Source organism: Bacteroides sp. HF-4919, assembly GCF_018860125.1.
On the sequence record NZ_JAHKNF010000006.1, the window covers coordinates 1 to 230,686 of the forward strand.

At 44.0% G+C, this 230,686-nt stretch carries 168 protein-coding genes and 2 pseudogenes (1 of these 170 cut by a window edge); 86 read left to right on the plus strand and 84 right to left on the minus strand.

Going from position 1 to position 230,686, the window contains the following annotated elements; genetic code table 11:
* Window positions 1-49: 49 nt before the first annotated feature.
* The 5 genes from KO473_RS11520 to KO473_RS11540 all read left to right on the plus strand — a co-directional run bounded on the left by KO473_RS11520 (window position 50) and on the right by KO473_RS11540 (window position 10,770).
* Entirely contained in the window at window positions 50-3,349 is a 3,300-nt protein-coding gene (locus tag KO473_RS11520) for a TonB-dependent receptor (RefSeq protein ID WP_005818556.1), read from the plus strand.
* Between the two features lie 21 nt (window positions 3,350-3,370).
* Window positions 3,371-5,002 carry a RagB/SusD family nutrient uptake outer membrane protein gene (locus KO473_RS11525; protein ID WP_005818554.1) on the plus strand — a complete coding sequence of 544 codons (1,632 nt, stop codon included), beginning with the start codon at window positions 3,371-3,373 and terminating at the stop codon, window positions 5,000-5,002.
* Between the two features lie 83 nt (window positions 5,003-5,085).
* Window positions 5,086-6,564, plus strand: coding sequence for a DUF6057 family protein (locus KO473_RS11530; protein ID WP_005818552.1), 1,479 nt, complete (start codon window positions 5,086-5,088; stop codon window positions 6,562-6,564).
* 11 nt (window positions 6,565-6,575) lie between these two features.
* Complete coding sequence (locus KO473_RS11535; protein ID WP_005818550.1) at window positions 6,576-8,012, plus strand: PD40 domain-containing protein; 1,437 nt, start codon at window positions 6,576-6,578, stop codon at window positions 8,010-8,012.
* Window positions 8,013-8,118: 106 nt separating this feature from the next.
* On the plus strand, window positions 8,119-10,770 hold the full coding sequence (locus KO473_RS11540) for a glycoside hydrolase family 3 protein (protein ID WP_005818548.1): 2,652 nt from the start codon (window positions 8,119-8,121) through the stop codon (window positions 10,768-10,770).
* A 59-nt stretch (window positions 10,771-10,829) separates the two neighbouring features.
* Here the strand turns inward: KO473_RS11540 and KO473_RS11545 are convergent, their stop codons facing one another.
* Window positions 10,830-11,726 carry an AraC family transcriptional regulator gene (locus KO473_RS11545; protein WP_005775668.1) on the minus strand — a complete coding sequence of 299 codons (897 nt, stop codon included), beginning with the start codon at window positions 11,724-11,726 and terminating at the stop codon, window positions 10,830-10,832.
* Between the two features lie 137 nt (window positions 11,727-11,863).
* Between KO473_RS11545 and KO473_RS11550 the strand changes: the two genes are divergently transcribed.
* The 8 genes from KO473_RS11550 to KO473_RS11585 all read left to right on the plus strand — a co-directional run bounded on the left by KO473_RS11550 (window position 11,864) and on the right by KO473_RS11585 (window position 29,865).
* Window positions 11,864-13,243: a sugar porter family MFS transporter gene (locus KO473_RS11550; protein ID WP_005810153.1), complete on the plus strand. Its 1,380-nt coding sequence runs from the start codon at window positions 11,864-11,866 to the stop codon at window positions 13,241-13,243.
* Window positions 13,244-13,256: 13 nt separating this feature from the next.
* Window positions 13,257-16,550: a DUF5107 domain-containing protein gene (locus tag KO473_RS11555; protein WP_005818546.1), complete on the plus strand. Its 3,294-nt coding sequence runs from the start codon at window positions 13,257-13,259 to the stop codon at window positions 16,548-16,550.
* 126 nt (window positions 16,551-16,676) lie between these two features.
* A complete protein-coding gene (locus KO473_RS11560) occupies window positions 16,677-19,448 on the plus strand; it encodes a glycoside hydrolase family 2 protein (protein WP_005818544.1) in 2,772 nt (923 codons plus the stop codon).
* Between the two features lie 182 nt (window positions 19,449-19,630).
* Window positions 19,631-21,898: a glycoside hydrolase family 95-like protein gene (locus tag KO473_RS11565; protein WP_005818540.1), complete on the plus strand. Its 2,268-nt coding sequence runs from the start codon at window positions 19,631-19,633 to the stop codon at window positions 21,896-21,898.
* 1,102 nt (window positions 21,899-23,000) lie between these two features.
* Complete coding sequence (locus tag KO473_RS11570) at window positions 23,001-24,395, plus strand: Gfo/Idh/MocA family protein (RefSeq protein WP_005775661.1); 1,395 nt, start codon at window positions 23,001-23,003, stop codon at window positions 24,393-24,395.
* Window positions 24,396-24,506: 111 nt separating this feature from the next.
* Window positions 24,507-25,397, plus strand: a complete 891-nt coding sequence (locus KO473_RS11575) for a YitT family protein (RefSeq protein ID WP_005775659.1) — start codon at window positions 24,507-24,509, stop codon at window positions 25,395-25,397.
* Between the two features lie 25 nt (window positions 25,398-25,422).
* Window positions 25,423-28,758: a glycoside hydrolase family 2 TIM barrel-domain containing protein gene (locus tag KO473_RS11580; protein ID WP_005818536.1), complete on the plus strand. Its 3,336-nt coding sequence runs from the start codon at window positions 25,423-25,425 to the stop codon at window positions 28,756-28,758.
* A 21-nt stretch (window positions 28,759-28,779) separates the two neighbouring features.
* The gene (locus KO473_RS11585) at window positions 28,780-29,865 is read left to right on the plus strand and encodes a phosphotransferase enzyme family protein (RefSeq protein ID WP_122130224.1); all 1,086 of its coding nucleotides are present in this window, start codon (window positions 28,780-28,782) and stop codon (window positions 29,863-29,865) included.
* On the opposite strand, the gene KO473_RS11590 is transcribed toward KO473_RS11585, so the two are convergent.
* The 5 genes from KO473_RS11590 to glaB form a co-directional block, all read right to left on the minus strand.
* Complete coding sequence (locus KO473_RS11590) at window positions 29,846-30,499, minus strand: DUF3256 family protein (protein ID WP_005818533.1); 654 nt, start codon at window positions 30,497-30,499, stop codon at window positions 29,846-29,848. The genes KO473_RS11585 and KO473_RS11590 overlap by 20 nt on opposite strands.
* A 27-nt stretch (window positions 30,500-30,526) precedes the next feature.
* The gene (locus KO473_RS11595) at window positions 30,527-31,426 is read right to left on the minus strand and encodes a DMT family transporter (RefSeq protein WP_005818531.1); all 900 of its coding nucleotides are present in this window, start codon (window positions 31,424-31,426) and stop codon (window positions 30,527-30,529) included.
* Between the two features lie 23 nt (window positions 31,427-31,449).
* The gene (gene truA, locus KO473_RS11600; protein WP_005818529.1) at window positions 31,450-32,208 is read right to left on the minus strand and encodes a tRNA pseudouridine(38-40) synthase TruA; all 759 of its coding nucleotides are present in this window, start codon (window positions 32,206-32,208) and stop codon (window positions 31,450-31,452) included.
* An 80-nt stretch (window positions 32,209-32,288) separates the two neighbouring features.
* Window positions 32,289-33,443, minus strand: a complete 1,155-nt coding sequence (locus KO473_RS11605; protein ID WP_005818527.1) for a DUF4468 domain-containing protein — start codon at window positions 33,441-33,443, stop codon at window positions 32,289-32,291.
* 31 nt (window positions 33,444-33,474) lie between these two features.
* Window positions 33,475-35,262: an alpha-1,3-galactosidase gene (gene glaB, locus KO473_RS11610; protein ID WP_005818525.1), complete on the minus strand. Its 1,788-nt coding sequence runs from the start codon at window positions 35,260-35,262 to the stop codon at window positions 33,475-33,477.
* A 153-nt stretch (window positions 35,263-35,415) separates the two neighbouring features.
* Between glaB and KO473_RS11615 the strand changes: the two genes are divergently transcribed.
* Together KO473_RS11615 and KO473_RS11620 are read left to right on the plus strand one after the other, a co-directional pair.
* Window positions 35,416-35,913 carry a hypothetical protein gene (locus tag KO473_RS11615; RefSeq protein WP_005818523.1) on the plus strand — a complete coding sequence of 166 codons (498 nt, stop codon included), beginning with the start codon at window positions 35,416-35,418 and terminating at the stop codon, window positions 35,911-35,913.
* A gap of 23 nt (window positions 35,914-35,936) precedes the next feature.
* Entirely contained in the window at window positions 35,937-37,574 is a 1,638-nt protein-coding gene (locus tag KO473_RS11620; RefSeq protein ID WP_005818521.1) for a flotillin family protein, read from the plus strand.
* Window positions 37,575-37,649: 75 nt separating this feature from the next.
* On the opposite strand, the gene KO473_RS11625 is transcribed toward KO473_RS11620, so the two are convergent.
* On the minus strand, window positions 37,650-38,330 hold the full coding sequence (locus KO473_RS11625) for a DUF5715 family protein (RefSeq protein WP_005818519.1): 681 nt from the start codon (window positions 38,328-38,330) through the stop codon (window positions 37,650-37,652).
* Between the two features lie 165 nt (window positions 38,331-38,495).
* Between KO473_RS11625 and KO473_RS11630 the strand changes: the two genes are divergently transcribed.
* The 7 genes from KO473_RS11630 to KO473_RS11660 all read left to right on the plus strand — a co-directional run bounded on the left by KO473_RS11630 (window position 38,496) and on the right by KO473_RS11660 (window position 44,607).
* Complete coding sequence (locus tag KO473_RS11630; RefSeq protein ID WP_005810185.1) at window positions 38,496-39,509, plus strand: PhoH family protein; 1,014 nt, start codon at window positions 38,496-38,498, stop codon at window positions 39,507-39,509.
* A 19-nt stretch (window positions 39,510-39,528) separates the two neighbouring features.
* On the plus strand, window positions 39,529-40,470 hold the full coding sequence (locus KO473_RS11635) for a phosphoribosylaminoimidazolesuccinocarboxamide synthase (protein ID WP_005818517.1): 942 nt from the start codon (window positions 39,529-39,531) through the stop codon (window positions 40,468-40,470).
* A 122-nt stretch (window positions 40,471-40,592) separates the two neighbouring features.
* Complete coding sequence (gene ubiE, locus KO473_RS11640) at window positions 40,593-41,330, plus strand: bifunctional demethylmenaquinone methyltransferase/2-methoxy-6-polyprenyl-1,4-benzoquinol methylase UbiE (protein ID WP_005775644.1); 738 nt, start codon at window positions 40,593-40,595, stop codon at window positions 41,328-41,330.
* 26 nt (window positions 41,331-41,356) lie between these two features.
* Window positions 41,357-42,100, plus strand: a complete 744-nt coding sequence (locus tag KO473_RS11645) for a shikimate dehydrogenase (RefSeq protein ID WP_005818516.1) — start codon at window positions 41,357-41,359, stop codon at window positions 42,098-42,100.
* On the plus strand, window positions 42,100-43,050 hold the full coding sequence (locus KO473_RS11650) for an alpha/beta hydrolase (RefSeq protein ID WP_005818514.1): 951 nt from the start codon (window positions 42,100-42,102) through the stop codon (window positions 43,048-43,050). Before KO473_RS11645 ends, KO473_RS11650 begins: the two co-directional genes overlap by 1 nt.
* Before the next feature lies 1 nt (window position 43,051).
* A complete protein-coding gene (locus KO473_RS11655) occupies window positions 43,052-43,975 on the plus strand; it encodes a TPM domain-containing protein (RefSeq protein WP_005818512.1) in 924 nt (307 codons plus the stop codon).
* A 50-nt stretch (window positions 43,976-44,025) separates the two neighbouring features.
* The gene (locus tag KO473_RS11660) at window positions 44,026-44,607 is read left to right on the plus strand and encodes a LemA family protein (RefSeq protein ID WP_005775638.1); all 582 of its coding nucleotides are present in this window, start codon (window positions 44,026-44,028) and stop codon (window positions 44,605-44,607) included.
* Window positions 44,608-44,941: 334 nt separating this feature from the next.
* Here the strand turns inward: KO473_RS11660 and KO473_RS11665 are convergent, their stop codons facing one another.
* On the minus strand, window positions 44,942-45,256 hold the full coding sequence (locus tag KO473_RS11665) for a hypothetical protein (RefSeq protein ID WP_032537334.1): 315 nt from the start codon (window positions 45,254-45,256) through the stop codon (window positions 44,942-44,944).
* On the opposite strand from KO473_RS11665, the gene KO473_RS11670 reads away from it, so the two are divergent.
* The 11 genes from KO473_RS11670 to KO473_RS11720 all read left to right on the plus strand — a co-directional run bounded on the left by KO473_RS11670 (window position 45,255) and on the right by KO473_RS11720 (window position 56,333).
* Window positions 45,255-46,421, plus strand: coding sequence for an AIR synthase related protein (locus tag KO473_RS11670; RefSeq protein ID WP_005775636.1), 1,167 nt, complete (start codon window positions 45,255-45,257; stop codon window positions 46,419-46,421). The genes KO473_RS11665 and KO473_RS11670 overlap by 2 nt on opposite strands.
* Before the next feature lie 120 nt (window positions 46,422-46,541).
* Window positions 46,542-47,654, plus strand: a complete 1,113-nt coding sequence (gene prfA, locus KO473_RS11675) for a peptide chain release factor 1 (RefSeq protein ID WP_005775635.1) — start codon at window positions 46,542-46,544, stop codon at window positions 47,652-47,654.
* A 48-nt stretch (window positions 47,655-47,702) separates the two neighbouring features.
* A complete protein-coding gene (gene pyrF, locus KO473_RS11680; RefSeq protein ID WP_005818508.1) occupies window positions 47,703-48,527 on the plus strand; it encodes an orotidine-5'-phosphate decarboxylase in 825 nt (274 codons plus the stop codon).
* Entirely contained in the window at window positions 48,527-49,756 is a 1,230-nt protein-coding gene (locus KO473_RS11685) for an HD domain-containing protein (RefSeq protein WP_005775632.1), read from the plus strand. Before pyrF ends, KO473_RS11685 begins: the two co-directional genes overlap by 1 nt.
* A gap of 82 nt (window positions 49,757-49,838) precedes the next feature.
* Window positions 49,839-50,879 carry a UDP-3-O-(3-hydroxymyristoyl)glucosamine N-acyltransferase gene (gene lpxD, locus KO473_RS11690; protein WP_005775631.1) on the plus strand — a complete coding sequence of 347 codons (1,041 nt, stop codon included), beginning with the start codon at window positions 49,839-49,841 and terminating at the stop codon, window positions 50,877-50,879.
* Window positions 50,880-50,882: 3 nt separating this feature from the next.
* A complete protein-coding gene (locus KO473_RS11695; protein WP_122130225.1) occupies window positions 50,883-52,268 on the plus strand; it encodes a bifunctional UDP-3-O-[3-hydroxymyristoyl] N-acetylglucosamine deacetylase/3-hydroxyacyl-ACP dehydratase in 1,386 nt (461 codons plus the stop codon).
* Window positions 52,269-52,277: 9 nt separating this feature from the next.
* Window positions 52,278-53,045: an acyl-ACP--UDP-N-acetylglucosamine O-acyltransferase gene (lpxA, locus tag KO473_RS11700; protein WP_005775629.1), complete on the plus strand. Its 768-nt coding sequence runs from the start codon at window positions 52,278-52,280 to the stop codon at window positions 53,043-53,045.
* 134 nt (window positions 53,046-53,179) lie between these two features.
* Window positions 53,180-53,743, plus strand: coding sequence for a hypothetical protein (locus KO473_RS11705; protein ID WP_005775628.1), 564 nt, complete (start codon window positions 53,180-53,182; stop codon window positions 53,741-53,743).
* Window positions 53,744-53,843: 100 nt separating this feature from the next.
* Window positions 53,844-54,758: a tRNA (adenosine(37)-N6)-dimethylallyltransferase MiaA gene (miaA, locus tag KO473_RS11710; protein ID WP_032537158.1), complete on the plus strand. Its 915-nt coding sequence runs from the start codon at window positions 53,844-53,846 to the stop codon at window positions 54,756-54,758.
* Window positions 54,759-54,883: 125 nt separating this feature from the next.
* A complete protein-coding gene (locus KO473_RS11715) occupies window positions 54,884-55,195 on the plus strand; it encodes a hypothetical protein (protein WP_005775625.1) in 312 nt (103 codons plus the stop codon).
* A complete protein-coding gene (locus KO473_RS11720) occupies window positions 55,158-56,333 on the plus strand; it encodes a 6-bladed beta-propeller (protein ID WP_005818502.1) in 1,176 nt (391 codons plus the stop codon). The genes KO473_RS11715 and KO473_RS11720 overlap by 38 nt, the downstream gene beginning before the upstream one ends.
* A 91-nt stretch (window positions 56,334-56,424) precedes the next feature.
* On the opposite strand, the gene KO473_RS11725 is transcribed toward KO473_RS11720, so the two are convergent.
* From KO473_RS11725 to KO473_RS11735, 3 genes are all read right to left on the minus strand, one after another.
* Window positions 56,425-58,467: a sensor histidine kinase gene (locus KO473_RS11725; RefSeq protein WP_005818499.1), complete on the minus strand. Its 2,043-nt coding sequence runs from the start codon at window positions 58,465-58,467 to the stop codon at window positions 56,425-56,427.
* Window positions 58,468-58,691: 224 nt separating this feature from the next.
* On the minus strand, window positions 58,692-60,032 hold the full coding sequence (locus tag KO473_RS11730) for a M56 family metallopeptidase (protein ID WP_005818492.1): 1,341 nt from the start codon (window positions 60,030-60,032) through the stop codon (window positions 58,692-58,694).
* Between the two features lie 35 nt (window positions 60,033-60,067).
* On the minus strand, window positions 60,068-60,433 hold the full coding sequence (locus KO473_RS11735; protein WP_005818488.1) for a BlaI/MecI/CopY family transcriptional regulator: 366 nt from the start codon (window positions 60,431-60,433) through the stop codon (window positions 60,068-60,070).
* A gap of 427 nt (window positions 60,434-60,860) precedes the next feature.
* Here KO473_RS11735 and KO473_RS11740 point away from each other — a divergent pair, with 427 nt between their 5' ends.
* The 9 genes from KO473_RS11740 (at window position 60,861) to KO473_RS11780 (ending at window position 76,028) form a co-directional block, all read left to right on the plus strand.
* Complete coding sequence (locus tag KO473_RS11740) at window positions 60,861-61,847, plus strand: GSCFA domain-containing protein (protein ID WP_005818485.1); 987 nt, start codon at window positions 60,861-60,863, stop codon at window positions 61,845-61,847.
* Window positions 61,848-61,876: 29 nt separating this feature from the next.
* Window positions 61,877-64,372, plus strand: a complete 2,496-nt coding sequence (locus KO473_RS11745) for a bifunctional UDP-N-acetylmuramoyl-tripeptide:D-alanyl-D-alanine ligase/alanine racemase (RefSeq protein ID WP_005818482.1) — start codon at window positions 61,877-61,879, stop codon at window positions 64,370-64,372.
* 160 nt (window positions 64,373-64,532) lie between these two features.
* The gene (locus KO473_RS11750; RefSeq protein WP_005785095.1) at window positions 64,533-64,760 is read left to right on the plus strand and encodes a twin-arginine translocase TatA/TatE family subunit; all 228 of its coding nucleotides are present in this window, start codon (window positions 64,533-64,535) and stop codon (window positions 64,758-64,760) included.
* A 113-nt stretch (window positions 64,761-64,873) separates the two neighbouring features.
* Window positions 64,874-65,668 carry a twin-arginine translocase subunit TatC gene (tatC, locus tag KO473_RS11755; protein WP_005818481.1) on the plus strand — a complete coding sequence of 265 codons (795 nt, stop codon included), beginning with the start codon at window positions 64,874-64,876 and terminating at the stop codon, window positions 65,666-65,668.
* Between the two features lie 122 nt (window positions 65,669-65,790).
* Window positions 65,791-66,021 carry a 6-bladed beta-propeller gene (locus KO473_RS11760; protein WP_250716468.1) on the plus strand — a complete coding sequence of 77 codons (231 nt, stop codon included), beginning with the start codon at window positions 65,791-65,793 and terminating at the stop codon, window positions 66,019-66,021.
* A 996-nt stretch (window positions 66,022-67,017) separates the two neighbouring features.
* Window positions 67,018-70,131, plus strand: coding sequence for a TonB-dependent receptor (locus tag KO473_RS11765; RefSeq protein ID WP_118214559.1), 3,114 nt, complete (start codon window positions 67,018-67,020; stop codon window positions 70,129-70,131).
* Between the two features lie 27 nt (window positions 70,132-70,158).
* Entirely contained in the window at window positions 70,159-72,072 is a 1,914-nt protein-coding gene (locus KO473_RS11770; protein WP_118214551.1) for a RagB/SusD family nutrient uptake outer membrane protein, read from the plus strand.
* A 26-nt stretch (window positions 72,073-72,098) separates the two neighbouring features.
* Window positions 72,099-73,481, plus strand: a complete 1,383-nt coding sequence (locus KO473_RS11775) for a BT_3987 domain-containing protein (RefSeq protein WP_118214552.1) — start codon at window positions 72,099-72,101, stop codon at window positions 73,479-73,481.
* Window positions 73,482-73,568: 87 nt separating this feature from the next.
* On the plus strand, window positions 73,569-76,028 hold the full coding sequence (locus KO473_RS11780; RefSeq protein ID WP_234080721.1) for a M60 family metallopeptidase: 2,460 nt from the start codon (window positions 73,569-73,571) through the stop codon (window positions 76,026-76,028).
* A 171-nt stretch (window positions 76,029-76,199) separates the two neighbouring features.
* On the opposite strand, the gene KO473_RS11785 is transcribed toward KO473_RS11780, so the two are convergent.
* From KO473_RS11785 to KO473_RS11815, 8 genes are all read right to left on the minus strand, one after another.
* Window positions 76,200-77,666: a mobilization protein gene (locus tag KO473_RS11785; RefSeq protein ID WP_118214553.1), complete on the minus strand. Its 1,467-nt coding sequence runs from the start codon at window positions 77,664-77,666 to the stop codon at window positions 76,200-76,202.
* 317 nt (window positions 77,667-77,983) lie between these two features.
* A complete protein-coding gene (locus tag KO473_RS11790; RefSeq protein ID WP_005778147.1) occupies window positions 77,984-79,084 on the minus strand; it encodes a DUF6371 domain-containing protein in 1,101 nt (366 codons plus the stop codon).
* Complete coding sequence (locus tag KO473_RS23675; RefSeq protein WP_005778148.1) at window positions 79,081-79,206, minus strand: hypothetical protein; 126 nt, start codon at window positions 79,204-79,206, stop codon at window positions 79,081-79,083. The genes KO473_RS11790 and KO473_RS23675 overlap by 4 nt, the downstream gene beginning before the upstream one ends.
* A complete protein-coding gene (locus KO473_RS11795) occupies window positions 79,203-80,333 on the minus strand; it encodes an AAA family ATPase (protein WP_118214554.1) in 1,131 nt (376 codons plus the stop codon). Before KO473_RS11795 ends, KO473_RS23675 begins: the two co-directional genes overlap by 4 nt.
* 5 nt (window positions 80,334-80,338) lie before the next feature.
* Window positions 80,339-80,713 (minus strand): helix-turn-helix domain-containing protein, encoded by a 375-nt coding sequence (locus tag KO473_RS11800; RefSeq protein WP_118214555.1) that lies wholly within the window; start codon window positions 80,711-80,713, stop codon window positions 80,339-80,341.
* Between the two features lie 210 nt (window positions 80,714-80,923).
* Complete coding sequence (locus tag KO473_RS11805; protein ID WP_118214556.1) at window positions 80,924-81,760, minus strand: transposase; 837 nt, start codon at window positions 81,758-81,760, stop codon at window positions 80,924-80,926.
* A 240-nt stretch (window positions 81,761-82,000) separates the two neighbouring features.
* The gene (locus KO473_RS11810) at window positions 82,001-83,119 is read right to left on the minus strand and encodes a site-specific integrase (RefSeq protein ID WP_118214557.1); all 1,119 of its coding nucleotides are present in this window, start codon (window positions 83,117-83,119) and stop codon (window positions 82,001-82,003) included.
* 141 nt (window positions 83,120-83,260) lie between these two features.
* A complete protein-coding gene (locus KO473_RS11815) occupies window positions 83,261-84,196 on the minus strand; it encodes a helix-turn-helix domain-containing protein (RefSeq protein WP_118214558.1) in 936 nt (311 codons plus the stop codon).
* A 314-nt stretch (window positions 84,197-84,510) separates the two neighbouring features.
* Between KO473_RS11815 and KO473_RS11820 the strand changes: the two genes are divergently transcribed.
* The 7 genes from KO473_RS11820 to KO473_RS11850 all read left to right on the plus strand — a co-directional run bounded on the left by KO473_RS11820 (window position 84,511) and on the right by KO473_RS11850 (window position 93,294).
* Window positions 84,511-85,407 (plus strand): 6-bladed beta-propeller, encoded by an 897-nt coding sequence (locus KO473_RS11820; RefSeq protein WP_250716467.1) that lies wholly within the window; start codon window positions 84,511-84,513, stop codon window positions 85,405-85,407.
* A 214-nt stretch (window positions 85,408-85,621) separates the two neighbouring features.
* On the plus strand, window positions 85,622-86,098 hold the full coding sequence (locus KO473_RS11825) for a hypothetical protein (RefSeq protein WP_005818479.1): 477 nt from the start codon (window positions 85,622-85,624) through the stop codon (window positions 86,096-86,098).
* Window positions 86,099-86,341: 243 nt separating this feature from the next.
* A complete protein-coding gene (locus KO473_RS11830; RefSeq protein WP_005818476.1) occupies window positions 86,342-86,656 on the plus strand; it encodes a hypothetical protein in 315 nt (104 codons plus the stop codon).
* A 98-nt stretch (window positions 86,657-86,754) separates the two neighbouring features.
* Window positions 86,755-87,930 (plus strand): 6-bladed beta-propeller, encoded by a 1,176-nt coding sequence (locus tag KO473_RS11835; RefSeq protein WP_005818474.1) that lies wholly within the window; start codon window positions 86,755-86,757, stop codon window positions 87,928-87,930.
* An 11-nt stretch (window positions 87,931-87,941) separates the two neighbouring features.
* A complete protein-coding gene (locus KO473_RS11840; protein WP_005818472.1) occupies window positions 87,942-89,180 on the plus strand; it encodes a 6-bladed beta-propeller in 1,239 nt (412 codons plus the stop codon).
* A gap of 4 nt (window positions 89,181-89,184) precedes the next feature.
* A complete protein-coding gene (locus KO473_RS11845) occupies window positions 89,185-89,799 on the plus strand; it encodes a hypothetical protein (protein WP_005818470.1) in 615 nt (204 codons plus the stop codon).
* A gap of 42 nt (window positions 89,800-89,841) precedes the next feature.
* Entirely contained in the window at window positions 89,842-93,294 is a 3,453-nt protein-coding gene (locus KO473_RS11850; protein WP_216035119.1) for an AAA domain-containing protein, read from the plus strand.
* A 401-nt stretch (window positions 93,295-93,695) separates the two neighbouring features.
* Here the strand turns inward: KO473_RS11850 and KO473_RS11855 are convergent, their stop codons facing one another.
* The gene (locus KO473_RS11855; protein WP_122130227.1) at window positions 93,696-94,943 is read right to left on the minus strand and encodes a PNGase F N-terminal domain-containing protein; all 1,248 of its coding nucleotides are present in this window, start codon (window positions 94,941-94,943) and stop codon (window positions 93,696-93,698) included.
* A 14-nt stretch (window positions 94,944-94,957) separates the two neighbouring features.
* Window positions 94,958-96,307 (minus strand): alpha-L-fucosidase, encoded by a 1,350-nt coding sequence (locus KO473_RS11860; RefSeq protein WP_005818464.1) that lies wholly within the window; start codon window positions 96,305-96,307, stop codon window positions 94,958-94,960.
* A 455-nt stretch (window positions 96,308-96,762) separates the two neighbouring features.
* Here KO473_RS11860 and KO473_RS11865 point away from each other — a divergent pair, with 455 nt between their 5' ends.
* Window positions 96,763-98,208, plus strand: coding sequence for an MFS transporter (locus KO473_RS11865; RefSeq protein WP_032537435.1), 1,446 nt, complete (start codon window positions 96,763-96,765; stop codon window positions 98,206-98,208).
* Between the two features lie 71 nt (window positions 98,209-98,279).
* Here the strand turns inward: KO473_RS11865 and KO473_RS11870 are convergent, their stop codons facing one another.
* Entirely contained in the window at window positions 98,280-102,365 is a 4,086-nt protein-coding gene (locus KO473_RS11870) for a two-component regulator propeller domain-containing protein (protein WP_005818460.1), read from the minus strand.
* A 184-nt stretch (window positions 102,366-102,549) separates the two neighbouring features.
* Here KO473_RS11870 and KO473_RS11875 point away from each other — a divergent pair, with 184 nt between their 5' ends.
* The 6 genes from KO473_RS11875 (at window position 102,550) to KO473_RS11900 (ending at window position 114,346) form a co-directional block, all read left to right on the plus strand.
* A complete protein-coding gene (locus KO473_RS11875; protein WP_005810229.1) occupies window positions 102,550-105,735 on the plus strand; it encodes a TonB-dependent receptor in 3,186 nt (1,061 codons plus the stop codon).
* Between the two features lie 12 nt (window positions 105,736-105,747).
* Window positions 105,748-107,730 carry a RagB/SusD family nutrient uptake outer membrane protein gene (locus tag KO473_RS11880; RefSeq protein WP_005775605.1) on the plus strand — a complete coding sequence of 661 codons (1,983 nt, stop codon included), beginning with the start codon at window positions 105,748-105,750 and terminating at the stop codon, window positions 107,728-107,730.
* Between the two features lie 118 nt (window positions 107,731-107,848).
* Window positions 107,849-109,294: a sulfatase gene (locus KO473_RS11885; RefSeq protein ID WP_122130229.1), complete on the plus strand. Its 1,446-nt coding sequence runs from the start codon at window positions 107,849-107,851 to the stop codon at window positions 109,292-109,294.
* Window positions 109,295-109,299: 5 nt separating this feature from the next.
* The gene (locus KO473_RS11890; protein WP_005810234.1) at window positions 109,300-110,682 is read left to right on the plus strand and encodes an alpha-L-fucosidase; all 1,383 of its coding nucleotides are present in this window, start codon (window positions 109,300-109,302) and stop codon (window positions 110,680-110,682) included.
* Window positions 110,683-110,690: 8 nt separating this feature from the next.
* Window positions 110,691-112,769 (plus strand): Sip1-related alpha-galactosidase, encoded by a 2,079-nt coding sequence (locus KO473_RS11895; RefSeq protein WP_005818457.1) that lies wholly within the window; start codon window positions 110,691-110,693, stop codon window positions 112,767-112,769.
* Between the two features lie 20 nt (window positions 112,770-112,789).
* On the plus strand, window positions 112,790-114,346 hold the full coding sequence (locus KO473_RS11900; RefSeq protein ID WP_005775601.1) for a sulfatase: 1,557 nt from the start codon (window positions 112,790-112,792) through the stop codon (window positions 114,344-114,346).
* Between the two features lie 75 nt (window positions 114,347-114,421).
* Here the strand turns inward: KO473_RS11900 and KO473_RS11905 are convergent, their stop codons facing one another.
* On the minus strand, window positions 114,422-115,069 hold the full coding sequence (locus KO473_RS11905; RefSeq protein WP_005775598.1) for an HAD family hydrolase: 648 nt from the start codon (window positions 115,067-115,069) through the stop codon (window positions 114,422-114,424).
* Window positions 115,070-115,271: 202 nt separating this feature from the next.
* Here KO473_RS11905 and KO473_RS11910 point away from each other — a divergent pair, with 202 nt between their 5' ends.
* From KO473_RS11910 to KO473_RS11990, 17 genes are all read left to right on the plus strand, one after another.
* Complete coding sequence (locus KO473_RS11910) at window positions 115,272-116,405, plus strand: acyltransferase family protein (protein ID WP_005775597.1); 1,134 nt, start codon at window positions 115,272-115,274, stop codon at window positions 116,403-116,405.
* 170 nt (window positions 116,406-116,575) lie between these two features.
* Window positions 116,576-116,872 (plus strand): hypothetical protein, encoded by a 297-nt coding sequence (locus tag KO473_RS11915; RefSeq protein ID WP_032531193.1) that lies wholly within the window; start codon window positions 116,576-116,578, stop codon window positions 116,870-116,872.
* The gene (locus KO473_RS11920; RefSeq protein WP_005818455.1) at window positions 116,869-118,209 is read left to right on the plus strand and encodes an alpha/beta fold hydrolase; all 1,341 of its coding nucleotides are present in this window, start codon (window positions 116,869-116,871) and stop codon (window positions 118,207-118,209) included. Before KO473_RS11915 ends, KO473_RS11920 begins: the two co-directional genes overlap by 4 nt.
* A 650-nt stretch (window positions 118,210-118,859) precedes the next feature.
* Window positions 118,860-120,806: a 1-deoxy-D-xylulose-5-phosphate synthase gene (dxs, locus tag KO473_RS11925; protein WP_122130300.1), complete on the plus strand. Its 1,947-nt coding sequence runs from the start codon at window positions 118,860-118,862 to the stop codon at window positions 120,804-120,806.
* 40 nt (window positions 120,807-120,846) lie between these two features.
* Window positions 120,847-122,187 (plus strand): Trk system potassium transporter TrkA, encoded by a 1,341-nt coding sequence (gene trkA / locus KO473_RS11930; RefSeq protein WP_005775589.1) that lies wholly within the window; start codon window positions 120,847-120,849, stop codon window positions 122,185-122,187.
* A gap of 4 nt (window positions 122,188-122,191) precedes the next feature.
* Window positions 122,192-123,643 carry a TrkH family potassium uptake protein gene (locus tag KO473_RS11935; RefSeq protein WP_005775588.1) on the plus strand — a complete coding sequence of 484 codons (1,452 nt, stop codon included), beginning with the start codon at window positions 122,192-122,194 and terminating at the stop codon, window positions 123,641-123,643.
* Window positions 123,644-123,776: 133 nt separating this feature from the next.
* A complete protein-coding gene (locus KO473_RS11940; protein WP_216035120.1) occupies window positions 123,777-124,154 on the plus strand; it encodes a hypothetical protein in 378 nt (125 codons plus the stop codon).
* A 150-nt stretch (window positions 124,155-124,304) separates the two neighbouring features.
* Window positions 124,305-124,655, plus strand: a complete 351-nt coding sequence (locus KO473_RS11945; protein ID WP_005775585.1) for an NADH-quinone oxidoreductase subunit A — start codon at window positions 124,305-124,307, stop codon at window positions 124,653-124,655.
* A complete protein-coding gene (locus KO473_RS11950; protein ID WP_032541283.1) occupies window positions 124,646-125,236 on the plus strand; it encodes an NADH-quinone oxidoreductase subunit B in 591 nt (196 codons plus the stop codon). The genes KO473_RS11945 and KO473_RS11950 overlap by 10 nt, the downstream gene beginning before the upstream one ends.
* 38 nt (window positions 125,237-125,274) lie before the next feature.
* Window positions 125,275-126,867: an NADH-quinone oxidoreductase subunit D gene (locus KO473_RS11955; protein WP_005775583.1), complete on the plus strand. Its 1,593-nt coding sequence runs from the start codon at window positions 125,275-125,277 to the stop codon at window positions 126,865-126,867.
* A gap of 35 nt (window positions 126,868-126,902) precedes the next feature.
* A complete protein-coding gene (gene nuoH / locus KO473_RS11960; protein WP_005810245.1) occupies window positions 126,903-127,979 on the plus strand; it encodes an NADH-quinone oxidoreductase subunit NuoH in 1,077 nt (358 codons plus the stop codon).
* A 16-nt stretch (window positions 127,980-127,995) separates the two neighbouring features.
* Window positions 127,996-128,475 (plus strand): NADH-quinone oxidoreductase subunit I, encoded by a 480-nt coding sequence (locus KO473_RS11965; protein ID WP_005775581.1) that lies wholly within the window; start codon window positions 127,996-127,998, stop codon window positions 128,473-128,475.
* A gap of 6 nt (window positions 128,476-128,481) precedes the next feature.
* Window positions 128,482-128,994 carry an NADH-quinone oxidoreductase subunit J gene (locus KO473_RS11970; protein ID WP_005775580.1) on the plus strand — a complete coding sequence of 171 codons (513 nt, stop codon included), beginning with the start codon at window positions 128,482-128,484 and terminating at the stop codon, window positions 128,992-128,994.
* A 9-nt stretch (window positions 128,995-129,003) separates the two neighbouring features.
* Complete coding sequence (nuoK, locus tag KO473_RS11975; RefSeq protein WP_005775579.1) at window positions 129,004-129,312, plus strand: NADH-quinone oxidoreductase subunit NuoK; 309 nt, start codon at window positions 129,004-129,006, stop codon at window positions 129,310-129,312.
* Window positions 129,313-129,368: 56 nt separating this feature from the next.
* Window positions 129,369-131,279: an NADH-quinone oxidoreductase subunit L gene (nuoL, locus tag KO473_RS11980; RefSeq protein WP_122130230.1), complete on the plus strand. Its 1,911-nt coding sequence runs from the start codon at window positions 129,369-129,371 to the stop codon at window positions 131,277-131,279.
* Between the two features lie 12 nt (window positions 131,280-131,291).
* Window positions 131,292-132,776, plus strand: a complete 1,485-nt coding sequence (locus KO473_RS11985) for a NuoM family protein (RefSeq protein ID WP_005810250.1) — start codon at window positions 131,292-131,294, stop codon at window positions 132,774-132,776.
* A 7-nt stretch (window positions 132,777-132,783) separates the two neighbouring features.
* Window positions 132,784-134,220, plus strand: coding sequence for an NADH-quinone oxidoreductase subunit N (locus KO473_RS11990; RefSeq protein ID WP_005775576.1), 1,437 nt, complete (start codon window positions 132,784-132,786; stop codon window positions 134,218-134,220).
* 138 nt (window positions 134,221-134,358) lie between these two features.
* Here the strand turns inward: KO473_RS11990 and KO473_RS11995 are convergent, their stop codons facing one another.
* Window positions 134,359-137,118, minus strand: coding sequence for an ATP-binding protein (locus KO473_RS11995; RefSeq protein WP_122130231.1), 2,760 nt, complete (start codon window positions 137,116-137,118; stop codon window positions 134,359-134,361).
* A gap of 237 nt (window positions 137,119-137,355) precedes the next feature.
* Between KO473_RS11995 and KO473_RS12000 the strand changes: the two genes are divergently transcribed.
* The 3 genes from KO473_RS12000 to KO473_RS12010 all read left to right on the plus strand — a co-directional run bounded on the left by KO473_RS12000 (window position 137,356) and on the right by KO473_RS12010 (window position 142,726).
* Window positions 137,356-140,055 carry a TonB-dependent receptor gene (locus KO473_RS12000; RefSeq protein WP_005775574.1) on the plus strand — a complete coding sequence of 900 codons (2,700 nt, stop codon included), beginning with the start codon at window positions 137,356-137,358 and terminating at the stop codon, window positions 140,053-140,055.
* Between the two features lie 78 nt (window positions 140,056-140,133).
* Window positions 140,134-141,408, plus strand: coding sequence for a hypothetical protein (locus KO473_RS12005; RefSeq protein WP_005818445.1), 1,275 nt, complete (start codon window positions 140,134-140,136; stop codon window positions 141,406-141,408).
* 169 nt (window positions 141,409-141,577) lie between these two features.
* Window positions 141,578-142,726 (plus strand): hypothetical protein, encoded by a 1,149-nt coding sequence (locus KO473_RS12010; protein WP_122130232.1) that lies wholly within the window; start codon window positions 141,578-141,580, stop codon window positions 142,724-142,726.
* 482 nt (window positions 142,727-143,208) lie between these two features.
* Here KO473_RS12010 and KO473_RS23680 read toward each other — a convergent pair whose 3' ends face one another.
* From KO473_RS23680 to KO473_RS12110, 21 genes are all read right to left on the minus strand, one after another.
* On the minus strand, window positions 143,209-143,343 hold the full coding sequence (locus tag KO473_RS23680) for a hypothetical protein (RefSeq protein WP_005775568.1): 135 nt from the start codon (window positions 143,341-143,343) through the stop codon (window positions 143,209-143,211).
* Between the two features lie 32 nt (window positions 143,344-143,375).
* On the minus strand, window positions 143,376-144,494 hold the full coding sequence (locus tag KO473_RS12015; RefSeq protein WP_122130235.1) for a Rid family hydrolase: 1,119 nt from the start codon (window positions 144,492-144,494) through the stop codon (window positions 143,376-143,378).
* A gap of 15 nt (window positions 144,495-144,509) precedes the next feature.
* Window positions 144,510-145,970 (minus strand): PD40 domain-containing protein, encoded by a 1,461-nt coding sequence (locus KO473_RS12020; RefSeq protein ID WP_122130236.1) that lies wholly within the window; start codon window positions 145,968-145,970, stop codon window positions 144,510-144,512.
* A 6-nt stretch (window positions 145,971-145,976) separates the two neighbouring features.
* Window positions 145,977-147,740 (minus strand): DUF6057 family protein, encoded by a 1,764-nt coding sequence (locus KO473_RS12025; protein ID WP_005818438.1) that lies wholly within the window; start codon window positions 147,738-147,740, stop codon window positions 145,977-145,979.
* 69 nt (window positions 147,741-147,809) lie between these two features.
* Window positions 147,810-148,988 (minus strand): AGE family epimerase/isomerase, encoded by a 1,179-nt coding sequence (locus KO473_RS12030; RefSeq protein WP_122130301.1) that lies wholly within the window; start codon window positions 148,986-148,988, stop codon window positions 147,810-147,812.
* A gap of 11 nt (window positions 148,989-148,999) precedes the next feature.
* A complete protein-coding gene (locus tag KO473_RS12035) occupies window positions 149,000-150,379 on the minus strand; it encodes an MFS transporter (RefSeq protein ID WP_181996029.1) in 1,380 nt (459 codons plus the stop codon).
* Between the two features lie 25 nt (window positions 150,380-150,404).
* Window positions 150,405-151,577, minus strand: coding sequence for a 4-O-beta-D-mannosyl-D-glucose phosphorylase (locus KO473_RS12040; protein WP_005810271.1), 1,173 nt, complete (start codon window positions 151,575-151,577; stop codon window positions 150,405-150,407).
* A 36-nt stretch (window positions 151,578-151,613) separates the two neighbouring features.
* The gene (locus KO473_RS12045; protein WP_005818436.1) at window positions 151,614-152,738 is read right to left on the minus strand and encodes a glycoside hydrolase family 26 protein; all 1,125 of its coding nucleotides are present in this window, start codon (window positions 152,736-152,738) and stop codon (window positions 151,614-151,616) included.
* A 91-nt stretch (window positions 152,739-152,829) separates the two neighbouring features.
* Window positions 152,830-153,834 (minus strand): uroporphyrinogen decarboxylase family protein, encoded by a 1,005-nt coding sequence (locus KO473_RS12050; protein ID WP_122130239.1) that lies wholly within the window; start codon window positions 153,832-153,834, stop codon window positions 152,830-152,832.
* Between the two features lie 6 nt (window positions 153,835-153,840).
* Window positions 153,841-154,542 carry a vitamin B12 dependent-methionine synthase activation domain-containing protein gene (locus KO473_RS12055; protein ID WP_122130240.1) on the minus strand — a complete coding sequence of 234 codons (702 nt, stop codon included), beginning with the start codon at window positions 154,540-154,542 and terminating at the stop codon, window positions 153,841-153,843.
* Window positions 154,543-154,544: 2 nt separating this feature from the next.
* Window positions 154,545-155,183 carry a corrinoid protein gene (locus KO473_RS12060; protein ID WP_032541477.1) on the minus strand — a complete coding sequence of 213 codons (639 nt, stop codon included), beginning with the start codon at window positions 155,181-155,183 and terminating at the stop codon, window positions 154,545-154,547.
* A 153-nt stretch (window positions 155,184-155,336) separates the two neighbouring features.
* Window positions 155,337-156,590, minus strand: coding sequence for a uroporphyrinogen decarboxylase family protein (locus KO473_RS12065; protein WP_122130241.1), 1,254 nt, complete (start codon window positions 156,588-156,590; stop codon window positions 155,337-155,339).
* 5 nt (window positions 156,591-156,595) lie between these two features.
* On the minus strand, window positions 156,596-159,040 hold the full coding sequence (locus tag KO473_RS12070) for a glycoside hydrolase family 3 N-terminal domain-containing protein (protein WP_122130242.1): 2,445 nt from the start codon (window positions 159,038-159,040) through the stop codon (window positions 156,596-156,598).
* On the minus strand, window positions 159,037-160,338 hold the full coding sequence (locus KO473_RS12075; protein WP_181996023.1) for a beta-galactosidase: 1,302 nt from the start codon (window positions 160,336-160,338) through the stop codon (window positions 159,037-159,039). Before KO473_RS12075 ends, KO473_RS12070 begins: the two co-directional genes overlap by 4 nt.
* A gap of 121 nt (window positions 160,339-160,459) precedes the next feature.
* Window positions 160,460-161,575, minus strand: coding sequence for a glycoside hydrolase family 26 protein (locus KO473_RS12080; protein ID WP_005810286.1), 1,116 nt, complete (start codon window positions 161,573-161,575; stop codon window positions 160,460-160,462).
* Window positions 161,572-164,790, minus strand: coding sequence for a carbohydrate-binding protein (locus KO473_RS12085; protein ID WP_122130244.1), 3,219 nt, complete (start codon window positions 164,788-164,790; stop codon window positions 161,572-161,574). Before KO473_RS12085 ends, KO473_RS12080 begins: the two co-directional genes overlap by 4 nt.
* 2 nt (window positions 164,791-164,792) lie before the next feature.
* Window positions 164,793-166,574, minus strand: coding sequence for a hypothetical protein (locus tag KO473_RS12090; RefSeq protein ID WP_122130245.1), 1,782 nt, complete (start codon window positions 166,572-166,574; stop codon window positions 164,793-164,795).
* A 128-nt stretch (window positions 166,575-166,702) separates the two neighbouring features.
* Window positions 166,703-167,845, minus strand: coding sequence for a glycan-binding surface protein (locus KO473_RS12095; protein WP_216035121.1), 1,143 nt, complete (start codon window positions 167,843-167,845; stop codon window positions 166,703-166,705).
* Window positions 167,845-169,512 (minus strand): RagB/SusD family nutrient uptake outer membrane protein, encoded by a 1,668-nt coding sequence (locus KO473_RS12100; protein WP_122130246.1) that lies wholly within the window; start codon window positions 169,510-169,512, stop codon window positions 167,845-167,847. Before KO473_RS12100 ends, KO473_RS12095 begins: the two co-directional genes overlap by 1 nt.
* Window positions 169,513-169,537: 25 nt before the next feature.
* Window positions 169,538-172,675: a TonB-dependent receptor gene (locus KO473_RS12105; RefSeq protein WP_032531143.1), complete on the minus strand. Its 3,138-nt coding sequence runs from the start codon at window positions 172,673-172,675 to the stop codon at window positions 169,538-169,540.
* Window positions 172,676-173,053: 378 nt separating this feature from the next.
* Entirely contained in the window at window positions 173,054-175,222 is a 2,169-nt protein-coding gene (locus KO473_RS12110; RefSeq protein ID WP_122130247.1) for a glycoside hydrolase family 3 C-terminal domain-containing protein, read from the minus strand.
* Window positions 175,223-175,399: 177 nt separating this feature from the next.
* Here KO473_RS12110 and KO473_RS12115 point away from each other — a divergent pair, with 177 nt between their 5' ends.
* Window positions 175,400-176,401, plus strand: a complete 1,002-nt coding sequence (locus KO473_RS12115; protein WP_032537333.1) for an aldo/keto reductase — start codon at window positions 175,400-175,402, stop codon at window positions 176,399-176,401.
* Window positions 176,402-176,552: 151 nt separating this feature from the next.
* Here the strand turns inward: KO473_RS12115 and KO473_RS12120 are convergent, their stop codons facing one another.
* The 27 genes and pseudogenes from KO473_RS12120 to KO473_RS23460 form a co-directional block, all read right to left on the minus strand.
* Complete coding sequence (locus KO473_RS12120; RefSeq protein WP_005775543.1) at window positions 176,553-177,824, minus strand: ATP-binding protein; 1,272 nt, start codon at window positions 177,822-177,824, stop codon at window positions 176,553-176,555.
* A gap of 274 nt (window positions 177,825-178,098) precedes the next feature.
* Entirely contained in the window at window positions 178,099-178,191 is a 93-nt protein-coding gene (locus KO473_RS12125) for a smalltalk protein (RefSeq protein ID WP_005784981.1), read from the minus strand.
* Between the two features lie 21 nt (window positions 178,192-178,212).
* Window positions 178,213-178,692 (minus strand): HU family DNA-binding protein, encoded by a 480-nt coding sequence (locus KO473_RS12130; RefSeq protein WP_122130248.1) that lies wholly within the window; start codon window positions 178,690-178,692, stop codon window positions 178,213-178,215.
* Window positions 178,693-178,838: 146 nt separating this feature from the next.
* Window positions 178,839-178,970, minus strand: a complete 132-nt coding sequence (locus KO473_RS23685; protein ID WP_255632470.1) for a hypothetical protein — start codon at window positions 178,968-178,970, stop codon at window positions 178,839-178,841.
* 106 nt (window positions 178,971-179,076) lie between these two features.
* On the minus strand, window positions 179,077-180,210 hold the full coding sequence (locus KO473_RS12140) for a DegT/DnrJ/EryC1/StrS aminotransferase family protein (protein ID WP_101602620.1): 1,134 nt from the start codon (window positions 180,208-180,210) through the stop codon (window positions 179,077-179,079).
* 84 nt (window positions 180,211-180,294) lie between these two features.
* Complete coding sequence (locus KO473_RS12145; RefSeq protein ID WP_122130249.1) at window positions 180,295-181,308, minus strand: 3-oxoacyl-ACP synthase III family protein; 1,014 nt, start codon at window positions 181,306-181,308, stop codon at window positions 180,295-180,297.
* Between the two features lie 8 nt (window positions 181,309-181,316).
* The gene (locus tag KO473_RS12150) at window positions 181,317-182,069 is read right to left on the minus strand and encodes an SDR family NAD(P)-dependent oxidoreductase (RefSeq protein ID WP_032532707.1); all 753 of its coding nucleotides are present in this window, start codon (window positions 182,067-182,069) and stop codon (window positions 181,317-181,319) included.
* A gap of 2 nt (window positions 182,070-182,071) precedes the next feature.
* Window positions 182,072-182,302 carry an acyl carrier protein gene (locus KO473_RS12155; RefSeq protein WP_008769455.1) on the minus strand — a complete coding sequence of 77 codons (231 nt, stop codon included), beginning with the start codon at window positions 182,300-182,302 and terminating at the stop codon, window positions 182,072-182,074.
* Between the two features lie 38 nt (window positions 182,303-182,340).
* Complete coding sequence (locus KO473_RS12160; RefSeq protein WP_065344295.1) at window positions 182,341-182,982, minus strand: acetyltransferase; 642 nt, start codon at window positions 182,980-182,982, stop codon at window positions 182,341-182,343.
* Between the two features lie 5 nt (window positions 182,983-182,987).
* Entirely contained in the window at window positions 182,988-183,602 is a 615-nt protein-coding gene (locus KO473_RS12165; RefSeq protein WP_122130250.1) for a sugar transferase, read from the minus strand.
* Window positions 183,599-184,729 carry a glycosyltransferase family 4 protein gene (locus tag KO473_RS12170; RefSeq protein WP_122130251.1) on the minus strand — a complete coding sequence of 377 codons (1,131 nt, stop codon included), beginning with the start codon at window positions 184,727-184,729 and terminating at the stop codon, window positions 183,599-183,601. The genes KO473_RS12165 and KO473_RS12170 overlap by 4 nt, the downstream gene beginning before the upstream one ends.
* A gap of 158 nt (window positions 184,730-184,887) precedes the next feature.
* Complete coding sequence (locus KO473_RS12175; protein WP_122130252.1) at window positions 184,888-185,991, minus strand: glycosyltransferase; 1,104 nt, start codon at window positions 185,989-185,991, stop codon at window positions 184,888-184,890.
* Window positions 185,992-185,993: 2 nt separating this feature from the next.
* Window positions 185,994-187,082, minus strand: a complete 1,089-nt coding sequence (locus KO473_RS12180) for a glycosyltransferase (protein WP_122130253.1) — start codon at window positions 187,080-187,082, stop codon at window positions 185,994-185,996.
* A complete protein-coding gene (locus tag KO473_RS12185; protein ID WP_005795218.1) occupies window positions 187,079-187,891 on the minus strand; it encodes a phosphorylcholine transferase LicD in 813 nt (270 codons plus the stop codon). The genes KO473_RS12180 and KO473_RS12185 overlap by 4 nt, the downstream gene beginning before the upstream one ends.
* A 12-nt stretch (window positions 187,892-187,903) precedes the next feature.
* A pseudogene (locus KO473_RS12190) lies at window positions 187,904-188,599 on the minus strand (SDR family NAD(P)-dependent oxidoreductase).
* A gap of 67 nt (window positions 188,600-188,666) precedes the next feature.
* Window positions 188,667-189,437, minus strand: coding sequence for an SDR family oxidoreductase (locus KO473_RS12195; RefSeq protein ID WP_122130254.1), 771 nt, complete (start codon window positions 189,435-189,437; stop codon window positions 188,667-188,669).
* A complete protein-coding gene (locus KO473_RS12200) occupies window positions 189,434-190,777 on the minus strand; it encodes a Gfo/Idh/MocA family oxidoreductase (protein WP_122130255.1) in 1,344 nt (447 codons plus the stop codon). The genes KO473_RS12195 and KO473_RS12200 overlap by 4 nt, the downstream gene beginning before the upstream one ends.
* An 8-nt stretch (window positions 190,778-190,785) precedes the next feature.
* Window positions 190,786-191,934 carry an EpsG family protein gene (locus KO473_RS12205; RefSeq protein ID WP_022347460.1) on the minus strand — a complete coding sequence of 383 codons (1,149 nt, stop codon included), beginning with the start codon at window positions 191,932-191,934 and terminating at the stop codon, window positions 190,786-190,788.
* A gap of 771 nt (window positions 191,935-192,705) precedes the next feature.
* Entirely contained in the window at window positions 192,706-193,236 is a 531-nt protein-coding gene (locus KO473_RS12210; protein ID WP_231135650.1) for a DapH/DapD/GlmU-related protein, read from the minus strand.
* Between the two features lie 17 nt (window positions 193,237-193,253).
* On the minus strand, window positions 193,254-194,264 hold the full coding sequence (locus tag KO473_RS12215) for a hypothetical protein (RefSeq protein ID WP_065344290.1): 1,011 nt from the start codon (window positions 194,262-194,264) through the stop codon (window positions 193,254-193,256).
* Between the two features lie 211 nt (window positions 194,265-194,475).
* Window positions 194,476-195,606 (minus strand): DegT/DnrJ/EryC1/StrS aminotransferase family protein, encoded by a 1,131-nt coding sequence (locus tag KO473_RS12220; protein ID WP_005795231.1) that lies wholly within the window; start codon window positions 195,604-195,606, stop codon window positions 194,476-194,478.
* Between the two features lie 584 nt (window positions 195,607-196,190).
* Window positions 196,191-197,618 carry a lipopolysaccharide biosynthesis protein gene (locus KO473_RS12225; RefSeq protein WP_008658606.1) on the minus strand — a complete coding sequence of 476 codons (1,428 nt, stop codon included), beginning with the start codon at window positions 197,616-197,618 and terminating at the stop codon, window positions 196,191-196,193.
* A gap of 6 nt (window positions 197,619-197,624) precedes the next feature.
* On the minus strand, window positions 197,625-198,212 hold the full coding sequence (gene rfbC / locus KO473_RS12230; protein WP_122130256.1) for a dTDP-4-dehydrorhamnose 3,5-epimerase: 588 nt from the start codon (window positions 198,210-198,212) through the stop codon (window positions 197,625-197,627).
* Window positions 198,212-198,736, minus strand: a complete 525-nt coding sequence (locus KO473_RS12235; protein ID WP_122130257.1) for a GNAT family N-acetyltransferase — start codon at window positions 198,734-198,736, stop codon at window positions 198,212-198,214. The genes rfbC and KO473_RS12235 overlap by 1 nt, the downstream gene beginning before the upstream one ends.
* A gap of 467 nt (window positions 198,737-199,203) precedes the next feature.
* Window positions 199,204-200,262, minus strand: coding sequence for an NAD-dependent epimerase/dehydratase family protein (locus KO473_RS12240; RefSeq protein WP_122130259.1), 1,059 nt, complete (start codon window positions 200,260-200,262; stop codon window positions 199,204-199,206).
* Between the two features lie 4 nt (window positions 200,263-200,266).
* Window positions 200,267-201,604, minus strand: coding sequence for a nucleotide sugar dehydrogenase (locus tag KO473_RS12245; protein WP_022011151.1), 1,338 nt, complete (start codon window positions 201,602-201,604; stop codon window positions 200,267-200,269).
* A gap of 135 nt (window positions 201,605-201,739) precedes the next feature.
* A pseudogene (locus tag KO473_RS23460) lies at window positions 201,740-201,970 on the minus strand (IS66 family transposase); the annotation flags it as partial.
* Between the two features lie 58 nt (window positions 201,971-202,028).
* Between KO473_RS23460 and KO473_RS23690 the strand changes: the two are divergent.
* Complete coding sequence (locus KO473_RS23690; protein ID WP_256444597.1) at window positions 202,029-202,163, plus strand: hypothetical protein; 135 nt, start codon at window positions 202,029-202,031, stop codon at window positions 202,161-202,163.
* A 136-nt stretch (window positions 202,164-202,299) separates the two neighbouring features.
* On the opposite strand, the gene rfbA is transcribed toward KO473_RS23690, so the two are convergent.
* The 3 genes from rfbA to upgY all read right to left on the minus strand — a co-directional run bounded on the left by rfbA (window position 202,300) and on the right by upgY (window position 204,392).
* The gene (gene rfbA, locus KO473_RS12255; RefSeq protein ID WP_122130260.1) at window positions 202,300-203,190 is read right to left on the minus strand and encodes a glucose-1-phosphate thymidylyltransferase RfbA; all 891 of its coding nucleotides are present in this window, start codon (window positions 203,188-203,190) and stop codon (window positions 202,300-202,302) included.
* A gap of 157 nt (window positions 203,191-203,347) precedes the next feature.
* Window positions 203,348-203,836 carry a UpxZ family transcription anti-terminator antagonist gene (locus KO473_RS12260; RefSeq protein ID WP_032537211.1) on the minus strand — a complete coding sequence of 163 codons (489 nt, stop codon included), beginning with the start codon at window positions 203,834-203,836 and terminating at the stop codon, window positions 203,348-203,350.
* 19 nt (window positions 203,837-203,855) lie between these two features.
* Window positions 203,856-204,392 (minus strand): capsular polysaccharide transcription antiterminator UpgY, encoded by a 537-nt coding sequence (upgY, locus tag KO473_RS12265; RefSeq protein WP_005775512.1) that lies wholly within the window; start codon window positions 204,390-204,392, stop codon window positions 203,856-203,858.
* Window positions 204,393-205,439: 1,047 nt separating this feature from the next.
* On the opposite strand from upgY, the gene KO473_RS12270 reads away from it, so the two are divergent.
* Together KO473_RS12270 and KO473_RS12275 are read left to right on the plus strand one after the other, a co-directional pair.
* On the plus strand, window positions 205,440-205,787 hold the full coding sequence (locus KO473_RS12270; RefSeq protein ID WP_122130262.1) for an SH3 beta-barrel fold-containing protein: 348 nt from the start codon (window positions 205,440-205,442) through the stop codon (window positions 205,785-205,787).
* 146 nt (window positions 205,788-205,933) lie between these two features.
* The gene (locus KO473_RS12275; protein ID WP_122130263.1) at window positions 205,934-206,806 is read left to right on the plus strand and encodes a DUF4373 domain-containing protein; all 873 of its coding nucleotides are present in this window, start codon (window positions 205,934-205,936) and stop codon (window positions 206,804-206,806) included.
* 301 nt (window positions 206,807-207,107) lie between these two features.
* Here the strand turns inward: KO473_RS12275 and KO473_RS12280 are convergent, their stop codons facing one another.
* Genes KO473_RS12280 through KO473_RS12295 form a run of 4 tightly spaced genes read right to left on the minus strand, consistent with a single transcriptional unit; the run spans window position 207,108 to window position 211,127 of the window.
* A complete protein-coding gene (locus KO473_RS12280) occupies window positions 207,108-208,001 on the minus strand; it encodes an AraC family transcriptional regulator (RefSeq protein ID WP_005775503.1) in 894 nt (297 codons plus the stop codon).
* Window positions 208,002-208,042: 41 nt separating this feature from the next.
* Complete coding sequence (locus tag KO473_RS12285) at window positions 208,043-209,290, minus strand: mechanosensitive ion channel family protein (RefSeq protein ID WP_122130264.1); 1,248 nt, start codon at window positions 209,288-209,290, stop codon at window positions 208,043-208,045.
* Window positions 209,262-210,278 (minus strand): DUF4435 domain-containing protein, encoded by a 1,017-nt coding sequence (locus tag KO473_RS12290; RefSeq protein ID WP_005810390.1) that lies wholly within the window; start codon window positions 210,276-210,278, stop codon window positions 209,262-209,264. The genes KO473_RS12285 and KO473_RS12290 overlap by 29 nt, the downstream gene beginning before the upstream one ends.
* A 21-nt stretch (window positions 210,279-210,299) precedes the next feature.
* Entirely contained in the window at window positions 210,300-211,127 is an 828-nt protein-coding gene (locus KO473_RS12295; protein WP_181996025.1) for an AAA family ATPase, read from the minus strand.
* A 91-nt stretch (window positions 211,128-211,218) separates the two neighbouring features.
* Between KO473_RS12295 and KO473_RS12300 the strand changes: the two genes are divergently transcribed.
* Entirely contained in the window at window positions 211,219-212,127 is a 909-nt protein-coding gene (locus KO473_RS12300; protein ID WP_122130265.1) for a DMT family transporter, read from the plus strand.
* A gap of 109 nt (window positions 212,128-212,236) precedes the next feature.
* Here KO473_RS12300 and meaB read toward each other — a convergent pair whose 3' ends face one another.
* From meaB to KO473_RS12315, 3 genes are all read right to left on the minus strand, one after another.
* Entirely contained in the window at window positions 212,237-213,328 is a 1,092-nt protein-coding gene (gene meaB, locus KO473_RS12305) for a methylmalonyl Co-A mutase-associated GTPase MeaB (RefSeq protein WP_005775499.1), read from the minus strand.
* 8 nt (window positions 213,329-213,336) lie between these two features.
* Window positions 213,337-214,425: a DUF1573 domain-containing protein gene (locus tag KO473_RS12310; RefSeq protein WP_122130266.1), complete on the minus strand. Its 1,089-nt coding sequence runs from the start codon at window positions 214,423-214,425 to the stop codon at window positions 213,337-213,339.
* 260 nt (window positions 214,426-214,685) lie between these two features.
* Window positions 214,686-220,466 (minus strand): alpha-2-macroglobulin family protein, encoded by a 5,781-nt coding sequence (locus KO473_RS12315; protein WP_122130267.1) that lies wholly within the window; start codon window positions 220,464-220,466, stop codon window positions 214,686-214,688.
* A 224-nt stretch (window positions 220,467-220,690) separates the two neighbouring features.
* On the opposite strand from KO473_RS12315, the gene KO473_RS12320 reads away from it, so the two are divergent.
* Genes KO473_RS12320 through KO473_RS12335 form a run of 4 tightly spaced genes read left to right on the plus strand, consistent with a single transcriptional unit; the run spans window position 220,691 to window position 227,039 of the window.
* Window positions 220,691-221,431 carry a hypothetical protein gene (locus tag KO473_RS12320; protein WP_122130268.1) on the plus strand — a complete coding sequence of 247 codons (741 nt, stop codon included), beginning with the start codon at window positions 220,691-220,693 and terminating at the stop codon, window positions 221,429-221,431.
* Window positions 221,428-224,178: a TonB-dependent receptor domain-containing protein gene (locus KO473_RS12325; RefSeq protein ID WP_216035122.1), complete on the plus strand. Its 2,751-nt coding sequence runs from the start codon at window positions 221,428-221,430 to the stop codon at window positions 224,176-224,178. Before KO473_RS12320 ends, KO473_RS12325 begins: the two co-directional genes overlap by 4 nt.
* Before the next feature lie 4 nt (window positions 224,179-224,182).
* The gene (locus KO473_RS12330) at window positions 224,183-225,334 is read left to right on the plus strand and encodes a DUF4249 domain-containing protein (RefSeq protein ID WP_122130270.1); all 1,152 of its coding nucleotides are present in this window, start codon (window positions 224,183-224,185) and stop codon (window positions 225,332-225,334) included.
* A 22-nt stretch (window positions 225,335-225,356) separates the two neighbouring features.
* Complete coding sequence (locus KO473_RS12335; RefSeq protein WP_122130271.1) at window positions 225,357-227,039, plus strand: hypothetical protein; 1,683 nt, start codon at window positions 225,357-225,359, stop codon at window positions 227,037-227,039.
* Between the two features lie 629 nt (window positions 227,040-227,668).
* On the opposite strand, the gene KO473_RS12340 is transcribed toward KO473_RS12335, so the two are convergent.
* Both KO473_RS12340 and KO473_RS12345 read right to left on the minus strand, forming a co-directional pair.
* Entirely contained in the window at window positions 227,669-229,126 is a 1,458-nt protein-coding gene (locus KO473_RS12340; protein WP_122130272.1) for an aminoacyl-histidine dipeptidase, read from the minus strand.
* A gap of 203 nt (window positions 229,127-229,329) precedes the next feature.
* Window positions 229,330-230,310: a lysylphosphatidylglycerol synthase transmembrane domain-containing protein gene (locus tag KO473_RS12345; protein WP_181996026.1), complete on the minus strand. Its 981-nt coding sequence runs from the start codon at window positions 230,308-230,310 to the stop codon at window positions 229,330-229,332.
* A gap of 70 nt (window positions 230,311-230,380) precedes the next feature.
* On the opposite strand from KO473_RS12345, the gene rsmA reads away from it, so the two are divergent.
* On the plus strand, window positions 230,381-230,686 hold the start of the coding sequence (gene rsmA / locus KO473_RS12350; protein ID WP_122130274.1) for a 16S rRNA (adenine(1518)-N(6)/adenine(1519)-N(6))-dimethyltransferase RsmA. It continues 537 nt past the right edge of the window; only the first 306 of its 843 coding nucleotides appear in the window; its start codon is at window positions 230,381-230,383; the stop codon falls past the right edge of the window.

Below are 230,686 nucleotides of genomic sequence, written 5' to 3' on the forward strand. Positions count from 1 at the left end.
TGTGCTCACTTTATCAATCAAAATTACAATCTAATAATTAATCGTATTTATGAGAAAATGCAACATGCGGTGGTTTAGTCCGCAAAGAATGAAAAAGCATCTGGCTTTTGCTTTGGCAGTTAGCCTGATAGCCATGGTACCTGTGAGTGCCTTCGCTCAAGTACTAAAGATTTCAATGACGAAGACAAACGTATCCATCGAGAGTGTACTGCGTGAACTTGAAAAACAAAGCGAGTATACTTTCTTCTACAATGACAATCAGGTAAAGCTGAACAAGAAAGTATCCATCAATGTGTCGGATGCCCCGATCGAAACTGTACTGAACGAAGTATTCAAGAATTCGGGATATACTTATAAGATCGTGGATAATCAGATCGTAGTATCTACTGTGACTGCAGCAGCGAAAGAGGTACAGGCTACCCAGCAACAGAAACAAAGAAATATTTCGGGAGTTGTGAAAGATGCAATGGGAGAAGCTATCATCGGAGCATCGGTTATAGAAAAAGGAAATCCCTCTAACGGTACCATCACAGATATCAACGGAAAATTCAGCCTGAATGTAGGTGGCAACGAGATACAAATTACCTATATCGGTTATATGCCTGAAACAGTATCGTTGAAGACTGGTGTAACTTCATATAATATCATCATGAAAGAGGATACTAAAACACTTGATGAGGTCGTAGTAGTGGGATATGGTGTACAGAAGAAAGCCAATTTAACGGGTTCTGTAGCATCAATCAATGCTGATGCCTTAGAGTCTCGTTCCGTTGCCAGTGTGTCTGCCGCACTTGCCGGACAAATTCCAGGTGTAACTTCTATCCAAACTTCGGGTGCTCCGGGATCACAAACGGGTAGTATTACCATCCGCGGTAAGAATTCTATCAATGCTGCCAGCCCATTGGTTATTGTAGATGGTGTCCCGGGAACCATGGATACAATAGATCCTTCGGATATTGAAACGTTAACAGTATTGAAAGATGCTGCATCATCGGCCATCTATGGTGTACAAGCAGCCAATGGTGTTATCGTAATCACTACCAAACAAGGTAAGAAAGGTGAGAAAACGCATATAAACTACTCAGGTATTGTTTCATGGGCTTCTCCTGTTGTGAAACGTCAGTATGTCAATGCTTATGAACATGCTATACTATACAATGAAGCAGTTCACAACGAAAATCCGAACGCAGTACTTCCTTTTACGGATGAAGATATCGAGAATTATCGTAATGGAACTTACCCCAGTACAAATTGGTACGATGAAGCGTTCAAAAAGAGTGCTTTTGAGCAAATGCATAATTTATCTATCAGCGGCGGTTCTGAAAAGACCACTTATAATGCTTCCATCGGGTATACTAACCAAGGAGGTCTGACAGATGAAATTAGCTATAAACGCTATAACGCACGTATGAGTCTGAATTCAGATATTAACAAGTATATCTCTGTAGGTGTTAATGCATCCGGATATCGTGGTATCAAAGAAGATGGCTGGATGGGATACGTCACGGTAGCGCAGGGTGTGAGTCGTTCATATCCGACAGACCCAGTATATGCTGAAGACGGTTCTTTCAATTATTCAGGAAAAGATAATCCGGTAGCAATTCAAGACCAATCCGGTTTTACCCGTAGTACAGCACAGCAATTAAATGCTACTGCCTATGCACAAATTAATATTTTACCGGAACTAAGCATTAAAGGAGTATTTTCTCTTCGCCATGATTACACCAATCAAGAAGGCTTTAAAAAGCATTTCACTTATGGTAATTTCGACTCTGGACTTCGCGAAGGTTACGACGAGTATTATAATCACAACCGATACACAAGTCAGGTATTAGCCAATTATAATAAAACTTTCGGCAAACATTCAATAGCAGTTCTGGGAGGTTTTGAATCATTCGAACACATTTATAAATTTACCAAAGCTTCTCGAAAGGGTGGTGGCAACAATGAATTAACGGAATCATTGAATACACTGGATGCATCTTCACAAAAAAATGAAGACGGTGGATATGAAATGTCTCGTCTATCCTACTTCGGACGTGTCCAGTATGACTTTATGAATAAGTACTTGTTTGAAGCCAATTTACGTGCGGATGCCTCATCACGTTTTCCAAAAGATAATCGCTGGGGTGTTTTCCCAGCAATCTCTGCCGGATGGAGAATTTCGGAAGAAGCATTTATCAAAGACAATGTATCATGGATTAGCAACTTGAAACTGCGTCTTGGATGGGGAAAAACCGGTAACGAAGAATTAGATCCGGATGATATTTATCCGGCAATACCGACATATGCTTACGAAAAATATATGTTTGGTAATAGCCTGTATTCTACCGCTTACGAAAGCCGTTACGTAAACAACAATTTACAATGGGCAACCGTTACAAATTATGAGTTGGGACTAGAAGCCGGTTTTCTAAACAATATGTTTGGATTCGAATTATCTGTTTATAAGAAGAAAACAAATGATATGTTGTTGTACATGCCTATACAAGGTGTGATCGGTATGGCCGCTCCTGCACAAAATGCAGGTAGTGTAGAAAACACTGGTTTTGATTTGAATTTATTGCACAATAATCGTATCAACAAAGATTGGAGTTATGCTGTAAACCTTAATATTGCATATGTAAAAAATGAAATTATCGATATGAATGGTACGGAAGGTGCCAATTCAAAAAATGATAAATTATGGTATATCGAAGGTAATCCAATTGGTTCATATTATGGTTACGTAGCCAATGGATACTTTAACACTGACGATGAATTAGCTAATTATCCGAAACGCACCGGCAAAGAACAATTGGGGGATATCAAATACCTTGATTTGAATGGAGATGGCAAAATCACCGCTGACGGAGACCGCCAAATTATTGGAAAGAATTTCCCCAGTTGGACTACAGGCTTAAATCTGACTTTATACTATAAAGATTTTGATTTCTCTGCCATGTTCCAGGGAGCTTTTGATGTGGATGGCTACTACATGGCCGAAGCAGCTTATGCATTCTACAATGGAGCTAATGCACTGAAAAGACATTTGGATCGTTGGACTCCGGAGCATCACAACGCTTCTTACCCAAGAATCACCAAAGACAGTCAAACAAACTTCACAACTTCTTCATTCTGGCTACAAAATGCCTCATATGTACGTTTAAAAACTATTTCTCTGGGATACAATCTGCCTAACAGTTTCTTAAGCAAACTGGGTGTTCAAAAAGCAAAGCTTTATGTTGCCGGAGAGAATCTATTGACGTTCAGCGATCTGGAAGGTATCGATCCCGAAGAGGGCAACGAACGTGGTTGGTCTTATGGAAACGTAAAAAAAGTTTCAATCGGATTAAAAGTTTCATTCTAAAATAAAATAATATAGCAAAATATGAAAAATAAAATTTTATATATTATAGCGTCCGTTATGCTAACAGGATTTACCTCTTGTAGCGATTTTCTGGATCGTTATCCAACAGAAGAACTTTCAGACGGAAGTTTCTGGAAAACAAAAACAGATGCGGAAATGGCCGTTTCTGATATTTATAGATGTCTTCCCACTTGGGATGTAGATGAAGATATCAATTCAGACAATGCAGTACATGGTATCAAATGGGCTAATGGAAACGTATCCAAAGGCGTATACGACCCTGCCGACCAAGGGTGGTCCGGTGATTACGGATATATTCGTAGATGTAACCTGGTATTACAGAAATTAGAAGAAATGGAATTATCTCAGTCGGATAAAGAATCAATAGCCGGACAAGCTCATTTCTTCAGAGCTTATATTTATTTTGGATTAATTCGTCAATTCGGAGACGTTCCATACATCGACCAGCCTTTAAAGCTAACTGATGTAGAGGATATTACCCGCACACCTAAAGATGAAATATATACCAAAGTTATGGCCGACTTTGATAAAGCTATCAGCTACTTACCAGAAGAATGGCCGGCTACACAGTGGGGACGCATAACCAAAGGTGCCGCTATGGCAATGAAAGCAAGAGCAGCTTTGTATTTTGGTAATTGGGAAACAGCGGCTGCAGCCGCAAAGTCTGTTATGGATCTAAATAAATATGATCTATACGACAAAGAAAACACAGGAAAGTACCAAGAATTATTTTGGGAAAAGACAGACGGTTGTGAAGAAATTATTCTTGCAGTACAGTACAACGCACCTGATAAAACAAACTACCTAATTGGATGGGAATGTTTTCCGACAAAAGGTTGGGGTGGTTTGAATCCGACTCAAAGTCTGGTAGATGCATTCGAAGATAGTGAAGGAGCTCCGATCAGCAAATCTAAGATTTATTCAGAAAAAAATCCATTCGCTAACCGTGACCCTCGTTTAGAGGTTAACATTCTACACGATGGTGAGGAAATGTATGGCGTGACAATCAAAGTAGCGCCACTAAAATCAAGCGGAAGTACCGGTATTGCACAACACGGTGATGCCACAGCAACAGGATACTATCAACAGAAATGGCTTGACCCAAGTATTGACCCTCAATCAGCAGGTTGGGAAATGGGAAAAGATTGGGTAACGATCCGTTATGCAGAAGTTCTGTTAACCTATGCTGAGGCCAAAAATGAAGTTTCACCACTGGACGATTTAGCTTTTGAAGCTGTTAATCAGATACGTCGCCGTGTAGGTATGCCGGAATTACAAAAGACAGATGCAACCAAGCCGACTTACTGTGCTACTCAAGATGATCTTCGTCAGCGTATACGTAATGAATGGCGCGTTGAGTTTGCTCTTGAAGGAGGAAAGCGTCAATGGGATATTCGCCGTTGGGGCATCGCTAAAGATGTATTGAATGCACCATTCCTTGGCATTAAATACAAAATGGTAGACGATCCGATTAATGCTGATTCCAAAGATGGCGGAAAGGTATGCGTTCTGTACGAGGGTGACAATGTTAAACTGGCCGGTAGTAGATATGAAGACCATAATTATATCTACCCGATTCCTCAATCTGAAATTGATTTAAATCCCAAGTTAACTCAAAATCCGGGATATTAATATCTAACACAAAAATTCACGGACTCTCTACATTTAAATATTATAGGGTCCGTGAATTTTCCCATATTTAAGCAGCACTTATCATGAGAAAGTACTTCCCTTACATCCTCTTCATTTTTCTTTTCTTTATTTATTTTCTCTGTTATCAGAGTGTGTTATCACATGTGATTTATTATCAAGAACAACATCATCTTTTTCTATATTCCAAAACTTTTTTTCTACAACATATCCAGTCACAAGGATGGATGAGTTATCTGACAGTATTTATTATACAGTTTTTTCACATACCTACTATAGGCAGCATTTTACTTGCAGGAATTTTAGCCCTCATATACTTACTGACTAACGATGCCATAAAAAAAATTACAGGCCACAATGATCTGCTACTGTTATCACTAATACCTTCTATATATTTGTTCCTCTATTCAATGGCTGTCGACCATTCATTAACACCAATCATCGCTATCTTCCTGGGACTTCTGATCATGAGCCTTTTTCATCAAATCACAGTTCGTCCATGGTCTTTTATCCGAAAAATTTATTCTCCACTCCTACCCTACAACAAGTACCGTATTTTAATATACAGCTTACTAATAGCAATTTACGTAAGTTCTTCATTTTACTTTTTTGTCCAAAACTATAACATAAGTGAACACCGAATGTTAATGGCAGAAAAGAGCGTAAAAGAAAAGAATTGGGACAATACACTGACGCAAACCGAAAAATATATCAACTCGGGAAGAACTAACCAGCTGATCTCCTACTTTCACAATCTGGCTCTGTACCATACGGGGAAATTGCCTTATCAATTATTCGATTACCCACAAAAACTGGGAGTCAAGGCACTATACTTCCCATGGAACAGCGATAGCCGTGAGAGTGAGTACGGACATTTTATATATGAAGACTTAGGATACATCAACGAAGCACAGCGGTGGGAATCCGAAGCAATGGTAGTATGGGGAGAAACGGCACCCCATTTGCTTAACCTGGCGCGATACAACATAGCAAACAAAAGGCCTGAAGTGGCACAACGATTCATCAATCTCCTGAAGCAGTCTCTCTTCTATAAGAAAGATGCCGAAGAATTGGAAAAACAGCTTCATGCAGGCAGTGTACCGGGACTGCGCATGGCACTTGAAAACAAGAAAGAACATCCCGCACGATTTGCAAACGTCATCAATATAGGACCCGAATTACAGTATCTGTGTGAGCAGGATACGACAAACAGAATGGCTTTTGAATACCTGATGAGTGACCTCCTGCTGAGCAATAACGTAGTACGCTTTGTGGATAACCTAAAGTTTATCAGGCACTTTAAATATCCGCAAATGCCACCCGCATACGAAGAAGCACTCTATATATACAAATTGGGAGTAGATGGGGAAACGTTCTCCGAATCAGGATTCAACGTCAGCGAAAAGACGGAAAAGAGATTCCAAAGGTATTACAGCCTGTATAAAAACAGAGAAATGCAGAGACTGAAATCGGAGTTTGGAAACACCTATTGGTACTATCTGAACTTCATCAGTCCCTATGGAGATAAAATCATTAAGAACTAATCTGCACTGATATGAAAACTACCTATATTCTTTTTATGATGGCTCTTGTCTGGATACTACAAGCCTGCACGGAGCAATGTCAAAGGCCGGACTTATATACAGATAGTATTCCCTGTATATACCCGGATTATACAGGAGTCACATTCCCGGTTAATATTGCTCCGCCAAATTTCATTATCAAAGAAGAAGCTGATGTTTTTCAAACAGAAATTGGTGTAGAAAAAGTGACAGATATTCTATATACCAGCAAGCAACCGGAAGTGATTATCCCATCCAAAGCCTGGAAAAAACTTCTCCAAAAGGCAGCCGGAAAGGAAATATTCATTCGCATCACCCTCCTGAAAGATGGAAAATGGACACGCTTCGCAGATATTACAGATACCGTTTCTAATGAAATGATAGATCCATACCTCGTCTACCGGCTACTCTACCCGGGATATGAACTCTGGAACGAGATGGGAATCTATCAACGAAACCTGACTAATTATGAGGAAACTCCGATAGCGGAGAATAAAGCATTTGAAAAACAATGCATTAATTGCCATACGTTCAACCGGAACTCGCCCGAAACCATGATGATACATGTACGTGGAAAATCGGGAGGAACACTGATATCAAAAAATGGAAAAGTAGAAAAAGTCAATACAAAACCGGAAGGGGGCAAGAATGGAGGAACCTATGCAGCATGGCATCCTACAGGGCGATATATTGCTTTCTCTATGAATGAGATACAACAGTTCTTCCATTCATCGGGACAAAAACCCATCGAGGTGTCAGACCTGGCCGCCGACTTGATGGTATATGACACGCAAAAGAAAACGTTCCTCACGGACTCCCTGATTTGTGGGGATAAATACATGGAGACATTTCCGAACTGGACACCGGACGGGAAAACGCTGTACTTCTGCCGTGGAAACGCTTATAAAAAAAAGATGCCGCTGGACAGTATTCATTATGACCTATGCCGGATTGGATTCGACCCCGAATCAGGTAAGTTCGGGAGCTTGGAGTGTGTATATAAAGCTTCGGAACAGGGGAAGAGCGTGTCTTTTCCAAGAGTTTCTCCAGATGGCAGATACCTGATGTTCACTCTATCTGATTATGGTAACTTTTCTATCTGGCATCCGGAAAGCGAGCTTTGCCTTTTAACGATAGATACCGGAGAGATACGGCTTTTAAACGAAGTAAACAGTGATGACGTGGAAAGTTTCCATACCTGGTCGTCATCCGGAAAGTGGTTCGTATTCAGCAGCAAACGACTGGACGGACTTTGGGCACGACCATTCTTCGCCAGTTTCAATACGGAAACAGGAAAAGCGGGAAAACCGTTTTTATTGCCGCAGAAAGATCCGCGTTTCTATGATACGTTTACTAAAACGTATAATTTACCGGAGCTGATTAAAGAACCGGTGCGTAACGGAAATGAACTGATAAAAGCTATACATTAATTTAACACACTTTACCCCGAAAGAGAGGGCTTTCCATTTTGCAGTAAGCCCTCTTTTTTAGAACTTTGCGACATCACTCAATAAACATTTAATTCAAAGAAAACACATGAAAAACATTTTCCTTACCTTAAGTTTGGCTATAGGCTTGCTTTTACCTTGCAATCTGTATGCTCAAAGCCAGTATCCGTTCCAAGACACGACATTGTCTACCGAAGAAAGAGTAAATGACCTTATCGGACGTATGACCCTTGAAGAGAAAATAGATTTGCTTGCCGGATACAACGATTTCTATCTGCACCCGTGCGAACGATTGGGAATACCGGCATTCAAACTGGCTGACGGTCCGCTGGGCGTTGCCTCCTGGGGATTGTTCGGACGTGCTACCGCATTTCCATCGGCACTTTCTCTGGCTGCCTCATGGAACAAAAATCTGGCAGAAAAGACAGGAGCCATGTATGCCCAGGAATGGCGTGCGAGAGGTATTCATTTTCTTTTAGCTCCGGGGGTAAACAACTACAGGGCTTCCAAAGGAGCCCGTAATTTCGAGTATTTCGGCGAAGATCCCTATCTGACATCCGAAATGGTAGTCCCTTTTATTAAAGCGGTACAAGACGGAGGAGTAATCGCCACCATAAAACACTTCGCAGCCAACGATCAGGAGTTTGACCGCTATACAGTCAGTACGGAAGTATCCGAACGCGCGCTGCAGGAAATTTACCTTCCACCTTTTAAAGCTGCCGTACAAAAAGCAGGTGTCAAAGCCGTCATGACAGGTTACAACTTAGTGAACGGAATACATTGTACTGAAAACAAACATCTGATCGATATTTTAAAGAAGGACTGGGGTTTCAAAGGCATGTTGATGTCAGACTGGGCATGTACCTATTCCGCTGACAATGCCGCAAACTACGGTTTGGATCTTGAAATGGGCAGCAACGACTGGTTCACCCGCAAAGAACTTCTCCCACTTATTAAAGAAGGAAAGGTTACAGAGGAAGTGATCAACGATAAAGTACGCCGTATTTACGGAGCCTGCATCTCAATGGGATTTTTTGATCGGCCTCAGCAAGACACCCATATCCCGACTTTCAACCCACAAGCCAATCAAATGGCATTGAATGCCGCCTGTGAAGGTATCATCCTGTTAAAGAACGAACAAAACACATTACCCATCCGCCAACCTAAAGTAATTGCCGTGATCGGTCCTACAGCCAATCCGGCGATTGTTTCGGACAGAATATACAATGTCAACAGCATTGTGTATGGCGGAGGTGGAAGTTCTAAAGTTCACCCCTGGTATGTCGTTTCAGCATTAGAGGGTATCTGCCAGGAATTCCCGGAAGCAACAGTATATTACACCGAAGGAATATCCAACCAGTTCAAACCCCGGTTGTTCCGTAACAGTAAGTTCCGTACCAAAGATGGCAAACCTGGACTGGAAGCCAGTTATTATGCATTGTCATCTGACAGTTCTGCTATGCTCTCCGACAAAATGATCCAGCAACAGGCAGTAGCTGCCGGAAGAACAGTAAACAGCAATCAACCGGGCAACACAGCATCCGGAAACGGTAAAGATGAAAACGGACTGATCATTCGCCGTATCGACCGCACAGTAAATTACGAATGGTGGGGATACCCTTTCAACAAGAGCAAATTGGGAAGTGACTACCGGATATGTTGGGAAGGATACGTGGATGCCGAGAAGACAGACAGCCTCCGGTTCTTTGTCGATGCACAGGGAGCGTATCGCCTGTGGATAGACGGAACATTGGCATTGGACGCTTCCCGGTCTCAATCGTTCGACGTACGCAATATTGCCGTTTCAGTACGGAAAGGAGATACCAAACACGTTCAACTGGAATTCTGTAACCAACGCAGCACCCCGGCAGAGATCCGGATGGGATATGCTTATCAAAGCGACATTGACTTTTCTGAAGCAAAGCGACTGGCCGAGAAAGCCGATCTCGTGGTGTTCTGTGCCGGATTGGACGGAAGCATCGAACTGGAGGGGCGCGACCGACCGTTCGATTTGCCTTATGGACAAGACCTGCTAATCGAGGAATTGATTAAAGTAAACCCCAAACTGATAGTAGCCATTCATGCCGGAGGCGGAGTGAACATGACCCGGTGGATCAATCAGGTACCCGCTGTAGTACATGCCCTCTATCCCGGGCAGGAGGGTGGACACGCATTAGCCCACATTCTTTCGGGCAAAGTAAATCCGTCAGCCAAACTCCCGTTCACAATCGAAAAAAAATGGGAAGATTCGCCGGCATACGGCCACTATGATGAAACCCGAAAAGAAAAGAAAGTATATTATACAGAAGGAATCTTCACCGGTTACCGGGGATACGACGAAAAAGGTATCGAACCTCTTTTCCCATTTGGATTCGGACTCTCGTATACCACTTTTGATTATACGGACCTCAATATCCGTATTACAGATAAAAAACAGAAGAAAGTCACAGTTTCGTTTACCATAACCAATACCGGGCAGCAAGACGGATACGAAATTGCCCAACTTTATGTACATGATATACAGTCTAAAGAGCCCCGTCCACAGAAAGAATTAAAAGGCTTTGACAAGATATATCTGAAGGCAGGAGAAAGCAAACAGGTAGAGATCGAACTGGATGAAGACGCATTCCGGTATTTCAATGTCCGACAAAACCGTTGGGTATTTGAGAAAGGAGAGTTTGAAATCCTGGTAGGTGCCTCTTCCAGAGACATCAAACTGACAGGAAAGATCAAGATATAATCTTTATCAGTTGACGGGGAAAAGCGATAACCGGCTTTCCCCCGTCAGCCTGATCTCTTCTATCCTTTTTTCACCTTCTTATATTCTCTGGGAGACATACCCATTATCTGGCTAAACAGCCGTGAAAAGTAATAAGCATCCTCAATACCTACCCGATAGCATACCTGATTCACTTTCATATCCGTAAAATCGAGAAACTGACAGGCTTTCTGAATCTTGATCTGATTGAAATAACTCAATGGTGCATAGCCCGTACGTTTCAAAAATAAATTAGAGAAGTACGAAGGCGAATATCCTGTATAATCTGCCAACTCGGCTAAAGTCAGCTTCTTACCCAAATTCTCCTTCATATAATGAATGGCTGCACTAACGGGATCTTCCTCACCCATCAGGCGATGTTCTGAAAAAGCCTCCCGATACTCCCTGAGATAACGTAAAGAACCCAGATAATGATGAAATACAGAACTGGCATACGAAAGATTCTCCAGACTGTACCCCATTTTCAGTACCCGAAATATTTCCTCAAACAATTCTGTCCGGTAACTGATTCGCGAATGCATTCCCGGCTTTATTTCCGTGAGCCGGCAAGTTCGGTGCGTACAATAGAGTGAAGCCAGTGTTCCCCCGAAGTGAATCCAATAAATTGTCCATGGTTCTTTTTCATCGGCGCCATAGGCATGAGGGAGTCCTGCCGGAAGTATGAAGTATTGATTGGGAGCTACCGGGTGCTTCTGCCCATCCAGGCTGAACCACCCCCTACCCTCCGTACAATAGATAAATACATATTGGTCAATCGGAACATCCCGTTCCCGAAAATGATTATAAGCCTTTGGATAATAGCCTATATCGGTAATATACAGTACAGAGGTCGCAGGCTCTGTCTTCATGCGTTGTACAATGGCCGGAGGCAATACCAATGCCTGTTCGCCGAGAAAACCGTCTTTTTGTTTTGCCATACTAACAGATTCATAGATTCACGTTACAAATATACATATAAAAAAGAAAGATAGTCCATCTTTTTAGCTGGTTTCTCTATTTATTTTCACCTCCAAACCCGCTTACTTTGCATTAATCATTTAAACCATTTAATAACATGAAACAGACACAAGGCTATTTACTACTAATCTGCATCGTCTCAGCTATGGGCGGGCTGTTGTTCGGCTATGATTGGGTTGTCATCGGTGGAGCTAAAATCTTCTACGAACCTTTCTTCGGAATTGAAAATTCAGCAGTTCTACGCGGCTGGGCCATGAGCAGCGCATTGATAGGCTGCCTGGTAGGGGCTTTGCTATCGGGTGTCTGGAGTGACAAGTACGGACGTAAAAAGATGCTCATCATAGCCTCCTTCCTGTTTGCGCTTTCAGCTTTAGGTACGGGAATAGTCGATAGTTTTTCCTATTTTATCTTCTATCGCATTGTAGGAGGACTGGGTATTGGCATCGCATCCAACGTTTCCCCCGTCTATATCGCAGAAGTTTCCCCTGCCCATGTACGCGGTAAGTTCGTATCACTCAACCAGCTTACCATCGTATTAGGCATTTTACTGGCGCAACTGGCAAACTGGCAGATAGGAGAATACTATACACACGGTTCCGACGTACTGAGTGACACCAGTATAGAGTGGGCCTGGCGATGGATGTTCTGGGCAGAACTGATTCCGGCAGGAATCTTCTTTCTATTATCATTCGTCATCCCTGAAAGCCCCCGCTGGCTGGCCACTGTCCATCAGCAGGAGAAAGCACGGAAAACACTGATGCGCATCGGAGGAGAAACCTATGCCCGGCAGACCCTGGAAGAACTGACACAAGTAACCCGGGGGCAAGACGGAAAACAAGATTACGAATGGAAAGCTGTCTTTCGCCCGGAAATGCGCAAAGTGCTGATCATCGGCATTGTCCTGGCTATATTCCAACAATGGTGTGGCATCAATGTAATCTTCAATTATGCACACGAAATCTTTTCATCGGCCGGTTATGCCGTTTCCGATGTGTTGATGAACATTGTAGTGACCGGAATCACCAATGTGATATTTACCTTCGTAGCCATCTATACAGTGGATAAATGGGGACGTCGCACCCTGATGCTTATCGGTTCTGCCGGATTGGCACTGATTTACCTGACACTGGGAACTTGCTACTTTCTGGATGTAAGCGGTCTGCCCATGCTCCTGCTGGTAGTGCTTGCCATTGCCTGCTATGCCATGTCACTCGCTCCGGTAGTCTGGGTGGTTTTATCCGAAATTTTCCCCGTGAAAATACGAGGTATGGCCATGGCCCTCTCCACCTTCTTCCTTTGGGTAGCTTGCTTTGTACTGACCTATACCTTCCCCGTTTTGAATGAAAGTATAGGTGCCGAAGGTACTTTCTGGCTGTATGGTGGCATCTGTCTGGCCGGATTCCTGTTCATACGCCGGAAGCTGCCAGAAACCAAAGGGAAAACACTGGAAGAAATAGAAAAAGAATTAATCAAATAATCCATAAAATAAGATGAAAGAGAATGTAAAAGTATGGGAGGAGGACATCCTGCTCCCTACCTATGGCATCGGACGTCCCGAAAAGAACCCGATGTTTCTGGAAAAGCGTGTCTATCAAGGCAGCAGCGGAGTAGTATACCCGTATCCGGTCATCGAGAAGATTGAAGACACTTGTGAAGAGAAAAGCTATCATGCCGTATGGTTGGAAAATGAATACCTCAAAGTCATGATTCTGCCCGAATTAGGAGGACGCATCCAGATGGCTTTCGATAAAATAAAGCAACGACATTTTATTTATTACAACCACGTGATAAAACCGGCTTTGGTAGGATTGACCGGTCCCTGGATTTCAGGGGGCATTGAGTTCAACTGGCCTCAACACCACCGCCCCAGCACATTCCTGCCGGTAGATTACAGCATTGAACAATGCAAAGACGGAAGTGTCATTGTATGGGTAAGCGAACGGGAACGGATGTTCGGCCAGAAAGGAACAGCCGGATTCACACTCCGCCCCGGCCGGGCTGTACTCGAGATACAGGGAAAAGTTTCTAACCCGACTCCTCTGCCACAGACTTTCCTGTGGTGGGCCAATCCGGCAGTAGCAGTCAACGCAGACTATCAGTCTGTATTCCCCTCGGATGTTAACGCCGTATTCGACCATGGAAAGCGGGATGTATCCCGTTATCCTATCGCTACCGGAACCTACTACAAGATGGACTATTCCGCCGGAGTGGATATTTCAAGATATAAAAACATCCCTGTACCGACTTCCTACATGGCAATCCGGTCCGAATACAACTTTGTGGGCGGATACGAAAACGACACCCAGGCAGGTGTTCTGCATGTTGCCAATCATCACATATCTCCAGGAAAGAAACAATGGACGTGGGGAAACGGAGATTTCGGACAAGCATGGGACCGCAATCTGACGGATGCCGACGGACCGTACATAGAGCTGATGACAGGAGTCTATACGGACAATCAACCGGATTTCAGCTGGCTGCAACCCTATGAAGAGAAGACTTTTACACAATACTTCATGCCCTACCGGGAACTGGGAGTTGTGAAAAACGCCTCCTCGGAACTCCTGATGAATCTGGAGCCCGAAGGAACAGAGAGCAGGTTAAAGCTCTTTGCTACCTCTGCCCAACAGGGATTACACATCGTAGTCCGGAAAGCAGGAAAAATCTGTTTTGAACAAACCTGCGACCTCTCTCCGGAACAAGTGTTCGACAGACTGGTCCCCGTCAACGACCTTAGTGAAACAGAAGTCATCATCTACGGTACCAACGGACGGGAGAAGCTCAGTTGGAGGGCTGAACCGGAAACTATCAAAGAGGTTCCGGAAGCAGCCCGACCCGCCCTCGCACCGGAAGAAATTAAAACAAATGAGGAACTCTACCTGACCGGACTGCATCTGGAACAATACCGACATGCAACTTATTGTCCGACCGATTATTATTTGGAAGCACTCCGCCGTGACAATGAAGACGCCCGTTGTAACAATGCCATGGGGCTGTGGCTTATACGCAAAGGACAGTTCGCGCAAGCAGAGCCCTACCTGCGGAAAGCGATTTCCCGATTGACCGAGAAGAATCCTAATCCGTATGATGGTGAAGCTTTCTACAACCTTGGACTTGCGCTGAAATTCCAAGGAAAAAACGATGAAGCATACAATTCATTCTATAAATCGTGCTGGAACGCGGCATGGCAGGATGCAGGCTATTATTCACTGGCTCAAATCTCCGTTTCACGCGACAACTGGGAAGAAGCTCTCGAAGAAATTGAAAAATCCTTATTACGCAATTGGCACAACCTGCGCGGCCGCCATCTGAAAGCAATGATCCTCCGCCATCTTGAACGTCCGGAGGAAGCTCTTGCCTGGATAGAAGACTCCCTGAAAATCGACGCATTCAACTTTGGCTGCCTGTTCGAAAAATATCTGATGACCCGAGAAGAAACCGTACTGTCCCAACTCCGACACCTAATAAAACGCGGCGCACCCGACTACGAGGCATTAGTGCTCGACTATACCTCTGCAGGACGATTTGAAGAAGCACTGGCCGTTGCCGAGTTGGCTATCGGCCAACCCATCGGCGAACAGACTCTGCTGCACTATTACAAGAGTTGGTGCCTGATTCGTTTAGGAGAAACAGACAAGGCGCGAACAGCCATCAGGCTTGCTGAAAAAGAACCGGCCGACTACTGCTTTCCCAATGCCCTGGAAGCGATAGAAGCTCTTCAGTGTGTGGCTGACTTTATGGGAGAAGCCCCGAAAGCCCTCTATTATTTGGGAAATCTTTGGTATGACAAACGCCAGTATACCCCTGCCATCGCAGCTTGGGAACGTTCTTCGCGTGAGGACGAAACATTTCCTACCGTATGGCGTAACCTGGCTCTGGCCTACTTCAACAAATTGAATCGCCCGGAAGAAGCCGTCCTCTTGCTGGAAAAAGCATTCCGCCTGGATCCGACCGACGCCCGCGTACTGATGGAACTCGATCAGCTGTATAAACGGCTGAACCGCCCGCACACAGAAAGAATGGCTTTTCTGGAACAATATATGGATATCGTAATAACTCGTGACGATTTATATCTGGAATATGTCACCCTGCTGAACCAGACCGGACAATACAGGGAAGCCATCCGCCGGATCGATCAGCGAAAATTCCATCCGTGGGAAGGCGGTGAGGGAAAAGTTCCCGCACAATATCAGATAGCCCGCCTGGAACTGGCAAAGGAACTGATCGCGCGTAAAGAATACGATGAGGCACTCATCCGGATAGAAGAGTGCTACGCATACCCACCACATCTGGGTGAAGGCAAACTCCCTGGAGCACAGGAGAATGACTTCAATTATTACAAAGCCTGCATCCTGCAACAACTGGGCAAACAGAAAGAGGCACACGACCTGTTCCTCAAAGCCAGCATGGGAGACAGCCAGCCAGCCGCTGCCATGTATTACAACGACCAAAAACCGGACAAGATCTTCTATCAAGGACTTGCATTCCGAAAACTGGGACAAGAGAAAGAGGCACGCAGCCGCTTCAACAAATTAATCACTTATGGAGAAGAACATCTCTTCGACATATTCCGGATGGATTATTTTGCCGTATCTTTACCCGACCTTCTGATCTGGGAAGACGATATGGATAAGAAGAACCGCATCCACTGTAACTATCTGATGGCTTTGGGACATCTGGGACTGGGGAATACGGCAAAAGCCGAACACTTCTTTGAAGTAGCCGCTTCGATGGATAACAATCATCAGGGGATACAGATTCACCGGAAATTAATGAATACATAAAAGAAATGAGGCCTCACCACAGATTACACAGATTAGTACAGAACATTTAATCTTACCAATCAAAAAGAAATAAACGATTAATCTGTGAAAATCCGTGTAATCTGTGGTAAATAAAACCATACAATCATGAAAAAACCAAATCAAAACACCCGACATCGAGCCATCCTGATCCTGACCGGATGCCTGCTCGCCATGGCCGTTATGGCACAATCGACAAAAAATGATGTCCTCGACCTGTCAGGTATGTGGCGCTTTCAACTGGACCCGATGGGATTCGGCAAGACTCCCGGCTCCGAGCTCTATCTGGACAAACTCTCGGAAACCATCATGCTGCCCGGATCGACGGACCAGGGTGGCAAAGGAATCAAAAACACCGCACGTTATGTAGGCCGCCTGAGTAGAAAATTCGAGTATCAGGGGGCTGCCTGGTACCAACGGGAAGTAGTGATCCCCGAGGACTGGTCCGACCGTGAGATTTACCTGAAACTGGAGCGTTGTCATTGGGAAACAACTGTCTACGTAGACGATAAGGAAGTAGGTGTCATGGAGCACCTGAGTACTCCAAACACATTCGTACTGACTCCGGTGCTCAGTCCCGGCATCCATACGCTGACCATCTGCGTAAACAATACACTCAAATATCCAATGGATCAGTGGAACCACGGAACTACCGAATATACACAAACCAACTGGAATGGAATAGTCGGTGACATTTCACTGTATGCCAAAGAAAAAGCGCACATCCGCCGGATTAATGTATATCCCGATGTGACAGCAAAAGAAGTGGAAATAGCAGTACAGCCCGCCCCCCTGAAGCACGGGCAAACGGGAACGCTGGAGCTATGTATCCGGGAGAAAGGGGGCAAAGTGATAGTTCGCCAGAGCATGAGTGCAGACAGCCTGCAGGCACATGCCGGCATTCGGCAAACCCTTCCGATGGGTAAACAGGTGAAACTCTGGGATGAATTTACACCTTATTTATATGAGCTTGAGGCCAGCTGGAACGTAGATGGCAAGACAGACACCCAAACCCAGACTTTCGGCATGCGGAGTGTGGAACAAGGCAAGCATCACATCCGTCTGAACGGAAGAGACATTCACTTGCGCGGAGTGCTGGACTGTGCGGTTTTCCCTCTGACCGGCTATCCGTCGACAAACGTCGATGACTGGAAGCGTATCTTCAACACCATCAAGGAATATGGAATGAACCACGTACGTTTCCACTCCTGGTGTCCGCCGGAAGCCGCATTCGAGGCGGGCGACGAAACAGGCATGTACCTCCAGGCCGAACTCCCCATGTGGATCAAAGACGTGGGCAAATATCCTGCCCGACGCGATTTCTTCGAAAAAGAGATGTATGCCATTCTCGACGTTTATGGCAATCATCCCTCTTTCATCCTGATGTGTAACGGAAACGAAAATGAAGGTGATTTTGCCATATTGGAAGATCTGGTGAAAAAAGCACAGGCTTATGACAACAGACGTCTTTACAGCGCCTCAACCGCCCGCACACACACTCCCTCGGATCAATATTATGTGTCGCACGTCACTTCGAAAGGATGGATCACCGTATACGAAGGGAAACCCTCGACTGACTGGGATCGTTGCAAGGAGTCGGACATCGATGTTCCGGTGATTGCCCACGAAACGGGACAGCGCTGCATGTACCCCAACTTCGAAGAAATAAAGAAATATACAGGCGTAGTCGAAGCACGCAACTTTGAAGTGTTTCGCGAACGACTTGCCAGAAACGGCATGTTGCATCAAGCCGATGATTTCTTCAAAGCAACCGGAGCACACACAGTGCTGCAATATAAAGAGGTGAACGAATCGTTGCTGCGCACTCGCAATTCCGGTGGGTTCCAATTATTGGGACTGGCCGATTTCCCAGGACAGGGCAGCGCTTTTGTCGGTATCCTCGATGCCTTTTGGGAAAGTAAAGGCCTCGTATCCCCCGAAAAGTTCAGAGAATCGTGTGCCCCTACCGTGCTTCTGGCACGCCTGCCCCAACGTACTTTCAAGACCGGAGAGAATCTGAAAGCAAAGATGGAGATTTACCATTACGGCAAGAATGCCCTGAAAGACCGGAAACTGAACTGGACATTGACAGGAGAAGATGGAACCGTGTACCGTAAAGGAAGCCTGAAAGTAAAAGAAATACAACCCGCCACGGTAGATTCGCTTGGAATCATCGAATTATCTCTGAATGGTGTGGAGAGTGCCCGCAAGCTGACACTGAAGGCTGAATTGGGAAGTTGTCGCAATGAATGGGACGTATGGGTATACCCCGAACAGCCAAAAATTGAAGAGACTAACTTTATCTACACCCGTACCTGGAATGACAAGACCAAACAGTGGCTCGACGAAGGAAAGAGCGTACTGTTGACCCCCGAAAAGTGCCAAGGACGCAAAGCACACTTCGCCAGCCACTTCTGGAATCCGATTATGTTCAACTGGAACCCGATGATCGTAGGTACACTGATCGATAACGAGCACCCTGCTTTCCGCGATTTCCCCACGGGAAGCTATGCTGACTGGCAATGGTGGGATATCCTTAACTATTCGACAGCTCTGGAACTGGACGAACTGAAAGAAATCACTCCACTGATACAAAGCATCGACTCTTATGAAACCAACCAAAAGCTGGGAATCTCGTTTGAGGCGAATGTAGGAAAAGGAAAATTGTTCGTGCTCTGCGCCGATCCTGAAAAGAAAATCGGTGAAAGGCTTGCCATGCAGCAGTTGCTCACCTCTGTCCGGAATTACGTTTCATCCGATCGTTTCAAACCGGAAAGAAGTTTGCCTGTCTATCAGTTGGACGCACTCTTCGCTCCGGCAGCCGAAGAGAAATCCGGAAATAAAGGAAGCAAAGCGATCGAACTGTTGTTGAATAAATAATACCGTCCGACAGCCGCCGGACCCGTTTATATCCGGACGAAGGTTCGCCGCATAGCCGGAGCATAGACTAAAATTTATTAAAAGAATAGCAGCCTCCCTATGGTGACTGCTATTCTCTTTGTATTCATTATAATAGCACAAGTCTGAAAGTAAATCATCGTAAACCATTCTTTTTTAATATTATGAAAATCAAACTACTATTGCTACTTTGTTGTGGTCTGTGGGGCAGTTGCAGCTCGTACGACTACTGCCCGGTCACTCCTTCGGAGAGTGACCTTGTATTCACCGGACTTGCCCGATCGTGGGACGAAGCGATGCCTCTGGGCAACGCCACCGTCGGCGCACTGGTATGGCAACGCGACTCCTCCCTGCGCCTGTCACTGGACCGGACCGATCTATGGGACTTGCGCCCGGTAGACAGCCTGTCGGGAGATAACTTCCGCTTCTCCTGGGTAAAAGAGCACATCCGCACAAAAGACTATCTGCCCGTACAGAAAAAACTGGACTGGCCTTATGACATGAACCCTGCCCCATCCAAAATCCCCGGAGCCGCAATCGAGTTTCCATTGGAAAAGATAGGCGCTCCCACCCAAGTACGACTTTATCTGAATAATGCCCTGTGCGAAGCGAACTGGGCAGACGGAACACAGATGCAGACTTTTGTTCATGCCACCGAACCGGTCGGATGGTTTGTATTCCGTAACCTAAGAACTCCGATAGAGCCGTCTATCCTTACCCCCGTATACAATAAAACGAAACCGGACGGCAGCCTCGATCCGGTTTCGGGACAGGATCTCCACCGACTGGGCTACCAGCAAGGAGAGACAGTCCGCGAAGGCAACCGGATCACCTATCACCAGAAAGGCTACGGAGACTTCTGGTATGACGTAGTAGTGTGTTGGAAACAGGAAGGAGAAACCCTGTACGGTACTTGGAGCGTCACCTCTTCCCTATCCGGCGAAAAAGCAGCCGAAAAAGTAGAAGCAGCCCTGCAACGTGGATTAAAACAGGATTATCAGGCACATCTGGAATATTGGAACAAGTACTGGGCACAATCATCCGTTACTCTGCCCGACTCCATTTTGCAAAAACAATACCAGAACGAGATGTATAAATTCGCCTCTACCACCCGCGAACACTCCTATCCCATCTCCCTGCAAGCCGTATGGACAGCCGACAACGGAAAACTCCCTCCCTGGAAAGGGGACTATCACCACGACCTCAACACACAGCTGAGCTATTGGCCCGCCTATACGGGCAATCACCTGACGGAAGGCATGGGATACCTGAACACCTTATGGAACCAGCGGGATACATACAAGCGCTACACCCGCCAGTATTTCGGAACCGAAGGTATGAACATACCGGGCGTCTGCACCCTGACAGGAGAACCGATGGGGGGATGGATACAGTACTCCATGTCGCAGACAGTGGCTGCCTGGCTGGCACAGCACTTCTATCTGCACTGGAAATATTCGGCAGACCGCACCTTCCTCAAAGAACGTGCTTACCCCTTCCTTAAAGATGTGGCAATCTACCTGGAGCAAGTCTCCGAAGTCACCCCCGAAGGAGTACGCAAACTGGAATTCAGTTCAAGTCCCGAAGTATTCGACAACTCCCTGCAAGCATGGTTCAGCGACATGACCAACTACGACCTGGCAATGATGCACTTCCTCTTTAAAGCAGCCGCCGAACTGGCTCACGAACTGAATCTGACAGACGAGTCGTCCCACTGGGTAGCTTTAGAAGCCCAATTGCCGGACTACGATGTGGATGAAGAAGGTTGCCTCACCTTTGCCAAAGGATATCCTTACAATGAATCGCACCGCCACTTCTCCCATGCCATGGCCATTCACCCGATGGGACTGATAGACTGGAGCGACGGAGAAAAGTCACAACACATCATACGGGCCACCCTGAAGCGGCTCGACGAAGTGGGGCCGGACTACTGGACAGGCTATTCGTACAGTTGGCTTGCCAATATGAAAGCCCGGGCATTCGACGGCAAAGGTGCGGCACAGGCCCTGAGAACCTTTGCTGAATGTTTCTGCCTGAAAAACACCTTCCACGCCAACGGTGACCAGACCAAAAGCGGCAAATCCCGTTTCACTTACCGCCCCTTCACGCTCGAGGGTAACTTTGCTTTCGCATCGGGCATCCAGGAGATGCTGTTGCAAAGCCATACGGGCACGATACGCATCTTCCCCGCACTGCCCGAAGAGTGGAAAGATGTATCGTTCGAAGGACTGCGTGCGATGGGTGCATTCCTTGTCTCTGCACAGATGGAAGGCGGAGAAATCACCCGTGTACGTATCTATTCGGAGAAAGGCGGCATGTTGAAAATAGCCCGCCCCGGCACACTGAAACCGGATAAAAACTATACGTTGTCCGGTCCGGATATTCTCAACATAGATACTCAGGCAGGCGAATGGATTGAGTTGAAGCCCTGATACATTCTGACAAGAAGGCAGCAATGTATATTTATTATCATTTTGTATTTTCTACCCGGTGTAGCCTGCGCTATATCCGGGTAGTCTTCTTTCCGATGAATAATATCCCCCTCTCCGGCGATTACATTTTTTCAGGTTATCACCCTTTCGGCTGATTTCGGATCAGGGCACTATCCTTTCCGGTCCAAACATTACATTATTTCTTGCTATGCCCCCGAACAGGAACATTCTGATACTCTAACGGCGGTAGCCTGCACCGGGCTAAAAAATAAAAAGAAAGCCGAATCAGGATAACGATTGCTCTCTTCCTCCCCAATGCCACCTCGGTTTTGATGAAACGGAGCCTTGGTTTTAAACCAATGCCGCCTTTCTTTATTAGAAACGGAGCCTTAGTTTAAAAGCCTCAATGCATATATATAGAAGAATCCACGCCATCTACGCATACTTTTGCGGTTCATATTCATTTTATATGCAGTTCTGCTCTCCGGTTCAACTATTTCACACCGATTGCAAGTCAACAAAAGACAGGATATACTATCAGAATCATACTATTCAGAACATTCTGCTTTCAAAAGTAAAAAGCGGCTTTAAGGTTTATCATTTATTAAAATATTATAAAATTAAGCTATAACACAGAGGGTCACTCCCCAATGATGTGTATTTATAGCGTATATCAAAAAGTAAATTATTGCTCGAGCGACCAAACGAAAGAAAAGAATCTCATAACAAAGAAACAGAAGAATGAATAAAAGAGTTGCAACCCACAACACACTACACGCTGCATTATATACCCCGGAAAAACATTGCACTACCGGGTTCAAACAACTTGTAAAAGATGACATTACCAGGATTTTGCAGAAAGCAAAACCAGCCTGCTGCAGAGATGGTATCTTCCATTCAACAACGGAAGTGACCGTCTCTGCAGGCTGACAGGATTTATCCCGTTATAATAATAACCGGAATATCTATGAATTAAAGATGTAACAGAGAACGTTTTAATCGTATAAAAGATAAGAGTTGTGAAAAGTATTCTTATCTTTGCACGAGAAATGAAACACTATTATTAACAACAATTTTATTAACTAATCAAATCTTATCAAACATGTTTAAACATCTAAATGCCCTGTTTATCGGACTTGCATTGTTTGCTTGCACTTCGGGTGCAGTAGCACAAACCATCAAGCCTATCGAGACTCCAGTGCCTGTACGTCCCGCCGGACAAAAAGACGTAGTCGGACTGACTGCTCCTAAACTCGACGTGGTACGTGTCGGATTCATTGGCTTGGGTATGCGTGGACCGGGTGCAGTAGAACGCTTCACTCACATCCCCGGAACACAGATCGTAGCCCTTTGCGACCTTATCCCCGAACGCGTAGCCGGTGCACAGAAAATCCTGACCAAGGCAAGCCTGCCTGAAGCAGCTTCTTACTCCGGTAGCGAAGATGCCTGGAAAAAACTTTGCGAACGTAACGATATTGACCTCGTTTACATCGCGACTGACTGGAAACATCACGCACAGATGGCTATCTACGCCATGGAACACGGCAAGCACGTTGCCATCGAAGTTCCTTCGGCAATGACCATGGACGAAATCTGGGCGCTGATCAATACCTCTGAAAAAACTCGTAAACACTGTATGCAGCTTGAAAACTGTGTATATGACTTCTTCGAACTGACTACACTGAACATGGCTCAGCAAGGCGTATTCGGTGAAGTGCTTCACACAGAAGGTGCTTACATCCACAACCTCGAAGACTTCTGGCCATACTACTGGAACAACTGGCGTATGGATTACAATCAGAATCATCGTGGCGATGTATATGCCACTCACGGTATGGGCCCGGCTTGCCAGCTGCTCGACATTCACCGTGGTGACAAAATGAACTACCTCGTATCTATGGATACAAAGGCTGTCAACGGTCCGGCATACATCAAAAAAACAACCGGCAAAGAAGTAAAAGATTTCCAGAACGGTGACCAGACTTCTACACTGATCCGTACGGAAAAAGGTAAAACGATCCTGATTCAGCACAACGTAATGACTCCGCGTCCTTACAGCCGTATGTATCAGGTAGTAGGTGCCGACGGTTATGCAAGCAAATATCCTATCGAAGAATACTGCATGCGTCCGACTCAGATCGCTTCAAACGACGTACCTAACCACGAAAAGCTGAACGCACACGGCTCTGTACCCGCTGACGTTAAAAAAGCCCTGATGGATAAATACAAACACCCGATCCACAAAGAACTGGAAGAAACAGCTAAAAAAGTAGGTGGACACGGTGGTATGGACTACATCATGGATTACCGTCTGGTTTACTGTCTGCGCAACGGTCTTCCTTTGGATATGGATGTTTATGACCTTGCAGAATGGTGCTGCATGGCCGACCTGACCAAGCTTTCTATCGAAAACAGCTCTGCACCGGTAGCTATCCCTGACTTCACTCGTGGAGCATGGAACAAGGTGAAAGGTTACAGACACGCTTTCGCAAAATAATAAAACCTCTTTTTGACACGGGTTTCACGAGTCCTCCGGCAAGTAGTTCGCTACGCAATGCCGGCCGGTTCATGAAATCCGTGTCCGATTATAAGACTACACAACCCATCCATGAAGATGAAAATATCAAAGCCCTCTAAACAGGGAGTAATCAGAGAAACGAAAGACTACTTAATGATTGCCTTGGGAATGATCCTTTACGGCATCGGTTGGACTCTCTTCCTGCTTCCTAACGACATCACCACCGGTGGAGTGCCGGGCATTGCCTCTATTGTTTATTTCGCTACCGGATTTCCGGTTCAATACACTTACTTCGCCATCAATGCTGTATTGCTGATGGTATCCCTCAAAGTGCTGGGATTTCGATTCAGTCTCAAAACCATATTCGGTGTATTCACTTTAACCTTCTTCCTGTCCGTTATCCAAAAGTTGACCGCGAACGTAACCTTGCTACACGATCAGCCGTTCATGGCTTGCGTGTTGGGTGCCTCTTTCTGCGGAAGTGGCATCGGTATTGCTTTCTCGGCCAACGGAAGTACCGGAGGAACAGATATCATTGCGGCTGTTATCAACAAATACCGCGACATCACTCTGGGAAGAGTCATGCTGATCTGTGACCTGATTATCATCTCCTCCAGCTACTTTGTATTGAAAGACTGGGAAAAGGTAGTTTACGGATATGTGACTCTTTATGTTTGCAGCTTTGTGCTGGACCAGGTGGTGAACAGTGCACGACAATCCGTACAATTCTTCATTATCTCCAACAAGTACGAAGAAATAGGCAAACGCATCAACGAATATCCACACCGGGGAGTGACCGTCATCAATGCAACCGGGTTCTATACCGGCAAAGAGCAGAAGATGATGTTCGTCCTGGCCAAGAAACGGGAATCAACCATTATCTTCCGGTTGATAAAAGACTGTGATCCGACTGCTTTTGTTTCGCAAAGCGCAGTGATCGGTGTATACGGAGAAGGCTTTGATCATATAAAAGTTAAATAAATTATCATTCTAATACCCTCGAAACATGAAATTAAGACTATCTCATACCTTAAATAGCCTTATGCTGGGTGGCCTCCTGATGGCCTCCGCTTTTGCTTCGGCCGGCAACGAACCGAAGAAGCCTTACTGGCAAGACGTACAGGTAGTAGCCGTAAATAAAGAATACCCCCGTTCTTCATTTATGACCTACGAAAACCGTGCAAACGCCTTGACCGGAAAGTTCGAAAAAAGCAAATATTATCAACTTCTGAACGGAACCTGGAAGTTCTACTTTGTAGATTCATACAAGAATCTGCCGGCTAACATCACCGACCCTTCGGTGAGCACAGCCGACTGGACAGATATAAAAGTACCGGGCAACTGGGAAGTACAGGGCCATGGCGTGGCTATCTATACCAATCACGGTTATGAATTCCAGCCCCGTAACCCACAACCTCCGACTCTACCGGAGGCCAATCCGGTAGGTGTGTACCGTCGCGACATCGATATCCCCACCGATTGGGACGGACGTGATATTTATCTTCACCTGGCCGGTGCCAAATCGGGTGTATACGTGTACATCAACGGGCAGGAAGTGGGTTATAGCGAAGATTCCAAAAACTCTGCGGAGTTCCTGATCAACAAATTCGTGAAGCCCGGCAAAAATGTACTTACTCTAAAGATTTACCGTTGGAGTACCGGGTCTTATCTGGAATGCCAGGACTTCTGGCGTATCAGCGGCATCGAACGTGATGTTTTCCTCTATTCACAACCTAAAGCCGCGTTGAAAGACTTCCGCGTGACATCGACCCTGGACGATACATACAAAGACGGTATCTTCAAACTGGGTGCAGACCTGAGAAATAACGGTTCGGCTGCCAGCAACATGGCTCTGGTATACGAATTGCTCGATGCCAAAGGTAACGTAGTAGCCACCGGAGAAAAAACTGCTGATGTAGCTGCCGGAAAAACCCGCACAGTATCTTTCGACCAGACACTCCCGGGAGTCAAAACCTGGACTTCGGAAGCTCCTAATCTTTACAAACTGGTGATGACCGTGAAAGAAAACGGTAAAGTGAACGAAATCATTCCGTTTAACGTGGGTTTCCGCCGTATCGAAATCAAACCGATCGAGCAACTGGCGGGTAACGGAAAGCCTTATGTATGCCTCTTTATCAATGGCCAGCCGCTGAAACTGAAGGGAGTAAACATCCACGAACACAATCCGGCTACCGGTCACTATATGACCGAAGAGCTGATGCGCAAAGATTTCGAATTGATGAAACAACATAACCTGAATACGGTCCGCCTATGCCATTATCCGCAGGACCGCCGCTTCTATGAGTTATGCGACGAATACGGACTTTATGTATATGATGAAGCAAACATCGAAAGCCACGGTATGTACTACGACCTGAAAAAAGGCGGTACGTTAGGAAACAACCCCGAATGGCTGAAAGCACATATGGACCGCACGATCAACATGTTCGAACGTAACAAGAACTATCCGAGTCTGACTTTCTGGTCACTGGGTAATGAAGCCGGTAACGGTTACAACTTCTATCAGACCTACCTTTGGTTGAAGGATGCCGATAAAAACATCATGGACCGTCCGGTAAACTACGAACGTGCCCAGTGGGAATGGAACTCCGATATGTACGTTCCGCAATATCCGGGAGCACAGTGGCTGGAAGCTATGGGTAAACGGGGCAGCGACCGTCCGATAGCCCCTTCCGAATATTCACACGCAATGGGTAACTCGAACGGTAACCTCTGGGATCAATGGAAAGCAATCTATAAATATCCGAACTTGCAGGGTGGATACATCTGGGACTGGGTGGACCAGGGCATTGACGCAGTAGACGAGAACGGACGTCACTTCTGGACATACGGTGGTGACTATGGTGTAAATACACCGAACGACGGTAACTTCTGCTGTAATGGTATCGTAAGTCCGGACCGTACACCGCATCCGGCAATGGCTGAAGTGAAGTATGTTCATCAGAACGTAGCTTTCGAACCGGTGGATCCGGCCAATGGAAAATTCCTGGTTAAGAATCGTTTCTACTTCACAAACCTGCAGAAGTATATGATCTCGTATACCATTAAAGCAAACGGAAAAACGGTGAAAGGTGCTAAAATGTCAGTCAATGTAGAGCCACAGGGAAGTAAAGAAATTACTATTCCGGTAAGCGGACTGAAATCGAAACCGGGAACCGAATACTTCATATACTTCAACGTAACTACGACTGAACCGGAGCCGTTGATTCCGGTTGGACACGAAATTGCATACGAACAATTCCGCCTGCCGGTTGAACCGGGTGAACGTACTTTCGCTACCGGTGGTCCAACTCTGAAAGTATCGGCAGAAGGCAACGAACTGAGTGCTTCCTCTTCAAAGGTAAGCTTCGTATTTGATAAGAAAACCGGCTTGGTTTCTTCATATAAAGTAGGCGGAACCGAATACTTTAAAGATGGTTTCGGACTTCAGCCTAACTTCTGGCGTGCACCGAACGATAACGACTATGGCAACGGTAACCCCAAACGCCTGCAAGTGTGGAAACAATCGAGCAAAAACTTCAATGTAGTAGACGCCAACATAGTAATGGACGGCAAAGATGCCGTATTGACCGCCAACTATCTGCTGACTGCCGGTAACCTTTACATTGTTACATACCGCATCCATCCTTCGGGTGTAGTAAAGGCTGATTTCACTTTCACTTCTACCGATATGGAAGCTGCCAAGACCGAAGCCTCCGAGGCAACGCTGATGGCTACTTTCACTCCGGGAAGCGATGCGGCGCGCAAGGCTGCTTCTAAACTGGAAGTACCCCGTATCGGTGTACGCTTCCGTCTGCCTGCAGAAATGAACCAGGTAGAATACTTCGGACGCGGACCGGAAGAAAACTATGTGGACCGTAATGCCGGTACCCTGATCGACCTCTATAAAACAACCGCCGACAATATGTACTTCCCGTACGTACGTCCGCAGGAAAACGGCCATCATACCGACACCCGTTGGCTGACCCTGAATAAAAAAGGCGGTAAGGGACTGACGATCTATGCAGACAAGACTATCGGTTTCAACGCACTGCGCAATTCGGTAGAGGACTTTGACGGAGAAGAAACCGTATCCCGCCCCTATCAATGGCTGAACCGTGATGCCGGTGAACTGGTTCACGATGAAAGCAAAGCCAAAGATCAACTGCCGAGAAAGACGCATATCAATGATATTTCACCGAGAAACTTCGTTGAGGTATGTGTAGATATGAAGCAGCAGGGTGTGGCCGGATATAACAGCTGGGGCGCACGTCCTGAACCGGGCTACAACATTCCGGCAAACCAGGAATACAAATGGGGATTTACAATCGTACCAAGATAAACTAACTTAAAAATAGAAACCATGAAAGATTTACTGAACATCGTATCTAAATTCAAAGTACAAGGCACTGTAAGCGAAATCAAACCACTCGGCGCCGGACTGATTAACGACACTTATAAGGTAAACACTACCGAAACAGATGCTCCCGACTATGTGTTGCAACGTATCAACCACGCCATTTTCCAGAATGTGGAAATGCTTCAGGACAACATCGCTGCTGTAACCGGACACATCCGCAAAAAACTGACGGAAGCCGGAGAAACAGATATTGACCGCAAGGTACTGACTTTCCTCCCGACAGAAGAAGGCAAAACATACTGGTTCGACGGTGACAGCTACTGGCGTGTGATGGTATTCATCCCCCGTGCCAAAACTTATGAAACAGTAAACCCGGAATATTCATATTATGCCGGAGCTGCTTTCGGTAACTTCCAGGCAATGCTGGCTGACATCCCGACAACACTGGGTGAGACTATCCCCGATTTCCATAACATGGAATTCCGCCTGAAGCAACTTCGTAAAGCTGTAGCAGCCAATGCAGCCGGACGAGTAACTGAAGTACAGTATTATCTGGACGAAATAGAGAAACGTGCAGACGAAATGTGCAAGGCCGAACGCCTGTATCGTGAAGGCAAACTGCCGAAACGCGTATGCCACTGCGATACGAAAGTGAACAATATGATGTTCGACGAAGATGGCAAAGTGCTTTGTGTAATCGACCTCGATACAGTAATGCCAAGCTTTATCTTCTCTGACTACGGTGATTTCCTGCGTACAGGAGCCAATACCGGAGACGAAGACGATAAAAACCTGGATAATGTCAACTTCAACATGGAGATATTCAAAGCATTCACCAAGGGATATCTGGAAGGAGCCGGTTCATTCCTCACTCCGATCGAGATTGAGAATCTGCCTTATGCAGCAGCTCTCTTCCCTTATATGCAATGTGTACGCTTCCTGGCAGACTACATCAACGGAGACACTTATTACAAGATTAAGTATCCCGAACATAATCTGGTTCGTACAAAAGCACAATTCAAGCTATTGCAAAGCGTAGAAGAACATACTCCCGAAATGGAGGCATACATCAAAGAGTGTCTGGGATAAACTTCCCACCTTTCCAGGTGTAAACAATTGAACGGCGGAGAAACGGTTTCAGTTTTTCCGCCGTTTCTTTTTCCATATACTCCGGAGTAGTCAGAGTAAAAGTCAACGTCTCATCCTCTTTAGAAAGCTCCGCCTTCATCAAAGTCATATCGGCTTGCAGACGGGCATCGATAAAATCGTAATCAGTAGAGTCGGAAGAAGTAAAGAAATCATCTATATGAGGTTCTGAAGGCAGAAACTCATCGGCAGGAAGTTCTTTCCAATCGGTGGTATAGAAGCGGATATGACTGTCGCATGCCGGAGCACAAACTGTAGAAACAGCACAGACCACTTTTACACTATCGCTCAGCGGTAACAGTTTCATCTGCCAACTGCTCGCATCAGACATTTTAAGAGATATATAATCGGGACTTAATTCCGTCATTTCCGACTTACCCCCGAAACGGTTGGTCACCTGGGCCTTCATCTTACTTTCGATGAAATCGATACAATCTGCACGGTTCACCGATGTCAGCAACGGACACAGTGAGTCAGGTATATTCACAAACACCGTTTTGGCTTCCTGTGCTTTGACAGAAAAGGAAGAAAAAATACCCAGAATAAATATCAGGAGGGTAAGAGTAGAATTTTTCATATCTGATAATCTTGTTTCTTTACGTTCTTATTTAGTTCCCAAATATAGGAATATCATTCCGATTAACACCAGAATAAGATCAATCGCCTTGCTTTTTAAATTCTTTTCACGGAACATCATAGCACCGAAAAGGAAAGATACGATGACGCTTCCTCTCCGAACCATCGAGACAATCGAAATCATCGAATCTTCGTAACTCAATGCATAGAAGTAAACAAAGTCCGCAGCGCAGAGGAAGATGGAAATAAAGATGATGGCCCAGTCCCAGCGGAAGGGCGTAGACGATTTACGTTTGGGCCACCAGAGCAAGGCAAGGATAGGACACATGATGAACACCTGATAAACATTATACCACGACTGTACCACCATCGGAGGCAACTGCTTCATCAGATACTTGTCATACAATCCGCTTACCGCACCTGCTACGGCTGCCAACACAATAAAAAGAATCCACTTGTTATGTTTAAAGTCAATGCCTTCTTTTTTCCCCGAGCGGCTTAGCATAAAGAAAGAAACTACGGCCAGCAACACACCGATCCACTGATAGAGATTCAGACGCTCGCCAAAAACCAGCATAGCTCCCACAAGCACCATTACAGGGCGGGTTGCATTAATGGGACCTACAATCGTAATAGGCAGGTGTTTCATCCCGAAATAGCCCAGTATCCACGAAGAAAGTACGATAAAAGACTTGATAATAATAAATTTGTGTACTTCCCACCCAACCACGGGTACATCGAACATAGTACCCTCCAGCACTCCGGGGCCAAATGCCGACAGCAAGATGAAAGGCAGAAATATAAGACTGGAAAAGAGCGTATTGAGAAACAAGACAGGCAGAACCGCATTGTCCTTTAACGACTTCTTTTTAAACACATCATAAAAGCCCAGCAAGGTCGCTGAAAGAAAAGCAAGGAGTAACCACATAACAGAGTTTATTTAAAAAGAACTCATTCAAATATATCCTGAGGATATTCTACATTCACCAAGAAAAGCGCATTGCCGGGAGCAGAGGTTCCGGCTTTACAACGGTCTTGTTGCTCGATTATTCTACGGAAGCCATCTACGGACAACTTACCTCTGCCTACTTCCAATAAAGTACCGACGATAGCACGTACCATGTTGCGCAAGAAACGGTCGGCCTGAATGGTAAATACCCAGGTATATTCATCCTCCTGTGTCCATTCGGCATGCATAATCTTGCAGATGTTGGTCTTTACATCCGTATGCAATTTACTGAAACTGGTAAAATCCGTATAATGAAACAAGGTCAGAGCAGCCTCGTTCATCTTCTGAAAGTCGAGCGGATTGTGTATCCGGTAACGATACTGGCGATTAAAAGGATACTTTACGGTAGTGATATAATATTTATAAGTACGGGCTGTCGCATCAAACCGCGCATGTGCGTCCGGCCTTACCCGGCAAACTTTATAGACTGAAATATCCTGAGGTAAAAGACGATTCAACTTCTCGGCTACCTTATCCGTATCCAGCACCTCTCCTTCGTTATCGAAGTGGGCAACCATCAGCGAAGCATGTACCCCGGCATCTGTCCGTCCCGCCCCAATCACTTCCGTATCTCTCCGTAAAAAAGTGGCAAGTGCCTTCATCAGGCATTCCTGTATACTGATACCGTTAGGCTGAATCTGCCATCCATGATAATGGGTGCCATCATAGGCCAAATAAATAAAATATCTTTGCACGCTCATTCCGTTCACTTGGTTTTTGCGTGCAAAGATACTGCTTTAATTGATAAGTAGGGATTGATACTTATCAATAATTAATTGCTTTACTTGATCCACACATTGATTATCTCACCGATATACATCTTGTGCAAAGGTTTATCCTTCCATTCTCCTTTCAATTCCGGACTATCAAAAGCACCGGAAGCAATCGGCTGGGAGAGCATTTTTTTGCATTCTATAATCATCCATGCTTCCGAGAAAGCTTTACTGCCCGAAGGAGTAGTGAGAGGAGTCAGTCCGGCGCCTTTCACCTTATCAGCATCTCCTCCACTATGGCTTCCGCAATATTTCAGAGCATCCCGATAAGCTTCCGTATAAAAGCTGATGGTATATGTGTCATTCTTTTCCATCAACTGATAAGTATAACGCGCAGGATAAATGAAACAAAACGAAACCGGTTTATTATAAAGATATCCCAATCCGCCCCAACTTGCCGTCATCATGTTATATTTTTCTTCCGTACAGGCTGTAATCAGCATCCAGTCCTCAGAAAGCATCTTGATGATATTGCCCGGGATCTTATCCGCAGAGATGCGTCTGTAGCCTGCCATGGGGCCGTCCGCAGCAGCCCCCGGAATTTCCCGGCTAAACTCTCCCGTAACAACTTTCGGTTCTTTGGCTATGAGGGGAACCAGCGCCTCCGTTCCTCCCAACGCCTTCGCTGCCTTTTCCGCCAGGTCATCAAACAGATCGATTGTTTTGATACGGAGTTTTCCATACTTGGCAACCACTTTTGTTTTGGCTTTATTCAGTCCCGCCTCATCTGTTATCCAGTCTTCGGCCTCCATTTCTTTATTGTCACCATGAAAATAAGAAATGTTGTACATCTCCATCTTGCAAGATCCATCCAGACAGTTCATCACCAATCGATATTTGATGGTAGCACGATCCAAAAAGAAACTGTTGGTTGCAGATAGTTGAAGATATTCTTCACCCAGACATGCAATCTGCCCTCTTTCCTTATCAAAATAGGCAACCCTGCCCTTTTGTCCTTTTGAAGGTGCAAAACGTTTCTCGGCCCACTTCAACAATACATCATAAACTTGTTGTTTTGATAACCCGGGAGCCTGAATATGTTCTGTAAAGATGACCTTTCCATTAACAACCGGCACTGCACCAGCCAAATATTTACTATTGTCTTCCTGCGCCCAAAGAAGTATAGGGAAACAGATTAAAAGGGATAATAAAATTCTCTTCATACGTTTATAAGTATTTTACAGAGTCCCGACTTTACTCTGAAATCTTCACGTTTGTTACCCGTTCAAGCAAGAAACGGTTTTTATTCCAGTGGAAAGGCTTAAATTCTGTATTGGTTTTAATCACATTGTTGCGAAATATCAACCCGTCTACGGACTTTGCATAAAGAATCGGTGCATCAAATGTATCGAATTCATTGTCCTCAATCACAATACCTCCGTCTTTTCCACCATGAAAATACTTCTGTTGATCCTTCAAATTAGGTATTTCAGGATAAATAGAGATAATTGCATTGGTAAACTGGAACATGTTGGTAAGCGCATTGATAAAACGATTGCGGCGAATGGTAACATCACGACAAGCACCTGTCTCGAACCAGCCATTACAGTCGCCACACAATAAAATAGCCGTACCGGAGGTATGATCAAACAGATTGTCTTCTACCACTGTTTTTTTAGGAGTGCTGAACAGTGTACCGCGAGCACGGTTATTGCGAATCGTATTGCCGGCAAACAGCACTTCAGGAGTCCATGTCAGGTTTTCAATCCCAAAACTACTTTTTTCATTGATAGCCGGATCAATAGGATCTTTAAAAGTAATGCTGAACTCACGGGCTCCCGATATTTCATTTTTATCATAAGGACGAATTGCAGTAATCTGGTTTTGATTGCCAATCAGCTCCATCGTTTCAGAACGTACAAACTGAACATCATCCCCCGGACGTCCCCATTCGAACCCCCAGGACTGATCGTGCATATAGCGTCCTATCAACGTATGATCATCTACCCGCTTGATTACTTTCAGATAAGTTCCGTGTACATTAATGGCATCATCCATCATTCCTTCGTACAGGCCATTCTTCGAAATAATCTTTCCCTTACATCCGGAGAAGTGAGTGGCATCTGCCTGCGTTGTGAAATAACGAGGATCATTATCGCCTTTCAGACAAACCCCGAAACCATCGAGTGTAATATCTTCGCAAAGCTGTGCCAAAAGTCCCATGCCTTCCGCATAATGCACTTTGACATTAAGCAAAGAAGTATTAATGTCATGTGACATGAAAATACCGGGAGTAGGACGTCCCCATCCACGCATGGCTACTACCGTGCCCGGCACCAGACGCGCGTCTTTCCATTTCGGAGAACAGATACGGCGGGGAGCCACTTCGAAAGCTCCTTTGGTAGGACAACCGATATCACTGGTGTTGTATACGACATGTTTTGTTTTACCATCGAAAGCAATTCCCCAAGAGTATCGCATTGTCCAGCCTTCACCCAGTCCTTCAAATACAGAATCCTTACTTATACGATAATCCACCCACGATGCAGGTTCAAAAGTGATTCCTTTTTCCGGATCATTCTCTATCACTTGCACCTGAGCAATATGAGGCTGTTCAAAATCAATACTAAAGTTCTTCAGTACGCAATTCTCCGAACGGAGCAAAGAAACCGGAATCATCCTTCCATAAAATACAAACTCGGAACCTTGTCCGTCAATAGTCAGGTTCTTCATATCCTCCAAGGCAATGCCCACCTTTTTGGGATTGTCCTGATCGTGATTGGATATATAATATTCGCGTACATCCGAACCGTTTTCATGAAAATTGTAGCGTCCGGCAGGAAAACGAAGTACCACTTCTTCACCATTACGGCATTCAGCTTTAATCTTAGCTATGGCCTTACGCACAACAGGTGATGCGTTTTTCTTACTATTGGCTTTCAAGCCAAACTGGGAAATGTCGTAAACACGTTCTTGTGCACAAACATCCGACACGGATAAAGAGAGCAGCAGACTCAGAGTAAAGAGTAGGATTGTCTTCATAGTTTTTTCAATTTCTGTTTAATAATTAGGCTACAAATATACATTCATTTTCCGATTCTTCCATTTTTTTATTAGTTTACCTTTGCATATAAAAACCAAAGATGTATATTTGGGGACTATATCTATAAAACGATTCATTAAACACCTATTGCCATGAGTAGTAATATTTTCCTAACCATTGCTATTGTCACGACAGGCATTTTTGCAGTACAATTCATCCTATCCGTTTTTTTTGGTGATTTCGATGCAGATACGGACATCGACACTGATATCAGCAGTGTGGTTTCTTTTAAAGGACTGACCCACTTCGGTATCGGATTCGGCTGGTATATGTATTTGCAACACAACACCGAAATACAGACCTATCTGACTGGATTTGTCATCGGACTGATATTTGTTTTTGCCGTCTGGTTTTTATATAAGAAAGCCTATCAGTTGCAACAGACCAACCACTCGGAGAAAACAGATCAGTTAGTAGGAAGAGAATGTACCATTTACTTCAAACAGAACGAAAAAAAATACACAGTACAGATCAGCCGGGACGGAGCCATGAGAGAAGTCGATGTTATCACGGAATCAGGTAAACCCTACCAAACCGGAGATAAAGCAACGATCACCTCATACAAAGACGGAACTTTATATATCCAATAATTACAAACTCAAAAAAGAGAACTATGACCCAAGAAATGATGATTATGGCTGCCATACTCGTGGCGGTAATCTTAATTACATTTATCGGTATTCTTTCACGCTACCGGAAATGTAAAAGTGACGAAGTATTAGTAGTATATGGTAAGACAGGCGGAGATAAAAAGTCTGCAAAACTATATCACGGTGGTGCCGCTTTCGTATGGCCTATCGTACAGGGATACGAATTCCTGTCGATGAAACCGATGCAGATAGACTGTAAACTGACAGGAGCACTTTCCGCTCAGAATATTCGTGTGGATGTGCCGACTACCATTACAGTAGCTATCAGTACGGATCCCGAAGTCATGCAAAATGCTGCCGAACGTATGTTGGGGCTGACCATGGACGATAAACAAAATCTGATAACAGATGTGGTTTACGGACAGATGCGTCTGGTTATTGCCGACATGACAATTGAGGAGTTGAACTCCGACCGTGATAAATTCCTCTCTAAAGTAAAAGATAACATTGATACAGAACTCCGCAAATTCGGTTTGTACCTGATGAATATTAACATCAGCGATATTCGCGATGCTGCCAATTATATCGTCAATTTAGGAAAAGAAGCGGAAAGTAAAGCTCAAAACGAGGCACAAGCCAATATTGAAGAACAGGAAAAACTGGGTGCTATCAAGATTGCCAACCAGATTAAAGAACGTGAAACCAAAGTGGCGGAGACTCGTAAAGATCAAGATATCGCCATTGCGGAAACCAAAAAGCTGCAAGAGATCTCGGTAGCCAATGCCGACAAAGACCGTATCTCCCAGGTAGCTATCGCCAATGCAGAAAAAGAATCGCAAGTGGCTAAAGCAGAAGCAGAAAAGAATATCCGGATAGAGCAGGCCAATACCGAAAAGGAAAGCCGCATTGCAGAGTTGAACTCCGACATGGAGATCAAACAAGCTGAAGCACAAAAGAAAGCTGCCATCGGACGAAACGAAGCACAAAAAGAAATCGCGTTGTCTAACTCTGAACTGGCCGTAACCCAAGCCAATGCCGACAAACAAGCCGGTGAAGCTGCAGCCAAATCAGAAGCAGCCGTACAGACAGCCAAAGAAACCGCTCAGAAAGAAGTAGAAGAAGCGAAAGCACGAAAAGTAGAATCATCTCTGAAAGCAGAAAAAATAGTACCGGCAGAAGTTGCCCGCCAAGAAGCTATTCTGCAAGCAGAAGCCGTAGCCGAAAAAATCACCCGTGAAGCAGAAGCCCGTGCCAAAGCAACACTGGCACAGGCAGAGGCAGAGGCAAAAGCGATTCAACTGAAACTCGAAGCAGAAGCAGAAGGTAAAAAACGCTCGTTACTGGCAGAAGCAGAAGGTTTCGAAGCCATGGTGAAAGCTGCCGAATCAAACCCGGCTATTGCTATTCAATACAAGATGGTAGATCAGTGGAAAGAAATAGCAGGCGAACAGGTAAAAGCCTTCGAACATATGAACTTAGGCAATATCACTGTATTCGACGGAGGTAATGGAGGCACAAGCAATTTCTTGAACACATTGGTAAAAACTGTCGCGCCAAGTTTAGGAGTATTGGACAAACTGCCTATCGGAGAAACGGTTAAAAACATTATTCACCCGGAAGAGAAAGACAAGAAGGAGGAAAAAAAAGATAAAAAACAGTAAACAAAAACGAACTATAAACGATGAACAGGCTTCGCTACTTCTGCGAGTCTTTGTTCATCGTTTATAGTTTACCGTTTATCTCGTTGTTATATGAAAACACCCTTGTTTCAGTTCATACTTTATATAACATTTATCAGCCTTGCGAACATCACGCAACACTTCTGCCAACACTAACTTTAAGGTATCGGCACTTACATCCTGAAGAGGACGTCCCTCCTCATCTTCTACTTTCTTAAACCGCTTCCAGCTTACATCGAATGTTGTTCCGTAGAAATGACATGAGTTTTTTGACGCATTGCCATTCCGGCGACGTAAACGTTTTACATCATTCTCTGTCCGAAGCACAGATGTAACAATGATCTTATTCGGATTGAGTCCTTTGGCAGTCAATGAATCTAAAAAATTCGCTCCAATCGTATCGAGCAATGCACTGGCACGCGGTACTAAATAAGGAATGGAATGAGTAAGTGAATCCACTGCATAAAATTCATTATCAATAATGTGAACCAGTTTTCCATCCATATTTTCCGCTTCTTCACGCGAGGCTAACGGAGTAATTCCCCAAGTATGGGCCGCTTTTAGCTGCACATCATTCAAATCCCCGAATGAGCGTTTATAACTTACCACTCCCCTGATGTTACGCGGTTCGTTAAGTTTAAGAGACATATCTTTCTTTTTGCAACCTGCCAGAAAAGCCGGGGTCAAACATAAAAATATAGAAATAGTAAAGAGATACCTGTAGTTGGATAAATCCATAATTAGCCTTTTTTTATAAGTTCCGAGGACGCAAATATACTGGAATTGTCTTTCTCAGGAAAGAGCATCGCAAATTAATTCGGCAAGAATCGGCAAAGTATGAGAACGATTCATTAAATTTGCAGTCCATTTCACAGCGTATATGTGAACCTTTAAATTGATTCAATGATAGAAAAGCTGATAGTTCTTGAGGATATCGATCCGGTTATCTTTTATGGCGTAAACAACGCTAACATACAATTAATAAAAGCTTTGTATCCAAAGCTGCGCATTGTTGCCCGAGGCAATGTCATTAAAGTACTGGGCGACGAGGAAGAGATGTGCGCTTTCGAAGAAAATATCACCAAGCTTGAAAAATATTGCGCCGAATACAATTCACTGAAAGAAGAAGTCATTATCGACATTATAAAAGGAAATGCACCGCAAGCCGAAAAAGCAGGCAATGTGATTGTATTCAGTGTCACGGGAAAGCCCATTATCCCACGCAGTGAAAATCAATTGAAGCTGGTAGAAGGATTTGCCAAGAACGATATGGTATTTGCCATCGGACCTGCAGGTTCGGGCAAGACCTATACGGCCATAGCCTTAGCGGTTCGTGCACTGAAAAACAAAGAAATAAAGAAGATTATCCTCAGCCGCCCTGCGGTAGAAGCCGGTGAAAAGTTAGGTTTTCTGCCCGGAGATATGAAAGATAAAATAGACCCGTATCTGCAACCTCTTTATGATGCTTTGCAGGACATGATTCCAGCTGCCAAACTAAAAGAATACATGGAACTGAACATCATCCAGATTGCCCCATTAGCCTTTATGCGCGGACGTACGCTAAATGATGCAGTCGTAATCCTGGACGAGGCTCAGAATACTACCACGCAGCAAATTAAAATGTTCCTCACCCGTATGGGAATGAATACCAAGATGATCATCACCGGAGATATGACCCAGATAGACCTTCCGGCTTCACAAACATCGGGGTTGGTGCAGGCATTGCGCATTCTAAAAGGAGTCAAAGGAATCAGTTTTGTTGAACTGAATAAAAAAGACATAGTGCGCCATAAGCTGGTAGAACGGATTGTAGACGCTTACGAAAAGTTCGACAAAGAAAAGAAAATCGAACGGGAAAAGTTAAACGGCGAGCGGCTCACCATAAGCAAAGAACGGCAAAACGTTGGTAATTTGTAATTCATAATTATATAGAAGTATGAAAGCATTAACAAAAACAGATTTCAACTTTCCGGGACAGAAAAGCGTGTACCACGGAAAAGTACGTGATGTGTACAACATCAATGGCGAACAACTCGTAATGGTAGCTACCGACCGTATCTCGGCCTTTGATGTAGTATTACCCGAAGGCATCCCTTATAAAGGACAAATGCTGAATCAGATTGCAGCTAAATTTCTGGATGCCACAACAGACATCTGTCCGAACTGGAAAGTCGCAACCCCGGATCCAATGGTTACAGTAGGAGTGCTTTGTGAAGGTTTCCCGGTAGAAATGATCGTGCGCGGTTATCTTTGCGGAAGCGCATGGCGTGCCTACAAAAGCGGTGTACGCGAAATCTGTGGCGTAAAACTTCCTGAAGGTATGAAAGAAAACCAGAAGTTCCCCGAACCCATCGTGACTCCAACCACAAAAGCAGAAATGGGACTGCATGATGAAGACATCTCCAAAGAAGAGATTCTGGCCCAGAGATTGGCTACTCCGGAAGAATATGCTACACTTGAAAAATATACATTGGCCCTGTTCAAACGCGGAACTGAAATTGCAGCAGAACGCGGTTTGATTTTGGTAGACACCAAATATGAATTTGGTAAACACAACGGTACCATCTACCTGATGGACGAAATCCACACTCCGGACTCAAGCCGTTACTTCTATGCCGACGGTTACCAGGAACGTTTCGAAAAAGGTGAAGCCCAAAAGCAACTCTCCAAAGAATTTGTGCGTGAGTGGTTAATGGAAAACGGATTCCAGGGTAAAGAAGGACAGAAAGTTCCTGAAATGACTCCTGCCATCGTAGAAAGTATCAGCGAGCGTTATATTGAATTATTCGAAAACATCACTGGTGAGAAATTCGTTAAAGAAGATACCAGCAACATCGCTGAACGTATCGAGAAGAACGTAATGGCATTTCTAAAATAAGAAGCCCGAATCAGAAACGAATAAGATTCACCACAGGGTATACAGAGTACACAAACATGGTTTTGAAACCCAAAACCGTCCACTTTTGTAAACCCTGTGGTGAATAAAACTCTGAATGAAAAATGAACTACCCACAAGAACAAATCAAACCTTATAGCAATGACGGGAAAAAGAGCGAACAGGTAGAACAGATGTTCGACAACATTGCCCCTGCATACGACCAACTGAATCATACCCTTTCATTAGGGATTGACCGGAGTTGGCGACGAAAGGCAATCAATTGGCTCAAACCTTTCCGCCCGCAACAGATAATGGATGTGGCAACCGGTACCGGTGACTTTGCCATTCTGGCATGCCGCGAACTGCAACCCGACCAGCTGATCGGAACAGACATTTCTGAAGGAATGATGAATGTGGGACGTGAAAAAGTGAAAAAGGAAGGTCTTTCCGAAAAGATATCTTTTGCAAAGGAAGACTGTACCTCCCTCTCGTTTGCCGACAACCGTTTTGACGCTATCACTGTCGCTTTTGGTATCCGCAACTTTGAAGATTTGGATAAAGGGCTTTCCGAAATGTGCCGTGTCCTCAAACCGGGCGGGCATCTGGTAATCCTTGAGCTGACAACTCCGGATCGATTTCCGATGAAACAATTATTTTCCATTTACTCAAAAATAGTCATTCCAACCCTCGGCAAACTATTATCGAAAGACAACAGTGCTTACAGCTACCTGCCTCAAACAATCAAAGCATTTCCCCAAGGAGAGGTTATGAAAAACGTTATCTCGCAGGTTGGCTTCAGCCAGGTACAATTCCGACGGCTGACATTCGGCATCTGTACACTTTATACGGCTACGAAATAAATATTAATTTAACATCCTCCCCCTTTATGCAAAAGTATGGTTTAATTGGCTATCCACTAAAACACTCGTTTTCTATCGGCTTTTTTAATGAAAAGTTTAAGTCTGAAGGCATAGACGCCGAATACGTCAACTTCGAGATTCCTGAAATCAACGATTTTATGGAAGTGATCGAAGAAAACCCCAATCTGTGCGGACTGAACGTAACAATCCCTTATAAAGAGCAAGTCATCCCTTTCCTTGACGAATTGGATAAGGACACTGCAAAAATCGGTGCAGTCAATGTTATTAAAATTGTTCGTGGTCCTAAAGGAAAAGTAAAACTGACAGGATATAATTCGGACATTATAGGATTCAGCCAGTCCATTCAGCCATTGTTGCAACCTTATCATAAAAAGGCGTTAATCCTGGGTACAGGCGGTTCGTCCAAAGCAATCTATCATGGCCTGAAGAATCTGGGAATCGATAACGTATTCGTGTCCCGTACCCAAAAAGAAGGCATGCTGACCTACGAAGAACTGACTCCGGAAATCATGGCAGAACATACAGTGATTGTAAACTGTACACCGGTAGGTATGTATCCGAAAGTAGACTTTTGCCCTGCCATTCCCTACGAATTACTGACACCAAACCATTTATTGTACGATTTGTTATATAATCCAAACACCACTCTTTTCATGAAGAAGGGAGAGGAACATGGGGCCGTAACCAAAAACGGTCTCGAAATGCTACTGCTGCAAGCATTTGCCGCATGGGAAATATGGAATAAATAATGAAAAAAGGAATTAAGATAAGCGTCGTTATATTATTGCTGCTGCTTACCGGATGTACGATAGGCGGAAGTTTCTTCATGCTCAACTATTCGCTCCGCCCGGAAGCGAAGATACGTGCCAAGAATGCCGACTCTTATCCTTTCATGTACGAAAACTATCCATTTTTGCGCCCTTGGGTGGATAGCCTTAATCAGGCTCACGCACTTCGGGACACTTTTGTTTTAAATCCGGAAGGCGTCCGCCTGCATGCTTATTACATCGCAGCCCCGCAGCCGACCAAAAAGACAGCAGTCATTGTACATGGCTATACGGACAATGCAATCCGCATGTTCATGATAGGCTATCTATACAATCGCGACCTGCAATACAATGTGCTTTTGCCCGACCTGCAACATCAGGGAGAGAGCGGTGGACCGGCCATTCAAATGGGATGGAAAGACCGTCTGGACGTAATGCAATGGATGCACATCGCCAATGAGCTTTATGGTGACAGTACTCAAATGGTTGTACATGGCATTTCAATGGGAGGGGCCACCACAATGATGGTATCGGGCGAAGTACAGCCCTACTTCGTGAAATGTTTCGTTGAAGATTGTGGTTACACCAGTGTCTGGGATGAATTCTCGCACGAACTGAAAGCAAGTTTCCACCTTCCTTCATATCCATTAATGAATACCACCAGCCTGCTGTGCCAGAAAAAGTACGGATGGAACTTCGAAGAGGCTTCATCATTAAATCAGGTAAAAAAAAGCCGCCTGCCAATGTTTTTCATTCATGGAGACAAAGATACGTACGTGCCCACATGGATGGTTTATCCCCTTTATGAAGCCAAACCGGCTCCCAAGCAGCTTTGGATTGTACCCGGAGCCGCACATGCTTTATCTTATAAAGAGAATAAGGAAGAATACACCCGGAAAGTAAAAGAATTCACTGACCGTTACATTCACTGATATGAAACAGATACTCACTTATTTGCTTTTCGTGTGGATACTCCTTCCACTGAAAGCACAGGAAAAGATATATACCGTAGACAATATTCCCAAAGTACATTTGCAAAACAAGATGCAATATGTCTGCAATCCTGCTGGAATCTTGTCACAACAGGCTTCTGACGAAATGGACTCGATGCTATATGCTTTGGAACAAAAAACAGGTATCGAGACTGTAGTTGCCGTAGTACCTTCCATCGGAGATAAAGACTGTTTTGAGTTCTCCCATCAATTGCTCAACCAATGGGGAGTGGGCAAGAAAGGAAAAGATAACGGACTGGTCATCTTACTGGTCACCGATCAGCGATGCATACAGTTCTATACCGGCTACGGACTGGAAGGCGACCTGCCGGACGCAATCTGCAAACGTATACAAACCAAGGACATGATCCCTTATCTCAAAAAGGGAGACTGGAACCGGGGAATGGTAGCAGGAGTACAAGCAGTATGCCGGCGTCTGGATGGCTCGATGGTAAATGATGATAAAGATACCGGAGAAAAGGGGATATCCGCCTCCATGCTTCTCTTTGCTATTTTAGGTTTCATTGTGGTGGCCGGAGTGGTAGGTATACTGGCTGCACGGGCAAGTACCCGTTGCCCTAAATGTGGAAAACATCAACTTCAACGGAGCGGCACGAACTTAATATCGAACCGCAGCGGAGTAAAGACCGAGGATATTATTTATACTTGCCGCAATTGCGGACACACCGTAGTCCGGCGTCAACAATCATACGATGACAATTACAGGGGACGTGGCGGAAGAGGCGGAGGTCCTTTCATCGGAGGCTTCGGAGGGGGAAGTTTCGGAGGCGGCAGAGGCGGCTTCGGTGGTGGAAGCTTCGGAGGAGGTTCGGGCGGAGGCGGAGGTGCCGGCTCACGTTTCTAAGCAACCCAATCATTCTATTAGTCATTAATCAGTAATCAAAAAGAAACAATATGAAAAAGTCAGTTATTATCCTTATTGCCGTAGTGGCAGTTATCGTCATCTGGGCCATCAGTGCCTACAACGGACTGGTATCCATGGACGAGAATGTAAGCAGCCAATGGGCTAACGTAGAGACACAGTATCAACGTCGTGCCGATCTGATTCCTAACCTGGTCAACACTGTCAAGGGATATGCCTCACATGAAAAGGAAACACTTGAAGGCGTAGTGGAAGCCCGCAGCAAAGCGACTCAAATCAAAGTAGACGCTAATGACCTCACTCCGGAAAAGTTAGCCGAGTATCAGAAGGCGCAAGGAGCAGTCACTTCTGCATTGGGCAAGCTGCTTGCCATCACCGAAAACTACCCGGACCTGAAAGCCAACCAAAACTTCCTTGAATTGCAGGCACAACTGGAAGGTACGGAAAACCGCATCAACGTTGCCCGCAAAAATTTTAATGACGCTGCGCAGGCATACAATACCTCTATCCGTCGGTTCCCGAAAAGCATCTTTGCTTCCATATTCGGTTTCGAAAAACGTACTTATTTCGAAGCAGCCGAAGGCACGGAAAAGGCACCGGAAGTAAAATTCTGATAAGTCACGCAAATCCTTTTCACCAGAAAAGATTGCCGATACACAATACCCGATGAATAAAGTGGAAAATAACCCTCAACAGGGTATATTTCCCACTTTATTCATTCATATAATCTGCTCCGCAGTCACCCTCTCTCCGTCCCGCTCTCGCCTCCCCCACTCTTTTCTTAAACCTTGTTCCAAAGTACTTCAAATACAAAATGATATTATTCCGTTTAAAGTACTAAAGAACTAAAAGGAAACTCGTTTCAAACAATAATTAAAGTTCATCTCAGGTGCTACGATGTATATCTTAGCGGGCAAGATACATATCTTAGCCGCCAAGATGTCTATCTTAGCAGCTAAGATAAAGAATTTCATATGAAAAAGCTCTTTTTACTAAAGGTCCGGCAAAACTTTCACCAAAACTTTTTCGTGCTTTGGGCTTTAACTTCGCAGCGAGTGTATGTAAGTCCATTTGCCTGATCTGCACTAACAACAGATTGAAGGGCGGATTGCAAAGCACTTTTGAACTTTTCATTTCAAACTTCCAAATTAAAAACGGACTCTCTCCCTGTCGTATTACTCCATCGTTATATCCGCCAATTTGTTGGCTATAAGGAAAAAAAGCAGTACTTTTGCCGTTGTATACAAAATCCAAATAACTCATGAGTAATCAACGATACATGATGCGAGGCGTCAGCGCATCAAAAGAAGATGTGCACAATGCCATCAAGAACATCGACAAAGGAATTTTTCCACAAGCATTCTGTAAAATAATCCCTGATATTCTGGGTGGAGATCCGGAGTATTGCAATATTATGCATGCTGATGGTGCAGGAACCAAATCGAGCCTGGCCTATATGTACTGGAAAGAAACAGGGGACCTCTCCGTGTGGAAAGGGATTGCCCAGGATGCACTGATCATGAACATAGACGACTTGCTTTGTGTGGGCGCAGTCGACAATATTCTGGTATCTTCAACCATCGGACGCAATAAACTTCTTATTCCCGGAGAAGTAATTTCCGCCATCATCAACGGAACAGACGAACTACTGGCCGAACTCCGTGAAATGGGAGTAGGTGTGTATGCCACCGGTGGTGAAACAGCCGATGTGGGTGATCTCGTCCGTACCATTATCGTAGACAGTACGGTAACCTGCCGCATGAAACGGGCAGACGTTATCAACAATGCCAATATCCGTCCGGGAGACGTTATTGTAGGCCTTGCCTCACACGGACAAGCCACTTATGAAAAAGAATACAATGGCGGTATGGGCAGCAATGGACTGACTTCTGCCCGCCATGACGTTTTTGCCAAATATCTGGCAGAAAAATATCCCGAAAGCTATGATGCGGCAGTGCCCGAAGAACTGGTTTATTCGGGCGGACTGAAGCTGACAGACGCAGTAGAAGGTTCTCCGATCGATGCGGGAAAGCTCGTACTTTCTCCTACCCGCACTTACGCACCGGTAGTGAAGAAATTGCTCGATGCGCTACGTCCTGAAATTCACGGAATGGTACACTGCTCGGGTGGTGCACAAACCAAAGTGCTGCATTTCGTAGGCGATGTACGCGTAGTAAAAGACAACCTCTTCCCCGTGCCTCCATTGTTCAGAACCATTCAGGAACAAAGTGGAACCGACTGGGCAGAAATGTATAAGGTATTCAACATGGGCCATCGCCTTGAAGTATACCTTTCACCCGAACACGCGGCCGAAGTTATCAAGATCAGCGAATCTTTCGGTATCCCTGCACAAATCGTGGGACGCATCGAAGAAAGCGATAAGAAAGAACTGATTATCAAGAGTGAGTTCGGAGAATTCACATATTAGAAAACGAACAAGATCCATCACAGAGGACACAGAGTTTGCAGAGGTACTTACACGTACTTATGAAACCCTCTGTAGTTTCCGTGACGGATTAAATTCGTAGTTCATTTAACTCCAAAATTTATGGCAGACAACAATAGTATATTAGAAAAACTCGATGGTCTTGTTGCCCGTTTCGAAGAGGTGTCTACCCTTATTACCGACCCGGCAGTGATTGCCGACCAGAAACGATACGTAAAATTAACCAAAGAATACAAGGACCTGGACGATTTGATGAAAGCCCGTAAAGAGTACATGCAACTGCTGGCCAACATTGAAGAAGCTAAAGACATTCTCTCAAACGAGTCGGATACCGATATGAGAGAAATGGCCAAAGAGGAAATGGACAACAGCCAGGAACGCCTTCCGGTATTGGAAGAGGAAATCAAACTGTTACTGGTACCGGCCGATCCTCAGGACGGCAAAAATGCCATTCTTGAAATTCGCGGAGGTACAGGTGGAGACGAAGCCGCCATCTTTGCAGGCGATCTTTTCCGGATGTACGCCAAATTTTGTGAAACGAAAGGTTGGAAGATGGAAGTATCCAGCGCCAATGAAGGTGCTGCCGGCGGATATAAGGAAATCATTTGCAGTGTTACCGGCGATAATGTATATGGCACATTAAAATACGAATCGGGTGTACATCGTGTTCAGCGCGTACCGGCAACAGAGACTCAGGGACGCGTGCATACCTCGGCAGCTTCGGTAGCCGTACTTCCCGAAGCGGAAGAGTTTGATGTAGTGATTAACGAAGGTGAAATCAAATGGGATACTTTCCGTTCGGGAGGTGCCGGCGGACAAAACGTAAACAAGGTTGAATCGGGTGTCCGCTTGCGTTACATCTGGAAGAATCCCAATACGGGAGTAGCAGAGGAAATCCTGATCGAATGTACTGAAACCCGCGACCAGCCTAAAAATAAAGAACGTGCTTTGGCGCGCCTTCGTACGTTTATCTACGACAAGGAACATCAGAAGTATATCGACGACATCGCATCCAAACGTAAAACAATGGTTTCGACGGGCGACCGTTCGGCCAAAATCCGTACTTATAACTATCCCCAAGGGCGTATAACCGACCATCGCATCAATTATACCATCTATAACCTGGCCGCCTTCATGGACGGAGATATCCAGGAATGCATCGATAAGTTGACTGTGGCCGAAAATGCTGAACGTCTGAAAGAGAGTGAATTGTAACGAGAAGGCAACTTCAATCGTAAATCGTAAATTTGTAAACAAAGAAAGATGAATAAACAACAATTATTTGAAAACATCAAACGCAAAAAGTCATTTCTTTGCGTAGGGCTCGACACAGATATTAAAAAAATACCGGAACATCTTTTAAAGGAAGAAGATCCCATCTTCGCTTTCAATAAAGCAATCATTGATGCAACGGCAGATTATTGCATCGCTTATAAGCCTAATCTGGCTTTCTATGAGAGCATGGGCGTAAAAGGATGGATTGCTTTTGAAAAAACAGTAAATTACATCAAGGAAAATTATCCCGACCAGTTTATCATCGCTGACGCCAAACGCGGTGATATCGGCAATACATCGGCCATGTACGCCCGCACCTTCTTCGAAGAGCTCGACATCGACTCTGTCACTGTAGCTCCTTATATGGGAGAAGACAGCGTTACTCCATTCTTATCTTACGAAGGGAAATGGGTAATTCTGCTGACTCTGACTTCAAACAAAGGCTCACACGACTTCCAACTGACGGAAGATGCCAACGGCGAACGCCTTTTCGAGAAAGTATTAAAAAAATCACAGAAATGGGCCAATGATGAACAGATGATGTACGTTGTGGGCGCTACTCAGGGACGTGCTTTCGAAGACATCCGTAAGATTGTCCCCAATCACTTCCTTCTGGTTCCGGGTATCGGCGCTCAGGGAGGTTCTCTTGAAGAAGTATGCAAATATGGCATGAACAGTACCTGTGGACTCATTGTGAATTCCTCCCGCGGAATTATTTATGTAGATAAGACCGAAAATTTTGCCGCTGCCGCCCGTGCCGCTGCCAAAGAAGTGCAAGAGCAAATGGCAGAACAGCTGAAAGCTATCTTATAATGCCTCACGAACGGAAGATAATCAACGATCCGGTATTCGGGTTCATCAACATACCAAAGGGGTTGCTGTACGACATCGTACGGCATCCCCTTTTGCAGCGTTTAAACCGCATCAAGCAAGTAGGGCTTTCATCCGTAGTCTATCCCGGTGCACAGCACACCCGGTTCCAGCACTCTCTGGGAGCTTTCCACCTGATGAGCGAAGCTATCACGCAACTGGCCTCCAAAGGGAACTTCATATTCGACAGTGAAGCCGAAGCCGTACAGGCAGCCATCCTTCTGCACGACATCGGCCACGGGCCTTTTTCGCATGTTCTTGAAGACACCATTGTCAAAGGAGTATCCCATGAAGAAATCTCCCTGATGCTGATGGAACGGATGAACAAGGAGCTGAACGGACAACTTAGTTTAGCCATTCAGATATTCAAAGACGAATATCCCAAACGCTTCTTGCACCAATTAGTCAGCGGACAACTGGATATGGACCGTCTGGATTACTTGCGCCGTGACAGTTTCTATACCGGAGTTTCGGAAGGCAATATAGGTTCGGCACGCATCATCAAAATGCTCGACGTAGCAGACGACCATCTGGTAGTGGAGTCCAAAGGAATCTATTCCATAGAAAACTTCCTTACAGCACGGCGACTGATGTACTGGCAGGTTTACCTGCACAAAACGTCAGTGGCCTATGAACGGATGCTGATCAGTGCCCTGTTACGTGCCAAGGAACTGGCTTCGCAAGGAGTGGAACTGTTTGCCTCGCCGGCGCTGAAATTCTTCCTGTACAACCACATCGACCCGGAAGTATTTTACAATAACCCTGACTGTCTGGAAAACTTCATTCAGTTGGACGATAATGATATCTGGACGGCTCTTAAAGTATGGAGCACCCATACGGATAAGGTTTTATCAACATTAAGCCTGGGTATGATTAATCGTAACATATTCAAGGTTGAGATATGCGCTGAACCTATCAGTGAAGAGCGAAAAAAAGAATTGACTTTGCAGATCAGCCAACAATTAGGCATCACTCTTTCCGAAGCAGACTATTTTGTCTCTACCCCCAGTATCGAAAAGAACATGTACGATTCGGCAGATGACAGCATTGATATTATTTACAAAGACGGAACAATAAAAAATATTGCAGAAGCATCGGACATGCTAAACATTTCATTGCTTTCTAAAAAGGTAAAGAAATACTATATCTGCTACTTGCGTTGGGATAGATAAGTATAAAATATTCATCAAAGAGTAAGGATATATAAAAAAAAAGTCCGTTATTTGCGTACTAATTAAATTTTAAAGTAAGATTATGGAGTTCTCGGCTAAGCAAATTGCAGCATTTATCCAAGGGGAAATTATAGGTGACGAAAACGCTACTGTACATACATTCGCAAAGATAGAAGAAGGAATACCGGGCGCTATCTCTTTCCTTTCTAATCCGAAATATACACCTTATATATATGAGACCGAAGCTAGCATTGTATTGGTGAACAAAGATTTTACTCCCGAACAAGAAGTAAAAGCAACATTAATCAAAGTAGACAATGCTTACGAGAGCCTTGCCAAACTGCTCAATCTATATGAGATGAGCAAACCCAAAAGAACCGGTATCGACCCACGTGCCTATGTAGCGGAAACCGCTAAAATAGGAAAAGACGTATATATAGCTCCTTTCGCCTGCATAGGCGACCATGCGGAAGTAGGAGATAATACGGTTATTCATCCGCATGCCACTGTAGGCGGTGGTGCCAAAATAGGCAGTAATTGTATCCTATATGCCAATGCAACAGTATATCATGATTGCCGGGTAGGAAACAATTGTATCCTGCACGCAGGATGTGTGATCGGAGCAGACGGCTTCGGTTTCGCTCCTACCCCGCAAGGATACGAAAAAATTCCTCAAATCGGTATCGTCATTCTTGAAGATAATGTAGAAGTCGGAGCCAATACCTGCATAGACCGCGCAACCATGGGAGCGACCGTGATTCATAGCGGAGTGAAATTAGATAATCTGATCCAAATAGCTCACAACGACGAAATAGGTTCGCATACCGTAATGGCTGCCCAAGTGGGTATCGCAGGTTCTACCAAGGTAGGCGAATGGTGTATGTTCGGCGGACAAGTAGGTATTGCCGGACATCTCAAAATAGGCAACCAAGTAAATCTGGGAGCTCAATCGGGTGTACCGGGGAATATAAAATCCGGTAGCCAACTTATCGGAACTCCTCCTATGGAACTAAAACAATACTTCAAAGCATCCATCGCACAAAAAAGCCTTCCGGAGATGCAGATCGAATTACGCAATCTCCGCAAAGAAATAGAAGAATTAAAACAACAATTAAATAAGTAACCAATGCTGAAACAAAAAACTCTGAAAGATAGCTTTTCACTGAGAGGAAAAGGTCTTCACACTGGACTTGACCTGACTGTTACGTTTAACCCTGCCCCGGATAACCATGGCTACAAAATACAGCGCACGGATCTGGAAGGGCAACCCATTATCGATGCCGTAGCTGATAATGTAGTTGAAACGACAAGAGGAACCGTGCTGTCAAAAAATGGAGTAAAAGTAAGCACAGTTGAACATGGAATGGCAGCCCTCTATGCTTTGGGCATCGACAACTGCCTGATCCAGGTTAACGGACCGGAATTTCCGATTCTGGACGGAAGTGCACAATATTATGTACAAGAAATAGAGAGAGTAGGAACCGAGGAGCAAAATGCTGTTAAGGATTTCTATATCATTAAATCAAAAATAGAGTTTCGTGACGAGGAGACAGGTTCATCCATCATTGTATTACCCGATGAGAATTTCAGCCTGAACGTACTGGTTTCTTACGATTCGACCATCATCCCGAACCAGTTTGCAACACTGGAGGATATGAAGAAATTCAAAGAAGAGATCGCCCCCAGCCGTACCTTTGTATTTGTACGTGAAATCGAACCTCTGTTATCAGCCGGACTTATCAAAGGAGGCGATCTGGACAATGCCATCGTTATTTACGAACGCGAAATGTCGCAAGAGAACTATGATAAGTTAGCCGATATTATGGGTGTTCCTCATATGGATGCCAAACTACTGGGATATATCAACCATAAACCGTTGGTATGGCCCAACGAGTGTGCCCGCCATAAGTTACTGGACGTAATCGGAGACCTTGCTTTGATTGGTAAACCGATTAAAGGAAGAATCATCGCTACACGCCCGGGACATACCATCAATAACAAATTCGCACGTCAGATGCGTAAAGAAATCCGCCTGCATGAGATACAGGCACCGACCTATGACTGTAACCGAGCTCCGATTATGGATGTAAACCGTATCCGCGAACTACTTCCGCACCGTTATCCATTCCAATTGGTGGATAAAGTGATTGAAATTGGCGCCAACTATATTGTCGGTGTAAAGAATGTAACTTCCAATGAACCTTTCTTCCAAGGACACTTCCCTCAAGAGCCTGTAATGCCGGGTGTACTGCAAATAGAAGCAATGGCTCAAATCGGCGGATTACTCGTTCTAAATTCAGTAGATGAACCAGACCGTTATTCTACTTATTTCATGAAGATCGATGGCGTGAAGTTCCGTCAGAAAGTAGTGCCGGGCGATACCCTGATATTCCGTGTTGAGTTATTGGCTCCTATCCGCCGGGGCATTTCGACCATGAAAGGCTATGCTTTCGTCGGTGAGAAAGTAGTCTGTGAATGCGAATTCATGGCTCAAATAGTAAAAAACAAATAATTTATAAGCATGATAAGTCCCTTAGCGTATATTCATCCCGAAGCAAAAATCGGTGAAAACGTAGAGATTGCTCCGTTTGTTTACATTGATAGAAATGTAGTCATCGGAGATAACAATAAAATTATGGCTAATGCCAACATCCTGTACGGTTCACGTATCGGAAACGGAAATACAATCTTCCCGGGAGCCGTTATCGGAGCAATTCCCCAGGATTTGAAATTCAAGGGTGAAGAGAGCACAGCCGAAATAGGTGATAATAACCTGATTCGTGAAAATGTGACCATCAACCGGGGTACAGCTGCCAAAGGCAGAACCATTGTAGGCAATAACAACCTGCTGATGGAAGGTGTCCATGTAGCTCACGACGCATTGATCGGTAACGGCTGTATCATTGGTAATTCTACCAAAATGGCCGGTGAAATCGTTATTGACGATAATGCCATCATCAGTGCAAATGTATTGATGCACCAGTTTTGCCGGGTAGGCGGATACGTGATGATCCAGGGAGGTTGTCGTTTCAGCAAAGATATTCCCCCATACATCATAGCCGGTCGCGAACCCATCGCTTATAGTGGAATCAACATCATCGGACTCCGTCGTCGTGGTTTTTCAAATGAAGTTATTGAGAATATTCATAATGCATACCGCATCATTTACCAAAGCGGACTCAACACATCGGACGCCCTTGCAAAGGTTGAATCAGAAATACCCGCCAGTCCCGAAATAGAATATATCGTTGATTTTATTCGTAACTCGGACCGGGGAATCATCAGGTAAATAAATAGAAATCAATAAGAAAAAGGAGGATGCCCGGAAAGCATCCTCCTTTTTTGTGGAATAAACCCAGCCATCTTATTTGCAATCTTTCGGTTTTTTATTACTTTTACGCCATCAATAAAACAGTAACAACTATGATATACAGATTTACCATTATATCTGATGAGGTTGACGATTTCGTCAGAGAGATACAGATTGACCCGGAAGCTACTTTCTTCGATTTTCACGAAGCTATCTTGAAAGCAGCGGGTTACACGAATGACCAGATGACTTCTTTCTTTATCTGCGATGACGATTGGGAAAAAGAGAAAGAAATTACTCTGGAGGAAATGGACAATAATCCGGAAATGGACAGCTGGATAATGAAAGAAACCCGCCTCAACGAACTGATTGAAGACGAAAAACAAAAACTGCTCTATGTATTCGACTACATGACGGAACGTTGTTTCTTTATCGAATTATCCGAAATCATCACCGGAAAAGAAATAAAAGGTGCCAAATGTACCAAAAAGTCAGGTGAAGCTCCTAAGCAAACAGTAGATTTCGAAGAGATGGCTGCCGCAGGAGGCTCACTCGACTTAGATGAGAATTTCTATGGTGATCAGGACTTCGACATGGAAGATTTTGATGCAGAAGGATTTGATGTTAACGATGGTGCATCCGGTGGTGGAGGTTCATACGACGAAGATAAATTTTGAATAATATGCCCATGTGACAATACACCTGCCGACCACGTTATCATATTGCATAGCAGCCGACATATTGTCACATGGACACATTATCACATTACTAATCGTTATGACTACCAAAACTTTAATCGTACTTATAGGGCCTACAGGCGTAGGAAAAACGGAGTTAAGCCTCCGTATAGCAGAACATTTCAAGACGAGTATCATTTCGTCTGATTCCCGGCAGTTATACGCCGAACTTAAGATAGGAACAGCAGCTCCAACCCCGGAGCAATTAAAACGGGTTCCACATTATTTTGTAGGTACTTTGCAACTCACCGATTATTACAGTGCCGCCCAATATGAGACGGAGGTAATGTCTCTCCTTGAACTTTTATTCAAACAGCATGATGTCGTTCTCCTCACAGGAGGTTCTATGATGTATGTAGATGCCATCTGTAAAGGTATTGACGATATACCGACCGTGGATACGGAAACCCGCGAACTTCTGCTACATAAATACGAAACAGAAGGACTGGATAATCTCTGTGCCGAACTGAAATTGCTGGACCCGGAATATTATAAGATTGTAGATTTAAAGAACCCCAAACGAGTCATTCACGCATTGGAAATCTGCTACATGACAGGAAAGACTTATACCTCCTTCCGCACCCAACAAAAAAAAGAACGTCCTTTTCATATTCTGAAAATAGGATTGACTCGGGATCGTACCGAACTGTATGACCGTATCAACCGCCGCGTAGACCAAATGATGGAAGAAGGCTTACTGGAAGAAGCACGTTCTGTATATACCCACCGAAATCTAAACTCTTTGAATACTGTTGGTTATAAAGAGATATTCAAATATCTGGATGGAGAATGGGAACTACCTTTTGCCATTGAAAAGATAAAGCAAAACTCACGTATCTATTCACGCAAACAAATGACTTGGTTTAAGCGGGATAAAGAAATCCAATGGTTCCATCCTGAACAAGAGATAGAAATACTATCGCACCTCCACTCTCAATTAGATACTTATAAATAGCAGATATATTCTTAAAGAATAGAGAAAAGAAGCCGAATAAAAAAAGAGCAAAGCAAGTGTTATTATAAAAAAATTAATATATTTACCAACATAGATAATAATATTAATCTTTTAAAGTTAACACTATGCAAAAACGCGGTATCGCAGCTACTGCTTTGTGCGCAATCACTACAATTGAGTTTAATCTTAAAAACCAAAAGCAGGATATAATTTTAGCCAATATTGAGGCACTGGCACAAACTGAATTTGATTATAATAATGGTGCTGAAAGAAGAATAATGGACTCTTTCCAAAGTGAGCCTGTTTATCAAGTAGATGTAAACGGAAACAAAACTATAGAAACAATTTTTGTTTATACGGAAACGAGTTGTTATGGCAGCGGTATAATCGCATGCGAATATGATTTTAGTGCAGACATTAGTCAAAGACCTCTTTAATATGAAAAAAAAGATATTTTTCTCCGGCTTCCTATTGATGATAATGTTCTGTGGATGTATGACCCAGAATGAAATAACAAGCTCGATTGCAGAGTTAGAAACAGTAGAAAAATCAGTGAATGACACTCTTTTTCTACAAAACCCGCAGGTCTTCTGTCTGGAAACAAAAGACAATGCATTGATAAAACGCATTAATCGGGTAATAGAGTGGAAAAACACCTATTATATTTTAGATAAATCCATGAAGCAAGTGTTGGCTTTCAATGACAAAGGCAAACATCTATTTACCATACACCGTGTAGGAGTAGGTAAAGGAGAATATGGAAGTATACTGGATATAGCCATAGACAGGCAAAATGAAAATTTAGTATTCTTAGCCGACCCAACCTCACTGATATATTATGACTTGCAAGGGAACTTCATCAGAACTACAAAACTACCAGGACACTATCATTCAATAGCTATTGATAACGGAATAATATACTTAGAAAATGCCACACTTATTAATAATCAGTTATCCACATCATCCATCACAGTAATAGCCCCGAACGATCAAAAGACTGAATTATTAAAACCACTCCGAGAAATAGCTCCTTATTGTTTTATCGGAGGACATCAACTGGGCGGAACAGCTCCTGTTGTATTTACCAGAAAGTTCGATGATACGATCTATCAACTGGAAGACGGGAAAATAAGTCCTTACTACTCCTTCAATTTTATGAATGAAAGCTTTCCGGAAGCAGCCAAAGACAAAGAATACACCTGCCGCGAACTTAATAAGTTCACATGGGACCGATATGTATATTTAATGACTAACGTGACAGACGCCCCCCAATACTTATTATTCAGTACAAATCTATTCGGTATATATGTATTTGATAAAAATCAAAACAAGTTATTGAAATACAATAAGATATACAATACGGAATACCAAGCAGACTTGCACCAATATATACCGGTAGAAGGAGCCAATAACCGAGTATTCTTTACGGTTTCTCCCACGACCCTGTTCAGCCTCAAAGCTATAGTTGACCATCATCCGTCTTTCAAAAACAAAATGTCCGATAAACTATATAAATTGACAGAATCATTGGATAGTGACTCTAATCCGGTGATTTTTAGCTATCAGGTAAAATAAACCGCATCCCCAAACCCCACCGATTGAGGGTGTGTCGAAACTTTTATTCACCACACTCTCAATCGGTGGCAGCAAAAATTCTATCTTTCTTTTATTTCTCCAGACCGTCTAAATCAATCTCTACGATCACATCCGTTCCTTTGCCCGGAACAGAACTTAGAGTCAGAACTCCTTTCAGATTTTCCACACGCTCCTTTATGATAACCAGACCAATTCCCGACTTTCCGGTTTGTTGTTCAAAGCCTTTGCCATTGTCAGCTATTGTCAGCTTTATCCTGTTTCCCTCCCGAACAAGAATAATCTTAATATGAGTGGCCTGCGCATGTTTCAATGCATTGCCTGTAGCTTCCTGTACAATTCGGTAAATCTCCAATGCTACTTTCTGCGATAAATGATCGAATCCCTCCTCCGGTTCAAGCACCAAAGTCAGTTCGGTCTGTCCCGATTGATTACGCTGATAGACATAATCCTGAAGAATCTCAGACAGGGAAGCATATTTAAAGACAGGCGGCATCAAATCATGTGAAATTCCCCGCACTTCGGTTTGCAAAGCTTGTAATGTATCCAAAACCTCTTCCCGACTACTCGTCCCGTCAGCAATTTTCATTTTAATGGCCAGCAACTCGTTCGAAACATTATCATGGAGTTCTTTAGCCAGACGGTTTCGCTCTACCTCCAGGCCCTCAAGATAATACTGCACTTTACGCTGTTGTGCCTCATGCACCAAGGCTTGAAATTCGCGTTCTCTCTCTTCCAGTTTTGCCTTCTGCAATTCAACCGTCAATTCCGTTTCCTGTTGTTTCAGCTTGGCAATCTGCAACATCCCCTCATGAATACGCTGACGGGAACGATAACGTATCAGCAACAGAACAATCGTAATCAGCGCCAATACAATCAAGGTAACAGAAAGAATATTAATCCACTTGTTCTTTTCATTGATGGCCGTAAGTTGCTTCACCACCCTCTCTTTTTCGTCCAGACTATATTGTGCCCGTAACTTCTGAATAGTCTTACTACTATTTTTATCAAACAACCGGGTTTCATACTTCAATGAATTGCGGGCAGCCTCCAGAGCTTTATTATAAAGTTCCTGTTTTTCGTACACTTTGGCCAATAAGGTATAGAAATCAATCAAAGAATGATAATAATCCACCTCCTGTTCTTCATTCATTTTTTTCAGTTCATGCAATCCATCCTGCAGATGTTGCTCGGCCAATTCATAATCCGCCTGATAATAGGCAATCACCCCCGAAACATAGCTAAGTGACACGTTTGCATCGATCTTTTTAGGATTCATCAGTTTTTTACCCGTTTCAAAACATTGTTCCGCTTCCTTTATCTTACCGGCCTCACTATAGACAACTGCCTGATGCAAATAATTATCGGATATAACGTAGCCCACGTCATATGGATTCTCGGTTGATGTGTATACCTCAAAGGCTTCCTGATTGTATTTTGTCACAGAATCCAACAGATTCATCCGATGTTCATTTTGATATAAAGCATAAAAATACTTTGCTTTTATGGTCAATTTCAATATCTGCTGAAAAGGGAAATCCACCGGCAGATCTTTCATCGCTTCGGACAGATCATTCAACCCCTCATCATCTTGCCACATGGAATAAATAATAGAAAGATCATAATATATTTCCGTCAGAATTGCCGGCTTCACCGCATTACGATTAAAATAATCAGCAGCCTGATAATAATTTTCATGCGCTTTCTCCATCTGATTTTTATCAGAATAATAGATACCGGCAATATAATGCATCATACCGGCAATATTATTGTTTTCAAACTTCCCTTTGTTCATAAAAGCACTATCCAGATAGTTTTTAGCTTCAGCCATGTGCCCAAGTTGATTTTCGAACATAGCTACAATGGAATAAAGACGGGTAACGACCGCTTTATCCTCCACCTCTTTCGCTTCCGGAATCAATTGCTTCAGCACAGCGATCTGATGTTCCCGCGAAAGATGTTCGATATCCCCGGTCATGTAATAACGTTCCATCAAAGGAATTTTTTTATTTTTCATCAGATTCATAATCGAATCATACTGTGCGGCATCATCTTGTGCATCGGCCGCTACAACGTAGCAAAATAAAAATAAGAAAACAGATAGTAGTTTCTTCATAAGTAAATAATAATTAAAGTGTAATACTCTGACATTTTCTTCTGTCACTCTGCCAACCGAAGGTTAAGCCTTGTGTTAGTCACAAAAGTACAAATAATATAATTGGAGCAAATTAAAATCAAACATAATTTCAATAAACAAATATGCCGATAGAGTCTGCACATGTCCCTTTGCAGTCTCTATCGGCATATCCGTTTATTGGAATGATATCAATAACAATTATTTTAGTCTTCCGGATTCATGGTAGAAAAAGAAAGCTTATTTAAATCATTCGTTTTTTTTCCTTTCAACGTAATCAAAATAACACCATGTTCGGCCTTAGCTCCATAGATCTTTACAGATTCTTTGTCTTTCAGCACACTGATCGACTCAATCATATCCGGATTGATTGCCTCCATTTGTTCGCCGGTTATCTCTTTTCCATCTACCATAATCAGCGGTTGAGGCTGAAAATCGACCCGTCGGGTTGCAAACGGAGACAATCCATTTCTTTTCAATCCATCCGAGATAGTAACTTTACTTGAAATTGATACTGTATCCAACTGTGACACTTCAATGACCACCTTCTCCAGAGCATTCTTTTTCACCGTGTCCACTGCTACCTCGATCGTTTTTTCCGGTACTTTTTTCTCCACTATCTGCTTTAAATCATTAACTTTGACGGCAGAAATCTCTTCCATCTTACCGGAGATTTCCGGACGTGCAAATGCAGTCACAGCAATGGCGGCCAAAGGAAGTACATACAAATACTTCAATCGTGCCCAGGGATTTGATTTTTCTTTTAACATCATAGTGATACGTTTTTTAAGTTTACTGTGATTAAAGCTGTTGGCCATAGAGTAGAGCCTTGTGCCAACAGCTTTCTTTATCAGTAATAACTGATATTGCTTAGCATTGACACCCTCCCTTATCACCGTTTCATCAGCCTCGTATTCATGTATATTCTGCAGTTCCTGCTTCAACAGCCAGGAAGCCGGATTAAACCATTGAAAGAAAATACAAATGTCCGCAATCAGCAAATCGACAGAATGCCGGTTACAGATATGAGCCGTTTCATGGATTAGTATTTCTCTACCGTCTTCTTCTAAATCTTTCTTAGAAATAACAATGTATTTCATCCAGCTAAAAGGAGAAATTTTGCACTGATGAACCACTAAAGTTATTCCATTTCCCATCCTTTCTCTCTTGCCCGACCTCAATAATGCCAGCAAACGGATCAGGGAATAAAGATGACGGCACACAAAAAAAAGAATACCTGATAAATAGATTATCAAAATGATCTGAATACCCGATACAGATGTCCCTTCTGCCTGTGTCACCTCAGATGCCGGCATATCTGCCATCATCAATAACTGTTCGATAGTAAGCATCGTCTGATGCATTTCCGTCTGTTGGGTAGTAGTCAGCTGAATCAGAGGCAGCAGCAGTGACAGCAACAAAAGAGCCAACAGAGCAATTCGGTTAAACCGGTGAAACGTCTCCTTACTCAGCAGTAAACGATAAAACAGATAAAAACCCGCCAAACAAGCAGATGACTTCAGTATATAGACAAAAAAGACTCCCATATATTCATTATTTAAGATACGGTTCCAACTTCATTTTACTCATCATTTCCCTGCTCCACCTCCTCAATCAGTTTTTTGAGATCATCGAGTGAAATATCTTCTTCCTTCACCAGTGACGAAACGGCACTGAGATATGAATTATTGAAATATTTACTAATCACACTCTTCAACGTACGTTTACTGAAGTCGGACTCACTGACAACCGCATAATACTGGTAAGTATTGCCATAAGTATGGTGTGCCAGAAAACCTTTCTCTTCCAGTCCACGCACAATAGTAGACAATGTATTAAAATGTGGCTTCGGCTCATCATAGAATGCCAACATTTCTTTCACAAACAAAGGACCTTTCTCCCAGAAAAATCCCATAATTTCCTCTTCTTTTGCTGTTAATCCTTTCATAACTTTTCTTCTTTTGCATGCAAATAACGAAAAGATTTAGTTCAAAAACTAATTTTAGCAGTTAATTAAAACTAAAGGATTACCCGATAAATGCGTAACTGAACCAGCATTTAAATGGAATTGATAATCAAAAGATTATATTTACCTGAATTTCGCTCCCGATGTAAAGCCATTTACCCGGGCATGTAAAAGCGTTTACCTCAGCATGTAAAGCCATTTACCTCGGCATGTAAAAGCATTTACCCCGGCTGGTAAACGGAACCGGCATTCAAGGTTACGGATGTCCACACTTGGAGTTAGCGTCAAGACGACAACGCGTTCTTCGGATAAACCAGATTTTGGCAATGCATGAGAAAAACCACACATTTGCCCGGATGAACCGAAATTATCATGTACCTTTGTACCTCTGTTATAGAATTACTTGATTATGAACCTGAATACTCCGGTAGAAATTCCATCTGGATTCATCCCCATCCACCATGCACAGCGACTGCTGATAATGGGTTCCTGTTTTGCAGAAAACATCGGAACCTTACTTGCTGAAAATAAGTTCCAAGTAGATATCAATCCTTTCGGTATCCTATACAACCCATTGTCCATCTCAATGGCCTTGCGTGAAATCATTCGTAAAAGGCTGTATGAAGAATCCGACCTTTTCTCGTATCGTGAGTACTGGCACAGTCCAATGCATCACGGCTCTTTCTCCGCAGCCACTCCGGAAGAAGTTGTACGGAATATACGGGTCCGCCTGGAGCAAGCACACAAAGAAGTGAAACAACTTGACTGGCTCATGCTGACCTTCGGCACCGCATACGTATATGAACAAAAAAAGACGGGGAAGGTAGTAGCCAATTGTCACAAATTGCCTGAAAAGGATTTCGTACGCCGTCGTCTGGAGACCGATGAGATAACAGAAGACTATATCCAGTTACTGGACGAACTGATTTCACTGAATCCAAAGATCAAAATATTGTTCACAGTCAGCCCCATCCGTCACGTACGCGACGGAATGCACGCCAATCAACTCAGCAAAAGTGTATTGCTCCTTGCCATCGACCGGCTGATGCAACGTTACCCACAAGCCACTTTTTACTTCCCTTCTTACGAAATAATATTGGACGAGCTCCGGGATTACCGTTTCTACGCAGATGACATGGTACATCCGTCGTCATTGGCCGTCAATTACCTCTGGGAACGCTTCTCGGAAACATTTTTCCGTCCCGAAACGCAAGCACTGATTAAGGAGTGCGCAACCATACGGAAAGCCATTGCACATAAACCTTTCCATCCCGAGTCAGAAGAGTATAAAAGATTTTTAGGACAAATTGTGTTAAAAATAGAACGACTTAACGAAAAATACCCGTACTTAGATTTCGAAAAAGAAACAAACATGTGCCGACTGGCGCTTCGATAAATGTGCAAATATGCCAATGCTTTATTATTATGTCATATACAATTGAATCAATCGTTGAAAAAACAGGTGCACGGCGTCTGGGAAACAAGCCTGCTACCATCGACTGGCTACTGACAGACAGCCGTTCGTTATGCTTTCCGGAAGAGACCCTCTTTTTTGCCATTCCTACCAAAAGGAATAACGGCGCACGCTATATCCCTGATCTCTATGAACGGGGAGTCCGCAACTTTGTAGTAACAAGCGAGGATTTCAAGGGGCTCACCATGGATAGTGAACAGCTGAAAGTGACAATGGCTCAGGAATGCAATTTCCTTATTGTCCCCAATACTTTAAAGGCACTTCAGAAACTGTCCGAACAACATCGCGGCTCTTTCCAGATACCTGTAATCGGCATCACGGGCAGCAATGGAAAAACCATCGTCAAAGAATGGCTGCACCAACTGCTCAGTCCCGACCGGGTAATCGTACGTTCGCCACGCAGCTACAATTCACAGATCGGCGTACCGCTGTCCGTCTGGCAGATGAACGAAGAGTCCGAATTAGGTATCTTTGAAGCCGGTATTTCGGAAATGGGAGAGATGCGTCCATTACAGAATATGATCAAACCGACTATCGGTATCCTGACTAACATTGGCGGAGCACACCAGGAAAATTTCTTTTCATTGCAGGAGAAGTGCATGGAGAAACTGAGTTTGTTTAAAGACTGCGACGTCGTCATTTACAATGGTGACAACGAAATGATAAGCAATTGTGTCGGAAAGTCAATGCTGACCGCCCGTGAAATCGCATGGAGCATGAAGGACATCGAGCGTCCGCTCTACATCAGCAGGGTGGAGAAGAGAGAAGACCATACCGTCATCTCCTATCGCTATCTGGAGATGGACAATACATTCTGCATCCCCTTTATCGATGACGCTTCCATAGAGAACTCCCTGAATTGTCTGGCCGCATGCCTGTACCTGATGGTACCTGCCGACCAAATCACCGAACGTATGGCACGTCTTGAACCCGTAGCCATGCGCCTGGAAGTAAAAGACGGCAAGAACAACTGCATCCTGATTAATGACAGCTACAACTCAGATCTTGCTTCACTGGATATTGCCCTCGACTTCCTTTACCGCCGTTCGCAATCAAAAGGTTTGAAACGTACTCTAATTCTCTCAGACATTCTGGAGACCGGGCAAAGCACAACAACGCTCTATCGCAAAGTAGCACAACTGGTTCATAGCCGGGGCATCGAGAAGATTATCGGCGTAGGAGCTGAAATCTCCTCGTGTGCATCGAAGTTTGATATAGAGAAATATTTCTTTCCCGACACAAAGGCACTTTTAGCATCAGATGTCATAAAGAAACTCAAAAATGAAATCATCCTGATAAAGGGTTCCCGCAACTTCAGTTTCGACCTCGTATCGGAGGAACTGGAACTGAAAGTGCACGAAACCATCCTGGAAGTCAATCTGGGTGCAATGGTAGCCAATCTGAATCATTATCGTTCGATGCTCAAACCGGAAACCAAAATGGTATGCATGGTGAAAGCATCGGCATATGGAGCCGGTTCATACGAAATAGCCAAAACCCTTCAGGAACATCACGCCGACTATCTGGCAGTAGCAGTAGCCGACGAAGGTTCCGATCTCCGCAAAGCCGGTATCACAGCTTCCATCATTATCATGGACCCGGAACTGACAGCGTTCAAAACCATGTTCGACTATAAACTGGAACCGGAAGTATATAACTTCCACCTGCTCGACGCACTGATTAAAGCTGCAGAAAAAGAAGGCATCACCAACTTCCCGATCCACGTAAAACTGGATACGGGCATGCACCGGCTCGGATTCGAAGAAAAAGATATCCCGCAACTGATTCGCCGGCTGAAGAATCAGAATGCCGTGATACCCCGTTCGGTCTTCTCACATTTCGTGGGAAGCGATTCGCCCCAATTCGACGCATTCACCCGTCAGCAAATCGAACGATACGAACATATGTCGACTGAGCTGCAAGAAGCATTTCCACATAAGATACTGCGCCATATCTGCAATACGGCCGGTATCGAACGTTTTCCCGGAGCACAATTCGATATGGTGCGGCTGGGCATCGGATTGTATGGTATCAGCCCCATTGACAATTCAGTCATCAACAATGTAAGCACACTGAAAACAACCATTCTCCAGATACGTGATGTAGCGGAGGAAGATACGGTAGGATATAGCCGCAAAGGACATTTGGTTCGTCCTTCGCGCATCGCTGCAATCCCCATCGGATATGCTGACGGTCTGAACCGCCATCTGGGATGCGGGCACGGTTATTGCCTCGTCAATGGTAAAAAAGCTCCATATGTGGGTAATATCTGCATGGATGTATGTATGATAGATGTGACGGATATCGATTGCAGAGAAGGTGACCAAGCCGTGATTTTCGGTGACGAACTGCCCATTACCGTTCTTTCGGATACCCTTGACACCATTCCTTACGAGGTACTGACAGGTATCTCAACCCGGGTAAAGAGGGTATATTATCAGGATTAGTTCCAAAAGATTAAGTCGGGAAGTGAAAAGCAACGGACATCAACCTCCTGCTGCTTTTCACTTTTCGTTTTTATGAGCCCGGTTTTCGCTTTTATGATTCCGCCTTTCTTTTTTCATTCAAAATAGTCTATCTTTGCACACGAACTAATACAATACCGTTATGACAAACCTTTTTTTATTAGGATTCATGCCCAGTGGTTCCGAATGGATTATCATCCTGTTGGTTATACTTTTGCTTTTTGGTGGCAAAAAGATTCCCGAACTCATGCGCGGGCTCGGCAAAGGAGTGAAAAGCTTTAAAGAAGGGGTGAACGAGGCAAAAGAGGAAATAAACAAGGCAAAAGAAGAAATCGACGAACCGGAAAACAAAGAAAAGAAAGATAACTGATATCCTGTTTGGTTTCCGTTTCTTGCATCTACCCATAGAACGCAAGATACTGCTTCTCTTTTCACGGTATTAAAGACAGATTGAAAGTAAACTTCAACCGCCTTTCTCGTACAATGGCAGAAATTAAAGAACTGACTTTTTGGGATCACCTGGATGAACTGCGCCGGGTGTTGTTCCGAATCATAAGTATATGGTTTGTTTTGGCTGTAGCCTATTTCATCGCTATGCCCTATCTGTTCGACCACGTCATTCTGGCCCCCTGCCACAACGATTTCATTTTTTACCACCTCCTGCGGGATATCGGACAGGCATTCGACCTTACCGATGACTTCTTTACCCGAGAGTTTAAAGTCAAGCTGGTAAATATCAATCTGGCGGCACCTTTCTTTATCCATATGTCCACAGCTTTTTGGATGTCCGTAGTCACTGCCACACCTTACTTGTTTTTCGAGATATGGCGTTTCATCCGCCCGGCTCTTTACCCTAATGAACGGAAAGGGGTCCGCAAAGCACTGACCATTGGCACGGTCATGTTCTTTATCGGAGTCCTTTTGGGGTATTTTATGGTTTATCCGCTTACCCTTCGTTTTCTTTCTACCTATCAACTCAGCGCGGAAATAGAAAATCAGATCTCCCTGAATTCTTATATCGATAATTTTATGATGCTGGTGCTTTGCATGGGACTGGCTTTCGAACTGCCTTTGGTAACCTGGCTGCTGTCCTTGCTTGGATTAGTCAATAAATCATTCCTACGAAAGTACCGGAGACATGCCATTGTCCTGATTGTCATTGCTGCCGCTGTCATTACCCCAACAGGAGACCCTTTCACACTCAGCATCGTAGCCATTCCCCTCTATCTGCTTTATGAAATGAGCATATTGATGATTAAAGACAAAAAAGAAACATAATTATAAATATATCAAACTCTAATTGTAGTATAAAATATTTCTATGCCTTCTTAGGCTTATTGCTTCTGTTTATGAGCTGTTCTTCTTCTGAAACAAAGCTTAAAGATATTATTAAAATAAATATGCCGTTACAACAGGATGATAATATAGTCAAACTGTCCACAATAATAGATTCCATATATTATCTTCCCTTGGAAACTGATGATAGATATCTTATTGGAAACATCGATAAATTAATAGTCACCGATGTTTTTTTCTATGTTATCGACAAGGATATCAACCCTTCAATTTTCTGCTTCAACAAAAAGGGAGAATTCATTAGAAAAATAGGAAACCGAGGTGCTTCAATCTGAGTATTTACAACCGATTATTAATCAATATTTTGTAAACAATAAGTCAGAAATATGGTTGTGGTCCTTAATGATACATTCTAAAGGACACAGATTTAACGGTTTTATTAATTCTTAACCTTCTTAGGGCGTCAATATGATGCCAAATCTTCTCTTTTCAGTACAATTCGTTTCCGAAGTTCCACTTATATTTTTGATTCATTTAAAACTGCTCAATAACAATACAAAAAATAGAATAATATTCTTATTTATTAATTATTTACGTATTAATAATAGAAAAGAAAGTGTTTAATTATAAAAGCATATAATTTACATACAAAAACCAGTCTTTTTTAGATAAATATAATATCAATATATAGTATCGATAAGTAGTACACAAAGTATATCTTTTCTTGTGGTTGCAGGTATTCTTTTGACCATTACACTAATATATACTGGCAAAAACAAAAGCTTATGATTTTTTTGTTTTCGCCAGCATATATTTTGCTGTTAGTAGGTGTATGTATTTAGTTTACTTTGAACATATATACAAAATTGTAAATTAAACTTAATATAGAAGATTTCTATCCTACCATTGTTGTCTATTCATGTCAGTATATGTAAACTTGACATAGTTGGAGATACAAATATATGTTTTACAACAAGTTTCTTGCATATATCAATAGGGATTAAATCCCAAAAGACATCAACACAACTGAACGAGCAAAAATAACTAAATTGATAATACGTATATATAATAATCTATTGATTACAGAAACAAAAAAGAAATTATGTAGATCAAAAAAAATATTTTGGTGTTTATTTTTAATATATTATTTTATATTCCCGCTCCAGAGAAAACAATTACTTACTATAAGTAAATCAATGTTTTTCTAAAAAAATCGCATAAATTCTATTATTAATTAAATATATTATTTATTTTTGCACGGAAAATAAAAAATAATGTTAAACCTTAAAGTTTCGAACTTCATGAATTTAAAGAATCATTTTTTTATGAAGATGGGAGGGGTGTTGCTAACATCAGGCACATTGTTGTTTTCAGCACCGTTATCTTCAACGGCACGGGCTGCTGATGGCACCGAGACGGTGATGAAGCAGGCCATAATGCAAGGAAAAGAAGGCCCCCAAAAAAGAACTATTACCGGTGTCATCACTGATGCAATCGAGGGAACACCTGTGGTAGGAGCCACAATCAAAATCAAAGGTCAATCTGCAGGTACAATTTCGGGATTGGATGGTGACTTTTCATTGTCAGTCACCAGCAAGGATGTACTTCAAATCAGTTTTGTGGGATACAAAACAAAAGAAGTGCAGGTAGGGGATCTGGGTGTTCTCAACATTAAATTGGAAACTGACAGTGAGCTTCTAAACGAAATTGTGGTAGTAGGTGCCGGAACACAGAAGAAAGTCAGTGTGACAGGTGCAATTACATCAGTGAAAGGTCTGGCTTTAGCTTCTCCAACCTCTTCGCTGACCAACTCATTTGCCGGTAAACTGGCCGGTGTTATTTCAACTACCAATAGTGGTGCTCCGGGTGAGGCTGCCGCTTTCTACATCCGTGGTATCGGAACGTTTGGTGGACGGGCCACTCCGCTGATTATGCTGGATGACGTGGAAATTTCAGCATCAGACTTGAACAAAATTCCTGCAGAAACGATTGAAAGTTTCTCTATTTTGAAAGATGCCTCTGCCACAGCTATCTATGGTGCTCGTGGTGCCAATGGTGTGATGTTGGTCACCACAAAGACCGGTAAGGAAAATGAAACGACCAAAGTGAACGCCAGCATTGAAAACTCCTTCAACGTTATGGACCGTTTCCCGGAATTTGTGGATGGAGCTACCTGGATGGAAATGTACAACGAAGCACAACTTACCCGAGACCCGCATGCTTCTCAACGCTACAGCCAGGAAATTATCGACAACACTCGCAAGGGGATCAATCCGCTGATATACCCCAGTATAGACTGGACTGACTACATTTTCAAGAAGATGGCTATGAGCCAACGTGCAAACATCAACGTATCGGGTGGTGGTTCGAAAGCCACGTACTATATGAGTATTCAGGCAAACCATGATACCGGATTGTTGAATACGAAGAAATTCTATTCTTTCAACAATAACATTAACAATTGGTCCTACAATTTCCAAAATAATATTCGTTACAAGCTGACGCGCAGCACTACTATTGATTTGAGGATGAATGCGCAGATTTCGAACAACAACGGCCCTCAATATAACCCCGCTGATTTGTTCGCCAAAGCCCGCACTACCAACCCGGTAAGTTTCCCGGCTATTTTTCCGGCACAAGAGGGTGACAAGCATCCGCGCTTCGGTAATGCATACCGTACAGGTAATACCTTGATGGAAAATCCATATGCATTTATGAATACATCATTCAAAAATTACCAGTCAAACACACTGAATACTTCCTTGAAGATTACACAAAACTTTGATTTCATCACCAAGGGATTGAAGGCTACCGCATTGATTAACTTCAAGAACTGGTCGTACAACCAATATACCCGTACTATCGAGCCCTATTTCTATCGGGTAAAAACAGGTAGCTACGACCCGGCTACCAATACATACGAACTGGAACGTTTGGGGACATCTGGAACAGATTATATTGCCCAATCGGGTATTACCAAAGGCGGTGATAACACGTTCTTCTTGCAATTTACAATAGACTATGCCCGCCGCTTTAATAAACACAACGTAGGCGGCATGTTGCTTTACACACAACGTGAATATAAAAATGATGTGCTGCCCAGCCGCAATCAAGGCGTGTCCGGACGTGCAACCTATGATTATGACCAACGCTACTTGTTTGAATTTAACTTCGGTTACAATGGGACTGAACGTCTAGGCAAAGGTGACCGTTTTGAATTCTTCCCCGCTGTTTCTCTGGGCTGGTTAGTGTCCAACGAAAAATTCTTCGAACCGCTAAGCGACGTCGTTTCTTCTTTGAAACTAAGAGGTTCATACGGTTTGGTTGGTAGTGACGAGACAGGTCCTAGTGGTGCACCTCACTTCCTTTACATCGACCAGGTACAGGTAACAGGTAATGGCCGTCCGGGATTTACTACAGGTGAAAACTTGAATGTCAGTTACTATGGCCCCGTAGTACAGCAATGGGCTGTTCAAAATGGCGGTTGGGAACGAGTAAAGAAATTAGACGTCGGATTCGATATGGAACTGTTCAGAGAATTAAGCATCACATTCGACTTCTTCTATGACAAACGATACAACATTTTGCTTCATCGTGAAGCGTGGCCGCAATCACTTGGCTTCCACGGAGCCAAACCCTGGTCGAACAAGGGTAAAGTGGACAATTGGGGTTATGAAGTGAGTACCAACTGGCGCAAACAGCTGACCAAAGACCTGACTGTGGACTTCCGTGGAACATTTACCTATACACAGAACAAATACATAGACCTAGACGAACCTATCTATCCTTACGTATGGCAGACGGCAACCGGAAAGCCACTGAACCGCAGAACCGGTTATATTGCTGAAGGCTTGTTCCAAAGCCAGGAAGAAATAGACAACAGTCCGACACAAAATCTGGGTAGTAAACCGATGCCGGGTGATATCAAATACCGCGATGTCGATGGTAACGGATTGATTGACAGCAAGGACCAGGTGATGATTTCCAAAACAGCCGGTATGCCACGCATACAGTATGGCTTTGGCGTCAACATTGACTGGAAACGTTTCAACTTCGGTGTATTCTTCAACGGCTCGGCTATGCGCGATATTGACATCAACGGATTGCATCCGTTTGGACAGAATGACTATAATGCCATGAAATTCGTTGCAGAAAACCGCTGGACAGAAGCCAATCCAAATCCCAATGCGGAATATCCACGTTTGGGGTTGAATGATTCACAGATGAGCAATAATTCACAATCCAGCACTTATTGGATTAGAAATGGCAACTTCCTGCGTTTCAAGACACTTGAAATTGGATACCGTTTCGACCACGTACGCCTCTACTTTACCGGAAACAACCTGGCGGTGTTCAGTCCGTTTAAATTGTGGGATCCTGAACTGGGCTGGAACAGCTACCCGCTGCAACGTACCTTCTGTATCGGTGCGCAATTATCCTTTTAATTAAACCTTTAAGAATAAAAAAATATTATGAGTTCTTTTAGCAAATTAGCAAATATTACGCTACTGTCATTGGCTATGACTTGCAGCATGACTTCTTGTGATTATTTGGATATAGTACCACCTGAACAAGCCGACTTGCAAGATGCCAATAAGGACCGTGCAGGAACATTGGGCTTTTTATACTCTTGCTATGCAGGAGTGATGAATCCAATGACCTATACAGGATTGGAAATGGGTTCGGACGAATACGTTTTACCCCGTTTGTGGCAAAATGCAGGACAAAAAGTTCAATGGAATCAGAACGAAGCAGCCAACCTGGCTGATGGTTGGAGATGGGGGGCATACTACCAGCATATCGGTCAATGTCACCTGTTCATGAAAGAATTGCCCTATGCACTTGCCATATCAGAAGAGGAAAAAGTGACCATGAAAGCTGAAATCGACTTTTTGCTGGCCTATTACCACATGCAGGTATTGTTTCAATACGGTCCCTGTCCTATCACCGACCGGTACATAGAACAAAATACGCCGTCCAGCGAATTTCCGGGCAGAAGTCATTATGACTACGTGACAGAGTGGTGCTACAATAAATTCGAAGAAGCCTATGCCAACCTGCCTGCTACTCGTGAAGGAGACGACTGGGGCCGTGCCACCCGTCCGATAGTCAGAGCTTTGCAGGCGCGTTTGAGACTGTATGCTGCTTCCAGATTGTGGAACGGCGGATTCCCTTACAGAGACTGGAAAAATAAGAACTATGAAACTCCTGGCTATGGATTGGAACTTGTAAGTATGAACTATGATGAAGAGAAATGGCGCAAAGCCTTGTCAGCTTGTCAGAGCGCCCTGAAAGAAGCCGAGTCTGCCGGACATAGGCTTTTCACTCTGCAACAATCGGAGCAACTGAGGGAACAGCAAAAGGTAGGCTTTCCTTTCGTGCCCGACAAACCGCTAACAGGTTCAGATGCCGAAAAGAACGAGGATTTCCTGAAACGTGTGATGCTGATGCGTTATATGGTTACTACCAGAGTAAACGAAGGTAACACAGAAACAATCTGGGGATTGGCCAACCAAGGCGATTACTTGGTGGCGTCACTACCTCACCGCACCATCAAGAACAACCAGGGCACTTGGAAAGGCGGATACTCGGGAATTGCCCCTACATTGAATGCGTTGGCCCGTTTCTACAAAGAGGACGGAACACCTGTCAATGACTGGCAAGATGACAAATATTATCAGTCCGCTGGAATAGACGGTCGTCCGGGCATTATTAACTTCAATGTGAACCGCGAACCCAGATTTTATGCCTGGGTAGCTTTCGATGACGGCGATTTCGGCAACGAACTGGCAAATGGTATCCCGCTTAAATTGCAAATGAGGGATTCGGAGTTACACGGTTATAACCCAGATTTGTTCAACAGAGACAACTGCGAAACAGGATTCCTGAACCAAAAGTTCTTCCCAGCCAACTACCGTCACACCCCAGGTGGTGAGCAAAATGAATCCAAACCCAGGCCATTAATCCGTATGGCTGAATTGTATCTGAATCTGGCAGAATGCTATGCAGCATTAAAGGAAGAGGAAAATGCGTTTAAAAACTTGAATGTCATTCGTGAACGTGCAGGAGTAAAACCATTGGCACACAACGACCTGTCTACTCAATCACTGGAAGAATGGGTACGCAACGAACGTAACAACGAACTGTGGCTGGAAGGTCACCGTTTCTTTGACATCCGTCGCTGGATGATTGCTCCTCAAACCATGAGCTACGGAGTGCGTATGGGACTGAATGCCTTACAGAAAAAGGATCCTACTTTTGAAGAATTCAACAAACCGGTGCTCATCAGCCAGCCCTTTGCATGGCACAATCGTATGTATGTATCTCCGGTGTTTGAAAATGAAATCTACAAAGGTCCTCAATTTGTACAATTCCCAGGTTATTAATCTTATAATTATTTATACTAAAGACAATGAAAAATTCAGCATTTTTTTCATGCTTGATGTGCGGCATGCTGGCGTTGTCAAGTTGCGAGACATATGATGAGCTGGTTCCGTCAGAATATCATCACATTTTGAACCTCAAGCAATATGGCATGCAGCACCTCTCATTGTACACTACCGGTGAAGATGCAGTGTACAAGTTTACTGTGATGAAAGGCGGTTCGGAAGTCGGAAACGCGGCAACAGCCAAGATCGAAGTAATGGCAGAAGAAGAGTTCAATACATATGCCAAAGACAACAATGTGGCTGAGTCGTATCTTCCTGCTGACAAATATAAAATCCATGAAACGCAACTGAACTTCGCTTCAGATGAAACATACAAGTTTGGTGAAGTCACCTTAAAGACGGTCGACATCAAGAAATTAATGGACGAAACGCAGAAAAAATATGTACTTCCCATCCGTATGGTAAGTTCGGACTGTACAGTAAAAAACAATTTACTGCTTATCCAACTAGATGTTGAAACACCAACTATAGCCTTTAATTTAGCAGACGGCAACAAGTTTGCTATGGTTTCTTCTTTCACCTCGAGTGATCCCCAAACTCAGACGGCAGAATTCAATGTGACGTTCCCAATGCCGAATCAATGGGACTTTACCTTTGATGCGAACACAGATGAACAGGCTATGCAGGCATTCAACGAATATAACGCTAAGTTTGATAACAAATTCACTCTGCTTCCGGAAAAAGCATACAAATTTAATGGAAAAGGTATTTCATTCCCAAAGGAAGCTACTTCAATGAGCCTGTCGGTGACTATCGACGCAAGCAAGTTGTCGTGTGGTGAATATATTTTACCGCTTCATTTGTGCAATTTGTCGAACAAGCATTTTGAGACTGACACACAAAATGATATTGTTCTGCTAGGCGTGAAGTACGTTCCTAAGAAGCTGGATGTGAAAGTTGACCAACTTTCAACCAATTCCGTTCAAGACAATGACGGAACAGGTTTGTCGGGCTTGATAGACGGTGATTTGGAGGGGAATGGCTATTTCCATTCAAAATGGAGCGCTCCGGTTTTAGATGCAAATTACGGAAACTACATCGATATAAAGATTGGCAAAACGCTCCACAGCCTATCCTTCGACTACTGGACACGTAAGCAAAACGGAAATGGTGCTCCCCGTTCTATCAGGCTGTTTGTTAGCGACGACGGCAGTAGTTGGAGAAAATTAAAAGATATTAATAAAGGTTTACCCAGTAATGGAAACACGAAATACTCTTCAGCCATTTTCACTGATGAAGAAGGCTTCTCATACGTACGATTTGCAGTATTGGTAAGTGCAGCCGGGGACATGACCAACTCCTATGCTTACTTCAACCTGCATGAATTGACATTCTACGGCGAATAAGAAGTAGTATAACCAATAATAAGCAGAGTTGAGCAAATCCATTCAACTCTGCTATTTTTTATATAAATCTAATATATAACCCATATCATGAAGACCTTTTTTTTAATAAAATTGAATATCTCTCTTGTTCTGCTGGCTGGAATCACTACTTTTTATGCTTGCAAGAGTGATGACAGGGAGCTACAGGGAGAGCTGGTGCCGCAAGTCCAGAAACCGAATGATATTTCGGAGATAAATCTGGAGAAGGATGTAAAGCTGAAAGTTAGCGGCGGACGCGATACCGACCATCAGCAGGGGCAGGATATATCGAAATCTTATGATGGGCAGTTCGGTGGAACCTGTTATCATTCCACATGGAATCAATCTGCAAAATTCCCCGTTATTCTTGAATATCAATTCGATCAGAATAAGCTTACGCTGGACTATATCCTGTATCACAGTCGAAATGGTAACGGTAATTTCGGAGCATTCGAACTTTACATCAAGCCCCAAGGAAGTACGGATTTTGTTCATATACAAGATTATGATTTTAAGGGAGCAGGAGGCAGCCACAGGATATTGCTGAACGATTCGATTGTGCCTGCAGCTGTTCAATTCAAAGTTAAAAGCGGATTATATGATTTCGTCAGTTGCGACGAGATGGAATTTTTCCATGCTGCGGAAGACCCGCTTGACGAACAGCTGACAACTGTATTTACCGATCGTTCATGCAGTGAACTCCTCCCAGACGTTTCCGACGAAACTATCAATCGGCTTCCGGCATTCTTCAGTGTACTGGCAAAGTCTCTGCAGAGCAATACTTATCCCGAAGCGGAAAAGAGATTCAGGATACAGTCATATCAGGCATACAGCGTGCCCGAATATTGGGGAGATAAATTGAGAACTAACTATTATTCTTCTCTTTGCAACCCTACTGGTATCATAACTAATGCGGAGGAAGAGATGATTGTTTTAGCAGACGGCATACCGCAAGGTGAATCCATTTCACTAAGGTGTTGTTCGGATCTGGGCCCCGATGGTGAAGAACGATTCTTGAAAAACGGAATCAACAAGTTTTCTTTTTCACGTGCGGGAAATCTGTTTGTTATCTATCAGAAACCTGATCCCCGTGGCATGCCGGCGGTGAAAATACATTTTCCCCCACAGTATGTAAAGACAACGGAACATGCGCGTGTAGGCTTCAATGTATGGGATCTGAGTGTGGATAAGACCGATGATCAGTTCCGCGAATATATCCGGAAGGCCAAATCAGTCACTTTGGACGGATCTAAAAAATGTGTATTTGTATTGAAAGGCAGGAAGATTCTGTTTACAGCACTGAAAGACTTGTTGCAAAATCAGGACAACTTCAAACACTATGGAGTAGTAAAAGGAATCGAACGATGGGATAATCTGATAGATTGGGAGCAGGAACTGGCTGCTATCGACACCTATTCGAATACGGGAGAATTCAATTCACTGATGCATGTCACGACTTTCACCGATGGACTTTATGCTACCAATTATTACATTAACATGGCAGCCGGTGATGTAAGCACAAAAGACGGTTGGGGATTCAAAAACAACTTTGATCCTCGCGATATGGATCAAAATCAGGACAATGAATGGGGACCGGGGCATGAACTCGGACATATGCATCAGGGAGCCATTAACTGGCCCAGCACTACGGAATCAAGCAATAATCTCTTTTCTAATTATGTGGTATATAAGATAGGTAAGTGGGGGTCACGTGGTAGTTCCATCGGGACATTGGCTGCTTATCGGTATGCACCTCCGACCCCTTGGAGCAGATTCATGCATCCTCGCGATCCGAACACGCTGAAATTTACCCCTCAAGATATGACATCTGATGATGCCAACAAATACGGATTATATCAAGGGGAAGCCTCTGAAATGCATATGCGTCTCAACCAGCAATTGTGGACATATTTCGAACGTATCGGCAAGAAACCGAATACCATCCGTAAGATATTCGAACAAGGACGTACCCCTGAATTTTGGTTACCTTCCAATGATCCGGGAGTGGCACAGTTGATGTATGCGCGCAATGTAGCAAAAGCTGCTGACATGGATATGACCGAATTCTTCGATGCCTGGGGATTCTTTATTCCGGTCAGTAGTTTCAAGTTGTATGCTTACGGAAGCTTTTCATATACCGTGACACAGGATATGATTAATCAAACGCTGGATTATATGAAAAAATTCCCCACTAAATGTCCGCCTATTGAATACATTGAAGACCGAAGATACCAGGCAGGGGCCAAAGGCAATCAAAAAGGTATATCCGAAGATGGAGGAGATGTAGGGTATTTCGAAACATTCCAGAACAATGTAAAAATCACCAAACCTGTAAGTTATACTGTTTCCGGAAGAGAATACACTGTGACTGATGGCGAGCAGGCGGTTGCTTTCGAATTAATCAAGGACGGTAAAAGAGTATGGTTTGCTAATCGGTTTGTATTTACCGTACCTGACGCAGTAGACATTGGGGGGGCGGAACTGTACGCTGTTCAGGCGGACGGGCAACGTATTAAAGCAAACAAATAGGGAAATTTACTGAATATCCCCAATCTTATATGGAATGAAGAGTAGCTTTTACTTTTGAGTAGAAGTTACTCTTTGTTTTTGCCTTGACTGTCTATACAAACAATACGGCGTCCTCTATTATAGGTAAAAGATCTATATTCTAAAGCCACTTATAATGACTGAAAGCCAATTTTATCTTCCCATCGAAAAGCCTCTCCTCTGTTGCTGGTCATAATGGCCTCCCACCACGTTCTCGACTTCCCGTCTGGCTTTGATTTGCTCCCGATTATCCAGTTTGCCTTTCTGCATGGCTGTGATATACAAGAAGTCCCCGGCTGCATGGTGCGACTGCCTCTCATCTCCGAACAGGTCAAGGGCCTTTTTGATATCAGATACTTGCTCCGTATCGAAACGTGGCTTGTAATAATCCCTTGCCAAACGGATAATGCAGTTTACTGCCTTACGGAAAATGTCGCTTGTTTTGAGCAGCAGGAAACTCAGACAGCCAATAATATGATTCTGCCATGCAATCCGGTTTTTAAGCCTTGTGGTTTCCTGTGCATGTTCCGTCTCCTTGCGGCTCAGCTCGGACTGGTACTTACTTTTCAAGTTCATCAGTTCACGGTTATGGTCGCTCTGCATGGTCTGGATTTTACACTGTAACTGTTCAATGGTCTCCTCGTGCGTGGAAATCTCGCTACGTAAATCCTCGATTTCATTTTTCAGGGCTTTTGACTTTCCGGTCGCCCAGCCGACAGCGGCGTTCAGAAGTTCGCTCCCTTTTTCCCTGTTCAGCTTGGAGCGTTTCTCGCTGATAGCCTTGTCGAGGTCTTCACTCTGCCGCTCCTTTTGATAAGCCGTTTCGATAAGGATGTTGGTTCTGCTTTCAACCTCCTGCATCTTTTGGTTTGCGGTTTCCAGTTGATGCTCCCTATACTGCCTTGTAACATCAAGGCGGTTCATCTCCTCTTTCTGCTTCTCGATGATGAAATCGTTACGCTCCAAATGCTTCTTCCCCGTCTCGGCTTTGAATTGCCCACGTTTCATGGAGAGGATGTCAGATGCCAAAGTCTGCATCGCCATCATATCGTCATCATTGAGCTTTTGGCTCTTGCCCGTGTCATGGTTCATCCAGTCGAATACTATGTGCGCATGGTAATTCGGCTTGAACCATTTTTCACCCACTTGGAAACTCTCCTTGTCCTCTGCATCAGGCTGTCCGCTTAGCCAATGCCCCTCATCCTTGTGCAGGAAGATTTGAAGCGGTGTGATGCCCCAGCGTCTTTGGCATTCCTCGCCAAATTTTTTCACGTCTGCCAGTGTCGTGTCCGGTTTGATGAGCAGCACCCCCTCACGGACTGGTGAACATCCTGCCACTTTGATGATTTTGCCGTTCTTTCCTTTTCGCTCACGTTCTTTCTCCTGCATGGCACGACCTGTCTTTTCCTTTACCATCCGTTTGATGTTGTCGTAGTGCGTTTGCAGGTCGGAGCTGCCGAAGTCCGGGTTTATCCATTGCTCGTTGCCGGCGGAGAGTTCGGGTACGATGTAGATTCTGGACTCACCGATATTGCACATGTATTCGGCAGTCCTGCGGTTATGAGCCTCACTTGATTTGGTGTTGCAAGGCTTGATATGAATGCTTGATTTTGTTGCCATACTACTATTAAAATTTGATTTGTAGATAAAATTATTTTCCGCTGTCCGCTCGTAACCGTACAGGGTTCTTAGGGGGGTAACCCATAAGCGGAGATTGCAAAGAGAGGGTCACTCTTTGCTCGGGGTTCTCAGGGGAGAAACGCCCTGAGTGGGTTCTTAGGGCAAAGTCCTAAGTGGGTCGGGGCAAAGCCCGGCCCCTCGGGAGAGCCCACAACTACGAAAGCGGAGCGTGTAGTTATAGTGGGCTATATCAAGGGCAAGCCCTTGTCCGTGTACCACAGCCTCCGGCTTCCGCTCTCCTGCCGTCAGGGAGGGCTTCAGTCACCGTATCTGATTGGACTTGCACCAACCAGTACAAGGTCTAAATCGTCTATCAGCTTTTGCAGGAGCGGATTCTTTTCCATCATCCGTTGGAGGATTTTTTCAGCCTCTACCAAGTGGTCGGCTGTACACATCAGTTTGCCCTCCCGTATCTGGTAAATAATCCAATCGGCAATGTCGATATGGTCAGCCTTTTGCTTCGGAGTGGCATTTTTCTCGATGATGTCAGATACAATCGCCTTGCAAAAGTTCATACTTCCGGCACGTTGTTTCCATTCGGCATATCCGTCCGCATCAGGAAAAAGAAGTACGGTTCTCCCGGTTAACACACGGAGCTTTTCCTCTCTTAATTGGCTCTTGCCACCTGTCGCCAGCCATACATAGCCGGGGAATATGGATGAGCCGATTACGGCACTCTTTTCGGATTCCACCAAGACCACCACTTTGTCGGGATTGCCGCCCAGCAGATGTTCCCCGAAGAGGCACTGGGAGAGTTGCCACTTTTCCGGCAGTACCCGTTGCCTTTTCAGTATGCTGTGTATCCAGTCCACTGCCGATGTCTGTCCTCCCTTGATACGATGTCCGTCTTCGGGATTGTACTGTATCACCTTACCTGTGCGTACCTTGTTATTGCTGTCTATCTGCCAGAAAATGACAGCCCCGTCACGTGTAGCCTCCAAACGGTATTCCTCCAGCAACCGTTTCAGCACTTCTTTTGCCTTACTGCCGTAATAGGAAGTAAGGAGCGAGGTAATGAAGCGGAAGAAATTGCTGTGAACGCTTTTCGATTTCTCCACATAATGGGGTGGTATGTAACCTATGGCACCCGGCTGTGATACCTGTTTGGGCTTTTGTTCCACCCTTCGCCCGCCGGAAGAGAAATCATTTGTGGCACGACATTCGGGATGTTCCCGAAAGTATTGCTTGGGGGTGTAGTGATACCCGCAACTGCTTTCATGATTGCACCTGCCAACCGATGGATGCAGGGGTGTGTCCTGCTCATCCACATAATAGGCAAAGGAGTGTCTGTCACCACAACCCGGGCAGGTATGCCGTGTTGCCGCTCCTTTATATTTCTGTAACGAATAGCTGCTCATTGCTTTCCTCCTTTCTTTTTCCGTTGCTTGTTCCGCTGTCCCGTCCTGTCCCACTGTCCCGGCTCATAGGGCATGGGACGATGGGACACCTTGGGACGCTTCGGGGAATACCGCTTTCTCATGGCTTGCCCTCCCCATTTTCTTGTCCGGCAAACAGTTCCGCTTGCTTTACTTCCCTGATTGTCCCGTCCTGTCCCATTGTCCCACTTGTTGTGGGTTGGGACGGTGGGACACTTGGGACAGCCATATCCTTATTCTCCTTACTGCGTTGGATTATCCGGCTGACGGTGGACTTGCCACAATTCACCTGTGAGGCTATCTCCCTTACAGACCTGCCCGATTGGGATAGCTGCAAAATCATGCAGTCCCTTTGGCTCGATTCATTGTCACCCAATTTTTTCAGATGTTCCTTTTCCGTGGAGTAACCCCGGTACACGAACTGCAAGAAGGCATCCACCTTTTCAATTTCATAGAGGATTACATTGTCCGCATCATATGAGTATGTGCCATAGCGCACTTTCAACTGCTTCACATAACGAAGCCCACCGTCCTGCGCACTCTTGCCGATGGCAAACACGCTGTCAAAGAAGTTGTAGAGCCGTTTGCTTCCTGCAAGGTCATTGGATGTGATGGGACAGTCCAAAGAACGTTTGGGGGTATGCGCCAAGACAAGCATAGACAGGTCATACCTCTTTTTGAGATTGTTGAGTTGTATCATCAGCCGTCCGGCGGCATCGCCCTTTTCCATTGCACAGCACAGATAGGTAAGGTTATCCACGATGAAAATCTTACAGCGGGTTTGCAACGCCATCTGCTCGATGCTGCCGATAATCGCCTCTTCAAAGTCTGCTTCCAACAGCGAATTGCAGTCAAGAGATACCCGATACAACTTTTCCGGAAAGGTGTAGAGGTATCCGTGTTCATCGGTATAGCGGAGCTGGAATTGTTTGTCGGACAGCTCGAAGTCCAGATACAGTACATTGTCAGTCCGTGCGATGCGGTCGGCTATCTGTACGGCAAGGATGGACTTGCCCACATTGGAATCGGCAAAGAGGCAGGACAGTTCCCCCTCGTACCAGAAACTGTCCCACAACGCACGGGGCGTGGGCAACAGCGATGCTTCGAGTACAGTCCTGTTGGCAGTCTTGATACTCATCACACCGATACTCTCCGGCATACCGTCCTGCACTTGGGCAGCCCTTGTAAGGTCGCCATGTATCAGGCTGATATAGTTCTTGTCCTCTTCCATGACATTTACCAGTTACGGGGATTGGGTTTGCGGCGGTGGGAAGAGGATAAGGACTCGCCCAGTTCCTCATCGGATAACGGAACGGGATTCTTCCGGGAGGATTCCAGCCACTTGTCAAGCTCGTCACGGTAGAGGCAGTAGCGTTTTCCGGGCTTGGTGGCGGGAATGCTTCCTTCCGAAAGTTTCATGTAGAGCGTACCTTTTGGAATACCCAGATACTCTGCCGCTTCGTCCACGGACATGGGGACATGGGTGTCCACTGCCTTTGCATTGTTTACACAGTGCTGCTCGGTGAGCAGGCTTCTAAGGCTCATCACTTCGTCCCGAAGCTGAGCCACAACCTCGGGGAGGTCATTGAATGTAAGAATTGTTTTTTCCATTTTTGCGCTCGTCTCTTTTGTAAGACTTGGCGCAAAGGACAGCAATGATATAACCGTGAATATCTCCACGACAGGTCATTGCAAAATAATTCCCGAATAACGATGCCCAACCGCAAATGACGGATAAAATTATTCAGGAAACATTGTAAAACAGCAGATTATGAGTTGCCGGCTGTTTGTCGTTATTATCGTGATTTCTCTAAAACAGGCTTAAATCTGCTTCTCCCGTACATAATCCGCAGGATAATGGAAATCCAGATTGCCGTTTTCGGGTTCATCAATCGGAATAAGTGTCTTTAACGGTTCTACCTTGAAGTTCTTGATGGTCGCTATATCCGTATCAGCAAATTCATGTGGGAAAAGGGCTTTGATGAAACGGGCACGGTTGTCCCCATTATAATATTTCTTGTACATGAAGCGCTCGGAGATATTCCACACGAAATGGCGGAGTGGGATATTGGTAATCTCTTTCGTCAACCGTCTTGTTATCGGCTCCGGCTTGTAAGTGTGAAGGTTCATCCAACTGTTCACCTCTTTGCAGATATGGTTCACAGTCTCTTCGTCAGCGATACGGGGCATGTAGAAATGAATATACTCCATGACCATGCGGATACGCTCTTCCTTTTCTTGTTGTTCCCTGTCCTCATAGTCGGCACGGTTCTTCTCGTGAAGTTCCGGAGCGATGGAAAGTTTTATCGGCGGCTCTGTGCCAGCGGGGGCTTCTCCGTTTGCCGGCATCGGTTTTAGTGCCGCTGTCGGTTCAAGTGTACTTTGAGGCAGTTCTTCCCGTCCCTTTATGGTTTCGGCAAGTGTCTTTTTCTTGCCGAACTTTATTTTGTAGATTTCGTATGTATCGAAGATGACTGTCTGGAAGGAGAAATAGAGCAGCCAGCCTAAAAGGTTGCCGCATACAAAAACTATCAGTCTGACAAAGTTGTCCTGATTGAATTTCTCAGCGACAATCAGTGTCGCTATGGAAGATATTAGGAGGATGGCAAAGCCGACAAATCCTAAAATGATATATTTGTCTTTTACGGACGGTTCCATATTCTTTGTCTTATTCGGTTATTACTTGTTACTGTTCTCGCAAATTTAATAGTCTTCTTTCAATTATTACTCATTATCCTTTGTCAGTGGTTTCTTTTTCAATGTTTTTCACCAAAAGTCCGAAATCATACCCGATTATCATACTTTAAGGACTTATTGGCTACCGTCAAAAATATAGGGAGCGGTTAAAGCTCCACGCAATAACCGCTCCCTGTGAACAATTCATGGCTTGAGACCGCCTTATGCCTCCTTGCGTTTCAGGGTTATCTTATCCACGACCTCACACATCTGCCGCGCCGCCATCTTGGAATAAATCTGTGTGGTGGTAATGTTCTTGTGTCCCAGATAGGCTTGAATGACAGCCATGTCCGTACCCATTTCCACGTGCAGGCTTCCGAATGAGTGCCGTGTGCAGTGAAAGGTTATCTTCTTGGTTATCCCTGCCGCCAAGAGCCACCGTTTCAGCGGTCCTTGCAGCATCTTGTCCTTGAAACCGTCAAAGATAAGCCCCTCGCACCGTTCCCCAAGCAGCCCGTAGGCTTCATCGCTGATGGGGTTGTGTACAATCTGTTTTGTCTTCTGCATACGGGTGGTTACGAACATCTTGCCGTTAGTGTACGGTTGTATCTGTTGCCAAGTGAGTTGCTTGATGTCGCTCTTCCTCAGTCCGGTCAGGCAACCGAAAAGGAACGCCCTTTTCAAGACCTCTTCTTCGCATGGGGTTTCGGCAAGCCTTATCAGTTCCTCTTGGCTCAGATGTTCCCTCATGGTAGGAATGCTCTCGATGCGGTCTAAGAAACCGTTGGGATTCTCCTTTATCTTCCTGTCACGGTAGGCGGTGTGGAGAACGGCACGGAAAGCAGACCAGTACCCTGCTGCGGAATTTATATGCAGCTTTTGGTTGGTATGTATCGACTGCGGAGCTCCAAGCAGATACTCCATGAACTTGCGGCACAAGTCCACGTCCACTTCCTCAAAGGTACATTTGCCGTTCACAAACCGCTCGAAATGTTTATAGACGTGTCGCCACTTGATATTCTTCCTGTCTGCCAATGCCTTGAAGTAGGCAAGGAAATCGCCTTTCAGCCTGGCTTTGTCAAAGAAACCGTTGTTCTCATTGAAGATGGCTTCGTAACGCCGGTTACGCAGTATCTCCGCTTTTTTCATCATGCGTGCGTTGAAATCACGCTCCTGCTGGTTGGCAGGTTTGGCGAAGATGTAGATCCCCAGAGCTTCACGTGTAATCACTTTCATGGTGGTGTTGTCACGGTAGCCCGGATAATAGTCCAGACACAATGAATACTGTGTCCCGTTCTTAATCTTGCGCTTGCGCAAGGTCACTGTCTTGCATTTGCTCATATGGATACTGTTTTAATTGATAATACGTTTGTGGGTGTTTCCCGAACTTTTCGATGGCAAAGAAACAACGTGAAACAACCGTGAGAAACCTCACGGACAATCATTCTGAAATAATTTTCCGGTAATGTAGGTTGTTCACGGTTACTTGTTCCTCTCTGCCATGACACGCTCCACATCGGAGCGCAAAAGCAGGTTCTTTACACCGACCTTTATCTTTTCGATGTGCTTTACCTTGACGATATGGCAGATGTTGGCGGAGGAAAGCCCGTAAATCTGCTTTACCTGTTCCACGGTATAGTAGCGTTCATCATTTACAAGGTCGGTTCTGCGTAGCTCGTCCAGATGGGATTTGGAATAATAGGTGCGCCCGTATTCTCTTTTGGTGGGTATCTTGTGACGATAGACGTATGCCCGGAGTACGGAGGGGTTCATGCCGAACAATTCTTCCGCTTCTTCTGTCAGGAGCCAGTCGGTAATCCTACTTATATCAACTGACACACCGAAAAAATCGTCAATATGCTTCTTGCTGTAATAGTTCTTTCCTGCGATGCGGCAGATGGGGATGCGGTTGCGCTTGGCGGTGGTATAGAGCCAAGACTGCTTGACCTTATAAAGGGTCATCACCTCTTCGCCCGAATAGAAGTCCGGCACCTCATCGGTTTCCTTTTCCCTTTTTTCTTTTTTGGCAGGCAAGGAAGATGGAGCTGGCTTTCTCGATGCGGAGGTACTGCCGGGTAAAACACGATGATACGGGTTGCCCTCCAGCATCCGCTCGATGTCTGCCTTGCGGATAAATGCCATGCGGCTGCTGATACGTGAGGCTTTCAGCTTGCCGAGGGCTACAAGTTTATAAACGTACTGCCGGGAACAGCCCATGAGCGTGGCAGCTTTGGAAAAGGTGAGATACTCCTGATGCTGTATCTCCATGAGTGGTCGGGCGACTTTGAAGAGGTTGTTCTTCTGTACCGTTCTGGCTCGCTTGGCTTCCGCCTGACAAGCCTCGCTGCAATACCTTTGCATACCACTTCGGGTTACAAACGGTTTGCCGCAAAATTGGCATTTCTTGGTTGCTTTCATACTGCTTATCGTTTACGTGTTCATTTCTTCACTCGTATATCTCTGAAATGGTGAACGGGTGTAAACGGAAGTCAACTGTTGTCGCCTTTCTGCACGATGTGATTGTCGCTGCATATCGGGGCGGTTGTTGTCGCTTATCGTAAACGGTTGTAAGCCCTTGTCAACTCCTTGCATGATGTGACAAAAAATAAGCTCCGCAAATTCTCCACGTCAGAAATATGTCTCAAAAATATGTGGAAATTTGGGAAGCATCAAAAAGCATCCGGGAAGTGTTAATTTTTAGAATAGCTTGACAATTAAAGATTTACGATTGGATGTTTCTTGTTATTTTGGGTTGTTATGGCATTCTAAATACTAATAAAGAATATATCTCTATTACAGACGTAAATGTTTATCATGAAAACGTTTATATCTGGGATGGCAGTTCTAAGAAATTATTAATCTACAAGTCCAATGGTGACTTTGTAAGTTCCATATCATCGGATTATGCAGCAGAAGCAATAGCCATCTTGGATGATTCCCAAATTGCTTTTTATGGTGATTACAAACATAATTACAAATTTAAAAATAGAGGGAAATATCCCAACTTATTAACTATCAATCTAAACAATAAGAAAACAAATACCGATTTGTTCTATGAAGAAACCCTATCCACCACCGGTATCACTAGTTTACCTAATAATATTTCCAATAATAAATATCTCATCATGCCTTTAAACGACACGATATATCAAATCTCTTCATCCGGAGTGAAAAGAAAATACGTTATAAATTACCGGCAAAAATACAAAAAAGAAAAAGAGAATTACATAGAAAGATTAAAAAGAGAAAAAGTAACAGTAGACGAAGCAATAGCAATAGCTGGAGAAGGAGCTCAATTTCCTATTACTAATGTTTTCTTCGAGGGAAATAGCTTCTCCTACTTCTTTTACCAGATGGGGTATCATTTTTATTTCGGTTTTTATTACCCGGAATCTCAAACTTATATTGAAGCTTCTGCATACAAGAAAAATCCTATAAAAAATGACATGGATGGTCTCGCTCGGTTTTTACCTCGTACTGTTCATGGAGATTTTTTTTATTGCGCAATGGATCCTTCCGCAATTCTCGAACACACTGAATTGATTCCAATATCTGAAAAGAACAAACTACAGAAACTAAAATCAGAAGACAATCCGGTTATTGTTGCTATGAAAATAAAAAGACAATAGAATTATGTAAAAGATTGGTAGCATTTTTATTATTGTCCTATTGAACTTTTATACATCACTGAATTTCGCTTTTCAAAAAACGATCAACTGAAAAAAGGTGTAGGTATGAAAGAAAATCAAATAAGAAGTATAGCTATGACTACGACCTCTTTATACACCTCTTCAAAGAAAGACATGATCAGTATTAATAAAATAAACCTCTAAAAACAATAGTATGAAACGTAAATTTCTTTATTTAACCATGATACTATTCATGGCATTAATTGCAACTTCTTGCAATAATGGCGAAGAATACGATGAAATAGATGGTATTCTTGAAAATAATGTTGAGATCAAGGAAGTAGCTTGCCATTCCGACTCAAAAAAGGATGAAACGGTTTTGGTTTCTTCTTTTTCTGACCTGAAAAGTTTTCAAGTGGAATATTCCAAATATTCAAATGATTTGCCCTTGATAGATTGGAGTAAACAGACTTTGTTAGTTGCAGAAGTCTATACAAATACATTAATGGACAAATGCAATGTATACGTATATAAAGGAAAAAGCAAGTTTACTTTATCAATAGATGTGCTACGAGAGGAATTAATGTCTATGGCATTCGACGCAAAGGCTTATATCATCGTTTTAAATCAGCCGAATGTCGATACAAAAGATATTAAAATACATTTTAAACCACACGCTAAAAAGGAATAATCGGACTTTATCGTCCGATTTGCCCTCCTTCACCATCGATAAACACAGAGTTTACTCCTTCCTACCAATACAACCTATATCGTGGTTTTTCCTGTTCAGTATCATTTTTCTCTATCTATTTTATGAAAAGAGTATAGTAAACAAGAACAGATAAGTTAAGAAAACACAATAATATTATTTAATTTTGAATAAATGAATCATTTTTTTTTATAATTGCAACATCAAAATTAAAAACTCAAAATCATGAAAAAAATCATCATTCCATTCGTCATTATGCTAATAAGCATAAACGTTTATTTCGTACAACAATCCAATCAAAAAGTAACAGAATCCCAAACAAGACTCAATGATTTTTTTGAATTATCCGCATTTGCTGATGGAGGTGAAGCCGCTCCAGAAGAATATGGCTGTGCAGATAACCCGACCTTTATAAAAAATCAATCTCTACAATCTGCTAACTGTTGGAATGGAGGTACCCACAAAAAGTGTAAAGATGATCCAAGCGTTTGCTGCGATCCGAGTAAAGGAACTGACTGTGGGGGAATCATCAAATTATAAAATTCTAAAAAACTTGGATTCATTAAAAACACTATTTTTGAAGTGAATCCAAGTTTTTTTATTTTATCTAAAATTTAATATACCAAACGCCAATAACAATGAAACATTTATCTTTTATCCTGTGGCTATCCGTTTTATTCATAGGATGTTCCCCCTCTTCCGAGACAAGGCCTAAAGATATAATTGAAATAAATGTACCCTTGCATCAAGAAGATAATATAATTAAATTATCAACAATTATAGATTCAATAGATTACGTGCCATTAGCAACTGATAATGAATATCTTATTGGAAACGTCGATAAACTAATAGTCACTGATGATTCTTTCTATATTATAGATAAAGATATTAGTTTTTCTATTTATTGCTTTAACAAAAAAGGAAAATTCATCAGAAAAATAGGAAATCGGGGCGCTTCCGATAAAGAATATGTTTCTATTACAGACGTAAATATTTATAATGAGAAAATTTATATTTGGGATGGTAGTTCAAGAAAATTATTAATTTATAAATCCAATGGTGATTTTATACGTTCCATATCATCGGATTATGCAGCAGAATCAATAGCTATCTTGAATGATTCTCAAGTTGCTTTTTATGGTGACTACAAACATAATTATAAATTTGAGGATAAAGGAAGATATCCGAACTTATTAACTCTCGATTTAGACAATAGAAAGATAGATACTGATTTATTCTATGAAGAATCACTATCAACTTCCGGCATCACTCGTTTACCTAATAATATCTCCAACAATAAATACTTGATCATGCCTTTAAATGATACGATATATCAAATTTTACCATCAGAAGTAGAAAGAAAATACGTCATAAACTATCGCCATGAATTCAAAAAAGCACAAGAAAATTATATAAAAAGATTGAAAACAGAAAAAGTTACAGTAGATGATGCAATGGCAATGGCTGGTGAAAGCGCTCAATTCCCCATCTTTAATGTTTTTTTCGAAGGAAACAACTTCTCTTACTTTTTTTACCAGATGGGGTACCATATTTATTTTGGTTTTTATTATCCACAATCTCAAATATACGTTGAAGCTTCTGCCAATAAAAAGAATCCCATAGAAAACGATATAGATGGTCTTGCCCGTTTTTTACCATATGCTGTTCATAAAGATTTCCTTTATTGTGTAATGGAACCTTCAGCAATTCTTGAACATGCAGAATGGATTCCAGCATCTCAAAAAGCAAAAGTGAATAAGCTAAAATCAGAGGATAATCCGATCATTGTTGCAATGAAAATGAAAAAACAATAGAACTGCAAAAGATGGACTATGTTCTTACAGCCTCACATAAAAATCCATATTTTTATTTTAGATTCATTTTACAGGTGAAAAATATATTTCTCGTCATACTATTGCTTATTTACTTATGGGGATGCTCACAGCCTATCCCTATAGACAATCAAAACCTTATTATAATAAATGCTCCGGTAAAAAAAGAATCTAATATAAAATTATCCTCACTTGTTGACTCAATATATTATATTCCTTTAGAAACTAAGGATGAATTTCTAATAGGAAACATTGATAAACTTATAGTAACAGACAAAGAAATTTACGTTTTAGATAAAAACATTACTACTGCCACATATTGTTTCGATCAAAAAGGTAAGTTTGTCAGAAAGATAGGAAATAGAGGTGCCTCTGATAAAGAATATATATCAATAACCGACATAAATATTCATAATGGGAAAATGTATATTTGGGACGGAGATGTCAATAAACTACTAATATATAATTCAAATGGGGAATATATTAAGACAATAACATCCAAATATTCAGCTGAGACATTTGCTGTTATTAACGATTCAGAAATAGCTTTTTATGGTGATTATAAACACAACCATCTGTTTTTGGAAAAGGACCAATATCCCAACCTACTATTCCTCAATACCCAAAACAAGGACAGCAAATCAGATCTATTTTTCAGTTCAGAATTATCAACCTCAGGAATTTGGGGATTGCCCAATAATCTAACAAACAACAAAAATTTAATTATTCCATTAAATGACACAATCTATCAAATTTTAGATTCCTTTCATTTAAAGAGAAAATTCGTTATGAATTATGGCGAGAATTATCAAAAAGCTCAAAGAGAATACATAAAAAAACTAAAATCTGAAAATGTGTCTGTTGATGAGGCTATGAATATGTTGGGAGATGGAGCACAATTTCCTGTATTGACAGCCTACTATGAAGGTAGTTATTTTTCCTATTTCTTCTATAGAATTGGGTTTCATGCATTCTTCGGATTTTATTATCCGGAATCTCAAACTTATATTGAAGCTTCTGCATACCAAAAGAGTCCTATAGAAAATGACATGGATGGTCTCGCTCGTTTCTTACCTTATGCAGTCCATAAAAATACTCTTTACAGTATAATGGAGCCTTCTTCAATTATAGGTCACACAGAATTAATTCCCGTATCTGAAAAAGCAAAGTTAGAAAAACTGACTTTAGAAGATAACCCTGTAATCGTTGCCATAAAAATGAAAAAAATTTAAGACCATGAAAAGAATAAGTAGTATTTGCATTATCGTCTTATTAATTCTATTATGTATTAGTGAATTTTCACTTTTCCAGAAAAACAATCACTTACGAAAGTTGGTAAGCACAAAAGAGAATCAAATAGGAAGTTTAGCTATGGACAAAGATTTGCTTTTAAATAATATGCAAATGCAATATGCTAACAATGGATATCAATTAAATGACTTTCTACTGACAAATATCACTGGATCTACTTTAAAACTATCCAATCTACTAGATGATCATTATAAAATTATTTTCAGGTTTTCATATTTACATTGCTCCTCTTGCGTTGAATTTGAACTAAAAAACATTATAGAAATCGCCGAAAGAATGCCTAAAGACAGAATTATCATCATTGCTGAATATGATAATAAAAGAGGATTTTCTGCTTTTACGAAAGCACACAATATCACTTTACCCATTTATTTTTTAAGTGAGAATACCCATGCCGATAACATCCTGCAAGACGAGAATATCCCCTATGTATGTTTGATGGATAAAAAAATGAAAATTGAACATTTGTTTATTCCCATCAAGGAAGTTCCTATTTATTCAGAACGTTATTACCACCACATCATTCAACGATATTTCTAAGAGATTCATCGGATTCTCACTCTATTTGTCTATTTTTGCTGTATGGAAAATGAAGTGAACGAATCTTTTGAGATCCTGCTTGCAGCTTGCCAGACCACAAACGACAATCTGGCAATGGCTTACAAACAGTTACGTGACCTGCTTGAACGATTGTGCCGGGCGCAAATGCAGGATGAAAGCCTTCAGATGACTGACCTCTCAGCACGCATCAGTTTCGTATCTGCACGAGCCGGCCTGACGGTTGTCGAACAAAACCGGCTGCACACTTTCCGGCTGACCTCGAATGCCATTCTTAACCGCAAGGAAGAACCGGTACGCGAAAAACTGCTGCGAGATATCAAGACACTTGCTTTCTTTATACGCAAACTTTATGAAATTGAGATTCCCAGTACGCTCTATCGCCTACTGCCTCGTACCGATGCAACTTATATCGTGGCTCCTCCGGCTAAGAAACAGGTAAAACGAATGCGTGTATGCTATCAATATGCAGACGAACAGTATCTTTATCTTATTCCGGTGGATGCGCTTGCCGATGAGTTTCTCCGGGTACGCTATAACGTTCCTCAAATCAACGAGGAATTTGCGCAGACTTGTGAAATTCTATGGCACCATGCCCAACTCAATTTGCTCGATGTAGCTATTGACGAAGCCGGCATTCTGACCCCTTCGTTCATTGTACTTGAACCGGACTATCTGATCGATATCAGTTCGTTAGCCGAATGCTTCCGCGATTACGGACATCATCCTGCCAACTATGTATTGGCACGCCTCCAGCCCATTGAGAACGCCCGTCCGCTACTTCTGGGAAACATTGCCAACCTTTTTCTTGACGAATGGATTCATGCTGAAGAGGAACCGGACTATAGAGAATGTATGCAGAAAGCTTTCCGCCGTTACCCGATTGAGCTGGCAGCCTGCGCCGACTTACGCGATAAGGAGAAAGAGCGTCAGTTTTTTGACGATTGCAAACTACACTTCGAACATATCCGGGAAGTGGTAAACGACACTTTCCATGCTCCGGGTTACGAATTGGACAAGAGGGACGCTGTGCTTGAACCTTCTTACATCTGTGAAGCACTCGGTCTGCAAGGACGACTGGATTATATGCAACGGGACATGTCGTCCTTCATCGAAATGAAATCCGGAAAAGCAGACGAATACTCTATCCGCAACAAAGTAGAACCGAAAGAAAACAATAAAGTACAGATGCTGCTTTACCAGGCAGTGCTGCAATATTCGATGGGGATGGATCATCACCGGGTAAAGGCTTACCTACTCTATACACGCTATCCCTTACTCTATCCGGCACGTCCGTCGTGGGCAATGGTACGCCGCGTCATCAATCTGCGCAACCGGATCGTATCCGATGAATACGGAATCCAGCTACGAAACAGCGTGGAGTATACTGCTTTAAAACTCCAAGCCATACAGTCCAACGTACTTAATGAACGAGGATTATCCGGCCGTTTCTGGGAACAATATCTCCGCCCTTCCATCGACAACCTATCGCAGAAACTGGGTTCACTCACCTCGTTGGAACGGTCGTACTTCTTCGTACTCTATAATTTCATAACCAAGGAGTTATACACTTCCAAATCTGGAGATGTCGATTATGAAGGCCGCACCGGTGCAGCTGCCTTGTGGCTCTCTACTTTAGCAGAGAAATGCGAAGCCGGAGAAATTCTTTATGACCTGCACATCAAAGAAAACCATGCAGCGGACAAACATAAAGCACATATTCTTCTTTCACAAAAGAAGAGCGAACCTTCGTCTGAAGAGACGAAAACATCCCCGGAAAAAAACAAAATATCATCTCCGGAAAAAAACGAGCCACAAGCCCTGCCTAATTTCCGCCAGGGAGATGCCATTGTTCTCTACGAGCGTAACGGAGATGAGGATAACGCTACTAACAAAATGGTATTCAAAGGCAATATCGAATTCATCACAGAAGAAGAGATAGGTATTCGCCTGCGCTCCACTCAGCGAAACAGTTCCGTACTTCCTCCGGACAGCCTTTACGCAATCGAACACGATACCATGGATACCACTTTCCGAAGCATGTATCAGGGACTGTCAGCTTTTGCTTCAGCAACAAAGGAACGGCGTGATCTATTGTTGGGACAACGTCCGCCCGAGTTTGACTCCGGACTGGACGGACACATTCTTTCCGCCACCGATGACTTCTCCCGGGTGGCTCTGAAAGCACAGGCTGCCAAAGACTATTTCTTACTGGTAGGTCCTCCGGGAACCGGCAAAACTTCGTGTGCCCTGAAGAAAATGGTAGAAACCTTTCATAGGGAAGAACAGGCGCAAATACTTCTACTTTCATATACTAACCGGGCTGTAGATGAAATCTGCAAAGCCCTTTCGTCTATCCACCCGAAAGTCGATTTTATCCGTGTGGGCAACGAACTTTCATGTGATGAAGCCTATCGCGACCACTTGATTGAAAATGAACTATCACACTGCTTCCGCCGGTCCGAAGTAACCGAGCGCATCAGTCACTGCCGTATCTTTGTAGGGACAGTGGCCTCCATTTCCGGTAAGCCCGAACTCTTTCGCCTGAAAAAGTTCGATGTAGCCATCGTGGATGAAGCCACTCAAATTCTGGAGCCTCAACTGTTGGGCATCCTCTGTGCCCGCAGTGAAGATGGAGAAAATGCCATTGGCAAATTTATTCTGATCGGTGACCATAAGCAGCTACCTGCTGTCGTATTGCAAAATACCGGACAATCGGAGATTTATGATGAGGAGCTACGTGCCATCGGACTGAAAAACCTCAAAGACTCTCTCTTTGAGCGCCTCTACCGTACCGCACGTACATCATCAACCGATCTTCTCCCTTCTGTTTCCTCTTCATCACCCAAAGGACATCGCTCCTTCGATATGCTTTGCAAGCAGGGACGGATGCACCCCGAAGTAGCCCTTTTTGCCAACCGTGCTTTTTACGAAGGGCGGTTGATCCCGGTGGGACTTCCCCACCAGGTTGAAACCATAGAAGGAATGTCAAGAATAGTCTTCCTTCCTTCGGAAGCAGAACCACAAGGAGCTTCGGCAAAAGTCAACCACTCGGAAGCGTGTATCACAGCCCGGCTTGCAGCAGACATTTACCGGCAATATGCCGGGACTTTTGAAAGTACACGCACCTTGGGGATCATTACCCCTTACCGAAGCCAGATCGCTTTGATTAAAAAAGAAATTGCCATGTTGGGAATCCCGGAACTGAACTCAATTCTGGTAGATACCGTAGAACGTTTTCAGGGAAGCGAACGAGATGTCATCATCTATTCATTTTGTGTAAACTACCCCTACCAACTTCGCTTCCTCTCTAATCTGACAGAAGAAAATGGAGTCCTTATAGACCGGAAACTAAATGTCGCGCTGACCCGCGCACGCAAGCAAATGTTCATTACAGGAGTGCCCCGACTGCTTGAACAGAATCCAATTTATGACAGTTTGATAAAATTAATAAAACAGCGAGAGGCATTATCTTAATTTTGCAGTCCTTAGCTTTTATTCTTTCTTTCTGAACTTCGTTAACACCTCAGTATATCGCAAACCGCTATATTTGCACTACGTTTTTTTCATAGAGATTTAGATTTAAGGTTAGAAGAATTGTGGAAGTCGTGAGACTTCCCTTTTTTTCATCTTAAAGTTTGCTTTCTTTTTGAGCTAAAGCATAAAAAGAAAGTAAACCCAAAAAGCCGCTTCGTGAGAAGAGGCTTTTTTTATATCCTATCGACAGAAATCACCACAGAGGACACGGAGGACACAGAGTTTTAATTTCTTGCTTAGTATATTAAAGAAAATATTCTCTGTGTCCTCCGTGTCCTCTGTGGTGAATCAAATTCAAAGCAGTATAGAATTATACACTTACGGGATGAACCCTAACGCAATCATTCCTCCCATACCAGATAAGCTGAAACCAGCCAATGGTTCAGTTTATTCCCATCTACAACCTGAGCCTCAGGAATACTGACCGTAAAAGTGTGCTTGCCGGGAGTAAGCGTACCAATAATTGCCTCTTCGGGCACAACGTCCGAACCGGGACACCAATTGGAACGGGAAAGATCCGAAGAAGCCAGCGGCTCTTCCACTTCTTTCTCTGTATACCCCTTTTCACCGATATAAGATGCCAAACGTTTGATCAGCCAAACACCGGTCGCCGGATTGAAACGCCGGAAAGAAGCACAATCATCACGCCAAGGAACAAAGTTGAGCACCTCTTTCCCATCAACAGAAATAATGTTACGCTTTTGCACAAATTCGTCCCCACCGCTATGGCCACCATGTCCGGTCACTATATATTTAAGACGGATATTTTTTGCTCCTTTGGGAACTGTAAAATCAGTAGATACATCCCGACGGGCAAAAATATCAGGATAGCTCTGTCCCATATAATAAACGGTATTCATCAACGGTTCTACATGGCGTTTCGGAAGAGCGTCACAAGTAAGGCGACTTTCTTTCACGTCAATATCCGCACTTACCAGATAACCTTCAGAAGTCCAGGTATCAATATAAATACCGACATAAGCCTCTCCTTCAAGCAAAGGATAAAGATCGGTAATATCTTGCTGCCAGGTAACATTGCTTTCCCACTTGGGGATATAAACCGGACGGCGCTTACTGCTCAGCGAATCATTATTATTGCTGTAGTGCCCCACACCGAATGGAGTCATGAAACGCATCAACTCTACTGTAGGCAAATAGTCTTTTCCGGAAACGATACCTACCATTTTTTCCAGCTTCAAGCTATCTATCGGAGGAAACTTCGCACCATCACGAGCGATTGTCAACAGATTGACAGCTGATGACTTGGGCAACACAAAACAAGAACCCGACTTATCCCAGCGATCACCGTTGGAAGCAAGGGTAATCTTTAGGTTCACCGACACATTTCGTTTGTATGCAGGAAGAGTTATCTTCTTCAGGATGATACGCCCGTTGACCAGATGATATACACCTGACTCATCCGGCCCGTTATAATTATTAGGATACGTATCAGGAGAGAAACGTACATTCACATTCTCAAATACCGGAACGTGAAGGTCGCCTTTGGCAGGCAGGTTCTTATGTCCTCCCGCCCAAAGCTGAACAGAAAGGAATAGAAAAACGAATAAAGAAGTTAATCTGAAATTCATAAAGGTTTATTTTTTTAATTACTTTCAATCACTTGCCCCACTCCACGATAAAGCTTGATAGGACCATCGAGTAACACAGCAATCACAGTGATCTGCTCATCCTGCACACGTTCGGGAATATCGATATAGAGGTTTCCCGGCACCTCACTCCAATAGTTCTTGTTATAAACCTTGTATGGCAACATAGCTCCGTTACCCACTACCCATACACGGTTCACCTTATTGACAAGCCCTTTCACCTCAATCGGTCCGTTTGGCTTATAAGGTAAGTAAAGGTAAAGAATATCGCCTGCTTTATTCAGTGTGGTATACCCTTGAAAATGCTCACATGGAATACCGGCACGCGTCTCGTAGATAGCTTCCTTATGCTTCTTCGTCCAACGTCCGAACTCTTTCAGAACAGCAATCTGTTCAGCAGGAATAGTTCCATCTTCTTTCGGTCCTATATCCAGAAGCAGATTACCACCCATGCTGAGGCAATCGACAAAAGTACGCAGCAGCATGAACGGAGTTTTATAATTGGTATCAGCATGTTGATAGCCCCACGAATCGTTCATGGTCATGCAAAGTTCCCAATATTTATCGGCAGGGCGAACCACAGGAACTCCTTGCTCGGGTGTGGCATAATCGCCATATCCCTGGATACGGGAGTTTACTATAACATTCGGATTAGTGGAACGCAGCAAATTGATGATCCCTTTCGAATCCCAGGCTTCAGCGGTTTGTTCCCAGTCTCCGTCGAACCAATAAAGATCGGGCTTCCAGGTTTTATTCAGTTCAGAAAGCTCTCCGAAATTGAAGTTAACAAACTTAGCCCAACGATCCGGATCGTTTTTGTAACGTACTTCCGTGCGGGTTTTATTAGGATAATCGGGATGCGACCAGTCGAGCAACGAATAGTAAAATCCAAGTTTTAATCCTTGTTTGCGCACCTCCTTCACAAAAGGAGCAATCAGGTCACGCCCGGCAGGAGTGCTTTTCACGGTACTCAAGTCACCCACCTTCGTATCCCAAAGAGCTACACCATCATGATGCTTGGTAGTGATGACGGTGTAACGGGCACCACTTTCCTTAATCAGTTTCACCCATTCCTGAGGATTGTAGGCCGATGCCGTAAATCCTTTCTCCTGAGCCATGTACTCTTCATAAGGAAGGTAATTGTTGAAAAATGACCAGCTCTCAGATACTCCGTTCACAGCATAGATTCCCCAATGAATAAAGATTCCTAACTTGGCCTGGGAGAACCATTCCATTCTTTTCTCTTTCTGAGCAGCCGTTTCCTCAGTAGGAGTCGTTTGGGCGTTCAGCCCAAACCCTAAAATAAACAAGGCAATAAGGGTAATGATCAATCGGTTGTTTTTCATTTTATTTTAATTATGTTTTGTCTCAATTAAGGCAAAGATAAAATTTCTATCTTGAAATACAAAATAAAAGGAAAAACATAAAAATCGAACCGCACATCCTTGCCTATACCACAATCCGGACCGAATCCGGGATCAGCGCCCCGAAGTTTTCATATATTATTTACATTTCAAGCTTCATTAAAGTCTATTTCGTATTGGAAGTACTCCAACGCATCCCAAGAAAGTAAGTCCGGTCTATTTTCAATTCAAACGTAGTTCCTATTTTTTAGTAAGACAAACCGTGTGCGAAAACAACATTTATTGTGTTCGATAACGTATTTATTCTTCCTTTTTATGAATATATCATAAAATAATCTCTGAAAGTATGAAAATAAGTAGCCAATATCATTGGATAACATCAAATAATGCGTATTTTTGGCTCCGAAACAAAACCGGAAAATTTTAAATCAAATAGTATGAATACACTCCAAAACACTGTGGGGAAAATGACAAACTACAGATGGACAATTTGCGCCATGTTATTTTTCGCAACAACAATAAACTACCTCGACCGCCAGGTGCTATCGTTGACCTGGGATGAATTTATCAAGCCCGAGTTTCATTGGGACGAATCACATTACGGCATTATAACTTCTGTGTTTTCCATTGTATATGCCATTTGTATGCTTTTTGCCGGTCGGTTTATCGACTGGATGGGTACTAAGAAAGGCTATCTCTGGGCTATCGGTATATGGTCGGTAGGTGCCTGCATGCATGCATTTTGTGGAGTTGTGACCGAAGAGTATGTAGGTATGCATAGTGCAGCCGAACTGATAGCGGCGACAGGCGATGTAGTGGTAATACTCGCCACTATAAGCATGTATTGTTTTCTGGTTGCACGCTGCATCCTGGCACTTGGTGAGGCGGGTAACTTTCCGGCTGCCATTAAAGTAACGGCCGAATATTTCCCGAAAAAGGATCGGGCGTATGCCACTTCCATTTTCAATGCCGGTGCCTCTATCGGCGCTCTGATTGCTCCTTTAAGCATTCCATTACTGGCCAAAGCCTGGGGATGGGAAATGGCGTTTGTTATCATCGGTGCCCTCGGTTTCATATGGATGGGGTTCTGGGTATTCATGTATACAGCTCCTTCTAAAAGCAGATTCGTAAACAAAACAGAACTCGAATATATCGAACAAGACAAACAGGAGAACGGAACAATACCCGCAAAAGAAGATAAGGAAAAGAAAGGCATGACTTTCCGGCAATGTTTTATGTATAAACAAACCTGGGCTTTTGCATTCGGCAAGTTCATGACGGATGGAGTATGGTGGTTTTTCCTCTTCTGGACACCCTCCTACCTGAGCACTCAATTTGATATAAAAACCTCCGAAGGATTGGGTCGGGCACTGATTTTCACTCTTTACGCAATTACAATGCTGTCCATCTATGGTGGAAAGATTCCCACGATTATCATTAATAAAACGGGACTAAACCCGTATGCAGCCCGCATGAGAGCTATGCTGATTTTCGCCTTCTTCCCTCTGTTGGTACTACTCGCCCAACCACTGGGAACCATCTCCCCCTGGCTTCCGGTTATCATGATCGGTATCGGAGGTGCTGCCCATCAATCCTGGTCCGCCAATATATTTTCTACTGTAGGTGATATGTTCCCCAAAAGCGCTATCGCCAGCATTACCGGTATCGGCGGCATGGCAGGTGGAGTGGGTTCGATGATTCTCCAATATTCAGCCGGTAAGCTGTTTGTACATGCAGATATAACTCAAATGGTATTTATGGGCTTCGTCGGTAAACCGGCCGGGTACTTTATAATTTTCTGCATCTGTTCGGTAGCCTACCTCGTTGGATGGATTGTGATGAAGGCATTGGTTCCCAAGTATAAACCCATCATATTGGATTAAAACAAGCACATAGCAGACTGAAATAAAGAGTTAATTCTTCGTTCCTGAACAGGGGGTGAAGAATTAACTCTTTATTTACTTTCCATGTATTTTGAAGGAGGTACACCAAACTGTTCCGTAAAGTGCTTTCTCAACGTCCGGGCATCGCTGAATCCTACCATTTCGGAGATTTCCTGAATGGAATAACGATTCTCCATAATCAATGAAGCAGCTTTACTTACCCGTATACTCCGGATCATATCGACTACAGATAACTCACTGCGCTGCTTTACCTTCCGGTACAAAGTAGGCTGGCTCATGTGAAGTTGCTCGGCCAGCATCTTGACATTAAAATTATCATCAGACAGATTCTTCTCAATCACATTAATAAGTTTCTGCATAAATACGTCATCTGCCTCTTCATCTTCAGCCGGCTCCTGCTTCAACATCAAAGCTTTGGTATAAATCCGTTTCAAGCGTTCGCGTTGAAGAATCAGATTCTCCACTTTCGCTTTCAACACTTCCGGATTGAAAGGCTTCATCATATAGTCGTCCGCCCCGCTACGAGAACCTTGCAGTACATCTGCATCTTCTGCCCTGGCTGTCAACATCAGGATAGGAATATGGGCTGTCTCTTGTCGTTCGCGTATCTCCCGGCAACAAGCAAATCCGTCTTTGACTGGCATCATCACGTCCGAAATAATTAAATCGGGAATTTCTTTTGTGGCAACTTGAATACCTTCTTCACCATCGGCAGCCTCAAGTACCGTGTATTTTGCTACAAACAAGGAACGGATATACTGACGTACATCTACATTGTCTTCAATAATCAGAAGCGTTTTTTTAGTGACCGGCACCTCCCCTTCTGTGTTTTCCTGTACGGACAAGGGTTGAAATTGCGGCTCCATTTCATGTTTATGATAATCTACCACTTCGTATAAGTCACCGATAAAATGAGATTTACCTTCCGGTATCAATAGAACAAACGTAGAACCTTTCCCAGGTTCACTGTCAAGAGTGACTTGTCCATGATGCAGATCTATCGTATTTTTCACAATCCGCAATCCAATACCGACTTTGGTTGAAAAAGCCGGTGAATTATCGCCGGTGATGAAAGAATCAAAAATACGTTTTTGCAATTCATCCGGAATTCCCGTTCCCGTATCTGATACTGTTATCCGGCAAAAGCCCTTTCCATCCCGCTCCATGCGGGTCAGAGAAAGCAAAACTTCTCCGTTTGGCGAAGTATATTTAAAAGCATTGGATAACAGGTTACTGACTGATGAAGTTATTTTCTCCGTATCAATCCACAGATAAACAGGATCATCCGGGAGCTGTACATTGAACGTAACCCCATTCACTCCTGCCATTTGGCGGAATGACTCAGCTACCTCCTTTACTAATCCTACAATATCCGCCTCTGATAAACGGAGTTTCACCATTCCGGCTTCTATTTTCTGTACATAGAGTAATTGATCGACCAGCGTATGCAGAGAAGCTCCGTTTTTATACATGGTATATAGTTTGCTATATAACGGATCGGAGGCTTTAATATACTGCAACAGCTCTTGTAGAGGTGAGAGAATCAAAGTCAATGGAGTACGCAATTCATGTGCGGCACTTGTAAAAAAGTTCTCGCGCTCCATCCTGATCTGCCGCTCCTTTTCACGCTCCAGATTTACCGTCAATAGTTCATGCTCCATTCGCATCTCATGTTCCATGCGCCTCTGACGAAGTTTAACCAAACGGATCAAATAAGCCACTATTCCAACTAATAATAAGAGAATTAATAATCGGAAAGGCAATGTACGACTCCAATGTGGCAAAATATGTATCTGGAGCAAAGTCACCTTTCCATTCCTTCCGTCAGGATAGATACTTTTCACCTCAAATGTATAATCTCCCTCTGGCAAATTTGTATAAGCCGCTTTCTCTCCATCGTTAGAAACCAACCATTGCGTCTGATAAGGCAATAAGCGATAGTTATATTTCTGCTGCTCTTCAGCATAAGAAAGATTATTAAAAGTCAAAGCGAAATCACGATTCTCATTGTTTAAAGTAACCGAACCTGTATATGAAATACCCGCTGCCAATATCATTTGCCCGTTTATCTTATCACCGATCCCAACAGGACGGCTGTCCACCTCAAGTCCGGTAATTAGAACCTGATCATCGGCCAGATGAACATCCACATCATCCGGATTAAAATAGGTAAGCGACTTATTATTGCCAAAAAATAACGTTTTATCGGCGAGCAACGCAGAACGGTTACTACCACTGATATAATAATTATAGAAAAGATGTTGATGCCGGCTGTAACGAGAAACGCCCGAATTACTTCCCAGCCAAATATGTCCTCGGTGGTCTTCGACCAGACATCCGATGAAATTACTGCACAATCCATTTCGAGTCGTATAGTATTCTCGTATCGCATCTGTCTTAGGTGAAAGAATGGCAAAACCATCCATATAGCCCACATATATATTACCATCGGAAGAAACCAATAAAGAACGAACTGAGCTATTTTGTATATTCGCAGCCTTTTCATAACCAGTCTTTATACTTATCTCACCTTTCGAATCAACTCTCAGTTTACAGACTCCCACGTTGCTTGTGCCCAACCAGATCACCCCATCCTTCGTCCCAACAATAGCCCGCACATAAACTTGGGTAGATTCTTTAAAGGCCCTTTCAATCGGGACTTTTTGGGAGACTCCGGAATCAGTGTCTAACTTCCAGACTCCATTATTGGTACCTATCCATAAACATCGGTCAGCGTCCATATACAATGCCCATACAGCGGCCGTATTAACCCTCCCCTTGTCTTGTAAAAACTGCAACCGAAACTCTCCGGTCGCTTCATCATAAAGAGTCAATGTTCCATCACTGTTCCCAAACCAGAGCGAGTTTTTATCGTCCTTCATAGCACAAAGGACAGTGTTTCTTTTCCGCACATCAGGAGTGCCAACAGTAGTAAAGTTCATTCGTCTTGCCGATTGAAAAGGCTGCTCACTTTTCATAATACCCTGATGGAAAGTAGCCATCCAAACGTATTTTCTGCCATCCATAACAATACCACAAACTTCATTATGCCTTTCCTGATGAAACTGGTTGTAAAACTGTGACCGCAAATCAGAATACATCACTCCACCCCCATTCGTACCTATCCAGACAATGCCATTGGGATCATAATACGCTGATATCATTCTTGTTTCCAAACTCCGGTGAAGTTGCGAAGCTGTATTATTGTATATTTCAGTAGTCATCTTTTCCGGGTTATCTTTATCTTGTAATAATAAGGTATACCCATTCCAAGTTACAGCTAAATAACGATCGTTTTTAATGGGAATAACCCGAAAAACATCAGTATGTGAAAGACTGTTATCCTTATTGTTTTCCTGATAGGTAATCCTGTCTGTATGTCCGGAAGTAACATGATAACGTAAGATGCCCTGCCCGACAGTAGAAATCCAGACGACTCCTTTATCATATAATACGGAAGTTACATCCCAAACTTTATTTTCCCATAAAGACACCTTTTTAGACTGCTCCAAAGATTCAGGGCGAAACAAAATTAAAGTTCCCCGTCCCGTAATTAAGCATAGAGTTTTATGGTTATCAGCATAACACATTGCATAAAAACCATCAGTAGAATCAATCAGGTCTTTATATTGTTTCTCACATTCCAATTTTATCTGGACGACTTCTCCCTTCTCATTCTTAACCTCTTTTTTTGTATATAAATATAATGTATGCCCTGAAAACGCCCAAAAAGAGTTGTCATCTGCAGGCATGATGTGAGGGATACATACACGACTATAATCTGCTGCGTAAACAACCGGTATAAATGTCTCTGTTGTCCGGTTAAAACAATATAAAATATTTCCGGCAATAATACCCAAATATTGATCGGACATTTCTACGATCTCGGAAACATGCATATATGCTTGTGAAGGAGAGAAATTCTTTATTGACTTACCATCATAACGGCTCAAACCATTATTAGTCCCGAACCACATAAACCCATCCCCATCTTTATAAATCGAGGAAATGGTATTATCTGCCAATCCATCTTGCATAGTTAGCAGACGAATATCTTTATCAAAAAAAGCATAACCGGAAACAATCGGGTAACTACATACAAACAGAATCAGTAAAAAGAGATTTAGCTGCTTCATCATAATATCAATTTACTGCAAATAAACAAAATAAAGACTAAACATACAAAAGAGATTTGAAAAAAACACGCCATTGAATTAAACGTGTATGCTGAATGATATAAGCGTGTCCCCCCGCAATCTGGCAATCCCAGTAAATTTGCCATGTAATTAAACCTTATGTATAACTTTAAATAAGAAACGAATGAAAAAAATTTCAATCTTATTCATGTTGCTGCTCGGCATCACTTCATTGCATGCACAGCAATTCAACATTACGGGTACTGTGATTGACAAAAAGCTCAATGAGCCAATCATCGGTGCCACTGTTCAAGTAAAAGGGACAAACAACGGAACCGTCACAAATCTGGATGGTGAGTTCGCCCTAAAAAATGTTGCAAAAGGAAGTGTATTAAACGTGTCTTATATAGGATACGTAACTCAGTCAATTTCCCTCAATGGTGCCCAAACATCTTTCAGGATTGAATTAAGTGAGGATTCAAAAACACTTGATGAAGTAGTGGTAGTCGGTTTTGGTACCCAAAAGAAAGTAAACTTAACCGGAGCCGTTGCCAGTGTAGATACCAAAGCACTGGCTTCACGCCCGGTATCACAGGTGGGACAAGCTCTGCAAGGAGTAGTTCCGGGATTAAACCTGTCCACCCCTGATTTAGGAGGACAGTTGGGACAAACAATGAACGTAAACATCCGTGGAACAGGTACTATTGGTAAAGGATCAAGTGCCTCACCACTTATCTTGATCGACGGAATGGAAGGTAACATGAACAATCTGAATCCGGAAGATATTGAAAACATCTCTGTACTAAAAGATGCCGCTTCTTCTTCCATTTATGGATCACGTGCCGCATTCGGTGTTATCCTGATCACCACTAAAAAGGGTAAAGCGGGTAAAATGCAGGTAAACTACAACAACAGTTTCCGCTATTCCGGACCAACTAATCTTCCTAACCAAATCGATTCGTATCGCTTTGCCAATTATTTCAATGAAGCATCTATCAACCAAGGTGGTAGTGCAATATTTGATGAAGAGACCATAGACCGTATCCAGAAGTATATGGCAGGTGAAATTACAACAACTACCATAGCTAACGGCAACAATTGGCATTTCCACGAGAAAGCCAATGATAACGTAAACTGGTGGAAAAAGCATTTTCAATGGGCCTGGTCAAATGAACACAATATCAGCCTGAACGGAGGTACAGAAAAATTGCAATACTACGTTTCGGGCAGTTACCTGAATCAGGACGGTAACCTCCGTTACGGTAACGATAATTACAAACGCTATAATGCAACGGCAAAAGTAAATGCGCAAATTAATAAATACGTAGACTTCAACATAAACACCAAATTCGTTCGTTTTGATCTTGACAATCCTATTTACCTTGAAGAAGGTGGACTCCTTTATCATGATATTGCCCGCATGTGGCCTATGATGCCTTTTAAAGACCCGAACGGCTATTATATGAGGAATGGTAAACTCAGCCAATTGACTGACGGCGGACGTGCCAAAACACACAATGACAATATTTACCTTCAGGGACAATTGGTGATTCACCCTATGAAAGGTTGGAATATCTATGCAGAAGCAGGAATGCGGGTTATCAACCAAAATAAACAAACAAACCTAAACCCCATCTACGAGCACGATGTAAACGGTAACCCGTTGGCATTGGCTTTCAGCGGCAGTTATTCTCCAGGATCCTCATTCGCACGCTCAGCCTACCAAAATAGCAATTTTTACACAACAAGTGTATATACTGATTACACATTACAAATAAAAGACCATTACTTCAAGGCATTGGTCGGAATGAATACCGAAGAATATATTTATCGCGAACTCGCAGCCCAGCGTCCTGATGTAATCAGCAGTCTTGTTCCGGAAATCAGTGCAGCGACAGGAGAAGACAAGATTAATAGTTCCAAATACAATGACTGGTCCACAGCCGGATTCTTCGGACGCCTCAACTATGCTTATAAAGACCGTTATATGGCTGAAGTAAATGTTCGTTACGACGGTTCTTCCCGCTTCTTGAGAGATCAGCGCTGGAACGTATTTCCTTCTTTCTCTTTAGGATGGAATGTAGCCCGTGAATCATTCTTTGAACCAATCAACGATATTATTGGCACACTGAAACCTCGTGTTTCATGGGGTATGTTAGGTAACCAGAACACAGACTCTTACTATCCGTTCTATCTGACACAAAGTGTAACAGCCAACGGTGGCAACTGGTTAATGGACGGCAGCAGACCAACAACAGCCGGAGTTCCCGGAATGGTCAGTAGCACACTTACATGGGAGAAAATCTATAATACCAATTTCGGTATCGATCTCGGCATGTTCAACAATCGTCTGAACATGACTTTTGAATACTTCATCCGCAGAACCAAAGATATGGTAGGACCGGCAGCCGAAGTAGGTGCTATTTTAGGAACTTCACTACCCAACACCAACAATGCTGAATTAAAAAATAAGGGATGGGAACTACAGGCTAACTGGAGAGATAATATCGGAAAAGTAAACTATAATGTAGGATTCAATCTTTCTGACAACCGTGCCAAAGTCATTTCATATCCTAACGCTTCTAAAGCTCTGTGGGATGCAAACGGCAACGCCCTTTATTACAATGGAATGACTATCGGAGAGATATGGGGATACGAAACCGAAGGTATTGCCCATACAGATGCTCAAATGACGGAATGGCTGGCTAACAATGACCAAAGTAAGATAGGTTCTGCCTGGGGAGCAGGTGATATTATGTACCGGGACCTCAATGGCGATGGTGTAGTAGACAAAGGAAATAGTACAGCAACAGATCATGGTGATTTAAAGAAAATCGGGAACAGTACTCCCCGCTTTCGTTTCGGATTGAGCTTAGGAGCTGACTGGAAAGGCTTTGATGTCCAGATGTTCTTCCAAGGTGTCATGAAACGTGATCTTTGGTTGAGCGGTCCGATGTTCTGGGGAGCAGACGGTGGCGAGTGGCAATCTGTAGGTTTCGACGAACATCTCGATTATTTCCGTCCTGAAAACACAACTTCTATATTCGGAGCAAATGTCGATTCATACTATCCCAAAGCATATCTGGGTGATAAAGGAAACAAAAACAAGCAGACTCAAACACGCTATTTGCAGAACGGTGCTTATATGCGTATGAAAAATCTGCAAATCGGATATACATTCCCCAAAGCCTGGATGAATAAAGCAAAAATTGAAAAGCTCCGTGTTTATGTCAGCGGTGAGAACTTATTTACAATTAGTGGTATTGCCGATATGTTCGACCCTGAAGCAACTGCCGGTAACGGATTCAGTAACGGAAAGACCTACCCATTGTCAAAGACTATTTCATTTGGTTTAAATATAACTCTTTAAAAAGCAAGTATAATGAAAAAGAATCTATTATATATTTTTAGTTTAGCAAGTGTTTTATGCTCTTGCAATGATTTTCTCGATAAAGAGCCATTGGATGCCGTACCTACCGACAAATATCTGTTGGCAGAAAGTGATTTGGCGGCTTATTCGGCTAATTTGTATGACCAACTTCCATCCCACACTCCGGGACAATACAGTATGGGAGTATTTGCTACTGATAACAACAGTGATAACCAAGCTGCAAGTAACCCCAACAGTTCGTTTGTAAAAGGAGAAACTCGTGTAGCTCAAAGTGGTGGCGCCTGGGATTTCGGTAAAATTCGAAATGTAAATTACTTCATCAACAAAGTACGCCCTCGCCTGGAAGCTGGCGAACTAAGTGGAACGGAAGCTAATAACATGCATTATCTGGGAGAGATGTATTTCTTCCGTGCTTACATTTATTACACCAAGTTAGTTGCTCTCGGAGACTTCCCTATCCTAAAACAATGGATTTCGGAAGACTATGAAACGGTCAGGGAAGCAAGTAAACGTCGCCCGCGTAATGAAGTGGCACGCTTCATTTTACAAGATCTGGATTCTGCTTACTATTACATGAAAACAACTGCTCCTATGAGTAACCGTCTAAACAAAGATTGTGCTGCTTTATTGAAAAGCCGTGTAGCTCTCTTCGAAGGCACTTGGGAAAAGTATCATAAAGGAACTGCCCGCGTTCCGGGAGGCCCGGGATGGCCCGGAGCAGAAAAGGATTATCTGAAGGATTTCACGATTGACATCGATTCTGAAATCAAATTCTTCTTGACAGAGGCAAAAGAAGCCGCCCAAATTGTTGCAGATAAGTATCCGTTGTTCAATGATTATCCGTCACTATTCAACAGCCAATCATTAAGCAATGCTTCGGAAGTATTACTGTGGAGAGCTTATGATGCCAGCCTGACTCCTTCTGTGAATCACTTCGTAGTAGGATATATTCAGCGTAATGGAGGAGGTAACACCGGATGGACACGCAGTATGATGCAAACTTACCTGATGGAAAACGGATTACCTATTTATGCCGGCAATTCCGGTTATCAAGGAGATAAATCTTATGAAGCAGTTGCAACCGACCGTGACCCACGTCTGACATACAATACTTTATTACCTGGTGATCTATTATCAGAAGGAGGCAGCAATATCGAATATCTGGTCAAAGGATATGGCTATTATTACCGTGCACCAATTGTACTTGGACAGAATGAAAACAAATGTCCTACCGGCTATTCTGTAAAAAAAGGACTGACAACAGATGCTGCACAAGGTCCGACTCTGCCTTCAACTACAGCATGCGTTGTATTCCGGGCTGCAGAAGCATACCTGAATTATATGGAAGCAGATTATGAACTGAATAACTCACTCGATGCCAACAGTGATAAATACTGGAAAGCCCTCCGCAGCCGCGCAGGAATGGATACCGATTATCAGAAAACAATCAATGCGACAGATTTGAGTAAGGAACTGGACTTTGCCCGCTATTCCGGTTCAGAGTTCGTATCAAACACTCTGTATAACATCCGTCGGGAACGCCGTATTGAGTTTGCAGCCGAAGGGCTTCGTCTGAACGATTTGAAACGCTGGCGCGCACTGGATATGATGCAAAATTATCATATTGAAGGATTCGATTTGTGGAGCGAAAACTATCAACGCTACACAACTCCCAATCCGGCACCAACAGCAGACGTCACTCTCTCTGTTATTAACCTGATAGAATCAGGGAACGCCAATGCCAATGTATCAGCAAAATCAGAAAGCCAGTACCTGCGTCCTTACCGGATTAATACAAATAACATAGCCTATAACGGCTATAACTGGAACCAGAATAAATACCTGAATCCGATAGCCTTCGATCACTTCCGTCTGACAACAGCAGAAGAAGGGTCTACAGACTATACCACCTCCACAATTTATCAAAATCCGGGATGGAAGATAGAAACCAGCAGTCTCCCCGATGGAGATTAGTTTTCAGTAGATTAGATATCCGATAACCAACAGGACCTCCTCAAAAAAAGTGCGGGGAGGTCTTGTTTCTTTCACCAAAAATTGTATTTTTATAGAAAAGATGTAACTTTACAGCATTATGAAAAAGATTATCCCTCAAACACTGCTTACCTTGCCTATCTTGGCCACAGGACTACAGGCACAGGAAAAGCAAACTCCCCCCAATCTGGTCTTCATTATGGCCGATCAACATCGAGGAGACGCAATGGGATGCATAGGCAAAGAGCCTGTACAAACCCCCAGTTTAGACCAACTTGCTGCCGAAGGTATCAATTTCACCAATGCTGTCAGTGGCTATCCGGTGTCATCGCCTGCGAGAGGAATGTTGATGACCGGTATGTACCCCATCTCCAGCAAGGTAACCGGTAACTGCAATTCTGCCACAGCCCCATACGGAGTGGAACTCCCACAAGACGCCAGGTGCTGGAGTGATGTACTTAAAGATCAGGGATACAACACCGGATATATCGGAAAGTGGCACCTGGATGCCCCTTACAAACCCTACGTAGATACTTACAACAACCGCGGAAAAGTGGCATGGAATGAATGGTGTCCGCCCGAACGTCGCCACGGTTTTGAACATTGGATAGCATACGGAACGTACGACTATCACCTTAAACCCATGTACTGGAATACAACTGCCTCACGGGACAGCTTCTACTACGTCAACCAATGGGGACCGGAATATGAAGCAGATAAAGCCATCGAGTATATCAACGAACAAAAGAACAAGAAACAGCCGTTTGCACTGGTTGTATCAATGAATCCGCCCCACACGGGATACGAACTGGTACCGGACCGATACAAAGAGATATACAAAAATCTGGATGTAGAAGCTCTCTGCAAAGACCGTCCGGATATTCCGGCAAAAGGCACGGAAATGGGAGACTACTTCCGTAACAACATCCGCAATTACTATGCCTGCATCACAGGGGTAGACGAAAATGTAGGACGCATTATCGAAGCATTGAAACAAAATCATCTGTTCGATAATACCATCGTGGTCTTCACTTCCGACCATGGCATCTGCATGGGTGCTCACGAAAATGCCGGAAAAGATATTTTCTACGAAGAATCAATGCGCATTCCGATGATCATCTCCTGGCCGGATCAAATCAAACCCCGCCGGGATGATAAACTGATGATTGCCTTTGCCGACCTATACCCTTCTCTACTTTCTATGATGGGATTTCAAAAGGAAATACCCTCTACCGTACAGACATTTGATTTGGGCAACGCAATAATAACCGGAGAACCAAAAGAGATTGTCCAGCCTTACTACTTCGTGAAATATGACAATCACGCAACCGGATACCGCGGGCTACGTACCGACCGATATACTTACGTGGTTCATGCCACCGATGGTAAAATCGATAAAGTGATCCTTTTCGACCGTAACAACGATCCGTATGAAATGGACAACATAGCCAACCAACAACCCGAACTGATACGGAAATTCAGCCGACAGTTGCAAGCATGGCTTACCCAAACCAATGATCCATTTGCAAATTATATAACCCCTTAACCACCATGAACAAACTTAATTACACCCTACTCTTACTCTTTTTTTCTACCTATTGTGTGGCTCAACAAAGTAACATTCCCGTGCCCAAACCTCTTCAAATGAAATGGCACGAGGCTGAAATGGGAGCTGTGTTCCACTATGACCTTCATGTATTCGACGGAATACGTTATGGACAAGGCAACAACCGTATCAACCCGATAGAAGACTACAACATCTTTAATCCGACCGAATTGAACACTGACCAGTGGGTACAAGCAGCCAAAGCCGCCGGATGCAAATTTGCCGTACTTACCGCAACCCACGAAACCGGTTTCGGGCTATGGCAAAGTGACGTAAACCCATATTGCCTCAAAGCTGTGAAATGGAGAGACGGAAAAGGAGACATTGTCCGTGATTTCGTAAACTCCTGCCGCAAATATGGATTACAACCCGGAATTTATATCGGTATCCGTTGGAACTCTCTGCTGGGTATTCATAACTTTAAAGCCGAAGGAGAAGGTGAATTCGCCCATAACCGCCAGGCCTGGTACAAACGCTTGTGCGAAAAGATGGTGACAGAACTTTGCACCCGATACGGTGACCTTTATATGATCTGGTTTGACGGTGGAGCAGATGATCCCCGGGGAGACGGTCCGGATGTAGAGCCGATAGTCAATAAATATCAGCCCAATTGCCTCTTCTACCATAACATAGACCGTGCCGACTTTCGTTGGGGAGGTTCTGAATCGGGGACAGTGGGATATCCTTGTTGGTCTACCTTCCCGGCTCCCTGCTCACATCACAAAAGGATAGAAAGCAATGTCAACCAACTTGAGTTGCTGAAGCATGGTGACAAAGACGGAAAATATTGGGTACCCGCCATGGCCGATACTCCCCTGCGAGGAGCTAACGGACGTCATGAATGGTTCTGGGAACCGGATGACGAAAATAACATTTATTCGCTGGATGTGTTGATGAATATGTACGAGAAGTCCGTCGGACGTAATGCAACCCTGATTGTCGGACTGACTCCCGATCCGACCGGCCTGATTCCCGCAGGTGACGAACAACGCCTCAAAGAGTGGGGTGAAGAAATCAACCGCCGTTTTACTTCACCTCTGGCACAGACTTCAGGACAAAAGAAGAGCCTGACTCTGAACCTGAAATCCAAGCAACCGGTCAATTACTGCATTATTCAGGAAAACATAAAAAACGGAGAACGCATCCGCCAATATAAAATCGAAGCTAAAGTAAACGGAAAATGGAAAACCGTATGTACCGGAGAATCCGTAGGGCACAAGCGGATCGAGAAATTCGATCCCATTGAAGCAACGGCATTACGGCTGACAGTGCTGCAATCCATTGCCCTGCCCGATATTACAAACTTCAGTGCTTTCTCCGTAAATTAACCACAAGAATGAAGAAACATTTCATCATGAGTTTGCTTGCTTTAGCGGGTATGGTCTTCTCCGGAACAACCATACTCGCACAAAGCACGTTTATCTATGAAAAAGGTAAATCGTTCAAAGATGTAAATGCCTGTCAGATTCCGGAACCTCTCCGGATTGACGGGACATCTGCGCCGATCATGTACACAGAAACAGTTCCCGACAATCAATCTACTCTTTGCTACAACATTCAGCTACCTGCTTATGTACGAGGTGCATTTTTCAGCAGAGACTCCCGTCCCGGCGACTTCGAGTGGCCTAATAACACCAACCGGCTCTTGCCCTGGATGTTCGGTCGGTTGAAAGACCTTACACAGGAAAACTACCCCGGTATTCCTTCAAATGCACGTCCTTCCACTTTGGGAGACGCATTGTTACTACAACTGGCCGATGGCAATTACCTCTTCGTAAAAGCTCTGTCCGGAGATAATAGTCTCAGTTGGTTCCAGATAAACAAAGACGGTTCCCTGAACCTCTATGTATCCACACTCGGATGCGACCGCCTCTCGGGTAAAGTGCCGGTAGCATTAACTCAAAATGCCGGCAGCATTTATCAGGTACTCCGTCAGGCTTACGAAACACTGATAGCAGACCATAAAACTTCCGCACTGCAAAAGCGTACGGACAAAGAGTATTTCGAAGCACTGAATTACCTCGGATGGTGTACGTGGGAACATTATCACTACGATATTGACGAAACTAAAATACTGAATGATCTCGATGCCATCGAAGCGTCCGGCATTCCCGTACGCTACGTGCTGATCGATGACGGGCACATAGCCAACAGACAACGCCAACTGATGAGCTTTGTTCCCGATCCGAAGCGTTTCCCTAACGGATGGAATAAAATCATGGCTCGCAAGAACAAAGACAGAATCCGCTGGATGGGATTATGGTACGCCCTTTCAGGATACTGGGCAGGAATATCTTCCGACAATGACTTCCCGGCAGATATAAAGCAAAGCCTCTACACGTTCAACGGAAGCCTGTTACCCGGCAAAAGTCCCCGGAACATCGATAATTTTTACCGGTACTACGTACGTTCGCTAAAGAACAACGGATTCGATTTTCTCAAAATAGACAATCAGGCGTTCACCTTACCTCTCTATATGGGTGGGACAGAAGTTGTCCGGCAGGCTAAAGAATGCAATCTGGCACTGGAAAGGCAGACACACAACCAACAGGTAGGGCTGATGAACTGCATGGCACAAAACACTCTCAATACTGACCATACATTGTATAGCGGAGTAACCCGCGTCAGCATCGATTACAAAAAGTATGATGAAGACATGGCTAAATCCCATCTTTTCCAATCGTACACCAATACCCTGTTGCAAGGACAGACAGTGTGGCCGGATCATGACATGTTTCATTCCAGCGACACGATCTGCGGCAGCCTGATGGCACGATCGAAAGCCATCTCCGGCGGACCGGTTTATCTTTCGGATTCACCGAAAGAATTTGTCAGTGAAAACATCTTCCCACTGATTGACAACAACGGAAAGATATTCCGTCCGGCAGCACCTGCCATACCGACTCCCGAATCAATCCTTACCAACCCGTTACAGGATGGAAAGGCATATCGGGTATTTGCTCCCACGGGAGATGAAGCAGTAAGCATCATCTGCTACAATCTGAACACTTCTTCCAAATACCGGGAAGTGACAGCCGGAATTGCCAAAGAAGACTATCTGTTACGAGAAACCCTTACCGGAAAACCGGACATGACCTCCTCCGGACGGATACTCCTGTTCGACTGGAAGGCCCGGACAGCCACCGAACTGACTTCGGCATATCCCGTGGAACTTGAGGGATTTACAGACGAGCTGTTCCATTTATGCCCCATCCGCAACGGTTGGGCCGTAATCGGCATACAAGAGAAGTATCTGTCTCCCGCAACCGTAGAGATCCTCTCCTCCACACCGGACCAACTGACTCTCAATGTACTTTGCCCCGGAACCTTAAAAGTATGGGCAGAGACTTCCGGAGGACAGGAACTAAGAAGTATCCGGATCAAAACTCCCGGAGAAATAACCCTCAAAAAGTAATACTCTAAATATATATCACGATGAATAAAAAACTAATCATTCCCTTCGCACTGGCTCCATTGGCTGCCCCTGCTCTGCAAGCACAGAGCCAACAGTCCGACGGACGCATGGACACACGTCCCAACATCATCCTTTTCATGGTGGATGACATGGGGTGGCAGGATACCTCGCTACCTTTCTGGACACAAAAAACGCACTATAATGAAGTGTACGAAACCCCTAACATGGAACGTCTTGCCAAACAAGGCGTAATGTTCACGCAGGCCTATGCCAGCAGTATCAGTTCGCCTACCCGCTGCAGCCTGATTACGGGAACGAATGCCGCCCGTCACCGGGTGACAAACTGGACCTATCCCAAAGGTCAGCAAACAGACCGTCCGAGCGATGTATTCAATGTAGCGGACTGGAACGTTAACGGTGTTTGTCAGGTCCCCAACATCGACCATACTTTCCAGGCGACCTCGCTGGCAGAAATTCTGAAAGACAATGGCTACCATACGATTCATTGCGGAAAAGCACACTTCGGCGCAGTGAATACTCCGGGAGAGAGTCCTTATCACATGGGATTTGAAGTGAACATTGCCGGACATGCAGGAGGCGGACTGGCCAGTTATCTGGGTGAAAACAATTATGGAAACCGGACGGACGGAAAGCCGAATCCTTGGTTTGCCGTTCCGGGACTGGATAAATACTGGGGAACAGACACTTTTGTAAGTGAAGCACTGACTCTGGAAGCCATAAAAGCACTGAACCACGCCAAAGAATACAATCAGCCTTTCTTCCTTTACATGGCACACTACGCCATTCATGTTCCCATCGATAAAGACAAACGTTTCTACCAAAAATACATCGACAAAGGACTGACTCCTAAAGAAGCCGCTTACGCCGCCCTGATTGAGGGTATGGACAAGAGTTTAGGCGACCTGATGGACTGGTTGGATAAAAACGGAGAAGCAGACAATACCATCGTCATCTTTATGAGTGACAACGGAGGATTGTCCAGCGAACCGGGATGGCGTGACGGCAAATTACATACGCAAAACTCTCCACTCAACAGCGGCAAAGGTTCTGCTTACGAAGGCGGTGTGCGCGAACCGATGATCGTACGTTGGCCCGGTGTAGTGAAACCGGATACCAAATGTGACAAGTATCTGATTATCGAGGATTTCTATCCTTCCATTCTTGAGATGGCACAAGTGAAGCATTACAAAACTGTTCAGCCGATTGATGGTATCAGCTTTATCCCGCTATTAAAGCAGACAGGCGACCCTTCGAAAGGACGCAGCCTGTATTGGAACTTCCCGAACCATTGGGGTAACGACGGTCCGGGTATAGGCCCGACTTGTACGGTACGTAAAGGAGACTGGAAGTTGATTTATTATTATGAAAACGGTAAGAAAGAGCTGTTCAACATTCCTCAAGATATAGGTGAAAAAAATAATCTGGCAGCCCAGCATCCGGATATCGTAAAACACCTGTCAAAAGATCTGGGTAACTATCTGCGTAAAGTCGGCGGACAACGCCCATCGTTCAAAGCCACCGGAAAACCATGCCCCTGGCCGGACGAAATCAAATAACCGCGCGAATAGACGCAACTTTATAAAAGAGGAAAACTGAAGCCCCGTAGGACCTTCAGTTTTCCTCTTTACTTATTAAACAATAGACAAAACAGCTTCCGCCTTATCCACTATAAAATCAGGACAAAACGATTCAAGCTCCGTACGGGGGCGGAATCCCCACGTGACTCCACAGGAAGTAACCCCGCTATTGATAGCCGTCTGCATATCTACTCCCGAATCGCCGATATACAATACTTCTTCTTTCGGTACATCGGCTATCTGCAGGATATCATATACCACAGTGGGATCCGGCTTTACCTTCACACCTTCACGCTGGCCAAATACGGCAACGAACCGTATCCCGGGGAAATAATGTGCAATCAGTTTCTCGGTGGCTGCCTGATATTTGTTGGAAGCCACGGCCAATTTGTGGCCTTTATTCTGCAATGCTTCCAGTAATTCCGGAATTCCCGGGTAAGGACGACTCTCGTCAGCATTATGCCGATCGTAGTGCAAAAGAAATTCTTTACGGACACGGAGCACATTCTCTTCCGTCTTCTCTCCTTCGGGCAATGCACGCTCAAACAACTTATTGATACCGTTGCCCACCATAAAGTTATAGGAAGCAACTTCGTGAGTAGGGTATCCCAAAACTTGCAAAGCATGATTCGTACTATGTGCCAGATCGGCGATGGTATTCAATAAAGTACCATCCAAATCGAATATTATCAGTTTTTTCATCTCTTTATATCTCTATGTTTACGACAAAGATACGGATAATTCAGCGCTAACTTTACTGTCATCCCACCGACAAGCTTTATAATAATTGTTAACGGGAAGACGACAGTGACAAAAAAGGGATTGAATTTTGAGGGATAAAGCTCTTATACACGTATTTATTAGTAACTATCTATTTATTCTGATGCTTTAAAAACACATCTGTATGAAACAGCCGATAAGACAACGATTAGAATCATTGGACGCTTTAAGAGGACTGGACCTCTTTTTTCTGGTGGCATTAGGCCCCTTGTTAAGAACTTTAGTCAGAGCCATAGACTCTCCCCATCTGGATGGAGTAAACTGGTGCCTGCGACACGTCGACTGGATCGGCTTTTCCCCGTGGGATTTAATCATGCCCTTATTTCTTTTCATGTCCGGAATCTCTATCCCATTCGCTCTATCCCGATTCAAAGGGGAGGCAGACAAGAGTAAACTGATCTATCGGTTATGCAAGCGAGTACTGTTACTCTGGATTTTCGGCATGATGTGCCAAGGTAACCTATTGTCTTTTGATCCCGATCATCTGTATCTGTATACAAACACTCTGCAATCCATCGCTACGGGATATATTGCTGCTGCCTTATTGTTTCTCTATACCGGCAGAAAAACTCAAATCGTTCTCTGCGTTGCATTGCTACTCATTTACTGGGCTGCCATGAAGTTCATCAGCATCGATGGCTACGGAGGTGGCAATTATACTCCCGAAGGTAATCTGGCAGAATGGATCGACCGGACTGTATTGGGACGTTTCCGGGACGGAGCTTCCGTAGAAAACGGAACCATCATTTTTGCTGAAGGTTACTATTATACATGGATACTGAGCAGCCTGAATTTTATAGTCACTGTAATGACCGGATTGTTTGCCGGTTACATTGCCAAAGATGCAACAGAAGGTAAACATAAGCTTCGGTTGTACTTTGGCATCGGTGCAGGCATGGTTCTCGCAGGCTGGACATGGGGACTCGTATTTCCAGTTATCAAAACCATATGGACCAGTTCGATGGTACTGGTCAGCAGTGGTTATTGCTTCCTGCTGATGGGACTGTTTTATTACTGGATCGATTATAAACAACACCGCTCTCACCTGACGCTGCTGAAAGTATATGGAATGAACTCTATCCTCGCCTACTTGCTGGATTGCATCTTCGATTTCCGATGCATAGGAAATTCACTGTTTTATGGGCTCGAACCTTATATGGGTGCCTACTATCCTGTATTAATTTCTTTAGTCAGCATATCTATCGTATATGTCATCTTATGGCTGCTCTACCAACGCTCCATCTTTTTGAGAGTATAGAGAACTAAGGGCAATAACTTCGTTGACAGGCCGACACCGCTATCATAATATTTGTTAACAGGGATACGGAATCAGTCCGGAAAACTTCTTTTTCAAAGAAAATATTTTAAGTTTGTGAAATAGCACCCCAAAGGGAAGAATATGAACTTAAAAAAAGAAAGGAGATGCCTATGGGATCAAAGAAAACTGACTTAATGCGTATTTCATATTTTGTAGTCATCGTGATACTGGTATGCCTGATAGGTAACCTCAAAGATCTTTGGCTGCAATCGTGGACCGACCTGATCATCTATCTGATAGTTCTGTTTGCCGCCGCCGAATGTTTGTTCAGTACGTTCGCACGTATCCGTGCCGCCGGAGAGCGGAAACAACCCCGTTGGCTGACTTCTGTCTCCTTGCTGATTTACGGAATCTTTTTCTTCGGAACTCTATTTTTTATCGGAGATTTCTTAATAAACAAGTTATGATAAAAAACAATCTATTCAAAGGGATGTGCCTGTTATGGCTACTGCTGGCGGCAACCCCTGTATTGCAAGCACAGGATCGTATGCAACAGGCATCCGAACTGCTCGACCGACTGATTGCAGGTAAAGGAGACAGTGTGTATGTGCATCTGGACGATAACATCCGGAAAATGCTTTCCGTTGAAATGCTGAACGGACTATTCAAGCAATTGGAACAACAAGTAGGTAAGTACCAATCGCACGGAGAGTGGAAAAACGAACAAATAAACGGTATGACTATTTATTACTGCGACGCTAAATTCGAACGTATTCCACTACGTTTTCTCACAGCATTCAATCCGGACGGAAAGGTGAATACCATTCGTTTCGTACCTGTTCCGGCTACAAATGCCACTCCCCCGACAGCATCGGTACAAGATAAAATAAAAGAAACAGACATACAAATTTGTACGGGAAGCTTTAAGCTTCCCGGCACACTGACTCTTCCTAAAAACGGCAAAAACCTGCCGGTAGTCATTTTAGTACATGGCTCGGGTCCCAACGACCGCGACGAAACGGTAGGAGTCAACAAACCTTTCCGGGACTTAGCGTACGGATTGGCCGAGCGCGGAATAGCCGTGATCCGTTACGATAAGCGCACCAAAGTGTATGGAGCCGATAGCGCGCCTGCGGGCAAAGAAATTACTTTCGATGAAGAATCGGTAGATGACGCCCTTTCGGCAGTAAAGCTTGCCGAATCAATACCGACTATAGATCCCGGACGAATTTACATCCTCGGACATAGTCTGGGGGGAACTCTGGCTCCCCGCATCGCCCAATGTAGCGATAAAACTCCGGCAGGAATTATTTTACTCGCAGGCGCCGCCCGTCCGCTTGAAGATCTGTTCATAAGTCAAGTAAAATATCTCGCCTCTGCACTCCCATCCACAAACGATATTCAAAAAGACATAGCTCAGTTACAAAAACAAGTGGACAATGTGAAAAAGCTGGATACAGATACGTTCGATATCACCATTCCTTTACCCATGAATCTTCCACACGCTTACTGGGCATTTGCCAATCAATATAAGCCTTTGGAAGTAGTTCGCAAACTGGCTCTCCCCATACTCGTCCTTCAAGGCGAACGTGATTACCAGGTCACCATGCATGATTTCGATTTATGGCACACCGCTCTGGCAGGGAATCCCAAGGCAATGTTTAAAACCTATCCCCGACTCAATCATTTATTCCAGGAAGGAGAAGGTAAGTCAGTCCCCCTTGAATACAGCCGTCCCGCCCCTATTCCCGCTTATGTAATGGATGACATCGCAGCTTTCATCAACCACCCCCCAAAACGATAGTTACCGGATTCCTCTGTATCACCCGCATATCACACACATACAGTGGCTAATCAGGAATAGGGGAATGAATAATCATCTCACCATTCTTTCAGAAACAGATGATAGTAGAAACAAGGATGTTTCGTTTATCCATATAAGTACCTCTATGCCTCATTCTTGCAGGACAACCCTACAATCATTTTAAACCGGCTTCAGAGTCCCCGGTGCAACATTGCAACACAAAACCGGTGTCCGTTAGCAAAGCCTTAATATCATTGTGACTTTGACAAGTATCGTCTATAATTTCAAGCGGATAAATCAGAGTACAGAAAAACGAAGGAACGTATTATCCCTCTCGATATCAACAATTTCAAGACCTTCATTCTTTAGTAAGCAAAAGGTTTGATTTAACATTATGTTAAAACAAGTCTTTTGTCTGCAAAGAACAAGCCTTTTAAATGCAAAACACTTGTTCTATGCAAACAGGAAGAAAACATTTTTGAAATAGCATTAACAATGTTAACAAAAGAAGATACCACATTATAAACCATCCCACCATCCGCAAGTTTATCGGTCCGCCTCTCTTTCCGCCCTTACCTATTAAATTTCCAATCAAAAAGATGCTCCTTCCGCTTTCTTTTACTAAATTTGCATTTAAATTTGCCCGAATCATGAAGAATGAACCAACATATAGCTTGCTAAACACTATCAATTACCCCGAAGACCTGCGCCAACTCAGTGTAGATCAGCTGCCGGAGGTATGCGATGAATTGAGGCAAGACATCATCAAGGAACTATCGTGCAACCCGGGACACTTCGCGGCCAGCCTCGGTGTAGTGGAACTGACCGTAGCACTGCATTATGTGTACAATACTCCTTACGACCGTATTGTATGGGATGTAGGCCATCAGGCTTATGGACATAAAATACTGACCGGACGACGGGAAGCCTTCTCTACCAACCGTAAACTGGGCGGAATCCGCCCTTTTCCCTCACCCGAAGAAAGCGAATATGATACATTCACTTGCGGACATGCCTCCAACTCCATCTCGGCAGCGCTCGGCATGGCAGTGGCAGCTGAACGAAAGGGAGAACGGGACCGCCATGTAGTAGCGGTAATCGGCGACGGATCCATGAGCGGCGGACTGGCTTTCGAAGGTCTGAACAATGCTTCGTCTACCGCAAACAATCTGCTGATTATACTCAACGATAACGATATGGCCATCGACCGCAGTGTAGGTGGCATGAAACAATACTTATTTAACCTCACTACCTCGAACCGCTACAATCAGTTGCGTTTCAAGACATCACGGTTGTTGTTTAAAATGGGTCTGCTCAACGAAGAGCGACGGAAAGCCCTGATACGGCTGGGCAACAGCCTGAAGTCACTGGCAGCCCAGCAACAGAACATTTTCGAGGGAATGAATATCCGTTACTTCGGCCCTATCGACGGGCACGACGTAAAGAACATAGCCCGCATCCTGCATGACATCAAAGATATGCAGGGACCCAAAATCCTGCATCTACACACCATCAAAGGAAAAGGATTCGGTCCGGCAGAGAAACAGGCCACCATATGGCATGCTCCGGGTAAATTTGACCCTGTAACGGGAAAACGGATTGTAGCCAATACAGACGGAATGCCACCGCTTTTCCAGGATGTGTTCGGTCATACACTGGCGGAACTTGCAGAAAAGAATAAACTGATTATGGGGGTCACTCCCGCCATGCCAAGCGGTTGCTCAATGAACATACTGATGGACCGCATGCCGGACCGCGCTTTCGACGTAGGCATCGCCGAAGGACATGCCGTAACTTTCTCAGGAGGTATGGCCAAAGACGGCCTGTTACCTTTCTGCAACATCTATTCATCGTTCATGCAACGGGCATACGATAATATCATTCACGACGTAGCGATACAAAAACTGAACGTAGTGTTCTGCCTCGACCGCGCCGGACTGGTAGGTGAAGACGGACCGACACACCACGGTGTGTTCGATATGGCCTATCTGCGCCCTATACCCAACCTGACCATCTCGTCACCAATGGACGAGCACGAGTTACGCCGCCTGATGTATACCGCCCAATTGCCCGACAAAGGACCTTTCGCCATCCGCTACCCTCGTGGACGGGGTTCACTCGTAGATTGGGAATGCCCGCTGGAAGAGATCCCCGTAGGAAAAGGACGCAAACTGAAGGACGGAGATGATCTGGCGGTAATCACGATTGGTCCTATCGGCAAGTTGGCTACCCGTGCCATTGAACGTGCCGAAGCCGAAACAGGTATTTCTGTGGCACATTATGACCTGCGCTTCCTTAAGCCGCTCGATGAAGAGCTACTGCACGAAGTAGGTAAAAAGTTCCGCCACGTCATAACAGTGGAAGACGGCATTATAAAAGGCGGTATGGGATGTGCCGTACTGGAGTTCATGGCCGACAACGGATATTATCCCGAAATCAGGCGTATCGGTGTACCGGACAAGTTTATTGAACACGGATCGGTACAGCAACTCTATCACTTGTGCGGGATGGATGAAGAAGGCATTTACAAGGCAATTACTAAAAACGAATTACGGATGGACGCTCCTGTGGAAAGTTGCATGACTGCCCATTCTTAATCTCCGAGAATACGCAATAGAACCGCAATTTGCAATCAAAATGAAGATAATTATTGCTGGTGCCGGAGCTGTAGGCACACACTTGGCTAAATTACTCTCACGCGAGAAACAGGATATTATCCTGATGGATGACGACGAAGAAAAACTAAGCACACTCAGTTCGAACTTTGACCTGATGACTGTCACGGCCTCTCCTTCATCCATCTCCGGCCTGAAAGAGGTAGGCATCAAAGAGGCAGATCTCTTTATAGCCGTCACCCCCGACGAGAGCCGGAACATGACAGCATGTATGCTTGCCACCAATCTGGGAGCCGAAAAGACAGTAGCCCGCATCGACAACTACGAGTACTTGTTGCCGAAGAACAAAGAGTTTTTCCAGAAATTGGGCGTCGACTCACTGATTTACCCGGAGATGCTGGCTGCCAAGGAGATCGTATCGTCCATGCGCATGAGTTGGGTACGCCAATGGTGGGAATTCTGCGGAGGCTCACTGATCCTGATCGGTACAAAGATGCGTGAAAAAGCGGAGATACTGGACGTTACACTGGCCGAGCTGGGTGCACCGGACATCCCCTACCACGTGGTAGCCATCAAACGAGGTACTGAAACCATCATTCCCCGGGGAGACGATACCATCAAGTTGCACGATATCGTTTACTTCACCACAACCCGGAAATACATCCCTTACATCCGAAAGATAGCCGGAAAGGAAGAATATGCCGATGTACGCAACGTCATGATCATGGGTGGCAGCCGCATTGCCGTCCGTACGGCGCAGTATGTACCGGATTACATGCAAGTGAAAATCGTAGATAATGATATTAACCGTTGCAATCGCCTGACGGAATTATTGGATGACAAGACAATGATCATCAACGGAGACGGACGGGACATGGACTTGCTCATCGAAGAAGGGCTAAAGAATACGGAAGCTTTCGTAGCCTTGACCGGCAACTCGGAAACCAACATCCTGGCCTGCCTTGCCGCCAAACGCATGGGAGTGAGCAAAACTGTGGCCGAAGTCGAAAATATCGACTACATCGGTATGGCCGAAAGTCTGGATATCGGTACGGTAATCAACAAGAAAATGATTGCTGCCAGCCACATCTACCAGATGATGCTGGATGCGGACGTGTCGAACGTGAAATGCCTGACCTTTGCCAATGCGGACGTAGCGGAATTCACTGTACCCGAAAACGCAAAAATCACCAAAAACAAAGTGAAAGACCTGGGACTGCCCAAGGGGACTACCATCGGCGGCCTGATCCGCAATGGTGAAGGTGTACTGGTTACGGGCGACACCCTTATCCAGGCAGGCGACCACGTCGTCGTATTCTGCCTGAGCATGATGATCAAGAAGATAGAAAAGTACTTTAATTGATGGTATGATAAACTCCAAAATGATATACCGCATTACAGGTTTTCTCTTGCTGATAGAGACCGCCCTGTTACTCTGCTGTGCGGGCGTTTCGCTGATTTACGGTGAAGACGACCTGAACAGTTTCCTATTGTCGGCGGGATTGACCACTCTGGTCGGTATCCTCCTGCTTGCCGTCGGAAAAGGAGCTGAAAAACAACTCAACCGACGCGACGGATATGTCATTGTCAGTGTGGCATGGGTCGTATTCTCCCTCTTCGGAATGCTCCCGTTCTACCTTAGCCATTACATACCAAGCATTACCAACGCCTTCTTTGAGACAATGTCAGGATTCAGCAGTACCGGAGCCACCATTCTTGACGACATAGAGGCACTGCCCCACGGACTCCTTTTCTGGCGAAGCATGACACAATGGATAGGCGGACTGGGTATTGTCTTTTTTACCATTGCCGTACTGCCCATTTTCGGAGTGAGCGGCGTACAGCTTTTCGCAGCCGAATCGAGCGGACCGACTTACGATAAAGTGCACCCCCGTATCGGCGTGACGGCCAAATGGATATGGACGATTTATGCCGGACTGACAGCCATCGAAGTAATTCTGTTGTTATTCGGCGGCATGGGATTGTTTGACAGTATCTGCCATTCGTTCGCCACCACAGGTACAGGAGGCTATTCCACTAAACAAGACAGCATAGCTTACTACAACTCACCTTATATAGAATATGTAATAGGCATTTTTATGTTCCTGTCCGGAATCAACTTTACGCTGCTTCTATTATTATTTACCGGCAAGCTGAAGAAGGTATCCCAGAATGCCGAGCTGAAATGGTACGTCATGTCAGTGATTATCTTTACCGGATTCATCGCAGCGGTACTTTACCGTACTACTTCAATGGGCGCAGAAGAATCATTCCGTAAAGCTTTCTTCCAAGTAGCTTCGCTTCATACTTCCACCGGATTTGTAACGGCCGACTATATGCAATGGGTACCTGTACTCTGGGGAACCCTGACTGTCATTATGCTGATAGGTGCCTGTGCCGGAAGTACCACAGGTGGTATGAAATGCATCCGGATGGTGATTCTCACCAAGGTATCACGGAATGAGTTTAAACACATCGTACACCCGAATGCAGTGCTCCCGGTCCGGGTGAACAAACAGGTCATCTCCCCTTCCATACTCTCGACGGTACTGGCCTTCTCGTTTCTATATGCCGTTATCATCATCATCAGTGTACTATTGATGATGGCAATGGGAGTAGGCTTTACCGAATCCATCGGTACGGTGATTTCAAGTATCGGCAATATGGGTCCCGGACTGGGTAGCTGCGGCCCCGCTTATTCATGGAACGGACTTCCCGAACTGGCAAAATGGTTGTTGTCATTCCTCATGTTGCTGGGACGTCTCGAGCTGTTTACCGTACTGCTTTTATTCAGTTCAGATTTTTGGAAAAGGAATTAGAAACAAGAGGATAACCTCATTTGTTGTATAATATAGAACAATATATGATTTATTAAAAAACCTTTTTTGTCACATGGAGTTTGCAAAAGAGATAAAATTAAATTCTATATTTGCAACCGTTTAAGGAATAGAAATGAAACAAAGCTTAAAATATTATATACTGATAGCGCTTGCCGTGCTGCTTCATTCGGTAACGATGAAGGCGGCAAATACCTCTTATATAATAGAAGATCCGGATCAGGACGAATGTTTTATTTCACAAGCCGCTCCTGCAAACCGGAACATTCTGGAGCGATTCCATTTTTATTGTACCATCATGCCCTGCGAAATGGGTCATGCAGATATTTCTCATGTACCAACGGATAAAAGCTCTATCCGTCCCGAAACGGTCTTCCATAAATACAGAATGAGAAATAATCCCTTATCAGATCATTCAATCTATTCACATACATACAATCCGTCGGATCCACTGACCTACTATGTCTACGGATTAAGGAAAATCATTATTTAGGAAAGCTACAAGCTACGAACAGCGATGCCATTTGTGAACAGATTCACTTGTGTCCTGTAGCTATCAACCCTTTCTCAATCAGTTGTCACTCAGAGGTGTGACGATTTATTGCATCTTTCAGATTATTCAATCTAAACATACTATTGGATTATGAATTTTACATTGTTAGTTGTCGTTCTGCTGACCGCAATTGCCTTTGTCGGTGTGGTGATAGCCCTTTCAAACGCTATCTCACCACGATCGTATAATGCGCAAAAGTTCGAAGCGTATGAATGTGGTATCCCTACACGCGGTAAATCATGGATGCAGTTCCGCGTAGGTTACTACCTGTTTGCTATCCTGTTTCTGATGTTCGACGTCGAAACGGTATTCCTGTTTCCCTGGGCAGTGATTGCCCGCGATCTGGGACCCCAAGGATTAATTAGTATTCTCTTCTTTTTAGTTGTGTTGGTTCTGGGCCTTGCCTATGCCTGGAAGAAAGGAGCACTGGAATGGAAATAATGAAAAAGCCCCAAATAAAGTCTATCCCCTATGAAGACTTCATCGATAACGAATCGTTGGAAAAGATGGTCAAAGAACTCAATGAAGGCGGAGCCAACGTCTTCGTGGGAGTGCTTGACGATCTTATCAACTGGGGACGCAGCAACTCGCTGTGGCCGCTTACTTTCGCAACCAGCTGTTGCGGTATCGAATTCATGGCACTGGGTGCCGCGCGTTATGACATGGCCCGCTTCGGGTTTGAAGTAGCCCGTGCCAGCCCGCGACAGGCCGACATGATTATGGTATGCGGAACCATCACCAATAAAATGGCCCCGGTGCTGAAGCGTCTGTATGATCAGATGGCAGATCCCAAATATGTGATTGCCGTAGGAGGATGTGCAGTAAGCGGCGGTCCGTTCCGCAAGTCCTATCATGTGGTAAACGGAGTAGACAAGATTCTTCCGGTCGATGTATACATTCCCGGATGTCCGCCCCGTCCCGAAGCATTCTATTACGGCATGATGCAACTGCAACGCAAAGTGAAGATAGAAAAATTCTTCGGAGGAGTAAACCGGAAAGAGAAGAAACCTGAGAAGGAATAAACCCAGATGCATCACAGATTCGCATTAATCATTAAAATATGGAAGAAATAAAATACATAGAACCCGCAGCACTACACGACGAGATGCTGCGTCTGCGTAACGAAAAGCAGATGGACTTTCTCGAAAGCCTGACAGGCATGGACTGGGGAGTGGCAGAGGAAGGCGACGCACCGAACGTAACTCGGGGACTTGGAGTAGTCTACCATCTGGAATCGACCGTAACCGGCGAACGCATCGCTGTAAAAACATCCACAGATAACCGCGAAACTCCGGAAATCCCTTCCGTCAGTGACATCTGGAAAGCGGCCGACTTCAACGAACGTGAAGTATTCGACTATTATGGCATTGTATTCATCGGACATCCCGACATGAGGCGCCTTTATCTGCGTAACGACTGGGTAGGATATCCGATGCGTAAAGATAATAATCCGGAAAAGGATAACCCATTGCGTATGGATAATGAAGAGACCTATGACACCACGCAGGAAATAGAACTGAACCCGGACGGAACTTACCAAACCCAGGAAAATGTCATCTTTGATGACCGTGAATATGTAGTCAATATCGGACCACAACACCCGGCCACCCACGGAGTAATGCGTTTCCGCGTATCGCTTGAAGGCGAAACCATCAGGAAACTCGATGCCAACTGCGGCTACATCCACCGGGGAATCGAGAAGATGAACGAAAGCCTCACCTATCCGCAAACCCTTGCACTGACCGACCGGCTCGATTATTTAGGAGCACACCAAAACCGCCATGCCCTTTGCATGTGCATCGAAAAGGCAATGGGAATCGAAGTCAGCGAACGTGTGAAGTACATCCGTACCATTATGGACGAACTTCAGCGTATCGACTCCCACCTGCTGTTCTATTCGTGCCTCGCGATGGACTTGGGAGCACTGACCGCTTTCTTCTACGGTTTCCGTGACCGTGAGATGATTCTGGACATGTTCGAAGAGACCTGTGGCGGACGTCTGATTATGAACTATAATACTATTGGTGGGGTACAAGCGGATCTACACCCGAACTTCATCCCGAGAGTGAAAAAATTCATCCCCTACATGCGTGGCATCATTCACGAATATCACGACGTATTTACCGGCAACGTCATTGCCCGGCAGCGCCTGAAAGGTGTAGGCGTACTGAGCCGCGAAGATGCTATTTCCTTCGGATGCACCGGTGGTACAGGCCGTGCCAGCGGATGGGCATGCGATGTGCGCAAACGTATGCCTTATGGTGTATATGACAAAGTAGATTTTAAAGAGATCGTTTACACCGAAGGTGACTCTTTTGCCCGCTACATGGTACGTATGGATGAAATTATGGAAAGTCTGAACATCATCGAACAGTTGATAGACAACATTCCGGAAGGACCGATACAGGAGAAGATGAAACCTATCATCCGGGTGCCGGAGGGAAGTTACTACACTGCTGTCGAAGGCAGCCGAGGTGAATTCGGGGTATTCCTCGAGAGCCACGGAGACAAGACCCCCTACCGCCTGCATTACCGTTCGACGGGACTGCCGTTGGTTTCGGCTGTCGATACCATCTGCCGGGGAGCCAAGATTGCCGACCTGATCGCCATTGGCGGAACGCTGGACTATGTGGTGCCGGATATCGACAGATAAGTAAATAGTAAATCGTCTAATCGTAAATATAGCATATGTTTGACTTTAGTATAATAACAAGCTGGATACACCAGACTCTGACCTCCGTCATGCCGGAGGGGCTGGCTGTATTCATTGAATGTGTCGTAATCGGGGTGTGCATTGTGGCCCTGTATGCCATACTTGCCATTCTCCTTATTTATATGGAGCGTAAGGTATGCGGTTTCTTCCAGTGCCGTCTGGGACCGAACCGTGTAGGAAAGTGGGGAAGCATCCAGGTGCTCTGTGACGTGCTTAAGATGATGACCAAAGAAATCATCGAGCTGAAACACTCGGATAAATTCCTCTATAACCTGGCTCCGTTCATGGTGATTATCGCTTCGTTTCTCACCTTCTCCTGCCTGCCCATCAGCAAGGGGCTGGAAGTGCTGGACTTCAACGTGGGTGTATTCTTCCTGTTGGCGGCTTCGAGCATCGGTGTGGTAGGTATCCTGCTGGCCGGATGGGGCTCGAACAACAAGTTCTCACTGATCGGTGCCATGCGAAGCGGTGCACAGATCATCAGTTACGAACTGTCCGTGGGACTCAGTATCCTGACGATGGTGGTACTGATGGGTACCATGCAGTTCTCCGAAATCGTAGAGAACCAGGCCAACGGATGGTTTATATTCAAGGGACACATCCCGGCGGTGATCGCCTTCATTATCTACCTGATAGCCGGAAACGCAGAATGTAACCGCGGCCCGTTCGACCTTCCCGAAGCGGAAAGTGAGTTGACAGCGGGCTACCATACCGAATATTCGGGTATGCACTTCGGATTCTTCTACCTGGCCGAGTACCTGAATATGTTTATCGTAGCCGCCGTAGCCGCCACCATCTTCCTCGGAGGCTGGATGCCGTTGCATATCGTCGGTCTGGACGGATTCAATGCCGTAATGGATTACATCCCGGGCTTCATCTGGTTTTTCGGCAAGGCATTCTTCGTGGTATTCCTGCTGATGTGGATCAAGTGGACTTTTCCACGTCTGCGCATTGATCAGATATTGAATCTGGAATGGAAATATTTAGTGCCCATTTCGATGGTCAATCTGGTAATCATGGTATTAATCGTAGTCTTCGGACTGCACTTCTAACCCGGAGGACTGAAAAATGAAGAATGAAGAATATACATATTTAGGTGGCCTGATGCAAGGCATCGGCTCTCTGCTGACGGGTATGAAAACCACCATCAAGGTGTATTTCCGGAAGAAAGTAACCGAACAATACCCGGAAAACCGTGCAGAACTCAAGATGTTCGACCGTTTCCGCGGTACATTGACCATGCCTCACAACGAAAACAATGAGCATCGCTGCGTAGCCTGCGGACTGTGCCAGATGGCATGTCCGAACGATACCATCAAAGTGACCAGTGAGACCGTTGAAACGGAAGAGGGTAAAAAGAAGAAAATACTGGCAAAGTATGAGTACGACCTCGGCTCGTGTATCTTCTGCCAGCTATGTGTCAATGCCTGCCCGCACGACGCAATCACCTTCGACCAGGTATTTGAGCATGCCGTATTCGACCGGAGCAAGCTCATCCTGCAGCTCAATCACGAAGGCAGTAAAGTAATCGAAAAGAAAAAAGAATAAAAGAATATGGGACTTACACTTGAAACAGTAGTATTCTACTTTCTGGCAGTGTTCATCATTGCCATGTCCATACTGACGGTGACTACACAACGCATCGTACGTTCGGCCACCTATCTGCTGTTTGTGCTTTTCGGCACAGCAGGCATCTACTTTCTGTTGGGGTATACTTTCCTCGGATCGGTACAGATCATGGTCTATGCCGGAGGTATTGTGGTGCTCTACGTATTCTCCATCCTGCTGACGAGTGGAGAAGGCGACCGGGCGGCTCACCTGAAACGGAGTAAATTCCTGGCGGGACTCGCCACGACCATAGTAGGTGCGGCACTGGTGCTCTTTATCACACTGACCCACAAATTCGTACCGACAAGCGATCCGGAACCGGTAGAAATCAGTATCAAGACCATCGGGCATGCACTGCTAAGCAGCGGCAAATATGGATATGTATTGCCTTTCGAAGCAGTCAGCATACTGTTGCTGGCTTGTATCGTAGGCGGATTATTAATTGCACGTAAAAGATAGAAAGATATGATGATACACATGGAATATTATCTGGTGGTCTCTACCATCATGATGTTTGCAGGAATATACGGGTTCTTCACCCGGCGCAACACACTTGCAATCCTGATCTCTGTGGAACTGATGCTGAATGCGACCGATATCAACTTTGCCGTATTCAACCGTTTCCTTTTCCCCGGAGAGCTGGAAGGATATTTCTTTGCCCTGTTCTCCATCGCCATCTCGGCTGCGGAAACGGCTATCGCCATTGCCATCATGATTAATATTTACCGCAATATACGCAGTATACAGGTAAAGAATCTCGATGAATTAAAATGGTAGGCAGAGCATACCTCCTGCAGTATAAACATAGTATAATATACAACAACAGATAGATTATGGAATATACAATTCTGATCCTTCTTCTCCCCTTCCTCTCCTTCCTGACAACAGGAATAGGAGGCAAGTGGATGAGCCACCGGACAGCGGGCACCATTGGCACGCTGGTATTGGCAGCGGTGACCGTACTTTCGTACATCACGGCCATACAATACTTTTCGGCTCCCCGCCTGGCGGACGGAACGTTCGCCACGCTCATTCCTTATAACTTCGAATGGCTTCCGTTTACGGAGACACTGACATTCAACCTGGGCATCCTGCTCGACCCTATTTCGGTAATGATGCTGATCGTGATCTCCACTGTCAGCCTGATGGTACATATCTACTCCTTCGGTTATATGAAAGGTGAACGAGGATTCCAGCGATACTACGCATTCCTGTCCTTGTTCACCATGTCGATGCTCGGACTGGTAGTGGCAACCAATATCTTCCAGATGTATTTGTTCTGGGAACTGGTAGGTGTATCTTCTTACCTGCTGATAGGCTTCTACTATACCCGCCCGGCAGCCATTGCCGCCAGCAAAAAGGCGTTCATCGTAACCCGCTTCGCCGACCTGGGATTCCTGATCGGTATCCTGCTATACGGATATTACGGAGGTACATTCGGCTTCACTCCCGACACAGTTTCGATGTTGAGCGGTGGCGCCAGCATGTTACCTCTGGCCCTCGGACTGATGTTTGTCGGCGGTGCCGGCAAGAGTGCCATGTTCCCGCTGCACATCTGGTTACCGGATGCCATGGAAGGTCCGACTCCTGTCAGTGCATTGATTCATGCCGCTACCATGGTGGTAGCCGGTGTCTATCTGGTGGCACGCATGTTCCCGCTCTTCATCGAATATGCACCGGACGTACTGCACCTGATCGGATGGGTGGGCGCTTTCACTGCGTTTTATGCAGCCAGCGTGGCTTGCGTACAGAGTGATATCAAGCGTGTACTTGCTTTTTCCACCATCTCACAAATCGGCTTTATGATTGTGGCATTAGGTGTCTGCACCTCTTCCGACCCGCATCACGGAGGACTGGGCTATATGGCCGGCATGTTCCATCTTTTCACACATGCCATGTTCAAGGCATTGCTCTTCCTGGGTGCCGGCAGCATCATTCATGCCGTACATTCCAACGAGATGTCCGCCATGGGCGGACTCCGCAAGTACATGCCGATTACGCATATCACCTTCCTGATAGCCTGTCTTGCCATCGCGGGTATTCCTCCGTTCTCAGGTTTCTTCTCTAAAGATGAAATTCTGGCAGCTTGCTTCCAGTACAGCCCTGTGATGGGTTGGGTGATGACAATCATCGCGGCTATGACTGCCTTCTATATGTTCCGTCTCTACTACGGCATTTTCTGGGCCGGTGTAACGCCCGGGCAAAAGTCGGCAAGCAATGGAGTAAGTGACGCACACACTCCACACGAGTCTCCCCTCACCATGACTGTTCCGTTAATCTTCCTGGCTGCCGTTACTTGTGTGGCCGGTTTCATTCCTTTCGGACATTTCATCAGTGCCAACGGTGAATCGTATACCATTCATCTGGAAACTTCAGTGGCCGTCACCAGCGTAGTGATTGCCGTGGGCTCCATCGTTCTGGCCACTTGTATGTACCTGCGTCCGCAACAGCCATTGGCAGACAAACTTGCCAAACGGTTCGCCGGACTGCACCGGGCAGCCTACCACCGTTTCTATATCGACGAAGTATATCAGTTCATCACGCACCGCATCATCTTCCGTTGCATCTCTACGCCGATCGCTTGGTTCGACCGCCACGTAGTAGACGGATTCTTCAACTTCATAGCTTGGGGAACCCACGCCACAAGCGACGAGATACGGGGACTGCAAAACGGACGCGTACAGCAATACGCTTACGTATTCTTGCTTGGAGCATTGATACTGATCTTAATATTAATCTTATAAAGCACAAAAGATATGAACTTTTTATCCTTATTCGTACTCATTCCTCTGCTGATGCTTGGCGGGTTATACCTTGCCAAAGGCATTAAAGCCATCCGTGGAGTGATGGTAGCGGGAAGTACAGCGTTGCTTATCCTGAGTATTGTGCTGACGTTCCTTTATTTAGGCGAGCGCCAGGCAGGAGCCACAGCCGAAATGCTGTTCCGTGCCGACACAGTATGGTATGCTCCCCTCCACATATCCTATTCAGTAGGAGTCGACGGAATATCGGTAGCCATGCTGCTGCTTAGTGCCGTCATTGTTTTCACCGGTACCTTCGCTTCCTGGAAGCTGCAACCGCTGACCAAAGAATACTTCCTGTGGTTCACACTCCTGTCGATGGGAGTATTCGGATTCTTCATCTCCATCGATCTGTTCACCATGTTCATGTTCTACGAAATCGCGTTGATCCCGATGTATCTGCTGATCGGTGTATGGGGCTCGGGACGCAAGGAATACGCAGCCATGAAGCTGACCCTGATGTTGATGGGTGGTTCGGCTTTCTTGCTGATCGGTATTCTGGGCATATTCTTCGGTGCCGGCGGGACGACAATGAACATCCTCGAAATAGCCCGGCTGCACAACATCCCGTTCGCACAACAGTGCATCTGGTTCCCGCTCACCTTCCTGGGATTCGGCGTACTGGGCGCACTCTTTCCTTTCCACACATGGAGCCCCGACGGTCATGCCTCGGCACCGACTGCCGTCTCCATGCTGCATGCCGGCGTACTGATGAAACTGGGAGGTTACGGATGTTTCCGCATCGCCATGTACCTGATGCCGGAAGCTGCCAACGAACTGGGCTGGATCTTCCTGATCCTGACAGGTATATCGGTTGTATACGGTGCCTTCAGCGCTTGTGTGCAAACCGACCTGAAGTATATTAATGCCTACTCGTCAGTGAGCCACTGTGGTCTGGTGCTCTTCGCTATACTGATGATGAACCAGACAGCCGCCACCGGTGCAGTGCTCCAGATGCTCAGCCACGGGTTAATGACAGCATTGTTCTTCGCCCTCATCGGTATGATATACGGACGTACACATACCCGCGACGTACGCGAGTTGAACGGACTGATGAAAGTGATGCCGTTCCTCAGTGTCTGCTATGTAATTGCCGGACTTGCCAACCTGGGACTTCCGGGACTCAGCGGCTTCGTAGCCGAGATGACCATCTTTGTCGGTTCATTCCAGAACTTCGATGTGTTCCACCGCACACTGACCATTATCGCTTGTTCATCCATTGTCATTACTGCGGTCTATATCCTCCGGCTGGTAGGCAAGATTCTGTATGGGACTTGTACCAACAAGCATCACCTGGCACTGACAGACGCAACCTGGGATGAACGCTTCGCCGTTATCTGTCTCATTATTTGTGTTGCCGGACTGGGTATGGCTCCTTTCTGGGTAAGCCACATGATCGGCGAAAGTGTATTGCCCGTTGTTTCACACTTAATACCATAAAAAGAAGATGGATTATTCACAATTTCTATATATGAAAGAGGAGCTATCGCTGATAGCGGTTATCCTCATCCTGTTTGTGGTCGACCTGTTTACCTGCCCGGACCATAAAGGCACGGCTCCCAAACTACCTACCAGGTCGCTTACCTTGCCGGCTGTCATCCTGCTGACCATCCACACCGTAATCAACCTCTTCCCCGGAGCTCCGGCGGAGGCTTTCGGCGGAATGTATCAGTATGCACCGATGCAAACCATCATCAAAGCAGTGCTCAACGTAGGTACTCTCATCGTGATACTGATGGCCCACGAATGGCTGAAGCGTGAAGACACCAGCATCAAGCAGGGAGAGTTTTATGTCCTGACACTCTCCACCCTGTTAGGTATGTATTTCATGATCTCTGCCGGACACTTCCTGATGTTCTTCATCGGGCTGGAAATGGCGAGTATCCCTATGGCCGCACTGGTGGCATTCGACAAATACCGCCACCACTCCGCAGAAGCAGGTGCCAAGTATATCCTGACAGCTCTGTTCTCAAGTGCCTTGCTGCTGTTCGGTCTTTCGATGATTTACGGAACGTCAGGCACTCTCTACTTCGATGACCTGCCCGAACACATTACAGGTAACATGCTTCAGGTCATGGCTTTCGTGTTCTTCTTTGCCGGCATGGGATTCAAGATCTCCCTGGTTCCCTTCCATCTCTGGACCGCCGACGTATACGAAGGTGCACCTACGGCCGTGACCTCCTATTTAAGTGTGATCTCCAAAGGATCGGCAGCTTTCGTGCTGATGACCATCCTGACGAAAGTATTTGCACCGATGACGGCACAATGGCAGGAAGTACTGTTCTGGGTAACTATTGCCTCAATCACCATTGCCAATCTCTTTGCCATCCGCCAGCAGAACCTAAAACGTTTCATGGCATTCTCAGCCATCTCTCAGGCCGGATACATCATGCTGGGTGTCATAGGTGGCAGTGCGATGGGAATGACCGCCCTGGTTTATTATGTACTGGTTTACCTGGCAGCAAACTTAGGTGTGTTCGCGGTTATCTCGATTGTGGAGCAACGTAGCAACAAGGTAGAAATAAACGACTATAACGGACTGTACCGGACAAACCCCAAACTGGCTTTCATCATGACACTTGCCCTGTTCTCACTGGCCGGTATCCCTCCGTTTGCGGGTTTCTTCTCCAAGTTCTTCATCTTCATGGCCGCATTCAACAGTGGGTTCCATTTACTGGTATTCATTGCCCTGATCAACACAGTAGTTTCACTCTACTACTACCTGCTGATCGTGAAAGCCATGTATATCAATCCCAACGAAGAACCCATCCCCGCTTTCCGCAGTGACGGTTATACCAAGTTAAGTCTCGCACTTTGTACATTGGGCATCATAGCCTTAGGTATCGCAAGCTGCATCTATCAGGGAATCGATAAGTTTGCTTAACCATATTTCACCACAGAGGACGCAGAGGACACAGAGAAGGAGATAAAGATACGTTATCCATTAGGATAATAATATCTTCGGTTTCCCTCTGCGTCCTCTGTGTCCTCTGTGGTGAAATGTCTTTTGCTATGAAAGCCCCTATTTCGGAATGGTGAACCAGAACCGGGAGCCCTTTCCCTCTTCCGAATCCACTCCTATGACTCCGCCTAACTGCTCTACGATGCTTTTGCAGATGGAAAGCCCGAGGCCGGTTCCATGAATAAAGGTGTTCAACTTGACGAAACGCTCAAAGATATGAGGCAGTTGCCCTGCGGGAATTCCAATTCCCGTATCCCGCACATAAAACTCCACGCACTCTTCTTTTTCTTCGTATCCCACGCGGATACTGCCCGATGAAGTAAACTTCAAAGCATTGTTCACGAAATTAGAGATAACCTGATGCAGGCGGTTCCGGTCACTCACCACGCTGCATTCCGACGGATGCGGATCAAAAACCAACTCAACTCCTTGTGGTACCTTGATCTGGGAACTGCGGACAATATCTTCACAAAGCATATTCACATCCGTCTCGCCATAGGTGAATTCAAATGTCCTCGCCTCTATTTTCGACAGGTCTAAAATATCAGAGATCAGCTGTAACAGCAAGTCGTTATTCTCTTGTACAATCTTAATGTATTCACGACGTTCTTCCAGATCTTCCGTATCCACCAGCAACCCCGAGAAGCCGACAATCGCATTGAGCGGTGTACGTATCTCATGACTCATATTCGCAAGAAAAGCACTCTTCAGGCGGTCCATCGTTTCAGCTTTCTCTTTAGCCTCGATAAGCATGGCTTCCGTCTCTTTCAGTTCGGTAATGTCATAGTTAATGCCGATGATCTCTATCTCCCCGTTATCCGGTTCAAACTTGGTAACCACCACATTCATGCGCACCCAGTTCCACTCATCGGCAGTGCCGGGCTTCAACACACGCATTTCGCTACGGAAATCCTTCTCCTCACCCTTCAATACCTTTTCGTAGAAATCAACGACTTTCTGCCTGTCTTCCGGATGCATCTTATCATAGACTCCCACAACCGACGACAGCGGAATATCCTCAGGCTCGCCCATATTCTTATACCACTGTTTGATGGCATAACCACGTTTGGTAAGCAAGTTCAGTTTAGCATACCCCACCTTTGCATAGTCCGATATCAGCAGGAAGAAGTTCTCAAAATCACGGATACGGTTAATGGCGTCGATACGCTCCGTATTATCGATATTAATCAATACATATCCGTTGAAGTTCCCCTGACTGTCAAACAGCTTACTGACCTTTGTATAGAGTTCAATCATCTTCTGTCTATCCGAGTGGAAATAGTCGCCTGCCCTCTCAAAAGAGTAATTCAGCCTAAAATCCACCAAATCTTCGTTCCGCACCCGTTCCCTGATTTCAAGAGGCACATTCGGGTTCTCAAAGAAGCTGACACCTATTACATCCGCTTTATCCTTCACCCCAAAGGTCTCCATGTCCCAGTTGTTCAAATCGAGCAGATAGCCATCCTTATCATAAAGCTCCACTCCGGCAGGAATATTGGCAAAGATACTCTTGAAGAGCTTTTCGCTGCGATCCAAAGCCTTGTGGGCACGTACTGTCTCCGTAGAGTCCAGAAACAAGGAAACCACCTCGTCTTTCTCCGGAGAATATATGATGCAATGGGAACTGCGCTGGGAGCGATCAAAGAAGACATCCGTCTCTTTATGCACATTATCTTCAATAACGTCCACCAGATAGTCTATTGGTGCTTTCGTATCTGCATACAGTTCACTACCCAGACGCCCCACATAATCCGAAAGAGGCAATCCGATCAGTTCCGAACTCAGATCATTGGCATCGGCTATCCGGTAGTCGCAAGGTTTCCCGCCGGCATCCCGGATGATAGACATACGCACATATCCCATCGGCATGAAGCGGAACAGGTTACGCAAGAAAGAACGTTCGCGGATGGCATCATCTTTTGCTTTGCGCAGTTCGATGCAGATACTGATTATATTGGCCAAAGACGACAACCACTGGAAATCTTCATTACTCCAGTTGCGGTAATTCTCCACAAGGTCGATTCCCATATATCCCCATACATGTTCGCCCGCTATCAGCGGAGTGACCATCAGCGACTTGATGTTCTGGCGGCTGAGGATGGCATATTCGGATTTCGCATGTTTCGGAAGCTGATCCAATGAATCCAGTATCACCGGCTTACCCGATAAGGTCTGACTCGTCCACCAGGGCAAACTGTCGGTAGCGATGCGTTGCAGGCTTTCAATCTCCGCCGGCACTCCCTCTGCCACCACTTCATAGGTACAGTCCTGATAACGGTAATATTCATCATACTCAAAGATATACACCCGTCCGCCACGAAAAAGGTCGAGGATATCTTTCAATATATCCATGATACAAAGGTCCACACTGTCATCTTTCAGGAAGCGCAACAGCGAATGGGAAATGGAGTTCTGACGATACAGCAAATCGTTTACACGCTCCAGGATACGTTCTGAGGTTTCATTGGGAGCCTCTACCCGTTGTATGGTACCGAAGGAAATGATCCCCCTGCCCGGCACTTCCTCCCGATTGCCCAGGCGTGTATGCAACCAAATGATTCCCTCTTTGGAATAAATGGGAAAGGTCTGTTCATAAAACTCCCGGTGTATAGAAGCATTGAACTCCCGGACTATCTGTTCCTGATAGTCCTTCCGCACCCGTTCTCTGAAATCCATAAAAGAGATAGTATTACCTTCCAGTCCTAATAAATCACATAGATATTCTGAGCATAAATAGTGTCCGGCTGTGAAGTCAGCTTCCCACCACCCGATCTGTGCCATGGAGGCCATTCGCCGTAACCGTTCGATATCGTTATCCATAAAAGTAGTTTACAGGGGTATATGTTTGTCTGCTGTAAGTATGCAAAATTAGAAAATTATCCATTTCTATCAAGAGAATGGATTAAATATTTGCGGTAACGGTGCTCTAAGAGTATTGCAGGGGAAAGAATACACAGGAATGTAACACAGATGTTAACGAATCGTATAGTGCATGTATCACCCCCGTAACCTGAATCCCGCAACTTTGCACCGACAGAAAAACGTAGATAAAAAGACATGAAACAACGAATCGGGAGACTTCTCTCCACCCTTCTTCTCACTACATTTTCCTTGGGAATCACAGCAGGTGTCATCAAGGGAACCATCATTGACAAACAAACCAAAGAACCGCTCACGGGAGCTACCGTACAGGTTACAGGTTCCGCCACCGGTGCCGTAGCCGATTTAAACGGTAATTACACCCTTACACTGAACAACGGCACTTATACCCTCGAAGTGAAATACATAGGATATAAAACGTTCCGGATGAATGAAGTGAAGATAAAAACCGATGCGACACTGAACTTCGAACTGGAAGTGGATGCACAAACGCTGGATGCCGTCACCGTAGTGGCCCGCAAGAACCTGGAAGGTGAAAAGGCTTTGTTGCAGGAAAGACAAAAAGCAACGCTTGCCATCGAGAACATGGGAGCCAAGGAGATGACTCTCAAAGGTATATCGAACGTACAGGATGGGGTTAAAAAAATAACGGGAATCTCCATTGCCAGTGCCGGACAACTGATTGTGCGCGGACTGGGAGACCGGTACAGCACCACCACCCTGAACGGGCTGCCCATAGCTTCGCCCAATCCGGACAACAAGCTGATCCCGCTCGACCTCTTTCCGGCCTCTACCGTAAAGAACATTACGGTCAGCAAAGTATATGCCGCCGGATCTTTCGCCGACTATTCGGGTGCACATATCGACATCAGCACCAAGGAGAATACCGGAAGTGACTTTTTCTCCATCGGCTTCAACGTAGGCGGACGCTTCAACACCATCGGAAAAGATTTCTATTACAGCGACCGGAAGGGGGGACTCTTCAGTACAGGCAACCTAAAGAACAAAGACCGGATTCTGGCTATGGGTAAAAGCGAGTTCCGCGATTATGCCCGCAACAATGATCCGTTCGGTACAAACTTCGCCATCAGCAAGCACCGTTCGTTACCCGAGTTCGGCGGTAACCTCGGAGGAGGCAAGAGCTGGACTCTGCCCAACGGCAACCGCCTGAGCCTGCTCGCCTCGGTAGGTATCAGCAACGAAAACCAGATTCTGAAAGATGCCTACGTCACTACCATGACGGCACAAGGCACACATCTCGATAAGTTTAATTACGACAGCTATTCCAGCGCATTGAAAATAGCGGGACTGGGCAGCATCGGATACTCGTTCCGGCAGGCCGACCACATCAACTTTACCCTGTTTTATGCCCGCAATGCCATCAACGACTACATGGCACGCGAAGGGATCGATGCAGAAAAGAACAACATTACGTCGAGCAACAGCGTATTTCATGCGTATTCACTGCTGAACAACCAGTTGATGGGACACCATGAGCTGACCTCTCAGTGGGATGTAAACTGGAGTGCTTCCTACGGGCTGACCAACAGCGATGAACCGGACCGCCGGCAGGTTGTCTTCTTCCGCAATGAAGGAAGCGACAAGCTGAACCTCTTTAAACTGAACCAGACCACCAACCGCTATTTCGGAGAATTGCAGGAAAAGGAGATTGTAGGTGACCTGCGCACTTCGTACAAATGGGGTGACGCGAACCTCATTCGTGTGGGAGGGACTTACAAAAGCAAAAAACGCGACTTTGAAAGCGTGAACTTCTATTATGACATCAATGCCCTGAATGCCGATGTCACCAACATATACGATACCAACGGATACCTGAATCAGGAAAACATAGCCAACGGAACGATAAAAGCCAATATCGACGCACAACCCCGTTACAACTATTACGCCGGCATGGATGTATGGGCAGGGTTTGCCGAAATAGAATATTATCCGGTTGAATCTCTGCTGGTCAACGTGGGGCTGCGCTACGAGCAAGCCAAGCAATGGGTACGCTACTGGACAGACGGAGGGCAGGAGAAGAAGACGAACCTGGACAAAGGTGATTTCTTCCCGGCACTGAACCTGAAGTACACCATCGACGAAACCAACAGCCTGCGCCTCTCCGTATCACGCACCGTCACCCGGCCTTCGTTCATCGAAATGGCTCCGTTCCTCTACCAGGAGTCCTACGGAAGTGCCTACATCCGTGGTAACAACGAGCTGAAGAATGCTTATAACTACAACATAGACCTGCGCTACGATTTCTTCCCGAAACGTAACAATGGCGACATGTTCTCCGTTACCGGTTACTTCAAGAAACTGAAGTCGCCCATTGAGCAGACCCAGGAGTCTTCGGGCGGAACAGTGATCCGTTCTTTCCGCAACGCCGAAGACGGAATAGCCACGGGAGTGGAAATCGAGTTCCGCAAAGAACTGTTCAAGAATCTCCGTATCGGTGCCAACGGCTCATATATGTATACAAACGTCATCCTTCCTGAAGGCGGGGTATATACCGACTCGGAACGCGCTCTGCAGGGAGCCTCCCCGTTCCTGATCAATGCCGATATCAGCTACACTCCCCAATTAAGGGGAGAAAGCGACCTGACACTGGCACTGGTTTATAATGTGCAAGGGCCACGCATCGAGACAGTAGGTATCTACGGAACAGGCAATATCAAGCAACAGACCCTGCACACGATGGACTTCATAGCAAGCTATGCCATCAACAAGCATCTAAACCTGCGCTTACAGATGAAAGATTTGCTGAACAGTACCATCCGTTTCAAGCAGGAACTACCGGCAACGGGACAAAAGGTGGAAGTAGAATCATTCCGTCCGGGAACAAATGCGGAGATAGGAGTCTCGTACAGATTCTAAGGCTCGCCACAGGGAGAGACAGAATCACACAGAGTATTTATATTAATAATCAAACAGATAGTATAAACCATAAACAGTATGAAGATGAAAATGAATTATCTAAAACTCAACTCTTGGGCCGTAGCAGCCCTGATGGGAATGTGTTCGCTTGCAGCTTGTAGTGACGACAACAACGGCGAAGGTGGCGGAAACGGCGAAGGCGAAGAAGTGGTAGCCAACAACGGAACACTGAAAGGAAGCGTAGACGGATCAAAAACCGTGATCCTGACCAAAGGCTACAACTTCTCCCTCGACGGAGAATATATCATCAAAGCCGGTTCTACCCTGAAGATCGGTGAAGGTGTGACAATCAGCGCCAAGAGCGACGATGCCACCATCGACTACATCCTCGTGGAACAAGGAGCCAAGATCGAAGCGGTAGGTACTGCCTCTGCTCCGATTATCATGACCTCCGACACCAAAGAACCCGGAGCATGGGGCGGTATCCATATTTGCGGTAAAGCCCCTATCAATATCGGATCGACCGGTAAATCGGAAGTAGGAGACGCTACTTACGGTGGTTCCGATCCGGCAGATAACTCAGGTATCCTGAAGTACATCCGCCTGGAATACGCAGGTTATAAGTTCACCACAGAAAAAGAGTGCAACGGTTTCACCTTCTACGGTGTAGGAAACGGCACTACCCTCGAATATCTGGAAGCATACAAAGGTACGGATGACGGTTTCGAATGGTTCGGAGGTACGGTCAATGCCAAGTATCTGGTATCGGTAAGCAACAGTGACGATTCTTTCGACTGGACAGAAGGATGGAGCGGAAAAGGTCAATTCTTTGTCGCCTACCAGGAAGATCCCGCCACTTTGGGATATACATGTGACTGCCTGATCGAAGCCGACAACTATGACAAGAACATGGATGCCACTCCGATTTCATGCCCCACACTGGCTAACCTGACACTGATCGGCGCCAACAATGACGAAGGTAAAAGAGGCATCCGCCTGCGTGCCGGAACTCAGGCCAAAATCTACAATGCTCTGGTTACAGGCAAAGCCAATAACCTGACTACCGAAACAGAACAAACCGAGAAGTACTTGGTGAATGGTCCTTCGGTATTGAACTACATCGCTATCGCGGGAGATATCAAAGCCAGCGGTGACGGCGGTTACTCTTCTGCCTTGTTCACTGCCGCAGAGAATCACAATGCCATCAACCAGACTTTCAGCTTCAGCAACACCTTCATCGGAATCCAAGAAGGAGGAGCCGACCTCTCGGCAGACAGCTTCTTTGAGAAAGCGGCTTATAAAGGCGCAGTGAAAGCAGACAACGAATGGACCAAAGGTTGGACAAAGTTATAAATCACATATACACTCACAGAATGAAGAGGTAGTGTCGAAACTCTTTTCACCACAGAGTAACACAGAGCATCACAGAGTTTTTCAGTAATAATCAACAATTTAAAATTGTCTCTGTGTTACTCTGTGTCCTCTGTGGTGGATTTTGACACATTTACCTGTTTTTCAAACTATGAACAGATACAGACTAAGGATTATCGCACTGACAGCACTGGTTTGCCTGACCGGCAGTAGCTGTACGGACGACGAGAACGGCGGACAGGGTAACAACATTGTTTACGGTGAAAACATCATCGGAAACGGAGAACAGACCTTTGAGATAAAAGATCATCAATACCTGAAACGAGGCACTTACCTGATGAAAGGTTGGTGTTACGTCACATACGGCTCCACACTGACCATTGAGGCAGGCACCGTCATCAAGGGCGACAAAGAGACCCGTGCCGCCCTGATCATAGAACCGGGCGGAAAACTGATAGCCCAAGGAACAGTGGATGCACCGATTGTATTCACTTCCGAAATGCCTGCCGGAAAGCGGAAACCGGGCGACTGGGGAGGGCTGATTCTTTGTGGCTATGCCCGGAACAACGAAAACATCATGCAGATAGAAGGAGGTCCGCGCACCACGCACGGCGGTCCGAACAACGCAGATAATTCGGGCATCCTGAGTTACGTCCGCATAGAGTTTGCGGGGTATCCGTTCAAGAAGAACCAGGAGATTAACGGAATCACTTTCGGCTCGGTAGGAAACGGTACGCAGATAGACCATCTGCAAGTATCCTATGCCAATGACGATGCTTTCGAATGGTTCGGCGGAACGGTCAATGCAGAATATCTGGTGGCCTATCATTGCTGGGACGACGACTTCGATACAGACAATGGTTACAGTGGTACGTGCAAGCATCTCTTGGGTATCCGCCATCCGCGAATAGCCGACATCACAGGTTCTCATGCCTTCGAATGCAGCAACAACGGTACAAACAGCCCGGCCACTCCCACCACAGCCGCCACCTTTGAAGATGTCACGATCTATGGTCCCGCCTCGGGAGACGCTTCATTCGTAAACCGTCCCGACTTCATCAATGGCGGCGGACTGCGGCCGGAGAATGAAAGTATGTTGGGATTGTTCGGTTCGGCACTGTATCTGGGGACCAATACGTCAGTAACTTTCTGGAACTGCCGGATCAACGGATATCCGTCGGACATAGAAGGGACACCTGCCGTAATGGAAAATGTAGTGTTCAGTGAAAAGGAAGAAATCAACTATCCGGAGTGGACAAAAGGATGGTGTAACTTTAATCCGCAGGAAACGGAGTATTGAATTCACCGGAATGAGGTGAATCAAAACCCTTTTCACCTCTGTGTTACTCTGTGTCCTCTGTGGTGAACCTCGGCACACTTCCTGCGGTTTTGACATTCTGTCAAAATGATACTTCAATCCTCTCAGATTGCTTTCTTTCGGCCCGTCATAAAGCCGCAAGACTAAAATCGCCTTCTATGGCGATCGCTGTTTTTACTTTTATCACCCGAACAGCCGATGGACGGACAAGATAACACCGTTTCTGCAAAAAGCAGGACCCATAGACGGAAATTGCCCCAAAGATCCGTTTCTTTGTCATTTCCACTTCGTTCGTTCCGGAGTAGCAACCAGGAGAATTCCACTCTCTTTTGGAGCTCCGATCGGAAACAATAAGAGTAATCCGGAAAAACATTAGGAGATATTTCAAAAAGAAGTAAGCATTTGCCCCGAAAGAAGTAAGCATTTTCGGCAAATGCTTACTTCTTTTTCCAGAAAGCCCGGCTCTATTCTCTCAACACCCCGGCTTTCGGAGCCTTCAAGCCCGGCTTTCCAGCTTCCAAAGCCCCTTTGAGGAAGGCTTCTTCTTCCGGATCTATCAAAAAAAAGAAATGCGCTGTTTGGCAAACAGCGCATTTCATATCTTTTAGAAAGCGAAATAGAATAAATTCTATCAAAACGATTGATAACTGGAGTTATCGTTTCCGGCTACTGCCATACATTCCATCTCGATCAGCCAGGTAGGGCGGCACACGGCAGCGGCAACGAACTGTATGGGTATTTGCGGAAAGCGTTCGGCAAACATAGCCCGGACAACCGGATAATCGGAAGCGTCACGAAGATAGACTATTATTTGCGCCACATCGGCAAAACCTGCCTTACCTTCTTCAAGCAACTTCTCCACATTCTCCCACATCCGCCGGGTCTGTTCCCGGACATCGCCTACATGAACCACTTCACCGCGATGATCGATACTCGCCGTACCGCTGATAAAGAGATGACGACGGTCACCATACTCTACGGAAGTTCCCCGTTCGAAAGTCACTCCATACAAGGCTGTCGGGCTGAGGTGAGACAGCGCATGCAGGTAAGTCACCTGTCCCGGCTGCAATCCTTTCACCGCATAGGCATCGAGCAGCACATGTATCTTCGGATCGGCATGCCGCCCCTCTATGCCGGTACTGGCTATATAATGGGTCGATTCGGTCAGTCCCTGCCCGACAAAGTTTTCACGGCGCGCCTTGACAATGCCCGCATAATTCACATCCACGTTCTGCACAAAGATCCAGGTACGGATGCAATCGGAAGCCAGCGTACAGCCTTTTCCGGTCAAATCGGCTTCGTAAGATTTTAACAAGGTTTTCATCTGCTGCTCCGAATTACCGCAAGGCACACCCGCACTGGCTGTCCAGTAATGCTTATAAGCAGCGTTCCGTTCGGAGGTCAGATAGACCCACAAAGCAATCTTACTTCCATCCAACGGAGGCTGTTGCACGACCGAGACAGCATACGATGGCTCTTCCTGCAAAACAGCTTGCAAAACCTCCCACTGATTGGCGGCATCACTCAGGAAGTAACGGCAAAACGCCGGCACCATTCCCCTGAGTTTTATCTTCCTGCCCAATGTCTTATGATATGCTTTGCAAATAGCCGTCAGCTGCTCTTCATAACTCCCCGCTTCCGGATCGACATGAAACATCAGATGCGCCTCCTTCGTTTCTCCCTCACCCCCAAAAAGGGAATATTCAACAGTAGTCTTTAAATACTCTATTCTATGTTTTCTGTATTCCATACTCTTACTCGTCTTTTATTTCACTTTAACTCGCTCCTTCGACATCAGCCCTTTGGCTATCTCCCGTTTGTCCCATTGCACCGGAGCGGATACAAACTCAGGAACATTATACGAATAGATCAACTGATCGTAGAATATATACGGATCTTGCTGAGGCAACAGGAAAGGCTTCCCGATACGCCCCTGCTTGTCCACCGAGGCGATATAAAGGCGGGTGTACAACCCGTCACCTCTCCGGCTGCTGAACACAAACCAATGTGAATTGCTGCTCCAGTTGTGATAACTTTCCGTGTCGTCACTGTTCACCTCCTCCAGGTTGCGATAGGCTCCGGTCTTCAAGTCCAGCAACCAGAGATCGGCCTCTTTGTGCCAGATGGAGAAATTCCCATAATCGGAAAGCGTGAACATCAGATACTTTCCGTCGAACGAAGGTTTGGGGAAAGAGATACTTTTGTCCAGCGTGCGGGCTGAGATCAACGTATCGATCCGGTCGCCGAACGTTCCGTCCTCCGGATGGAAAGCAATACTGCACAAACTGTATTTCACCTCTTTATACCGGGCAGGCATCTCTTTCTGCTCCGCCGAACAGAAATAAAGTGTCCGTCCGTCGGGCGAGAAGGCGGGAAATGTTTCGAATGCGGCGGTACTCAGCAGAGGAGTAGTCAGTATCCGATGTGACTGCGGATGGTAAACTACCACATCCGAAGCCTGGTCAAAAACCTCGATAGGCTTCTTCCCTCCCAGATGGAAAGTCTGGTTGGTCCGGTTCACCGAATAAGCGATGTATTCGCCCGAAGGATGCCAATAAGGATAAACACAGGCAGAAAGCTGTCCGTCAGCTTTTGTATCGAGGAACTCGCTCTCTCCACCGATGGTCATCACCGTGGCTCCGTGTCCGCCTCTGACATGCAGGCTGGACGGATCGGGGTTCGTCTGATTGAAAGCATGGCAATTGACGCAGGCGGCCGTCACCTGAGTATTCTCAAACAAAGGAGTCTGGCGAAACGTAGAAAGTTCGCGCTCATAAATACCCATCTTGCTGTATATTTCGTATCCCGGTGCAAGCAGGCGGTACACCAATCCGTAATCAATGGGAAACGGGCTGATATAGAACGGGAAAGACCGATACGCTTTCCATTCTCCGTTTTGACGGATACATACTTTCACTTCAAGGCTGTCCCCTTTATTGTTCTCCAGCAACTCGCTCCATTTTCCGGCAGGGATCTCCACAGATTCTCCGCTTGTCCGGATGGGATCTCCTTTCTTTCCGGAAATCACGACATCTACCGCCTCCGCCCCATCGGCAGTCACACGGAAGTTGAGCGGTGCAATGGTAGCGGGAATCGTTACCCCCGCATAGTCGGGCCATATCGGAGGAAGTGCATCTACCGGAACGGGCGATACCACCTTTTGCCGGCAGGAAACCACCGTTAATGATAACAGCAGGATACCTAAACACTGTTTTATCTTATTCATAATCTTTTATCTAAAATGTACATAGAACCAGTAAGTATCTCCAAACCGGGGTGCCAACGCCTCCTCAGACCGTGTAGAAGTGTAAATGCGCGCATACTCCCGCAACCGCTCTCCTGTCTCCCGGTTAATCTTCCAGGGGATTTCCTCTCCCGGCGTATGCTTCTGCATACTCCAGCCAAACAGCAGTGCCTCCTGATAACTCTTCGGTATCGAGCGGTAGCCCAGTTTCTCTCCCAAAGGATAATAGTGAACGAATCGTCCCATGTCTTTCTTCAGCAGGGTTATGCCCATCAGATATTCATAGGCCATCCGGTTCTCCGGATTTGCCTGCAACAACAATGACAACGTCATCTCCGGTTCTGCCGGATTGAAAAACAGGTCGGTTTGCGGGGTGAGTTTTCTCAGGCGTCCGTACTCGGGATGTGCATCGATCCGCGCCTCATCGTCCAGACAAGCCAGCATCTCCGTGGCCCAGTCTTTATAAAAAAGGGTATGTTGCAGGATACGCAGATATTTGCCTGCCACTTCATATCTTCCGTTTATCAGATTTGTTTCGGCAAGCCGCTTAAAACAGCGGACACTCTTCTGATAATCGGGGATGGCCTCCATCGCTTCAAAGACAAGTTGTTGGGCTGTGTTCACCATTCCCAGGTAATAATAGGGTTCGGCAGCTACCAGAGGAATTGTAAAGTCATTGACAAACGACATGAACAGCCCCTCTTTTCCACGCTGGCGATAGTGAAACATGCGGTCGGCCAATTGCCCCTTCATCCCTAAGGCAAGGTTGAGGCAGGAAACCGCCATGGGAGTATCGGGCAATTTCTTCCCGGCCAGGGCAATGATACCGTCCCAATCCTGCATACGTACGTGACAGTCGTAGGCCATTACTGCCTCTTTATTCATCGCGATGCTGCGCTTGCCAAGGAGATTCATGGCCAACAGCATCAACAGGAACTGCCCCGTAAGGGCCATAACGTAACGTCCCCGGGTAATCTTCCCGGGCAGGCGGGCTACTAACGGCGGAACCAACACGAGAGCTATCCAGGCAACCACTTGTGCTTTCGGAAAGAATAAAGGGAAACGATAACTCCCGATTCCCCACAACAAGCGGTCCATCGGATAAGGAAACAACCACCGGGAAGCCCAGATTGTGACTCCGGCAACAAGAATCGCTCCGCCTGCCGGAAGCCATAAGGAAGAGTGCTTCGTGCCGAAGCGCCAAAACTCAACCATCAAAGCCAGCGGGATGAACAACCAGGCACAACCTCCCGCCAACATATAGAGTACCGGAATGCCTGCCCAAAGGGAGATACGGCGTACGACAGGATTGAAAATACAGGTATATCCCGCAACTGCCCCCAACACCATGCAAGCGGAAAGGACTCCCGAAAGGAGATAGTTCTCGTCACAAAGAAGAATAAAGAAACACAAAGAGGGCAGCAGGGTAAGCGGATACCACAAAGAGCACTCTCCCATACGTCCGGCAATAAATGCAACCAAACGTTGCATGCCCCACAATACACCTGCTAAGACAGCGGCTCCCGCCCACGAATAATAATAAAACTGAGTGAGGAAATTACCTAAATAATCCGCCACTCCACCGGGATGGGATGCCCGTTCGACAAAATACCCGGACGTGAAAAGAAACATCTGGAACTGTTCCTGATAGTGCAGATGATAAGGATAATATACTCCAAAGAAGATAAAGACACCTGCTCCCAATAGGATGGAGAGAAGCAGGTTCACTCTCTTGACGTGTTTGTTTTTCATATTCGCTAAATTGTGCCCAAAAGTACAAAAAGTTTGGAAAACAATCTAACGAAAGGGGAAACAATGCGTTTATCCGCCCAACAGCTCAATGCACATACGCCCGTTATGATAAGGGCATTTCCAGAATCCGGCTTTGTCATCATCCCGGTTGACAGTGCCGTCGGCCCGAAGGCTCCAGAACCATTCACCGTGGACATCGTCAATCAGATGTTGCCTGATGAATCGCCAACAGACCACGGAACGCTGTAAAGCTTCGCAATCACCGAAATAGCGGAACAGGTTATAGTATCCGGCTACGGTTTCGGCTTGTACCCACCAATGACGGTCGCCATCCACATGTCCCGTAGCGAGGTTCTTTTCATACACCATTCCTCCGTCGGGAGTGAAACCTTCGGATGCGGCCGCAGCGATCTTCTTCACAACAGGTTCCACTTCGGCAAGGAGTTCGGCGTCTCCCAGTACGCGGGCAGCTTCGTGCAACAGCCAGGAGGCTTCAATATCATGCCCGTACGAAATAACGGCATATTTACTTTGCCAGTCATCATCAAAAAAGAGTCGCAGATGGAATGTATCGTTGTCCAATATCTTCTGCATAAAAAGTTCTATCAGGTTACGCAACTGCCGTTTCAGCCCCTCGTCTTTCCAAACCCGGTATAAGTTGGTATAAGGCTCAAGAATGTGCAGATGGGTATTCATCGTCTTGCGTTCATTGGCATCTTTCTCGCTAAGGCGCATATCGGCTATCTCGTTCCACTCCCGGGTAAGCGCTTCACAGTAGCCGTTCTTTATTCGGTCGAAGCTATGGGACTCTATGTCATAGAACAAACGGACGGCATACTCCAATGCTTCCGGATCTCCGGTGGCCCGGTGATATTCGCTCAGACCATAAATGGCAAAACCGATGGCGTAAATCTGTTTTTTGGTATCCAACGGCTCACCCCTGTAATCAAGAGACCAATAAACTCCTCCGAACTCCGGATCATAAAAATGGTCGATAAGGTAACGTTCGGCCCGGGTTGCCATCTCTTTGTATTCTTCTTTGCCCAACAGGCGGTAAGCGACAGAGTAGGTCCACAGAATACGTGCATGCAGAATGGCTCCTTTCTCTGCCTGAGGCATCCGTTCTTCCTGTCCGGTGATACGTCCGTAAAATCCACCGTTTTCTTGATCCACCATCCGTTCCATCCAGTAGGGAAGGATGTGGGTGGTGAGTTCTTCCAGCATTTCCTGTTTAAGAATCTTGTCCATAGTATTTTGAATCATGATTGAGCAGTTTGTCTTTTCTTCTCCAATTCCGAGGTCACCTCTTTCATTCTCTTCTCCGACAGTGGGTACATGCTGATAAAGATAACAGACAGTACCGTCCCGACGGCCGGCAACCAACTGAGAAACATCTTAATTCCGTGAATGGCTTCTACACTCTGCACCTCGTTGGCACGAAATCCGAAGTAAGCCAGTAGCCAACCGGTCAATGCACTTCCTATGGCCCATCCGAACTTCTGGCTCATGGACGAAGAGGAAAAGATCAGCCCCGTAGCCCGATTACCTGTCTTCAGTTCGGAATAGTCGGCACAATCAGCGTACATCGACCAGAGCAAAGGGAAGATACTTCCGGCACAAATGCTGATGAGTACCTGGAAGACAAAGATCAGAGCAATATCTCCTTTTCCGAACCAGTAAAAAATGACGGAAAGTATGGTAGCCAGGCTCATGGCTCCCATATATGTATTCTTTTTGCCAATGCGGTTGCTGACCGGCGCGGCAAGAATCACCCCCACGATATTGGCAGCCTGCCCCACTGCCAGGTAAAGCCCGCTCAGCACAAAAGAGACCCCGAAGAGGGAGACTGTTGAATAATCCTCTTCTACCACAAAGTACTTAAAATAATAAACCGTAGCTCCGTCACGGATGGAGTTGAAGACCAGGACCGCCACTCCGGCACCCAGCAAGATCCACCACGGGCGGTTGTGAAGCAGATCCCTCAAGTCATCTTTCAGAGAGCCCTGCACTTCCCGGATCGGTTTCACCCGTTCACGCGTCAACGCAAAACAGAGATAGAACAGAACCGCACACATCACAGCGATCACCACTACACTCAACATCCAGCCACGCTGTTCATCCTCCGCACCTCCAAACAGATTTACCATCGGCATGAACAGCAACAAAGCGATGAAACTGCCGATATAGGCAAAAGTCATGCGATAGGTGGACAACGTGTTCCGCTCTTTCGGATCGGGACTCATCACTCCCAGCAGAGAAGCATAAGGCACATTGATAGCCGAATATACCATCATCATCAAAGAATAGGTGATGTAGGCATAGACAAGTTTTCCCGTTTCGCTCAGTTGCGGAGTGGTGAAGGTAAAGATACCTATCAGCGCAAAGGGGACAGCAAGATACAGCAGGTAAGGACGAAACTTGCCCCACCGGGTCTGGGTACGGTCGGCAATCACTCCCACAATAGGGTCGAAAGCCGAATCCCACACCCGGGTAATCAGAAACATGGTTCCTACCACAGCGGCCGGCAGCCCGAACACATCGGTGTAAAAAATCATCAGATAAGAACCGAACAGTTTCCAGAACATGGATGAAGCCATATCGCCCAATCCGTAGCCGATCTTCTCTTTCAGTGTAATCATAGTGGTCATTCTATTCTTGGTTTTCTTATTTCATCAGTTTCAGGTTCCGCTCAATCAGGTTTTTCAGTACCTCCACCGAAGCCGAGGAACAAAAACCGTCCTGAGGGGTATGCAGGCAATAGTCCACCAACCGTTCGACAGTCGAGGTGGCCACGTGCATCCGGGTATCCGACGAGGCATAGTAGATAAACACTTTCCCGTCATCATCGGCTATCCAGCCATTCGAAAAGAGTACATTCGATACATCACCGACGCGCTCTTCTCCTACCGGAGCCATAAAGTAGCCGCCCGGAGAGGCTATCAGCCGGGTAGGGTCTTCCAACGAAGTCATATACATATACAGCACATACCTCAGTCCGGCGGCACAATTGCGTACCCCATGAGCCAGGTGAAGCCATCCCTGAGGGGTCTTGATGGGATGCGGCCCTTCACCGTTCTTCACCTCTTTGATGGTGTGGTAATAGCGTTTGTCGATAATCTTCTCTTCACTCACCTCTGCATGAGTCATGTCGTCAATCAGTGCCCACCCGATACCTCCTCCGCTACCTGTATCTATGAATCCGTCTTGCGGACGGGTATAGAGTGCATACTTTCCATCCACAAACTCGGGATGAAGCACCACATTGCGTTGCTGGCTCTTTGTTTTCAGATCCGGCAAACGTTCCCAATTTTTCAGGTCTCTGGTGCGGGCGATACCGGCCGTGGCAGTAGCCGACGACAAGTCACCGGCAGGAGCATCATCATCATGCCGCTCGGCACAGAAGATGCCGTAAATCCAACCGTCTTCGTGGGCGGTGAGACGCATATCGTATACATTGGTTGCCGGAATCACATCTTCGGGCAAAGTCACCGGATATTCCCAGAAACGGAAATTATCAATGCCATTCGGGCTTTCGGCAACAGCAAAGAATGATTTGCGGTCGACTCCCTCTACCCTCACCAGCATCAGATATTTCCCCTCCCACTTAATGGCCCCAGCATTCAGCGTTGCATTCACGCCGATACGCTCCATCAGGAAAGGGTTCGTCTCCTCATTCAGGTCGTATCGCCAAAAGACAGGCGTATGCGCAGCGGTCAGCACAGGATAACGGTAACGCGTTATCACTCCGTTTCCTTCTTCTATCGGTTCGTTCCTGCGTGTTAACAGTGCTTCATGCCCGGAGAGCAATTTAGCAACTTTATCATTAAACAGACTCATAATGGACAGTGTTTTTATCGTTATTTATTTGATTTTCTATTTATAAAGGTCTTTCACGTCCGAGACAAACAAAGTTTCCGGCTCACGGTAGAACTTCACAAAGTCATCGGCAGACACCTGCCCGGGATAAGGAGCATAATAGTGATTCACCCGTTCACGTGCATTGCGCCATACCAGCACATAACTGATAGGGTACTTGCTGATTACCGGATAGAGTGTCTGTGTCCACCAGGTAGAATCGGGAATAGCTTCGAAACCGGTTTCGGTGATGGCGATAGGCTTATTGTGCGACTGCCCCACTTCTGTCAGGATGGCAAGTGACTTATCCAGTTGCTCCATATACTGCGTCCGGTCGAACTGGTAGGTGTCAAAGCCCACCAGGTCGATGATGTCATCTCCCGGATAACGTTCCAGATAAGCTGCCGAATCCTTTGGTTCCGATCCCGGGGAATAAGCATAAAGCAAGTTCTTTACTCCTTTGGCATGCATACGTTCATACGTCATCCGCCAGAGGGCTTTGTATTGTTCAGCCGTACAAAGGTTTTGTCCCCACCAGAACCAGCTTCCGGTATGTTCGTGCCAGGGACGGAAAAGAACCGGTATCTTTGTCCCGTCTTCTGTTTCCAGAGTATTCATAAAGGCCGCAACGGCATCAAGCCAACCCACGAACTTGGTATGATGTGTTCCACCGGGAAGTATGGAGGCAACGACCGTCGTGTCACTCACATCCCATGCGTCTTTGCCTGTAGACGGATTGTCGAGGTGCCAGCTGAAAGAAACCATTCCTCCACGCTTGTACTGGTTAATCGTTTCCTGCCGTATTTTACGGAACTGCACATGATCCAGACTTTTCTCACCTTCCAATTCTATATGCCCCAGATCGAACGACATAACTGCAGGATAGTCACCGCACACACTTTTCACGTCACTGCGCCCTTCGTCACCTTCCCAGCCCACACCGTAAAGCGGATCGTCATGGTGACCGAACATGAATCCTTGTCCGGGAATCTGCCGGAGATTATTCAATAAGTTCACCGTTTCCGCTGTACGCAGGGTATCGGCAACTGTTTCCGACCCCGTTTTCTTTCCCGAAGGAGAACAGGCACCCAATCCTGCCATCAGCAGTGCACCTGTAGCCAATATCTTTATTCTCTTAATCATAAATCGTTTATTTAGCAATGAATACTTCACAAAAGTAGGAGGGATTCCCCCCGGAAACAAGTACAATATTATCCAATACTGGTATTATCATTCATCTCCCCTTATTGTATTTCTCTACAGCCAGATAAAAAGCCTGAATGTTATCAAAAGGTACTTCGGGCGGAGTGTCGCAACCGGTAGAGACAATAAAGTTAGCGTATCCGCCTGTACGGCTCAGAAGTTCTTCTGTCTGCGCGAAAACTTCCTCGGGAGTTAACATCCTGAATACGCCCACAGGATCCAGATTCCCCATCACCCATACATCCGAAGGGCACTCGCGGAGAGCGGCAAGCATATCCGCTTTATTACCGAAATGATATCCTTGGGCACCGGTAGCCAGCATAGCCGGAGTACAATGTCCCGTATTACCGCAATTATGCAGGATAACCGTAAACGAATCGTCCTGCACGGCATCGATAATGCGTTTCACGTAGACAGACGAATATTGCAAGCAATCTTCATTCGAAAGAAGCCCCGCAGCCGGTTCCGCCATAATGACCCCGGCTACCCCGGTCTCCTTAATAGCAAGACAATAGCGGAGAATGAACTCCGTACATTTTTCAAGCAATAGCCGGGCTGTTTCGGGTTCTGTATAAATAGCCATCATGATTTCCGTCATATCATACAGACGTCCTGCCAAAGAGTAAGGACCGATACATCCCGCCAGCACGGGCTTATCTATCCCTTTTGACGCCAGGCGGTCGGCCTGCAAGTATTGAGGCACACGCCCGGATTCAAGTGAAGGAACCTGCAAGGCCTCTACATCTGCATATCCGGCAAGCAGGCGCCCGGACACGCTGGGTACTTCATTTGAAGACATACTGAGTTGTGCTCCAAAGGCTTCTGCCTCTACTGTAAGATCCATAATGGTGGTACAAGCCACCGATTGCGGAAAACATTCATTCAAGGCACGGATGGCGTGATAATGGATTTCTCCGTTCGTTACGGCATCCAGCACCCGTTTACCCAGTAACTCGATGCCCGGATGGGTCATGATGGGCATCGCCACCCGTTTCTCTGATATTAATTTATCTTTTATATATTTTGACAGTTCCATAGCATTCTATCTTTTTAGTTTATTTCTGTTTTTATAGCAATCGGCTTTGCCGCACAGTTCGCATCCATATTTCCGCTTGGCCATGCGGGGACCATAAGCAAGAATACCGCTGACCGACTTAATGGGTGACATCAGGGAAGAATCACTCAACCGAATCCCACAAGGAGATTCGGGCAGGCAACTGAAAAGTAACTGTTGCTGTGTGACATGCCACCCGCAATAACCGGGACTGTAAGGATGGCTCACCCCATAGCCTAAAGCGAACATCTGTGTTTCCACCTTCCGGCACACCTCACGGACGACAGCTTCGGCAATCGCCGAACCATAGGCATCCAGAAGAAACTCCCGCAGAATGTCACCCCGGGCGCACGTTTCATGCTGAAAAGCCTCAAACTCACGCCCCGCAGTGGCCACAAAGAGCGCATAGCCCGCAGCATCTTTCAGATAGGGAGTAATAACGGCTCCCGTCTTCAGGCAAATCCCATTCACTCCCACTTCGCAAGTACCGGCCGGTTCGGAATCGAACAGAATATACAGAAACCGGGGAATACAAATGCCGGCAATCTCTTCTTCGAGTGCACGGCACATTGCCCGCATCTCTGCGTCGGGCACGTAACCGGCACCCATCGAAAGACTGATGTCCTCCGGATCGAGCCTCAACGAGGTGAAAGGCAGGCATCCTTCAACGATATGCGGATTCATAAGCATGTTCAGCAGGCGTTTATCAACTTTTTAGCCATGATTACGGCTGCATTGGCATTACTGGTATAGGCATCGGCACCGATAGACCTGGCAAAAGCATCGCTGACAGGCGCACCTCCCACCATCACCTTCACTTTTCCCCTCAATCCGGAGGTTTCAAGGGCATCGATTACCTCCTTCATATAGTTCATGGTAGTGGTGAGCAACGCGGACATACAAATGATGTCTGCCTTGTTCTCCAGTGCCGCAGAGATGAATTTGTCACTCGATACGTCTACTCCCAGGTTGATGACTTCAAATCCACACCCTTCAAACATGGAGGCGACCAAGTTCTTACCGATATCATGCAAATCTCCCTTGACCGTACCAATCACAATCCTGCCGATGTACGAATCGGCCTTTCCCTGCATCAGTGGTTTGAGTATATCGAGTGCACCACGCATGGCACGTGCGCTCATCAGGAGATTCGGCACAAACACCTGTCCCGATTCAAAACGTGCACCGATGGCTTCCATGCCCTTGATCATATATTCATTGATGATCTCCTGAGGTGCGACTCCTTCGGCAACCGCTTCTCTGGTAACGCTGACTGCCTGTTCCAATTTACCCGCCAAGATGGCTTCATATAATTCATTGAGGTTATTCATGGCATTTATCATTTATAAGATTAATAATGTATATATACGTACTCTTTCCCAACGAACCTCTGACATAGATTCATTGCATTGATGTATCCTCATCCGGCAACAGTTGCCGGCCGATTTTCATATTGTCAATAATTATAGCCCCGCAAACGGTCCTCAGCGGAAATCCTTTAAAGCATCGAACATCGCAACTACATTCTCGACGGGAACATTGGCCTGAATGTTATGGACGGCATTAAAAACAAACCCTCCGTCACGTCCCAATATCTCACACTGCTCCTTTACATGGCGACGTATCTCGTCCGGAGTGCCGAAAGGCAGTATCTTCTGCGTGTCGACCCCTCCTCCCCAGAAAGTCAGCCGGCTGCCGAACTCCTCTTTCAACCTCCGGGAATCCATGTCTTTGGCATTAATCTGGACCGGATTGATAATGTCGAATCCGGCTTCGATCAGCCCGGGCAAAATGGGAATGATAGCTCCGCAAGAGTGCTTGAATATTTTCCAGGTGGTATGCTGATGTATCCAGTCGTTCATCCGCCGATAATGCGGCAACCAAAGTTCGCGGAAGGTATCTATGGAACAAAACTGCGACTCTTGTGAACCGAAATCTGTACCACATGTCAGCACCACCTCTATTTTATCTCCGAGTGCAGCCCAAAGTTTCTCATAATTAGCAATGGCAATATTAATCTCTTTCTCAAATACCTGATGCAGATAATCCTGCCGCATGGCTGTAGACATATACCACTCCACTACACTCCGGATCCCCTTCGGCTGCTTCAGCCCCATACCGGGAACAAAAGCAACGTCTCCCAAGGCTGTGCCTCCGAAACTGGCCACGACGGCCCGGCCGGTCTGATATGCTTTATCTGTCTCCGAACGGTAATAAGCCAGATCTCCCTCCGTCAGCAATCCGAACTCTTCCACATTGTCTTCCGGATTCAGCTGTTCTTCGTCAATGGGGTGCTGACGCTCGATGGCATTAATAAAATAGCATCCTTTAGGCATCACGGCACTGGGGGGATAGCTTTTATCTCCTCCGGCATACACATAAACATCTCCTTGAGCATCGGGAGTAAGATCCATCGCTTCAGGTACCAGCACCAGTTGTCCCCAAGGTGTTGTCTGTTCACGCATACGGGTTACATCCAGATCGAAAATATCTTTAGGACCTCCTATACCGATACAGTCCACCCCGATCTTTTCAGCCAGTTCCGCATCTACTTCCCCTAACATTTGAAAGGCATCCACAATCTTTACCGGCCGGGGTTCCAGCCCATAATAATTCCTCAATGCTTCTACAATGCGGCAATGAATGCCTGTAACCGCTGTTGCACCGAAATCGACCGGTACACTACCTGTATTCCGGTGATTGAGTGCACTGCGCACTTTATCTCTTGATCCGTTCATAGCATTTACATTTTAAAAGTATATTTTCGGTTTATCTCAAATTCCTGCTGACAGGCAATGTCTTCGGAAGAGCCTCCTGCCATGACTGTAAAACGTCCCGGTTCCACGGCCCATTCACCGTCCCGCATATACAGGGCCAACGACTTCTTGTCGAGAGTAAAAGTTATTTCCCGGGTCTCACCTGCTTTCAGGCGTACACGGCTGAAAGCACGCAGCTGTCTGTCAGGAGTTGTAAAGCTGCCGACTTCATCCCGCAGATAAAGCTGCACCACTTCGTCACCATCCACTGTACCCTGGTTGCGTACAGTTACCGATACATCTACCCGGCAGTGATTGCTTTCTTCACTCACCCGAACCTTCATGCCGGTATAGGAGAACATCGTATAGCTAAGGCCATAGCCAAAAGGATAACGGGGAGTACCCGCCTCTTCTATATAGCGACTGCGATTTCCCTTACGTTTCGTATTATAGTATACCGGAAGCTGTCCGACCGAACGCGGAACGGAAAGTGTGAGACGACCTGCCGGATTGTAATCGCCAAATAGCACATCTGCCACAGCATTTCCTCCCTGCATACCCGGATACCAGGCATCAAGAATTGCATCTGCTTCCTGAATGACTCCCTCCATCAATAACGGGCGCCCTTTGATCAGGACCAATACCATCGGCTTACCCAATTTGCGAACCTCTTCCAGCAATTCCAATTGTCTGCCCATAAGATGAAGTGTGGCACGGTCATATCCCTCTCCACTTTCCATATCACTGACCCGGTTTGCAGAGACCTTGGCGGCTCCTGTCTCTTCATATTCCGAAGAAAAATCCCGGGCACTCGATCCTCCTACTACCATCACCACGACATCGGCACTACGGGCAGCCTCTATGGCATCGGCAAATCCGGTACGGGAAGAATCCCGCACGGCACAACCTTTGGCATAAAGCACACGGGTGTCTTTAGAAACTTTTTGCCGGATGCCCTCCAGAACAGTCACCACAGAACCGTCTGCCTGAGGGGCTGTATAGTCACCAAGCATATTATAACCATTATCGGCATTGGGACCTATGACGGCAAGGGTACGAATATCCTTCTTCAACGGTAACAGCTTGTCTTCATTCTTAAGCAGAACGATCGACTGACGGGCAACTTCACGAGCCAGTCCGATATGCTCGGGAGAGGCGACCAGTTGTGCCGGACGCTTATCATCAACAAACGGAGCATCAAACAATCCCATGTGGAATTTGAGAGATAATATGCGGCGTACCGCCTTATCTACTGTCTCCATAGCGACATCTCCTTTTCGAACTGCGGCAACCAGTTGTTCCGCATATACATTCGTCCCCAGATCACTATCCACCCCGGCATTCACAGCTTTCACGGCTGCTTCATAGTCACTGCCTGCAACTCCGTGTTCCCGTAATCCGCCAATAGCATACAAATCGGACACGACGAAACCTTTGAATTGCCAACGGTCTTTCAAAATATCTGTCAGCAAATAGCGGCTTCCGGTACACGGATTACCGTCTATTTCATTATACGAACTCATCACCGACAATGCTCCTGCCCCTACAGCTTCACGAAAAGGAGGGAAAATAGCTTCTTCCAGTTCACGTTCGCCCAGATGAGCAGTACCTCCGTTGTGTCCCCCTTCGGTCCAGCCATACGAGGCAAAATGCTTGAGAGTGGCAATTACGCTTTTACGCCCCCTTAGTGTGTCCCCTTGAAAACCGCGAACCAAAGCAGCTCCCATCACTCCATTCAGATAAGGGTCTTCTCCGTAAGTCTCTTCCACACGTGACCAACGCGGATCGCGGGCTAAATCAAGTACCGGCCCATAACCGATATGCGCTCCCTGAGCACTTGCTTCGGTTGCAATAATACGCCCCATCTGCCGGATCAGCTCCGGATTCCAGGTACTGGCCTGACCAATGGAAGTGGGAAAAACGGTTGTACCAATCGCCATATGTCCATGAGGGCATTCTTCCGCCAGGAACAACGGAATGCCCAAACGGCTATGCTCCATGACAAAAGCCTGAAGACGGTTGGAGGCGCGGGCAGCCAATGAAGGATTGAGGCCGGTATGCAGTGTGCGCCGTGTCCATGGATCGGCCCGCATAAAGCCCCAGAGTGCCCCGATATGATATTCGCTGATTTCCTTTTCCAACCGTGCAGTCAGGCGAATTTCCTCTCCCACCCGTTCGTACATCGACCATCCCAATGAAGTAAGCATCTGGCCTACCTTTTCTTCCAGCGTCATCTGTGACAGAAGGTGCTCCACACGCTCTTCTACCGGAACAGAGGGATTTTCATAGGTATCCATCTGCCCGTTCTTATTCAGATCATAAAAAAGGAGCCGCGTTGCTTTATCTTTTTTCTTCCCGAACGTATCCTTGCCATGGATCGGGCATATGGGAATCACTCCCAGCAACAGAATACACAGTAATTTCATTTTCATTGTTTCTGAATTATCTGGTTAATATCATTTACCGTCTCTCTAATCATATACACTGTCGAATCCGTTGCATAAACCGAATTCAGCCCTTGTTCTTCCTGCCCCGGATCTCCCATGTAGTCATCTCCTTTTTGCCAGAAGAGGTGGCGGGGTTGTGCAAATCCACCCCATGCCCAGAAATTACATCCTTGAAAAACGCCTTTCCCGGCAGCATGCTTTTTGACGATATCAAACACTTCCCTATAATAAAGGTCTCGTTGGACAGTCGGGCTGTCCGAGGCAAACTTTACGCTGTCTCTCGGCAAACCGAACTCTTCAAGCACCAACGGCTTGTTTATCTTATGGGCCTCTTGGGCATGTATGTCAATATAAGAGCAAGTATTCTTTATGGCCTGTCCGAGAGTTCCCGGAATATCTTTCTTATCGATCCATCCCCAATTGTTCGGCCAGATATGAATCGTGGTATAATCGATATTGGCATCGGCATGAATGGAAGTCCAAAGTGAAAGATCTCCTTCACAACCGGCCATTCCCTCCGATCCGACCGAGACCAGATGATTAGGGTCCAATGATTTAATAAGTGCCGCACAATCCGCAATCCACGCCGCAAAGCTTTCCTTATTCTCCTCACCGAACGGACGGGGCTCATTTCCTATCTGCCAGGACATGATCGCAGGATCTTCACTGTATTTCTTTCCCGTGTACCGGTTGACACGATTCACGACGTGGGTAACATGATTCCGGAACAGACGGTGTGCTTTTTCAGACTTAGCGTATTGTGCCACATAACCGGAGAAAGCATCCCACCCGGCTATATTCGGCATCGGTACCTCACCGTGCCCCGCCCAATAAAGGTATTGGGAATATCCGCCCGACCACTCCCAACTATTGTTCAGGAAAAGCACAGCATACATATCCCGTTTGCCCAACTCCGATAAGAAATAATCGAGTCCGTCGAAAATAGTATCGTTATATACGCCTGCTTCTATCTGAAGCGCAGGTTCAGCTTTTGTCGGGATACCATCTTTTCCATCGGCCCCGACAAGAACACGCAGGTTATTGATTCCATGGGCTTTCAGGTGATCGAGTTCACGAAGCAACCTTTCACGATTACCCCCCTGCCCCTGTGACCCCAATATGGCTCCATACCAGAAATTGGTCCCAATATAATAGTAAGGTTTTCCATTCACCGTCAGACGCCCGTCTGACACACGGACAAAAGGATCGGAAGAAATCCGGGGAGAAGTACATGCCCCGAACACGACCAGCAAGGTCAGTAGTATACTCGATAGGGTTTTCATAATTATCAGATGTTTTATTTATAAGATTCTTTTCACTCTGTAACTGATATTGCAAAGATAAGCGTCGTCCCCATATATACCTAATACTATCTTAGCATTCCATGATATTATTATAAGCAGGTTAAGGCCAAGTATAGAAATCGGGAATCTCATCTGCAAAAAGTATCAGGGAATCTTCCTTAAACCGGCAAAAATCGGTTGCAGCCGGATGTCCTTTATAAGGAGCAAACCCGGACCAGCTACACACATAGTTCAAGGCTACTCTTTCCGAACGCAGGATGGACAACAATTGCGTATACCACAACGAGTCACGGGTCTGTGTACCGGTCTCGGTAATAGCCGAAAGTTTTGCATGCTGCCGGGCATACTGAGTCAGTATACGTGCTTTCAAAACAACCAGAGAAGTGTCTCCTCCATCCGGACGAAAATCCCAGTAATTATCCATTCCTACCACATCTACATATTCATCTCCCGGATAGCGTTCCAGGTATTCGGCTTCGGTAGTAAAGCCACAATCAGGAGAGAAAGCATACAGAAAGTTATGTACCTGCAGAGAGTCCCTGAGGTAAGTGACCGTAAACCGATATAATTCTTTAAACTCCTCAACCCGGCAATGATTTCTGCCCCACCAGAACCAGTTGCCATCAAACTCATGCCAGGGACGGAATATAATGGGAATCAATTCTCCGTTGTCGGCTTTTGCATTGTGGGCAAAGTCGGCAATGATTTTCAGGTCAGCCTTAAATATAGCATGATGGGAACCTCCCGGTAAGATATGGCGGACCACCCGGGTGGTATCATAAAAGTTTCCACCGGTCACCGGATTGTAATAATGCCAGCAGAATGTAATCACGTTACCTCGGTTATATGCAGCATGAAACTTCTGCCGGATGTAATCCGGGTCTTTTGTTTCCCAACTACGGGGATTTGTAAAATGAAGAAAATCAAAGCTGGCCAAAGCAGGATAAGTTCCCGTCACATCGTATGCGTCACATCGGTTCGCTTCATCCCGCCAGCGTGTGGTATCCGAGTCAAACCCATCCATTTCATAATTATGTTGTCCGTAAACAACCTGTTTCCCGGTCAGTTGGCGCAAGTTATAAAACAAAGCTGCCGTCCGTTCAGTTGCGCCTGAATCAACCAGCATCTGTCTGGTTTCTGTCAGCAAATTCCTTTGCGGGGGAACACAGGACAGGATGCAGACCACAGTAGCAATGTATATTCCAATTCTTTTCATTGATAATCTATTTGAATGATATCTGATACCTCACTTTCACAATCCCACCGTGATACGGAAGTCAGGCGATAATAATAAGTCCCTTTTAAAGGAGTTCCGTCAAAATCGAATCCATTATCGGCAAAGGTGCATGTATTTCCAGCTACAAACGTCACAAACGTACCTACCCCGACTGCAAAATCAGGAGTCTTAGCACGATAGATGCGATACATTTCCGCATTTTCCGTACAAGTCCAGTACATACGGTTATTATCGATTTGTTTTACCACCGGAGGTATCGGCTTATCATTCCCCTGTACTCCCGTCACCACTACCATATGATTCCGGAACGGAGCAGAGGCCGGATAAAAGGAGGTATTGTGAGAATCGGAAACAGAAATATAATATTCTATTCCTTTTTCGGTAATCCCGGAAGCAGGCAACGTCAATGTGAAGACAGCTCTGACCCGGCGTTCAAACGGCAACTCTTTCCATACTTTATCTCCCGGTTTCCGATAGTGAAGTGTTCCGGATACAACTTCGGGCAAGCGGTCTTCAACCACAGAAAACCGGATATGCAACGGAGCTCCCTTCATTACGGAAGTCACCGGAGAATTAATAACAATAACCGGTGCTTCACGATCTGCATTTCCAGCCGGACACCGGGCAGGTATTCCCAAAGGACTCTTATGCCCTTCAACATCCACCGTGTACACCGAATAGACAGCAACTCCATGAAACATATCCCGATAGCATGTCACACTGGCTACCAATGTATCAATTTCTTCTCCATTACGACAAACAACAAAAGCCTTTGCCACCGGTTCTTCATTACGCCAACTGACCAATGCTCCCTCACGGGTTCCCTTGGCTGTGATATGCGAAGGTGCCTGTACCCGCTGTTGCTTACGAAGTTGATTGATTTTCGCTACATAATTCTGTTTGACAAATCTATTCTGAGTACTCATGATATTCCCGTAGGACGAAATATCCTCGATACGATACAGGAAGCTGCGCGCCCATTCATCCATCTTTCCGGGTAAATCATCCCACCGATAAGCTTCAAAACCGGCATTCAACGCAATGTGGCAAGCAGCACCCTGAATACGCGCACGCAACCGGGAAAGACGCAACCTCTGAAGTGCATCCGGAGTAACCGCCATACAACTATCAATGGTTTTCAATTGTGCTTCAGCTAATTTTTCCGCCCCGGCTATCACATCAAAAGGTTGAAAACGAATATACAATGTATGAATACCCTTCAATCCGCTCACCGGAACCGTCAGCGTTCTCCAAGATTGCCACCCTTCCGTATTCTTTACCTCAAACCGGGCGATAACAGGGCCTTCCAGACGGTCCAGACAAACAGTGGCAACCCCACCCGAAGATGCAGAAGCGACCCGAACGGACATCCGCTCAGGACTATTACTAAAATCAACCGCAGGATACTCCAACCAGTCATCCGCCATAATATACCCTACACACTCACCACTTTCATCACAAGGGGCATTTTGGGTACCTTTCTTCTCTTTGTATCCGGTAGCTTCTATCTTTACGGTTTCTCCATTTTTCCCGATAAAAGCCATCGAACAAAAGTTCATCAACGGATAAGTATGCACCACCTGATTAAATCCGGGTGTTTCCTGACACTCGCCAAAGTCAGTGGCAAAAGGCTCGTTTTGATTGATAATACCGGTAATGGCATCGGCCGCATTTTTCCCGTAACTGGCACATGCAAAATCCCGATATACCTTCTCCGAAGAATCCAGTACTTCACGCTTATACCAGGGGGCCTTACTGATATACCACATTTTAGGAGAAATAGCATCGGCCAGTCTCCACGTCAGTGCATAAAAACCATTCATATTGGGAGAAGCATCTCCGAAGGCCCGGATGGTTTCCGAAAGATCCACATTATAAGGATAGTAATATTCAGAACTGTTAAAATCCCGTTCCAACCAGGGACATCCCCAGTATTCACGACTGCCATACACACTTCCCGGTTCGAACGCTGCCGAATAATAAGATATGGGAGCACAAATAACATCTTCGGGCAGACTATTCACTGATTCCGGGGTCAGTCCCCACCCCGATACAGCTATACGGGTAGAAGGCGACATCCGCTTCATCTCTTCATAGAATCCATCAAAAACTCTCCGCCAGCGGGCATAAAAAGCTTCATTCTTCTGACCCTCAGACTGGAAACAAAGCAGATAATCCAGTTCCGGATATTCACAGGCAATTTCTGTAACCTGTGCCTTAATTACTTCTCTATTATCCGGCTCAGTCTGATATTCCGGCAAGAGGACATCGATATCCAATCCTAAGCCTATTTTCACACCACGCAAATGTGCATAGGCGATCACCTTGCGGAATATAGTTGCTCCTTTCTCTTTGATCTGGCTATTCGTCAGCGTTTCATTATGTAACCCATAATCAGCTCCAAAATCATAGTCATCATAAATCCCGGATGCTCCAAAAAGATATTCATTGACATCCCATCCGGGGCAACACCATCCGTGTCCGGTCTTTATGGTAGGCATCCATCCACGTGACAAATGACCTTTATACTCAAAATTATGAAACAATTCATTATGCCCGCAAAACCCATTATAGTTATGAATCATAATAAAATTCATCCGCATCCGCGCAGCCTGATCTATGATGTAACGCCAATCATCCCATGAATAAATCGTAGCCGATTGTGGAAAATTAGTCCAGGGAAGAAATCCGCGAACGGTCATTGTCGGCGTACGTTCATCCCGGATAAACGGTAACTTTGTCTGCGGCTTTTTTTTATCGGGATACACATCCCCGTTCATATAGAAACGCATTCCTAAATGATCCTCCAATAACCCATATACGCCATAAAGCAGTCCACTGGCATCCGCACCGGCAATAACCACCAGTTGCCTGCCTTTTTCCTTCACTGTCCGAATGACATACCCCTGTGCTCCGGGCACTGATGCCAGAGACAGCACTCCATTGTCTTTCCAAGAAGTCATCAACGGATGATCCAGTCTTATAAGCACAAATTCCGTTTTCCTGTCCGGCACTTCTCCATGTCCGACAGATAATAGCCGCCCGGACAACTGATAGTAATATCGTTGAAGCTCTGCTGCCGCATATTCTTCGACCGGTGTACCCGAAGTAGCCAATAAAATCTGTGCTTTGATTGTCGATACTGTCATTGCCAGAATCAGAACAGCCAGCAGGTGATATGCCATTCGTTTCATTTCTATTTTATTTTATTTTCCAGATAAGTTTTAAGTTCATTGTATTCACGCCACACACGCTGGTTCAAAGAGCTAAGAACTCCCAGTTCTCCACGTGAATGAACCCGTTTCACATAAGTATCGAACATCTCTTTGATTGGTGCTGAAAGCAATAACCGGTATGCATCCGCATATTCCTGTGAAGCATCTATTTTCTCACCTTGCGCTTCTTTCTTCTTTAAGGTAAAAGCAGGTATCATAGCCTGATCCACCTCTCCCAAGAAAAGTTCAAAACGAAACATTGCTATGAAACGTTCCAGATTATCCCGCTGCTCCCCTTTTAACTTTTTCAATAATGATTCTCCGGAAGACACCAGTTCTTTCCGTATCCGCACATTATTTTCGTCCAGCAGTCCCCATTCCGGAGTATAGGCGTAAAACTCCGGCGAAGGCACATTCCACTGAATTTGTTTCCGATCCATTCCGGCAAGCAACGGGGTCATTTTTTTAGCCGCATCTTTTCCGAACTCCTCCGTCAGAAATCTGTCATACAACTGCTCCACACTTTCTTTGGCATCTTTATCCGAAGCAAAATGGGCAAACGTTCGGAAATTAAAACGAGGTTCCTCCGTACGCCAGTGGATAGCAACCACTCCGTCCAGATTCTGTTTAGCGGCAAGTTTCACATGTTCACGCATCATATGGACCCTTGGCTGAAAATGCCACAACTGGTGATCGCCTTCCAACCAGGGAACTGCCCATACATTACGGTTCCGGGCAATCTCTCCCAAAAACTCCGGTTGTGGACTTTTCCCCAGATCCGGATTGAGACAACTGAAAATAATATCTTTGGGCAAAGCTCTGTCCAATCCTTTCAGCAATGAAGGTAACTGATGTCCTCCCCCCCAGCCACCAAGGATCAATTTGGCATGCGAACCCTTTGATTTCAGATAATCATAAGTCAGTTTCATATATTCCAGCGCCCACACTCCGACAAAACGGGCCGATGAATCGGCCGCTTCCTCAAAGAAGCTTTCATTTTCCCGATAAGCACGGGCAAAAGGTGCATTCCGCAATGCTTTCTGAGTATCGACTCCCATAAACGAATGTTCATTCAGCCACATCCAGATGTAATCAATATCCGGATAAGCTTTCAGGATATCATCAATTGCAGCATAATGTATCTCGGCTGCTATCTGACTTTTCGGATTCGGAATCATATTCGATTCACCCGGCCAATAGAAACAGTCTCCGGCTACATTCAAAGAAAAGTATTCGGGAGGAATCACTCCGAATTCAAATCCCATAGCCATACGAATTCCCCGTTCATGTGCCATTTTCAATACATCACGCATCAGCCCCTGGGCCCTTTCGTAATGCTCCCGGGGAGAGTGCGAGGTAACCGAACCGTCATTACCGAAAGCTTCTGCCCCTGCAGGTAAGTGGAATGCTTTTCCCGTATCATAAGCAAAGTTTTTCACAGCCATCGGCAGATAGCCCCAACGTGCAGTCAGAGAATTATCAAAACAGGCTTGAGGAAGAATATTCTTATATTCTATTTTTATCATAGGTTCCACATAAGTGGCATAACGCTCACCACCCCCCGTATAATTGTGGAAACCAATGAAGTTGATACCATTTTTCTGACATTCATCCAGATAATTCCGGTAATCTGACAAGTTCCATGAAGTAGGTCCTGACAAGAAATTATGCCAGGGAAGTACCCCCCTGATATTAAATTTCTCCTGTGCCTGCATCCCCAGACAGAAGAACAAACCGATAAACAAATATTGAATTTTCCGCATTGTCATTCTTTTTTTATTCATATTGCGGAGTGAGTTAAAAAGAGGGATAGTTATAAGAAAACTGCCCCTCTTTTACCAACTCTACCCTACATCAGGCAGTCAATAAACTACCTTTCACTAAACACACCTTAATCTTTGGGAACAATACGGAAATTATCAAAGCAGATATCCGTATCTTCCGCCCAACTATTACCCATAATCTGTAAAACTCCATCATTAGGAATGTCCCCTTTCCACATTTCTCCCAGGTCAATAGAAACCGTTTTCCACTCTCCGTTCGTATTCAAGGCGAGTCCCGATGCAAAAGGTTCCCAATCGTAATTAATCTGCGAGAAGTAAAATCGGATCTGTCTTTTGGTCAATGGCTTGATTGTATTTACTTCAAACTTCAGCAAATATTTATCCTGATCGGCAATAACCTCGGGAAAGTATTCGACAGCACACTGTGCAATAGTAGTCACCTCGTTCCAGTCCCAATCATTCGCATCTCCCTTATTAATCTTGAAACGGGAGAATTGTCCGCTGTACGGAGCAGGAACGGGACCATTTATCACATATTTACCACCTCCCCAACCGGTGAACGGGTCAAAGTCACACAGCATATTGCCCTTTTCTATATATTTACCGGGAACCATGACTTCTCCACAAACTGGGCTGACTAATTTAATTTTTGAACCTATTACGGCATCCTCCGGCAACACAAAACTCAGACTGTTACCGGTTGCTTTTGTTATCTCCGCTTCTTTTCCACCAAAGAACAGCTGCCCCGATTCGGTCGTTATCTCATAAAGATCAAAATAATCGCCAACCACCTGCATCGTATCACCTGCCGGCGTAAATTCATTGAACATACCGTTCACCTCCAATTCAGGAATAAACACCGATATCGGAGTAGTTACGGTAGAATTTCCGTTTCCTAAAGTTATCAGATTATTTACCTCTCCCGGAATTACCCTGGGGATCGGAAAAGTTATTTCTCCGGAAGTGATATACGCATCTCTCAAATCAACCTGTACATCATTTACCAGAATCGAATTAACAGCATTCAATCCTGTACCTTGCACAATGATATATTGTGCAAGATTAGCCTGATCGATCCCCTGTTCGCGATCGAGTACCGTAGATACCCGGGTGACAGCCAGAGGGGCATATTCCACTTCATCATCTTTACACGATGCAAACAGACCACAGCCCAGAATCACCCATACGAATAAAATATATCTAAATGTTTTCATTGTATCTTCAATTTTAAATGTTACGAATGTATTCATTACCATCCCGGATTGTTAGAATCAATCTTATCATTAGAGTTCACCTCACTGGTAGGTATCGGATATAGAAGATTACGCTCCAAACGACGTTTAGTCACATTATGCTCATCCATATCGATGGCATTCATCACATCCAGATAGATACCCCAACGGAAAAGATCATAACGGCGGTCAGCTTCATAGGCCAATTCACGGGCACGCTCTTCCAGTACAGCCGAACGGAATTCATCCTGATTCATTCCGGAGAACGGAGTGGCATGGGCACGCGTACGAATGCGGTTCACCTGATTATAGGCCTCAGCGTCCGGTCCGCCATTCAATTCATTGACAGCCTCAGCATAAATCAACATTATATCCGGCAAACGGAGTAACGGAAAGTGAAAATCACTGTTTTTTTGTTTCCGGTCTGTAACAAAAGTAAATTTCGTCAACTTCGCCAATGTCCACCCCTGACCTTCATGATAGACTTCCGTACCATCAAAAGCATTGCCCTGACTGTCATATACCTCCTTATTCTCCACTTTATCTGCATACCAACGGGGATAATAGTTATAGATAACCTTACCATTGGATATTCCATCCGACGCATATCGGTGAATAACTCCATCGACAATACGCGTATCCTGTTCTTCGAAAAGCAGATACCAGTGATCGCGCATACCATACCAGTTACCTTCCATCGTACCGTCTTCTTTGAAAATGCCCACATAATCCTGGCAGATCGTGTTTCCAAAGTCCTTATCACCGCTGATGGCCTGTGCCATCCAGATGTGTTCTCCCTTATTACGGTTTCCTATGGCCCATACGTCCATATAATTATCAAACAGGGTATATTCGTTTATCACCTCCCAAGCTTTGTCACGTGCCAGCGCATAATACTTGGACGGATCAAAAGACTCATAACCTGCAACAGTCTTTGCAATGTGCGTGATAGGTTGTGGTTCAAATATATTCGGATCTCCTCCCTTAACCACGATAGGCACACCGGACATCGCCCCGGAAGCCATAGTAACATATACTTTCGCCAATAACGCTTTGGCAGCTCCGCTCGAGGCACGTCCCGCTACAAACCCGGCATCATCTTTCGAATACATTCCTTCTGCTTGTTCCAGCAATTCAATGATATGTGTGTATACGTCCGATACCGAGGCACGAGGCTGGCTCATAGCTTCCCCTTCCGATATCGATTTCCGGAAAATGGGCACAGGACCGTAATTTCTCACCAGGTTAAAATAAGCCCATGCCTTAAGGAAGCAGAGTTGTGCCAAAGCGTCCTGTTTACTCTCCGGAGTCAGGTTATTCATAGCCGAGATCTTGGATATACCCAGATTTGCCCGGTGAATCAACGTATAGCTGCCCTGCCACATATGATCTATGCCCCAGAATCCTTGTGGATTACCTGCTCCGACATTACCAAATGCCCATGATGCACCCGACGCATAGTCACAATCCATATTGGTCAGATAAAGATAAGAACCCGGAGCAATAAAGCTGGTGATCACTGTATTATAAGTACCTGTCACAAGCTGGGAAGCCGCACTCTCACTGTCTCCCAACTGTTCGGGTGACACAAAATCATAGGCCTTTTCTTCCAGCAAATCATTGCATGAACATGCCAACAGGACTGTCCATAGCAATAACAACGATTTGAATATTATTTTTTTCATGACTTTTCTTGATTTGAGTTAAACATCAGAACGTACACTGTAAACCAAATGAGAAGGTGCGACTACTTGGATACGAGAATAAATCCACGCCACGGCGAGAAGCATCACTACCGAAAGAGTTTACATCCGGATCATACCAGCTATATCCCGAAATGGTGAATACATTGCTGACAGAAGCAAACAGATTGATCGATTCAATTCCCTTGAACGGAGAGACAAACTTATACCCCAGATTAATATTCTTCATTCTCAGATAAGATCCGTCTTCTACATAACGATCAGACAGTTTCATCGTTCTTCCATAGCCGGCATAAGCTTTCGGCCATTTGGCATTCTCCCGGTTTTCGGGTGTCCAGCGAGATTCATATATATTCAGCGGAATATTACCAATACCACTCATAGTCACCTCGAGTAAGTTCGCATTGAAAATATCACCTCCGACACATCCTTGCAGGAAAAAGCTTAAAGAAAAGTTCTTATAAGTAAAATTGTGAGTCATACCGAAAGTGAAATCCGGATTCGTATCCCCAATTACCTGGCGATCAGCATTTGTAATACCGGCTACTCCATCCAAATCTTTATATTTCACCTCACCCACCATTGCTTTACATACGGCTTCTGACTCTTTTGCATAAAACGGGTCGGCTCTTACTTCAGCAATATTATCATAAAAACCATCTTCCACAAATCCATAAATGGTTCCGATCGGCATTCCGTTGCGCTGCAGGAATACATTATCAGCCTTACTCCATCCCTGGGCAAACTGATCTCCCGGAAGTCCGCTGATCTTGTTACGGTTAAAGGAAATATTAGCATCAAAATCCCAGTTGAAGTTCTTACCGGTGATCGCATAGAACTTTCCGGTAATTTCAAGTCCCTTATTCGTTACATTTCCAAAGTTAGTCGTCATATTCGAGAAACCTGTACTTTGTGGTATCTGTATATTCTGCAATAAGTCAGATGTCTTTTTGTAATACAGATCGACAGTCAAATTAATTCTGTTCTGCAGGAATCCCATATCCACACCCACATTATACTGGCTCGTGGTCTCCCACTTCAAATCCGGATTGGCAGGTCCTCTCCAGGTAAGATTGGCAAATCCACTGGAAAGTGCACCGTTAATCGGATAATTGGCCACAGTCAGATAGTCACGGGTAGCATAGGCGCCTATCGCCTGATTACCAGTCTGCCCATAACTTGCACGGAACTTCAGGTTACTAAACAAATTCAGGTCCTTAATAAACTGCTCTTCCGATGCTCTCCAGGCAATAGCTCCTGAAGCAAAGTTAGACCATTTGTTGCCCGGTGCAAACTTACTGGAACCATCCCGACGGAAAGAGGCAGTAAACAGATACTTATTCATCAGGTTATAGTTGGCACGTCCCAGGAAAGAAACCAGAGAAGTCATTCCGCGTCCACTGGTCGGCTTCTGCGGATTCACAGCGGCACTCATATCAAAGTCTTCCGTCAGGTCCTGGGGGAATCCGGTAGCTACCATTGCTTTATTACCATAGTCCCCTCTTTCATAAGAGAAAGCAGCAACCACATTCAACGAATGATTCTTATTGAAAGTTTTGTTGTAAGTCGCCATCGTTTCAAGTACCAGATTCTTCGCCCAGTTATCAGCTTTTGAGGCGTATCCGTTTGTCGGATCTTTACCTTCCACCGTCTCTCTGTTATAGTACACATCACGTTCGTTTATATTATAGGAGAAACCCACATTCTGACGAACTTTCAAATCCTTATACGGTGTGATTTCCACAAATGAAGAAGAGAAGAAACTATTCGTTGTCAATTCATCTTTAGCTGCACGGGTATATACATAAGGATTCGATGAGAACCAGTTCAACTGGGCATTATTCGTTTCATCGTCCAAGGGTGCTGTAGCCGGATAGAACAAGGCCCCCCGGATAATACCATCACTGACAGAATTGGTTTTGGCAAGCTTGTTCAATGAATTGGTAAAACTCATATTCGTACCGATTTCAATCCAGTCGTGTACCTTACGAGCGAGATTCGCACGGAATGAATAACGTTTGTATCCGGAGTTATGAATGATACCGCTCTGATCCAGTATATTACCGGAGATTGCATAATACCCCTTATCATTCGAACCGTTCACGCTCAGATTGTATTCCTGGGAAAAAGCTGTTTCAAATACTTCATCCTGCCAGTTTACACTGGGATACGTACCATTCCGATAATCTTCCGGTCCCGGAGAATAAACCGATTCACCGGTATTCGGGTCCACTTTCGAAGTGCCCGGATAAGGAATAGCTTCATTTGCATTCTCGTATTCATTAAACATCCGTGCTGCTTCATTCCTATACAATGCATATGTATATCCATCCAGCATATCCAGTTTCTTCACTACCTTTGAAATTCCGAAGTTAGCACTGAAACTGATATTGTCTTTTCCCTTCGCACCACGCTTGGTGGTAATCAACACCACTCCGTTCGCACCGCGTGATCCGTAAATAGCCGTAGCTGAAGCATCCTTCAGGATCTCAATAGACTCGATATCCGACGGATTAATCGTCGACAACGGATTGGCCGTCTGCATCATACCATCTTTACCTGTTCCGGGCATTCCACTACTGGTAAAAGGAATACCATCTACAATGTAAAGCGGTTCTGTAGAAGTTGAAAACGAGTTCGCACCACGAATCTGAATACTCACGCCTGCTCCGGGAGCACCATCATTCTGGTTGACCTGCACACCTGCAATACGCCCCTGAAGTCCCTGGTTGATACTGATCGGATTGGTTTTCATCAAGTCTTCGCTTTTGATACTGGTGACCGATCCTGTCAAGTCACTCTTCTTCATTGTACCATAGCCTATGACTACCACCTCATCCAGCAGTTCAGTATCTTCCTTCATTGTCACATTGAGTATTTTCTGTCCGGGTTTTAAAGTAATCTCCTGTTCTTTATACCCCACACACGAGAAGACCAGTACATTTTTGCCACTCGGAACGTTTACACTGTATTTACCGTCCACATTGGCAATAGAACCGGTTCCGGCACCTTTGACCAGTACATTGGCTCCAATCAATGGAGATCCATCGTTAGCATCGGTGATTACGCCTGTAACAATGGTTTGCTGAGCCATCATATGGCTGCTCATCAAGAGCGCCATCAGAAACAACATCATGTTCTTCATACTATTACACTGATTTAAAATGATTAATTTTGTGATAATGCAAAAATAGAGTCAACCGGGAGAACAAACAAGTATGATTTTATCATTCACTTATGCAATTCAGACAAACACTCTTTATTTCTTTTCTGCCTTCAATGCATCCGTTATTCTACCATAGTTTATCTAAAAGACGAAATCGAGACTTGTTTTATCCCAATATCGGAGAACTTTCTCAAATGTAAAATTAGTGCAGTTATCATTAACAATCCAGTATTATTTTATCCGATAGTGATACAATCAGCACACCCTTACATCAGAGAACAAGTACATAAAGAAATTACCTTCAAACAATCTTTCCTTAAAAAAACACTACTACCTCAGAACCTGTAAAAACCAACCTTATTGTATCTTAACCTCAAAACCTTTCGTAACACCCTTTGCCAGTCCCGGTTGTCCGGAACCTATAAACAGCGTATACTTTCCGGTAAGCATCCTCCAGTTTCCATTTTCCCAGACCGACAACTCCCGGGGAGGTATATTAAATTCAACTCTCTTCTTTTCACCCGGAGCAAGTTTCACCTTTTTAAACGCTACCAATTTTTTCAACGGATATGTATAGACAGGAGTATTTTCTCTGGAAACATACACCTGGACGACTTCTTCTCCGGTCCATTTACCGGTATTGGATAATTCAACCGAACATTGCAACGTTGTGCCCGATTTCAAGGTATCATTTCCTTGTATACCATCGAACCCAAATGATGTATAACTCAACCCATGACCGAAACCATATAAAGGATCTTCCTTCATATAACGATAAGTACGCCCTTTCCACATATCAAAATCCAGGATATCCGGCAACTGATCTTCTGCCCGATAAATAGTCATAGGTAACTTACCCGATGGATTTTCGTTCCCAAACAATAAATCGGCCAGGGCTCTACCGGCTTCCTGCCCGGGGTACCAGGCCTGCATAATCGCCGGTATATGCACATCCGCCCATTCAGAAGTTAGCGGATTTCCCGAATGGAAAACCAATACGATCCTCGGGTTCACTTGATAAATAGCTTTCAGCAGTTTCTCCTGTTCTTCCGGTAAGTAAATAGAAGTCATATCATGATTCTCTCTTGCCATTTTTTCATCACTTCCCAAAGCTACAAGCACCACATCCACTCCTTTTACCGCAGCCACAATAGAATCCCTGGAAGCTCCTATACCGTTCAAATAGTTGACTTTTCCTCTTTTACCCATCAAATCTTTCACCCCTTTCAAAAGTGTAATCGAATAAGGAGGCTGTCCACTATATCCACCTAAATAATTATGATCGGCAAACGGGCCTACTACAGCTACCGATTTAGTCTTCTCCTTACTTAAAGGCAACAGATTTTCATTTTTCAATAGCACAACCGACTTGACAGCCGCTTCATAAGCAAGTTCCGCAAACTTCTTGCCAGCCAATAGCTTCTTATCGTAATGATTATAAGGCACAAGTTCCATCGGATCAAATTCTCCCAACTTAAACCTCGCGGTCAGCACCCGCGTTAAAGCCTGATCAATAGTAGCTTCCGAGATTAAGCCCAGTTTCACTGCCTGAACCAATTTCTCTTTATATGTAGTGCCACATTCCAAATCACACCCACTGTTGACACCCAGCGCTGCCGCTTCCTCCAACGAATTCACGACCCTATGCTGCCAATTCATCACCCCAATGGCCCCGCAATCAGAAACTACAAATCCGTCAAATTCCCACTCTTTTCTCAGCACTTCACCGAGCAGCCAACGGGAGCCACTGGGAGGCACACCGTTAAAAGCATTATAAGCCGTCATTACCGACTGCACGCCTGCCTCTTTCACGCAAGCTTCGTAAGCCGGAAAATAATATTCATACAACTGTTTCGTCGGTATTTGCGAAGAGCTGGAAAAGCGATTGTTCTCTTCGTTGTTAGCCACAAAGTGTTTGATTGTTGCGACAGTTTTCAGATAAGCCGGATGATCACCCTGTAGCCCCTTCACAAAGGCTACTCCAAGCCGTGAAGTCAGATACGGATCTTCACCATAAGTCTCTTCATTTCTTCCCCAGCGCGGGTCACGAGCCATATTGATAGTAGGCGACCAGTAAGTGAGCCCCTTTCCTATTTCCAGATATTTCAGTCGCGCCTCCGTAGAAATAGCAGAAGCCACCCGCTTTACCAATACCGTATCCCAGGTAGAAGCCAGATTAATAGCCTGTGGAAAAACAGTCACTTCACCTGCACGAGCCACTCCATGGAGACATTCATTCCAATAATTATAAGCAGGAAGATTCAGCCTGGGGATGCTATCACTTTCGCTCACGAGTTGAGATGCCTTCTCTGCCAGTGTCATCTGTTGGATGAGTGTTTTCACGCGAACGGCAATCGGTTGCGACAAATCTCCGATAATCCTCTCTTTCACACCGCGGACTTCCACTTTTCCTCCTGCATTAAAAGCCGGACAATCCTCACACCCTCCATTGTCTTGAGCTCTCAACATTATACCGGCAGAAAGTAGAATCCCTATCATTACTATTTTTGTTTGCATGTCTTTCATATTCTATCTCCACTGTTTTTAGTTCATACGCTTTTCAATAATGCAAAATTATCGGGATTCCATCAAACCATCCAGTATTATTTTATCCATTCATAATACAATTATTATTTTGATAACTTATGTTGCTTTATAAATCCATTATCTTTGCACATAGTTAATCCTCAAATACTCCAGAATATGATCAATCCTATTTATTCAGCAGATAAGGCGAGATACTCAGGTGGAATGAAGTATCGCCGTTGTGGCAAAAGCGGTATACTGTTACCGGAAGTTTCCCTGGGCCTCTGGCATAACTTCGGTGATGTAGATACATTAGCCAATAGCCTTCGAATGGCTCACTTTGCATTCGACAAAGGCATCACACATTTCGACCTGGCTAATAACTACGGTCCCTCTTATGGCTCAGCCGAGGAGACGTTCGGGCTAATCATGAAGAAATCCTTTATGCCCTATCGTGATGAGCTATTCATATCCACCAAAGCCGGACATGATATGTGGGAAGGTCCTTACGGGAACTGGAGCTCCCGAAAATATCTGATGAGCAGTCTCAACCAGAGTTTAAAACGCATGAATCTGGAATATGTAGATATTTTCTATACCCACCGTTACGATCCCGAAACTCCACTTGAAGAAACTCTTCAGGCACTCGTCGACATTGTCCGGCAAGGTAAGGCCCTCTACATCGGTATTTCCAAATACCCCAAAGAAAAAGCAGAGTTTGCCTACCGATATCTGGAAGAGCGAGACGTACATTGTCTCCTCTATCAGGGACGATATAACCTGTTTAACCGTGAACCGGAAGCACAAGGTATCCTCCGGCAAGCCCAAGAGAACGGTACCGGCTTTATCGCCTTTTCTCCTCTGGCTCAGGGTCTGCTCACCAACCGGTATCTAAATGGAATTCCTGAAGATTCAAGGATAGCCCGCGGAGGTTTCCTGAAAAAAGAACAACTGACCGATCAAGTATTAAATAAAATCAAAGCATTGAATGAAGTGGCAGGCAGTCGCGGACAAACCTTAGCCGAAATGGCATTAGCCTGGATATTGAAAGATGATCTGGTAACCTCCGTCATTATCGGCGCCAGTTCCGTCAGTCAACTGGCAGACAACCTGAAAGCGACGGAAAACTGTAAGTTCAGTCCGGACGAGCTGCAACGTATCGGGAGCATTCTTCAATAAACTCTTTTTCATCACAGATTAACAGATCACACAGATGTGTAATATTCAGATTATCAATCAAATTAATCTCTTCTCTGTGTTAATCCGTGTAATCTGTGGTGAGTTTTGAAACAGCCCCTGTCAATGACGACTTCTCTGCAATCATCTCTGCCTAAAACCCTTCAATATTCAGCAACCACTTCCACACAGGTACAACATCTATTAATATTCCAGCAATCTCTACTGTCCTTTCGTTGTCATAAGTCACTATAATGAATTTCTCCACATCAAAGCTATTTGCGATTTTTACCAAAGCCTTAGTTTCTCGCTCAAAAGTAGAGCTATCGGAAATACTAAACGAAGCTTGCACAGCCATCTTCTGCGACGGAAGATAGAAGTCCACCTCAACGTTCTTATTATAATAAGATAGTTCTTCATTACCGTACCGCTTCATCAGTGCCAACGCCACGATATTTTCCAATAGCTTAGTCTCCGGATCTGCCAAAAAAACATTCAGTAGCCCGTTATCACAAAAATATCGCTTTTGAGATATCTCACGATCACTCAACGAGTCCGTAAAATTAGAGATACCAAAAACAAGATAGGCATCTTTCATATATCCAATGTAATCCGCAATCGTATTTCGGCTCACCTTAGCTCCTGCAGAACTTACGATATGCTGTAATCGACTTAAAGCTATTGGCTGCATTACACTTTCGGCCATTTTTTTAGCAAGCAAACGGATAGCATCCGCATTGCGGATCTCATTCCGGCTAATAATATCCCCTAGAAGAATCTTTAAGTATAATGAGTTTATCCAACTTCTTTTATCTCTCAAATCAAATGTTTCAGGAAATCCGCCAAAGTGAAAGTAATCATCAAAGAGCTTTGCAACTGTAATCCTCTCATCAGAATATTCCCAATTTTTAGAAAGCTTGACTCCCTTGTAGGTCAGATATTCCGAAAACGAAAATGGGTAAACCTCCTTGATGATAAATCTGCCTCCAAGTGTTGTTGCAATATCCCGACTCAACATTTTAGCATTACTTCCGGTAATGTATACTCTATATTTGGAGTCTGCTAAACGTCGGGCAAAATGTTCCCATCCTTCAATATTTTGTATTTCATCCAGGTATATCAATGGCCGTTTATTTTCGTATAATTCACGATACGACTCAAGAAGTAGATTTAGCTCCTCCATTTGAATGGAGGATATTCGCTCGTCCTCAAAATTGATGTATAAGATATCTTCAATAGTCGCTTTGCCGGATTTTATCATTGATTGAATATGTTGGAACATCAAATATGATTTTCCGGCACGACGAAGCCCTACAAAAACATAGTTGCAGACTTCCTCCAAAAAGATGGGTCTTTCTACTAATTCAGTCGTAGCAATCTCCTGTTGCTTTTCACTGATTATGGTTTTAATGATTCTCTTTTCCATGAAATCGCTCTTTATACAGAGCAAATATAAGCAATTTCCGTCAGTATACAAAGCATAAAAGCAATTTTCTTAATACGACCATGCGTCTTATATCATCCTGAGGGAGGATATCCCTCCTTAGCTAGAATCAGAACTCTTTTTCACCACAGATTAACAGATCACACAGATGTGTAATATTCAGATTATCAATCAAATTAATCTCTTCTCTGTGTTAATCCATGTAATCTGTGGTGAGTTTTGGCTCTATTATTCAACCGAAACGATCGGTCAGTTATCAGAGCAGTCCCTGCCCTCCTATCACTCCGGCAATGGCGCTTGCCACAGCTATGATCACCTTTAAAAGGATATTCCAGCTATTCTTCTTCATCTGTTTATCTGATTAAACTTATTATGCAGTCGGATCATCCACAATGTCTCCATCACCATTTCCAGAGCCATTACCGCCCGAAGTGCCGATACTGCCTATCTTCTGAAACTCAACACCCTGAAGCAAAGCACGGGTAGTGCCAATAGCGGCAGGCCGGGTATATTCCGGTGTGAAGTGACAGAGAAGAGCTCCCACCTGGTTCGGATTGACATCCTCCTCTTTGTCTACTCCCCTCCCCCGGCTACGCGCCTTCATCGTAAAAGTACCCAACCCTTCCAGGCGTACCGTCTTACTGTTCAATAACTCGCTGCGCATTGCCGTCATTAAGTTCCGGACCACATTATGCACATCACCCGGGGTCAATGACGACTTCTCCGCAATCATCTCTGCCAGTTGCTGGGTGGACACCGTTTTACCTATCTTCACCAGATTCAAATGCCACTTCTTGTCACCGGCCTTAGTTGCCATGGTCGATTGCACTGCTTTATAAAATAAAGTCATATTCCTATATCTCCTTTTTTTTAATGTTACTACTACTGATTTTATTCACATTTCGTTGATCAACATTGCAAAGGTGAACATTTACAAGAAGATGACAAAGGGAAATAGGGCTTCCGGAACCGATCCCTCATGGAAAGTTACAAGTATCACATTATCAACAGTTTCAACGCACGTACAAAACCTAATCCTACACCGGCTTTCTCTGACAGATCCACCTGTATTAGTCCGGTTTCCCTACGCATTTGTTTTACGTATTCTGTTATCGTTTGATTTTCCATATTATATCCGTTGGGGCACAAGTATAATAAAAGACTCCCACTTTTATACCCGATATGGTATAAAAGTGGGAGCACAGCATTTATTTATACCCCAACGGGTATACTTTTACATATCTTGTCTGATCGTATCTACTACTCTCCTGATATCTTCATCTGTCAATGTCGGTCCTGAAGGCAGACAAAGCCCGATATCGAATAAGTGTTCACTCGTACCGTTTCCATAGAATGGAGCATCTACAAATACAGGCTGAAGATGCATAGGCTTCCATAACGGACGAGTCTCTATATTCTCAGCATCCAGTTTCAAACGAATGTCCTCACGAGTCTTACCGGCAACACTCGGATCAACCAGAATACAAGTTAACCAGAAATTTGAATCAAACCTCCCATCAGAGTTTTGAAGAACCGTTATACCGGGAACGTCCTTAAGCAGCTCCGTATAAAGAGTATGTATAGCCCGTCTTCGGGCAACATGTTCATCGAGGACAAACATCTGCCCACGACCGATACCCGCACAAATATTACTCATCCGATAGTTGTAACCGATGTGGGTATGCTGATAATGTGGAGCGGCATCACGAGCCTGCGTCGCATAGAACTTTGTTTGCCGGGCCTCTTCCTCCGTGCGACAAATCAGAGCACCTCCACCGGAAGTGGTAATCATCTTATTCCCATTGAAAGAAAGCGCTGCCAGTTCGCCAAAGGTTCCACATCTCTGTCCGTTCAATTCCGAACCCAACGCCTCGGCAGCATCTTCCAGAACCGGAATCCCATAACGACCGGCAATCTCCATGATCTCGTCCATCTTAGCAGGCATGCCATAAAGGTGAACCGGAATAATCGCTTTCGGAAGCTTACTCGTCTTGCGCAAACGATCCTTTATGGCCTCCTCGAGCAATACCGGATCCATATTCCAGGTATCCTTCTCACTGTCCACAAAAACAGGTTTGGCCTCCAGATAAGAAATCGGATTGGCAGAGGCGGCAAAAGTAAAACTTTGGCAGATCACTTCATCACCGGGCTTCACATCCAGAAGAATCAAGCCCAAGTGAAGTGCAGCCGTTCCAGCACTCAAGGCCACCACATGGCGGTCTTCATGTAAATATTCGACCAAAGATAGCTCAAAAGCATCCACGTTAGGTCCCAAAGGAACAACCCAGTTCGTATCAAAAGCCTCTTTTATAAAGTCTTGCTCACGGCCACCCATGTGAGCAAGCGAAAGCCAGATTCGTTTGTTCATAAATAATATAATATTTAATTCATTGCTTTTTACCTCGATTACGCCATACGTAATAAGGAACAAACAACCAAAAAAGAAACAATCTCATGAATTAAAATAGAGAATCGTACTTCCCCAAGAATAACCAACACCAAAACCGGCAATAGCCACCTTCATCTTACCATTAATAGCTCCGTCATCTAAAGCGGTTTTCAAAGCAATGGGAATGCTATTAGAAACAGTGTTACCAACCTCAGACAAGCAATAATAAAAACGTTCTTCCTCAATATGTATCTTCTTTCTTAGAAAGTTCAACATATATTTATTAGCCTGATGAAAAACGTACAGATCTATATCATCTTTAGCTAAACCGTTCTTAGACAATACATCATCAATAAGAGGAGGAACATTATCCAATGTGAAGGTAAATATCTCAGCCCCATTCATGTATAAATAATCAGATGAAACAGGATTATTATTCTCATCAAACGACAAATCGCATCGCTTTTCAGGAATACGCATGCCACCAGACCGCACTATCAAATTATCGGCTCCGCTACCATCCGTCCCCAAACTAAAATCACCGATTTCCGAAATCCCGTTTGTACTGATCACAGTAGCCGATGCAGCATCGCCAAAAATAGTTCTATTACCTTTATCTTTGGGATGAAGATGTTTATTATATGTTTCGCCTGTCAACAAAAGGACTGAGTTTGCAACACCACATGATATCAAACCTTTCGCCAAAGACAGACCATAGACATATCCTGAACAGCCTAAATTGAAATCAAGTGCACCGATATTACGACGCAAACCTAATTTATCTTGAATAATACAGGCAGATGTAGGTAAAAAATAATCTGGACTCTGAGTACAAAATAGAACATAATCTATTTCATCCCGAGAAACTTCACCTTTGCCCAAAAGACGTTCTGCTGCCTTTATTGCCAAATCGGAGGCCGTTTCATTTTTTGAAGCGACATGTCTCTTATTTACGCCCACCTTCCGGGCAATCTTTTCAACACTCCACTCAGGAAAATCTGTAACGATATCTTCATTGCTCACAACATCGGCAGGAAGATAATAATCTATTTGTTTTATATATGCTTTTCTTACCATTACAATTTCTACAATAATGTATATCCGCCGTCTATCAGAAGGTTAGTACCCGTCACCCAAGAGCTGGCATCAGAAAGTAAATAAACCACAGCATAGGCCACTTCTTCCGGTTTACCATATCTACCCAGAGGATAACGTTTGGCATCCTCGGACAATTGATCGTCTGTGATCACACCATCCTCATAAATATTCGTATCGATCATCCCGGGATTGACACTGTTTACACGTATACGTTTAGAAGATAACTCAAGAGCCATACCTTTTAAGAAGCCATTAATTGCTCCTTTAGATCCGGAATACAGACAACCGCCAACCGAGGAAACATAAACTCCGGATATAGAAGAAATGAAAACAATAGAGGCATTCTTATTGATTTTTTTTCGTCTGACTAACTTTTGAGACAGAAGAACAGGAGCCTTATAATTCACATCCATGATAGCGCTTATATCTTCCGAAGAAATAAATTGAAAAGGCTTTGGAATAGTAAAACCTGCACATTGGACAACACCATCAAGCTTTCCTTCAAGAGAGTCAACCAAATTGTCGATTTGGTCGGCAGAAGACAAATCTGCAGTTAAAGCGGTATGATGATTACACTGATCCAAAAATGATAATGTTTCCAACAGGCGCTTTTCGTTACGTCCTGTAAGATGCAGGTGTGCGCCCATACGGGAACATTCTATTGCTATGGCACGTCCAATCCCAGAAGAAGCTCCTGTTATAAGAATGCTCTTATTTTCCAATGAAAAAGGAGAATACATACTTACTGGCGGCTACGTACAATGTTATATAAATCCTGAATTGTTTCAGACAACTTAATGTCATCACCTTTTATACGAATACCATATTCTTCGTCTACCATCGCTATAATAGATAATGACATCAAAGATGACCACTCATCCAATGATTTGAAACAAGTATCGCCCGTAAAATCATTCACGTCAGTTTCATCAAACTGCTCCGAGAATTTCAAAATAAAATCATTTAAATCCATATTACATTTAATATATTATATACTTTTAATCCTTTATGTTAATACTCTACTTTCAAAGCCGGACTTCCAACATAGGTAAACCCGTCCTTTGTCTTCTTTATAATCAAGCTGTTAGCTCCAACGACTGTATTATTTCCAATAACAATCTGCTGAAGGACAACAGATGAAACACCAAAGAAATTACAATTACCTATTTTTACCTCACCCGATATTTTGGTAGCGGGCATCAATGAATTGAAGTCTCCCAATACTGAATCATGCCCAACAGTAACTCCAACGTTCAATACATTAAAATTACCGAAGTGTACATTACAACTTAGCCAACAGTTCGAACAGATCAAATTTCCTTTACCCAAAGTAATGTTTTCTTTATCCAACAATAGAACATCCGGAGCTATGATATTGGGAAAATCGATTAAAGGATTGGTGATTGAGGATACCAAGACAGATACCACCTGGGGATTACCAATAGCAATCACTACAGAAAGCATTTCGGAATATTGATTTAACTCTTGTAATCCTCCCAGAATTTTTCCATATCCTGTTTCATAACCGGTGATTTTTCCATCGTCAAAAAAACCAACCAAATCCCAAGTAGGGGTTATATTGTTTATGTGTCTCAACATGCAAGCCACTTCACGGCCAAACCCACCGGCACCATAAACTGCTATCTTTTTCATAAATACTAATTATTACCAGTGAAAGGCTCCATCGTAACAGAAGTATCAGAACTGATACCCTCACGCACAAAAACCTTTTTAATGGTCAGAACAAAAATTTTCAAATCAAGTAAAAACGAACAATGATCTACGTACCACACATCCAACTCAAACTTCCTTGTCCATGAAATAGCATTACGCCCATTTACCTGAGCCCAACCGGTTATCCCGGGACGGACTTCATGCCGACGAGCCTGTTCTTTATTGTATAAAAGAAGATATTGAGGTAACAACGGACGGGGACCAATAAAGGACATATCACCCTTCAAAACATTAATCAACTGTGGAAGCTCGTCAATCGAAGTAGAACGAACAAATTTACCAACCTTCGTTAATCGTTTATCATCCGGAAGTAAGTTTCCTTCTGCATCACGTTCATCTGTCATAGTTTTAAATTTGATGACTTTAAAGATTTTACCATGCCTTCCGGGCCTCTCCTGAAGAAAAAAAAGACATTTTCCATTATTAGCAAAACACAAAATAATGGCTATAATAAGCAACAGAGGAGCAAGAACAATTAGCACACAAAAAGCAACAAAGAAATCCACTAACCTCTTTGTAAAATTATAATACGTATTCATTCTAATGATTGATATTCTTTTAATAACGCTTCCCAAACTTTATTTTGTTCATATCGGCTTACAACCATGGGACGAGCCTGCTTTGCCATACTCAACACTTCCCTATCCTTATGTTCATAAAACCATTTCATTGTTTCATACAATAATGTTTCATCTTTAGGTTTTATTATTTTTCCATTAACTCCATCTTCTATTATTTCATTACAGCCACTAATATCCGTCACTATAGCTGGAAGTCCCATTGCCCCAGCTTGAAGAACTACATTAGGAAACCCTTCTCGATAACTCGGGAAAGTAAGGACATCTGCAGCTGCAAAACAAGGGCGTACATCTTCTTGAAAACCCACAAAGGAAATAGCCTCATGATTATGTATTAATTGATAAGTATTTTCTTCTAGTGGATCTAATTTAGAATCAAATGAACCAACAAGCAACAAACGAATTCCAGAATATCGTTGATATAATCTAACAAAAGCATGAATTAATTCATTTATACCTTTATCTTTCACTAAACGGCCGACAAAAATATATGTAAATGAATCACTCATAAAAATATCAGCACTCAATATGACACCACGAGATCGCTGGAAATATTCTATATCAATACCATTAATATTACCATTAAGAATTACATGCAAAGTTTTATTGGTAATTTTTTCTGCTAACAAAGTTCGCTTTACTCCCTCACCTTCAGGTATCACTTTCGTTGCACACCAACATGTAATTCTTTCCATAATCATAAGTACATAACGCAATGTCCCAGTGGTTGTTTCGAACCTTAAACCAGTTACGGTATAAATACGATTTGGTACCCTTGTAATCCAGGCTGCTATCATTGATAGCAAACTTGCCTTTGGCGTATTAGTGTGAACAATATAAGGACGTTCTTTAATAAATAGCGCAATTAATATTATTAAAGATTGAATATCGAAAAATAAATTAATTTCGCGTTTCATTGGTACATCAATGACCCTTACACCTTCTCTCAATGCTACGGAAGTCAAATACTTATTACCAGACGCTACTCCAACAACATCATAATAATGATTAAAAAAATTCAGTTGTCCTTTTAACAATCCAAATAAACTATCTGAGATAGTTGTGATTCGAAGCAATTTACGTTTCATTATATGTAAGCACTCACTGTACGTCTATAATGCCCTAAGAGATATTACAGCACACATTGAGCTATCTTATTGATTAAACTTTAAGTTATTTTGTAATATTTACAGGTAAAAGTGACGCATAATCCGTCCCGCCACCGATGGTATCGCTCCATTAGCCATCAAGGCTTCACTTGTGCGGGCAGAGAGCATGTTAAATCCCTTTTCAGACTGACAAATAAGTCATTATAAGAATCAACCATCTTCTTTATGTCATACATCTGAGCGCGTTCCCAACATTTATCTGCTATCTGTTTATAAAAATCCTTATCTTCTGCAAGCCTTTTAATAATAGAAGCGAGTTCTTTGTCATCTCCATGTGGGAAAAGTAGTCCATATCCGCTTACGACCTCCCTTAAACCGTCAACATCACTTGCGATGAATGGCTTGCCGACAGACATCCCCTCCACGTTTGACAGAGAAAGACCTTCAAAATGTGAAGACATCACTACTATATCTGCTGACTGTAAGACTTCAGGTATGTCAGCTCTTATTCCCATAAGCTTAACAGTTGATTCAAGATTGAGTTCTTTAATCAAACACTCTAACTCTGGACGGCGTTCTCCATTTCCAACAAGCCATAATTCAAATCTATTTTCGTCAAGATGACTGAATGATTTGATGAGCGTATCTTGATCCTTTTGATACCTAAATCCAGCCACCATCACAACAGTCGTTTTCTCACTTCGTATGTATTCAAGAGGCTTTGCGTCATAGAATTTTTGTACATCTACGCCATTGTAAATAGTACATACGTTTTTCAACGAAGGATGAAACGCCTTAAGGTTTTCCTCTGCTTGATTGGATATACAAATCACTTTGCTATATCGTTTATACATCCATCTGTCGATAGGAGCATACCACTTCCAATTGCGTCTGCGATTGGAAGTGGTATGCTCGGTGGTGACGAGCAGCACCGAGCATACCATGCTGCCTATGGCAGCAAATAGCTGTGGAGCAGTGTTATGTGTATGTACTATATCATAGTTTCTCATCATCTTTACCAACTTGAGAATCCCAAGGGGATTATAGACATTACAGTTTTTACTGAAGCTATAGACCTTAATGCCAGCCTCTTCGAGAGATTTCTTGAAATGTGTTTCCACTCCATCGAAAGCCAGCACATCCACTTCATGCCTCTTGTCTCGCAGCAATGGAGATATTTCAGAAATGAGTTTCTCCGCTCCACCTATTTGAAGGGAAGTTATTACCTGTAGTATCTTCATAATCAGTCTTCTATAAGTCTGACATATGAGTTAATAAAATTATCTTTATCAAATAATGTTTCAGCAATTTGTCTGCTATTTATACCCATTTCAATAATTTGGTTTTGTGTTAGCTGAAAGAATTTACAAAAAGCGTCACACATGGAATTTACATCTGTTGGGGCAAACAGGAAACCATTAACCCCATCATGTACCATTATGTGGTTGTCACTCACATCACTACACAAAACAGCCTTTCCACAACATATATATTCTGAAATGGAATTTGAAAATCCTTCGTATAAAGATGGTAAGCACATTGCATGGAACTGATTCATATAATCAGCGACGTTACTCACAGCTTCCTTTACTTTAAACACATCTGCAATATGATACTCTTCAATCAATTGATGTATGTGAATAGAGCCTTTTATGAATTCTCCCTCTTTCTTATCACCATACCAATATACGCAAAATTGCCTATCTGAAAAAGTCTTTAATTTTGAGAGCATAAAACAGAATCTCTCGTAGTTCTTTTGAGGAAAAAGTCGTGCAAATACACCTATTTTGATAACTTCAGTGCTTTTAGGAACAGGCTTTACCGAATACTCTTCTACATCTGTATAGTTTGTGATTGTTGTTATACGGTCTTTCCATTTTTTATTTAGTCCTTTAAGATATTTTGCCTGTGTGTGACTATTTGGGACAACATGGTCAGCCCTGTTGTATAGTATGTTGTAATTGATTATCTCGCGAAAGCTAGGAACTATCGTCGTATTTCTTTCACTCACAATAATCTTAGGCTTTCTTGTTATAAAAAGGGGGAGCAACAATATGAAATTTGGCACAGACCTATAACTGATGATACAATCAGTCTTATGTGTAAAAAAGAATTTTGAGATAATCAATTGCTTAATGATATTGTTCTTCCCATCAACATTGAGGAGAATTCTCTTTATTCTTTTATCTAGGACATAATGGTCTGGAATGTTGTTGTATGTTACAATAGTAACATCATAACCCTTTTCTGCCAAAAGGTTTGAGAGAATTGTCAACTGGTGCTCAGCTCCCCCTCCTGTTAGGTTCGAGGTAAAGCAAGTAATTCTTTTCATTTCTCTTGCCTTTCAATCTTTACTACTTTACCTGAATGAGTTGTACGTTTTTCCTCTGGTGGTAACTCCATATATGATTCATAAAGTCGTGTTAAATATTTGTCATACTCTACAAAACCTTGGAAATATGAATCCTCAAACGAATAATATGAATTGTTTCCATACCATTCCGTTGGTATAATTTCTTTTTCTTTCCAACGTCCATAAAGATTCCCTAAATAATTACCTGGTGAAAGTGCGTGAGCTTTTCTCTCAATATAATTATATATCGTTTTTTTAGAAAAAGGTATAAAGAATCTAATTATTCTCTTAATAAACTCTTTTTTCTTACTATCATTAGCTGCACGTGTATATATTCTCGCATATTTATCAACAAGCCACAACAGGTTCTTAACATCGTGATTGTGAGGATCACAGCTGTCGAGAGGGAATATATCGATATTTAATCCAAAGAAATCTTGTATTTTGCCGTAATACTGATTATTTTGACACTTGGTTGTTGTATCTTCTATTTTATAAAATGGTAGTGTTATGTTCCTTGAATTATAAATTGTACGGCATTTATATTTAGAAGGCAAATCCCGTTCAAATATTTCAATAAGAGTATCAAAATATTTTCTCGGCACCCCAAAATCCATATCATCATCCCAAGGTATGAAACCTTTATGACGAATAGCCCCCAACATGGTTCCTCCTAACATATAATATGGAATATTGTTTTTTCTACAGACTGCATCAAATGCTTTTGCTATTTCAAGTAAATGATGATGCAGTTCTTCAAATGTCAATTCCTTTATAACCTTTATCATTTTATCTCTTTACTATTTAAAGTTATAGCCACCATTCACCTCTATCAAACTGCCATTTATAAAAGGATTGTCTATGCAAAATCTGAATGCATCAACAATCTCATCAATAGTAGCAAAACGGTGAATAGCTGTCTTCTTATATATGTTTTGTTTAATCTCTTCCGGTTTTTCTTTCTGCCATGGTGTCTCCACAAACCCAGGGACAATGGTATTTACCGTTGTTCCTGTTCCCTCAAACTCCTTCACAAGATTCTTACAAAGGGCATGAACAGTCGATTTGATGACACCATAAGCCAAGACCATTACATGGGGATGTACACCCATCTGCGAGCCTGTGAAAAGGATACGACTGCCATCGGGAATGATAGGGAACAACTATCGACACATAATATAATGCGAATTGACAGTTACTTCCATCATCATATCCCAATCCTTATCGGTATATTCAGTAAATGACTTACGTATGCTCATACCTGCATTGCAATGCAAACAATCCAAATGATCTGTCTTGCTTTTCACATAATTGATGAACCTATACACTTCCTCACGATTCGTCTGATCGGTTTTGATAGCTTTGAAGTTCGCAACATGTTCTGTGAAATCTGGACCAATGTATGTTGCAAAAACATAATATCCTTTGCTAACTAACATCTTGGCAACACCTAAACCCATTCCAAAAGTGCCTCCTGTTACAACTGCGTATTTCATGCGGCTCTCCTTTCTGCAAACGATTCGCTCTTTAATTGTAAAACAATATGGTAGAAGTAAAAAATTTCTATTTCACTTGTGCAGTTGGGTGTGGGAGGGGTAATCGTTCTGATTTCATACGATTCAATTTATATTCATAACTGTGTCTTCCCTCTTCTCTAAAGTCAGCTTTATAGCGTGCGAGCACTTGCTTGAAGATTTCCTCATACTGAGGGATGAATAAATCATCCTTTGCTTCGAGATGTTCAATAATCTCGTTTGCCAATGCTTCTGTAACAGAAAGGTCTGTCTTCCCATTATTGAAACTCGTGCCCCTGATAGAACCAGGGGAAACATTTAGTATGCGATTAGTGCTTCCGCCCTTCTCAAGCTCGACATTCAGACTCTCAATAAAAATCTTGAGTGCAGCCTTTGTCGCACCATAAACGGCAAAGAAAGGTGAAGACATAAAGCCAGCAATGCTTACCATTACGCCACAACGAAAATCCTCTTTTCCTACGAGCTTGTCCATGAAATGATGGATGATTCTTATTGGAGCCACAGCATTCACGCTAAAAGAACTTGTTATGTGCTGCTCAGCAATATCCTTGAAGAGGCTCGGCTTTCCAAATCCAGCTGTTATCATAAGGGTATCTACATCTTTAAAGCTATCAAATATTGAGTAATCTTCAGTAATAAGGTCAAACTGTATGCTCTCAAATTTTTGATTCAAATATTGCTCTGCAATAAGGGCTTTATCAACAATATAGACCCTTTCGCAATCTTCACGATTTGACAATTGGGTTGCAATAGACAAGCCAATGCCATTTGCACCTCCAACAATTAATGCTTTTCTCATATTTCATTAAAATTATCTTTCTTATTGAATTTCTCTATTACCTCAGCTATAGCAATACTCTCTCTCCGACGGAGTTTGTATGAACTCTTGCGATGATTCACAATCATTGACATAAACTCCTGTATCTCATAGCGGAGTCCTTCACCATCATAGCTGTAGAAATACTTCTTGTTCTTTGTCTGGTCTTCATATCGAATCTCAAAGAAGTCAGTTAGCCACCATGGAGCAGGAACATATACATAACCCTTCGTGCCAGAGATAATCATATTACCCTCAGTCTTCACTCCAATACCCAAAGTCATTGAAGCAGTTGCGTGTGGATAGCAGATGTTTGCCTTTGTATATATATCAACTCCATTCTCTACTTTTGAGTAAAAGTCCACCTTGGTATAGTTCTTTCCTAACAGCTTCACGATAGCCATCATGTTAAGCGGGGCATGCTCGTTCATCGCTCCACCTGCCAGAGAAGCATCGAGTTCACGAGTGGGAGCGTCAACCATCTTTGAGAGTGATGTCTTTACATCTACCACATCACCAATCACTCCACTCTTTACCAACGTCACAAGATGATTGAACGACGGACTGAAGGCGGTCTTGCTGGCCTCCAAGAGGACAATGTCGTGAGCCTCGGCATACTCATAAAGCTCGCGAGCCTGTTCAGAATTGAGCATAAAAGGTATCTCACAGAGCACGTGTTTGCCAGCATAAAGAGACTTTTTGGTGTAATCATAGTGGGTAAGATGGGGCGATGCCACATAAACAGCATCCACTTCCTCAAGAAAATCCTCAAAACTATCCGAAAATGGCTTTACACCAAATAATTTTCCAAAAGCAACAGCATTTTCCTTGTTGGGGTCGAAAACAGCTGTTACATTTGCACTACTGACCACCTTACTTTCAGGAACAAAACGTTTAGCTATTCTTCCTGAGCCAACAATACCAATGCGGTACACCTCTTCTGTCTGCTCTCGAAGCATAGTAGAAGAGATGCCTTCGGTACGAGGAAGATAAACAACCTTGCAATATTCGCTGAGATAGTCGAACTTACCTTTCCAATCAGATCCGATGGCGAATATATCAATATCATATCGCTGGATATCATCAATCTTCTGACCAAGATAATCTTCAATAATTACCTCATCAGCATAGCCTGTCACCTTGACTGCCTCAACGCGCTCTAAAACGTTATTGCGCACATTGAGTTTCCCTCTACCTCTGTCGAAGCTATCGCTGGTGACACCAACAATAAGGTAGTCGCCAAGTTCTTTTGCTCGACGAAGAATGTTAATATGACCCTCGTGCAGAAGGTCGTATGTGCCGTATGTTATTACTCTTGTCATTTCCTATATTACCAATTGTTGATACAGGATATCAAATTTACTAAAAAACCCTCCTTAAAATGGCTAAGCAAAATCGCTACATTTTGCTCGCCATTAATTAGATGCAACAGCAATGTTATTATACAACACAAGAAAGCGACAGTCAGTACCGACTTGTTTTTACTCTCTTTATACAAACTTACCGCTGCCACATAATTTATAAACAACAATACATGAAATAAACGTTGAACTTGGGGTGTATATATAGCAATAACTATAAGCAAAAGCGAAATAATATTTATACTAAACAATTTATTAAACAACAAAACAGACATTTCATATTGTGGATACTTAAATCTATTGAAAGAGAAGTGTTCAAAAGACTTTATACTCTTTTTTGCAATAAAATAAGATTTTATATAGATAAAGTACCCTAAGCTCAATACAAAAAAATATCTAATAGTCAAACCAATCAAACCAAATATATTTGACTCTCCTGTCAGTTGAAACTTATCATTAAGAGTATCTGGAATAGGGAGAAAAGCGATTATTTTGTATAATAATCTTGTTTGAGCAGTTACAAAAAGCACTATAAATGCAATTAAAACAACAATAGATAGAATCTTTCTATCTTTTATACAAAGAAGATTGTAAAGTATAAAAAATAAACATGATGTATGAAGAGTAGTCGCTATTACGACCAAACTAGAATACATTAGATAATCCCACTTCGACTCTCCTCTAATCAAATAAGGCAACGCAAAGATAACCACACACATTCCTGCCAGCCATCGAAATAGTTCAGCATCAGCTGTTGCTGGAAAAATCAAGAAGAGAGCTATAACACATGCAATTTTATTTGTAAATACTTTAATGGTTGACCATATAGCAAAAACTTCAAATAAGCAAATAATTGCCCTTGCTGCATCAAATGATAAACCATATTTATTACCTAACATGCAAAATAAGAAAAAGGAGGGTTCGTATCCCAACAATTCAAGAATATTGCCAGCACCTACAGTATCATAAGATTTAACATAGACTAAATAATCTTGATCTGAATGCTCAAATGCCAGCAAAAGATAAAGGGTTAACACTAACAAAATGTTGACACCTTTGTTATTGGATGTAAAAGCTAATAATAATACTATTATGATATATACAATTGTCAACTCCATTTCAAACCTTCGCTGAATATTTTTAAGAATACTACATTATATAGAAACGCGAATACTATACTGCCACAAATTAATAGAAGCCAATAAGATGTGCTTAAACCCATAAATTGAATGAGAATATTTTTGGAGATATCTATATAACTCCAATATGTACTTCCCAATATAATTAAGTAACATTATAAAGACGGCTACGAAACATATAAGAAAATAGTTGAGCAAAAAGAACTGCTATCAATAAAGCCCTAATCCAACCTTTATATACAGCCGAGAAGATATCAAAGATTTGTAATACTATGTACAAAATTATCGGAATTAAATAAGGTATGATTTTTTTGATTCTTTTACCTCACTGCTGATACATAAGCCTATAAGACAACATGGAGTACGAGACAAGCAGCTTTATATCGTATTTACTATAGTATTATCTCCTACTGAGCAAACATAAATTATCATAACAATAACAAGTAAAACACCTAAATTTAAATATTTATACGAAGAACTGAGAAGTTTATAGAGTAAAGGAGTAATAATGTATAATGGAATAATACATTCCTATCCCTGGAACTAAAAGGAAAATGTCAACACCCCAATTGCCTAACAATAATATACTTAAAACGACATCTGGCAACTGTGTGCCATCCATTCGCACATGACATAATAAAACCATAATGATGGACATTCCCATCAATAGAGTCCTATACTGACTTAAATTGCCTAAATTATATCGTATTGGTATAATCTTAGATAAGTTCATAATACTATATTTGAGAGTTATTTTTTAAGCAACTCTTTTTTGATAAATTTTTCTTCTGGGATACTCATTAAATATGCCTTCTTCTCCTCTGAGTTTTTAAATTTTCCTTTAGTGTTCAGGTTGTAAAAGTGATTCCTGTTTAGAAAATCGTTAGTAGAACAAATTATTTTTGCAGGATTTCCGCCAACTACACAATTTTTGGGGACGGATTTTGTAACCACACTTCCCGCTGCTATCAAACATCCTTCACCTATTGTTACTCCTGGCATTATATGAGAATTTGCTCCTATATAAACCCAATCGTTAATTGTTACTTTTCCGTATGCATCAAACTCTGGACAAATATTGCGTACTGCTTGACCTCCACCATGCGTGTGTATATAGACATTTCTTGTTATTTGACAATTATTACCTATTGATATCAAATAAGGTTCACTACTCCACTCTCTTGTAGCAATAAAACAATTCTTACCTATTTTTACGCCAATATGTAAAGCATACTTTTCTGGAGACACAAGAAAACGCCAGTATAAGTTAACTAATCTCACAAACAAATTTAACACAATTAACTAAATAATTTATTTAACTCTTCTTCAACTCTTTCTACCATATTCAAAGGAGAAAATTCACCATGATAGCCATAATCAACAAAACCAGTTCCTTCCGTAATGAAATCAATGTTTATATTATTCATATCTTCAAGGACTTGAATTTTATTTCTATCATAAAACTTAGATTTCTGTACATAGTTACAACTCGTTATTAACTTCTTTCCATAAATAACAGCTTCTAAAAAACGAGATGTATAACCTTGTTGATTATTCTGCGTAATATCAAGCATACACCTTGTGTTTACGGAATGATAAAGCATTTCCCTGTATGACATAAAAGTATCAGAATACACTATTCCTGGTAATTCTATTCTCTCTTTTTTTGGCACTTGTGTAAGGTAAAAGAATACTTTAAGACCAGCTTTTGTTAACTGATTATATGCTCTTGACAATAATGGAAGTCGATCTTTTGCTTTTCCTGCAAAAAAAACATCGGACTCAAACTCTTTCTCTCTTGTTATTTCTATTGCAGACTCAAATTCGTCAAAATGTGGGATATTATATTCTTTTGATTCAGCCTCATCATAAGTCATTTCTAAATCAAAAATTGGATTAAAATGCAAATCTGGTCTCATTCTTTGCCCGACTGAAAGAAAGTCCCTGTGTATGTGTACAATTTTACAATCAGGATACTTCTTCTTGAGATAATGTAAATAGCCTAACGGTAGGCTACGACTTATTATTATAAAACATATAGGTAGTTGTACAGAAAAATTATTTTTAAAATATAGCGGATACCAAAGATTCTGAAAAGGCAACTTTATATGTTTTGAAATTTTTTCAGATGTGTGTAAAGCAAAAAGCAACCGTATCCAATAAAGGTGTTTATCCAACGGATATGAAACAACTCTTGCCTGCTCTAAATTTTCCAGATCTTTTGTACAAATTGTATAGTAACCGTCATTGTCTACTCTTAACTTGTTATCAGGTGAATTAAAGATGACATAATTGTATTTATATTCCATATTTTAAAAATTACATTTTGAACTGGCAGGTAGTATTGAACCACATTCCAAAGAAACTACCTATATTGCCAGCTGCCATTTGGGTTATTTTACAAAGGCGTTTATATAGTAGCTATCTTTTGTACATCCTCACCAGTTAACCACATATGCATAAGAATTTTATGTTGATAAACTTTTTCATACTATCCAAGGAGTTTTAAATCATCAAGCATTAACAATACTTAGAGCCAAACTCCTTGATTGTATCGACAATCAAGGTTAAGTCATCGAGCGAGAGGCTTTGATGCATCGGCATGCAAAGAGTGTTGTCGACCGCATAGTCTGCATTAGGACAAGATGCATGAACACCATAGCCTGGGACTCTGTGAAGCGGGAAGTAGCGATAAGTAGTGTAAATTCCGCGGTCGCGCAGGTATTTTGCCAGCTCATCTCGCTTGCCGTTCTTAACCTGAATGTGATAGAAATAATATGACGTAGTACAACCTACTGCTATAGGCAGAGGAAGGTCTAGCCAATTGACATTTTTAAGGTTTTCGTTATAGAACTCGTGAACTTTTGAACGTGCTTCCATAAAGGACGGCAGTCTCTTGAATTGCTCAAGAGCCATGGCTGCTGTCACATCATTCATGATGGCGCGATGGCCGAATGAACTGATGTCGAACTCCCACCACTTCTGAGCTACACTGTTCTCATATCCGCTTTTGGCTTCAAGTCCGAAATAGAGCCACTTCTCAGCTCGCTCTCGTAATTCAGGGTCTCTAAAATGTAAAGCTGCACCATCGCCACAAACAAGAATCTTCATGGCATCAAATGACCACATACCGATGTCTCCGAATGTTCCTAATGCCTTTCCTTTGTAGGAAGAACATACTCCTGCTGCACAATCCTCTATAACCTTCAGATTGTGGGCATCAGCCAATGCCATAATCTCGTCCATCCCGCAGGCAATTCCTCCGAAGTGAAGAAGAAGTATTGCTTTTGTTTTGGATGTAATGCACTTTTCGATGTCTTCAGCACGAGCATTAAGTGTGCGTGGGTCAACATCACAAAGAACCATCTTTGAGCCGTTGGCACAAACTGCATTGCCAGCTCCGACAAAACTGATGGTAGGAAGGATGACCTCATCACCTGGTTTGATGTCGCAAAGGTGCATAGAAGAGAATAACCCTTCGCTACAACAGTTTGTTGTCAGCACTCTATTTGCAGTCGAACCGACGTGTTCAGCCCATTTCTTCTCAAACTCGTTGACGAGTTTACCTTTTCCAATCCAATTGGAATCGAAAACCTCTTTGATGCGGGCTAATTCCTCCCCCCCTAAAGTAGGTTGAAAAACATTAATCATGATAAATAAAATTTAATATTTACATATACCTATGTATTGATTTTGAACATCTTAAAATCTTTATCGATGTCGAAATTCAATCAATTTCTGTAATCTCTTGTACAACATATCTATGGTAATACAGGTAACGAATACAATGGCACATTGCAGGAGTGCCACTCCAATCATATAAGGAGTGTTGAAATAATCGATATTGTCGAACACTCGTTTCCAAAACCATGGATAGACATTTGGATTTTCTGAAATCAAATAAACTGCAAACGCACTTTGAGCAAGTAAGTTGATAATAGTAGATGTGATATTCATCTTGCTAAAGAGTAAGAACAAGCCTAATGCGCCTATAATCGGCAGGATTGCAAACCTTCCAATGAAATGGAGGCCAAAAAGAATCCCGTAATCATCACAAATATGCAATTGCCTACCTCTCCAAAATATTGCATAGCTGAATGAAAACTTTGTTGATAAGATTCGTATTGTCTGGTGTTAGTTTCCACGAACCGTGTCCTCCCCAGTGACTTAATACTATTCCAAACATTGCCAACAAGCGCAACAGTTCTATTCCAGATTGTCTTTGTTGTCCTATTTTATTTCTTTCTGAACTTGTTTATAATAAATGCTAAACTGCTATCTCTTAGGATGTATTGCATGAACAGATATATAACTGAACATACCAATACTTGACATATCAAAGTCATCCACAGAGGGAGTTCTATGAGAGACAGAAGATAGCCACAAGCTAACATTATTATGGAAGAGAAAACGGGTTTAATCAAATCTTTAGTTCTCTCAATCAAAGAGTAGTTATAGACTTTATCACTGATAACACATAGCATAAAATTGCCAGCAAACTCGACTACAACATAGCCTATTGCAATAGCGAACACTCCGTATGGAATCATCAAGACGAGGGATAGTAAGTTGATTGCCAAAAGAATCATCTCATAATACAACCCTATCTGGCTTTTCCATAAAGAGAGATATACTTGTTTATCTACAGATGTTATGATACCTGGAATTCTAAGCAAACAGAACAGACTTAAGAATGGGGCACACGGTAGCCATTTATCTGTTAGGACAATTAAAATCAATGGCTTTGATACAAGCGCCACAAGAAGCAGAACAGGTATCATCACAAATGCCGACATACTGACGGAACGGCGAGCCATCTCCTTAATGTGACTTTTATCGTCTTGTGATCTGGAAAAGACAGGCAATAGGACTGATGATATTGAAGTATTTACTACTTGAGTAACAAGACCAGAGTAAGTATATGCCCGGTCATAATACGCAAGTGTAGCAGGCTTGTAAACCTTTCCTATGGTCATCGTACGGATAGTGTCGCCTCCTGCACTTACAAGATTAGTTCCTAATATCTTAAGGCTGAAAGAGTACAATGCTTTTGCGCTTTGTTTTGAGAATCCAAGCCTCAAACGTATTTCTGGAAGCATATTCATAAATATGACTATTGCCAGAATATTCGACAAGACGTAACAAATAAGTGCCCATACTCCACACCCTAAATAGGCCATAGTTATACCGATGACCGCTGATATAGGAGTGGCAAGCAAACTACGGACAAACATAGTTTGGAACATCATTTTTCTCTGCAATAATCCGCTCTGTATGGAATTGAAGGAGTATAAGAACAATGCTATACCCATTACTCTGATTGGCCACACAAGTTCTTCCATATTGTACCACGAATTAATCACGGGTGCCATAAGAAACAAGCCTACATACAGAATTAATGCCACCAAAAGACTAAGCGTAGTCAATGTGGATACATCTATCTCTGATAGGTCTTTCTTCTGGACGACTGCGGCTGACAGACCACATTGCACAAAGATACCAAGATAGTTGACTATAGCGGTAATAATCGCAAGGCTCGCAAAATCTTCAGGCATAAGAAGACGGGCGAGGATTATCTGAACCAACAAACCTATTCCTTGCACCATTATCCGTTCACCTGATTTCCACAATAATGAACCTATTATTCCATTAGCCTTTGCCATATATCATTAATACAAAGAAACCTCAATATCAAAGGGGGGGGTAAAGCCTTTTAAACATTCGTGTTGTGTGTCTTTCTCGGATAGAATTACTTTGTCCATCGGTATACACCAATCAATACCAAGGCTCTCGTCCTTAATGGAGATGCCTCCATCTGCCTGTGGTGCATAGAAGTTGTCACATTTATACTGGAAGACAGCGGTTTCACTGAGAACAGCAAAGCCATGCGCAAAGCCTCTTGGTACAAAGAACTGGCGATGATTATCTTCCGTCAACTCCACAGCAACGTGATGTCCGTAGGTGGGTGAGCCTTTGCGGATGTCAACGGCTACGTCAAGAACTTTACCTCTGACACAACGGACTAATTTGGATTGAGTGAACGGAGGTAACTGAAAATGAAGGCCTCTCATTACCCCATAGCTGGACATACTTTCGTTGTCCTGTACGAATAGTATTGGTTTACCATATTGGGGTATAGCAACTTTTTCATCAAACTCTCGTTGTGAGAAGGATTCGACGAAATATCCTCTTGAATCCTTAAACACTTTGGGTTCAATGACAACTACGCCTTCAATGGTAGTTTTGATTACGTTCATTACTTTTCAGTATTAATAATGCTTAATCTAACAATGTCTTCATACTTCCCTTCGGCATTGAGAGCCTCATCTTTAAGAATAGCTTCTGCAGAGAATCCTGCGTTCTTAAGCAATTCTACTTCATCGGGATACTTATAGAATACGTACGAATACACCTTATGCATACCATATTCCGTGAAAGCTTTATCAACAAGCATACGAATAGCCATACTCTGGCTATCTGGTGTCCACTCTGTATCTGTACTGGTGAAAATACACAGCTCACAACGCTTGTTGGTGTAGTCCATATCCTTCAGATATACAGTTGCAATAGGATATGCTACGATAGGGAAATCCTCATTCAAGCGTTCCACCATGAACTGCTTATATTTGCCTGTCTTCACAAAATTCTCGTAGAACTCTTTATTTGATTCTTCAGTAATTGTTGCTCGACTGAGACAATGGTTAATCACTCTTTCGTCATTACGCCACTTTACAAGATGAACTCCATCTTGCAATGTGATTGGTCTTAATACTATTTTCATATTTCAATTATTATATTTCATCTTCAAAAGAACGATGACACTTGTCCTCAGTGGGAGTACTTTATCAACTGCACAAATGCTATGCTTCCATTTTTTTAAGTCTTCTCGCAAAATTTGCGATTACTCTTGGAGTTATTTTGATGGATTGATTCATCGTGTTTTGTTTTTATCATGGGTCATAGAGATAGACACTTGATTTATCAGTCCTTATCCCAAAATTTGCTTAACATCTTGGTTTTGATGAGTCTTGAAAGGCAGCACAAAGTGGTTTGTAATCAATGCCTGCACACCGAATGCGGAAGATCTACCTTCATCTCTTTTAAAGTTACAAATTATATCCATATATAGATTTATATTATAATCCTCGTGACACACTAAGCGTCCATTTCTCCTCAAAATTTCTCAAAACCATTATGAAACGAACTGTTGAGAATTTTGAAAACTTAAAAAATATTTTAATTTTACGTTCATTTATTATAATACCCATTGTACCATTCCGCAAACTTACACAGTCCTTCACGCAAAGGGGTCGATGGTTTGAAGTCGAAATCTTGCACCAAGGGTGTTGTGTCCGCGTAAGTGACAGGAACATCACCAGGCTGCATGGGGACGAGTTCCTTGTGTGCCTCAAAGTCGTATTCAGCTGGAAGTACACCAGCGCGAACGAGTTCTTCTTGCAGGATGGTGACAAAATCCAACAGGTTCTCGGGTTGGTTATTGCCTATATTATATATGGTATAGGGAGGAACGGGCAGACCGTCCTCACCTGTTCGTCTTTCGGGAGCGTGTCGCATCACTCTGACTACTCCTTCTACTATGTCATCAACGTAGGTGAAGTCACGCTTGCAGTTGCCGTAGTTGAATATTTTAATGGTCTCACCTTTCACGAGTTTGTTCGTGAAACCGAAGTATGCCATGTCTGGACGACCGGCAGGACCATAGACAGTGAAAAAACGAAGACCTGTAGATGGGATATTATATAGTTTGCTGTAAGCGTGCGCCATCAGTTCGTTGCTTTTCTTGGTGGCAGCATAGAGGCTGACAGGATTGTCCACCTTATCATCGGTGGAATAGGGTATCTTCTTGTTGCTACCATAGACAGAGGAACTGCTGGCATAGACCAAATGTGCTACCTCATGGTGACGGCAGACTTCCAATATGTTGTAGAAACCGATGAGGTTGCTCTCGATATAGCTGTCGGGGTTAGTAATGCTGTAACGTACACCTGCCTGTGCGGCGAGGTTGACTACTACATCTATCTTGTTTTCGGTGAAAACGTTCTCAATGAGTGCTTTGTCGGCGATGCTGCCTTTGAGGAACGTCCAATCCTTAGACAGACTGTCTATTTCCGTCAGACGTTCGTATTTGAGATTGACATCGTAGTAATCAGTAATAGAGTCGATGCCGATAACTTTGATATTGTCAAAGTCTGTTAGTAACCGTTTCACCAGATTGCTGCCGATGAAACCTGCGGCACCTGTGACAAGAATAGTCTTGCCTTTCAAATCTATATTGTATTCCAACATGAAACTAATCCCTTTTAAAAATGTCACGCGTATATACTTTCTCCCTCACGTCGTCCAGGCACGCATCGTAGCGGTTAGCAATGATGGCTTGCGACTGCCGCTTGAAGGCATCGAGGTCGTTGACTACCTTACTACCGAAGAAAGATTCCCCGTCCACCAGGGTGGGCTCGTAGATAATGGTCGTGGCCCCTTTGGCTTTGATGCGCTTCATGATGCCCTGAATGGCCGACTGACGGAAGTTATCGGAGTTGGACTTCATCGTCAAGCGATACACGCCGATAACCACCTCCTTCTCCTTTTCAGCTTCCCAATTCGCACTCTCATGGTAATAGCCGGCCTTGTTCAGCACTTGGTTGGCAATGAAGTCTTTGCGGGTTCTATTTGATTCCACAATGGCAGACATCATGTTTTGGGGAACATCTGCATAGTTGGCCAACAACTGCTTTGTGTCTTTCGGTAGGCAGTAGCCGCCATAGCCGAAGCTGGGATTATTGTAGTGCGTACCAATACGTGGATCAAGCCCCACACCGCTGATAATGGCTTGTGAATCCAAGCCCTTCATTTCAGCGTAAGTGTCCAATTCGTTGAAGTAGCTGACACGCAGGGCAAGGTAGGTGTTAGCAAATAGCTTCACAGCTTCTGCCTCCTTCATACCCATGAACAAGGTATCAATTTCTTCCTTTATCGCTCCCTCTTGCAAAAGTTTTGCAAATATCTTCGCATATTCCTCTGCATCGGAATTGCCGATAGATTTAATGGCTGTATTCTCCTCATCGAACTCTTTTCCATCGATGATCTTTGGATAGCCTACGATGATACGACTGGGATAGAGGTTGTCGTAGAGTGCCTTGCTTTCGCGAAGGAACTCAGGCGAGAAGAGCAGGTTGAAATGCTTACCTTTCAATTCTGGTTTCAGCTGAAACAGTTGGGCATATTTCTTATAAAGCGACCGTGTATAACCAACAGGAATAGTGCTCTTGATAACCATAACGGCATCAGGGTTCACCTCCAACACCAAGTCTATTACATCCTCAATATGATGAGTATCGAAGAAATTCTTGACAGGATCGTAGTTGGTGGGAGCAGCTATGATAACAAAGTCCGCATCCTTATAGGCTGCTTTCCCGTCAAGGGTTGCGGCCAATTTCAAATCCTTTTCCGCAAAGTATTTTTCAATATACTCATCCTGTATCGGTGACACACGACGGTTTATCTTCTCTACCTTTTCGGGTATCACATCCACAGCCACCACATTATGATGTTGTGACAATAGTACTGCCATGCTGAGACCTACATAGCCTGTACCAGCAACGGCGATTTTCAAATCTTTGTATTCTTGCATATCGTATTAACTTTTATCCACAATTAATTAGTTGGCATTACAACAACCGTAAGCATTCAATTTAGGGCATACCCCCTTTGAAAGGGCACACAAGTGTGCCCTAAACTGAGTTTCGTTAATTAATTGGTTTTGAATTTAACATTGGCATGTAGCCAAAGTGATTTTGTCAGGGAGCATGTTAACATAATCCCTGCACCCGTTAAAGATATTTTTGAAAAAAGTTCCGATGAAGTTCCAAATAGAACTGCCATGAAGCTTCACTATTCCAATCACACTGTGATAAATTGCAGCCATTTCAGCTCCTGCGTCACTATCGTAATGAAGCGAACTGCTTCGTTGAGTAGTCAGCTTTCGAATGGTTCGCTCAACTTCGTCATCCAAACTTTTTAACAATCTGATGGAAGGTGGAATCAGAATCTTAAAGGTGAAACAAAAAAGAAGCGGTGGCTTCCGTAGCGACAAAGGCGCCAAAAACTTTATGGCGATACATTCGGTCACCTATACGGCAAAAAAGAATCAATATTCACGTTGGGATGCCGTTTTAGCATTGGTCCGATAGGCCAATCGATAAATCGTACCCTTACTTACGTATTCGTATAGATGAGTAGTTACTTGACACTCAAAACGAGTTAAGAATCAATAAAAGCGAGGTTCAATAATCACAACACCCTTTATGGCGGTTTCTATTATATTCATTACTGGTCTGCAGCTAATTCATCAATTACTTTTAAAAGGTACTGCCCATATTGGTTTTTCAACATAGACTGAGCCAATTTCTTCATTTTATCAGAATTAATCCAACCTTGGCGAAGTGCAATCCCTTCCAGACAAGCTATTTTCAACCCTTGACGTTTCTCAATCACTTCGATAAAAGTACTTGCTTCACTCAGAGAGTCGTGAGTACCTGTGTCCAACCAAGCAAAGCCACGCCCCAAAGTCTGTACTTTCAATTGTTCTTTTTTCAGGAAATACTGATTCACAGTTGTGATTTCTAACTCACCGCGAGCAGAAGGTTTTATGTTCTTAGCAACTTCTACAACCTTATTAGGATAAAAATAAAGTCCAACAACGGCATAATTGCTTTTAGGCACTTTAGGCTTTTCTTCAATGGAAAGACAATTACCTCTTTTATCAAACTCCGCAACACCATAACGCTCCGGATCATTCACCCAATAACCAAACACCGTTGCCTCTTGCTTTTCATCAGCAACACGGACTGCCTCTTTTAACATAACCGAAAAGCCATTGCCATGAAAAATATTATCACCCAAAACTAAACATACTGAATCATCACCAATAAACTTCTCTCCAATAATAAAAGCTTGTGCTAAACCATCGGGAGAAGGCTGTTCCGCATATTCAAAACGCACTCCGAAGTCAGAACCGTCACCCAGCAAACGTTGAAAGCCGGATAAGTCATAAGGAGTGGAAATAATCAATATTTCACGAATCCCCGCCAACATGAGTACAGAGATAGGATAATAGATCATCGGCTTATCAAATATCGGAAGTAACTGCTTGCTTACCCCTTTAGTGATCGGATATAAGCGAGTGCCGGAACCACCGGCCAAAACAATACCTTTCATAATTAAAACTTAAAGGGAATTCGATTGATTTGTAACTATTGGCATACAGCCATAACAGTTGTTTGTTGATTGGCAGCAAAGATATATATCATTTTTGAGCCCTAAATTGAATGCTTACAGATTACTCAAAAAATCACTATCTTTCGTTCATCCCAATTTATTCTTCAACATACTCCCACGGATAAGGATTATCCACCACAGTCTGAAACTCGTTGATAGCCTCTTGCTGTTCAGTAGTAAGTGACACCGAATCCCAAGAAGCGATAATTGCACGGGCTTCGTCAGCCAAAGGCTCGTCGAATACCTCACCATAGCAGGCAGTAAGCAGGCGGAGCTTCAATAGCGAAGCGGGAAGGGTATCGAGGATATCCCAGCAACGATCTAATATTTCCTGGATATGTTCGCGCTTTTCTCCGTGGTCGATGAACGATGCGTTGTAACCCATCAGGAGAGCGAGACAGACAGAGGCCTGCTCTTCAACCGTAGAACCTTTGATACCGGAATTATACAATGTTGTGGTCAAGCGGTAAACTTCATTGTTACGGCGGGACAAGTCATCGCTGTAAATGGGACTCCCGTCCATGCCCAAATACATCAGGTCGTGCGCGGCACGCTGAAGGGAAGCTACTTCTTCGGAAAGAGTCATAATAAATTTGAATTATGAATTATTTGATTACTTCTATAAGATCAGGATGAATGGTGGCCATGGCAACTGCTATGACACCTTGTATAGCAATGACCACGCGACGATCCCGGGCGCCTTTCACTTTCAGGAAAACACCTTCCTGACCCTCGAAGTCACCACCCGTAATACGGACTTTGGTGCCTTTGGACAGGTTGAGTTCATCGGGTTGAAAGTATAAAAGATGGTCACTGTAGGTGCCGGCTACAGCGATGAAGCGCTGCATTTCATTGTCGGGGATAATTATCTTCTTGCCGCTACGGGTATCGGTGATATACTGTAAATAAGCAACCATAGACTTGACACGCTTCACTTCGGAAGGACAAGCGTGAATAAAAATCAGATTGTGAATAACAGGAACCAAGACACGGACTTTTTTTCCTTTCTTTATACTTATCTTGTATTGCATGGGAACAAAACAGCCCAAGTTCTCTTTCGCAAGCAACCGCATAGCGTCAGTCTCACGACGGTAGGTGGCACGCATAGCGAACCATATTTCGGTTTCTTTCTCCACTTCCATTATTCGATTATTTCAGAAAAGGACATTCTCCCGGGGCTTTGAACTTCTTGCACACACTTGAAATTCAATCACTTGCGAGTACTTTATGTAATATACAGCAAGCTTTGTACTCTCTTGCCACGGTTTCTTGTAGTTACTCATTACCTGTCTGGTAAGAAGCTATAAACAAACGAATTATACTAAAAAAACGTGTTTTTAAACGTTCGTTTATTTGAACACCATTTTTGTTTTCATTTTTTTATTATCGAAACATAAAAACAGACAGATAAAAAAGAGATTTTTATTCATAGATATCTATCTAATAATTAATATGTTAAAATAGAGTCCCAAGAGTGCAAATCATTTTTTTTATTAAACATTTTGCTATTATGAAAATACCCCTTATCTTTGCGTTCAAATAAACGAACGTTTTTTGAAACACCCTTCCTTAAACAAACTATCGCATTATAACCCAACAACTTACTACTCCAATAAAAATCAAACACCACATTTTATCCTGTATTTGCAAGTTTACTAAATATTTCGTCCATACCTTTGCCATATTTTACACAAATAAAAATCACTAAAATTAAAAAGAGTATGAACTACGAAAACAAACAACAAGAAGAAAAAAAAGGAACTCAAAAAAAACAAAACGGACAACAAGCAAACCCCTGACAATAAAAGTCTTAAATCAAACAGGGGACGAAAAAAGGAGAAACCCATACAAGGGATTGTTTTGAAACACTACGAATGCTTAAAGCTACTAATCACACTCTATCAAAATGGAGCAATGGGTATAAAAAAGGAGACATCACAAATTGCGTTAGCCCGATATATAAATGACAAAAAACTATTAGGGAATATTCGAAACGGAATATTCATTCCATTGAAGCTCAGCACCATTCTAAAGGAAATAAATACCATCTGGAACGAAACATTACAAGATAAATCCATTGGCATAAAATAGACAAGAAAACACACCATGAATTATTATACTCCAACTTAATCGGCAAACACTCTACCTTCGGGCCGTAAACAATTTATAAACTTTAAAATCGTATATGTATGAAACGAAAAAAAAGGCCGGCATCACAAAGTGAAGCCATGAGACTAAAATGGGAAAGACGTATCGTCTTCGAGAAAGGATACACCGAATCGTGTGCGGAATGGATGGCGGAACGCCTGGAAGCGTTATTGGATCACATGCAATATGGACATGCGGCAGTGGCTTACCGAAAACAGAACGGGAGTTTCCAACTGGCGAAAGCAACACTGATTTATTACGAAGCGGAGTTTCATAGGAAATATGATCCCGCAGAAGTAGAAGGGGCGGTTGTGTACTGGAATGTGGACGAACAGCGGTGGACGACGTTTCAAGTGGAGAATTTCATGGAATGGAGACCGGTGGTGTAAAAGCGGACACCACAGAATTACACGGATTTCCACAGATAATTATTCATCCTAACCGACGGATCGATTCTGATATTCTATGCGAATCTCGTGTAATCCGCAGTAAAAGTATTGCAAATAAAGCAAACAACTAATCTAAAAAAACAAATATGGCGACAACATACGACGGGATCAATTATTTTCCGGTGAGCGTAAACTTCATGGAAGAGAACGCAATGGAAGTGATAGAAGTAAAATATGGAATAAAAGGGTCGGCAATTGTGCTGAAACTGATGTGCAAGATTTACAAGGAGGGATACTACATACGGTGGGATGAAGAACAGTGCCTGATTTTCGCAAACAAGGCAGGAAGAGAGGTGCAAGCAGAAGAGGTGAAGGGAATCATCAAGATTCTGTTCATCAAAGGGATACTGGACGAAAACAGTTATCGGGAAAACGGAATACTGACTTCGGAAAGCATACAAAAGGTATGGCTGGAAGCTACGAAGCGAAGGAAAAGAGAACTGTCGGAGCTCCCCTATCTGATAGTAAAACCGGAAAAGGAAAACGGAAAACCCGATGCTCCTTCTACGCCACAGGAAACTCAGCAACCAGAGCTGTTCAAAGAGGAAAAAACACCTGTTAACCCGAAAAACGTAGTACATCATGTAGCCGTTGACGCAAAAAATGCATGCGATTCCGGACAAAGTAAAGGAAAGGAAAGTAAAGCAGAGGAAAGTAAAGAATTCCCCCCCTCAGCTCCCCCTGAAGGGGAGGGGGAAGAGCGGAAGGAGGATTCTGCTTATCTACAGATACCGGGATACGCCTTCAATACAATGACGCACAATTACTCGGGACTGATGGACACGCTAAAGAGATTGAGCGTTACCGACACCGGGGAAGTAAACTCCATACTCAGGCTGTCGGACTATGGAAGGAAGGGAACGACGGTATGGAAACTGATTGCAAACACTTGCTGGAGCGATATCGGAGCCAAAGGAAGATACCTGATAGCGGCGCTAAACAAGGCGAAAAGAAGATAGCAGAGAGTGTCAGTCCCCGATTTGTAGTTGACGAAAAAACAAGTATACAGGCTTTTATCCCAAAAGGGATTCAGTGAAACAAAGAAGTAAAGAGTGTGCTTAACAAACTAAAACACAGTGTTTTTAAAGCACAAGATTTCTCTCGCCCAAAGCTTTGTTTTAACGCTACGTTAAAGCTTGTTCTTTAAATGCAAATAGCAAGTGTTTTAAATGCAAAAGGCTTGTTATTTGCACATAAGAATAAAATAACGGAGAAATGGCGTTAACAATGTTAATTGAGGGTAAGTATTCTCACATAAAATTATACCAGTTTCTTTTTCTTCCTGTAGTTTTCACGAAACTCTTTGGGTGAACATTCTTTCTTCTTCTTGAAAATCCGATTGAAATTAGAAAGATTATTAAACCCGCATTCATAACAGATTTCAGCAATAGACATAGTAGAATCAACCAGCAGGCGGGCAGCAAACCCCAAACGAATATCAATGATATAGTCCGAAAGGTTCTTGCCGGTACGCAATTTAAAGAAGCGACTGAAAGATACCGGAGTCATTCCTACCATATCGGCCAGCTGATTCAGGCGGATCTCTTCCTGATAATGGGCATTAATATATTCCTGCACCTTCTGTACGCGACGACTATCCGAATGAATGCCGATTTTAGCAAAAGAAGAACTTGACAACGTACGAGCCTCTTCGTTGAAAAGTGACAGTTCGTAAAGGATAGTCAGGAATTTGATAACAGCATAAAACCCCTGTTTCTCGGATGCCAGGGTATCGAGCAGAGGATAGATTTTCAGGATGGCCGACATCGGAAAACAAAGACCTTTCTGAGCTTTCTCAAGCATATCACGAATGGAATCGAACTGATTCTTATTGATAAAGCTTTTAAAAAAGAGATCGGAGGAAAACTGGATCGTTATTTCACGGATCTCTTTTGAATGGCAATCGTGCTGCTCCCATACATGTTCCAGGTCTTTTCCAGTAATCAGAACCAAATCATAATCACTGATCACTTCTGCCGAATCGCCGACAATGCGACGTACTCCGGCGGCTTTCTCCGTAAAGTTCAGCTCAAACTCGGCATGGTTGTGAATGGGATAGGTAAACTCCGTTTTATACCGTTCGGCAATATAAAAACAATCCTTGTCAGACAACGGAGTGATCTCCCGGATAATGTTGCTTTGTAGTGCATTCATAGCTAATATAGTATTATTAGCTACAAATATAATACACTTTTTTAATTTCTTCTACTCCACTCCCTAAAATCTTCTCCCGTAGGATTCTGGAATACACGTAATCCGAATTCCGGAATAATAGCAAGCAGATGATCGAATACATCGGCCTGGATTCCTTCGTAAGGTACCCACTCTTTCACAGCAGAAAAAAAGTAAAGTTCGACCGGAATACCTTGTTCGGTGGGCTGAAGATAGCGTACCATGCAAGTGAGATTTTTATTCACGTCGGGAAGACTTTTCAGGTAGTTCGTCAAATAGGCGCGAAACACACCAAGATTGGTCTGGCGTCGCCCATTAACCAAAATAGAGTTGTCTATGTGATGTTCTTTATTATACTCTTTCACCACCTTCTCGGTCTGCTCCACATAATCGGTCAACAATTGGATTTTCTTATATTTAACCAGCATTTCGGGGGTACAGAATCTGACACTGTTCATATCGATATTGATAGAACGCTTCACACGCCGTCCACCGGACTCCTGCATACCCCGCCAATTCTGAAAAGAATCACTGACCAGCAGATAGGGAGGAATGGTAGTGATGGTATTGTCCCAATTGCGCACCTTCACTGTATTGAGCGTCACTTCAATCACCGTACCGTCGGCTCCGTATTTGGGCATAGCAATCCAGTCACCTACTTTCAGCATATTATTTGCAGAAAGTTGGATGCCGGACACAAATCCCATGATACTGTCTTTAAACACCAACATCAGGATGGCAGCCGAAGCACCAAGCCCGGTGAGCAATACCATCGGAGATTTATCTATCAATACACTGATAACAACAATTCCTCCAATGAAAAATAGTATCACTTGCGCTGTTTGCAACAAACCTTTCAATGGTCGATCACGAAACTGCTCTCGCTCACTGTATACATGATAAACAGCCGACAGAAATGCGCTGATAAAACGTAGAAAAACCGCAATGATATAAATCATGCAAATACGACGAATAAAATCGAGGGCACTTACATTTGGAATTGCCAAAGGAATCAACACATAAATAATGATGGGGGGGACAAGATGACTGAGATAAATCAGTACTTTACGGTCGAATACAATATCATCCCAGGTTGCTTTGGTCTTTTTCACTAATTTAGCAACCACTCTTAAAAGAATGTTACGACAAATAAGATCGGCTAAAAAGGCAACACCGATAATCAGTATCAGTGTGATAATAGGACCTACTTCATTGCTGTTAAATCCCCAGGAAACGAATAAGTTATTTATCTTTTCGGTTATTTGTTCCATATAAAAACTCTTTAATATCTTCTTTCAACCATTGATAGAGGTATAAATCTTTGTATGCACTGTTTTTGCGGAGCATTACTTCCACATTCACCTGACTGTTCTGATAACAAGTCAGTTCGTTATGAAATTGTTCATTGTGTTCTGCCAACTTCTTGATTTCCTGTTCACGCTCGCGCCTTAAAGCCGTACAGACGGGAGTCAGCACTTTCATCACTACATTATCCATAATATGATGCCCTTGAACAAACAAATAAGTAGTATCAGGAAGTACTCCGAGCCTTTCAAGTTCGGCCGATAATCTGTCGATCTCTTCGAGCCCCTGCGGAAAGCGTGTAGACAATTCGGACAACTTAGCTGTAACCGAACGTCTCACCACTTCCAGAGAACGTTCCGGATGTCTCAGGCTAACATCGTGCAAGCGAACACAGCCATTAAACTCACTCATGGAAAACGTATAAGTATCATGGCGGCGATAAAACCAGACAGACCATAGGAAAAGCGGATAAACAATCCGGGAGTATCGCTTCATAAACTCGTTGAAATCAATGAGGTGACGGTCATTCAAAGTTGCCTGTACACAAACCTCATGCAAGCTGTCGGCGTAACAATGATAGTTCTCAATGGCATAGGCATAGGTCTGAAAAATATATTTGTTACGGTTAATCTTACGCGAGGTGGAGGTAGCTCCCTGCAACAGAAAGTCATAGTCACTATCTACGCAAGCAATCAGGCTTTTCCCGAGCTCAGCGGTATTGAGAGTATTCATCAACACCATCTTCTTGCCTTTGGCCAGCGATGTAGCGGAAGGAAGCATCACTTGAAAATAATGTTCTTCGTCCTCAAACTCTTCAAGCAGGGTACGCCAGAAAGCTACATCATCATAACTCTCAACATAAGCAACGATTCGGCGGCGTGCCTTTTTAGAGTACAGCTTATGGGCTGCACTGAAGTAGGAAGAGGTCAGATTATCTTTAAGACTAATTGCCATAGGTCGTGTTTTGGTTAAATGCTATTTATAACTGGTTGCAATATCACTGACTTCGGTTACTGCATCGAGCCATCCCTCCATGATGACTGCAGGCGAATGAGTGGTAAGTATAATCTGTACATTCGGATTCAGTTCACGGATCATCGCAATCAGCTTTTGCTGCCATTCGATATGCAAAGAAGCTTCGGGCTCGTCCATGAACAATACGCAATGGGCATTATCCTGTACAAGTACAGTAAGCAGGATCACCAACATCTGTTTCTCACCGGAAGAAAGCTTATAAGGAAACAGAAGTTCACCATCCTGATAAAAAGCAATATCATTGCGTTTACGGTCTATTTTTTTACGGGTATAGCTGAACAGTTCATCGACCATGTCTTGAAAACGGCGCTTGGCTACTGAAAGAGTAGCTGCTTTGCCGCGCTCTTCTTCGTTATTACTACTCAGCAGATCGATCATCTTATTGCCGATATTGACCTGGTAGTCAAGGTAGCGGCGCTGTAACAGGTAAAGTTGCCAGTCGAGCTCGGACTTTACATTCTTATCTGCCATACGGGCTGTGAAATCCCCCATAATAAGCGGACGATCGTAACTACGGATAACATCATACGGAATGTAAGTAGCTTCCGGATTATCAAAAAAGACACGTACCCCGTTTTTTTCATCACTCTTTACTTCGCCTGATAACTGTTCAAGATACCCGACCGATCGATTCAGGATAGTAGTTTTCCCTACTCCATTGATACCGGATAGTATATTGACATCCGGACGAAGGTCCCAGACTATGTTGAACCGGTCCCATAATCCGTTTATTTCGATTCGTTTGATATAATTGGCTGATAGTTCCATAAATGGTTGCATTTAAATTAAACAAATATAGAAAATTCAAACGATAAATTAGTTACTTTTGCATCAGTTTTCAATAAAGGTAACATTCGGTATGGAGATTGATAAGAATCTGAAAGGACATGCACTGGCATTTACGGCCAACGTGATGTGGGGATTAATGTCCCCTATCGGCAAATCGGCATTGGCAGAGTTCTCGGCACTTTCGGTAACCACCTTTCGCATGGTAGGGGCGGCAGCAGCTTTCTGGATACTTTCCGCTTTCTGTAAACAAGAGCAGGTAGGACACCGTGACATGCTGAAAATTTTCTTCGCTTCTCTGTTCGCCCTTGTTTTCAATCAGGGAATATTTATATTCGGCTTGTCTCTCACTTCTCCGATAGACGCATCTATCGTAACAACGACTTCACCTATCATCACCATGATTGTGGCAGCTATCTATCTGAAAGAACCGGTTACAAACAAAAAGGTATTGGGAATTTTCATTGGAGCAATGGGAGCATTGATCTTGATTTTAAGCAGTCAGGCGACAAACGCAGGAGGAGGAAGCATCTGGGGAGACTTACTTTGTATGATCGCCCAACTCAGCTTCTCTATCTACCTGACCGTATTCAAAGGATTATCCCAACGCTATTCGGCCATCACAATCAATAAGTGGATGTTTATTTATGCATCTATATGCTATATTCCTTTTTCTTATCAGGATATAGCGGGCATCGAGTGGAACAGTATTTCGACCGCTGCCATTTATCAGGTACTTTATGTGGTACTATGCGGAAGCTTCATTGCTTACATCTGCATCATGACTGCACAAAAACTGATGCGCCCTACAGTAGTAAGTATGTATAACTATGTGCAACCCATTGTTGCTTCCATAGCGGCGATCTTAATGGGAATCGGAAGCTTCGGCTGGGAAAAAGGAGTTGCGATTGCATTGGTATTTCTTGGAGTCTACTTTGTGACTCAAAGTAAATCGAAGGCAGATTTGGAAGGTGTATCATAACTCACCACAGATTACACAGATTTACACAAAATGATTTTAATCTACTGACAACCAATAATAATTATCTGTGTAATCTGTGGTGAATACGAATTTTGACACCTCTTCATCGTTATTTCAGATCTTCGAAATAAGTATCGAGTAAGCTCTTGGCAGCAACAAAAGAGGTGAGATTTCCCTTGAGCACCTGTTGCTCCTTTTCTTGTAACATCGATTCAATCTTGGCATTGTGATAAAAGCTGTCACGTAACTGTTCATTGATGCTCTCATACATCCAGTATTTGCTTTGTTCGTTACGACGATATTCAAAATAGCCATTACCTTTCACAAAATCGATGTACTCGTACACCATATCCCATATTTCCTTTACTCCAAGATTATAGAATCCCGAATAAGTAAGTACACGCGGTGTCCATCCGGAATCCGGAGCCGGGAAAAGATGTAAAGCGTTACGGAATTGCGCAGCCGCCAACTTGGCTTTGTCAATGTTATTGCCATCAGCTTTATTTATCACAATACCGTCAGCCATCTCCATAATCCCTCTTTTGATACCCTGTAGTTCATCTCCCGTACCGGCCAACTGAATCAACAGGAAAAAATCGACCATTGAATGAACTGCCGTCTCACTTTGTCCCACTCCTACCGTCTCCACAAAGATCTTATCGAACCCTGCAGCTTCACATAGAATAATCGTTTCACGAGTCTTACGGGCCACTCCTCCCAACGAACCGGCAGAGGGGCTGGGGCGTATAAATGATTTAGGATGTACAGAAAGCTGCTCCATACGGGTTTTATCACCCAAAATACTTCCTTTGCTGCGTTCACTACTCGGATCAATAGCCAAAACAGCTAACTTTCCTCCTTTTTCAAGAACGTGTAACCCAAAGACATCAATCGAAGTACTTTTACCGGCTCCCGGCACACCACTGATACCTACACGAATCGAATTACCGGAATAAGGCAGACATCTTTCAATGACCTCCTGTGCGGTAGCCTGATGTTCGGGACGCACACTTTCCACTAAAGTTACAGCCTGACTCAGAATCGTCACATCCCCTTTGACAATGCCCTCCACAAACTCATTAACCGACAACTGGCGCTTTTTTACTTTTCGCTTCAGATAGGGATTTACAGATGACGGTTGTTCAATGCCTGCATTCACAACCAAACCTTTATATGCTTCGTTATTTTCAGGATGTTCCATGGCAGATATTAATTATGTGATTCGTTACTCGTAGCTTTTACATCGATCTCCACTTTCGGCTGTACCGGATCATTGGTGATCATCAGAATTCGCAAGTGTCTCTTCTTCTTTCCAAGGTTCTTTTTCAAGACAGTCACTCTCAGGCGGGTACTTTCGCCCGGCTGTAGTATAGTTTTCTTCAAAGCAACACCTACCGCAGGATTGAATACTTGCAGTTTACTGATCTGCAAAGGAGACTTACCTGTGTTAGTGATAACAATGTCATGTCGGGCTTTGTTTTTCTTAACCAAAACCCGGCTTAAATCAATCTTGGATTCGGACAGACGAATAGCAGGAGCTAAAGCTTTATCTTGCTCGGTCATTCCTGAAAAGTCAGGAAGAAGTATTGCTGACACGGGGATTTCATTTTCCTCACTCACTTTATCACCGGCAAAGCGAGCCAGATAAACAGAAGACTGAGTCAAACCTAAATCCATCAGTTGTTTGGTATCAAGTGTCAGGGTAATGGTTCCTTTCTTACCTTTCAAAAGGACGGTAGGATTAGTTTCCATTTTCAGATAAGGCGGAAGGTGCATCAATACAGGTTCGTATGGACGATCGGAAAGATTGACTACCCCCAACGTAATGACCGGTTTTTCTCCGCTGTGTACATCAGGAAAATCTATATCTGTACGGTCAATCCGGATTTGTCCGATTGCATAGGGATGGGTTTTAGTAAAATCCTTGATCTCCTGAACCACCTCTCCATCGAAGTTCAGATAAACCAAATCAGGCTGCGCATTGCTGTAAATGCCGATCGATTTATTGAAATGCCCCAACGCTTTTGCATCAAACGTAGCACTAACCGTTCCTTTTTCTCCGGGAGCAATCGGAGTTTTCGTCCAGTTAGCAACCGAACAGGCACAAGAGGTAGTAACATTAGTCAGTACCAAAGGTTTATCACCTGTATTGGTAATAGTATACTCTACAGAAACCGGACGCTTCCATTCAATCTGTCCGAAATGATGGGTCTCCTTATTAGAAGAGATACGAGGTTGAGCTACAGCCGATAAAGTAATAGTAAGTAAAGTAAATATGAAGAGTAAACTACGTTTCATTCGTTCCTATTTTATTATTGTTAGTTGTTTAAAGTACAAAAATAGGAGTTTTCGTCGAGAATCTGCCACTGATTACATATTTTTAAGCACAGGACATAGTGGCTTTACTCAAAAAAACAGGGGCTGCATCAAAACTCACCACAGAGGACACAGAGTAACACAGAGACGATTTTAGGTTGTTGATTATCAATAAAAAGACTCTGTGTTACTCCGTGGTGAAAAAAATTTCGACACACCCTCCTGAAAATATTTAATTTTATTTATTGAGATATGTTACAGCGAAACGAAGCTGAGTGGGCTGCATATTCGGGTGCATATGCACTCTGAATAGTAGCAATTCCTGTTTCGTAACTTCCTGCACGATCGACACGGTAACTATACTCTAAAACATAAGTTCCTTTATTCAAGGTATCGAAAAAGAAATCAGTTGAAGCATCTTTTACTGCTACATAACAACCGACATCACCAACATTGCGATATCCTGACAGGACTTCAATCGGTTCGAGACAGGCAGCGCGCTGGTCTTTCAACTGTATAAAATCCATCGTACGGTCAAGACGGACAGTCAGACGAACGACCACTTTATCACCAACCTTTAACTGAGTCTTACCAATAATCGGTTGCAACTGACGATTGTTATGAGCAATCGTTTCCACATATAATTTCTTATCTACATCCAGACCGCTCCCTTGGCGAACTACTTTATCAAGACTCTCTTCGAACTGTGCATATACTGCTCCCCAGGCAATACCCGGATCTCGTTTTTCAACAATAATCTCAGCGGCATCTACGGTCTTTCTGTCCGTAAAAGTCTTTTTGATATAACCTAACCCCGGAACAGTCGTCTTAGCAGGACTTACCGTTTCCAACACTTCATTGCCAAGAACAATACGGACATCTCCTTGATTATCCAGTAAATTAGTTCCATTGTAAAGCAGGGCATAAACAGCATCTGCAGTAGCTACCGGAGAATCCCATTGCTGGGTCTGTTTCTGCTTTAAAAGCCACATTTTCATTTCTTCAACAACCTGTGCATCCTCTCCCACTCGTTCAAAAGCTTCCATTACATCCACATGGGCAGGTACTTTCAGGTTATTCCAAGTATATGGACTGTCGGCTGTATCAAAAAACATACCCTGGTCATCTGTCCGAGTGAGATATTCTTTAAGGGATGCCATAAACTCCTGAGCCTCTTTCACCTTGCCTACTTTCTGCAAGATAATGGCCGACCAAGCTTTTTCGGTTACAGACTGCTGAGACAATGACGGAGCTACTCTCGAAAGGAAATAGGTATATGCTTCTTTCATGGATGCCGGCACTTTTTCGTCAGAAATAGCAACCAGATAGAGATACTTTAATGAACTTCGTGAAATTCCTTGTGATTTACTGCCGTTTTTTTCGGCTTCACAAATAGAACGATATTCCTGTAAGGCCTCTTTATGAAGATAGTTGAAAGCCGACCGTTGCATATTCAAGGCTGCGCCTTCCAATGGTTTTCCTGTAAGCAGGGCTATACGTGCATTCTGCTCCACAATAAAATCGGTAACAAAAAGACTACCGTCCATTCCTTTATACCAACTCCACGAACCATCAGGTAATTGGAGTTCCTGTAGTTTCAGTAAGGCTGCTGCATTATTATTACGGATATTATTCAAATCGAATAGAGTGGCAATGCGTTCTTTTTGTTCGCTTTCCGAGGTAGCTTCCATCACCCAGGGAGATTCGGAAAGAAGGATATTCTTCACTTCCTGATTCTTTTGCAAATTACTCAGGAAAGTTTCTTTGGTGCCTCCCCCGAGTTTCCAACTGTCAAAAATAGCTCGAATACGTGGTTGGGCATTCATTATGTAAGAGGCCATTGTGTTGGCATACCAGGAAGTAGCCCATGAAATGGCATCATCATTTCTGGGTTGCGACAGCGCTGGCAATGCTTGTACGGCATACCAAGCCGGATTGGCAGTAAACTCAACGGTTAAACGCCGGTTGGTTGCAGTCTTGCTATGATGATTGAAAAGGTCTGCTAAAGAGAAAGTACGCGTTTGTTCACCACGGACAGGCATAGGCAAGGTCTCTGTCAGATTCTCTTTATTGCTGAGAACCGGAAGCAGGTGTTGTTCACCATCGCTGAAATTGCCTCCTTCGGCTATCATCCGGCATCCCAGAACTTCATATTTATCAGTAACCGTAAACAGGAAATCCACCCCGACAGTCTGTCCGGGCCCGGCATTAAATTTCTTTTGCTGGGTAGATATCACCTGATCCGTCATAGGATTGAAAAGCACAAGTTTCACTGTACCCGACATGCTTTTACCTGTGAGATTGCTGACAGAAGCAGCGATGGAAGTATGGTCTCCCACCCGGACAAACCGCGGCAGATTTGGGGTAAGCATAAACTCTTTACTGGTAACAGCAGTAGCGTTTATCTGACCCGTCATCATATTCTGTGTGTGGGCATAACCACGGAAATTCCAGGTCGTAAGGCTTTGCGGCATACGGAAAGAGAAGCTGACCTCACCCTGAGCATTGGTATGAAGTTGCGGATAGAAAAAAGCTGTTTCAGCAAAGTTGGTACGTAACTCTATATCTGCAGCCCCATTCACAGCCGGATGATCTGCCTGATTTACAGCCCCCGCATCTTGTGAAACAGAAATCAACTCGGATTCAAAAAGGACATCGTCTGCGGCCTCGCTTTTCATTTGTTGTTTCATAGCTCCCATTCCACGCATACGAGCATAACGGGTAACCGGAGCGGCGTCATTGGTTATCGACAACACCTCGGGAACAGCATATCCGACAGGAGGTAATACAAAATGATCGTAACTGAAAGAAGGTACTTTCAAACTACGCTGACGGAAACCAAAATAGAAATAGTTCGAATCTGCATAGTCCCTCCTCCAATGGGAAACAGGAACGGAAAGATGATAATATAACTGCAGAGACTGGTCAGCTTTCCAGATTTTATCCAGTGAAGCATCGTACATGGTAGCCAACATCTCGGCCAAAACCGGTGATTCTTGCGGATTCCGGATCGTCAGCTTCCATTCCTCTTCCTGTCCGGGACGTAATTTGTCACGGAATACATCCCAGCGTATATTCAAAGTATAATCGGGCAAACGCTTTGTCAGACTTACTTCCTGTTCGTAAACTATTCCTTTACGAACAAATGCAAAAGTAATGCCCAAACCATTTCCATAAGCTTCCCGATAAGGATACTCAAAACGGACAAGCGAATCGGACAAATGAAGAAGTTTGCTCTCCAGATGCTTGTTACCACTGAATACATCCATAAGTACATAAGCATCCTTTTCGGAAGTTCCAAAGTAGAACAGTGCAGGATGTTCTGCATCAAACCGGGTATTTACCTCATAATACCATAAAGGCATGGACACCGGTGGACGTTTATCATTCAAAGCGAAAAGGATCACAACCTTTTCCGTTTCTGCTTTACGCCCCTGGGCATCCGTCACAGAAGCTACAAGTTTATAAGCACCGGAAGGTAGTGTTTTCCAGTCGGACAATAACGTCTCTTCATTGGATCTGAACGAACCTGAAAGGATTGCCTGAGCAGAAACTTTCTGATCTTTCACAGCTTTGGATTCCTCATAACCTGAAATAGAGAACAATTGGTAACTACCTTCGACGGCAACCGGTTTACGTTCCAGATTATTTACCTGAAAAGTAGCTTTTATGGAATCGTCTTTACAGATAAGTCCGTTTATATCGGCAAATAGCAGCAAGGAAGTCTTTCCGGCCCGCAGGCTGATTTCCGAAGTCTGCGTTTCGCCCGCAACATTCGTGACCGAGACCTGTACTTTATAGTCATAATAGGAAGAAGTGTCATCACCATCGTCAAGGTCGGAGCCTGAAGTATCGGGTTTCAGGTCAACAGGGAGCTCAAAATTTCCATCTGCCCCCAGACGCACGGTGTCAGAAGCCAATATGACGGGATTCACTCCCCACATCCGCCAGGAACAAAGGGAGCGGGTTATGGTATAAGTAACCGGAATATCCTGTAAAGGCACACCGCTGAAAGTCTTCACATTCCCTTTCAATTCGACACGGTCTCCTAAACGATAACTTTCAGTCACCGGCTCAAATGTAATGTCAAATGTAGGACGTTTATAATCTTCCACCCTAATGGTACGGAAACCGTTTTGAGTATTCAGGCTGAAAATGCCGTTCAAACAAACGGATGGTAATACGAATTCAGCAGTAAAAGAACCGAAATCACCGGTACGCAACTTCTTTGTACCCACTTCCTGCCCATTGGCATCCGTAAGTGTCAATGTATATTCTCTCCCGGCAAGCACATGGGCAGAATCCGGGTATTGTTCATAGGCAATTCCTTTCACATATACAGTTTGTCCCGGACGGTAAAGAGAACGATCGGTAAGCAAAGTTACGGCAGAAACCGGCTTTGTATCATCTGTAAAGTTATAATTCCCACCCCATAAATAGATTTGAGGCATAGCCGTATCGGCTCCTTTGGCAGCCGTCAGGTATCTGTACTCTCCTGATGAAGCAAACTGTGCTTTCCCGTCAGCATTAGTGGTAGCGGTCAGAAGCTGTTTGTTCTGTCGGTCGAAGACTGAAAGCAGAACCCCCTCTATAGGCTTCCCACTCATATCATCGAGTACAGCTACCTCACTTAGCTTGGAAGGCAAAGAGCGGGTCAGCACTTTGAAGCGGGTGGAAGACAGAAACTTCGCAGAATTAGAACGAACCTCAGCATCCGGAACAATACGAAGGGCATAGAGGCCTGTTTCAGGAGCTTTCATATGAAATATAGAGTCTTGCATTTTATAGTCACCAGACGGGAAAAGGACATAATGCACCGACGAAAGCAAGCGCCCATATTTCTTCAAGAATGTTTCATCAGGTACTTCCACCGCATTGGGGCGAGCCGGCAAATTGATCGCATACAACTGAACTGCAAAACTCTTCAGATTCTTAAAACTGACTTTCAAGTCGAATTCCTCACCGGGATAAACCGCTGACGGGGTCTGCACTGTAAAATCCGGGCTCAGGATATCCTGCTTCAGCTCTTTCAAGGCATTAATACGGTGATAAGCCGGATAGCGGGAAATAGCCTCATCACACAATTGCAATCCGGAAGCAGGTACGCCAGCATTCACCGCCTCCTGGGCCTTAAGTAAATAAACCTCGGCACAAATGTCACGTGACTGGTTCTTGGCAATCAGTTTATTCAATGCTGCCAGATAAGGATCTTGCGTCAGCCCGATTCTACCTTCGGGAGCATGATAAGGACGAAAACCGGGATCGGTGCGCCTTTTCCACTGCAAATAATCCAAGTTAGTAAGCAACAGAGCGTCCGGATTATCGGTCCGGCGATATGAATCCATCATGTGTCGATAAATCCCTTCGATACGTGCATTTATCAGAGAATCACTGCCCAACCCGGATAAACTCTCTAATGAAGCAATGGCACGGGAAGCTAAGAGATGATACATATCATGATGATAATAATCACTTGTTACCCCCAGCTCGACAAAAGGAATGTAACTTCGGGATGAAGTATCGAGCAGTAACAGGGAATCCTGAAACGTTACGGCTGTTTCTGACATCACTTTCGTTACAAACTGATTTTTACTCCACTCCCGAATATCATTCGAGGGAGTCACTTCCTCCAAATCTGTACGGCGGTTTAGTTTCCAACGATTTTGAGAAGCATAATCGGCATACATACTGCCGATAAGCGAATGCAGAACCGCGCGGTCCAGTGGCTTATCCGTAGTTTTCACCCACTGCTCTAATCCGTTCAACGACACATAGAAACTATCCGGAGTGATCTCTTCCCTGAATCTCATCTGCCAGACATAGGCTTTCAGCATTTGAGGAGAGTTCTTCTCAATTTCAGCTTTCTTATAAATTTCGCCGGTCAACCGGACGATAGTCTCGGGCAAGCTTTTCTGTTGGGCCTGCTCCACTTGCTTCCATAACTTATCGTATGATTGGGCATGTGTCCATGAGGACATTCCCATAGAAAGTAACACGATAATACAAATCAGTCTAATCTTCATATCTTAAAAGTTTAAGTATCAATACATAATTAACAAAGTAACAAAATAAAGTTTAAAGATTTGTTCTTTTTCTTATAAAAAAAGAGAACAGATCGGGCATATTTCCATAATCAGCAAGAGTAGTATTAATGTATTTTAACACAAAACTAAAAACGACAAGACTTTTTTAGTTAACTTTGTAATCACAACCATTAATCTAATCACAAACCAACACACAACATCTTATGAAAAACAGACATTACTTGAAGTATATGCTGGCGATTACCGCATTATTATTCAATGGAGAAGCAATCTACTCACAAACCCATCCGATAGAAAGTTATCTGAAAGCGGCAGGAGACCATGCAACCATTTATAATGGTGAAATAGAATTTACGTACAGTCTTGCTCAATACGAAAATCTCCCTTATTTTCAAAGTGACGAATTTACTTCCGGAGAGATCATCTTCAGAGGTAACCGGTATCCGGGTCTGGCCCTTCACCTGGATTTGTACAAAGACCAACTTTCGGCTCTGAATCCCGGTAGCCGCCATAGCATTATTATTAATAACGAAGGAATCGAACAGGTAAAACTACACAATGCTACATTCATCTACTTCCGTCCAACGTCAAATACAAATCTGGACAAAGGATTTTACGAATTACTGCACAATGGAAAAGAATTGAGACTATTGGCACGCAAAAAATATTATATTGCTCATATCAGTGCGGAAAAAATAATAAAAACCGGCAAACACCAGACTGAATATTTCACGTACAAAGCAAAATATTATCTGGAGTACAACGGAGTATATTATTCCGTCAGTAACAAAAAGACGTTTGCCAGGATCTTTCCGGAACAGCGTAAACTGATAAGCCACTATGTACGAAAACAGAAGCTAAACTTCCGTCATGATACTGACGCCTCCCTGACAGCCCTTACAAACTATTGTGAAGAATTGATAGCCCCCAAACAGACACGATGAAAAAGAATACATACCTATGGATGCTGCCCCTGTTATTCTGGTGGCCGCAACAAGCAGTGGCACAACAGCCGCTCTCACTTCCTGCCGACAGTATGACCATTGATACCCTACTGGAATCAATGGAGAAAAATACATCCTACAGAATTTATACTACCATTGATACCTCCTTCAAGGTATTGGTAAGAGGAAGGACTACGCCTTTACGGCAGTTGAAAGAAGCACTGGCACCGACACCCTATAAACTATCGGTATATGGGAACATTTTATTCGTGCTGAAAGAACAGGAACTTATCACACTATTGCCTCCCACACTGACAGGCGAACCGGAAAAAGATGAAGGTTACTATGGGGATGTATATACTTATCTGAGAGACGAACCGGAAAAAGCATCTTCAGAAAACAAAGTATATAATGTAGGAGATGTACGGATCAAACAACGGCCCCGGAAAGCGACACTCAAAGGGCAAGTGACTAACTTTAAAACCGGTGAGCCCATGATCGGTATCAACTTGATTTTAAAGGACCCATGGATAGCGACAATAACAGACGCAAAGGGTAACTTTACCCTTGAGCTTCCTACCGGACATAAGCAATTGGACATAAAAGGACTGAATGTAAAAGATACACGACGTCAAATCATGCTTTTCAGTGACGGAACACTCAATATAGAATTGGAAGAGAGTGCACATATGCTGGACGAAGTAACCATTACTTCCGGACGCATACAGAATGTAAAGAGCACACAGCTGGGAGCTGAGACTTTGCGCCCTACACAACTGAAAAATATCCCAATGGCTTTGGGGGAAGTGGACATTCTGAAGATGGTACAAGCCTTGCCGGGAGTAAAAACAGTAGGTGAAGCTTCAAGCGGATTCAACGTACGTGGTGGAGCTACCGACCAAAACCTGATTTTACTTAATGACGGAACCATTTATAACCCCAACCACTTATTTGGCTTCTTCGCCGCTTTCAATTCGGACATGGTGAAAGAGGCCGAAATATATAAAAGCAGTATCCCCGCACAATATGGCGGACGTATCTCATCTATTCTGGATATCACCGGCAAAGAGGCCAATAAAGAAAAATTTACAGGTTCGGCGGGTATCGGACTGGTGACAAGCAAGCTGAATCTGGAGATTCCGGTCATCAAAGACAGGACATCTGTCTTACTAAGCGGACGTACTACATATTCCGACTGGATTATGAAACAACTTCCGGAAAAAAGCGGTTACAAAGACGGCACCGCCGGTTTTTATGATCTGGGCGCCATTGTGGCACATAAGTTCAACGATAAACACAACCTTAATATCTACGGATATTATAGCCATGACCGCTTTGCTTTCAACTCAAACGAAAAATACGGTTACAACAACCTTAATGCCTCAGCACGATGGAGGGCTGTATTTAATGAGAGACTGGTGGGATATTTCTCGGCCGGATACGATCACTACGACTACAATAACCGGGAGACGGTCAATGCTTCAAGCGCATATAAGCTATCGTTTGACATTAATCAATATTTCGTTAAGGCAGATTTTACAAACAAACTGACCGGTAATAATACATTAAACTTTGGTTTTAAATCAATGCTGTACAATATCAATTCGGGAACTTACGAACCGAAAGGAAGTGAATCACTGGTGAAAAAGGATGCTTTGCAAAAAGATAAAGCTCTGGAAACAGCGTTCTATTTGGGTGATGAATGGGAAATCACTCCAAAACTGTCAGTCAACGCAGGAATCCGCTATTCACTATTCAATGCGTTAGGGCCACGTTCGTATTATAAATATGAACCGGGTACACTCCCACATGAATCGACTATAACAGATACTATCATTGCCGGAACAGGAAAGGTGATGAAAACCTATCACGGACCCGAATTCCGGCTATCCGCACGATACTCCTTCACGGATGATTTTTCAATTAAAGCAGGATTTAACTCGATGCGGCAATATATACATAAACTGTCGAATACTGTCATCATGTCGCCAACCGACACATGGAAACTGAGTGATGTCAACATTAAACCTCAAAAAGGTTGGCAAGCTGCGGCAGGACTTTACCTGAATTCTCCGAACGGTATCTGGGAATACTCAGTGGAAGGTTATTATAAGCGGATGTCCGACTATCTGGACTATCGCGGAGGAGCCAAACTGCTAATGAACCACCATATTGAAACTGATGTTATCAACACGCAGGGACATGCCTACGGTGTGGAACTGCAGGTAAAAAAACAGGTTGGAAAACTGAACGGTTGGATGAGTTATACCTATTCGCGTACATTCTTGAGGCAGAATGACAAACGGATCGAAAAACCGGTAAACAACGGTGACTGGTATCCTACGGAATATGATAAGCCTCATGATTTCAAGTTTGTAGGTAACTACAAATTTACGCACCGCTACAGTATGTCAATCAATGTGGACTACAGCACGGGACGTCCGACAACCATTCCTGCCGGACAATATTATGATGAGTCGACACAATCGATGCGGGCTTATTACACGGAACGAAACTCATACCGTATACCGGACTACTTTCGTACAGACATCTCTTTCAATATAGAGCCCAGCCATCACCTGACGTTACTAACGCATAGTTCTATTTCTATCGGAATATACAACGTCACCGGAAGAAAAAATGTTTATTCCGTTTATTATGTGTCGGAAGAAGGTCAGATAAAGGGGTACCAGATGTCTATCTTCGGAGTGCCGATTCCTTTCATTACATATAACATAAAATTCTAACACCATGTTGAAATCAAAATATATTATCTATCTATTGCTGCTCTGCCTGACAGGTTGTGTCTCCGAATTTAACGCACAACTTCCCACTTCCGACGAAGAACTGTTGGTAGTGACCGGCGACATCATTGCCAATACGGAAGTCGTTTTTTCATTGAGTAAAAGTGTCCCACTGTCCGAAGAATTCCCGGAAAACTATCGAGACATTGAGGCCAAAATCATTGTAACCGGTAGTGACGGCTATCAGAGTAATCCCGGTAAGGCTCTCGGAGAAGGCAAATATCAAATCAGCATCGGGGAATTACAGAACAACGTATCTTATGGAGTAGAAATAGAATATAATGGAGAGATTTATATCTCTTCTCCCTCCGAACCGATGGAAACCCCTGAAATAGACAGTGTTTCATGGATACAGCCTGTAAAAGAACAACCACTGACCATCCGGGTATCTACACATGGTGATCCCGGAAAAACCCAATATTACATGTGGAATTACAAAGAAGACTGGGAAATTAGAGCTAATTACATGACAACTTGTTACTTCGATCCGGAAACAAACCGCATTTACGAGGACAGCAGTTACCCTACCTTCTATTGCTGGAAAAAAGAATTATCCAGAAATATATTGATCAGTTCAACCCAATCACTGAAAGAGAACCGGATCATAAACAATAAGCTGTTTGAAGCACCGGTAAAAGGAGATAGATTTACAGTGTTATACAGTGTACTGGTACAACAACGGACACTGAGTAAAGCAGGGTATGAATATTATCTGAATGTACAACAACAAAATGAAGACATGGGAGGAATCTTTACTCCACAACCTTCCGAAGTTCAGGGAAATCTCAGTTGTACCACTCAGCCTGAGCGAAGAGCCATCGGCTATGTCGGGGTTTATAAAAACATAGTCGAAAAGAGAATCTATATTCGCCCCAATGACATAGAACGTCCTCCCCGATACACAGATTGCGAAGAACTGACGGACGATGATCTGAACGAAATGGGCTACAACACCTATCTGACAAGATATCTGGCTGGCTATCGTCCTGTCGGAACAGGTACACACATCGATAACTGGACGCTGCAAAGATGCACAGAATGTGAATATAACGGAGGAAATAAAAACAAACCTTCGTTCTGGCCCAACGATCACCAATAACTTAAAAAGAAAGGAGACAATCATGAAACGAATCTTCACACTATATTTCTTTGCATTGTTTTGTCTGATTTCACAGGCACAGGAAGAACTATACGAACGGGTGTATGTACATACGGACAAAACGTGCTATCTGGCCGGCGAAGAAGTTTGGATCAAGTTTTATACCACTGACACTCACTTCCAACCATCTTTTTTCAGCAAAGTGGGATACGTAGAAATATCAAATGCCGAACGCCCGCAGGCCCAGTTAAAATTAGCACTTGACAATGGCAGCGGTTCGGGAAAAATAAAGATTCCAGCTGATGTTCCTTCAGGTATTTACGAGTTAAGCGGATATACACAATATATGAGAAATGAAGGGGAAAAAATCTTTTTTCGAAAGCAGATTGCCATAATCAACACTTTCCGGATTGCGGAATCTGACCCAATAACATTAGCCGATTCTACGGAAACATACCCGAAAGAAGTACCGGCTATGAACGGAAACATTCGTATAAACACTTCCCGGCCGTCGTATAGTATGCGCCAACCTGTAGAATTGACCATTAATGGCCTGCCCGAAGAAGTATCCGACCTTATCGTTTCGGTAAGCCGTAATGATTCACTGGTCATACTTCCACATCACGAAGAATCTGTCTGGAGACAGCAAGTTACCAGTACGCCCGGCACATTCTCCGGTCAATGGGTACCGGAATATGAAGGACATATCATCCGCGGACAAATACAAACTCCCGAAGGAGAAACACTGAAACAGATACAGAATAAACATGTGTCAGCAGACATCGCTTTTGTAGGTAAAGATATCCGGTATGTACAAGGACAAGTAGACGTTGAAGGGAATGCACGATTCTACACAAGCAATATATTTGGAATCAATGACATAGTGGCTGCCGCATGGGGAGCTAATGGAGAATCTTACCAAATGAATATTTTATCGCCTTTCTGTGAGAATCTGCCGAAAAATCTCCCCCCACTTAAACTCTATCGAAATAAGAAACGATTATTGGAAAGAAGCATAGGCATACAGCTACAACAAGTTGTCATGCTCGATTCTCTTGACCATGGTATCCCTCTGCAATCTTGTTACGGGCTCCAACCTTATCTGAACTACAATCTGGATGAATACACAAGATTCAGCACGATGACAGAAACCTTTGTAGAATTTGTACGTAGCGTGATAATACGCAAAGTGAATGGTAAGCGCAGGCTAAAAGTACTCAAAGAGGGAGAAAAAAGATTCAATGTCGGAAATACATTAGTGTTATTGGATGGTGTTCCTATTCACGATCACGAAGATATTCTGAAGTATAACCCCAAATTGGTGAAAAAAATCGATATCTATAATGGCCGCTATGCTTTTAGCGGTGAAACATTCGAATGTATGATTTCCCTGACCACGCAAAAAGGAAACCTGCCTTCCATACAGTTAAGTGACGACTCGCAACTGACAGTATATGAATGTCCTCAATTGCCCGTTGCATTCAGCATGCCCGAGTACAAAAACGAGGTTGACAGAAAATCGCGCAAACCGGATTTCCGGCATACATTATACTGGAACCCCTCCGTAAAAACAGAAAAGGGAAAAGCTACCACACTCCTTTTTTACACATCCGACCTTGAAGGAGAATTTAAAGTAGTGGTGGAAGGCTTTACGCACCAAGGAGAAGCAATCCGAGGTGAAGCGAGTTTTCGGGTTGGAGAATGACCCTCGCAGTCCAATGGGTGAAGTAACTCCCCAATAAAAAAAGTGGGGAACACTTTTACTTAGTGTATCCCCACTTCATCATTTCATTTCTGCCGGCTTCTCTTAAACATCTTTCCAGCAGATGCATTACTACTTTTTTCATTGCTTCAAATACTAATAATAATTACCTTAATTAATAAACACACATCGAAAACTTAAAGGGGAAAACGCTTAAAGCGTTACATATCCCCAGATGTTAGGATTGGCATTTGCCAAATTCTTTAATAAACTTCTTACAATCTTCATAATCTTTTTACCTAAAAAAACTGTTACCTAAAAGCTATGTTATCCTAATTCTTATATTTTACAACACAAAAGTAGGACCTAAATAGGTACGTTGTACTCAAAAAAGGAAGAAAAATGTGTTTTAAAACATATTTCTTGATATATATCAAGAAAATCGGTTTCTATTGGCAATCATATGACAAAACCGGACATAAATAAAGTCAGAAAGGCAGGTTGCCATTGACAATTCTGCATTCGGATGACAAGTCGTCATGAAACAGGAAAACAAAAAGAGATCCTTAAAAAAGAAGAGAGGCAAACGCTTGTAACGCTTGCCTCTCATTCGTATATTCACAGATGAACCTTTATTTAATCGGTGTCTGTTCTAATGTAGCAACCAGAAAATCATAGAATTTCTGCACAGTCGGAATCAAGGCTCTTTCATCAGGAGAGTGCGGTGAACGCAGTGTAGGACCAAATGAAATCATATCCAGTCCAGGAATAATAGCCCCAATGATACCGCATTCCAACCCGGCATGAATAACTTTCACTTCCGGCTCTGTACCAAACTGCTTTTTATAAGATTCTTTCATTGCATGCAGAATCGGAGAATCGATGTCGGGTTGCCATCCGGAATATCCTCCCGTCATCTCCACTTTCATACCTGCCATAGAAAAGCAACATTCAAGGCTGGTAGTCAGACATTCTTTCATGCTGTCGCTGGAACTACGTGCCAGAATCTTGAAAGAAGCTTTTCCACCACCAATATTAATTATTGCCAGATTTGAAGAGGTTTCTACTGTATCGGGAATTGTAGGAATCATTCGCATCACACCATTCTGACAAGCAAAAATAGCATCGATCAGATTATCCTGAATCTCTTCAGGTACTTCTCCTGCAGGCAGTTCTACCCGCTCGGCAGTGAAGCTGATAGGAGTTTCGATTGCTTTATACTCTTCATTGAAAATATCTTCGCAATACTTCACTAAACCCAATAGTTCTTCTTCATTTTCAGCGGGGATAGTTACTACTGCATGGGCTTCACGAGGAATGGCATTACGCATATTTCCACCTTCCCAAGTTGCCAGACGAGCTTCATAACTTGCTACAGCTTCACGCATAAAACGTACCAGTAATTTGTTGGCATTGGCACGTCCCTGATTGATTTCCAGTCCGGAATGACCGCCACGAAGACCTTTCAAGCTTACCTTAATGGCAATATCACCATCTTCCGGAGCCACTTCCTTATACTCAAGAGATGCGGTAACGTCCATACCACCGGCACAGCCGATGTAAAGTTCACCTTCGTCTTCAGAATCGAGATTTAGCAGTATTTCTCCATTCACAGTACCCGGTTTCAGACCAAAAGCACCAAACATGCCTGTTTCTTCATCCTTTGTAATCAAAGCTTCCAACGGTCCGTGTTTCAGATTCTGATCTTCAAGAACAGCCATGATAGCAGCTACTCCCAAACCATTATCGGCTCCAAGTGTAGTACCTTTAGCTTTCACCCATTCACCATCTATATAAGTTTCAATCGGATCTTTCTCAAAATCGTGAACAGTATCATTGTTTTTCTGTGGTACCATATCCATATGTGCCTGAAGGATTACTCCTTTTCTATTTTCCATCCCCGGAGTAGCAGGTTTACGGATAATCACATTGCCGGCATCGTCTACAAAGGTTTCCAGACCGAGACCTTTACCAAAATTTACCAGAAACCCGGTTATTTTTTCCATATGTCCCGACGGACGCGGAATCTGTGTCAAAGAATAGAAGTGTTTCCACACATTTTGTGGAGCTAAATCAAGAATTGTGCTCATAAATGAATTATTTATAGGTTTTAAATCAATTTCTAAAGGTCAAAGCTACTAAAAAGAATGGAAAAGAAAGAATTACCGAAAGAAATTCAAATAAAAAAAGTTCAAAAACCGGATTTACAGATTAAATATGTATAGCAATAACACACATATTGTTTTAAGTCAGCAAAGCGCATTTCCTGAAACACAATTGTTATCAGCAAATATTATTTTCGTCGGAGAAAGGAGATAGCCGCCAACCCGTAAATGCCTAATAAAACGACCAATAAGGTTTGAATGCCGTGGACGATCAATGCAAATATTCCGGCATCTGTCGCATTTACCCCATAAAGCATCATCATGGTGATCACTGCAAAATGCCACGGACCGGCCCCATTCGGAGTAGGAACAATTACGGCAAATGTTCCTCCGACAAACATGACCAATGCAGCAAGCAGTCCCAAATGTGCCGTAAAAGCAAAACAATAGAAAGTAAAATAAAAATGGAGAAAATAGCTGAGCCAAATCAAAAAGCTATAAAGCAGGAAAAGCGGAAGATTTTTCACATTCCGCAGTGACATAATGCCTTCACAAACATTCAGTACAACTCCTTTCACTTTTTCGAAAAAAGAAAGGGTACGAACCAGATAATAAAATAGAACAATAACCCCGATTCCACAAAACAGAATAATATAGAACCAAACAGATGTAAGTAAATGCATCAATGAAGGAATCTTCGTACCGGTTTGTTCAAGAAAGGTGACAAATACAGGCATTTGCAACAAAACCGTGACACCGGTAATCAAAAGAATAGTCAGTGTATCTACCAAACGTTCGGTTACCACAGTTCCTAAAGATTTAGCAAAGGAAACATCATCGTATTTTGCAAGTATCCCACACCGGCTCACTTCTCCTACCCTCGGTACCACCAAACTGGCTGCATACGAAATAAAAATGGCGTCAACACAATCCCTTCTTCGGGGAAATACTCCCAAAGGTTCCAGCGTCTGACGCCAACGCCAACCACGAAACACTTGTGCCGATATGCCGAAAAGAAGTGAAAAAGCCATCCACCACCAGTTTGTGCCGTGTTGCAAAACCTCCGCGGCTTTTACAAAATCGAAGTCACGATAGACCCAATATAAGATAAAGCCTCCCAAAACCAATGGTAAGATAAGTTTCAGCGCCTTTTTTATTAGTTTCTTCATCCCTAATTCTTTATTCTTCATTTAAAAGAATTACCTTTGTCAGCTGCAAAAGTAGTTATTTAGTTGATAAATGAAATTAGTAAAGCCTAAAAAGTTTCTCGGACAACACTTCCTGAAAGACCTGAAAGTGGCACAGGACATTGCCGATACAGTAGATACATTCCCCGATTTACCGATTTTGGAAGTTGGACCGGGAATGGGTGTGCTCACTCAGTTTCTTGTTAAAAAAGAACGGTTGGTAAAAGTTGTAGAGGTAGACTACGAATCAGTAGCCTATTTGCGAGAAGCCTATCCGTCATTGGAAGACAACATCATTGAGGATGACTTCCTGAAAATGAACCTGCAACGCTTATTTGACGGACATCCGTTCGTATTA

Bases quoted from the DNA above. Each gene is read 5' to 3' on its own strand.
- nuoL (WP_122130230.1), top strand. From the start codon at position 129,369: ATGGAATATACAATTCTGATCCTTCTTCTCCCCTTCCTCTCCTTCCTG.
- KO473_RS12290 (WP_005810390.1), bottom strand. From the start codon at position 210,278: ATGGCAATTAGTCTTAAAGATAATCTGACCTCTTCCTACTTCAGTGCA.
- KO473_RS11590 (WP_005818533.1), bottom strand. From the start codon at position 30,499: ATGAAAAATTCTACTCTTACCCTCCTGATATTTATTCTGGGTATTTTT.
- KO473_RS11895 (WP_005818457.1), top strand. From the start codon at position 110,691: ATGAAGAAACATTTCATCATGAGTTTGCTTGCTTTAGCGGGTATGGTC.
- KO473_RS12115 (WP_032537333.1), top strand. From the start codon at position 175,400: ATGATCAATCCTATTTATTCAGCAGATAAGGCGAGATACTCAGGTGGA.
- KO473_RS11555 (WP_005818546.1), top strand. From the start codon at position 13,257: ATGAAAGAGAATGTAAAAGTATGGGAGGAGGACATCCTGCTCCCTACC.
- KO473_RS12065 (WP_122130241.1), bottom strand. From the start codon at position 156,590: ATGAACGGATCAAGAGATAAAGTGCGCAGTGCACTCAATCACCGGAAT.
- KO473_RS12085 (WP_122130244.1), bottom strand. From the start codon at position 164,790: ATGAAACGAATGGCATATCACCTGCTGGCTGTTCTGATTCTGGCAATG.
- KO473_RS11670 (WP_005775636.1), top strand. From the start codon at position 45,255: ATGAGTAATCAACGATACATGATGCGAGGCGTCAGCGCATCAAAAGAA.
- KO473_RS11800 (WP_118214555.1), bottom strand. From the start codon at position 80,713: ATGGAAAAAACAATTCTTACATTCAATGACCTCCCCGAGGTTGTGGCT.
- KO473_RS11855 (WP_122130227.1), bottom strand. From the start codon at position 94,943: ATGAATTTCAGATTAACTTCTTTATTCGTTTTTCTATTCCTTTCTGTT.
- KO473_RS12160 (WP_065344295.1), bottom strand. From the start codon at position 182,982: ATGAAAAAGATAGCAGTTTATGGTGCCGGTGGGTTTGGCCGTGAAGTG.
- KO473_RS12105 (WP_032531143.1), bottom strand. From the start codon at position 172,675: ATGAAGAACATGATGTTGTTTCTGATGGCGCTCTTGATGAGCAGCCAT.
- KO473_RS11685 (WP_005775632.1), top strand. From the start codon at position 48,527: ATGCCTCACGAACGGAAGATAATCAACGATCCGGTATTCGGGTTCATC.
- KO473_RS11665 (WP_032537334.1), bottom strand. From the start codon at position 45,256: ATGAGTTATTTGGATTTTGTATACAACGGCAAAAGTACTGCTTTTTTT.
- KO473_RS11695 (WP_122130225.1), top strand. From the start codon at position 50,883: ATGCTGAAACAAAAAACTCTGAAAGATAGCTTTTCACTGAGAGGAAAA.
- KO473_RS12090 (WP_122130245.1), bottom strand. From the start codon at position 166,574: ATGCGGAAAATTCAATATTTGTTTATCGGTTTGTTCTTCTGTCTGGGG.
- KO473_RS12215 (WP_065344290.1), bottom strand. From the start codon at position 194,264: ATGGAATATAAATACAATTATGTCATCTTTAATTCACCTGATAACAAG.
- KO473_RS11885 (WP_122130229.1), top strand. From the start codon at position 107,849: ATGAAAAAGATTATCCCTCAAACACTGCTTACCTTGCCTATCTTGGCC.
- KO473_RS12260 (WP_032537211.1), bottom strand. From the start codon at position 203,836: ATGACTCTTTCCGAAGAAGTAGCTTCCCTTCAGCGTGCCGCGCACGAC.
- KO473_RS12165 (WP_122130250.1), bottom strand. From the start codon at position 183,602: ATGAATACGTATTATAATTTTACAAAGAGGTTAGTGGATTTCTTTGTT.
- KO473_RS11825 (WP_005818479.1), top strand. From the start codon at position 85,622: ATGAAACGTAAATTTCTTTATTTAACCATGATACTATTCATGGCATTA.
- KO473_RS23675 (WP_005778148.1), bottom strand. From the start codon at position 79,206: ATGAGAAAGCGGTATTCCCCGAAGCGTCCCAAGGTGTCCCATCGTCCC.
- KO473_RS12100 (WP_122130246.1), bottom strand. From the start codon at position 169,512: ATGAAAAAAATAATATTCAAATCGTTGTTATTGCTATGGACAGTCCTG.
- KO473_RS12130 (WP_122130248.1), bottom strand. From the start codon at position 178,692: ATGACTTTATTTTATAAAGCAGTGCAATCGACCATGGCAACTAAGGCC.
- KO473_RS11655 (WP_005818512.1), top strand. From the start codon at position 43,052: ATGAAACAGATACTCACTTATTTGCTTTTCGTGTGGATACTCCTTCCA.
- KO473_RS12330 (WP_122130270.1), top strand. From the start codon at position 224,183: ATGTTGAAATCAAAATATATTATCTATCTATTGCTGCTCTGCCTGACA.
- lpxA (WP_005775629.1), top strand. From the start codon at position 52,278: ATGATAAGTCCCTTAGCGTATATTCATCCCGAAGCAAAAATCGGTGAA.
- KO473_RS12335 (WP_122130271.1), top strand. From the start codon at position 225,357: ATGAAACGAATCTTCACACTATATTTCTTTGCATTGTTTTGTCTGATT.
- KO473_RS11775 (WP_118214552.1), top strand. From the start codon at position 72,099: ATGAAAAATTCAGCATTTTTTTCATGCTTGATGTGCGGCATGCTGGCG.
- KO473_RS11970 (WP_005775580.1), top strand. From the start codon at position 128,482: ATGGGACTTACACTTGAAACAGTAGTATTCTACTTTCTGGCAGTGTTC.
- KO473_RS11915 (WP_032531193.1), top strand. From the start codon at position 116,576: ATGGGATCAAAGAAAACTGACTTAATGCGTATTTCATATTTTGTAGTC.
- KO473_RS12125 (WP_005784981.1), bottom strand. From the start codon at position 178,191: ATGAAGAAGAATAGCTGGAATATCCTTTTAAAGGTGATCATAGCTGTG.
- KO473_RS12030 (WP_122130301.1), bottom strand. From the start codon at position 148,988: ATGGACAAGATTCTTAAACAGGAAATGCTGGAAGAACTCACCACCCAC.
- KO473_RS23685 (WP_255632470.1), bottom strand. From the start codon at position 178,970: ATGGAAAATCAAACGATAACAGAATACGTAAAACAAATGCGTAGGGAA.
- KO473_RS11520 (WP_005818556.1), top strand. From the start codon at position 50: ATGAGAAAATGCAACATGCGGTGGTTTAGTCCGCAAAGAATGAAAAAG.
- KO473_RS11840 (WP_005818472.1), top strand. From the start codon at position 87,942: ATGGACTATGTTCTTACAGCCTCACATAAAAATCCATATTTTTATTTT.
- KO473_RS12075 (WP_181996023.1), bottom strand. From the start codon at position 160,338: ATGAAAACCCTATCGAGTATACTACTGACCTTGCTGGTCGTGTTCGGG.
- KO473_RS11830 (WP_005818476.1), top strand. From the start codon at position 86,342: ATGAAAAAAATCATCATTCCATTCGTCATTATGCTAATAAGCATAAAC.
- KO473_RS11985 (WP_005810250.1), top strand. From the start codon at position 131,292: ATGAACTTTTTATCCTTATTCGTACTCATTCCTCTGCTGATGCTTGGC.
- KO473_RS11950 (WP_032541283.1), top strand. From the start codon at position 124,646: ATGGAAATAATGAAAAAGCCCCAAATAAAGTCTATCCCCTATGAAGAC.
- KO473_RS12220 (WP_005795231.1), bottom strand. From the start codon at position 195,606: ATGATTAATGTTTTTCAACCTACTTTAGGGGGGGAGGAATTAGCCCGC.
- KO473_RS11625 (WP_005818519.1), bottom strand. From the start codon at position 38,330: ATGGATTTATCCAACTACAGGTATCTCTTTACTATTTCTATATTTTTA.
- pyrF (WP_005818508.1), top strand. From the start codon at position 47,703: ATGAATAAACAACAATTATTTGAAAACATCAAACGCAAAAAGTCATTT.
- KO473_RS11620 (WP_005818521.1), top strand. From the start codon at position 35,937: ATGACCCAAGAAATGATGATTATGGCTGCCATACTCGTGGCGGTAATC.
- KO473_RS11790 (WP_005778147.1), bottom strand. From the start codon at position 79,084: ATGAGCAGCTATTCGTTACAGAAATATAAAGGAGCGGCAACACGGCAT.
- KO473_RS12300 (WP_122130265.1), top strand. From the start codon at position 211,219: ATGGAGATTGATAAGAATCTGAAAGGACATGCACTGGCATTTACGGCC.
- KO473_RS11530 (WP_005818552.1), top strand. From the start codon at position 5,086: ATGAGAAAGTACTTCCCTTACATCCTCTTCATTTTTCTTTTCTTTATT.
- KO473_RS12280 (WP_005775503.1), bottom strand. From the start codon at position 208,001: ATGAATGCACTACAAAGCAACATTATCCGGGAGATCACTCCGTTGTCT.
- KO473_RS12285 (WP_122130264.1), bottom strand. From the start codon at position 209,290: ATGGAACAAATAACCGAAAAGATAAATAACTTATTCGTTTCCTGGGGA.
- KO473_RS11605 (WP_005818527.1), bottom strand. From the start codon at position 33,443: ATGAAGAGAATTTTATTATCCCTTTTAATCTGTTTCCCTATACTTCTT.
- KO473_RS11595 (WP_005818531.1), bottom strand. From the start codon at position 31,426: ATGTGGTTACTCCTTGCTTTTCTTTCAGCGACCTTGCTGGGCTTTTAT.
- KO473_RS12020 (WP_122130236.1), bottom strand. From the start codon at position 145,970: ATGAATAAGATAAAACAGTGTTTAGGTATCCTGCTGTTATCATTAACG.
- KO473_RS11765 (WP_118214559.1), top strand. From the start codon at position 67,018: ATGGGAGGGGTGTTGCTAACATCAGGCACATTGTTGTTTTCAGCACCG.
- KO473_RS11545 (WP_005775668.1), bottom strand. From the start codon at position 11,726: ATGGCAAAACAAAAAGACGGTTTTCTCGGCGAACAGGCATTGGTATTG.
- KO473_RS11785 (WP_118214553.1), bottom strand. From the start codon at position 77,666: ATGGCAACAAAATCAAGCATTCATATCAAGCCTTGCAACACCAAATCA.
- KO473_RS11715 (WP_005775625.1), top strand. From the start codon at position 54,884: ATGCAAAAACGCGGTATCGCAGCTACTGCTTTGTGCGCAATCACTACA.
- KO473_RS12170 (WP_122130251.1), bottom strand. From the start codon at position 184,729: ATGAAACGTAAATTGCTTCGAATCACAACTATCTCAGATAGTTTATTT.
- KO473_RS11565 (WP_005818540.1), top strand. From the start codon at position 19,631: ATGAAAATCAAACTACTATTGCTACTTTGTTGTGGTCTGTGGGGCAGT.
- KO473_RS12345 (WP_181996026.1), bottom strand. From the start codon at position 230,310: ATGAAGAAACTAATAAAAAAGGCGCTGAAACTTATCTTACCATTGGTT.
- KO473_RS12310 (WP_122130266.1), bottom strand. From the start codon at position 214,425: ATGAAACGTAGTTTACTCTTCATATTTACTTTACTTACTATTACTTTA.
- nuoH (WP_005810245.1), top strand. From the start codon at position 126,903: ATGTTTGACTTTAGTATAATAACAAGCTGGATACACCAGACTCTGACC.
- KO473_RS23680 (WP_005775568.1), bottom strand. From the start codon at position 143,343: ATGAAATGCGCTGTTTGCCAAACAGCGCATTTCTTTTTTTTGATAGAT.
- KO473_RS11540 (WP_005818548.1), top strand. From the start codon at position 8,119: ATGAAAAACATTTTCCTTACCTTAAGTTTGGCTATAGGCTTGCTTTTA.
- KO473_RS11570 (WP_005775661.1), top strand. From the start codon at position 23,001: ATGTTTAAACATCTAAATGCCCTGTTTATCGGACTTGCATTGTTTGCT.
- KO473_RS12060 (WP_032541477.1), bottom strand. From the start codon at position 155,183: ATGAATAACCTCAATGAATTATATGAAGCCATCTTGGCGGGTAAATTG.
- KO473_RS11845 (WP_005818470.1), top strand. From the start codon at position 89,185: ATGAAAAGAATAAGTAGTATTTGCATTATCGTCTTATTAATTCTATTA.
- miaA (WP_032537158.1), top strand. From the start codon at position 53,844: ATGACTACCAAAACTTTAATCGTACTTATAGGGCCTACAGGCGTAGGA.
- KO473_RS11965 (WP_005775581.1), top strand. From the start codon at position 127,996: ATGAAGAATGAAGAATATACATATTTAGGTGGCCTGATGCAAGGCATC.
- KO473_RS12185 (WP_005795218.1), bottom strand. From the start codon at position 187,891: ATGATAAAGGTTATAAAGGAATTGACATTTGAAGAACTGCATCATCAT.
- KO473_RS11905 (WP_005775598.1), bottom strand. From the start codon at position 115,069: ATGAAAAAACTGATAATATTCGATTTGGATGGTACTTTATTGAATACC.
- KO473_RS11760 (WP_250716468.1), top strand. From the start codon at position 65,791: ATGCCGTTACAACAGGATGATAATATAGTCAAACTGTCCACAATAATA.
- KO473_RS11860 (WP_005818464.1), bottom strand. From the start codon at position 96,307: ATGAAAAACAACCGATTGATCATTACCCTTATTGCCTTGTTTATTTTA.
- KO473_RS11745 (WP_005818482.1), top strand. From the start codon at position 61,877: ATGTCATATACAATTGAATCAATCGTTGAAAAAACAGGTGCACGGCGT.
- KO473_RS12120 (WP_005775543.1), bottom strand. From the start codon at position 177,824: ATGGAAAAGAGAATCATTAAAACCATAATCAGTGAAAAGCAACAGGAG.
- KO473_RS11580 (WP_005818536.1), top strand. From the start codon at position 25,423: ATGAAATTAAGACTATCTCATACCTTAAATAGCCTTATGCTGGGTGGC.
- KO473_RS12235 (WP_122130257.1), bottom strand. From the start codon at position 198,736: ATGAAAATAGTATTAAGACCAATCACATTGCAAGATGGAGTTCATCTT.
- truA (WP_005818529.1), bottom strand. From the start codon at position 32,208: ATGAGCGTGCAAAGATATTTTATTTATTTGGCCTATGATGGCACCCAT.
- KO473_RS11810 (WP_118214557.1), bottom strand. From the start codon at position 83,119: ATGAGCAAATGCAAGACAGTGACCTTGCGCAAGCGCAAGATTAAGAAC.
- KO473_RS11770 (WP_118214551.1), top strand. From the start codon at position 70,159: ATGAGTTCTTTTAGCAAATTAGCAAATATTACGCTACTGTCATTGGCT.
- KO473_RS12240 (WP_122130259.1), bottom strand. From the start codon at position 200,262: ATGTTGGAATACAATATAGATTTGAAAGGCAAGACTATTCTTGTCACA.
- rfbC (WP_122130256.1), bottom strand. From the start codon at position 198,212: ATGAACGTAATCAAAACTACCATTGAAGGCGTAGTTGTCATTGAACCC.
- KO473_RS11705 (WP_005775628.1), top strand. From the start codon at position 53,180: ATGATATACAGATTTACCATTATATCTGATGAGGTTGACGATTTCGTC.
- KO473_RS12245 (WP_022011151.1), bottom strand. From the start codon at position 201,604: ATGCAAGAATACAAAGATTTGAAAATCGCCGTTGCTGGTACAGGCTAT.
- tatC (WP_005818481.1), top strand. From the start codon at position 64,874: ATGGCAGAAATTAAAGAACTGACTTTTTGGGATCACCTGGATGAACTG.
- KO473_RS11720 (WP_005818502.1), top strand. From the start codon at position 55,158: ATGATTTTAGTGCAGACATTAGTCAAAGACCTCTTTAATATGAAAAAA.
- KO473_RS11725 (WP_005818499.1), bottom strand. From the start codon at position 58,467: ATGAAGAAACTACTATCTGTTTTCTTATTTTTATTTTGCTACGTTGTA.
- KO473_RS11910 (WP_005775597.1), top strand. From the start codon at position 115,272: ATGAAACAGCCGATAAGACAACGATTAGAATCATTGGACGCTTTAAGA.
- KO473_RS12010 (WP_122130232.1), top strand. From the start codon at position 141,578: ATGAACAGATACAGACTAAGGATTATCGCACTGACAGCACTGGTTTGC.
- KO473_RS11940 (WP_216035120.1), top strand. From the start codon at position 123,777: ATGAAACAAAGCTTAAAATATTATATACTGATAGCGCTTGCCGTGCTG.
- KO473_RS11575 (WP_005775659.1), top strand. From the start codon at position 24,507: ATGAAGATGAAAATATCAAAGCCCTCTAAACAGGGAGTAATCAGAGAA.
- KO473_RS11795 (WP_118214554.1), bottom strand. From the start codon at position 80,333: ATGGAAGAGGACAAGAACTATATCAGCCTGATACATGGCGACCTTACA.
- KO473_RS11865 (WP_032537435.1), top strand. From the start codon at position 96,763: ATGAATACACTCCAAAACACTGTGGGGAAAATGACAAACTACAGATGG.
- KO473_RS12180 (WP_122130253.1), bottom strand. From the start codon at position 187,082: ATGAAAAGAATTACTTGCTTTACCTCGAACCTAACAGGAGGGGGAGCT.
- KO473_RS12155 (WP_008769455.1), bottom strand. From the start codon at position 182,302: ATGGATTTAAATGATTTTATTTTGAAATTCTCGGAGCAGTTTGATGAA.
- KO473_RS12270 (WP_122130262.1), top strand. From the start codon at position 205,440: ATGAAACGAAAAAAAAGGCCGGCATCACAAAGTGAAGCCATGAGACTA.
- KO473_RS12035 (WP_181996029.1), bottom strand. From the start codon at position 150,379: ATGATTACACTGAAAGAGAAGATCGGCTACGGATTGGGCGATATGGCT.
- lpxD (WP_005775631.1), top strand. From the start codon at position 49,839: ATGGAGTTCTCGGCTAAGCAAATTGCAGCATTTATCCAAGGGGAAATT.
- KO473_RS12000 (WP_005775574.1), top strand. From the start codon at position 137,356: ATGAAACAACGAATCGGGAGACTTCTCTCCACCCTTCTTCTCACTACA.
- KO473_RS11920 (WP_005818455.1), top strand. From the start codon at position 116,869: ATGATAAAAAACAATCTATTCAAAGGGATGTGCCTGTTATGGCTACTG.
- KO473_RS11805 (WP_118214556.1), bottom strand. From the start codon at position 81,760: ATGGAACCGTCCGTAAAAGACAAATATATCATTTTAGGATTTGTCGGC.
- KO473_RS11550 (WP_005810153.1), top strand. From the start codon at position 11,864: ATGAAACAGACACAAGGCTATTTACTACTAATCTGCATCGTCTCAGCT.
- KO473_RS11525 (WP_005818554.1), top strand. From the start codon at position 3,371: ATGAAAAATAAAATTTTATATATTATAGCGTCCGTTATGCTAACAGGA.
- KO473_RS11635 (WP_005818517.1), top strand. From the start codon at position 39,529: ATGAAAGCATTAACAAAAACAGATTTCAACTTTCCGGGACAGAAAAGC.
- KO473_RS11880 (WP_005775605.1), top strand. From the start codon at position 105,748: ATGAAAAAGAATCTATTATATATTTTTAGTTTAGCAAGTGTTTTATGC.
- KO473_RS11645 (WP_005818516.1), top strand. From the start codon at position 41,357: ATGCAAAAGTATGGTTTAATTGGCTATCCACTAAAACACTCGTTTTCT.
- KO473_RS11735 (WP_005818488.1), bottom strand. From the start codon at position 60,433: ATGAAAGGATTAACAGCAAAAGAAGAGGAAATTATGGGATTTTTCTGG.
- KO473_RS12040 (WP_005810271.1), bottom strand. From the start codon at position 151,577: ATGAGTCTGTTTAATGATAAAGTTGCTAAATTGCTCTCCGGGCATGAA.
- upgY (WP_005775512.1), bottom strand. From the start codon at position 204,392: ATGGAAGTGGAGAAAGAAACCGAAATATGGTTCGCTATGCGTGCCACC.
- KO473_RS12145 (WP_122130249.1), bottom strand. From the start codon at position 181,308: ATGGTAAGAAAAGCATATATAAAACAAATAGATTATTATCTTCCTGCC.
- ubiE (WP_005775644.1), top strand. From the start codon at position 40,593: ATGAACTACCCACAAGAACAAATCAAACCTTATAGCAATGACGGGAAA.
- KO473_RS11870 (WP_005818460.1), bottom strand. From the start codon at position 102,365: ATGAAGCAGCTAAATCTCTTTTTACTGATTCTGTTTGTATGTAGTTAC.
- KO473_RS11890 (WP_005810234.1), top strand. From the start codon at position 109,300: ATGAACAAACTTAATTACACCCTACTCTTACTCTTTTTTTCTACCTAT.
- KO473_RS12080 (WP_005810286.1), bottom strand. From the start codon at position 161,575: ATGAAAAGAATTGGAATATACATTGCTACTGTGGTCTGCATCCTGTCC.
- KO473_RS12225 (WP_008658606.1), bottom strand. From the start codon at position 197,618: ATGGCAAAGGCTAATGGAATAATAGGTTCATTATTGTGGAAATCAGGT.
- KO473_RS12315 (WP_122130267.1), bottom strand. From the start codon at position 220,466: ATGAAGATTAGACTGATTTGTATTATCGTGTTACTTTCTATGGGAATG.
- KO473_RS11900 (WP_005775601.1), top strand. From the start codon at position 112,790: ATGAATAAAAAACTAATCATTCCCTTCGCACTGGCTCCATTGGCTGCC.
- KO473_RS11750 (WP_005785095.1), top strand. From the start codon at position 64,533: ATGACAAACCTTTTTTTATTAGGATTCATGCCCAGTGGTTCCGAATGG.
- KO473_RS12275 (WP_122130263.1), top strand. From the start codon at position 205,934: ATGGCGACAACATACGACGGGATCAATTATTTTCCGGTGAGCGTAAAC.
- KO473_RS11660 (WP_005775638.1), top strand. From the start codon at position 44,026: ATGAAAAAGTCAGTTATTATCCTTATTGCCGTAGTGGCAGTTATCGTC.
- KO473_RS11815 (WP_118214558.1), bottom strand. From the start codon at position 84,196: ATGAAAGCAACCAAGAAATGCCAATTTTGCGGCAAACCGTTTGTAACC.
- KO473_RS12175 (WP_122130252.1), bottom strand. From the start codon at position 185,991: ATGAAGATACTACAGGTAATAACTTCCCTTCAAATAGGTGGAGCGGAG.
- KO473_RS11615 (WP_005818523.1), top strand. From the start codon at position 35,416: ATGAGTAGTAATATTTTCCTAACCATTGCTATTGTCACGACAGGCATT.
- KO473_RS12095 (WP_216035121.1), bottom strand. From the start codon at position 167,845: ATGAATACATTCGTAACATTTAAAATTGAAGATACAATGAAAACATTT.
- KO473_RS11995 (WP_122130231.1), bottom strand. From the start codon at position 137,118: ATGGATAACGATATCGAACGGTTACGGCGAATGGCCTCCATGGCACAG.
- KO473_RS11535 (WP_005818550.1), top strand. From the start codon at position 6,576: ATGAAAACTACCTATATTCTTTTTATGATGGCTCTTGTCTGGATACTA.
- nuoK (WP_005775579.1), top strand. From the start codon at position 129,004: ATGATACACATGGAATATTATCTGGTGGTCTCTACCATCATGATGTTT.
- KO473_RS12200 (WP_122130255.1), bottom strand. From the start codon at position 190,777: ATGACAAGAGTAATAACATACGGCACATACGACCTTCTGCACGAGGGT.
- KO473_RS11835 (WP_005818474.1), top strand. From the start codon at position 86,755: ATGAAACATTTATCTTTTATCCTGTGGCTATCCGTTTTATTCATAGGA.
- KO473_RS11560 (WP_005818544.1), top strand. From the start codon at position 16,677: ATGAAAAAACCAAATCAAAACACCCGACATCGAGCCATCCTGATCCTG.
- KO473_RS12320 (WP_122130268.1), top strand. From the start codon at position 220,691: ATGAAAAACAGACATTACTTGAAGTATATGCTGGCGATTACCGCATTA.
- trkA (WP_005775589.1), top strand. From the start codon at position 120,847: ATGAAGATAATTATTGCTGGTGCCGGAGCTGTAGGCACACACTTGGCT.
- KO473_RS11585 (WP_122130224.1), top strand. From the start codon at position 28,780: ATGAAAGATTTACTGAACATCGTATCTAAATTCAAAGTACAAGGCACT.
- KO473_RS12195 (WP_122130254.1), bottom strand. From the start codon at position 189,437: ATGAGAAAAGCATTAATTGTTGGAGGTGCAAATGGCATTGGCTTGTCT.
- KO473_RS12015 (WP_122130235.1), bottom strand. From the start codon at position 144,494: ATGGAATACAGAAAACATAGAATAGAGTATTTAAAGACTACTGTTGAA.
- KO473_RS11990 (WP_005775576.1), top strand. From the start codon at position 132,784: ATGGATTATTCACAATTTCTATATATGAAAGAGGAGCTATCGCTGATA.
- KO473_RS12055 (WP_122130240.1), bottom strand. From the start codon at position 154,542: ATGCTTATGAATCCGCATATCGTTGAAGGATGCCTGCCTTTCACCTCG.
- KO473_RS12025 (WP_005818438.1), bottom strand. From the start codon at position 147,740: ATGAAAAACAAACACGTCAAGAGAGTGAACCTGCTTCTCTCCATCCTA.
- glaB (WP_005818525.1), bottom strand. From the start codon at position 35,262: ATGAAGACAATCCTACTCTTTACTCTGAGTCTGCTGCTCTCTTTATCC.
- KO473_RS12070 (WP_122130242.1), bottom strand. From the start codon at position 159,040: ATGAAAATGAAATTACTGTGTATTCTGTTGCTGGGAGTGATTCCCATA.
- KO473_RS11875 (WP_005810229.1), top strand. From the start codon at position 102,550: ATGAAAAAAATTTCAATCTTATTCATGTTGCTGCTCGGCATCACTTCA.
- KO473_RS11630 (WP_005810185.1), top strand. From the start codon at position 38,496: ATGATAGAAAAGCTGATAGTTCTTGAGGATATCGATCCGGTTATCTTT.
- KO473_RS12045 (WP_005818436.1), bottom strand. From the start codon at position 152,738: ATGATTAAGAGAATAAAGATATTGGCTACAGGTGCACTGCTGATGGCA.
- KO473_RS11945 (WP_005775585.1), top strand. From the start codon at position 124,305: ATGAATTTTACATTGTTAGTTGTCGTTCTGCTGACCGCAATTGCCTTT.
- KO473_RS11820 (WP_250716467.1), top strand. From the start codon at position 84,511: ATGTTTCTTGTTATTTTGGGTTGTTATGGCATTCTAAATACTAATAAA.
- KO473_RS11730 (WP_005818492.1), bottom strand. From the start codon at position 60,032: ATGGGAGTCTTTTTTGTCTATATACTGAAGTCATCTGCTTGTTTGGCG.
- KO473_RS12110 (WP_122130247.1), bottom strand. From the start codon at position 175,222: ATGAAAGACATGCAAACAAAAATAGTAATGATAGGGATTCTACTTTCT.
- KO473_RS12050 (WP_122130239.1), bottom strand. From the start codon at position 153,834: ATGGAACTGTCAAAATATATAAAAGATAAATTAATATCAGAGAAACGG.
- dxs (WP_122130300.1), top strand. From the start codon at position 118,860: ATGAAGAATGAACCAACATATAGCTTGCTAAACACTATCAATTACCCC.
- KO473_RS12340 (WP_122130272.1), bottom strand. From the start codon at position 229,126: ATGAGCACAATTCTTGATTTAGCTCCACAAAATGTGTGGAAACACTTC.
- KO473_RS11935 (WP_005775588.1), top strand. From the start codon at position 122,192: ATGATAAACTCCAAAATGATATACCGCATTACAGGTTTTCTCTTGCTG.
- KO473_RS12150 (WP_032532707.1), bottom strand. From the start codon at position 182,069: ATGTATTCTCCTTTTTCATTGGAAAATAAGAGCATTCTTATAACAGGA.
- rfbA (WP_122130260.1), bottom strand. From the start codon at position 203,190: ATGAAAGGTATTGTTTTGGCCGGTGGTTCCGGCACTCGCTTATATCCG.
- KO473_RS11955 (WP_005775583.1), top strand. From the start codon at position 125,275: ATGGAAGAAATAAAATACATAGAACCCGCAGCACTACACGACGAGATG.
- KO473_RS12295 (WP_181996025.1), bottom strand. From the start codon at position 211,127: ATGGAACTATCAGCCAATTATATCAAACGAATCGAAATAAACGGATTA.
- meaB (WP_005775499.1), bottom strand. From the start codon at position 213,328: ATGGAACATCCTGAAAATAACGAAGCATATAAAGGTTTGGTTGTGAAT.
- KO473_RS12325 (WP_216035122.1), top strand. From the start codon at position 221,428: ATGAAAAAGAATACATACCTATGGATGCTGCCCCTGTTATTCTGGTGG.
- KO473_RS11850 (WP_216035119.1), top strand. From the start codon at position 89,842: ATGGAAAATGAAGTGAACGAATCTTTTGAGATCCTGCTTGCAGCTTGC.
- KO473_RS11650 (WP_005818514.1), top strand. From the start codon at position 42,100: ATGAAAAAAGGAATTAAGATAAGCGTCGTTATATTATTGCTGCTGCTT.
- KO473_RS12140 (WP_101602620.1), bottom strand. From the start codon at position 180,210: ATGAACAAACGAATCTGGCTTTCGCTTGCTCACATGGGTGGCCGTGAG.
- KO473_RS11780 (WP_234080721.1), top strand. From the start codon at position 73,569: ATGAAGACCTTTTTTTTAATAAAATTGAATATCTCTCTTGTTCTGCTG.
- KO473_RS12205 (WP_022347460.1), bottom strand. From the start codon at position 191,934: ATGGAGTTGACAATTGTATATATCATAATAGTATTATTATTAGCTTTT.
- KO473_RS12005 (WP_005818445.1), top strand. From the start codon at position 140,134: ATGAAGATGAAAATGAATTATCTAAAACTCAACTCTTGGGCCGTAGCA.
- KO473_RS11740 (WP_005818485.1), top strand. From the start codon at position 60,861: ATGAACCTGAATACTCCGGTAGAAATTCCATCTGGATTCATCCCCATC.
- prfA (WP_005775635.1), top strand. From the start codon at position 46,542: ATGGCAGACAACAATAGTATATTAGAAAAACTCGATGGTCTTGTTGCC.